206 protein-coding genes and 2 tRNA genes (1 of these 208 cut by a window edge) are annotated in these 230,686 nt (G+C 38.1%); 114 read left to right on the forward strand and 94 right to left on the reverse strand.

Translation table 11 applies throughout. From position 1 onward, the window contains the following. Positions 1-536: 536 nt before the first annotated feature. Both MR041_RS07505 and MR041_RS07510 read right to left on the reverse strand, forming a co-directional pair. A complete protein-coding gene (locus MR041_RS07505; protein ID WP_242092999.1) occupies positions 537-770 on the reverse strand; it encodes a (4Fe-4S)-binding protein in 234 nt (77 codons plus the stop codon). 120 nt (positions 771-890) lie between these two features. After that, positions 891-2,480, reverse strand: a complete 1,590-nt coding sequence (locus MR041_RS07510) for a peptide chain release factor 3 (RefSeq protein WP_242093000.1) — start codon at positions 2,478-2,480, stop codon at positions 891-893. Between the two features lie 116 nt (positions 2,481-2,596). On the opposite strand from MR041_RS07510, the gene idi reads away from it, so the two are divergent. The 4 genes from idi to MR041_RS07530 are packed head-to-tail and all read left to right on the forward strand — an operon-like array spanning position 2,597 to position 4,815. Next, complete coding sequence (gene idi / locus MR041_RS07515) at positions 2,597-3,121, forward strand: isopentenyl-diphosphate Delta-isomerase (protein WP_242093001.1); 525 nt, start codon at positions 2,597-2,599, stop codon at positions 3,119-3,121. After that, a complete protein-coding gene (locus tag MR041_RS07520) occupies positions 3,118-3,528 on the forward strand; it encodes a 6-pyruvoyl trahydropterin synthase family protein (RefSeq protein WP_242093002.1) in 411 nt (136 codons plus the stop codon). Before idi ends, MR041_RS07520 begins: the two co-directional genes overlap by 4 nt. Positions 3,529-3,544: 16 nt before the next feature. Then, positions 3,545-4,516 carry a type I phosphomannose isomerase catalytic subunit gene (locus tag MR041_RS07525; RefSeq protein WP_242093003.1) on the forward strand — a complete coding sequence of 324 codons (972 nt, stop codon included), beginning with the start codon at positions 3,545-3,547 and terminating at the stop codon, positions 4,514-4,516. A gap of 29 nt (positions 4,517-4,545) precedes the next feature. Continuing rightward, positions 4,546-4,815: a hypothetical protein gene (locus MR041_RS07530; RefSeq protein WP_242093004.1), complete on the forward strand. Its 270-nt coding sequence runs from the start codon at positions 4,546-4,548 to the stop codon at positions 4,813-4,815. Between the two features lie 155 nt (positions 4,816-4,970). On the opposite strand, the gene MR041_RS07535 is transcribed toward MR041_RS07530, so the two are convergent. From MR041_RS07535 to MR041_RS07545, 3 genes are all read right to left on the reverse strand, one after another. Beyond that, positions 4,971-5,672 (reverse strand): DUF4369 domain-containing protein, encoded by a 702-nt coding sequence (locus MR041_RS07535; protein WP_242093005.1) that lies wholly within the window; start codon positions 5,670-5,672, stop codon positions 4,971-4,973. 427 nt (positions 5,673-6,099) lie between these two features. Further along, on the reverse strand, positions 6,100-6,822 hold the full coding sequence (locus tag MR041_RS07540) for an outer membrane beta-barrel protein (protein WP_242093006.1): 723 nt from the start codon (positions 6,820-6,822) through the stop codon (positions 6,100-6,102). Positions 6,823-6,937: 115 nt separating this feature from the next. After that, on the reverse strand, positions 6,938-7,870 hold the full coding sequence (locus tag MR041_RS07545; RefSeq protein ID WP_242093007.1) for an alpha/beta hydrolase: 933 nt from the start codon (positions 7,868-7,870) through the stop codon (positions 6,938-6,940). Positions 7,871-8,304: 434 nt separating this feature from the next. On the opposite strand from MR041_RS07545, the gene MR041_RS07550 reads away from it, so the two are divergent. Then, positions 8,305-8,970 (forward strand): M15 family metallopeptidase, encoded by a 666-nt coding sequence (locus MR041_RS07550; RefSeq protein ID WP_242093008.1) that lies wholly within the window; start codon positions 8,305-8,307, stop codon positions 8,968-8,970. Positions 8,971-9,031: 61 nt separating this feature from the next. Here the strand turns inward: MR041_RS07550 and MR041_RS07555 are convergent, their stop codons facing one another. After that, positions 9,032-9,373 (reverse strand): DUF6249 domain-containing protein, encoded by a 342-nt coding sequence (locus MR041_RS07555; RefSeq protein ID WP_242093009.1) that lies wholly within the window; start codon positions 9,371-9,373, stop codon positions 9,032-9,034. A 135-nt stretch (positions 9,374-9,508) separates the two neighbouring features. On the opposite strand from MR041_RS07555, the gene MR041_RS07560 reads away from it, so the two are divergent. Both MR041_RS07560 and MR041_RS07565 read left to right on the forward strand, forming a co-directional pair. Continuing rightward, entirely contained in the window at positions 9,509-10,096 is a 588-nt protein-coding gene (locus MR041_RS07560; RefSeq protein ID WP_242093010.1) for an RNA polymerase sigma factor, read from the forward strand. Beyond that, entirely contained in the window at positions 10,080-10,484 is a 405-nt protein-coding gene (locus tag MR041_RS07565) for a hypothetical protein (RefSeq protein ID WP_242093011.1), read from the forward strand. Before MR041_RS07560 ends, MR041_RS07565 begins: the two co-directional genes overlap by 17 nt. Here MR041_RS07565 and MR041_RS07570 read toward each other — a convergent pair. The 4 genes from MR041_RS07570 to htpG form a co-directional block, all read right to left on the reverse strand. Next, a complete protein-coding gene (locus MR041_RS07570) occupies positions 10,481-10,984 on the reverse strand; it encodes a cupin domain-containing protein (RefSeq protein WP_242093012.1) in 504 nt (167 codons plus the stop codon). The two genes, MR041_RS07565 and MR041_RS07570, sit on opposite strands and share 4 nt — an antisense overlap. Continuing rightward, on the reverse strand, positions 10,981-11,616 hold the full coding sequence (locus tag MR041_RS07575) for an MOSC domain-containing protein (protein WP_242093013.1): 636 nt from the start codon (positions 11,614-11,616) through the stop codon (positions 10,981-10,983). The genes MR041_RS07570 and MR041_RS07575 overlap by 4 nt, the downstream gene beginning before the upstream one ends. A 110-nt stretch (positions 11,617-11,726) precedes the next feature. Further along, entirely contained in the window at positions 11,727-13,058 is a 1,332-nt protein-coding gene (locus MR041_RS07580; RefSeq protein ID WP_242093014.1) for an OmpP1/FadL family transporter, read from the reverse strand. A 179-nt stretch (positions 13,059-13,237) separates the two neighbouring features. Then, positions 13,238-15,148, reverse strand: a complete 1,911-nt coding sequence (gene htpG, locus MR041_RS07585; protein WP_242093015.1) for a molecular chaperone HtpG — start codon at positions 15,146-15,148, stop codon at positions 13,238-13,240. Between the two features lie 222 nt (positions 15,149-15,370). Between htpG and MR041_RS07590 the strand changes: the two genes are divergently transcribed. Beyond that, positions 15,371-16,378, forward strand: coding sequence for a 3-oxoacyl-ACP synthase III family protein (locus MR041_RS07590; protein ID WP_242093016.1), 1,008 nt, complete (start codon positions 15,371-15,373; stop codon positions 16,376-16,378). 395 nt (positions 16,379-16,773) lie between these two features. On the opposite strand, the gene MR041_RS07595 is transcribed toward MR041_RS07590, so the two are convergent. Further along, positions 16,774-19,266, reverse strand: a complete 2,493-nt coding sequence (locus MR041_RS07595) for a TonB-dependent receptor (RefSeq protein WP_242093017.1) — start codon at positions 19,264-19,266, stop codon at positions 16,774-16,776. 96 nt (positions 19,267-19,362) lie between these two features. On the opposite strand from MR041_RS07595, the gene MR041_RS07600 reads away from it, so the two are divergent. Continuing rightward, positions 19,363-19,725, forward strand: coding sequence for a CoA-binding protein (locus MR041_RS07600; RefSeq protein ID WP_242093018.1), 363 nt, complete (start codon positions 19,363-19,365; stop codon positions 19,723-19,725). Here the strand turns inward: MR041_RS07600 and MR041_RS07605 are convergent. Then, positions 19,687-21,144 (reverse strand): sodium:solute symporter, encoded by a 1,458-nt coding sequence (locus MR041_RS07605; protein ID WP_242093019.1) that lies wholly within the window; start codon positions 21,142-21,144, stop codon positions 19,687-19,689. The two genes, MR041_RS07600 and MR041_RS07605, sit on opposite strands and share 39 nt — an antisense overlap. A 121-nt stretch (positions 21,145-21,265) precedes the next feature. Here MR041_RS07605 and recR point away from each other — a divergent pair, with 121 nt between their 5' ends. From recR to rimO, 14 genes are all read left to right on the forward strand, one after another. Continuing rightward, positions 21,266-21,886, forward strand: coding sequence for a recombination mediator RecR (recR, locus tag MR041_RS07610; protein ID WP_242093020.1), 621 nt, complete (start codon positions 21,266-21,268; stop codon positions 21,884-21,886). Between the two features lie 14 nt (positions 21,887-21,900). Next, positions 21,901-22,707, forward strand: a complete 807-nt coding sequence (locus MR041_RS07615; protein ID WP_242093021.1) for a glycosyltransferase — start codon at positions 21,901-21,903, stop codon at positions 22,705-22,707. A 32-nt stretch (positions 22,708-22,739) separates the two neighbouring features. Further along, the gene (locus MR041_RS07620) at positions 22,740-23,834 is read left to right on the forward strand and encodes a glycosyltransferase family 2 protein (RefSeq protein WP_242093022.1); all 1,095 of its coding nucleotides are present in this window, start codon (positions 22,740-22,742) and stop codon (positions 23,832-23,834) included. A 90-nt stretch (positions 23,835-23,924) separates the two neighbouring features. Further along, positions 23,925-25,241 carry a dihydrolipoamide acetyltransferase family protein gene (locus MR041_RS07625; RefSeq protein ID WP_242093023.1) on the forward strand — a complete coding sequence of 439 codons (1,317 nt, stop codon included), beginning with the start codon at positions 23,925-23,927 and terminating at the stop codon, positions 25,239-25,241. Between the two features lie 95 nt (positions 25,242-25,336). Then, a complete protein-coding gene (locus tag MR041_RS07630; RefSeq protein ID WP_242093024.1) occupies positions 25,337-26,104 on the forward strand; it encodes a 3'-5' exonuclease in 768 nt (255 codons plus the stop codon). Positions 26,105-26,114: 10 nt separating this feature from the next. Continuing rightward, positions 26,115-26,726, forward strand: a complete 612-nt coding sequence (locus MR041_RS07635) for a fumarylacetoacetate hydrolase family protein (RefSeq protein ID WP_242093025.1) — start codon at positions 26,115-26,117, stop codon at positions 26,724-26,726. A gap of 1 nt (position 26,727) precedes the next feature. After that, a complete protein-coding gene (locus tag MR041_RS07640) occupies positions 26,728-27,069 on the forward strand; it encodes an Hpt domain-containing protein (protein WP_242093026.1) in 342 nt (113 codons plus the stop codon). Then, positions 27,069-28,319, forward strand: coding sequence for a competence/damage-inducible protein A (locus MR041_RS07645; RefSeq protein ID WP_242093027.1), 1,251 nt, complete (start codon positions 27,069-27,071; stop codon positions 28,317-28,319). Before MR041_RS07640 ends, MR041_RS07645 begins: the two co-directional genes overlap by 1 nt. Positions 28,320-28,401: 82 nt before the next feature. Beyond that, positions 28,402-28,638, forward strand: coding sequence for a 50S ribosomal protein L28 (gene rpmB / locus MR041_RS07650; RefSeq protein WP_242093028.1), 237 nt, complete (start codon positions 28,402-28,404; stop codon positions 28,636-28,638). A gap of 25 nt (positions 28,639-28,663) precedes the next feature. Further along, complete coding sequence (gene rpmG, locus MR041_RS07655; protein WP_007648529.1) at positions 28,664-28,846, forward strand: 50S ribosomal protein L33; 183 nt, start codon at positions 28,664-28,666, stop codon at positions 28,844-28,846. A 6-nt stretch (positions 28,847-28,852) separates the two neighbouring features. Next, on the forward strand, positions 28,853-29,005 hold the full coding sequence (locus MR041_RS07660; RefSeq protein WP_242093029.1) for a DUF4295 domain-containing protein: 153 nt from the start codon (positions 28,853-28,855) through the stop codon (positions 29,003-29,005). Between the two features lie 109 nt (positions 29,006-29,114). Next, entirely contained in the window at positions 29,115-30,068 is a 954-nt protein-coding gene (ftsY, locus tag MR041_RS07665) for a signal recognition particle-docking protein FtsY (RefSeq protein WP_242093030.1), read from the forward strand. Positions 30,069-30,129: 61 nt separating this feature from the next. Next, entirely contained in the window at positions 30,130-30,558 is a 429-nt protein-coding gene (locus MR041_RS07670) for an SRPBCC family protein (RefSeq protein WP_242093031.1), read from the forward strand. A 384-nt stretch (positions 30,559-30,942) separates the two neighbouring features. Next, positions 30,943-32,250 carry a 30S ribosomal protein S12 methylthiotransferase RimO gene (gene rimO, locus MR041_RS07675; protein WP_242093032.1) on the forward strand — a complete coding sequence of 436 codons (1,308 nt, stop codon included), beginning with the start codon at positions 30,943-30,945 and terminating at the stop codon, positions 32,248-32,250. Between the two features lie 69 nt (positions 32,251-32,319). Here the strand turns inward: rimO and MR041_RS07680 are convergent, their stop codons facing one another. Next, positions 32,320-33,579 (reverse strand): carboxypeptidase-like regulatory domain-containing protein, encoded by a 1,260-nt coding sequence (locus tag MR041_RS07680; RefSeq protein ID WP_242093033.1) that lies wholly within the window; start codon positions 33,577-33,579, stop codon positions 32,320-32,322. Between the two features lie 153 nt (positions 33,580-33,732). On the opposite strand from MR041_RS07680, the gene bshC reads away from it, so the two are divergent. From bshC to MR041_RS07715, 7 genes are all read left to right on the forward strand, one after another. After that, on the forward strand, positions 33,733-35,340 hold the full coding sequence (bshC, locus tag MR041_RS07685; protein WP_242093034.1) for a bacillithiol biosynthesis cysteine-adding enzyme BshC: 1,608 nt from the start codon (positions 33,733-33,735) through the stop codon (positions 35,338-35,340). A 2-nt stretch (positions 35,341-35,342) separates the two neighbouring features. Further along, positions 35,343-36,713 carry a pyridoxal phosphate-dependent decarboxylase family protein gene (locus MR041_RS07690; protein WP_242093035.1) on the forward strand — a complete coding sequence of 457 codons (1,371 nt, stop codon included), beginning with the start codon at positions 35,343-35,345 and terminating at the stop codon, positions 36,711-36,713. A gap of 61 nt (positions 36,714-36,774) precedes the next feature. After that, positions 36,775-38,310, forward strand: coding sequence for a glutamine-hydrolyzing GMP synthase (gene guaA, locus MR041_RS07695; RefSeq protein ID WP_242093036.1), 1,536 nt, complete (start codon positions 36,775-36,777; stop codon positions 38,308-38,310). Between the two features lie 238 nt (positions 38,311-38,548). Next, a complete protein-coding gene (locus tag MR041_RS07700) occupies positions 38,549-40,474 on the forward strand; it encodes a LysM peptidoglycan-binding domain-containing protein (RefSeq protein ID WP_242093037.1) in 1,926 nt (641 codons plus the stop codon). 270 nt (positions 40,475-40,744) lie between these two features. Next, the gene (locus MR041_RS07705; RefSeq protein ID WP_242093038.1) at positions 40,745-42,382 is read left to right on the forward strand and encodes a CTP synthase; all 1,638 of its coding nucleotides are present in this window, start codon (positions 40,745-40,747) and stop codon (positions 42,380-42,382) included. 115 nt (positions 42,383-42,497) lie between these two features. Continuing rightward, complete coding sequence (gene yidC / locus MR041_RS07710) at positions 42,498-44,393, forward strand: membrane protein insertase YidC (RefSeq protein ID WP_242093039.1); 1,896 nt, start codon at positions 42,498-42,500, stop codon at positions 44,391-44,393. A gap of 106 nt (positions 44,394-44,499) precedes the next feature. Further along, positions 44,500-45,228, forward strand: a complete 729-nt coding sequence (locus MR041_RS07715) for a toxin-antitoxin system YwqK family antitoxin (protein ID WP_242093040.1) — start codon at positions 44,500-44,502, stop codon at positions 45,226-45,228. A gap of 88 nt (positions 45,229-45,316) precedes the next feature. Here MR041_RS07715 and MR041_RS07720 read toward each other — a convergent pair whose 3' ends face one another. Further along, complete coding sequence (locus MR041_RS07720; RefSeq protein ID WP_242093041.1) at positions 45,317-46,714, reverse strand: fasciclin domain-containing protein; 1,398 nt, start codon at positions 46,712-46,714, stop codon at positions 45,317-45,319. A gap of 177 nt (positions 46,715-46,891) precedes the next feature. Between MR041_RS07720 and mnmA the strand changes: the two genes are divergently transcribed. Continuing rightward, on the forward strand, positions 46,892-48,079 hold the full coding sequence (gene mnmA, locus MR041_RS07725) for a tRNA 2-thiouridine(34) synthase MnmA (RefSeq protein WP_242093042.1): 1,188 nt from the start codon (positions 46,892-46,894) through the stop codon (positions 48,077-48,079). Positions 48,080-48,199: 120 nt separating this feature from the next. Then, positions 48,200-49,141, forward strand: a complete 942-nt coding sequence (locus MR041_RS07730; protein ID WP_242093043.1) for an NAD(P)H-dependent flavin oxidoreductase — start codon at positions 48,200-48,202, stop codon at positions 49,139-49,141. A 112-nt stretch (positions 49,142-49,253) separates the two neighbouring features. Here MR041_RS07730 and MR041_RS07735 read toward each other — a convergent pair whose 3' ends face one another. Beyond that, positions 49,254-50,195, reverse strand: coding sequence for a TolB family protein (locus MR041_RS07735; protein WP_242093044.1), 942 nt, complete (start codon positions 50,193-50,195; stop codon positions 49,254-49,256). Between the two features lie 309 nt (positions 50,196-50,504). Between MR041_RS07735 and MR041_RS07740 the strand changes: the two genes are divergently transcribed. The 4 genes from MR041_RS07740 to MR041_RS07755 are packed head-to-tail and all read left to right on the forward strand — an operon-like array spanning position 50,505 to position 53,656. Next, positions 50,505-51,881, forward strand: a complete 1,377-nt coding sequence (locus MR041_RS07740) for an MATE family efflux transporter (RefSeq protein ID WP_242093045.1) — start codon at positions 50,505-50,507, stop codon at positions 51,879-51,881. 10 nt (positions 51,882-51,891) lie between these two features. Beyond that, positions 51,892-52,119 carry a hypothetical protein gene (locus MR041_RS07745; RefSeq protein ID WP_242093046.1) on the forward strand — a complete coding sequence of 76 codons (228 nt, stop codon included), beginning with the start codon at positions 51,892-51,894 and terminating at the stop codon, positions 52,117-52,119. A gap of 8 nt (positions 52,120-52,127) precedes the next feature. After that, positions 52,128-52,718 carry a phosphatase PAP2 family protein gene (locus MR041_RS07750; protein ID WP_242093047.1) on the forward strand — a complete coding sequence of 197 codons (591 nt, stop codon included), beginning with the start codon at positions 52,128-52,130 and terminating at the stop codon, positions 52,716-52,718. Further along, positions 52,715-53,656 carry an NAD-dependent epimerase/dehydratase family protein gene (locus MR041_RS07755; protein WP_242093048.1) on the forward strand — a complete coding sequence of 314 codons (942 nt, stop codon included), beginning with the start codon at positions 52,715-52,717 and terminating at the stop codon, positions 53,654-53,656. Before MR041_RS07750 ends, MR041_RS07755 begins: the two co-directional genes overlap by 4 nt. Positions 53,657-53,677: 21 nt before the next feature. Here the strand turns inward: MR041_RS07755 and meaB are convergent, their stop codons facing one another. After that, positions 53,678-54,754 (reverse strand): methylmalonyl Co-A mutase-associated GTPase MeaB, encoded by a 1,077-nt coding sequence (gene meaB, locus MR041_RS07760; RefSeq protein ID WP_242093049.1) that lies wholly within the window; start codon positions 54,752-54,754, stop codon positions 53,678-53,680. A 123-nt stretch (positions 54,755-54,877) separates the two neighbouring features. Beyond that, positions 54,878-55,432 (reverse strand): DUF2911 domain-containing protein, encoded by a 555-nt coding sequence (locus MR041_RS07765; protein ID WP_242093050.1) that lies wholly within the window; start codon positions 55,430-55,432, stop codon positions 54,878-54,880. Between the two features lie 181 nt (positions 55,433-55,613). On the opposite strand from MR041_RS07765, the gene MR041_RS07770 reads away from it, so the two are divergent. The 3 genes from MR041_RS07770 to MR041_RS07780 are packed head-to-tail and all read left to right on the forward strand — an operon-like array spanning position 55,614 to position 58,254. Continuing rightward, the gene (locus MR041_RS07770; RefSeq protein WP_242093051.1) at positions 55,614-56,165 is read left to right on the forward strand and encodes an RNA polymerase sigma factor; all 552 of its coding nucleotides are present in this window, start codon (positions 55,614-55,616) and stop codon (positions 56,163-56,165) included. Then, positions 56,149-56,724 carry a hypothetical protein gene (locus MR041_RS07775; RefSeq protein ID WP_242093052.1) on the forward strand — a complete coding sequence of 192 codons (576 nt, stop codon included), beginning with the start codon at positions 56,149-56,151 and terminating at the stop codon, positions 56,722-56,724. The genes MR041_RS07770 and MR041_RS07775 overlap by 17 nt, the downstream gene beginning before the upstream one ends. 15 nt (positions 56,725-56,739) lie before the next feature. Further along, the gene (locus tag MR041_RS07780) at positions 56,740-58,254 is read left to right on the forward strand and encodes a YggN family protein (RefSeq protein ID WP_242093053.1); all 1,515 of its coding nucleotides are present in this window, start codon (positions 56,740-56,742) and stop codon (positions 58,252-58,254) included. A gap of 62 nt (positions 58,255-58,316) precedes the next feature. Here the strand turns inward: MR041_RS07780 and MR041_RS07785 are convergent, their stop codons facing one another. The 4 genes from MR041_RS07785 to MR041_RS07800 all read right to left on the reverse strand — a co-directional run bounded on the left by MR041_RS07785 (position 58,317) and on the right by MR041_RS07800 (position 62,958). Then, positions 58,317-58,955 carry a YceI family protein gene (locus MR041_RS07785; protein ID WP_242093054.1) on the reverse strand — a complete coding sequence of 213 codons (639 nt, stop codon included), beginning with the start codon at positions 58,953-58,955 and terminating at the stop codon, positions 58,317-58,319. A gap of 92 nt (positions 58,956-59,047) precedes the next feature. Further along, on the reverse strand, positions 59,048-61,363 hold the full coding sequence (locus MR041_RS07790) for a TonB-dependent receptor plug domain-containing protein (protein WP_242093055.1): 2,316 nt from the start codon (positions 61,361-61,363) through the stop codon (positions 59,048-59,050). A gap of 37 nt (positions 61,364-61,400) precedes the next feature. After that, positions 61,401-62,300 carry a FecR family protein gene (locus MR041_RS07795; protein WP_242093056.1) on the reverse strand — a complete coding sequence of 300 codons (900 nt, stop codon included), beginning with the start codon at positions 62,298-62,300 and terminating at the stop codon, positions 61,401-61,403. Positions 62,301-62,442: 142 nt separating this feature from the next. Continuing rightward, positions 62,443-62,958: an RNA polymerase sigma factor gene (locus MR041_RS07800; protein WP_242093057.1), complete on the reverse strand. Its 516-nt coding sequence runs from the start codon at positions 62,956-62,958 to the stop codon at positions 62,443-62,445. A gap of 148 nt (positions 62,959-63,106) precedes the next feature. On the opposite strand from MR041_RS07800, the gene MR041_RS07805 reads away from it, so the two are divergent. From MR041_RS07805 to folD, 3 genes are all read left to right on the forward strand, one after another. Continuing rightward, positions 63,107-64,873: a hypothetical protein gene (locus MR041_RS07805; protein ID WP_242093058.1), complete on the forward strand. Its 1,767-nt coding sequence runs from the start codon at positions 63,107-63,109 to the stop codon at positions 64,871-64,873. 293 nt (positions 64,874-65,166) lie between these two features. Then, entirely contained in the window at positions 65,167-66,495 is a 1,329-nt protein-coding gene (ffh, locus tag MR041_RS07810) for a signal recognition particle protein (protein WP_242093059.1), read from the forward strand. Positions 66,496-66,556: 61 nt separating this feature from the next. After that, positions 66,557-67,432, forward strand: coding sequence for a bifunctional methylenetetrahydrofolate dehydrogenase/methenyltetrahydrofolate cyclohydrolase FolD (gene folD / locus MR041_RS07815; protein WP_242093060.1), 876 nt, complete (start codon positions 66,557-66,559; stop codon positions 67,430-67,432). A gap of 31 nt (positions 67,433-67,463) precedes the next feature. Here the strand turns inward: folD and MR041_RS07820 are convergent, their stop codons facing one another. Genes MR041_RS07820 through MR041_RS07850 form a run of 7 tightly spaced genes read right to left on the reverse strand, consistent with a single transcriptional unit; the run spans position 67,464 to position 72,982 of the window. Beyond that, a complete protein-coding gene (locus MR041_RS07820) occupies positions 67,464-67,892 on the reverse strand; it encodes a VOC family protein (RefSeq protein ID WP_242093061.1) in 429 nt (142 codons plus the stop codon). After that, positions 67,876-68,649: a pseudouridine synthase gene (locus tag MR041_RS07825; RefSeq protein ID WP_242093062.1), complete on the reverse strand. Its 774-nt coding sequence runs from the start codon at positions 68,647-68,649 to the stop codon at positions 67,876-67,878. The genes MR041_RS07820 and MR041_RS07825 overlap by 17 nt, the downstream gene beginning before the upstream one ends. 1 nt (position 68,650) lies before the next feature. Then, positions 68,651-69,496 carry an alpha/beta fold hydrolase gene (locus MR041_RS07830; RefSeq protein ID WP_242093063.1) on the reverse strand — a complete coding sequence of 282 codons (846 nt, stop codon included), beginning with the start codon at positions 69,494-69,496 and terminating at the stop codon, positions 68,651-68,653. After that, entirely contained in the window at positions 69,493-69,858 is a 366-nt protein-coding gene (locus MR041_RS07835; protein ID WP_242093064.1) for a cupin domain-containing protein, read from the reverse strand. The genes MR041_RS07830 and MR041_RS07835 overlap by 4 nt, the downstream gene beginning before the upstream one ends. A gap of 2 nt (positions 69,859-69,860) precedes the next feature. Then, positions 69,861-70,835 carry a YitT family protein gene (locus MR041_RS07840; RefSeq protein ID WP_242093065.1) on the reverse strand — a complete coding sequence of 325 codons (975 nt, stop codon included), beginning with the start codon at positions 70,833-70,835 and terminating at the stop codon, positions 69,861-69,863. A 12-nt stretch (positions 70,836-70,847) separates the two neighbouring features. Further along, the gene (locus tag MR041_RS07845) at positions 70,848-71,411 is read right to left on the reverse strand and encodes a hypothetical protein (RefSeq protein WP_242093066.1); all 564 of its coding nucleotides are present in this window, start codon (positions 71,409-71,411) and stop codon (positions 70,848-70,850) included. A gap of 32 nt (positions 71,412-71,443) precedes the next feature. Further along, positions 71,444-72,982 (reverse strand): helicase HerA-like domain-containing protein, encoded by a 1,539-nt coding sequence (locus MR041_RS07850; RefSeq protein WP_242093067.1) that lies wholly within the window; start codon positions 72,980-72,982, stop codon positions 71,444-71,446. Between the two features lie 75 nt (positions 72,983-73,057). Between MR041_RS07850 and MR041_RS07855 the strand changes: the two genes are divergently transcribed. After that, positions 73,058-73,717 (forward strand): 7-carboxy-7-deazaguanine synthase QueE, encoded by a 660-nt coding sequence (locus MR041_RS07855; RefSeq protein ID WP_422613570.1) that lies wholly within the window; start codon positions 73,058-73,060, stop codon positions 73,715-73,717. A gap of 53 nt (positions 73,718-73,770) precedes the next feature. On the opposite strand, the gene MR041_RS07860 is transcribed toward MR041_RS07855, so the two are convergent. From MR041_RS07860 to MR041_RS07875, 4 genes are all read right to left on the reverse strand, one after another. Continuing rightward, complete coding sequence (locus MR041_RS07860; RefSeq protein ID WP_242093068.1) at positions 73,771-74,298, reverse strand: DUF2911 domain-containing protein; 528 nt, start codon at positions 74,296-74,298, stop codon at positions 73,771-73,773. Positions 74,299-74,390: 92 nt separating this feature from the next. Then, positions 74,391-77,732: a bifunctional amidotransferase subunit GatB/aspartate--tRNA ligase AspS gene (gene gatB/aspS, locus MR041_RS07865; protein ID WP_242093069.1), complete on the reverse strand. Its 3,342-nt coding sequence runs from the start codon at positions 77,730-77,732 to the stop codon at positions 74,391-74,393. Continuing rightward, positions 77,732-79,132, reverse strand: a complete 1,401-nt coding sequence (locus tag MR041_RS07870) for an amidase family protein (protein WP_242093070.1) — start codon at positions 79,130-79,132, stop codon at positions 77,732-77,734. Before MR041_RS07870 ends, gatB/aspS begins: the two co-directional genes overlap by 1 nt. Positions 79,133-79,134: 2 nt before the next feature. Next, the gene (locus tag MR041_RS07875) at positions 79,135-79,404 is read right to left on the reverse strand and encodes an Asp-tRNA(Asn)/Glu-tRNA(Gln) amidotransferase subunit GatC (protein ID WP_242093071.1); all 270 of its coding nucleotides are present in this window, start codon (positions 79,402-79,404) and stop codon (positions 79,135-79,137) included. Between the two features lie 627 nt (positions 79,405-80,031). Here MR041_RS07875 and gyrB point away from each other — a divergent pair. Then, positions 80,032-81,972: a DNA topoisomerase (ATP-hydrolyzing) subunit B gene (gene gyrB / locus MR041_RS07880; RefSeq protein WP_242093072.1), complete on the forward strand. Its 1,941-nt coding sequence runs from the start codon at positions 80,032-80,034 to the stop codon at positions 81,970-81,972. A 91-nt stretch (positions 81,973-82,063) separates the two neighbouring features. On the opposite strand, the gene MR041_RS07885 is transcribed toward gyrB, so the two are convergent. Then, a complete protein-coding gene (locus tag MR041_RS07885; protein ID WP_242093073.1) occupies positions 82,064-82,825 on the reverse strand; it encodes a zinc metalloprotease in 762 nt (253 codons plus the stop codon). A 220-nt stretch (positions 82,826-83,045) separates the two neighbouring features. Between MR041_RS07885 and MR041_RS07890 the strand changes: the two genes are divergently transcribed. The 4 genes from MR041_RS07890 (at position 83,046) to secDF (ending at position 89,171) form a co-directional block, all read left to right on the forward strand. Beyond that, positions 83,046-84,077, forward strand: a complete 1,032-nt coding sequence (locus MR041_RS07890; RefSeq protein WP_242093074.1) for a DUF6588 family protein — start codon at positions 83,046-83,048, stop codon at positions 84,075-84,077. A gap of 196 nt (positions 84,078-84,273) precedes the next feature. After that, positions 84,274-85,200 (forward strand): malate dehydrogenase, encoded by a 927-nt coding sequence (locus MR041_RS07895; protein ID WP_242093075.1) that lies wholly within the window; start codon positions 84,274-84,276, stop codon positions 85,198-85,200. Positions 85,201-85,315: 115 nt separating this feature from the next. Then, on the forward strand, positions 85,316-85,933 hold the full coding sequence (locus tag MR041_RS07900; RefSeq protein ID WP_242093076.1) for a hypothetical protein: 618 nt from the start codon (positions 85,316-85,318) through the stop codon (positions 85,931-85,933). A gap of 244 nt (positions 85,934-86,177) precedes the next feature. Further along, positions 86,178-89,171, forward strand: a complete 2,994-nt coding sequence (gene secDF, locus MR041_RS07905; protein ID WP_242093077.1) for a protein translocase subunit SecDF — start codon at positions 86,178-86,180, stop codon at positions 89,169-89,171. A 310-nt stretch (positions 89,172-89,481) separates the two neighbouring features. Here secDF and MR041_RS07910 read toward each other — a convergent pair whose 3' ends face one another. From MR041_RS07910 to MR041_RS07935, 6 genes are read right to left on the reverse strand one after another with little or no spacing between them, the layout of a single operon-like run. Continuing rightward, the gene (locus MR041_RS07910) at positions 89,482-90,915 is read right to left on the reverse strand and encodes a sulfatase (protein WP_242093078.1); all 1,434 of its coding nucleotides are present in this window, start codon (positions 90,913-90,915) and stop codon (positions 89,482-89,484) included. Between the two features lie 13 nt (positions 90,916-90,928). Continuing rightward, complete coding sequence (locus MR041_RS07915; protein ID WP_242093079.1) at positions 90,929-91,402, reverse strand: DUF192 domain-containing protein; 474 nt, start codon at positions 91,400-91,402, stop codon at positions 90,929-90,931. A 6-nt stretch (positions 91,403-91,408) separates the two neighbouring features. Then, a complete protein-coding gene (gene lgt, locus MR041_RS07920) occupies positions 91,409-92,341 on the reverse strand; it encodes a prolipoprotein diacylglyceryl transferase (protein ID WP_242093080.1) in 933 nt (310 codons plus the stop codon). A gap of 16 nt (positions 92,342-92,357) precedes the next feature. Further along, on the reverse strand, positions 92,358-93,506 hold the full coding sequence (locus tag MR041_RS07925) for a peptidylprolyl isomerase (protein ID WP_242093081.1): 1,149 nt from the start codon (positions 93,504-93,506) through the stop codon (positions 92,358-92,360). Positions 93,507-93,517: 11 nt separating this feature from the next. Then, positions 93,518-94,060, reverse strand: coding sequence for a gliding motility-associated peptidyl-prolyl isomerase GldI (gene gldI, locus MR041_RS07930; protein ID WP_242093082.1), 543 nt, complete (start codon positions 94,058-94,060; stop codon positions 93,518-93,520). After that, positions 94,053-95,072, reverse strand: coding sequence for a DHH family phosphoesterase (locus MR041_RS07935; protein WP_242093083.1), 1,020 nt, complete (start codon positions 95,070-95,072; stop codon positions 94,053-94,055). The genes gldI and MR041_RS07935 overlap by 8 nt, the downstream gene beginning before the upstream one ends. 87 nt (positions 95,073-95,159) lie before the next feature. On the opposite strand from MR041_RS07935, the gene MR041_RS07940 reads away from it, so the two are divergent. Continuing rightward, the gene (locus tag MR041_RS07940) at positions 95,160-95,579 is read left to right on the forward strand and encodes a nucleoside-diphosphate kinase (protein ID WP_242093084.1); all 420 of its coding nucleotides are present in this window, start codon (positions 95,160-95,162) and stop codon (positions 95,577-95,579) included. A 154-nt stretch (positions 95,580-95,733) separates the two neighbouring features. On the opposite strand, the gene MR041_RS07945 is transcribed toward MR041_RS07940, so the two are convergent. The 3 genes from MR041_RS07945 to recF form a co-directional block, all read right to left on the reverse strand. Continuing rightward, the gene (locus MR041_RS07945) at positions 95,734-95,925 is read right to left on the reverse strand and encodes a cold-shock protein (RefSeq protein WP_242085300.1); all 192 of its coding nucleotides are present in this window, start codon (positions 95,923-95,925) and stop codon (positions 95,734-95,736) included. A gap of 99 nt (positions 95,926-96,024) precedes the next feature. Then, the gene (locus MR041_RS07950; RefSeq protein WP_242093085.1) at positions 96,025-96,321 is read right to left on the reverse strand and encodes a DciA family protein; all 297 of its coding nucleotides are present in this window, start codon (positions 96,319-96,321) and stop codon (positions 96,025-96,027) included. 10 nt (positions 96,322-96,331) lie between these two features. Continuing rightward, positions 96,332-97,411: a DNA replication/repair protein RecF gene (recF, locus tag MR041_RS07955; RefSeq protein WP_242093086.1), complete on the reverse strand. Its 1,080-nt coding sequence runs from the start codon at positions 97,409-97,411 to the stop codon at positions 96,332-96,334. A 139-nt stretch (positions 97,412-97,550) separates the two neighbouring features. Here recF and MR041_RS07960 point away from each other — a divergent pair, with 139 nt between their 5' ends. The 8 genes from MR041_RS07960 (at position 97,551) to MR041_RS07995 (ending at position 104,128) form a co-directional block, all read left to right on the forward strand. Beyond that, complete coding sequence (locus tag MR041_RS07960) at positions 97,551-98,321, forward strand: tetratricopeptide repeat protein (protein WP_242093087.1); 771 nt, start codon at positions 97,551-97,553, stop codon at positions 98,319-98,321. Between the two features lies 1 nt (position 98,322). Continuing rightward, positions 98,323-98,808 (forward strand): 6,7-dimethyl-8-ribityllumazine synthase, encoded by a 486-nt coding sequence (ribH, locus tag MR041_RS07965; RefSeq protein ID WP_242093088.1) that lies wholly within the window; start codon positions 98,323-98,325, stop codon positions 98,806-98,808. 164 nt (positions 98,809-98,972) lie between these two features. After that, entirely contained in the window at positions 98,973-99,206 is a 234-nt protein-coding gene (locus tag MR041_RS07970; RefSeq protein ID WP_242093089.1) for a hypothetical protein, read from the forward strand. A gap of 15 nt (positions 99,207-99,221) precedes the next feature. Beyond that, positions 99,222-99,509 carry a riboflavin synthase subunit beta gene (locus MR041_RS07975; RefSeq protein WP_242093090.1) on the forward strand — a complete coding sequence of 96 codons (288 nt, stop codon included), beginning with the start codon at positions 99,222-99,224 and terminating at the stop codon, positions 99,507-99,509. Positions 99,510-99,512: 3 nt separating this feature from the next. After that, positions 99,513-101,363: a DNA mismatch repair endonuclease MutL gene (mutL, locus tag MR041_RS07980; RefSeq protein WP_242093091.1), complete on the forward strand. Its 1,851-nt coding sequence runs from the start codon at positions 99,513-99,515 to the stop codon at positions 101,361-101,363. Between the two features lie 3 nt (positions 101,364-101,366). Further along, positions 101,367-102,116 carry a rhomboid family intramembrane serine protease gene (locus MR041_RS07985; RefSeq protein WP_242093092.1) on the forward strand — a complete coding sequence of 250 codons (750 nt, stop codon included), beginning with the start codon at positions 101,367-101,369 and terminating at the stop codon, positions 102,114-102,116. After that, complete coding sequence (locus tag MR041_RS07990) at positions 102,113-102,979, forward strand: rhomboid family protein (protein ID WP_242093093.1); 867 nt, start codon at positions 102,113-102,115, stop codon at positions 102,977-102,979. The genes MR041_RS07985 and MR041_RS07990 overlap by 4 nt, the downstream gene beginning before the upstream one ends. Before the next feature lie 180 nt (positions 102,980-103,159). Beyond that, positions 103,160-104,128 carry an endonuclease/exonuclease/phosphatase family protein gene (locus MR041_RS07995; protein WP_277926344.1) on the forward strand — a complete coding sequence of 323 codons (969 nt, stop codon included), beginning with the start codon at positions 103,160-103,162 and terminating at the stop codon, positions 104,126-104,128. Between the two features lie 31 nt (positions 104,129-104,159). Here the strand turns inward: MR041_RS07995 and MR041_RS08000 are convergent, their stop codons facing one another. From MR041_RS08000 to MR041_RS08075, 16 genes are all read right to left on the reverse strand, one after another. Beyond that, positions 104,160-104,468 (reverse strand): DUF6122 family protein, encoded by a 309-nt coding sequence (locus MR041_RS08000; protein ID WP_277926345.1) that lies wholly within the window; start codon positions 104,466-104,468, stop codon positions 104,160-104,162. Next, complete coding sequence (locus MR041_RS08005; RefSeq protein WP_242093095.1) at positions 104,468-105,091, reverse strand: WbqC family protein; 624 nt, start codon at positions 105,089-105,091, stop codon at positions 104,468-104,470. The genes MR041_RS08000 and MR041_RS08005 overlap by 1 nt, the downstream gene beginning before the upstream one ends. Positions 105,092-105,189: 98 nt before the next feature. Beyond that, positions 105,190-106,767 (reverse strand): signal peptidase I, encoded by a 1,578-nt coding sequence (lepB, locus tag MR041_RS08010; RefSeq protein ID WP_242093096.1) that lies wholly within the window; start codon positions 106,765-106,767, stop codon positions 105,190-105,192. A 145-nt stretch (positions 106,768-106,912) separates the two neighbouring features. Then, a complete protein-coding gene (dapB, locus tag MR041_RS08015; protein ID WP_242093097.1) occupies positions 106,913-107,614 on the reverse strand; it encodes a 4-hydroxy-tetrahydrodipicolinate reductase in 702 nt (233 codons plus the stop codon). A 2-nt stretch (positions 107,615-107,616) separates the two neighbouring features. Continuing rightward, positions 107,617-108,231 (reverse strand): DUF5683 domain-containing protein, encoded by a 615-nt coding sequence (locus MR041_RS08020; RefSeq protein ID WP_242093098.1) that lies wholly within the window; start codon positions 108,229-108,231, stop codon positions 107,617-107,619. Further along, positions 108,221-109,132, reverse strand: a complete 912-nt coding sequence (locus tag MR041_RS08025; RefSeq protein WP_242093099.1) for a ParB/RepB/Spo0J family partition protein — start codon at positions 109,130-109,132, stop codon at positions 108,221-108,223. Before MR041_RS08025 ends, MR041_RS08020 begins: the two co-directional genes overlap by 11 nt. After that, complete coding sequence (locus tag MR041_RS08030) at positions 109,125-109,898, reverse strand: ParA family protein (RefSeq protein WP_242093100.1); 774 nt, start codon at positions 109,896-109,898, stop codon at positions 109,125-109,127. Before MR041_RS08030 ends, MR041_RS08025 begins: the two co-directional genes overlap by 8 nt. A 117-nt stretch (positions 109,899-110,015) precedes the next feature. Then, entirely contained in the window at positions 110,016-112,835 is a 2,820-nt protein-coding gene (locus MR041_RS08035; RefSeq protein WP_242093101.1) for a M16 family metallopeptidase, read from the reverse strand. Between the two features lie 132 nt (positions 112,836-112,967). Then, positions 112,968-115,103, reverse strand: coding sequence for a methylmalonyl-CoA mutase (gene scpA, locus MR041_RS08040; RefSeq protein ID WP_242093102.1), 2,136 nt, complete (start codon positions 115,101-115,103; stop codon positions 112,968-112,970). 41 nt (positions 115,104-115,144) lie between these two features. Next, positions 115,145-115,777 carry a hypothetical protein gene (locus MR041_RS08045; RefSeq protein ID WP_242093103.1) on the reverse strand — a complete coding sequence of 211 codons (633 nt, stop codon included), beginning with the start codon at positions 115,775-115,777 and terminating at the stop codon, positions 115,145-115,147. A 95-nt stretch (positions 115,778-115,872) separates the two neighbouring features. Further along, positions 115,873-117,282 (reverse strand): methylmalonyl-CoA mutase subunit beta, encoded by a 1,410-nt coding sequence (locus MR041_RS08050; protein WP_242093104.1) that lies wholly within the window; start codon positions 117,280-117,282, stop codon positions 115,873-115,875. Next, on the reverse strand, positions 117,275-117,598 hold the full coding sequence (locus MR041_RS08055) for an FtsB family cell division protein (RefSeq protein ID WP_242093105.1): 324 nt from the start codon (positions 117,596-117,598) through the stop codon (positions 117,275-117,277). The genes MR041_RS08050 and MR041_RS08055 overlap by 8 nt, the downstream gene beginning before the upstream one ends. Then, positions 117,599-118,204, reverse strand: coding sequence for a uridine kinase (gene udk, locus MR041_RS08060; RefSeq protein ID WP_242093106.1), 606 nt, complete (start codon positions 118,202-118,204; stop codon positions 117,599-117,601). Positions 118,205-118,250: 46 nt separating this feature from the next. Further along, positions 118,251-118,670 (reverse strand): c-type cytochrome, encoded by a 420-nt coding sequence (locus MR041_RS08065; RefSeq protein WP_242093107.1) that lies wholly within the window; start codon positions 118,668-118,670, stop codon positions 118,251-118,253. Between the two features lie 33 nt (positions 118,671-118,703). After that, entirely contained in the window at positions 118,704-119,822 is a 1,119-nt protein-coding gene (locus MR041_RS08070; RefSeq protein ID WP_242093108.1) for a PQQ-dependent sugar dehydrogenase, read from the reverse strand. Positions 119,823-119,840: 18 nt separating this feature from the next. Beyond that, a complete protein-coding gene (locus MR041_RS08075; RefSeq protein WP_242093109.1) occupies positions 119,841-122,087 on the reverse strand; it encodes a TonB-dependent receptor family protein in 2,247 nt (748 codons plus the stop codon). An 807-nt stretch (positions 122,088-122,894) separates the two neighbouring features. Between MR041_RS08075 and MR041_RS08080 the strand changes: the two genes are divergently transcribed. Further along, a tRNA-Pro gene (locus tag MR041_RS08080) sits at positions 122,895-122,972 on the forward strand. Positions 122,973-123,510: 538 nt separating this feature from the next. After that, positions 123,511-124,152, forward strand: a complete 642-nt coding sequence (locus MR041_RS08085; RefSeq protein ID WP_242093110.1) for an HAD family hydrolase — start codon at positions 123,511-123,513, stop codon at positions 124,150-124,152. 118 nt (positions 124,153-124,270) lie between these two features. Here the strand turns inward: MR041_RS08085 and MR041_RS08090 are convergent, their stop codons facing one another. The 11 genes from MR041_RS08090 to MR041_RS08140 form a co-directional block, all read right to left on the reverse strand. Further along, positions 124,271-125,128, reverse strand: a complete 858-nt coding sequence (locus tag MR041_RS08090; RefSeq protein WP_242093111.1) for an endonuclease/exonuclease/phosphatase family protein — start codon at positions 125,126-125,128, stop codon at positions 124,271-124,273. Between the two features lie 36 nt (positions 125,129-125,164). Beyond that, a complete protein-coding gene (locus MR041_RS08095) occupies positions 125,165-126,259 on the reverse strand; it encodes an acyltransferase family protein (RefSeq protein ID WP_242093112.1) in 1,095 nt (364 codons plus the stop codon). Positions 126,260-126,343: 84 nt separating this feature from the next. After that, entirely contained in the window at positions 126,344-127,351 is a 1,008-nt protein-coding gene (iolG, locus tag MR041_RS08100; protein WP_242093113.1) for an inositol 2-dehydrogenase, read from the reverse strand. Positions 127,352-127,361: 10 nt separating this feature from the next. Further along, on the reverse strand, positions 127,362-128,267 hold the full coding sequence (locus tag MR041_RS08105) for a sugar phosphate isomerase/epimerase family protein (protein ID WP_242093114.1): 906 nt from the start codon (positions 128,265-128,267) through the stop codon (positions 127,362-127,364). Positions 128,268-128,276: 9 nt separating this feature from the next. Further along, positions 128,277-129,752, reverse strand: coding sequence for a CoA-acylating methylmalonate-semialdehyde dehydrogenase (locus MR041_RS08110; protein ID WP_242093115.1), 1,476 nt, complete (start codon positions 129,750-129,752; stop codon positions 128,277-128,279). 30 nt (positions 129,753-129,782) lie between these two features. Continuing rightward, positions 129,783-131,381, reverse strand: coding sequence for a solute:sodium symporter family transporter (locus MR041_RS08115; RefSeq protein WP_242093116.1), 1,599 nt, complete (start codon positions 131,379-131,381; stop codon positions 129,783-129,785). Between the two features lie 24 nt (positions 131,382-131,405). Further along, the gene (gene iolD, locus MR041_RS08120; protein WP_242093117.1) at positions 131,406-133,265 is read right to left on the reverse strand and encodes a 3D-(3,5/4)-trihydroxycyclohexane-1,2-dione acylhydrolase (decyclizing); all 1,860 of its coding nucleotides are present in this window, start codon (positions 133,263-133,265) and stop codon (positions 131,406-131,408) included. Positions 133,266-133,277: 12 nt separating this feature from the next. Continuing rightward, positions 133,278-134,291, reverse strand: a complete 1,014-nt coding sequence (gene iolC, locus MR041_RS08125; protein ID WP_242093118.1) for a 5-dehydro-2-deoxygluconokinase — start codon at positions 134,289-134,291, stop codon at positions 133,278-133,280. A 17-nt stretch (positions 134,292-134,308) separates the two neighbouring features. After that, on the reverse strand, positions 134,309-135,187 hold the full coding sequence (gene iolB, locus MR041_RS08130) for a 5-deoxy-glucuronate isomerase (protein WP_242093119.1): 879 nt from the start codon (positions 135,185-135,187) through the stop codon (positions 134,309-134,311). An 11-nt stretch (positions 135,188-135,198) separates the two neighbouring features. After that, positions 135,199-136,140, reverse strand: a complete 942-nt coding sequence (locus tag MR041_RS08135) for a class II fructose-bisphosphate aldolase (RefSeq protein WP_242093120.1) — start codon at positions 136,138-136,140, stop codon at positions 135,199-135,201. Between the two features lie 145 nt (positions 136,141-136,285). Beyond that, positions 136,286-137,311, reverse strand: coding sequence for a LacI family DNA-binding transcriptional regulator (locus MR041_RS08140; protein WP_242093121.1), 1,026 nt, complete (start codon positions 137,309-137,311; stop codon positions 136,286-136,288). Between the two features lie 373 nt (positions 137,312-137,684). Here MR041_RS08140 and MR041_RS08145 point away from each other — a divergent pair, with 373 nt between their 5' ends. The 7 genes from MR041_RS08145 (at position 137,685) to MR041_RS08175 (ending at position 151,477) form a co-directional block, all read left to right on the forward strand. Beyond that, positions 137,685-139,943 (forward strand): GH92 family glycosyl hydrolase, encoded by a 2,259-nt coding sequence (locus MR041_RS08145; RefSeq protein WP_242093122.1) that lies wholly within the window; start codon positions 137,685-137,687, stop codon positions 139,941-139,943. A 73-nt stretch (positions 139,944-140,016) separates the two neighbouring features. Then, positions 140,017-142,317 carry a GH92 family glycosyl hydrolase gene (locus tag MR041_RS08150; protein WP_242093123.1) on the forward strand — a complete coding sequence of 767 codons (2,301 nt, stop codon included), beginning with the start codon at positions 140,017-140,019 and terminating at the stop codon, positions 142,315-142,317. Between the two features lie 21 nt (positions 142,318-142,338). Next, entirely contained in the window at positions 142,339-143,901 is a 1,563-nt protein-coding gene (locus tag MR041_RS08155) for a glycoside hydrolase family 28 protein (protein WP_242093124.1), read from the forward strand. Between the two features lie 23 nt (positions 143,902-143,924). After that, positions 143,925-146,213, forward strand: coding sequence for a GH92 family glycosyl hydrolase (locus MR041_RS08160; RefSeq protein ID WP_242093125.1), 2,289 nt, complete (start codon positions 143,925-143,927; stop codon positions 146,211-146,213). Positions 146,214-146,387: 174 nt separating this feature from the next. Continuing rightward, positions 146,388-147,518 (forward strand): acyltransferase family protein, encoded by a 1,131-nt coding sequence (locus MR041_RS08165; protein ID WP_242093126.1) that lies wholly within the window; start codon positions 146,388-146,390, stop codon positions 147,516-147,518. A 124-nt stretch (positions 147,519-147,642) separates the two neighbouring features. Beyond that, positions 147,643-149,940: a GH92 family glycosyl hydrolase gene (locus MR041_RS08170; protein WP_242093127.1), complete on the forward strand. Its 2,298-nt coding sequence runs from the start codon at positions 147,643-147,645 to the stop codon at positions 149,938-149,940. A 97-nt stretch (positions 149,941-150,037) separates the two neighbouring features. Next, positions 150,038-151,477 (forward strand): glycoside hydrolase family 125 protein, encoded by a 1,440-nt coding sequence (locus MR041_RS08175; RefSeq protein WP_242093128.1) that lies wholly within the window; start codon positions 150,038-150,040, stop codon positions 151,475-151,477. A 43-nt stretch (positions 151,478-151,520) separates the two neighbouring features. Here the strand turns inward: MR041_RS08175 and MR041_RS08180 are convergent, their stop codons facing one another. After that, complete coding sequence (locus MR041_RS08180; RefSeq protein WP_242093129.1) at positions 151,521-153,323, reverse strand: alkaline phosphatase; 1,803 nt, start codon at positions 153,321-153,323, stop codon at positions 151,521-151,523. A 395-nt stretch (positions 153,324-153,718) separates the two neighbouring features. Here MR041_RS08180 and MR041_RS08185 point away from each other — a divergent pair, with 395 nt between their 5' ends. Then, positions 153,719-156,682, forward strand: a complete 2,964-nt coding sequence (locus tag MR041_RS08185) for a SusC/RagA family TonB-linked outer membrane protein (protein WP_242093130.1) — start codon at positions 153,719-153,721, stop codon at positions 156,680-156,682. 18 nt (positions 156,683-156,700) lie between these two features. Continuing rightward, complete coding sequence (locus tag MR041_RS08190) at positions 156,701-158,443, forward strand: RagB/SusD family nutrient uptake outer membrane protein (protein WP_242093131.1); 1,743 nt, start codon at positions 156,701-156,703, stop codon at positions 158,441-158,443. Between the two features lie 357 nt (positions 158,444-158,800). Here MR041_RS08190 and MR041_RS08195 read toward each other — a convergent pair whose 3' ends face one another. Both MR041_RS08195 and MR041_RS08200 read right to left on the reverse strand, forming a co-directional pair. After that, on the reverse strand, positions 158,801-160,738 hold the full coding sequence (locus MR041_RS08195) for a metallophosphoesterase family protein (protein WP_242093132.1): 1,938 nt from the start codon (positions 160,736-160,738) through the stop codon (positions 158,801-158,803). A gap of 278 nt (positions 160,739-161,016) precedes the next feature. Next, the gene (locus tag MR041_RS08200; protein ID WP_242093133.1) at positions 161,017-161,487 is read right to left on the reverse strand and encodes a hypothetical protein; all 471 of its coding nucleotides are present in this window, start codon (positions 161,485-161,487) and stop codon (positions 161,017-161,019) included. Positions 161,488-161,654: 167 nt separating this feature from the next. Here MR041_RS08200 and trxB point away from each other — a divergent pair, with 167 nt between their 5' ends. The 4 genes from trxB (at position 161,655) to MR041_RS08220 (ending at position 163,475) form a co-directional block, all read left to right on the forward strand. Further along, positions 161,655-162,635: a thioredoxin-disulfide reductase gene (trxB, locus tag MR041_RS08205; RefSeq protein ID WP_242093134.1), complete on the forward strand. Its 981-nt coding sequence runs from the start codon at positions 161,655-161,657 to the stop codon at positions 162,633-162,635. A 187-nt stretch (positions 162,636-162,822) separates the two neighbouring features. Beyond that, a complete protein-coding gene (locus MR041_RS08210; protein ID WP_242093135.1) occupies positions 162,823-163,059 on the forward strand; it encodes a GIY-YIG nuclease family protein in 237 nt (78 codons plus the stop codon). 102 nt (positions 163,060-163,161) lie between these two features. Further along, a complete protein-coding gene (locus tag MR041_RS08215; RefSeq protein ID WP_242093135.1) occupies positions 163,162-163,398 on the forward strand; it encodes a GIY-YIG nuclease family protein in 237 nt (78 codons plus the stop codon). Between the two features lie 2 nt (positions 163,399-163,400). Then, positions 163,401-163,475 (forward strand) — tRNA-Pro (locus tag MR041_RS08220). 295 nt (positions 163,476-163,770) lie between these two features. Here MR041_RS08220 and MR041_RS08225 read toward each other — a convergent pair. The 5 genes from MR041_RS08225 to MR041_RS08245 form a co-directional block, all read right to left on the reverse strand. Then, a complete protein-coding gene (locus MR041_RS08225; RefSeq protein ID WP_242093136.1) occupies positions 163,771-164,034 on the reverse strand; it encodes a hypothetical protein in 264 nt (87 codons plus the stop codon). A 96-nt stretch (positions 164,035-164,130) separates the two neighbouring features. Beyond that, entirely contained in the window at positions 164,131-164,316 is a 186-nt protein-coding gene (locus MR041_RS08230) for a hypothetical protein (RefSeq protein ID WP_242093137.1), read from the reverse strand. 1 nt (position 164,317) lies between these two features. After that, positions 164,318-165,457 (reverse strand): primase C-terminal domain-containing protein, encoded by a 1,140-nt coding sequence (locus MR041_RS08235; protein WP_242093138.1) that lies wholly within the window; start codon positions 165,455-165,457, stop codon positions 164,318-164,320. Positions 165,458-165,744: 287 nt separating this feature from the next. Next, complete coding sequence (locus tag MR041_RS08240; protein ID WP_242093139.1) at positions 165,745-166,020, reverse strand: hypothetical protein; 276 nt, start codon at positions 166,018-166,020, stop codon at positions 165,745-165,747. Between the two features lie 215 nt (positions 166,021-166,235). Continuing rightward, the gene (locus MR041_RS08245) at positions 166,236-167,000 is read right to left on the reverse strand and encodes a DUF5131 family protein (RefSeq protein WP_242093140.1); all 765 of its coding nucleotides are present in this window, start codon (positions 166,998-167,000) and stop codon (positions 166,236-166,238) included. A 425-nt stretch (positions 167,001-167,425) separates the two neighbouring features. Here MR041_RS08245 and MR041_RS08250 point away from each other — a divergent pair, with 425 nt between their 5' ends. From MR041_RS08250 to MR041_RS08310, 13 genes are all read left to right on the forward strand, one after another. Continuing rightward, the gene (locus tag MR041_RS08250) at positions 167,426-167,911 is read left to right on the forward strand and encodes a hypothetical protein (RefSeq protein WP_242093141.1); all 486 of its coding nucleotides are present in this window, start codon (positions 167,426-167,428) and stop codon (positions 167,909-167,911) included. A 122-nt stretch (positions 167,912-168,033) separates the two neighbouring features. After that, a complete protein-coding gene (locus MR041_RS08255; RefSeq protein ID WP_242093142.1) occupies positions 168,034-172,368 on the forward strand; it encodes a CusA/CzcA family heavy metal efflux RND transporter in 4,335 nt (1,444 codons plus the stop codon). 4 nt (positions 172,369-172,372) lie between these two features. Beyond that, complete coding sequence (locus MR041_RS08260) at positions 172,373-173,575, forward strand: efflux RND transporter periplasmic adaptor subunit (protein WP_242084986.1); 1,203 nt, start codon at positions 172,373-172,375, stop codon at positions 173,573-173,575. Positions 173,576-173,578: 3 nt separating this feature from the next. After that, positions 173,579-173,995, forward strand: a complete 417-nt coding sequence (locus MR041_RS08265; protein WP_242084983.1) for a Fur family transcriptional regulator — start codon at positions 173,579-173,581, stop codon at positions 173,993-173,995. A 58-nt stretch (positions 173,996-174,053) separates the two neighbouring features. Continuing rightward, positions 174,054-174,641, forward strand: a complete 588-nt coding sequence (merTP, locus tag MR041_RS08270; RefSeq protein ID WP_242085508.1) for a mercuric transport protein MerTP — start codon at positions 174,054-174,056, stop codon at positions 174,639-174,641. Between the two features lie 5 nt (positions 174,642-174,646). Beyond that, a complete protein-coding gene (locus MR041_RS08275) occupies positions 174,647-174,853 on the forward strand; it encodes a GDCCVxC domain-containing (seleno)protein (protein WP_242084981.1) in 207 nt (68 codons plus the stop codon). Positions 174,854-174,883: 30 nt separating this feature from the next. Next, positions 174,884-176,836 (forward strand): heavy metal translocating P-type ATPase, encoded by a 1,953-nt coding sequence (locus tag MR041_RS08280; protein ID WP_242093143.1) that lies wholly within the window; start codon positions 174,884-174,886, stop codon positions 176,834-176,836. A 61-nt stretch (positions 176,837-176,897) separates the two neighbouring features. Beyond that, positions 176,898-177,311: an HYC_CC_PP family protein gene (locus MR041_RS08285; protein ID WP_242093144.1), complete on the forward strand. Its 414-nt coding sequence runs from the start codon at positions 176,898-176,900 to the stop codon at positions 177,309-177,311. 109 nt (positions 177,312-177,420) lie between these two features. Beyond that, positions 177,421-181,128, forward strand: a complete 3,708-nt coding sequence (locus MR041_RS08290) for an efflux RND transporter permease subunit (protein ID WP_242093145.1) — start codon at positions 177,421-177,423, stop codon at positions 181,126-181,128. Then, positions 181,125-182,360, forward strand: coding sequence for a TolC family protein (locus MR041_RS08295; protein ID WP_242093146.1), 1,236 nt, complete (start codon positions 181,125-181,127; stop codon positions 182,358-182,360). Before MR041_RS08290 ends, MR041_RS08295 begins: the two co-directional genes overlap by 4 nt. A gap of 2 nt (positions 182,361-182,362) precedes the next feature. Continuing rightward, positions 182,363-184,864, forward strand: coding sequence for a heavy metal translocating P-type ATPase (locus MR041_RS08300; protein ID WP_242093147.1), 2,502 nt, complete (start codon positions 182,363-182,365; stop codon positions 184,862-184,864). Between the two features lie 4 nt (positions 184,865-184,868). Then, positions 184,869-186,641, forward strand: coding sequence for an efflux RND transporter periplasmic adaptor subunit (locus MR041_RS08305; protein ID WP_242093148.1), 1,773 nt, complete (start codon positions 184,869-184,871; stop codon positions 186,639-186,641). A 21-nt stretch (positions 186,642-186,662) separates the two neighbouring features. Further along, entirely contained in the window at positions 186,663-187,088 is a 426-nt protein-coding gene (locus tag MR041_RS08310) for a heavy-metal-associated domain-containing protein (protein ID WP_242093149.1), read from the forward strand. A gap of 71 nt (positions 187,089-187,159) precedes the next feature. Here MR041_RS08310 and MR041_RS08315 read toward each other — a convergent pair whose 3' ends face one another. Then, positions 187,160-187,318 carry a hypothetical protein gene (locus MR041_RS08315; RefSeq protein ID WP_242084979.1) on the reverse strand — a complete coding sequence of 53 codons (159 nt, stop codon included), beginning with the start codon at positions 187,316-187,318 and terminating at the stop codon, positions 187,160-187,162. A gap of 341 nt (positions 187,319-187,659) precedes the next feature. Continuing rightward, on the reverse strand, positions 187,660-188,184 hold the full coding sequence (locus MR041_RS08320) for a hypothetical protein (protein ID WP_242084977.1): 525 nt from the start codon (positions 188,182-188,184) through the stop codon (positions 187,660-187,662). Positions 188,185-188,394: 210 nt separating this feature from the next. Between MR041_RS08320 and MR041_RS08325 the strand changes: the two genes are divergently transcribed. Continuing rightward, positions 188,395-188,997, forward strand: a complete 603-nt coding sequence (locus tag MR041_RS08325) for a recombinase family protein (RefSeq protein ID WP_242093150.1) — start codon at positions 188,395-188,397, stop codon at positions 188,995-188,997. A 7-nt stretch (positions 188,998-189,004) separates the two neighbouring features. Continuing rightward, entirely contained in the window at positions 189,005-189,253 is a 249-nt protein-coding gene (locus MR041_RS08330; protein WP_242093151.1) for a hypothetical protein, read from the forward strand. 103 nt (positions 189,254-189,356) lie between these two features. On the opposite strand, the gene MR041_RS08335 is transcribed toward MR041_RS08330, so the two are convergent. From MR041_RS08335 to MR041_RS08345, 3 genes are all read right to left on the reverse strand, one after another. Next, a complete protein-coding gene (locus MR041_RS08335; RefSeq protein WP_242093152.1) occupies positions 189,357-191,981 on the reverse strand; it encodes an AAA family ATPase in 2,625 nt (874 codons plus the stop codon). A gap of 280 nt (positions 191,982-192,261) precedes the next feature. Continuing rightward, complete coding sequence (locus MR041_RS08340; protein ID WP_242093153.1) at positions 192,262-192,699, reverse strand: hypothetical protein; 438 nt, start codon at positions 192,697-192,699, stop codon at positions 192,262-192,264. 2 nt (positions 192,700-192,701) lie between these two features. Further along, the gene (locus tag MR041_RS08345; protein ID WP_242093154.1) at positions 192,702-193,958 is read right to left on the reverse strand and encodes a tyrosine-type recombinase/integrase; all 1,257 of its coding nucleotides are present in this window, start codon (positions 193,956-193,958) and stop codon (positions 192,702-192,704) included. 401 nt (positions 193,959-194,359) lie between these two features. On the opposite strand from MR041_RS08345, the gene MR041_RS08350 reads away from it, so the two are divergent. The 4 genes from MR041_RS08350 (at position 194,360) to moeB (ending at position 199,294) form a co-directional block, all read left to right on the forward strand. Further along, positions 194,360-196,513, forward strand: coding sequence for a right-handed parallel beta-helix repeat-containing protein (locus MR041_RS08350; RefSeq protein WP_242093155.1), 2,154 nt, complete (start codon positions 194,360-194,362; stop codon positions 196,511-196,513). Positions 196,514-196,699: 186 nt separating this feature from the next. Then, the gene (locus tag MR041_RS08355; protein ID WP_242093156.1) at positions 196,700-197,200 is read left to right on the forward strand and encodes a hypothetical protein; all 501 of its coding nucleotides are present in this window, start codon (positions 196,700-196,702) and stop codon (positions 197,198-197,200) included. 10 nt (positions 197,201-197,210) lie between these two features. Further along, on the forward strand, positions 197,211-197,585 hold the full coding sequence (locus tag MR041_RS08360) for a GerW family sporulation protein (protein WP_242093157.1): 375 nt from the start codon (positions 197,211-197,213) through the stop codon (positions 197,583-197,585). A gap of 533 nt (positions 197,586-198,118) precedes the next feature. Beyond that, positions 198,119-199,294, forward strand: coding sequence for a molybdopterin-synthase adenylyltransferase MoeB (moeB, locus tag MR041_RS08365; protein ID WP_242093158.1), 1,176 nt, complete (start codon positions 198,119-198,121; stop codon positions 199,292-199,294). A 45-nt stretch (positions 199,295-199,339) separates the two neighbouring features. On the opposite strand, the gene MR041_RS08370 is transcribed toward moeB, so the two are convergent. The 5 genes from MR041_RS08370 to MR041_RS08390 all read right to left on the reverse strand — a co-directional run bounded on the left by MR041_RS08370 (position 199,340) and on the right by MR041_RS08390 (position 203,477). Further along, the gene (locus tag MR041_RS08370; RefSeq protein ID WP_242093159.1) at positions 199,340-199,708 is read right to left on the reverse strand and encodes a sulfite exporter TauE/SafE family protein; all 369 of its coding nucleotides are present in this window, start codon (positions 199,706-199,708) and stop codon (positions 199,340-199,342) included. A gap of 238 nt (positions 199,709-199,946) precedes the next feature. Continuing rightward, complete coding sequence (locus tag MR041_RS08375) at positions 199,947-200,675, reverse strand: head GIN domain-containing protein (RefSeq protein WP_242093160.1); 729 nt, start codon at positions 200,673-200,675, stop codon at positions 199,947-199,949. A gap of 106 nt (positions 200,676-200,781) precedes the next feature. Further along, a complete protein-coding gene (locus MR041_RS08380) occupies positions 200,782-202,611 on the reverse strand; it encodes a PspC domain-containing protein (RefSeq protein ID WP_242093161.1) in 1,830 nt (609 codons plus the stop codon). Continuing rightward, the gene (locus tag MR041_RS08385) at positions 202,608-202,949 is read right to left on the reverse strand and encodes a PadR family transcriptional regulator (protein WP_242093162.1); all 342 of its coding nucleotides are present in this window, start codon (positions 202,947-202,949) and stop codon (positions 202,608-202,610) included. Before MR041_RS08385 ends, MR041_RS08380 begins: the two co-directional genes overlap by 4 nt. Before the next feature lie 81 nt (positions 202,950-203,030). Next, complete coding sequence (locus tag MR041_RS08390) at positions 203,031-203,477, reverse strand: DUF4870 domain-containing protein (RefSeq protein WP_242093163.1); 447 nt, start codon at positions 203,475-203,477, stop codon at positions 203,031-203,033. Positions 203,478-203,622: 145 nt separating this feature from the next. Between MR041_RS08390 and MR041_RS08395 the strand changes: the two genes are divergently transcribed. From MR041_RS08395 to MR041_RS08405, 3 genes are all read left to right on the forward strand, one after another. Next, positions 203,623-204,078 carry a DUF4442 domain-containing protein gene (locus MR041_RS08395; protein ID WP_242093164.1) on the forward strand — a complete coding sequence of 152 codons (456 nt, stop codon included), beginning with the start codon at positions 203,623-203,625 and terminating at the stop codon, positions 204,076-204,078. A gap of 144 nt (positions 204,079-204,222) precedes the next feature. Next, positions 204,223-205,023: a TIGR00266 family protein gene (locus tag MR041_RS08400; RefSeq protein WP_242093165.1), complete on the forward strand. Its 801-nt coding sequence runs from the start codon at positions 204,223-204,225 to the stop codon at positions 205,021-205,023. Between the two features lie 124 nt (positions 205,024-205,147). Beyond that, the gene (locus MR041_RS08405) at positions 205,148-205,345 is read left to right on the forward strand and encodes a hypothetical protein (protein WP_242093166.1); all 198 of its coding nucleotides are present in this window, start codon (positions 205,148-205,150) and stop codon (positions 205,343-205,345) included. A 15-nt stretch (positions 205,346-205,360) separates the two neighbouring features. On the opposite strand, the gene MR041_RS08410 is transcribed toward MR041_RS08405, so the two are convergent. Continuing rightward, positions 205,361-206,314 carry a LysR family transcriptional regulator gene (locus MR041_RS08410; protein ID WP_242093167.1) on the reverse strand — a complete coding sequence of 318 codons (954 nt, stop codon included), beginning with the start codon at positions 206,312-206,314 and terminating at the stop codon, positions 205,361-205,363. A gap of 104 nt (positions 206,315-206,418) precedes the next feature. Between MR041_RS08410 and MR041_RS08415 the strand changes: the two genes are divergently transcribed. Beyond that, a complete protein-coding gene (locus tag MR041_RS08415) occupies positions 206,419-206,901 on the forward strand; it encodes a Dps family protein (protein WP_242093168.1) in 483 nt (160 codons plus the stop codon). Positions 206,902-207,057: 156 nt separating this feature from the next. Further along, entirely contained in the window at positions 207,058-207,657 is a 600-nt protein-coding gene (locus MR041_RS08420) for a trimeric intracellular cation channel family protein (protein ID WP_242093169.1), read from the forward strand. Between the two features lie 143 nt (positions 207,658-207,800). Here the strand turns inward: MR041_RS08420 and MR041_RS08425 are convergent, their stop codons facing one another. After that, positions 207,801-208,715 (reverse strand): peptidylprolyl isomerase, encoded by a 915-nt coding sequence (locus MR041_RS08425; protein ID WP_339328751.1) that lies wholly within the window; start codon positions 208,713-208,715, stop codon positions 207,801-207,803. Between MR041_RS08425 and MR041_RS08430 the strand changes: the two genes are divergently transcribed. From MR041_RS08430 to MR041_RS08440, 3 genes are all read left to right on the forward strand, one after another. Next, on the forward strand, positions 208,708-209,154 hold the full coding sequence (locus MR041_RS08430) for an NUDIX hydrolase (RefSeq protein ID WP_339328752.1): 447 nt from the start codon (positions 208,708-208,710) through the stop codon (positions 209,152-209,154). The two genes, MR041_RS08425 and MR041_RS08430, sit on opposite strands and share 8 nt — an antisense overlap. A 183-nt stretch (positions 209,155-209,337) precedes the next feature. Continuing rightward, on the forward strand, positions 209,338-210,135 hold the full coding sequence (locus tag MR041_RS08435; protein ID WP_242093172.1) for a lysophospholipid acyltransferase family protein: 798 nt from the start codon (positions 209,338-209,340) through the stop codon (positions 210,133-210,135). 15 nt (positions 210,136-210,150) lie between these two features. After that, positions 210,151-210,726, forward strand: a complete 576-nt coding sequence (locus MR041_RS08440; protein WP_242093173.1) for a pseudouridine synthase — start codon at positions 210,151-210,153, stop codon at positions 210,724-210,726. An 84-nt stretch (positions 210,727-210,810) separates the two neighbouring features. Here the strand turns inward: MR041_RS08440 and MR041_RS08445 are convergent, their stop codons facing one another. Genes MR041_RS08445 through MR041_RS08455 form a run of 3 tightly spaced genes read right to left on the reverse strand, consistent with a single transcriptional unit; the run spans position 210,811 to position 213,431 of the window. Then, positions 210,811-211,446 (reverse strand): hypothetical protein, encoded by a 636-nt coding sequence (locus MR041_RS08445; RefSeq protein ID WP_242093174.1) that lies wholly within the window; start codon positions 211,444-211,446, stop codon positions 210,811-210,813. Positions 211,447-211,450: 4 nt separating this feature from the next. Beyond that, positions 211,451-211,945: an RNA polymerase sigma factor gene (locus tag MR041_RS08450; RefSeq protein WP_242093175.1), complete on the reverse strand. Its 495-nt coding sequence runs from the start codon at positions 211,943-211,945 to the stop codon at positions 211,451-211,453. A 55-nt stretch (positions 211,946-212,000) separates the two neighbouring features. Then, positions 212,001-213,431, reverse strand: coding sequence for an amidohydrolase (locus MR041_RS08455; protein ID WP_242093176.1), 1,431 nt, complete (start codon positions 213,429-213,431; stop codon positions 212,001-212,003). 718 nt (positions 213,432-214,149) lie between these two features. Here MR041_RS08455 and MR041_RS08460 point away from each other — a divergent pair. The 15 genes from MR041_RS08460 to MR041_RS08530 all read left to right on the forward strand — a co-directional run bounded on the left by MR041_RS08460 (position 214,150) and on the right by MR041_RS08530 (position 229,449). Continuing rightward, positions 214,150-216,303: a TonB-dependent receptor gene (locus tag MR041_RS08460; RefSeq protein WP_242093177.1), complete on the forward strand. Its 2,154-nt coding sequence runs from the start codon at positions 214,150-214,152 to the stop codon at positions 216,301-216,303. Positions 216,304-216,512: 209 nt separating this feature from the next. Continuing rightward, positions 216,513-216,995 carry an Hsp20/alpha crystallin family protein gene (locus MR041_RS08465; protein WP_242093178.1) on the forward strand — a complete coding sequence of 161 codons (483 nt, stop codon included), beginning with the start codon at positions 216,513-216,515 and terminating at the stop codon, positions 216,993-216,995. Positions 216,996-217,141: 146 nt separating this feature from the next. Beyond that, the gene (locus MR041_RS08470; protein ID WP_242093179.1) at positions 217,142-217,870 is read left to right on the forward strand and encodes an energy transducer TonB; all 729 of its coding nucleotides are present in this window, start codon (positions 217,142-217,144) and stop codon (positions 217,868-217,870) included. A 256-nt stretch (positions 217,871-218,126) separates the two neighbouring features. After that, a complete protein-coding gene (locus MR041_RS08475) occupies positions 218,127-218,747 on the forward strand; it encodes a hypothetical protein (protein WP_242093180.1) in 621 nt (206 codons plus the stop codon). Positions 218,748-218,767: 20 nt separating this feature from the next. Beyond that, complete coding sequence (locus MR041_RS08480) at positions 218,768-220,105, forward strand: histidine kinase (RefSeq protein WP_242093181.1); 1,338 nt, start codon at positions 218,768-218,770, stop codon at positions 220,103-220,105. A 10-nt stretch (positions 220,106-220,115) separates the two neighbouring features. Next, positions 220,116-220,445 (forward strand): 2TM domain-containing protein, encoded by a 330-nt coding sequence (locus tag MR041_RS08485; protein WP_242093182.1) that lies wholly within the window; start codon positions 220,116-220,118, stop codon positions 220,443-220,445. A gap of 178 nt (positions 220,446-220,623) precedes the next feature. Then, entirely contained in the window at positions 220,624-221,379 is a 756-nt protein-coding gene (locus MR041_RS08490) for a LytR/AlgR family response regulator transcription factor (protein WP_242093183.1), read from the forward strand. Between the two features lie 309 nt (positions 221,380-221,688). After that, positions 221,689-222,234, forward strand: a complete 546-nt coding sequence (locus MR041_RS08495; RefSeq protein ID WP_242093184.1) for a nucleotide exchange factor GrpE — start codon at positions 221,689-221,691, stop codon at positions 222,232-222,234. A 9-nt stretch (positions 222,235-222,243) separates the two neighbouring features. Next, positions 222,244-223,359 (forward strand): molecular chaperone DnaJ, encoded by a 1,116-nt coding sequence (dnaJ, locus tag MR041_RS08500; protein ID WP_242093185.1) that lies wholly within the window; start codon positions 222,244-222,246, stop codon positions 223,357-223,359. Positions 223,360-223,650: 291 nt separating this feature from the next. Further along, on the forward strand, positions 223,651-224,577 hold the full coding sequence (locus MR041_RS08505; RefSeq protein ID WP_242093186.1) for an ABC transporter ATP-binding protein: 927 nt from the start codon (positions 223,651-223,653) through the stop codon (positions 224,575-224,577). A gap of 4 nt (positions 224,578-224,581) precedes the next feature. After that, on the forward strand, positions 224,582-225,895 hold the full coding sequence (locus MR041_RS08510) for an ABC transporter permease (RefSeq protein ID WP_242093187.1): 1,314 nt from the start codon (positions 224,582-224,584) through the stop codon (positions 225,893-225,895). Between the two features lies 1 nt (position 225,896). Further along, entirely contained in the window at positions 225,897-226,802 is a 906-nt protein-coding gene (locus MR041_RS08515) for a mechanosensitive ion channel family protein (protein WP_242093188.1), read from the forward strand. 66 nt (positions 226,803-226,868) lie between these two features. Further along, positions 226,869-227,723, forward strand: a complete 855-nt coding sequence (locus MR041_RS08520) for a DUF6268 family outer membrane beta-barrel protein (RefSeq protein ID WP_242093189.1) — start codon at positions 226,869-226,871, stop codon at positions 227,721-227,723. A 2-nt stretch (positions 227,724-227,725) separates the two neighbouring features. After that, the gene (locus MR041_RS08525; protein WP_242093190.1) at positions 227,726-228,889 is read left to right on the forward strand and encodes a sigma-54-dependent transcriptional regulator; all 1,164 of its coding nucleotides are present in this window, start codon (positions 227,726-227,728) and stop codon (positions 228,887-228,889) included. Positions 228,890-229,068: 179 nt separating this feature from the next. Beyond that, positions 229,069-229,449, forward strand: a complete 381-nt coding sequence (locus MR041_RS08530; protein WP_242093191.1) for an HU family DNA-binding protein — start codon at positions 229,069-229,071, stop codon at positions 229,447-229,449. Positions 229,450-229,747: 298 nt separating this feature from the next. On the opposite strand, the gene MR041_RS08535 is transcribed toward MR041_RS08530, so the two are convergent. Together MR041_RS08535 and MR041_RS08540 are read right to left on the reverse strand one after the other, a co-directional pair. After that, positions 229,748-230,500 carry a hypothetical protein gene (locus MR041_RS08535; protein WP_242093192.1) on the reverse strand — a complete coding sequence of 251 codons (753 nt, stop codon included), beginning with the start codon at positions 230,498-230,500 and terminating at the stop codon, positions 229,748-229,750. An 81-nt stretch (positions 230,501-230,581) separates the two neighbouring features. Further along, on the reverse strand, positions 230,582-230,686 hold the end of the coding sequence (locus MR041_RS08540; protein WP_242093193.1) for a flavodoxin family protein. Its footprint extends 528 nt past the window's final position; the window shows 105 of its 633 coding nt (coding positions 529-633); its start codon lies beyond the right edge, outside the window — the gene reads right to left on this strand; it ends in the stop codon at positions 230,582-230,584.

Genomic DNA, 230,686 nt, shown 5'->3' on the forward strand with positions numbered 1-230,686 from the left:
TCGAGATATTTCCGCGAGCAACCGCCCATACCTTTGAATTTTGGACCAGCAGGTCAGGCTTAGTTGGATTGGACTTAACCAGCCGATTTGGATGAGGTTGCTCGAGATATTTCCGCGAGCAACCGCCCATACCTTTGAATTTTGGACCAGCAGGTCAGGCTTAGTTGGATTGGACTTAACCAGCCGATTTGGATGAGGTTGCTCGAGATATTTCCGCGAGCAACCGCCAATACCTTTGAATTATGGACCAGCAGGTCAGGCTTAGTTGGCTTGGACTTAACCAGCCGATTTGAGCGCGATTGCTCGAGATATTTCCATGAGCAACCGCCCATACCTTTGAATTTTGGACCAGCAGGACAGGCGTAGTCAGATTTAGCTAAAAATTATGACCTGTGTTGATGGGCGATGATCTGTGTTTAAAAGAAAATGGATTATGCTATTTATCACAGTCTAATCAGGTTACACTCATAAAAAAATAAAAACTCTTTGAAAGCTAAGTTTTCAAAGAGTTTTTTAATTAACACTTATTATCGAATTTAAACTGCCTGTTTTTCATTTTTTAAATAATACTTCAAAGCACCGGAGGGACATTTCTTAATTTGTTCAACGATGATTTCCGTATCCGTATTATCTAAATTTATCCATGGTATTATTGAATCGCTAAATACTTCTGAAAGTTCCTTTGCACATCTTCCTGAAAGCTTGCAAATGCAAGGATCGTAGGTTACAGTAATCTCATTGTTACTAAATTCTTTAGCATTTACTTCCATGAACTCAATCAATTTGGGGTGATGATTTGATATTAAAAGTACAGGATACTTTAAAAGGGTATTAAAAAAACTAGCCTAAACGTCTTAAAAACACGATTAATAGATGAACGGTATGTATAATTATTTAAATTCCGATGTAAAGTGGAATTTTATACTCGGATATTTTTGTTGTGTCATTTGTAATGAAAATGCCGAGTCGGCTAAAAACACTAATTGTCCCCGTTTATCCTTAGCCAGGTACCGCTGTTTTACTTTTATAAAATCCTGATACTCGTCATGTTTCTCATCTTCAGCATCTATCCAACATGCCTTATGTACATTTAAATTTTCATAGGTGCACCTGGCTCCATATTCATGTTCCAGCCTATATTGTATGACTTCGTATTGAAGTGCGCCAACTGTTCCAATAACTTTTCGCCCATTAAGCTCTAAGGTAAATAATTGAGCAACACCTTCATCCATAAGTTGATCAATACCTTTATACAACTGCTTTGATTTCATTGGATCGGCATTATTGATATATCTAAAGTGCTCAGGCGAAAAACTTGGAATTCCCTTGTAGCTTATGGTTTCGCCTTCTGTAAGGGTGTCTCCGATTTTAAAATTACCCGTATCATGAAGGCCCACAATATCCCCGGGGTAAGACACATCCACTATTTCCTTTTTCTCAGCAAAAAATGCATTTGGACTGGAAAATTTCATTTTTTTGTTGTGTCTCACATGTAAATACGGTTTATTACGTTCAAATTTGCCAGATACAATTTTTACAAAGGCTAAACGATCCCGGTGGTTCGGATCCATATTGGCGTGAATTTTAAATACAAATCCACTAAAGTCATGCTCTTCTGGTTTAACAAGACGTTCTTCACTATGCTTCGGTCTTGGTTTTGGTGCAATTTCAATAAAACAATCCAACAGTTCTCTGACTCCAAAATTGTTTAAGGCCGAACCAAAAAATACGGGCTGTAAGTCTCCTTTCAAATAGGCCTCTTTATTGAATTCCGGATAAACACCTTCAACCAATTCAAGATTTTCATTTAAAGCCTGGGCTGGGTCATTACCAATTAAACGTATCAAGCTATCAGATTGGAGGTCGGATATTTCTATGGTTTCTTCTATGTTTTTACGATTATTCCCGCTAAACAGATTAATGTTTCTTTCCCAAATATTATAAATCCCTTTAAAGTCATAACCCATACCAATGGGAAAACTCAATGGACAAACCGTAAGACCCAGTTTTTGTTCAACTTCATCCAGCAAATCGAAAGCATCCTTACCTTCACGGTCAAGTTTATTAATAAAAACAATCATGGGGATATTCCGCATTCTGCAAACTTCGACGAGTTTTTCAGTTTGTTCCTCAACACCTTTGGCTACATCTATAACAACAATAACACTGTCTACAGCGGTAAGCGTTCTATACGTATCTTCTGCAAAATCCTTGTGACCGGGTGTATCCAGAATATTGATTTTTATACCTTGATATTCAAACGCCAATACAGAGGTTGCAACAGAGATGCCACGTTGACGTTCAATTTCCATAAAATCACTCGTCGCCGCTTTTTTTATCTTATTACTTTTTACTGCTCCGGCCTCCTGAATGGCTCCCCCGAACAGCAATAATTTTTCAGTTAATGTGGTTTTACCTGCATCCGGGTGAGAAATGATTCCAAAAGTACGTCTGCGTTGTATTTCTTTTAAAAAACTCATTGTGTTCATTTTGAATGGGTGCAAAGATACTTCATAATTTAACAATTTATGAGTTCAGTTTTTAGTTTTTAGGTTAAACACTACAAATATTAACTTATACTTGGTATTTTTGTTTTATGGAGGAAGAAAAGGTAATTTTAGTAAATGAAAACGATGAACAAATAGGACTCATGCCAAAAATGGAAGCCCATGAAAAGGCCCTGCTGCATAGAGCTTTTTCGGTGTTTGTCTTTAACGATAAGAATGAATTGATGCTCCAACAGAGGGCATTCAATAAATACCATTCTCCCGGTCTATGGACCAATACCTGTTGTAGCCATCAGCGTGATGGGGAAACTAATATTGAGGCAGGAAAGAGACGGTTGCGTGAAGAAATGGGATTTGTTACACCATTGATAGAATCGATCGCCTTTATTTACAAGGCCCCTTTTGATAATGGTCTTACAGAACACGAGTATGATCATGTGCTTTTAGGCAGCTATAATGATGATCCTGTAATCAACAAAGAAGAAGTCGCCGATTGGAAATGGATGTCTTTGGAAGCTGTTAAATCGGATATTGAAAGGCAACCCGAGATGTATACCGAATGGTTTAAAGTTATATTTCAAAAATATTACGAACACTTAAATTTTAATCAATGAAGGTTACTGTGAGTAGACGTGCGCATTTTAATGCGGCACATAGGTTGTATCGAAAAGATTGGAGTGATGAAAAAAACCGGGAAGTATTTGATAAATGCAGTAATCCACATTTTCACGGACATAATTATGAATTAATTGTAAGTGTTACCGGAGATATAGACCAAGAGACCGGTTATGTGATTGACATTAAAATTTTAAAAGAGATTATAAAAGAAGAGGTTGAAGATGCCTTCGATCATAAAAATTTGAATCTCGAAGTCGATGCGTTCAAGGATTTAAATCCTACAGCCGAAAATATTGTTGTAGTAATCTACAACAAATTAAAATCGAGATTAAAAGATGACTTGTCTTTAGAGATTACCTTATATGAAACTCCAAGAAACTTTGTAAGCTATTCAGGTAATTGATAATTAATATAGATATATGAGTGATACACTATACCCTATGAAGTTTCATCCGATTTTAAAGGATAAAATTTGGGGTGGTCAAAAATTAAAGACCTTATTAAAAAAGGAAAGTAATTTACCAAATATTGGTGAGAGCTGGGAAATTAGTGATGTAGAGGGTGATCCCTCCATTGTGTCCAATGGGAAATTAAAAGGCCGGTCCTTAAAAGATTTATTAGAAACGTATAGAGCCGATTTGATCGGTGAAAAAAACTATCAGCTTTTTGGAAATAAGTTTCCTCTGTTAATTAAATTCATCGATGCGCGTGAAGATTTATCAATACAGTTACATCCTAACGATGCCTTAGCGGCTGAGCGTCATAATTCCTTTGGAAAAACGGAGATGTGGTATGTCATGCAGGCCGATAAAGATGCTAATCTAATAGTGGGTTTTAATCAGGAGATGAATGCCGAGAAGTATCTTGGTCATTTGGAAAACAAAACACTGCCCCAAATTTTAAATTTCGACAAGGTTAAAAGTGGGGACACTTATTTTATTGAAGTTGGTCGTGTACATGCGATTGGGGCTGGGGTCCTGTTGGCCGAAATCCAGCAAACAAGTGATATTACGTACAGGGTTTATGATTGGGATCGGGTGGATGACCAGGGTAATGCCCGTGAACTGCACAACGATTTGGCCATTGATGCCTTCGATTTTAACATGCCGGATAATTTTAGAGTGGCTTATGACCGCAGCAAAAACCGCTCGAACAAAATGGTGAGTTGCCTTTATTTTACCACGAGCTATTTAAAGGTTACAGAGCGACTGGAAAAACAGAATACAAAAGATTCTTTTTTTATTTATATCTGTGTTGAAGGAGAAGCACATATCAGTGTTAAGGGTGTTTCCGTAAATATAAAGAAAGGAGAAACAGTATTGCTGCCCGCCTGCATAAAACGATATGAAATAGATGCCAAAAACGCGACCCTATTAGAAGTTTATGTTTAATTTTGTTTTGTAATTTAAAATAGATCAATATGGCAAATGTAAGAGATTTAAAAAAGGATATTAATTATGTATTAGGCGATATTATTGAGGCGGTTTATATCTGGGAAGAGGCAAATTCCGACAAGGATACCAAGAAAAGTGAAGCTATTATAGATGAGGCCATTGCAACTTTCGATGAGTTGATTGCTAAGGTAAACGCAAAGGATATTGATAATCCAAAGGCACATTTCAAATCAATAAACCTCGAGCTTGAATCGAGAGGGAAAGCCCTGATCGATAAAATCAATAAATTGAGTTGAACTTGTTAACCTGACTTAATGAGTTATCAGGGGATTAAAGAGCTTCCATTTTATAACTAAAAGAAAAAACCGAGTGTCCATAAGACACTCGGTTTAATTTTGTTGTCAAATATCTATTTATAGGAGGGCAAACGATGTCATCTTTTCAGATGTATTTAATTTTCGTCTTTCGATTTTATCTCTTTAATATAAGCATCCAATTCTTTACCATATTTCGAAGCCTTAATCTCGGGTGTGAGGGAATTATTTATCGTATCCAAAAAATTAATTCTCGCATTATAGATTTCTGTTAAGGCCAAATAAGGCGCCACTTCGCTGTTGTTGTGATTGATGGCAAAATTAACGGTTTGTAAATATTGACTTTTAATAAGGTTACTCTGCTTACTTTCATAATTGATCATGGCAGATGAGTCACCCCTTTTTTGTGCCTCCAAACTTTCTTTTATTAAATCCAGTTTTCTGTCTTTTATTCTAGACATCAGCAATTGATATTGCTCAAGAAGTTTTTGTTGTTCCGAACCCTTTATCTCGGCATCCAGAGCAAAATTCTTTAAGGTCGTATGGATTTCAGTAACACCCTTGTCAGCAAAAAATCCAATTCTTTCGTTCTCTGTACTGTTTTTGTCCAAATCCAAATAAAATACTTCTGGAGATTCAAGGGCACTTGTCAATTCGATTAGAGCGCTGCCATTCACAACAACAGAATCCACCGTAACTAAGGTGGTATCCAAAACTTTTTTTAAATATACCGTACCTTTTTTTAATCCTTTAATATCGGCTCTCACAGTTAAATCGGGCTGTTCTTCACCGCATGATACCATGAATAGTGCAAATAGTAGCAGTAATGTCTTATTCATTTTTCAAAATTCTATTAGAAGGCAAATATCTTAAAAAAAATAGATTAAAACTAAATGCATTTTATCCATATTTTAAGTGGCTAATGGGTAGGAAGTAACCCTTTTATGTCGTTTTAAGGATGTCTTGTTTCATATTATGGATCCCATTGAAAGTGTGGTATTCTGTAGATGCCTTCACCCGACTTGTACTATGGAATTCTTCGAGATTCACTGCATTTTTAAAATGGTTAGCTTATAAAAACTTTATTTTGGCATGGTAATTGATTTCTATAAGGTGTTACAATCTACCATAGAAGTTTATGGAGTGGTTACTGTAAATTTTAAGATTGTAAAATTCATATTTTTGGTTGGTTAGTTAGTAAAAAAGCATTCACGATTGTGAATGCTTTTTTTATTCATATGAAGATGTACTATGGAAATAGGGTTCTTATTTGTACGGACAACCGCAGTTACCGTCATTTTTAAATAAATCTGAAATGCTTTTCCCGTCTGTTCTAAAAATATCTATGGAAAGACTTAAACTCAAGGTACTGGGAGTATATGCTCTTAGGTCAGCTAAATTGACACCAAATGCACCGTTGTTAATATCCAAAAGTTCTTCTTCTGTTTGTTTTGTGCCCATTTCATACCTCAAATCTATATTAAACCGATTATAGCGTACCATAACCCCAATATTCAGGCCTACTGTATTTCTGTCAATATCCGGTCCTCCGTCACTGTAGGAGGTCACCTGTACACCTTCCAGTTGGATCTCATCGAAAAAATTAAGGTTTGGACCTGCATAAACAGATACGGGTTTTACAATTTCATATCCAACTAACAATGGGATTTCAAACTTTGAGGTTGTCCATTTGGATTTCCTTCTTGGAAAGTCATAGTGATTTTGCAGATCGACGTAATTTAATTCAGGTCGTATAAAGAATCGTTTAAATTCAATCATAAAATAACCACCAATGAGATATCCAATATCTTGTTTAGGAGAAAATAGTTCATCCGCCTTGCCGGCTGCAATCGAACCGCCTCGTGAATTAATATCACCAATGCTGTTCGTATTCAAACCCCCTTTCAATCCGAATGCATACTCCTGGGAAAATGATATCGAGGAATTACAATAAATACAGAGTGCTAATAGTAGGTAAATAGCTTTCATTTATAATAGATTTGGTAAATACGACAGAAAGATATAACTAAATACCAGAAATTTAATGAAATTGCGACAAGAGGTAAGTTTTTACTTTAAAGTGAGGATTTTCCATAAAATACATCTAATGATTTGATTTTATGAAGGTTGTAATATGCTTAATTAATTCCTGAGAAATTTCCCTGTTCGGTTCGTTGTAGGATTTCGAATTTTCCAGGTCATCTCCTTCTATAAGCACCAAGACATGGTTCATTTGATCAATTAGTTTTAACTGTGCTTTTGGAGCAGCATTTTTCAGCTCTTGGGCTTCCTCAACAGTCGTTTGTAAATCCTTCGTGCCGTTTAAAATCAATATAGGCATGTTTAACTGGCTTATGATCTGACGTGGATCGTATTGCATCCAATTTATCATAAATGGCTGTATATCTTCAGCAAAAATCGAAGATAAAGGCTTGGGGTAATCCTGAACCACCTTTCCGTTTTTTAGTTGCTCTATAACGGTTTCACTTTCTTCTGAAAATTGTGGTGCTGTCTTGCTTATCTGTGTAATCAGGACGTCACCAATGTTATGTCCGGCTCCTGCCAGAGAAATAAAACCGTCGGCTAGCTCCTTTGAAGCGATCAATCCAACCAAACTGCCCTGGCTATGGCCAATTACATAAATTTTGTGGTATGCCCGGGTATTTTTAAAATAGGTAATTACCTCAATGGCATCGTTAACAAAATCATCAAATTTTATGTTTGGATCGATATTTTGCTGTCTGATTTGTTTAACAATGCGCTTATCGTATCTGTAAGTGGCTATACCATTTTGAACTAAGGCATCAGACAGTTTTTTAAGGGCATTGTTTTTTAAAAAATTTTGATTTCCGTTTCGATCTGTTGGGCCTGAACCACCAATAATAATGGCCAAATCCATTGCGTCTCTATCCTCTGGCAAAGTAAGTGTGCCATCAATGTGTCTGCTTACGTTAATATTTTTTTCATTAAATGAGACGTTCTGCGAATGCATCAACCCGAAAAAACCGAGATATAGAATTAATAACCGTAACTGCATTATTGAATTTTTAGTAAATATAATTTAATAATTTCACTATGCTATTAACTAAAAACTGGATAACATCGTATGTGATGCCTCCTAAAAATATCATAAACTTTGCCAGTTTACAGATAGAATAAAATGTATTTTATCGATTAAATGTAATAGTTTATCTTTAAATGTTAAAAAATAGTGCATTTTATCGATTATTGGTGTTTTTAATCGTTTTATTTCATTCGTATAATTATTTTTGGTGTGTACTAAATAACATACTTTTTAGTTCAATGGATTAATTAATTAATATTTGCATTATGTTGTTGATATAGAGACCCTAAATCTACTGCATACGATAAGCAAATTAAAAGAGACCGAGTTTGAGGGAACTCGGTTTTTTTTTGCACTAATTCGACGTACATCTTAATTTTTTTTAAATTTATTCTTTATAAAGGTCCATGAAATCATTTCTTTTTTTAGTATTCATTTTTGGCTATAGCCTGTGTTTTTCTCAGGTACCGGAAGGTTTTGTAGATGCATCGAAGTACATTCCGAATTTAGAAATTGAATTACGATATTTTGGTTACAATAATTTCGTAGGCAGACCAATACATGGTTATGATGCGCACATTCTGTACCTGACAAAACCCACAGCAAAAGCTCTAAGAAAGGTTCAAAAGGAATTAGAACATGATGGGCTGTGCCTGAAAATCTATGATGGTTACAGACCGCAACGGGCCGTTAATATGTTCATGACATGGGCACAGGAATTTAACGACACTTTGAAGAAAAACACATTTTATCCTCAGGTAAAAAAGAAAAATTTGTTTAAGGAGGGTTACATTGCCACGAAATCGGGCCATAGTCGGGGTAGTACCGTAGATGTCACTGTTGTCGACCTTAAAACAGGTGAGCCGCTGGACATGGGAAGCCCTTACGATTTTTTCGGTCGATCCTCCTGGATCGATTATGATCAATTAACGGAAGAGCAAAAATCTAACAGGCGGTTACTGCAAATGGTGATGTTACGGAATGGATTTAAAAATTATTCCAAAGAGTGGTGGCATTTTACCCTAAAGAATGAACCTTTTCCAAATACCTATTTTGATTTCATAATTAAATAAAAAACCTGTTCTTCATAGTATTAGAGAAGAACAGGATTAAAGTAATCTGATGACCTTTTGCTTAAGATTTGTCTAAATTCTTGGTCATATGGAACCCTATGAATAAGGCAATACCGGACATTAAGAATATGGTGCCTGGTTCTGCAATGTTGTCATCCATACCGAGCATGACCAAAAGGCCAGCAATAAATACACCTGCACCTATACCCATAAGTAATAGGGCAATGTTTAGAATGAGCACCTTCCAAATGGGAGCAGTGCCTCTCTTTCCGCTCATAAAAATACTTGCATCCGCTCCTTTTTCTATTAGAGCAAGACGTTCTTTATTCCGTGTCGATAAATAAAGATAAACCATACCGAAAATAGCTAAGAAAAAGCTAATGGGAATTAATACTTCTACCATAATTGTTTGTTTTTAATTGATTATTTTTAATGTGTTTATAAGCTTTGACGGCAGGTTTTGCTTTTAGGTTACAGAAATAGAAAAAAATATTCAAAAGTGTAACCTAAATTAAAAATTAGGCGTCTCAATATTAAAATGACCATCAACGACGATCAATATTATATTAATTTAATACTTGAAGGCGATTCGAATGCATTTAAAGTCATCGTTGACCGTTATAAGGATTTGGTCTATACCCTTACCCTAAGAATGATAAAAAACAGGGAAGAGGCAGAGGAGGTGGCACAGGATACTTTTATTAAAGTCTATAAGTCGTTAAAAAAGTTTAAAGGGGAGTCTAAATTTTCGACGTGGATATATAAAATTGCCTATCATTCAAGTTTGGACAGGATCAAGAAGAATAAAAAGTTTCAACGTAATGTTGCTATTAATGAGTTTACAGAATTCGAGGTTAAAACCATTGATAATGCCTTGGACAGATTGGAAGAGGATGAAAGGAAGAAGGCCTTACAGGATTGTATTGCCTTATTACCCAATGATGATGGGTTTTTACTGACCTTATTTTATTACGAAGAACTAAGTTTAGAGGAAATAGCGAAGATCGTGGGTTTAACCCCAAATAACGTAAAAGTAAAACTGTTTCGAAGTAGAAAAAAATTGGCTACCATCGTAAAGCATCATGTAGAACCGGAATTAATTAAAGATTATGAAAGAGGAAGTTAACAAGGAATTAAATGAATTCATTAAAAAGATCGTAAAGGAGAGCCCAACGCAAAGCCCATCCTTTGATTTTACCGAGACCGTCATGTCAAGGATTACAAAATTGAACGAGAGTAAAGTAACGGTCTACAGGCCCTTAATATCCAAATTGATCTGGGTTTTTGTTGTCATTTTGTTTTTATCCCTCCTGATATATGCTTTGCTTTTCGGAAACGAAACGGAATCTTTGGGTTGGTTCGATACATTGAACTATGGTTTTATTGCCGATTCTTTTTCAGGTTTAGAGATATCTAAAACCACCCTGTATGGAATTACATTTTTTACGGTAATGCTGTGCCTTCAAATCCCTTTATTAAAGCAACATTTCGATAAACATCTTGCAGCGAACTAATCCCTGGTCAGACGTTCTATAATGTTTCTATGCTGTGGGAATTTTGAACACAAATTCTCCTTATCTGCCAATTCAAAATCTCTGAAATCGAATCCGGGAGATACGGTGCACCCTACCAGCGTGTGGGCATTGTCATTTAAAACTTCGGCGGCAAACCAACTTCTGGCCGTAACAGTATACTGGGGTACCTCAGCTTCCTCTAAATGATTCCCAATGATGACCATGGAATAAACCCCCTCAGGTGAAATAATATGTAGCTTTAATGGCGATCCTTTATAAAAATGCCAGATTTCGTCTTGTTTAATTCGATGTAATGCCGAAAAGTTATCTGAAGTGAGTAGAAAGTAAATAGCAGTCGAATAATGACGCATACCCTCTATATCGTTATCTAAATTATCCTCGGTAATTAAGCCTTCGCTTCTGTAAGTCTCTTTGTAAAAACCACCTTCCGGATGGGGTTGTAATTTAAGTTGTTTGACGATATGATCAAGTTCTGTCATTTTAAATAGGCTTTAAGCTTATCCCGTTTTTTTTGTGGCAGCGCATCGAGATGCTGGGCTAATTCAATATGGTTTCTATCTTTATTTTTGGCAAATAGCAAACGATTAAAATCAAATATGCTTAATCTATGTTCTGCCTGCTCCACTAAATTAAATACATCACCAATACTGACATAGCCCGCTTTTAAAACACGGATATAGGTCCCTGAATATCCATGGTCAATAAATTGTTTAATAATCAATTGATTACCGAACCGAATGCCAAGTTTATAGCAGGGCTCTCGAGGTTGCGTTATCTGCACCAAGGCACCGCCCACTTTATAGATGTCACCGATAAATAGCCTGGTCTCGTCCAAACCTTCAACGGTTAAATTTTCACCAAACATGCCCCATTGCCATTGCAACTGCGGATATAAGGCTTTCCAATAGGGATACTGATCTGCCGGATACATATAACAGGCCTTAAATTCGCCTCCGTGGTACCTTCTATCGGTGACTTCATCTCCTTTGACGTCATTTTTTCCGAGGAAAATAGGTGCTTCGGTAGGCGCTTTATAAATCCCGGTAGTCTCTTGTTTGCCGTTCCAAATTATGGTTCTAGATTTGGCGATATTGGTTGAAATAATTTTCATGTGACTTTGAATGCTTCAAAACGAAGATACCTAATTTTCAAAAAAGGCAATAAAAAAACCACTTTATAAACATAAAGTGGTTTTCGATTTCATTTATCTAAATGAGGAAATTAATTGCTTGTTGCTTCACTTTTCTTATTGAAGACATATTTAAATCCTAGCATGACCAAATCCGTTGTCATGTCATAAGAGACATCACTGCCCGGGATGGCACCATAAGGAGGGGAGTTCTGGATGAACATAGGGTTTAATATTTGCCCGGATGTTTTCCCGCTGCTTGATCCGTGATGGTACATGGCATTTAGTTCAAATTTCTGACTAATTTCATAGGTTAGCCCGAATTGAAATGCATTTTTTATAATGGCAGTGGCGGGAATATTAAAGAAAGCCACGTCTTCCGCTATCGGATTGTCACTATAGGTATATCCAAAGCGTATCGGCAATCTATTAATTCCTTTATATTGTACACCTGCGGAAAGTATGTTAATGTTTTTCCATCCAAAACCACTTACTGAAAAGGTCTGAGTCCAACCTGTTTTTTTAAACCCATCCGTATTTTCATAATCCACTATTCTATAATCTAATGCGAGATCGAAATCAGATTTGGAATAGCCCAGGCCTACGGAGTAAATGGCAGGGTAATCCATGTTAAAGCTGTTAGCACCTGTTGAATTGTCTAAATAGGTGTTTTCAAATTCAAAATCTTCAAAAGATTGTGTTGATTTATAGGAAACCCCTGCTTTAAAACCTGTTTTGGAATCATAGAACAGACCAATTTGTGCGCCAAAACCGGTACTGTTCACTTTATTCGTTGAGGGGTAACCGGCTTGATTCGGATTGGCTGTTGGGTTTGGCATGAGCTCTAAACTGGCAAAATTAAGGGTTGGTTCTATCCCAATAGAAAAGTTATCGGATAAGGCGTAGGCCCAGGTAAAGCCTATTTGTAGCAACATATAATCCGATTCTATTCTGCCAAAACCGCCCATATTTTGGGGCATGTTTATTGGATTAGACATGCTTTCAGGGAAGGTAACACCAAAACCACTTATACCAAATGCAGACAATCCAAAGGTATGCCTGCTGTTTTCTTTTCCAAATACCAAAGCCAGGGCAGGCATCGGGGAATTACCTCTGTCATCATTTGTTACACCCGAATAGATATTTCCTGTCGGTTGTCCATTTGTGTCAAATTCCGGGATTGTGGAATAAAGGGTCGGGGATGACATGAATATTCCAAGATCAAAATTTAGAATGGTTTCATTAAAGGTCGAAATTGAGGCTGGGTTCCATTGCAGCGCCCCGGAGATATCCAGTGGTTGACCAGTAGCGGCACCACCCATAGACATATTAACCGATCCTACACCTTGTAAAATATGTCCCGCCTGGGCTATTGCTGAAATGGAAAATAGAAATAAGCCTAGATTAAATATAGCTTTTCTCATGATACATATTGATTAAAAAATTATTTGAATTGATATGAAATTTAGAAATGTAAAATTAGATCTCACAATCACAATTAAACAGAACATTTATCATGTTATTCCAATAAAAAACCACTTTGTAAATAACAAAGTGGTTTTTTCATAATGTTTGTTAGAATATGAACTATTAGATAGTCTAATTACTTTATCATATCATAGCTGCGTTTAATAAAGTTGGTCAATTCTTCTCCTTTAAGAAGTCCCTGAGACAAACGTGCCAGATCCAAACTTTGATTGATTAAACGTTCTTGTTTTTTCCTTGTTTTGGTGTTTAAAATATCACTTACCAGTTCATGATTGGTATTGACTACCAAATTGTACATTTCGGGCATATTACCCATACCAAACATACCGCCACCACCGGTTTGCTGCATTTCTTTCATACGGCGCATAAATTCCGGTTGGGTGATAATAAATGGAGAGGCATTACTGTCCATTGCTTCCAACTGGACCATAAATTTCTCGGATGGAATCACCTCCTTCAGCAATTCGTCCAAGGTTTTCTTTTGATCCTCATCCAATTTGGAAATAATGGTGTCGTCCTTTTTGATCAAATTATCAATATGGTCGGCATCCACTCGAGCGAAAGAGATCTTCTCTTTTGAGGTTTCCAATTTTTGCATCAAATGCGATACAATTGGAGAATCCAGCAACAGGACTTCATAACCTTTTGCTTTGGCTGCTTCAATATAGCTGTGTTGCGCTTCTTTATCGGCGGCGTAGAGAATGATCAATTTATCATCTTTGTCCGTCTGATTGGCCTTAATTTTATTGTACAGCTCTTCATAGGTGTAGTACGTTCCATCAACCGTTGGATAAAGGGCAAACGCATCCGCCTTTTCAAAGAATTTCTCTTCGGAGAGCATACCGTATTCGATCACAATTTTTATATCATCCCATTTCTTTTCAAAATCTTCGCGGTTGGTATTGAAAAGGGATTTTAATTTATCGGCTACTTTTCGCGTGATGTAAGAGGAGATTTTTTTAACTGCACCGTCGGCCTGCAAATAAGAACGCGATACGTTCAGTGGAATATCAGGTGAATCGATCACCCCTCGAAGCATGGTTAAAAATTCAGGAACAATACCTTCCACGTTATCCGTTACAAAGACCTGATTCTGATAGAGCTGAATGCGGTCCTTCTGAATGTTTAAATCATTGGTCATTTTTGGGAAATACAATATCCCAGTTAGGTTAAACGGATAATCTACATTCAAATGAATGTGGAACAAAGGTTCTTCAAACTGCATGGGGTACAACTCGCGGTAGAAGTTTTTATAATCTTCATCCGTGAGATCCGTCGGTTGTTTTGTCCATGCCGGATTCGGATTATTAACAATATTATCTACGGTTATTTTTTTATGGGGTTCGGTCGTTTCCTTGCCATCCTTATCCGTTATTGTTTTTGGTTTGAAGTCCGGATCGTTAATCTCCTTGGTTCCAAACTTAATTGGAATCGGCATGAACTTATTATATTTCAACAATAATTCACGGATGCGCGATTCTTCTAAAAACTCCTTATCATCATCCATGATATGAAGGATAATTTCCGTTCCTCTTTCAGTCTTGTCATGAGGTTCCAGAGTAAATTCAGGCGAACCGTCACAAACCCAATGCGCAGCCGGTTCATCCTTGTACGATTTCGTAATAATTTCAACTTTGTTGGCCACCATAAAAGACGAGTAGAAACCAAGCCCGAAGTGCCCTATGATACCGGTATCCTTGGCCGAATCTTTATATTTGTCCAAAAACTCTTCTGCCCCTGAAAAGGCAACTTCATTGATGTATTTTTTAACTTCTTCTGCTGTCATTCCAAGGCCCTGGTCGATGATATGCAGCTTTTTTCCTTTTTTATCAATTTTAACCTCAATTTTAGGCTCACCATATTCAATTTTTGCATCGCCTACATTGGCAAGGTGTTTTAGTTTTAAGGTCGCATCAGTGGCGTTACTGATAAGTTCACGTAAGAAGATTTCGTGATCGCTGTATAAGAATTTTTTAATGAGCGGGAAAATGTTTTCTACCGATACATTAATATTTCCTTTTGTCATGATATTTATTTTATAGGTTAAATGTCAGTCCTGATTTTGAACAATGCGAACTGACAAAATTAAATTTATCTCGTGCTTACCCATGAGTCAAAAAAAATACCAATCCGGCAAATGTGACAAACTGACATTATTTTTACATGCAGTAGGAGAAATGTTGAACTTTCAAATTGTTATTGGAATTTAAACGCAGTTATCGTAATTTGTAATACTAAACAATAAGCTATGTACAATTCGAAAATAATTGGCTTGGGTAAGTATGTTCCGGACCATGTCGTGACCAATGATGACTTATCTAAAATGATGGATACCAGTGATGAATGGATTCAGGAACGCACAGGTATAATAGAACGCCGTTGGATTAAAGAGGGTAGTGAGGATACGTCGGCCGTTATGGGGGCAAAAGCCGCCAGAATTGCGATAGAGCGATCGGGTGTGACAAAAGATGACATCGATTTCATTGTATTTGCAACATTGAGTCCCGACTATTATTTTCCAGGCTGCGGTGTTCAAATTCAAGATTTACTCGATGTGCCCACGGTGGGAGCCCTGGATGTAAGAAATCAATGCTCCGGATTTGTATATGCCGTGGCAGTTGCCGACCAGTTTATTAAAACAGGAATGTATAAGAATGTTCTCGTGATAGGCGCAGAATATCACTCTGGGGGATTAGAAAAAACAACACGAGGACGAGGAGTAACGGTTATTTTCGGTGATGGGGCAGGAGCTGCCGTGTTAAGCCGAACTGAAGATCGCACCAGAGGTATCCTGTCTTCACATTTGCATTCTGAAGGGAAATATGCCGAAGAGTTGATGGTCGCCGGACCGAGTATTAAACATTGGGTTCCAGAAATTTTGGAGGCTAACGATCCTAACGACACGTCATATTATCCATACATGAATGGGACATTTGTATTTAAACATGCCGTAGTTCGTTTTAGTGAAGCAATTGTTGAAGGTCTCGAAGCCAATAATTTAAAGAAAGAGGACATAGACATGTTGATTCCGCATCAGGCCAATCTGAGAATTTCTCAATTTATTCAAAAGAAATTCCGATTACGAGATGATCAGGTGTATAATAATATTCAAAAATATGGGAATACTACAGCCGCTTCCGTTATTATAGCCCTCACTGAAGCCTGGGAGGAAGGAAAGATAAACGAGGGTGATAACGTTGTATTGGCAGCCTTTGGAAGCGGATTTACCTGGGGTAGTGTTATTATCAAATGGTAAGGAAACGAATTAAAAAACCCGAAATTTTCATTTCGGGTTTTTATAGCTATTAATCAACTCCAACTAACACTACTTTTGTGAAGTATATTTATATAGACGTAAAACTTTTAAAAATATTGCAATCTTAACAAAGTTTAACAATAAAAAACTCGGAATCGTCATCATCCGAGTTTTAAAAAGAAGTACTCTTAAACATTACGAATTCTTTACTAGGTGACTAACTCTAAATAATTAATTTCGCAGATTATAACATTACAACGTATAATAAATAGTTTTATTGTATAAAATTTTAAAAAAATTTTTTTTTAATTAAAAAAGCTCCAAATTTAGTTTGGAGCTTTTATTCAATAACCTGAACATTATACTAACCATCAACTTGTCAGGTTATCAAAGTTTTATAGGAATCCTCCATTTCCGGATTTTACATTGTCATCTCTTCTTTTTCTTGATTTTGCACGGTATTTTCCTCCACCAAATCTGTAGTTCAGACTAATATTCCAAGTATTGCTTTCCCAGTTAAATGCACCGGTTTGAACAAATGGTCGTTGTCCGTCGAAACTAAAACGCATGGTATTGAAAATATCGTTATAGTTAAATCCGAAGGTTGCTCTATTGTTCTCGAGGAAACTATAGCGTAATCCCACATTTACGAAATACATGGGATCAACATCAAATTGTAAGGTTCTGTTTTTACCTCTGTAAAATCCGAAAGCCGTAAAGGCTAAATTCTTGTTGACACTAAAATTATTAAACATCCTGAAGTTCCAGGCGACATTATCCACTTCGGTCACATTGGTCTCAATATCGGCAATAGTCGCATTTTCAAGACGCACCCCATCTCTAATATTTTCCGCTATGCCCTTTTGAGTCTGGGAATAGAAATCAAAACTGCCATTTATAGTCCACCAACCAAAAGGTCTGTAGTTGCTGGCTATCTCGATACCATAAGCCGAAGTATTATCAAAATTATCATGGGTTAGAATAACCCGTCCCGAGGTGACATCACTTCGATCAATAAATAGGGCTCTGTTTATTTCATCGGAAATCGAACGATAAAATATTCCAGTGGTAAGACTTCCTTTTCGCTCGTTAAAATTTCTTATAAAGTTGATCTCTATGGAGTTTGTGAATTGTGGTTCTAAATCTTGCATTCCGAAAGACGATATCAATGGCGTACTCCATTCCTTAATAGGATTAATCTGTCCTATTCCCGGACGATCCACCCGGCGACTGTAACTGAATTGTAAAGCATTCTTCTCGGAAGGCGTGTAGGTTATAAAGACAGACGGATAGATTTCAAAATAGTCATTGTTAAATGCAATTTCAGTGATGTCACTGGTCGTCTGATCCTGTTGCAAGGCAATAGCATCCACATTGACATGTTCTATTCTTGCTCCAAGCTGATAGGACCATTTTTCGAGTTTTTTACTAAAAGAGGCATAGGCCGAATAAATATCTCTGGTGTAATCAAAATTGGTGCTTGGGGTGGGCACTAAGCTGCCCGAATCACTAAAGGATTCTCCAGTTGAGGCATAGGCAATATCGGTGTTGAATAATCGTGCCTGAAGGCCTAATTCCAATTTAGAGTTCTCAGAAATTGGATTTACATAATCCAAATTAACAGTGGTGTTTGAACGTTCTGTCTCATTATAATCGATATAGTCACTCAATGGGCCAGCGATCTGATCAAAAAATACGGGATTTTCACCATCGTAAAAATTATGATCTATCTCCAATTCGATGTTCGATCCCTCTTTAGCGAAGTCGATTTTGTAATCGAAGTTATACTGAGATGAGGCGTTATCACCAACTGCCGAAAAGATTTGATCCTGATTAAATGACATATCATCATAGAAAATAGCATTGGTTCTGCCGACTGTGCTGTCATCCGAGATGTTCTGATTACTGAAAACAGAAATCGTATGGCGCTCATTCAAATAAAAATCAACCCCTATTTTGTATTGATGGTTCTCTCTTTGGTCTAAAAACCTGAAGAATTGTTCCGAGTTATTTTCCGGTCTGAACACGTTGCCGTTATTTCTGTTTTTTGAAACATTATTGCTGTAGTTACCGTAAAAATTAAATTTGCCATTTCTGTAGTTCAGGTTCAATGCACTATTGAACTTTGACTCGATCTCTTTACTCAGGCTAACATTTAAATTACCGTTAAAACCGATATTGGTGTTTTTGTGTAGCACAATATTTATGATCCCACTCATGCCCTCAGGATTATATTTTGCCGAAGGATTGGTAATGAGTTCGATAGATTTTATTGCCGTTGAAGGGATTTGCCTGAGTAATTGTGCCGTCGGAATTGTGGATAACTTTCCATCGACCATGACCTGGACATTCGAATTTCCTCTTAGGCTGATCTCCCCAGTTTGGGCGTCGATGCTTACAGAAGGAATACCAACCATGAGATCGGAAGCGGTTCCTGTGGCGGCTAGATCTTTGCCAATGGTTATTATCTTTCTGTCTACTTTTTGCTGAATAGTAGAAACTTCTGCTATAACGGTAACCTCATCCAAACCTTCAACCTCTTCCTCTAAAAAAATATCACCTAAATTTATCTTGTAGTGCCCCTTTTCGATGGTATAGTTTCTTTTTACGGTTTTATAACCGATGTATTGTATACTTACAATAACATTACCTTCGTCAATTTTCTTGATTTCAAAAATACCTTCCTCGTTGGTCATGCCTCCTGTTAAAGTTTCACCATTAGTACTTAAAATAACGACATTAACATAGGGTAAGGGTTGCTTTAACTGAGCGTCTAAAACCACACCGGAAATGGTGCCGGGTTTATCGCTATCTTTTTCGGGATCTGTGTTGTGAGCTTGTGAAATCAGGGAATAAAAGATAACACAAATAAACAGTAATTTATTCATTTTGATTTGTTGATTTTTTGATTGATGTTTAACAGGTAGACGGACGATGTGGAATTGTGTTACTATATTTATAACCTATTAACTTTATTTTAACACATGGACAAAACAACATTGGTTTTTGGCGCGTCTTTAAAGCCCAACAGGTACAGCAACTATGCCATTCAACGTCTGGTTGCAAATAAGATAAATGTGGTGGCCTATGGAAAAAGGGAGGGTGTGGTTAATGGCATTAAGGTAAACACCGAATTAGTGCCATACGATACTATCCATACGGTAACCTTGTATTTAAATCCCAGAAGGCAGAGTGCCTATTATGACTACATTATTTCACTGAATCCCCAACGGGTCATCTTTAACCCGGGGACAGAAAATCCGGAATTCTATGCACTATTGAGCGCGCATCATATTCCTTTTGAAGCGTCATGCACCCTGGTTCTGCTTGCTACGAATCAATATTAATCCAAGAAAGGTAAGAAGGCCGTTTATTATTAAAATTTCAAAACCAATTTGGTAACCATTAAGTAAATCTACAGAGTTGACATTCAGAAGGTAGGATAGGATGGGTGCAATACAGGCAATAATCCAAACATATTTGTCCTTTAATTGAGTTTTGGTGAAAATTCCAAAAGCAAACAAACCCAATAAAGGACCATAAGTATAACCTGCCGCCTTGAATAATTCCCAGATAACCGAAACGTCCTTGAATATGGTGTCAAATAGGACAATGACAACCACCAAAACGAAGCTTATAAAAACATGGGTTCGCTTTCTTACCCGCTTCTGTGCTTCAATCGGTTTTTTGTCCAATTCAATAATGTCGATACAAAATGAGGTGGTAAGCGAGGTAAGGGCGGAGTCTGCACTGGAATACGCTGCAGCAATTAATCCAAGTAAAAAAAAGGTGGAGGTCACAGCTCCAATTTCAGGTAGCATGGCAATAGTGGGGAATAAATCGTCTTTCCTCGCTGTGATGCCATTCAAATCTGCATATTGTGTAAGCATCAGACCTAGGGCAAGAAACAGAATGTTAACAAAAATGAGTATTACCGAAAAGGTAACCATGTTCTTTTGGGCTTCCCTTAAATTTTTGCAGGTTAAATTTTTCTGCATCATATCTTGATCGAGTCCTGTCATGGTGATGGTGATAAACATTCCAGCCAAAAAGCTTTTTACAAAGAATTGCGCATCATTGACATCTTCAAAAAAGAACGTTTTGCTCATCGGACTCTGCTTAATGTTTTGATAGATGTCCTGAACGGTGTTTAATTCTAGGGCTGATGCCAGAAATACGATGGTCACAACTACCGAAACCAGCATGAATAGCGTTTGGAGTGTATCGGTAAATATTATGGTCTTAATACCTCCCTTGAATGTGTATAACCAGATAAGGGCAATGGTGATAATTACGGTAATCGTAAAGGGAATGTCGTATTGGTCAAAAATAAGCAGCTGAAGCACTTTGGCCACGAGAAATAACCTAAAGGCGGCGCCTACCGTTCTTGAAATTAAAAAGGCCACAGATCCGGTTTTATAACTGGTGTTTCCAAATCGGTCCTTGAGATAGGTGTATATCGAGGTCAAGTTTAACTTGTAGTAAATAGGCAGCAAGACATAGGCAATGATGAGGTAGCCGAAAAAATACCCGAAGACAACCTGCATATAGCCAAACTGTTTAGCCTCTACCGCTCCGGGAATAGATATAAAAGTAACTCCGGAAAGCGAGGCTCCTATCATTCCAAAGGCGACCAGATACCAGGGAGCCGATTTGTTGGCCTTAAAGAAGGCGTCGTTAGAATCTTCTTTACCCGTAAAATAGGAGATGCAAATTAAAACAGCGAAGTAAATGACGATTAATAAGATAATTTGAGTTGTGCTCATGGATATGGTTAAGGAGATCAAATTACAAATATTAAGTTTCAAAAGCCAAACCGATTTATGTTTTATTTAAAATAAGTATTTAAATTAGTGAAATTAAGGTCTAAATGGTATTTTCGCAAGAATGGAATTTTCATCAAAATTACTTGAAAACGCAGTTAATGAAGTAGCGCAGCTGCCCGGTATCGGAAGGCGTACGGCACTCCGTCTGGTATTGCATATGCTTCGGCAGCCCAAAGAGCAAACCATGTCACTTTCCAATGCTTTACAAGCCATGCGGAACGACATTAAGTTTTGCAAATCCTGCAACAATATAAGCGACGGCGAACTATGCGAAATATGTTCCAACAGGAGTAGAAATAAACAAATAATTTGTGTCGTTGAAGACGTTAGGGATGTCATGGCTATTGAAAATACAGGGTCATTTAAGGGAATTTATCATGTGTTGGGGGGAAAAATATCGCCAATAGATGGAATTGGACCCCATGACTTGCATATTGAGCCTCTGGTGCGGAAAGTTAAAAATGATCATGTCAGGGAATTAATTTTTGCATTGAGTTCGACCATGGAAGGCGACACTACTAATTTCTATATCTACAAACAAATACAGGATGTTAAGGATATCACCATTTCGACCATTGCCAGGGGGATATCAGTTGGCGATGAACTCGAGTATGCCGACGAGATTACCTTAGGAAGAAGTATTTTGAACAGGGTACCCTTTGAATCTTCTTTAAAATTATAGGTTGAGTGTTCTAGATGACTAATCGAATTGCAGTATTATTACCACATTATAATAACCGGAGTGGTTTGCATCTGACTCTGGAATCCTTGCTGAGGGAATCGGAAAACTTTACGGTGTTTATTGTTGATGATGGCAGTACCGATGTGTCAGAAGTTATAAAGACGATTGAATTTTTTAGTAATGACTTGGAGATCGTTTTGATTGAAAATGAACAGAATTTGGGTATTGTGAAATCATTGAATAAGGGACTAAAACATATTCTTGATTTGAAAACGTACGATTTCATTGCGCGATTGGATGCTGGAGATAAGTGTTTGGATAACAGATTTAAACAGCAGAAAGACGTTTTAGAACGCAACAAGGATATTGCTCTGGTAGGGAGCTGGGTGAGATTTGTGGATATGGAAAGGCAAAAATTATTCGATTTCAAACCACCTGTTGATCCAGATAAATTGAGAAGGGCAATTCATAGTTATAACCCGTTTGTTCATCCCTCCGTAATGTATAGCGTTGAGTTGGTAAAAAACATTGGTTTTTACCCAGAGGGGTATCCGGCATTAGAAGATCATGCTTATTTTTTCAGTGCTTTAAAATCTTTCAAAGCTGTGATAATATCAAAAATATTGTTGGAGTATGAAATCAATCCGGAAGGCATTTCAAGTCGGGATAGAAAATCACAGACAAAAAGTAGGATAAAGCTTTTATGGAAGGAATACAGGTTTGGAATTTATCCGACCGTAGGTCTATTGAGAGCCTTTATAACCTATCTGCTGTCGCCACGGGTATTGCTCAAGGCAAAGAAATTATATTTTTTCAAATAAGTTAGATAACCCTAGAGAGAACAGAAGTAATTTTGAAACTATCAGTCATCATATTAAACTATAACGTCAGATATTTTTTGGAGCTCTGCCTAAAAAGTGTGGAAGCTGCCGTTAGGGGTGTTGATGCAGAAATTATTGTGGTGGATAACCATTCTGATGATGACAGTTGCGATATGGTAAAGCAGTTATTTCCCGAGGTGATTTTGATACAAAACAATGAAAATTACGGTTTTTCAAGAGGTAATAACATTGGAGTGACTCGTGCCAAGGGCGAATTTATTTGTATACTGAATCCGGATACCGTTGTGGCTGAGGATACCTTCCATAAATTAATAGATTTCACAGAAGGTAAGGAACAATTGGGAGTAGTAGGGTGTAAATTAATAAATGGTGCAGGTCATTTTTTACCTGAAAGTAAACGTAATATTCCGTATGTGCATGTAGCACTTAAAAAAATACTGGGATTTCCGAAAGATTATTACGCAAATCATTTGAGTGAAAATGATTTGGGTGAAGCAGACATCCTGGTGGGTGCTTTCATGTGGCTTAAACGGCAGGTCTTTAATGAAATTGGGGGGTTTGATGAAGATTACTTCATGTATGGAGAAGATATCGATTTATCCTTCAGAGCCTTGCAGCAGGGCTATAAGAATTATTATTTTGGAAAGACATCCGTAATACATTTTAAGGGTGAAAGTACCTTAAAAGACAAGCACTATTTGAAGCGTTTTTATCATGCTATGCAAATCTTTTACAGGAAGCATTTTAAAAAGAACCTCGTTCTGGATCTCGTTGTTTGGCTCGGTATTAAACTGGCATTTTGGTTGAATTCGCCACCGCATTACAAAAAAGGAAGTGTTAAAAATTATATCCTCATATCAGAGCACTCTTATTTAGATCTCCGGAACAGGTGGGCTCAAAAACTGAAGGTACAACACGCCATAGGGAAACCGGAATCGGGTGCAGAGGTTATTTTGGATGTGAATGATCTGAGTTTTAAAGACAGTATTTCTTTTATAGAAACACATAAAAACAACAAGAATACCTTCAAATTGTTACTACCCAATTCTCGGTTTATGCTTGGCAGCAATGATGCGGGTAGTCGTGGAGAGGTGATTTGTTTTTAAATGGTTTATGATGAGGAAAATCCAATAGAATAAATGTTTTTTTGTTAATTTTGCAAGTGAAAATTAAAAATCGGGCATTACATTAAATATATGGCAAAGTTTGAACTAAGGTTACCGAAAATGGGGGAAAGTGTTGCTGAGGCGACCATTACATCATGGTTAAAAGATGTTGGCGATACCATTGAGATGGATGAAGCGGTCGTTGAAATCGCAACGGATAAGGTAGATAGTGAAGTGCCTTGTGAGGTGGATGGTGTTCTGTTGGAGAAAAGATTCAATATCAATGACGTCGTTCAGGTAGGCGATGTTCTTGCGGTCATAGAAACAGATGGTGAATCCGTTCCGGAGGTCACCTTGACCGATACCGAAGCATTAGATACAATTCAGGCTGCTGAGGAGATTGAGGAAGGCATATCTGAAGTCAAAGCAACTGTCAGTGCCTCTATGGCTTCAAACGCATCCCGATTTTATTCACCATTGGTTAAAAATATTGCAAAAGAAGAAGGCGTTACTCAGGAAGAACTCGATGGTATTGCAGGCACGGGTCTTGAAGGTCGCGTGACAAAGAATGATATTTTAAAGTATCTGGAAAGCAGAGAGCATTCTGGTGCTGTGCAACAGGAAGTGCCGATATCCAAAACACCTGAACCAATTGTTCCGGATGTTAAAATGGCTGCTGTGCCCAAAGTCTCAAGTGGGGAAGATGAGATAATTGAAATGACCAGAATGGGAAAACTCATAGCGCACCATATGGTCGAATCTGTTCAAACTTCGGCCCATGTGCAAAGTTTTATAGAAGCTGATGTCACCAAGATATGGAATTGGAGAAATAAGGTAAAGGATGCCTTTATGAAGCGTGAAGGCGAAAACCTCACATTCACACCTATATTTATGGAGGCCATTGCCAAGGCTTTGAGGGATTTTCCTATGATGAATATTTCTGTTAAGGGAGATACGATTATAAAAAAGAAACACATAAACCTGGGCATGGCGGCGGCCTTGCCAGATGGTAATCTCATTGTACCGGTCATAAAAAATGCAGATCAGCTCAATTTGGTGGGTATGACCAAGCAGGTGAACGACCTGGCCAATCGCGCACGATTAAATCAATTGAAACCGGATGAAATTCAGGGCGGCACGTATACCGTTACAAACGTTGGGTCTTTTGGGAGTATCATGGGTACTCCAATAATTAATCAGCCTCAAGTCGGTATCCTGGCATTGGGAGCCATACGTAAAGTACCTGCAGTTATTGAAACCGCTGAGGGCGATTTCATTGGAATCCGATATAAAATGTTCTTATCCCATTCATACGATCATCGGGTGGTCAATGGTGCACTCGGGGGACAGTTTGTTAAGGCGGTAAAGGATTATCTTGAAGCCTGGGACATGAACAGAGAAATATAGTACACTAATAATAACAAGCCTTGAACCAACCTCAAGGGGTTGGTTTCTTTTTATGGTAAACCATCGTGTTTGCTTACTTTAAAAATATAAACGATATGCATTTAAATCTTTCCAGGCCCATATGCTTCTTCGATCTTGAAACTACAGGGGTAAATATTACTTCCGATCGCATTGTTGAGATCGCCATTTTAAAAGTGTACCCCAATGGCAAAGAGGAAAGTAAACGTTGGTTGGTCAATCCTGAAATACCAATTCCTAAGGAAGTAACGGCCATACATGGGATAAGCGATGCCGATGTAGCCGATAAACCCAGGTTCAGGGAAATTGCCAAAGAGATTCACAACTTGATAAAGGATTCGGATCTGGGAGGCTTTAATTCAAATAGATTTGACATCCCGTTGTTAGCAGAAGAATTGTTGCGGGCAGAGGTAGATTTTGATTTTAAGAATAGATTAACCATAGACGTTCAGACTATTTTTCATAAAATGGAGCAACGTACACTAAGTGCAGCCTATAAGTTTTATTGTAATAAGAATTTGGACGGAGCACACAGTGCCGAAGCCGATACGCATGCTACCTATGAGGTTTTAAAGGCACAAATAGCCAGATATGATACCTTAGAGAATGATACGAAGTTTTTGGCAGATTTCAGTTCACGGAAAAAGTTTGCTGACTTCGCAGGATTCATTGTCTTTAATAAAAAGGGAGAGGAATGCTTTTCGTTTGGGAAACATAAGGGAAAACTGGTTACAGAAATTTTAGAAAAGGAACCTGGATATTTTGGATGGCTCTTAAATGCCGATTTCCCACTTTACACGAAAAAGGTGCTAACAGCCATAAAATTAAGAGGTTTTAACAGCTAAGGGAAGACCAATGAAACTCATTTGCATAGGACGAAACTATACCGAACATATTAAAGAGTTAGAGAATGAGAGGCCTTCAGAACCGGTTGTTTTCTTGAAACCCGATTCAGCGATTCTGCTTAAGAATCAACCTTTTTTTATACCCGATTTTTCTGATGATGTACATCATGAAGTAGAAATTTTAGTGAAAATTGATCGTATCGGAAAGTATATCGATAAGAAATTCGCTCATAAATATTACAGCGAAATAGGTTTGGGAATTGATTTTACAGCGCGCGATCTTCAGGCGAAATTAAAAGCCAAAGGCCTGCCCTGGGAGAAGGCAAAAGCGTTCGATGGAGCAGCCGTAATTGGTAAATGGATGCACAAAAATGAAATTAGGGATATAGACAACATTGCATTTTTCTTAAAAAAGAACGATACAATTGTGCAAAATGGAAATACAAGCCATATGCTTTGGAAAATTGATGAAATCATAGAATATGTTTCGAAATATTTCACTTTAAAGATTGGAGATATTATATTTACTGGCACACCAGCAGGTGTTTCCAGAGTTGTAGCCAATGATAAGCTAACGGGATATTTAGAAAACAAAACCATGTTTTCAATAACAGTTAAATAAAATGGAACAACATTACAAACTTTTTAGAGTAAGGGAATTAGCCGACAACGACGAAGATTTTATACTCACCTTAGCAGAAACCTTTGTGGAAGAGGTTTCTGAAGATGTCGAACGATTGAAAGCGGCTGTTGCCAAAAAAGATTACCACAATGCTTATCAGGCAGCACATAAAATGAAACCTACAATAGATTTGTTTGAATTGGGAATTTTAGATGACCTGATCGAGGTTCAGGATTGGGGTAAATTCCAAAAGACAGAAATGGATATTTCAGACAAATTGCAAATAGTAACCACTGCCGTAGATCACGCTTTGGCAGAGATTAAGTCTGATTTTAATTTGTAATGCAAGCGGAGATAATTACCATTGGCGATGAACTTCTTATTGGTCAGGTAATTGATACAAACTCTGCTTACATAGCGAAACAACTTAACAAAATTGGAATTTCGGTTTACCAGATTACCTCTGTACAGGATGACAGACAGCATATCTTAAAGGCCCTGAAAGATGCCGAGGAACATGTTGATATTGTTATCATTACCGGTGGTCTCGGTCCTACCAAAGACGATATAACGAAAAAGACTATTGCCGAATACTTTAATGATCACCTCATTCATGATGCCGCTGTTCTCAAGAACATAAAAGCATTATGGAGGCAGTACAACAGGCAAAAATTATTGCAGGTGAACAAAGATCAGGCACTTGTACCCTCCAAGGCGGTCGTTTTAATGAATGCATTGGGTACTGCGCCCGGCATGTGGATGGAACGCAGTCAAAAGACCTTCATTTCGCTTCCCGGGGTGCCATATGAGATGCAGGCATTGGTTTCAGAACAGGTCATTCCAAAGTTAAAGGTGAAATACCATCGTCCTTTTATCTTGCATAAAACCTTACTGGTGTATGGTTTAGGCGAAAGTACACTGGCCAATCGTATTGCCTCATGGGAGGACGCCTTACCCGGTCACATTAAACTGGCCTATCTGCCCAACCTCGGAAAAATGCGGTTGCGTCTGTCAGCCAAAGGATTTGAAGTTGACAAGGTAAAGGAGGAGGTCGAAATACAAATTCAAAAGCTTATGCCCTTAATAAAAAAAGAGTTTTTTGGATTTGAGAATGAGGAGGGAAATGAAGAAGCAGTTATTGCAAAGCAACTAACCAACATTGGAAAATCCCTGGCTATTGCCGAGAGTTGTACCGGGGGGAAGTTGGCACAATTGTTTACCTCCATAGCAGGGGCATCACAATATTTAAAAGGGGGTGTGGTCACCTATGCCACCCAGTCTAAAATCGATGTTTTGGGTGTGCCAGAAGCCTTGATTAACACCTATTCGGTAGTAAGTGCAGAAGTTGCAGAAGCAATGGCAAAAAATGTTCTGCGTTTATACAAATCGGATTACGCCATTGCAACCACCGGGAATGCAGGGCCAACTAAGGGCGATTCCAATGTTCAAATAGGCACCGTCTTCATAGCCATTGCAACCAAAGACAAGGTGTATTCCAAATCCTATAATTTTGGAAATCACAGGGCAAAAGTCATCGGTAAGGCCGTAAGTAAAGCTTTGGAAATGTTGCAAAAAGAAATTTTTAAAAATTGACAAAAATTAGATTGTCAAAATATAAAGATTTAGTATATTTGCACCTCGTTTTTAAACAACAACAAATTTAAAGGTAGAAATAATGTCAAGAGTTTGTGAACTTACAGGGAAGAAGGCTATGGTTGGAAACAACGTGTCTCACGCATTGAACAGAACCAAGCGTACATTTGATGCAAATTTAGTTAAGAAGCGTTTTTATATTCCGGAAGAAGATCGATGGATTACACTGAAAGTTTCGACTCGTGCCTTAAAAACGATTAACAAGATTGGTATTTCTGCGGCGATTAAGGAGGCTAAATCAAAGGGCTTTTTAAAATAATAGCTGTATTTAAAATAAGATCAAAATGGCAAAGAAAGGAAATAGAATACAGGTCATCTTAGAATGTACAGAGCACAAAGAGTCCGGACAACCGGGAACATCCAGGTACATTACCACTAAAAACAAAAAGAATACGCCAGACCGAATGGAGATTAAAAAGTTTAATCCTATTCTTAAGCGTATGACGGTTCACAAAGAGATAAAATAATAAGTCATGGCAAAGAAATCAGTAGCATCATTACAAACAGGATCTAAAAGATTAACTAAGGCGATTAAAATGGTAAAGTCTCCAAAAACTGGAGCTTATATGTTTGTAGAGTCCATTATGAGCCCGGATTTGGTAAATGACTTTTTAAACAAGAAATAGGTCAAATTCACTATAAGATAATCGAAGCTGCTTTCATTTTTGAAAGCAGCTTTTTTTATATTTACAACCTATTAACTAATTGGCGAATTTCGGGTAAAGGTTATGACACATGAGTTTATTTAAAAAAATATTTTCCTCAGAAAAAAAAGAGCATCTCGACAAGGGACTTGAAAAAACGAAATCCAGTTTTTTTAATAAATTAAGCAAAGCTGTTGCGGGTAAATCCAAGGTTGATGATGAGGTTTTGGATAATCTCGAGGAGGTATTGGTAACCAGCGATGTTGGTGTCGAGACCACCCTTAAGATTATTGAGCGTATAGAGGAAAGGGTGTCCAGGGATAAATATTTAGGGACCGATGAATTAAATCTCATATTACGTGAGGAAATCGCAGCACTGTTAAGTGAAACCAATGCAGGCGAAGCATCGGAATTTACGGTTCCGGAGGATAAAAAACCCTACGTTATAATGGTTGTAGGGGTTAATGGTGTGGGTAAAACCACGACGATTGGTAAACTGGCCAGTCAGTTTAAAAAACAAGGGCTAAAGGTGGTTTTGGGTGCCGCCGACACCTTCAGGGCAGCAGCAATTGATCAATTGCAGGTTTGGGCCGACCGCGTTGATGTGCCCATTGTAAAGCAATCCATGGGCAGCGATCCAGCTTCTGTAGCGTTCGATACCCTCAAAAGTGCCGTTTCAAACAAAGCTGATGTCGTTATTATCGATACCGCAGGACGTCTCCACAATAAAGTCAACCTGATGAACGAACTGACCAAGGTAAAGCGGGTGATGCAAAAAGTAGTTGGCGATGCACCACACGAGGTGTTGTTAATTTTAGATGGTTCAACAGGCCAAAATGCTTTTGAACAGGCCAAGCAATTTACTGCGGCAACCGAAGTCACGGCTCTTGCCGTTACGAAATTGGATGGTACCGCCAAGGGTGGTGTGGTTATTGGAATTAGCGATCAGTTTAAAATTCCAGTAAAATATATAGGCGTGGGAGAGGGCATAGACGATCTGCAGGTCTTTAATAAATATGAATTTGTGGATTCCTTTTTTAAGTAGGTAGTTATCCTATTCCTTCAATCATAATACAGACTCGTTTTTACTTGTTAACCGATTGTATATGAGTTATACCATATTTCATAATCTTCTCATTGAAAGGACACCGGTAGAGGTGTTTAATGCAGTGTCACAACCGCATCATCTCAATAATTGGTGGACCCTTAAAAGTTCGGGAACACCCCGTTTGGGCGAAACCTATAACTTGAATTTCACTGATGATTACAACTGGTTTTGCAAGGTATCGCATGTAGAGGCTCATAAATCGATTCATTTTAAAATGACCCGATCGGATGTGGATTGGGACCCGACAACCTTCGGCTTTGATCTGGAAAATCATGATAAAGGCACCTATCTCAGATTTAGTCATGCCAATTGGAAAATGACCAACGATCATTTTAAAATTGCGTCCTTTTGTTGGGCTATGCTGCTCAATGGACTTAAAAACTATCTGGAAAAGGGTATCATCATTCCTTTTGAATCACGATCTTGAGGTCTTCACACTGCAATTAAAAGAACGGTATCTCGTGGTGATATCTCAGGTGAATCATGGTTACATAAATAGAATTTCTTAAGCATCGGTTTAAGAAATTGTCCTGTGAATTTTCAAAATTGTCCTGTGAATTTTCAAAATTGTCCTGTGAATATTCAAAATTGTCCTGTGAATTTTAATATTTGGTGCTTATAATAGTAAGAAACCATAAGCAAGGAATCATCTAATCACACCATGACATTTTCATTCCTGTAAGGTAAGTAGCATCTCCTACTGCTCAGTCATTTAAAGTTTGCACCCATTTCCAAATTGGAATTGCTCAATCCAATGGATCTAAAAACTATTCCATTAGGATTCTGTATCTTTGCGGCCTTAAAATGTGGCATGAGGACAAAATCACTTAAAAAAAATAAAATCAACGTCGTTACCCTGGGATGTAGTAAAAATGTTTACGACAGTGAAGTCTTAATGGGACAATTAAAGGCCAGTGGCAAGGATGTTGTCCATGAGCAAGAGGGTAATATCGTTGTCATTAACACCTGCGGATTCATTAACAATGCCAAGGAAGAAAGTGTTAACACCATTTTGGATTATGTCCAAAAGAAAGAAAGCGGAGAGGTGGATAAAGTATTTGTGACGGGTTGTTTATCTGAACGTTATAAACCGGATCTGGAAAAAGAAATACCCGATGTCGATCAGTATTTCGGGACGACAGAACTCCCGGGATTATTAAAAGTTTTAGGTGCCGATTACAGGCATGAACTCATCGGAGAGCGATTAACGACCACCCCTAAGAATTACGCCTATCTTAAAATAGCAGAAGGTTGTGACAGACCTTGTTCGTTCTGTGCCATTCCTCTAATGCGGGGAAAGCACAGAAGTAAGTCAATTGAAGACCTGGTCCTGGAAGCGGAGAAATTAGCCATGAATGGGGTAAAGGAACTTATACTCATCGCTCAGGACCTGACCTATTACGGATTGGATCTGTATAAAAAGCGGAATCTGGCAGAACTGCTTAAAGCTTTGGTGAAGGTTTCAGGTATTGAATGGATTCGGTTGCATTATGCCTTTCCAACAGGTTTTCCCATGGACGTATTGGAGGTTATGAAGAGGGAACCAAAAATCTGTAACTATATAGACATACCGCTTCAACATATTTCCGATGCGATTTTAAAAAGTATGCGACGTGGTACGAACAAGGCAAAGACCACGAAATTGCTGCGTGATTTTAGAAATGTTGTACCTGATATCGCTATTCGTACAACCCTGATTGTAGGATACCCGGGTGAGACGGAAGCAGATTTTCAGGAATTAAAACAATGGGTTAAAGCCATGCGTTTTGAACGCTTAGGGTGTTTTACCTATTCCCATGAAGAAAATACCCATGCCTTTAGTTTGGAAGACGATGTGCCTTTCGAAATAAAGCAGGAGCGTGCCAACGAGATCATGGATATACAATCGCAGATCTCATGGGAGTTGAATCAGGAAAAAATAGGTAAGACCTACAGGATTGTAATCGACCGAAAAGAGGGCGGGTATTTTGTGGGGCGCACCGAGTTTGATTCACCCGATGTTGATAATGAGGTCCTTATCGATGCTTCCGATACCTATCTTAAAACAGGATCATTTTATGAGGCAAAAATAACCGATGCCTCAGACTTCGACTTGTATGCTGAGGTCCTGAATGCATAGAAGTTCACAAAAAACAAGGCGTCCTGCAGGTTTTATTAACCCACAGGACGCCTATCTATTTTTAATGCATTAGGTACGTTTGAGCTGTCGTTGTATTTTTTTTATGGCCGATTCAATGGATTTTTCAGGTTCTATAATGTTGTATTCGCCCCAGAATCGTGGATCTGAAAAGCCGGAGGCCTTGTCTGTAAGTATAGTCGTTGGTCGTAGCAATTGTGGTCTGACACTAGCCAATTTTGAGTCTTTGACTTCCCAATCGGTAATCGCCATTTCACTACTTAAGGTATAAACGCTGTTAAATAGTTTTCCTTTCCAATTCACCTTAAATGTCAGGGAGATGTTACTGTATGCATAATGCCATTTGCCATTACTAATTCTGTAATTTACCCGGTATGAGGCCTCTGTGGGATACACATCTACTTTTCTCGGTTTTTTACGAATGTACATCCGACTGGATAGTTCTTTATTCTCAACATTCAAACTAAATACTGCACTCGTAAGAGCAAGGGTATTGGCATCAATGTATAATTTTCCGTAGTAGAGTGGTGTACTCAGGTATTTCTTGGGTTCGAAGTTTACAACATAAATTAAATTGCTGTTAATTTGAGTGGATTCACCGTAATTAAAGTCATAATCGTTGATGTATTCTTCGCTAAAAATGTATTCGGGATATTTAATGATATCCGTATAAAGGTTGGAAAAGGGTCCACCCTGAAGTTTTAAAGCAATGGTATCTAGTTTCGTATAATCCGTATTCTTCCGTGCTTTAATCAATTCTATGTGATCATTTCGATAACTGCTGTAGGGCTGTTTGTGAATTTTCACGACGGCCTCGGATAAGGACGCATTTTTTCTTCTTTTCTTAATGGTTTCCCTGTAAAAAGCGGTCATGAGCGTATTTCTGTCGATATAAGATTTCTTTTTCTTTAAGGTTTCCAGAACTAATTCTCGGGCCGACAAATTTGTCGATGTTATATTTATAGGGTTAAGCGCGGTGTAAGTTGGTGATAACGCAATTTTGGAATGTGATTTGAAGTCCTTAATGGCGATTGTTTTATCTTGATAACCCAAATAAGATATGATAATGGATTCACCTGTTTGACTGAGGGGTATTTTTAATAAGAATTCACCGTCGCTGTTGGTGACCGTACTAATATTAGAGTTACTCACCGTTACATCGGCAAAGATTAACGGTGAATTCGAGGTGGCATCAATAACCTTACCTTCGATTTCTTTAAAGGAGGCATCACTCTGCGCAGAAACTAAGGAAATAGATAAGAGGGCCAAGCATAAAAAATAAATTGAATTGAAAAAAGAATTCGTTTTCATAACTAACAGTAAAATAGGTTTATAGTGGTATTAATTTACGAAATTTTGATGATAATTTGAAAAGTTTAAGATGATTTTATGATTTACTCTTAACTAAATTTTTTGAATTTCAAAATTGAATAACTGTATATTTACACAATTATAATTGGGCGCATGCAAAAAGAATTTATTTCATTTAGAGAGACCGGCTATTTTTCATCTTTTATCTGTGATTATCTGGATGAAAAACAAAGTTTAAAACCGTTCTTTAATCATTTTCCCAAAATAGAAAACTTTAGGAGGCAAATTGAAGAAAAAGAGCACTCAAAAGAGCTCTCCGAAGCCAAGAGGGATGTCCTGGTATCTGTTTTAAAAAAACAATATCAACAAGTCGATACCTCTGAAAAGACCGCATACAACATCGCTAGTTTGATCTCTGCAAATACCTTTACGATTACCACCGGGCATCAGTTAAATTTATTTACAGGACCATTGTATTTTTTATATAAAATCATTTCAACGATAAATCTCGCCGTGGCCTTAAAGGAGGCCTATCCAAACTATCACTTTGTACCGGTGTATTGGATGGCTACCGAGGATCACGATTTTGAAGAGATTAATTATTTTAATTTTCATGGTAAGCGGTTTCACTGGAATAAAAATGCCAAGGGAGCGGTTGGGAATTTGTCTACTGACGGACTCGATGAGGTTTTTAATTTATTTGCTAAAGACATAGGTCAGGGGAAGAATGCAAATGACATAAAAGAACTTTTTGAGCTGGCTTATTTAAAACATAACAATTTAACAGATGCCACGAGATATTTGGCGAATGCATTGTTTAAAGTTTATGGTTTGGTCATTATAGATGGGGCAGATAAGGCTTTAAAGAAGCAATTTGTGCCATTTATGACTGAGGAATTGATGCATCAAAGGGGTTTCTCTCAAGTTACACAAACCAATACTAAAATAAGTGAATTACCGGACAACTATACGATTCAGGTAAATCCCAGAGAAATTAATTTGTTTTATTTAAAAGACGGTTTAAGGGAACGTATAGTTGCCGAAAATGATACATTTAAAGTTGTTAATACAGCGATTAGCTTTAGTAAAGAGCAACTTTTAAATGAGCTTTCAACGTATCCGGAAAGGTTCTCACCAAATGTCATTATGCGTCCTTTGTATCAGGAGGTGATCTTACCCAACCTATGCTATATAGGTGGAGGGGGCGAATTGGCCTATTGGCTTCAGCTAAAGGAATACTTCAATGAAATGAATGTCATATTTCCCATTCTTTTGTTGCGGAATTCGGTGCTTATCCAATCCAAAAGTCAGGCTAAAAAACTTCAAAATTTAGGCATTCCAATACATGATGTCTTCTTAAACAGAGCTACTTTTATAAATAAAAGGGTGAGGGAAATTTCCAATATAGATATTAATTTCTCGGCTCAAAAAGCACATTTAAAGGCCCAGTTCAAGGCACTTTACGAGCTTGCTGAAAGCACGGATAAATCGTTCTTAGGAGCGGTTAAAGCCCAAGAAGTAAAGCAGTTAAATGGCTTGGACAAGTTAGAAAAAAGACTTCTCAAGGCCCAAAAAAGAAAATTGTCCGACGAGGTGTCTCGTATGACTGAGCTTCAGAATGAATTGTTTCCAAATCAAGGGTTGCAGGAACGCAATACCAACTTCTCTGAGTTTTATCTGGAATATGGAGCAGATCTCATCCCTGAGTTGGTGAAAGCCTTAAATCCTTTAAATAATGAATTTGTTATTCTAAACATTTAGTAATGCATAAAATTGATATCGAATTGATAGAAATGACCTTAGATGTCATGAAATACGCCATCGAACGGATTTCGTCTACCAATCCAAAGATTGGCAAACCAAAGAAAGAAGCGGCCTTAAAGGCTATGGTCGGCGAAACGATTACCAAGGAGGGTATCGGTGGTGAATATGCATTTAATCTTTGGAAAAAGTATTTAATGAAAGCAACGGTTCCGATAGACCATCCGAGACATTTGGCATTCGTGCCTGCATCTCCAACCAGAGCTGCAATCATGTTTGACCTGGTAACTTCGGCATCCAGTGTCCACGGTGCGTATTGGATGGAAGGTGCAGGTGCTATTTTCTGTGAGAACGAGGCCATGAAATGGATCGTATCATTAACCGGTATGCCTGAGGGTACTTTCGGCGTGTTCACCAGTGGAGGTACAGCAGCAAATTTGTCTGCCATTGTTACGGCGAGAGAGCATTGGCGGGAGGAAGAATCCAATAAAAATGAAAAGGGCTTAATTATCACCTCAGTTGGTGCGCATTCTTCAATTAAGGCCATGGCTCAGGTAGCAGATGTCGATATTTTACTGGTAGATTCTGAAGAAAAACTAACCGGAGCCGATCTGCGCAATGCGATAGATCAATTACATACACATGAGCGTAAACGTTTGTTTGCCGTTGTTGCAACGGGGGGAACCACCAACGCAGGCATTATAGACGATTTGGAAGGGATTGCCCAAATTTGCGGTGACGAAAAATTATGGTTTCATGTCGATGCCGCTTATGGAGGAGGGGCTCTTGCTGCGGATTCTGTAAGGCACCTCTTTAATGGGATCGAAAAAGCAGATAGTGTGACCATCGATCCGCATAAATGGATGTTTTCACCATACGATTGTGGTGCCGTTATTTATAAATATCCGGAACTTGCAAAGAAGGCGCATTCACAGGAGGGGTCCTATTTGGAAATATTTAAGGATGAAGGGGCACAGGGCTTTAATCCGGCCGATTATCAGATACAGTTGACACGAAGGGTCAGAGGGCTGCCTTTGTGGTTTTCGCTAGCTACACATGGCACCGATAAATACAAAATAGCAGTTGAACGTGGTTTGGAATTAGCCCAAATTGCGGGATCCATGATTGAAAAAATGCCCCATGTGGAATTGGTAAGAGCGCCGAGTTTATCGTGTGTCCTGTACCGCAGGATAGGATGGACACCTGAAGATTATAAGCAGTGGACATACGATAACCACAAGAAAGGCTTCGCTTTGGTTGCTCCGACCAAATGGAAAATAGGACAGGATTTCGAGACCGTGTCGCGTTTCTGTTTTATTAACCCGCACACAACTAAAAAAGATATTGAACAAATTTTAAATTCAATGGCTTAAAAAAATCAAAAAAATAAGCTAAGGTGATACGTCAATCTAAAATCAATTATTACTTTTGCGCATGCAACACGACAAGGTATTAATTTTAGACTTCGGATCGCAATATACCCAACTTATTGGGCGTCGCGTCAGAGAACTCAACATCTACTCCGAAATTCATCCATTTAATAAAATCCCATCCAACATTAATGAATTTAAGGCGGTTATCCTCTCAGGAAGCCCGTATTCTGTGCGGGGAGAAGAGGCCCTTCATCCGGACCTGTCGCTGATTCGTGGTCAGAAACCATTGTTGGCAGTATGTTATGGAGCGCAGTATTTGGCGCATTTTTCAGGTGGCGAGGTGGCGCCATCCAACACACGGGAATACGGTCGCGCTAATTTAGCCTATATTAAAGGTGATGAGATCTTTTTCAGTAAAATAGAAGAGGGTACCCAGGTGTGGATGAGTCATAGTGATACCATAAAGCATTTGCCGGATAAAGCCGTCCTAATGGCGAGTACCAACGACGTTAAAAATGCAGCCTATCGTATAGATGGAGAATCGACCTATGCCATTCAATTTCATCCAGAAGTATACCATACTAAAGATGGAAAACAACTCCTGGAAAATTTCTTAGTTAAAATTGCAGGATTAAACCAAGATTGGACACCTCAATCCTTTGTAGAGGAGACTGTTGAGGCACTCCAGTTGAAACTGGGAAAGGATAAGGTGGTATTGGGGCTCTCCGGGGGTGTGGATTCTACTGTTGCTGCAGTATTATTGAATAAGGCAATTGGGAAGAATCTCTACTGTATTTTTGTGAATAACGGATTACTTCGGAAGAATGAGTTTGAAAATGTGCTGAACCAGTACGAAGGTATGGGACTCAACGTGAAAGGCGTTGATGCGACCAATAGGTTTTTGGAAGCCTTAAAAGGGATTATGGACCCCGAAGAAAAGCGAAAGGCCATTGGTAATGCTTTTATTGAGGTTTTTGATGATGAAGCGCACAAGATTGAGGATGTCGATTGGTTGGCGCAAGGGACTATTTATCCTGATGTGATAGAAAGTGTTTCGGCTACCGGAGGACCTTCGGCAACGATAAAGAGCCACCATAACGTTGGTGGTTTGCCGGATGTTATGAAACTCAACATAGTGGAACCCCTTAAAGCACTGTTTAAAGACGAAGTGAGGCGTGTAGGTGCGACTTTGGGTATTGATCCTGAACTTTTGGGAAGACACCCGTTTCCCGGTCCGGGTTTAGGTATCCGTATATTGGGTGATATTACCGCTGAAAAAGTGCGTATACTTCAGGAAGTTGATGCTATTTTTATTAATGGATTAAAGCACTGGGGGCTCTATGATAAAGTGTGGCAGGCAGGTGCGATGTTATTACCTGTAGAAAGTGTGGGTGTTATGGGGGATGAACGGACCTATGAAAAGTGCGTTGCTCTAAGGGCTGTTGAAAGTACAGATGGGATGACTGCCGACTGGGTGAACCTGCCTTATGAGTTTCTGCAAAGAACTTCGAATGATATCATAAATAAGGTAAAAGGTGTTAACAGAGTTGTCTATGATATAAGTTCCAAACCACCTGCAACGATTGAGTGGGAATAAAATAAATGGTATTTTTGGCACGCTTTTCTCTCTGGAATTTACTTTAATTAAGTATTTTTATAGCTTCATGTAAGTTTGAGCCCAATCATATTACAATATGTTAGGGAGAGAGAACGCATTTGGGTTGTTTGGCATATTATGTGCAATACAGAATGGGAATGCAGTTTAACAGACATCTCGAATGCCAAAAATAGACGTATATAAGCTATTTATTAAGAGTTTTACAACGCAAAAGCATATGAATAGATTACTTTCTGTAGTAGTTGTAACGGTATTGTTTTCAATAGCTGTGAAGGCCCAGAACTTTAGCACACACAAGGTTCAGAAGGGAGAAACGGTCGAGGACATTGCGAATCGCTATTATCTCACTCCTTTTGATATTTACAGTTTAAATCCGGATGCCAAAACAAAACTTAAGCCCAACACTATTTTAATTATTCCGATCTCCAAATCAAAGATACCGAAGGTCACCATAGTTAGGGAATTGGAAGGATTTAAGTCGCATAGAGTAAAGAAAAAAGAGACCTTGTACAGTTTGGCAAAGCTGTATGAGGTGACAGAGGCTGAAATAAAAAAACACAATACATTTCTGTATGCTAATCCGTTAAGAAAGGGAGATAAACTTCAAATACCGGTCTTTAAGACAACCGAGTTGATTGAAGAACCGAACGTAACCCGAACCTACAAGGTGTTGCCTAAAGAAGGTAAATGGCGAATCGCCTATAAGTTTGGAATTACAATACAAGAGTTGGAAGCTTTAAACCCGGATATGGGTGAGGTCTTACAGGAAGGTCAGGAAATTAATGTTCCGAACTTAGAGGCTACTGAAGAAAAAGAGATCGACGACCGCTTTAGTTATTATAAGGTATTGCCAAAAGAGGGATTTTACCGTTTGAAAGTGAAATTGGGTGTTACAGAAGACGAGTTGGAAACCCTTAACCCCGGTCTCAGGGAAAGTGGTTTAAAGGTCGGCATGATCTTAAAAATTCCCTATTCAAAATCCTATGCCGCCGGAGAGGAAAGTAATAGGGTTAACCTTTTAGATAGTCTCACTGATTTTTCTCAAAAGCATATTGCAGTCATGTTGCCCTTCAGGTTGAATCGGGTTGATTATGACTCGATTGCGGCAACGAAATTGAGTATTCAAAAGGATCCCTATTTAAAAGCATCCTTAGATTTTCATTCCGGAGTGTTGATGGCTATCGATTCTTTAAGAAAATTGGGGATTTCACTTAAGGTCGATGTGTATGATACCAAGAATGAAATAAGTGAGGTTACCAGGATTTTAAACGGTCATGATTTTGAGTCTGTAGATGCTGTTATTGGCCCCTTGGTATCGCGAAATTTTGAACGGGTGGCCACCGAATTACAAAAATATAATACACCGGTTGTGTCGCCTACGGGTTCCAACTTGAGATTACTGGACAATGTATTTCAAACAAGAGTTCCGGATGAACTGCTTAAAGATAAGATCATACGTTTTGTAAAATCTGACACCGTAGTCAAGAATATCATAGTAATTGCAGATTCAAAGAACCAAAGCACGGCCAATGAATTGAAAAATGAATTTAACCAGGCCAGAGTGGTTTATTCTCGGAGAGACGAAGAAGGTAAAGACAGTTTTTATGTCATCAAGGAGGATATAGAAAATGTATTAATACCGGGTGATAACCTGGTGTTTTTGGAAACCCAGAATGAGGGATTTGCCTCTAATGCAATAAGTATTCTCGCTTCTTTAATTAGGAAAGAGGATATAGATGAAGGTATTGAAGAAGTTCAGATCAGATTGGTTACAACGCACTACAACAACGCCTTTGAAGGTGATGAAATTTCCAATCAGCACCTATCAAAGCTCCGATTTCATTATGCCAGTGGCGCTCGAATTTACAATGAAAATGACCTGAGCTTTTTCGTAAAAGAATATGAGAGAAAATACCATGTCATGCCGAGCAATCGGGCAGTGAAGGGGTTCGATCTCACCATGGACGTTGTTTTGCGATTGGTGGCATCAGAGGATCTCTATGCATCGGTTACCCTGGCACCCTTAACAGAATACCTGGAAAATAAATTTGCTTACAAGAAAAAACTTGTTGGCGGGTATTATAACGAGGCGCTGTATTTATTGAAACATGAAGATTTAACTGTAGTTGAAGTTAAACAATAAGCCTGAACGAACACCATTTTTTGTTTGATTGCGATAGGCCTGTATAGCGGATGTTATCTGTTGTTCTCTTAATCTCTTTTTTGCTGTCCTTTTCAAAGCATCCACTGTTTCACTTGGGGGCAATTTGCTTGATTTATATCAAAACCATTAAGGACTTAAAGTCATATGACTTGGATGGTTTATTGTTGATAAAGTGCAATAAATATCTAAAAACTTATTCGGGTATAACTGTTTTAATTTTGTAAATTTGCCTGCGTTTATAAGCGCATCATGACAAACACTACAAAATATATTTTCGTTACGGGAGGTGTTTCATCGTCTTTGGGAAAGGGAATTATAGCAGCATCTTTAGCGAAATTGTTACAAGCACAGGGGTACCGAGTTACAATTCAAAAGTTCGATCCCTATATCAATGTAGATCCGGGCACTCTTAATCCTTATGAACATGGTGAGTGTTATGTTACAGAAGATGGTGCAGAGACCGATTTGGATTTAGGACATTACGAACGTTTTTTAAATACACCAACAAGTCAGGCCAATAATGTAACTACCGGCCGCATATACCAAAGTGTCATCCAGAAAGAGCGTCAAGGGGAGTTTTTAGGAAAAACGGTACAGGTGATACCCCATATTACCGATGAGATTAAAGATCGTATACAGATATTGGGTAATTCAGGTGATTTCGATATTGTAATAACAGAAATAGGGGGAACCGTTGGTGATATTGAGTCCTTACCTTACATTGAAGCGGTACGACAATTGCGTTGGGATTTGGGTCAGCAGAATGTAATTGTAATCCATTTGACCTTGATACCCTATTTATCGGCTGCCGGAGAGTTAAAGACAAAACCCACGCAGCATAGTGTTAAAACCTTGATGGAGAGTGGGGTACAGGCCGATGTTTTGGTCTGCCGTACAGAACATGAACTACCCTATGAACTGCGTCGAAAACTGGCCTTATTTTGCAATGTTGAGGAAAATGCGGTTATCCAGTCGATTGATGCCTCAACGATTTACGATGTGCCTAATTTTATGTTGGATGAAGGATTGGATAAAGTTGTTTTAAAAAAATTGGGATTAGAATGCAGGACACCGGATTTTAAAGGTTGGAATGCGTTCTTGAAAAGACATAAGAACCCTAAAACGGAGGTAAATATTGGTTTAATTGGTAAATATGTCGAGTTGCAGGATTCGTATAAATCCATTTTAGAATCTTTTATTCATGCCGGGGCGGAAAATGAAGTGAAAGTGAATGTGGAATCGATCCATTCTGAATATTTAAATACTGATAATATTAAATTAAAGTTATCGCACCTCGATGGTGTGCTTGTGGCTCCTGGTTTCGGAGAGCGCGGGATTGAAGGTAAAATAGATGCCGTAAAATACGTAAGAGAAAACAATATCCCATTTTTCGGCATATGCCTGGGTATGCAAATGGCAGTCATAGAATTTTCACGTCATGTTTTGGGAATTGCGGATGCAGATTCAACAGAAATGAATCCTGATACCCCGAATCCTGTTATCGATCTCATGGAGGAACAAAAATCCATAACAGATAAGGGCGGTACGATGCGACTGGGGGCCTGGTCGTGCGATTTAAAAAAGGGAAGCAAAGCATATAATATCTATAAGGAAGAAACCATAAAGGAACGTCATAGACACCGCTATGAATTTAATGGGGTCTATAGAGAACAGATTGAGGCCGCTGGAATGATTGCAACAGGTCTTAACCCGGATACCGGATTGGTTGAAATTATTGAAATACCGGAACATCCCTGGTTTATTGGGGTTCAGTATCACCCGGAATACAGCAGTACTGTAGCGCGTCCTCATCCCTTGTTTGTGGCATTTGTGAAGGCTGCCTTAAAACATAAAACAAAAAAGAAAGGTGTCAGTATGGCACAGTAATAGGTTTGGACGGCTTTTTGCTAAGCGATTAACATTCCTGATTGGAGCCGGAAAAAGGCAACATGACAAAGCTAAGATGCAGTAGGGAATCGTTTTTAATTGATTTAACACAACTATGGAAGAAAGAAAATTAGACATTAATTCTATCATTGGGTTTATCCTTATTTTTGGAATTTTAATGTATATGCTGTGGCAAAACCAGCCGACCCCTGAGGAACTTGAAGCACAGGAAAAGGCGAAACAGGAACAGGTTGAAGCAACAGATAACAATCAGGAAAAGCAGCAACAAGCTCCGGTTAATGCAAACATCGATGAGGTCATTATTGGTGAAGCTACAGATTCCCTACAATTTGTAAAGTTTCAAAATGCATTAGGGGCATTTGCCTATTCTGCCATGAATGCCTCGGATGAGGATGTCGTTTTTGAGAATGATTTATTGGCCCTTAAATTCAGTAATAAAGGAGGCTATTTGTCTGAAGTGATGTTAAAGGAATTTGTCGATTATAACGATGAACCAATCTACCTGATAAAAGACAGCAATGCGAATTTCAATATCAATTTTGGTACCTCGGATAGTAGAATATTAAACACTAAAGATTTATATTTTTCCCCATCCGTTACAAAAAGCGGGGATAATACTATAGTCTCTATGAAACTTAAGGTTTCCGAGCGTAAATTTTTAGAGTACCGTTACGACATAAAACCAAATGATTATATGATTGGTTTTACAATACGGTCTCAGGGATTAAATGGTATTATTAACAGTTCACAGGAGATCAAATTGGATTGGGATCTCAAAGGGTACCGTCATGCCAAAAGTATCTCATACGAAAACCGTTATACCGATATCCATTATCAATACGAAGGTGATAAGGATGATTATACGGGAGCCCGTGATGCCGATGAGGATATAAAAGAGGTCTCATGGATAGGTTATAAGCAGCATTTCTTTTCATCTGTACTGCTCACTGACACGCCGTTTAAAACGGTACGAATAAAAGCTGAGAATTTAGTTCAGGATGAAGATGTGGATACACTCTATACTAAAAATTTTGCCTCGGGCATCCCATTGGAATTGGAAGGTGGTGAATTCAATAATGTAATGGATTTGTATTATGGCCCCAACGATTATAAAATTGTAACCGCTTACGATAGAAACCTGGATGAGCTTATTCCCTTTGGTTGGGGTATTTTTGGTTGGATCAACAGATATGTGTTCATGCCTCTGTTTGGTTTTCTCGGCAGCTTCCTGCCTTACGGAATTGCCATTATCGTGATGACCATTTTAGTGCGAATTGTCATGTCCCCGGTAACCTATAAGTCCTATGTCTCTCAGGCTAAGATGAAAGTTATTAAACCTGAGATTACAGAGATTTCAAATAAATATAAAGATAATGCCATGAAGAAGCAGCAGGAAACTATGGCGTTATACAGTAAAGCAGGAGTAAGTCCAATGGCAGGATGTTTGCCGGCTTTAATGCAGTTGCCGGTCTTTTATGCCTTGTTCCAGTTTTTTCCATCTGCATTTGATTTAAGACAAAAAAGTTTCCTTTGGGCAGAAGATCTATCTTCATACGACACCATTGCGGAACTTCCGTTTCGAATTCCACTATATGGCGATCATGTGAGTTTGTTTCCGATCTTGGCCTCACTGGCTATTTTCTTCTACATGCGCATGACAACCGGGCAGCAAATGGCGTCTCAGCCTACCCAGGAGGGTATGCCTGACATGGGTAAGATGATGAAGTATATGATTTATTTTTCACCTTTAATGATGTTGGTGTTCTTTAATAACTATGCTTCTGGTTTGAGTTTGTATTACTTCATATCCAATTTGATTACCATCGGTATCATGTTGGTCATCAAGAATTATATTATTGATGAAGATAAAATACATGCCAAGATTCAGGAAAATAAAAAGAAGCCGAAAAAGGAAAATCGCTTTCAACGAAAAATGAAAGAAATGATGGAGCAGGCGGAAAAACAAAAACAGTCGCAAAAACGCAGATGAGAATATAAAGTATAACAAAAAGCTGTCATGTAATTGATAGCTTTTTTTTGTCAGGTATAATTTGAATAAAATTTTACCGTTTTTAGAATGTATTAAATCAGAGAATATGCAGAATCATAAGATATTTATCATTTTCTATTTACTGGGTATTTTCATTATATCGGCCCAGGAGATCAATCAGTTTGATGCTGATGGCGAGCGCCACGGGGTGTGGAAAAAGCATTATGAAGGGACGGAGGTATTGCGCTATGAAGGCACATTTTTTCATGGAAAGGAAGTGGGAACATTTAAGTTTTACAAGAATGTTGACGGCAAACCAATTTTGGCGGCGACCAAGGTGTTTAATCGGTCTGACCATAGCGCCAACGTTACATTTTATAACGATTCCGGAAAACTGATAAGCGAAGGTGAATTGAATGGTAAAATTTATGTCGGCACCTGGAAATATTATCAAAATAATGGAAAAGATGTATTGACCTTAGAACACTATAACGAGCATGGTGAACTCCATGGAGAACGATTCGTTTATTATGATAACGGCGAACTCGCAGAATCACAAATTTATAATAGTGGTAAATTAGAAGGTGTGTGCAAATGGTATTCCGAGGAAGGTGTGGTATTAAAAGAGTTCGTTTATGTTAAGGGTGAACTTCATGGACCGGCTAAATATTTCAATCCTAAGGGAGATCTAATAACAGAGGGTCAATATAAGAAAGGCAAGAAAACAGGGGTATGGAAGTTTTATGAACAGGGCCTTTTAGTAAAAGAAAAGGATTTTACCTATAAGCCAAAATATGTGAAAGTAAATGGTAAATACAAAAAAACTCCCCAATAATGGGGAGCTTCTTTCTCATAGACAATTTTAGAGAACATTTACGCTGTCTATGAACATCAACAAACCAAACTAATCAAAAAATGAAATCTTATGGCGTTGGTGGTAATATAACCTTGTCAATGACATGTACCACTCCATTTATCGCCTGAATATCTATTAAACTTGTTACTATATTTGAAACACGATCATTCGCATCTATAATTGTAAAATTGCTGGTATCTGCAGTCACATCTCCTCCTAAGGTTGGAACTGGTCCGGATTGCAACTGACCGGATTGCACATTGGCACCAACGATATGATGTAACAACACGGCGTCAACAGTTTCGGTAGCAATATCGGTAAGCGCACTCGCATTAAGCTCTGCCAATAAGTCAGCAAAGGCGTCATTTGTTGGAGCGAATACAGTGAATGGACCTGCATTCGGGTCGGATACAGTAGTCAGGTAAGGTACCGTTGGTGTTCCAGAATCGGCATAAGCTAAAGTCTCAACCAACAGTGATAAAGCCGGATTCGATACTGCGAAAGTGGCTATAGTTGGCAAAGTGATCACTTGATCGACCGCATGGATTACCCCGTTAGTAGCTACAATATCCGCTTCAGTTACGGATGACAATCCATTGAACATAACACCATCAGTTGCATCAAAATATAAACTTAGGTAGTTCATATCAGGTCCTGTGGCCAATGTATTGGAATATCCTGCACCTAGGTCAACTAAAGTAGAAGACATTACCACATCACCTAAAACATGGTTCAAAAGTACATTAACCAAGGCATCTCCGGTTGGAATACTAGGTAGCGCAGCAAAGGCATCATTATCAGGTAACAATACGGTGAACGTACCAGGACTACTTAACACATTAACCAATTCTGGTGTTAAAGCACCAGCTACAATTTTGAAATCTGGATTGGCAACTGCAAAGGTCGCAATGGATGGCAATCCAATTACTTGATCTATAATATGAATGGTACCGTTCATCGCAGTGATATCTGCACCATTCTCTACAACAGAAGCTGTCCCATTAAACATCACTCCGTTGCTGGTATCAAAATAAAGGCTCATTTTTTCGCCTCCGGCACCGTCCGCATTCGTTTTAGCATAACCGCTACCGGCACTTACTAAATCCGTAGATTTCACATCTCCTGAAATCACATGATTCAAAAGTACTTGTTGTAAAACAGCCGGATCGATATCGGAAATTTGATTCCATGATGGTTCGCTATCAAGTAATGCTTGAAATGCGTCATTGGTCGGAGCTAAAACTGTAAATGGTCCTGAACCATTGAGTACTGAAGCTAAATTCCCATCGGCCCTGTTTAAGGCTTCTACTAGACCGCTCAAGTTCGGAGAAGCCAGTGCAAGCTCCGTAATTGTCATCTCCTGAGGGTTGATGGTTACTGGGGCATCGTCATCCATACAGGACAAATTCATTACGCTAATCGTGAGCGTAAGAACCATAATTTTAAAAACTTTTGTAATTTTCATAGTGCGTAATTTTATTGTTTTGTTTAGCAAAAGTAAAAATAAATTAAACAATAAACAAGTATTTGTTCAAAAAAAATTAAAAATTCTTAAACAAAATACCGTTCAACCAATGAAAATCGCATATATAATGTAGGTTTTCCTAATATCATTATCTTTGCACACTAATTTTTTGTAATCATGAAACGTGTCGTTGTAGGACTTTCAGGAGGTGTGGATTCGAGTGTTGCTGCCTATCTATTAAAGGAGCAGGGTTATGAGGTTATTGGTTTGTTCATGAAAAATTGGCATGATGATTCTGTTACCATATCAAACGAATGTCCGTGGTTAGACGACAGTAATGACGCAATGTTAGTTGCGGAAAAATTAAATATACCTTTTCAAACCATAGATTTAAGTGTTCAGTATAAGGAACGCATTGTCGATTATATGTTTCATGAATATGAAAAAGGCAGAACACCAAATCCGGATGTGCTTTGTAATCGGGAAATAAAGTTCGACGTATTCATGAAAATTGCTATGGAGTTGGGCGCTGATTTTGTTGGGACCGGACACTATTGCAGAAAGGAAACGGTTTTAGAAAATGGACAATATGTTCACAGATTGCTTGCCGGTGTTGATAAAAATAAAGACCAATCGTATTTTCTGTGTCAACTATCCCAAGACCAATTAGCCAAAGCACTATTTCCTATTGGTGAACTCACTAAACCTCAAGTTCGTGATATTGCGGCAAAACTGGATTTAGTTACAGCGGAGAAGAAAGATTCCCAGGGTTTGTGTTTTATTGGAAAAGTTAAATTGCCCGAGTTTTTGCAACAACAATTAAAACCCAAGGAGGGGATCATTGTTGAAATACCTGAAAGTAAAGAAGTCTTTCATGAGGTTGAAACGCATTTTCGTTCAGAGGAGGAAAAGTTGAAATACCTTTCAAGAAAGATACATTATAAAGTGTCAGATGGTGCCATTGTAGGTAAGCATCAAGGGGCGCATTATTTTACCAAAGGACAGCGAAAAGGATTGGCCGTTGGAGGTACTCCCGATCCTTTATTTGTGATTGATACCGATGTGAAGGAAAACGTTATTTACACCGGACAGGGTAAAGAACACCCCGGCTTATTAAAAAAGGTGTTATTCGTAAGTAATGATGAATTGCATTGGATTCGAGAAGATATGGCACTTCGTCCAGGTGAAACGATGTCGGTTATGGCAAGGATTCGGTATCGACAAGCTCTAGAAAGAGCCGTGCTTCATAAAGTTGATTCCGGTCTTTATGTCGAGTTTGAAAATAAACAATCTGCCATTACGGAGGGTCAATTTGTGGCCTGGTATGTGAAGGATGAGTTGCTGGGTTCGGGAGTAATTGCGTAGAACTGAATATTTGAGATAAAACGAATCTCTGAAGAAGGTCATTTTTCATGAAATGACACTTGAATTTTCAGGATACTCCCAAAATGTCTAAATTTCAACTCTTTTAATACTTCAGGCTTTATGGCTAATAGAATTACAAAACTTTTCAATATTAAATACCCCATAGTTCAGGCTGGGATGGTTTGGAACAGTGGTTGGCGATTAGCTTCGGCTGCGAGTAATTCGGGAATACTAGGCCTCCTCGGCGCGGGATCCATGTATCCGGAAGTGCTTCGTGAACACATTCAGAAATGTAAACTGGCGACCAATAAATCCTTTGGAGTGAATGTGCCCATGTTGTATCCCAATATTAATGATCTCATGGATATCATTGTTGAGGAAGATGTCAAAATTGTCTTTACCTCAGCTGGAAACCCGAAAACATGGACAACCTGGTTAAAGGAAAGAGGTATTACAGTGGTACACGTAGTGAGTAGTGCGAAGTTTGCCCTTAAGGCTCAGGATGCCGGTGTTGATGCCATCGTTGCCGAAGGATTTGAGGCAGGGGGTCATAATGGTCGTGACGAAACGACAACTTTGGCCTTAATCCCAATGGTCAAGGAGCAGATTCATATTCCAATAATTGCAGCAGGAGGGATTGCTACCGGAGCAGCTATGCTGGCTACTATGGTTTTAGGAGCAGAAGGTGTACAGATTGGTAGTCGCTTTGCGGCCAGTGAAGAAAGTTCATCACACCTGAATTTCAAGGAAGCCGTTGTAAACGTAAAAGAAGGTGATACCCAATTAACATTAAAAGAATTAGCCCCGGTTCGCTTGATAAAAAACAAGTTCTATCATGACATACAAGAGCTTTATAAAAAGGGTCCAACCGAAGATGAACTGAAAACATTATTAGGTAGGGCCAGAGCCAAAAAAGGTATGTTTGAGGGTGATCTGGATGAGGGTGAATTGGAAATAGGCCAGATAGCCGGGTTGATCCATGATGTCAAACCTGTAGCTCAAATTGTCGAGACGCTTCTGAGTGAGTTTGAAGAGGCCAAAAGGAAGATACCCAATCTTTAGTACACTTACCACATTCAAATGGTATTTTGAGGGCTTTTATAAGAACTCCCTTCCTCATCAGGCTTTTCCATTTGAAAATGAATTTAGGTATAACACCAAAATAAAATAAGGCTTACTTATTTACTTTTAAGGTATCAACAGCTATGCGATACAATCTGCTTAATCCATTGTCATACCGATGTAGTTCTGAAAATAAGTCTTCAATGGAGAGGTGTGCATTGAACTGGGTTTTGGTGTTATCCCGTTTACTCGTAAAATAGAGCATACCATTTTTTGTATCCATGAAGGGACAATAATCCATTTTATTTGAATTTATAATGTCACCCATATTTTTGGCAACTGACCAATTATTTCCGGTCTTATAACTTATATACAGATCACCACTGCCATAACCATCTTCTCTATTATAAGCGCCAAAAATTAAATAGGATTCATCAGGAGCAATATAGGCATTGTATTCATAGCTCTTCGAATTAATGCTCTCAGGCAATGGATGAGGTTCCAGATAGGTCCCGCTATGGTATTCGCTCATGTAAATGTCATCTTTCCGATCCAGAGACGTATTATCTCTGGTAAAGTATAAATTTCCATTTTCGGCAAGAGATGGATAAAATTCACCATATGCCGTATTGATAGGATGCCCCATATGTTTTGGCCTAGACCATCCTTCGTTTAGGGAAGTACGCTCGACATACCAAATATCAAAATCTTTGGATTCCTTTAAATTGGGGGATAAAGGACGCGATGATACAAAATAAAGTTTTAAACCATCTGGTGAAAAACAAGGTTCCAAATCAAAATACTGACCCGAAAAGGGAGCCGTTTGCATATGACCCCAGGAATCATTTTCTTTTTTTAAATAAATGATGGTCGAAAGATTTCCCATTATGCTCTGAGCAGTAAACATAAGTTCGTTGCCATCGGGCGACATGGTGAGATCCCTTACATTTGGAAATTTCTGAACCATTTCAGGTATAAAAGGTGTAACCAGAGGTTGTTGAGAATATCCACTGATAAAAATTAACAGAGCATAAAAGAGACATAGTCGATTCATATATGTGATTTTAATCAAAAGCCAGATAACAAAAAGGGGAAAAATTGATTTTCCCCTCTCAATATCGAAACGTATAAGCTTGAAGTATTTTTTAATCCCTATAAAATAAAAGCTAAATGTTCCTATATATATTTTTATAATTTCAGGTTCGGTATATGGTCGGGGAATCTTCTGATGTCCAAAGGTATAAAAAATAAACCATTGGTTATAAGCAGATTAATTATATTTATTAACAATTCTGAGTCCTATTTGACTAAATCTTTTTTTCAAACCTTAATATAACCGAGAAGTAAAGTTTATTTTTGCCTGATGTTATTAAACAATTACACCAAAGAGTTTAAATACAACTGGCAATTGGCTGCTCCCGTTATGCTTGGCATGTTAGGCCATACCTTTGTTAGTTTTATAGATAATATTATGGTGGGACAGCTGGGGACTGCAGAGTTGGCAGCAGTATCCCTGGGTAATAGTTTTATGTTTATTGCGATGTCATTGGGTATTGGTTTTAGCACTGCCATTACACCATTGATAGCTGAAGCCGATTCAGCAAATAACTTCTTAAAAGGAAAATCTGCCTTCAAACATGGTTTAGTTTTATGTACAGCCCTGGGGGTGTTTCTATTTTTGATGGTGTTCTTTTCCAAACCATTGATGTTTTTTATGAAACAGCCGGAAGAGGTTGTTGTGCTTGCCATTCCATATTTAGATCTGGTGGCTTTTTCTTTAATTCCTTTGGTGATATTTCAAGCTTTCAAGCAGTTTAGTGATGGCTTATCGATGACCAAATATCCCATGTATGCTACTCTTTTGGCGAACATTGTGAATGTCATACTCAATTATATTTTAATTTTTGGTAAGTTTGGTTTTCCGTCTTTAGGTATTGTAGGTGCGGCCTATGGAACATTAGCATCTCGATTTATAATGGTGGGTTATTTATGGTACTTATTAAAAGGTAAGGAGAAATCAAAAGCCTATGTCACCCAGATTAAATTCTTTGTTTTAAACAAATTAATGATGAGGAAAATAATTAACCTGGGTGCGCCAAGTTCAATGCAAATGTTTTTTGAAGTTGCTATTTTTACTGCGGCGATCTGGCTAAGTGGTTTGCTAGGCAAGAATCCGCAAGCAGCAAATCAAATAGCTCTCAACCTGTCGTCTATGACGTTTATGGTCGCAATGGGGTTAAGCGTTGCCTCTATGATAAGGGTGGGTAATCAGAAAGGTTTGAAGGCGTATAAAGAGCTGCGACGTATTTCGTTTTCATTGTTCCTAATGGGAACCCTGTTTGCCATAAGTTTTGCAGTTTTTTTCTTTGCCTTTCATAATCAATTACCCAAACTGTATTTAGATTACGACGATGTGATTAACTTGAATGATAATACCATGGTATTGCAGATAGCCTCGAATCTTTTAATTGCAGCAGCGGTATTCCAGATAAGTGATAGTATACAAGTAATTGTTCTGGGGGCATTAAGAGGTTTGCAAGATGTTAAGATTCCGACACTGATAACTTTTGTTTCTTATTGGTTGGTTGGTTTTCCTGTGAGTTGGTTTTTAGGGAAGGAAGAGGCCTATGGTAGTTTTGGTATTTGGTTAGGCTTATTGGCAGGCTTAACAACCGCCGCCATATTATTGTATCTTAGATTTAATTATCTAACTAAAAAATTAATTTTGTCAAACAACTAAAATGCGATCCATGGATTTACCAAAATTTATTTTAGGAGATAACACCGAATACCCCAATGCCATCTTCGTAATTCATACCGAGTTCCCAAGGTTTATCATTAACCTGGAAAATGATGAGGTCGAATGGTTTGAAGATTTTCATGAAGAGGACAAGAAGGAACTTGAATCGGAAACGGAAAATGCAATTTTAATGGCGACCCAGTTCTATGATAGAGAAATTGCCAATTACGAAGAATAAAATTTCAGATGTTAGATCAAATTTTACATTACGACACCGAACTATTTTTGTATTTAAATAACTTAGGATCTCCATCCTGGGACGGATTTTGGCTTGCCATTACGAATAAGTTCATATTTGGAAGTCTAATGGGAATTGTCCTTTTTGTGTTGCTGTATCGGAAATTTGGATTAAAATATACCTTGCTCTTGATAGTCGTAGTTGCATTGATGATCACCTTTACAGACCAGATTACGAATTTGTTTAAACGTACTTTTGAACGACATCGGCCTTGTCGGACCGAAGTTGTAATGGATCAAATGCGGTTTATTGCAGTGCGCTGCGGTTTATATGGTTTTTTTTCCGGACATGCATCAAACTCCATGGCGGTAGCTATTTTTGGAGGACTAATGTTGAGATCCCAACATAAATGGCTTCTTTTTGCCTTAATTAGTTTTAGTCTTCTTGTTGCCTACAGCAGAATTTATGTAGGCGTACATTACCCATTAGATATTATTTGTGGATTAATCTTTGGGGTTTTCTCAGGATCTGTCTTTTATAAGCTGGCTCAGGGTTTGTTAAAACGATTCGACACCTCAAGAAACAGAATTGAAAAATGAAAATTTTAGTTACTGGGGCAGCCGGTTTTATCGGTTCACATACTGCAGAGGCCTTGCATGCGTTGGGTCATCAAGTTATTGGGGTTGATAATTTCTCATCACATTATGATGTTGACTTAAAAAAGTTAAATGAAACGAGCCTAAGGACCCTTCAAATACCAGTTATTCACAAGAATCTAAATGATTTAGATCTTCCTGAAGTGCTACCAAAAGATATTAACTATATCTTTCATTTCGCGGCACAACCTGGAATTTCATCGACATCTACGTTTAAGGATTATTTGGATAATAATGTTTTGGCAACAAAAGCATTGGTGGATTATGCTTTGGAATTACCTGACTTAAAATTGTTTGTAAATATTAGTACCTCTTCGGTATATGGTTTAGAGGCTACACATCCGGAAGACGCCCCTGCAAAACCAGTGTCATTCTATGGGGTTACAAAACTGGCTGCTGAACAATTGGTGCTTCAGCAAAGTCGATGTCATAATTTAAAATCCTGCTCTTTAAGATTGTTTTCTGTAATAGGTCCTCGTGAACGTCCGGAAAAGATGTTTGCCAAATTAATAAAATTGGGGTTAGAGGGAAAGCCTTTTCCTTTATTTGAAGGAAGCGACAAACATTTGAGAAGCTTTACCTTTGTCGGTGATATAGTCGATGGAATAGTCAGTGTTATTGGCAAAGAATCGATTTTGAACGGGGAAATCTTAAATTTGGGATCCGACAAAGATTTTACTACCGGTTATGGGATTGAAGTTGTAGAACAGGTTATTGGGCAGCCCATTCGATTAAATATCATTCCAAAAAGACCAGGTGATCAATTTCGTACTAAGGCAATTATTGATAAAGCCAGAGATGTATTGGAATACCATCCGAAAACCTCCTTATTAAAAGCCGTGGAACAGCAGGTTGCTTGGTATAAAGCAAACTTTATGTAAACAGTATATGCCTAGCTGTTTTTACATTTCACTGAGGCTTAGCAAATAATCTGCGGCAGCAAATGGTGTGATTTTGTTTTTTTCTATTAGGTCCAGTTGCTCTGGAAGTGCCTTTTTTATGATGTCAGCATTAAAAAATCTGGATTTTAATCGCGATTCGATAGTTTGAATTAGCCAGGTTTTGTTTTGCTCTTGTCGGATTTTATCAAAATAACCGTTGTTCCTCGTTAATTCAACATATTCTGTTATCATATTCCAAATATTTGAAATCCCTTCATTTCGAAGGGCGCTGCAGGTCATAACCTTGGGGAACCATCCCGAATCCCTTGCCGGAAAGAGGTGTAGCGCTCGTTTAAATTCTTTCATGGCGAATAATGCAGCTTTAACATTATTACCATCCGATTTGTTTATCGCTATGGCATCAGCTAATTCAATGATACCGCGCTTAATGCCTTGAAGTTCATCACCTGCACCGGCTAATTTTAATAGTAGAAAAAAATCTACCATACCGCGCACCTTGGTCTCACTTTGTCCAACACCAACGGTTTCAATGATTATAATATCATAACCGGCGGCCTCACAGAGGACCACCGATTCGCGAGTCGTTCTGGCTGTCCCACCTAAAGATTCTCCCGTAGCTGAAGGTCGTATGAAGGCCTTTTTGTCTTTCACCAAAGCCTCCATACGGGTTTTGTCACCCAGAATACTGCCCTTACTGATGGAACTACTCGGGTCAATTGCTAAAATGGCTACTCGTTTTCCCAGTCCTGTCAAATAGGTTCCAAATGCTTCAATAAAAGTACTTTTCCCCACTCCGGGAACTCCTGTAATACCTATCCTTATGGACCGGTTGGCATGTGGTAAGCATGCCTCTAAAAGCAATTTTGCCTTTTTTGAATGCTTCGGACTTTTACTCTCAATTAAGGTAATGGCCTTACTTAAGGCCGAAATATCCTGGTTTATTAAATTTTTTACCAGTTTTGATACCACGATGGGCTCACTTCTTTTTTTCTTTAGGGAATCAATCGATTTAAGATTTGTAATTTCCGATTTAGAAACACTATGGCTTGCAGTGGTGGATGTTTTCTTTTTAGGCACGAGTAAACAAATGTATTACTAATTTACAATTTTAGTTTTAGAAATGTTACTGGTTACAGTGTTTACTTTTTTAAGAAGCATTTATGAAAGTAGACCTAACTAATACCCTAATTATTGGTAAAACTATTTTAGCGGGACTTCAATCTTTACGTTGTCCCAGGCCATTGTTAGATACAGATTATCAGTTGAATTGTCGAAAGCAATGGTAAATTGCTCTACAACATCATCTATATGTTTTACCGGGACCGACACATTTACAGCATCATATACTGCATCACGCATGGGTTTCAAAGTTTCGTGATCTACACCCCATTCGTATTGTTTTGCATTGAAAATAACCTGCCATGCCGTATCATTCGGAATGGTCCATAAGGTGTATTTACCGGCTTTTAGTGAGGCGTTTCCTATGTTTAATGCTTTATTGGTAGAAAATGTCGTAGCCTCATTTGCTCCCGTTCGCCAAACCTGATTATACGGAACCAAGGCACCAAATATTTCCCTGCCACGTTTTGAAGGTCTGTTATAAAACACTTCCAATTTTAAGTCATCCACCTTAAAGCTGACTGTTTTTTTAGGACTTTTTCTTTTTTGAAAGCCATCATTTAGATAAGAATAAACAAAAACACCTATGGCAACAATAAAAAGAAACGCCATAAGTCGCTTTAAAAAAGTATTCATAATTAGAGCAATTTTTAAGGATGTAAAGATACTTTAAATACGATCAAACTGTAACATGCAAACGCATATTTATTTAGCTTTGTTATACATTGAAAAAAAAAAATTAACTGTTTTTGCAACAGATACATTTTTGTCTCGTCTTTTAAACTGAACTAACTGAAATCAAAAAGTAGACCAAAGCATGTTTCAAGTTGACATTATTAAAAAATGTAAACAAAACAATCGCAAGGCACAACTGCAGTTATACAACCAGTACTGCGATGGTATGTATATTGTTGCCATGCGATTCTTGAAAAATTCAAATGATGCTGAGGATGTTGTACAGGAAGCTTTTATTAAAGCTTTTACAAAACTGGATCAGTATAAGGCTGAGGTTACTTTTGGAGCTTGGTTAAAACGTATTGTAGTCAATAAATGTATCGATTTCTTGAAAGCTCAAAAACAACGACTCATTGACTTAGATGAGGTGCACTTAAAAGTTGTCGATACTTCAAATGACGACAAATGGTTAGTAGACGACACAACGACATTGAACGATGTCAAGACCGCAATAAATAAGTTGCCGGATAAATATAGATATGTAGTGATGCTCTATTTAATTGAAGGTTATGATCATCAAGAGATATCGGAAATCTTAAAAATTTCTGAAGTATCATCGCGGACTCAATTATCTAGGGGAAGATCTAAATTGAAAGAACTTTTAACAATTCAGGGTTATGGCACAGGATATTAGAGACATGTTTAAGAATGATAGAATTTCGGATAAGGTCATGCCGAAAGATCACCAGGAAAGGTTTCTTAAAAAGCTGAATGAAGCCTTACCGGAAGCTAACAATGCATCCGTAAAATGGTACAATATTGCGGCCAGCGTAGTATTGGTCCTAGGCTTAAGCTATGGCGCATTCACGTATTTTTCAACTTTCAATAAGGTTGACTTGAATACAGAAGTGGCTAATGCCTCTGAAACTAAAACATTAGGAGATGTTTCTCCTGGATTAAAGAAGGTTGAAGATTATTATTTAGCCAGTATCAATTTAGAACTATCAAAAATTCAGTATACGCCGGAAACCAAAGATTTATTTGAGGGTTATTTAAAACAGTTAGAAGAGCTTAATCTGGAATATCAGCGCTTATCAACAGTACTGACTGAGGATGGACCAACCGAATTAACAGTTAATGCACTTATAGATAACTTGAAATTTCGTTTAAATCTTTTGTATCGTCTTAGAGAACAATTGAAAGAATTTAAAACAACAGAAACACATGCTGAACAAAAATCACTGTCAGCGTAAAACATCAATCAAAAAATGAGACAGTCAATTATAAAATTAAAGTTATTTGTACTTTGTTTTTTTACTATTTCGGGCCTTATGGCACAGGAAAAGTTAACCAAAGTTTCACAATCGATAAAAGTGGACAAGGATGTAACTATCGATTTAAATACGAGTTATTGTAACATCGAATTTGATACCTGGAATAAAAATACAGTAGAAATTGAAGCCTTTATAGAAGGTGAGGACCTTAGTAAAGAGGAATTAGAAGAAGTGTTGGAAAATTGGTCGGTTGAAATAGATGCCTCAAACGATTTGATAACTATCAATACCAAAGGCAATGGACATGGTATTTGGGTACACAGGTTCAATAACCAGGATGGAGAGGCAGTTCATGCTATTTTAGAGGAGTTAAAGTTTGAATTGGCTGATATGCCAGAGATGAACTTCGATTTTGATTTTACCATGTCTGAGATCCCTGAAGTTCCAGCCATGCCAGAAATGCCAGAACTTCCGGAATTACCGGAATTACCAAAAGGGATGACTAATTTTCACTTTGACTACAAGGCTTATCAAAAAGACGGCGATAAATACCTGGAGGAATTCACGAAACAATTCGAATCGAAGTTTGGGAAAGATTTTGAGAAGAAAATGGAAGCATGGGGTGAAAAGTTCGGAAAAGAATGGGAAGAAAAGTATGCCAAGCAGATGGAAGAATGGGGAGAGAAATTTGGTGAGGAATATAGTAAAAAAATGGAAGTTTGGGGAGAGCGTTTTGCAGAGCAAATGGAACAGCGAGCCGAACGGATGGAGCAGCGTGCTGAGCAGATGGAGCAAAGAGCCGAACAGGTATCGAAAATAAGAGAGGAACGTGAAAAAGTGCGTGAAAAATTACATGAAAAACGTTCGAAATTAGCGGATGAGAGGAGGATTAAGATTGAACGATTAGTGCATGGTAAATCACATTCCAAGGTTAAAAAGACGATAAGGATTAAAATGCCTAAAGGGGCCAAATTGAAACTCAATGTAAAACATGGTGAACTGAAGTTGGCAACACGCATCGATAATTTAAAAGCAGACTTGTCGTATACTAAATTTATAGCTGAAAGCATTAATGGAGGTCGAACCTCCATTAATGCCACCTATTCACCAGTTGAAGTAGCAAATTGGAATGTTGGGGAGCTTACGCTTAACTATGTCGAGCAGGCTAATTTGGAAAATGTCGGACAAATGGTATTGAATTCCAATTCATCAAATATTAAAATTGATAATCTCAAAGGCAATGCGATTATAGATGGGAGTATAGGTGATTTACAAATTTTAAAAATAGATGACACCTTTACTAATTTAAATGCTATTATCCGGAATACAAATGCAGTGATTGTGCTTCCTAAAACAGAATATAAACTTCAGTTCAAGGGCGATCGCACGAAATTCACCCATCCTGAAAAAATGCTCAAAGATAATAACATATCCTTTTCCAGTGGTGATTTAAATTCGGGGAAGAGTATCGTAGTAAATGCTAAATACAGTAATGTGATAATGGAATAGCTTTTCTTTCCCCGGCTTGAAAATCCCAAGCACTTCTTCTCTTCTCTTCAAAAGGTCATCTGCTATTCTTTGCTTGCTTTTACAACAATAGTCAGCTCTATATCATTATCGATGTACTTTTCACCCAAATCCTTGAAAAACGACTTTGACCCAAATCTTACATTCCACTTAGAACGATCGATTGTAAATGGTTCACTTCTTAAGATAATGGTATCGTTCCTGTGAATAAGTGTCATCGGGAAAGTGACATTATTCGTCGTGTCCTTCATTTTTAAGTTTCCTGATAGTAGGGTTTTGCCATTGGCAGTTTCAACACCGGTAACCTGAAATACGGATTCAGGATGTTTTTCAACTTCAAAAAAATCCTCACTTTTTAAATGTTTTTCCAATCGCGCATTACCCTCAGAATCTTTAAGTGAAGCCATGTCAATAGTAAATATCCCGCTTTCAATTACGCCGTCGGTTACGGTAAATTTGCCATGGTTTAAAGCTATAGTTCCTGTATGAGAACCCGTTGGTTTGTAACCCGACCAGGTTATCGTCGATTCATGAGGTAGGGCTCTAAAGGTTTCCGAATTTTCTTCGGCAGTAGCCACGGTTTCGATATCTCCGATTTCAGCTGCTTTGGTTTTTTCACGACAGCTTGAGGTCAATACCAATAAAGCCAGACTAATTGGTACAAATAGTGTTTTGTTTTTCATCTTCATCATTTTAGTTCAAATTATTAAAAATCCAAATGCTTCACAAGGGGGTTTTTGTTCGTAATTCACTGCTATGAATGCCATACACCCCATTAAAAATTTACTCTGAAACTTATGTTGGGTGTTATGCCTAACGATTGGTTTTCAATCGTAGAGATAGTATTATCAGTATCCTCATTAAGGATATGGTAGGTATTTATAATATTCTTTCTATTCAACACATTCCAAATTGAGGCTCCAATTGTAGCTTTCGAGGAATTTGAAATATCAAAAGAATATAAGACCGAAAAATCTGTGCGCAAATAGTCCTTCAGACGACTACTGTTTGGCAATTCATAAATTATTTCTCGATTTGTGGAGCTATCATTTACATCCAAGTAATTTGTTGTTGGCCTACCTGTATGCCAATTAACTCCAAGTGCTATCTTGATATCATCATAGGTATAAATGCTGCCAAAGGTCATAGCATGTCGAATATCGGCATTGTTGGGGAATGGATTGCCATTATTAAGAGCAGAAAAGGTGTAATCATTTTTACTGTAGGTGTAACTTAGCCATGTACTAAACCTATTTCTGAACTGTTTATTGATTAACAGATCAATTCCTTTTACAACATAGCTTCCCGTGTCGTAAACAAATTGATACTGGTTTTGAAACCCTTGACTTCTGCTGGTTACGCCATTTACTTTTTTAACAAAGCCTTCCGCACTGACTAATAATTTATTTCTATTATAGTGAATACCCACTGAAGCTTGCCTAGCTCTCAAGATCGGAACTGGAAATACAGTCACGTTGTCATAGACCTTAACTTCAGTATTATTATTGGATAATACCCAGCGCCTTTTCTCTATTCCTAAAAAATCATTCTGTAAGTCGATGATCTGTGAGGTCGTTTGACTTTTTAATTCCCCTAAAATTTCAATTCTAAAATTATTTAAAAATCGATGGCTCAAACTTAAGCGAGGTTCAGCAAGTAGTTGATCAAACTTTTTAAAGTAATTGAGCCGCGTCCCAAAATTTAATTTGCTTTTCGCATTATTAGATAAAAAAGCGATTTCTCCATAAATTGAATGGCTTCGAATAACTTCTTTTATATAACTACGAAATATAGGATTATTCACATCTTCTAAATTGCTAATTCCAACTTCTGTAAATTGATAACCCATATTTGCCTTAAAGTTTTGACTTATGCTATAATTGATATCTAATTTAACAGAGCCATCGTAAACTTCATTTTCCTGAATTAATCTTTGGTTGTTTATGATATCGAAATTGGTAGCATCAAGATCGTAATTAGAAACATAAATTTGAGCATTTAATGAAAGGTTCGGGGTCCAGTTTCGGATATAGGATACACTTGTGGCCAGATTCTGTTGCAACAATTTGCTGTTTAAGGCCTCATTGCGGTCGTTGGTGGTAGACTGTTCATCGTAATCCAGCGAGTTGTTAACAACCATTATATTAAATCGTAATTTGTCTTTCTTACTTAAATCGTATAAAAATTTAGCAGTGATATCGTAAAAATAGAAGGTCTCATTTGTAGAAATGGAGGCATCATTACTTTGGTTAAAATCTGAATCTTGAAATACCCTTTTTGAATATTGATCGTATGTTGGGGTAACAATCAGGTCAGTTACAGAACGCCTTGAGGACAACTGCAGTTCCGTTTTGTTCGATAATGGAATTTTCACAAAACCATCGGCATTAATTAAATTAAACCCTAAGCCGGCTTTGAATTTTTGATCAACAGCGTTGGAGAGTCGCATATCGATAATACTGGAAATACCGTCACCATACTTCGCGGGGGTACCATTTTTTGACACATTTACTGATGTGGTGGTATATGGATTAAAGGCCGATATTAAACCAAAAAAATGACCTGACTGGTACATTTTAATACCATCCCAAAGAATCAAATTTTGATCATGCGTTCCACCTCTTATATTGATATTGGAAACCGTTTCATCCAAGCTGAATACTCCTGGTAGTGCCTGAATGGTTTGTAATACATCAGGTTCAATAAGTCCGGGAAGTATACCAAAAGATTCAGGTTTTATGGTCAGGCTGCCATCATTTAATTTGGTTAAACCAGTGGTCAGGTAATTTACAACGACAATTTCTTCCAATTGCTGCGTTGTAAAATTTGAATCCTTATCCCTGGCTTTTGAAGTAACAACAATAAATCGGTTATCCAATAACCGAAAATTAAGTTGCGTCTCAGAACTTATAAAGTTTAAAATGTCAATTAGGGTGAAGTCACGATCGGGTAATTCTAATGTAATCCCTTTTATTGTTTCGTCCACATATGAAAAACTGACATCATACAGACTTTCAATAGTTTTTAAAATTGTGGTAAGACTTAATTCTTCTTTCTGAACGTTTTGAGAAGCAGCAAGGTGTATGTTCAAAAAAAATATGACAATAAAGAGAGAAAGTTTACCTTTTTTACTCACGCTTTAAAATAATAGAATTATTTTCTTTACTATAGGTTAGGTGTAAAGGTAAGGTAATTGATTGTAGTGCAAGGTCTATATTGTCGTGTGAGAAACCACCGGTAAATATTTGTGTGCTGTCAATACCTAAAAGCGTAATGGAAACCCCGTATTGTCTTTCAAATTCAGCAATTACAGCTTTGTACGGTATGCTGTTAAATCGACTTTCGTTATTTAGCCACGAAGGCGTTGTGCGGATTTCTTTTTCTTTAGCAATTTGTTTCCCATCTATAATTAAAAAGCTGTCTCCAGGATTCAATTTAGTTTCATGAGATTTATAAGTAACCCCAACTAAACCTTCGTAGCATATAACTTCATAGTAGTTGTCTCTTTGTTTTACATTAAACTCGGTACCGTAAACTGTTACGGTTCCCGTTGTTGTAATCACACTAAATGTAGATCCTTTCGAGACCTTGAAAAAAGCCTCGCCAATGAGTTCGACATCGCGTTCTTTTTTCCATCCTTTTTTATTGTAAACCAATGTGGATTTTGCATTGAGGGCAACGCTGGAGGCATCCGGTAATTCAATGGTAGTTCGTTGCGCGAAATCGGTAGATATGGTCGTGTCTAATGTGGTTGCATAATAATAGATACCAAAACCTATAACTAAAATAGCCGCCACACGCAGCAGGGGCTGATACCAGTGAGATTTTGGTTTTGATTTATCACTTTTAATGGCCGATAATACCTTATTGAACTCCTTCCGGGAATCAAAGTCATCAGCTTTAAAACCCTGAAGTTCCCTATTTAACTTCATCAAATGATCGTAATCTTCCAGCGCTTTAAATGCTAAAAGTTCATCATCAGTTAAATTATTATCTAACCATTTTGATATGAGTTTTTCTCTATTCATTATTCTTGTATTCGACTATATAACAATTAGGTTTCATTTTTTCCTACCCCAAATCAAAAAAAATTACGCTCGGGTTTTTTTATATTCAGTTCAATCAAACTTTCAGTAGTTCCATTTTATATTAATAAATAAAAACGTCTGACTATAACTCCTTTATATCCTTTCTCAATTTTTCTAAAGCGCCATAAATTCGTTTTTCAACAGCCTTTGTCGAAATATCCAAAAGATTTGCAATTTCCTTAAATCTTTTGCCCTCAACCCGATTCATCATAAATGCCACGCGCTGAGCTTCCGTTAATTTGGATAGTGCATCCTGCAATTTCCTGCTGTATTCTTGTTCCTGCATTAAAAATTCGGGATTTTCATTGGTATGCATTTTAGGCTTGCTTTGTCTATGCTTAAGCACCACTTTTTGGTGTGCCACCTCATTGAGCATTAAATTATTCGCTGTGGTAAAAACAAAACTTTTGGCCTTATCTGGAGTTACCTTGGCACAATTCTGCCATAATTTTACAAATGCTTCCTGAACTTTATCTTTAGGATGTAACCGATCTCCAAACTTGTAGAATAAAAAATCATGCAAATCTTTGGAATATTTATTGAATATGGAGGCAAAAAGATGCTCTTCACAAATATTATCATGTAATTTTCTAGTCATTTGTCATGGTAGTTGGTGGCTCTAAAATAAGGCTTTTTGGAATTTGTGATTTGCATTAATAAAATTTTTTTCATGATTTGGGGTAGGAATTTTTTGAGTAATCCTGTTTTATCAACAAAACGCTATGTTGAACCCAAAATTAATTATCATGAAAACAAAAATGAAATTCTTAATCCTACTTCCTTTTTTTGCCCTCCTGATGCTGACTTCGTGCCAGGATGAAGTCACCGAAATTACAAGCCCCACAGAAACTGAAGCACTTGTTGCGGAATCCAATTTAACCGCTTTGGTAAGCGCTACATCAAAACGGGATGGTTCAATTGACAACATAATTGATAAAGCCAGTTGTTTGTCTATTGAACTGCCTGTCACCGTAGTAGTGAACAACCTAGAAATTATTGTCGATTCAGAAGAAGACTTTGACACTATTGAAGCAATTTTTGATGAATTTGAAGACGATGATGATTATCTGGAAATTATTTTTCCAATTACAATAATTACAGCAGATCACGAGGAAATCGTTATTCAAAATGCTGATCAGCTTGAGGACTTTGTGGAGGACTGCAGAGGAGAAAATGAAATAGATGACGATATTGAATGTATTGATTTTAAATACCCAATTTCATTTTCTATTTATGACGCGAACTTTCAGGTCATAGATGTTGTTTCTATTGAAAATGATAGGCAATTGCACCGCTTTATTAAGCGTGTGATAAACGCTGAAGTGTTTGCCAGCTTAAATTTCCCTGTAACTATGGTCTTGTTTGATGGAACTGAAATCGTCGTTAATAACAATATGGAATTGGAAAGAACCATTGAAGAAGCAAAAGACGCCTGTGATGAGGACGATGATAACGATTATGGTGATGATGATTTTACTAAAGAACGTTTAGATAACCTTTTAATGTCCTGTCCATGGGTAGTACGCGAATTTGAACGCAATGCGGTGAGCCTGGCAGATAATTACTTTGAATATGTGATGATATTTAAAGAAGAAAATGTGGTTAAGGTGCGTAAAAGAAATGGTGATATATTAACAGGAACCTGGACGACCCGTGTTTCAGATCGAGGCGCTTTAATAAAGCTGGAGTTCGAATCATTGGTTGATTTTACATTGGAATGGTTTGTTTATGATCTGGAATCAGGACGTATCAAATTATATCAGGAAGGTGGTAACAGAATTATATTGAAGAAAAACTGCGATATTACTTTCGATGTTACAAAGGAACGGGTTCTAAATTATCTGCAGGAATGTTTATGGCGTGTTACGCGATTGAAAGTTGATGGTATGGATAATGAAAAAGATTATATAGGCACACCACTCAAATTCTTTGAAAATAATGTTGTTAAAATTAGAATAAATGGCGAATTTATTCAAGGCACTTACGATGTCCTTGCACATAACAATGGATTTATATTGCAAATTAACTTAGAAGGAAGACCCAATTTACAGTTGGAATGGTTAATTACATTCCTTGAACCGGGATTGATTAAACTGGAAAGTTTAGGTAACCCGGATAACAAATTGATTTTAGAAAGACATTGTCCGGATGCCGATGATGATTTAAAATATATCGATGCTATTTTAATAACTAATGACTGGGAAGTGACCAGGTATTACATAGCGGAAGGGGAACAGGAAAGAGATGATGAATTTTACATGTATACATTGAACTTCTATGAATCCGGCAGAGTAAAAGTTACTGATCCCAATAATGAGACCTTTGGAGGCTCCTGGTTGTCTTACCGAAAGTCAGGCTTAAATTTAGGGCTTTACTTTGGTGATAATGCCCCGTTTAATGCCTTTAATCATAGATGGAAAATAGCTGAAATCACAGAATCAAGAATAGAATTAAAAGATTGGAGTTCAGATGGCAGTATCGAACGCATATTAGTATTGGAAAAGAAAGTATAAAACTTCAAGGAATGCTCGACTATTAATTTACCAGTCGAGTATTCCATTTTTTTGGTAATCTGTTTGCATTAACATAAAATGGAAACTTGATAATGTTTAAAACATAAAGTCATTATGTTTTGGTGAAAAAGGAGAACTTCCCATATCGGTTTAAATTAGGTTAGTTAGCTAAGTCATCCTTTTTGGGCTGTCAATAATAAATTGACAGCCTTTTTTTATAGATTACATTGTCCTGTTTCGATTATAAAGTTCAAATCATTAACTTTGCACTTCTTAAAAATTAAAGCACATATATGTTTAATAATTTAAGCGATAAATTAGATAAAGCCTTACATGTTCTCAAAGGCCATGGCAGTATTACCGAAGTTAATGTAGCGGAGACTTTAAAAGAGGTAAGACGAGCCCTTTTAGATGCTGACGTAAATTTTAAAATAGCTAAAGAATTTACCAATAGGGTTAAGGAAAAGGCACTTGGGCAAAATGTGTTAACCACCTTGCACCCAAGTCAGTTAATGGTTAAAATAGTAAAGGATGAGCTCACCGAACTTATGGGTGGTGAGGCGGAAGGAATTAACCTCTCTGGTGCTCCAAGTGTTATTTTGATGTCCGGTCTCCAGGGATCCGGTAAGACCACTTTTTCTGGTAAATTGGCCAATTATTTAAAATCCAAAAAAACCAAAAAGCCTTTATTAGTTGCATGTGATGTTTATCGTCCAGCCGCGATAGATCAATTGCATATTGTTGGTGAACAAATAAACGTAGAAGTGTTCAGTGATAAAGAGAACAATGATCCCGTTGCCATTGCAAAAGCAGGTATAGCGCATGCCAAAAGTAATGGTTTTAATGTGGTCATTATTGATACGGCGGGACGATTGGCGGTCGATGAGATCATGATGACCGAAATCTCTAATATCCATAAAGCCATCGAACCACAGGAAACCCTTTTCGTAGTAGACGCTATGACCGGTCAGGATGCTGTGAATACGGCCAAAACTTTTAATGATGTATTGAATTTTGATGGGGTAATACTTACCAAATTGGATGGCGATACACGAGGTGGTGCAGCCATATCCATTAAATCTGTGGTGAACAAGCCCATTAAGTTTATTGGCACAGGCGAGAAAATGGAGGCTATCGATGTGTTCCATCCCTCGCGAATGGCAGACCGTATATTGGGAATGGGTGATGTTGTATCACTGGTGGAAAGGGCTCAGGAGCAGTTTGATGAGAAAGAGGCAAGAAAACTTCAAAAGAAAATAGCGAAGAATCAGTTTGGTTTTGATGATTTCCTTAAACAAATCCAACAGATAAAGAAAATGGGGAATATGAAAGATCTCATAGGAATGATACCTGGAGCTGGAAAAATGATGAAGGATATCGATATAGATGATGATGCCTTTAAGGGTATTGAAGCGATTATTCATTCTATGACCCCTAAAGAACGTTCTAATCCCTCTATTTTGAATGCCAGCAGAAAAAAGAGAATTGGTAAGGGCTCAGGAACCTCTGTACAAGAAGTGAACCAGCTTCTGAAGCAGTTCAATCAAATGAGTAAAATGATGAAGATGATGCAAGGTGGCGGGGGAAGAAAAATGATGCAGATGATGAATAATATGCGTTAAGGTTTAGCACGAAGATGCGCAGTATAACACGCAAATCTAATTTATTAATTTCACAAAGACTATGACAATTTTAGACGGCAATAAAATTAGTAATGATATTAAGGCCGAGATTACAAGGGAAGTCGAATTAATAAAATCTAAAGGCGAGAAGGTGCCTCATTTAGCTGCGGTTCTGGTTGGAACTGATGGAGCCAGTATGACTTATGTGAATTCTAAAGTTAAGGATTGTGCGATGGTTGGCTTTGATTCAACACTCATCGATTTGCCAGAAGAAACAACACAGGAAAAACTTTTGAAGGTTATTCATGACCTCAATACAAATGATGATATCGATGGCTTTATTGTGCAATTGCCCTTACCTGGGCATATCGATGAGCATGAAGTGCTTATGGCCATCAACCCCGATAAAGATGTCGATGGATTTCATCCGACTAATGTGGGAAAGATGACCTTGGATTTACCTGCATTTATTTCTGCCACACCATATGGAATTTTAGAATTGTTAGAACGTTATAACATTGAGACTTCAGGGAAGCATGTCGTAGTGATAGGAAGAAGTCATATTGTAGGACGTCCAATGAGTATTTTAATGAGCCAGAAACGTAAGGCGGGTAACGCAACTGTAACAGTAGCACATAGTAGAACTGTTAATTTAAAGTCCATTACACAACAAGCAGACATTATTATTGCCGCTCTGGGTATCCCGGAGTTTCTAAGGGGTGATATGGTGAAAGATGGTGTGATTGTTATTGACGTGGGTATTACCCGCATTCCAGATAGTACCAAAAAAAGAGGTTATCGCTTGGCGGGTGATGTGCATTTTGAAAGTGTGAGTGCTAAGTCGGAATATATTACTCCGGTTCCCGGTGGAGTAGGCCCAATGACTCGGGCTATGTTGCTTAAGAATACCTTGTTGGCTAGAAAATGGCGACTTTAATTTGCGATAATTTTTTAAGCTTAAGATCTGCCTATTTGGCAAATAATTGATTCATATCCTTAAATGCTTTAAATTCCAACGCATTTCCAGAGGGATCTAAGAAAAACATGGTCGCCTGTTCTCCGACCAAACCCTTGAAACGTATATAAGGTTCTATTATGAATTCAATATTCTTATGTTTTAAACGTTCCGCCAGTATATGAAAGGCATCCCAAGAAAGGACAACACCAAAATGTGGTACTGGTACGTCCTTTCCATCAACTGGATTCGTGTGCAAGTCTTTTTGATCGGATTTCGGTTTGTAATGAATAACCAATTGGTGTCCATAAAAGTTGAAATCAACCCATAACTTACTGCTTCTGCCTTCCTCACAACCTAAACTATTTTTGTAAAAATCCCTGCATGCTTCTAAATTGTCCACAGGAATGGCGAGGTGAAATGGATTACTCATCTTTTCCATAGTGTCTGCGTTTATCTTGTTTGGGTTTATATGTTTTGGAGGATGAGCTGAGTAAGCTTTTCAAATTTGAAAATTCCTCCTGAGTAAGTTCTCTATATTTGCCAACAGGCACATCCAGTTTAATGTTCATTATTCGAATACGCTTCAATGTTAAAACCTCATAGTTAAAATAGTCACACATCCGTCTGATCTGTCTATTCAATCCTTGAGTTAATATAATTTTAAAATTGAATTTATCTATTCTTTTTATTTTACAAGGTTTTGTGGTTTGACCCAATTCCTTCAGGTATACCCCTTGTGACATACGTTCAATAAATGTTTGTGATATTGGTTTGTTAACTGTAACAATATATTCTTTCTCATGATTATTACTGGCTCTTAAAATTTTATTTACGATATCGCCATCGTCCGTAAGTAAAATTAAACCCTCACTGAGCTTGTCTAATCTTCCGATAGGAAAAATTCGTTTAGGATAGTTAATATAATCGATAATGTTATCTTTTTCAATACGGGTATCTGTTGTGCAAACTATACCTACGGGTTTGTTAAAAGCAAGGTACACAAAACGCTTTTTGGTATTTTCTATGATTATACCATCAATTGCAATCTCATCGGAAGCATAAACTTTAGTTCCCATTTCGGGAATTATTCCATTCACGGTAACACGACCGGATTCAATTAGCTTATCGGCTTCCCGGCGGGAACAATACCCTATCTCACTTAAAAATTTATTGATGCGTTTTAATTCCTCTGGCATGCTACGAAAATACAATAATCTGGTTGGATACAAATTCCAAAATATGTTCTTCAACTTCTCTGGATTTTAAGCTATGATCTAAATTTTTTGTGGAAATAACTTTAGCGTTTGGGAAGTGTCTTTTGTAATCCAGAGCATCTTGATAGGGAATTATAGGGTCCGTCAGATCATGAATAATCAAACCACTTGAATTCAAATCCTGAGTGAATTTGGCCGCATTATAATATTCTGGTAAATGACCATACTGGTTCAAATAAAAAGCATTTATGGCTTTGATCACTTTAGAATTATAACTCATAAGCTTTGTGTATCGTTTCATAACATCCTTCAAATTAGAAGGAGCACCGAGAAGCACAATTTTTTTTAATTCAGGCAACCGATATTTATATTGAAAGCATATGGTTGCCAAACCTCCAAAAGAATGAGAAATAATGGTTTGCGTTTTGAATTTTCTCGAAACGAGATGAATATACTCGGCATAGTCAATAATGTGAAATGATTTGTCTGTGGATTTTCCATGAGCCGGTGCATCAATAGCAACTATATTGAAGTTTTTCAATTTTAATGAGTCGATTAATGATTTCCATCGGAAGGCATTACTTTCCCATCCATGAACCAATAAAATTGTTTCACCTTTTCCCGGCCATCTGTAAGTCATAATAGAGCGGTCCTTTAAAAAGACCTCCTCCTGAAAAGCGGTATTTAAAAAATCGGTTGCTTCTTCAGTATGTTTGCCTTTTCGTGGCTTTGAGAATAATCTAATGGCCAAAAACGCTGCACGCTTCGGTGAGACATAGACCAGAAGGTTAATTATGAATCCAATACTTTTCGCTAAAACCAATTTCATTCCTTTTCCCTGTTAACCGAATCCATAGAGAATGCGGGGAGACAAATAGCCAGATATTCACAAGATTCATTAAATGGGTTGGAATATTGAATCCTTGTATTTTTTTCAATTTTTATGGATTGGCCCGCCTTCAGGATTATGATTTCTCCTTCAATGTTAAACTGCTTTTTACCTTTTATAATAAAGGTGAATTCGTCGAATTCCGGAATTTGAAATGGTTCCTTCCAACCTGCCGGAGCGATCATGTGGGCTATGCTTATTTCGGAAGTACCATTACTGACTAAACCAAAATGTTCTTTAATAATTTTTCCATCAGCAGTGTGAACGAGAAAAGGGTTTTCTTGAATGGTATATCCTTTCATGCTTAATCTTTTAATGGCTTACGTTTTATTGTGCCGCCTTTAATGTCTTTAACTATACCCATTACTAAAAAAGCATTTTTGTCGATTTTATCAATTTCAGTTTTTAGTTTTGGTATTTCAAGCCGTGTCATAACGGTATAAATGATATTCTTGTTGAAAGGTGTCTTTCCTTGACTAAAACCACCTTTGCCAGAATAAACGGTACATGCTCTTTGGAGTTTTTCTATAATCATTACTCTAATTGCTTCATGTTTTTCAGATATAATGGTCACACCCACGTATTCTTCGACACCATCAACTACAAAATCCACCGTTTTGGAGGCAGCTAAATAGGTAAGTATGGCGTACATAGCGACTTCTATGGATAGAATATAAGCACCAAATGAAAAAATGATAATGTTTATCAATAATAATACATCGCCTACTGTTAAGGAAAGTTTCCTGCTTAAATAAATGGCTAATACCTCGGTGCCATCAATTACGCTTCCACCTCGCATAGACATCCCTATTCCCAGACCTAAAAAGAACCCACCAAATACTGCTATGAGTAATTTATCTTCGGTAATTATAGGATAATCAATATAGTGAACCACTAAAGATAAAAGGATAATAGCAACGATACTGCGAACGGCAAATCTGAAATTTATCGTTCTGGAGGCTAAAATGATAAACGGTAAGTTGATCACAACGAGTAAGATCTCGAGTTTAAAATGTGTAACATTTTCAAGTAACAAGGAAATTCCCGTAGCTCCACCATCTATAAACCGATTTGGTAACAAAAACCCTTTTAAGCCAAAACCTGCTGAAAAAACACCAATGATAATGAAAATGTATTTTTTGATTGTGTGCGTTAATTCGACTTGTAGATTTCTAACAAGTGGCACTATTTCCCGCTTTCTAGCTGGCTCATTAGGGTGTTTGTGTTCAATTCTCTTACGAGCAATATCCACTAAAAGTTTGGCGAGAAAAGGATTCATTTTAAGATGATTTTAGTTGTTGTTCCAGTTAATGAAAAAGTACTTTATTTTAGCTTGATCCGGAATGTGAATGGCCTCAATTGCCAAATTTCTATCGAACCTCAGGTTAGCAGGTAGCTCTTCCTTATCTATAGTGAATGTGGCATTAATTTCATTAACTGATACCACAACAGAATTGATCAAATTATTGATTCTATTTATTTTATAAGCGTCATTAATATCCTTAAACGTGCTTAAAAGTGAAACATTCTCGCTGGTTTTATATCGGGAATCCATAATCTGAACGCTACCAATAACTGCTGACGAGTCCGAAACGGCCCTGGGTGAGAGCACTAATAATTTCTGTCCTTCCTTATCGAAAACATCAATGGTATTAATGGAATTCGATAGTGTATTCCCACTGTCGAAATTCGATATGGAGTCATTGATAAAAATAGTTTTTAGATCTTTTACTTGCGTTGAGTCGGTTAATAAACCAACATGCTGTTTACCTATTTCAAATGGATTTGGTTCACTTTTACAGCCATATATTGAGTAAATTGTGATTATAAATAGGCATAAGAATAGTCTGTTCATGAATTTCAGTATTGTTCAATTGGTTTTAGAGATTATTTTTTGATCACTTTTGTAAGAATGCCGAACACACTTCTAATAAAAGTAGCACTTGTTAACACCTTAACAACCGGGTTCATTCTTGTCCTTCTTCCCGAGACAGAAGTTTTTCTTTTGGTGGCCACCCGCTTCATAGCCTCGCGTTCCTTCTTCGCTTTTTCTATAGCTTCGCTGGCCTCTGCACGTTTTATTTTCGCGTTCAACATTTCATAGGCACTTTCTCTATCAATGCGATCATTATATTTCGTAACCAATTTAGATTGAGAGAGTAAACTGCTTAGTTCGCTAGGGGTTAAAACATCCATTCTACTCATCGGGGCACGCATCATCGTTGCAGCCAAAGGTGTTGGACGCCCTTTTTCATCAAGAGCGGAAACCAGTGCTTCACCTATACCTAATGACGTTAAAACTTCTTCAGTATTGTAAAATTCCGAGTCCGGATAGTTTTGAGCCGTCAATTTTATGGCCTTTCTATCCTTGCCCGTGAATGCCCTGAGCGCATGTTGAACTTTAAGTCCTAACTGTCCTAAAACGGCTTCAGGAACATCGGTCGGGTTCTGAGTCACAAAATACAACCCTACACCCTTACTTCTAATTAATTTAACAATACTCTCGATTTGATTCAGTAATGGCTTAGAGGCCTCATTAAAAATCAAATGAGCCTCATCAATAAACATTATTAATTCAGGCCTATCGCTGTCGCCACGTTCTGGAAATGTAGAATAAATTTCCGCCAGCAAACTCAGCATAAACGTTGAAAATAATTTTGGCCGATCCTGAATATCCGTCAAACGAATAATATTTATGTATCCCCGGCCGTTTTCATCAATTCGTAAGAGGTCGTCAACTTCGAAGGACGTCTCGCCAAAGAACAAATCGGCACCCTGTTGCTCCAACTCAATAATTTTGCGCAAAATCGCACCCGTTGATGACGTAGAAATCCTTCCGTATGCTTTTGTGAATTCTTCTTTGCCCTCGTTAGTAGCATAGTGGAGTATCTTTTTGAAATCTTTTAAATCCAAAACAGGTAACTTATGGTCGTCACAATATTGGAACAACACGGCTACAACGCCAGATTGAGTTTCAGACAAATCTAAAATACGCGACAGGAGGATCGGGCCGAATTCACTTACAGTGGCTCTTAGACGCACACCTTCCTGCTCCGATAGTGTTAAAATTTCAACAGGGAAATGTTTGGATTCAAACGGTAATCCTATCTTCTTATGCCGTTCATCAATTTTAGGATGACCGGGACTGGGTTGCGATAGGCCGCTCAAATCGCCTTTCATGTCCATCAATAAAACAGGTATGCCCTTATCACTTAAGTTTTCGGCTAAGACCTGTAATGATTTCGTTTTACCTGTGCCCGTAGCACCCGCAATAAGACCATGGCGATTCATTGTTTTTAGAGGTATCTTTACGTAAGCTCCCGTAATGGTTTCACCTTCCAGCATTGCAGCACCAATCGGAATAAAATCACCTTTGGTGACGTTGCCTTCAGTGATGTGTTTAAAAAAAGCCTCCTTTTTACTCATGAATCTGTAGTTTTTATAAAAATAACCAATCTGAATCAATTTAAATGAACAAGATATATAAATTCTATGAATATCATGGGAGCAAAAAGACTATCTTTGCGAACGATGAAAAAGGCGATCAAACAGTTAGTGGATAGCGGCAAAATGTTGCCTCTGATGGAAGCGTTTTACACCATTCAGGGTGAAGGTTACCACAAAGGCACAGCGGCGTATTTTATACGTCTTGGAGGATGTGATGTGGGATGCCACTGGTGCGATGTCAAGGAAAGTTGGGATGCTGAATTACATCCACCTACAGACACGCTGCAGATCGTAAATGATGCCAAAAAATATAGTGATACCGTTGTTGTTACAGGAGGCGAGCCCCTAACTTGGGACATGACCCCGTTGACAGATTCACTGAAGGCTGAAGGTATGCAAATACATATAGAAACCTCGGGGGCTTACACCTTAACAGGATCGTGGGACTGGATATGCTTATCTCCCAAAAAGTTAAAACCTCCGACCAAGGAGATTTATGAAAAGGCCAACGAGTTAAAAATAATCGTTTACAATGCCTCTGATTTTCGTTTTGCAGAAGAGCAGGCAGCTAAAGTGAATCCGAATTGTATCTTGTATTTACAACCTGAATGGAGCAAAAGAGAAAAGGTCATTCCCGAAATTGTAGATTATGTTATGAAAAATCCCAAATGGAAAGTGTCCTTACAAACCCATAAGTATTTAAACATACCATAAAAAAAGGTTTAAAAGATGATTCTTTTAAACCTTTTTTAGAAGTATTGATTTATCTAGTTACTGAAAGGGACATTCACCCTAAGGGTTCCCCATCCTAAATGCATAGTCCCATTACTGAATGCAATTGAAAAAGCCTCTAATTCTTTTCCTGTTGTAACGGGAGCCGAAACGCGAATAACGTCATTATCGGGATTATAGGAATAAGCTCCCCATACGTTTATATCCTTATTTAAAATGATGGTCCATTCTTTTTCTCCGGGTATTGTAAACAGTGAATATTCACCTGCGCTTACCGCTTTTCCACCAATTTCAACATCTTTATAAATAATAACGTTTGCAGCTTCATTCGCACCGGTTCGCCAAACTTTCCCATTCGGTGCCAAACTGCCTACGGAACGTCCTTTTAGTTGTGGCCTGCTGTAAATAACTTTGGCAATTACAGGTGCATTACGAGAGGTCTTATAAAGTGCTGCATCCATAGGGCTTTTGTCTAAACCGGCAAAGTCTTGAGCATTAGCATGGGAAGAAATAAGTAAAATAAATGCAAATAAAATTGAAGAAATAAGTGCTGTTTTTTTCATAATAAAAGTTAAAAAGATTAATGTTTTAAAGGTAACGGTAAAAGTTGTTAATATTTTGGTAAAAGTCGTTTGTTAATGTTAAAATTTAAACCCTATTTCTTGATGATGCTCACATTCATTTCCTCAACTTTTTTATCAGGTAAGGGTGATGGTGAACCAAACAATAAGTCTTCGCTCGTTCCTGTTTTGGGAAATGCCATTACCTCTCTGATAGAAACTTTTTTCTCCAGTATCATCATTAAACGGTCTATCCCCCAGGCAATACCGCCATGGGGTGGCGCCCCGTAATGAAATGCTTTGTACATGGTGCCTACACTTTTCAACATCCCTTCTTTATCATACCCCATATTTCTGTAAGTAGCTTCCAAAATTTCCGGTTTATGGGCCCGAATCGATCCACCTCCAATTTCATAACCATTTAAAATCAGATCGTATTGTTGGGCAATGATACCTTCTATTTCATGCGGCTTACCACTTATGTGTTTTTCAATATCCTCAACTCTGGGCATTGAAAAGGGATTATGGGTAAAGGTCCAATCGCCTTCTTCAGTTTTTTCAAACATCGGGAAATCTACTATCCATGCCGGCCTTAATTCTTTAGGGTTAATGAGGTTAAGCATTTTACCCAAGGCTTGTCTCACGGCATCCAGGGCTTTATTAGCCGTTTCGTAATTGGCAGCCGAGAAAAATACAATGTCACCAATTTTTGCATGTGTCGTATCAATAATATGCTGTGCAATCTCCTCGCCAAGAAATTTAATGATTGGAGATTGTAAATCGTTTTCATTCACGATGATATAGGCCAATCCACCTAAACCATTCTCCTGCGCGATCGATGTCAATGTTTCTATTTGGCCTTTGGAAAGCCGCTTTTTACCTTGTTCTTCGGCCGAAACTTTGATACATTTTACAATGCCCCCGTCATCAATGGGTTTGCTAAATACCTGGAATGAAGTTTCTTTAACAATATGTGTGATGTCCTGTAAATGTAATCCGAAACGTAAATCAGGTCGGTCACAACCATATTTATCCATAGCATCCTTGTAGGTGATCACTTCAAAGGGATGAAGAATCCACTTTTTTCCATAAATTTGGGTAACGACTTCATTAAACAAATTGGTGTTTAAATCAATAATATCTTGCATACCTACATAGGCCATTTCAATATCCAATTGGGTGAATTCCGGCTGCCTGTCCCCCCTTGAATCCTCGTCTCTAAAACAACGTGCAATCTGGAAATATTTCTCATACCCGCTTACCATTAATATTTGTTTAAATTGTTGAGGTGCCTGAGGCAGCGTGTAAAAAGAACCGGCTTTCTTTCGGGTAGGAACAATAAACTCCCTGGCACCTTCATCGGTTCCGGCCGTTAAAATTGGCGTTTCAACTTCTAAAAAATCCTGTGTATCTAAGATATCACGAATTAATTTAATGACTTTATGTCTGTTTATTATCGCTCGACGAACATCTTTATTTCTATGGTCTAGATATTTATATTGAAATCGAACGGATTCATTTGTTTTATGAGATCTCTTTATTTCAAAAGGAAGCGTTCTCGATAAATTAATAATGTCCAGATGGTTTGCTTCTAATTCAATAGTGCCTGTTCTTAGTCCGGGATTGAAATCGTCAGGACTCCGTTTCACAACAATACCGGATACAGTAATGACCGATTCCGGCTTTAACCTGACTAATTCATCAAGATTTGGAAAAGATTCCCTGCTCAACCGTACCTGAAATGTTTCATGACTGGAATCTCTTAAATCAATAAAGATCAATTCGCCATGATCGCGAACACTTGAAACCCATCCTGCTAAAGTTACCGCTTGAGCGATGGAACTTTCGGAAAGCTGTGATGCCTTGTGGGTGCGATATGAATTTTTAATAACAATTGGTATTTCAGGTAATTTCTCTTCCTCAATCTTACTTCCCTTAAACTCCTTTTTAGCTGAGGTGGTCTTAGTTGAAAACGACGATGTGGTTTGTACGTCCTCAGTTGCAGTTCGCAATTGATCAATGATGCTTTCACGGATCATTTTTCCTGATGCACCTTTTCCAATTATGGCTATCACTTTACCAACTAAAATACCGGCCTTACCAATGTTCCCGGCTTTTATCTCCTTTGCTATGACATCATTTTCCTGAATGACTTTACGTATCGCAGTATCTATTTTGTCCTTTGAAATTGTATTTTTTTCAAAATAGGAAAGGTAGTCGAAATCAGCATTTTTCAATAACATCGAAATCGCATGCTGTGCCAAAACAGGTGTCACTTGTTCATCCTTAAATAGCTTGAATATACTTATGAAATCTGAGATGTTAGAGATTTTCGAATAGGCTTCTGATTTTATATTATTGGTTAGTGTTTTGGCAACAAACAACGGGTCTTGTAAAACGTTGTTAATGGTGACAAAAGTTCGGGAACGCACAGGATCGGCTGTAAAGAATTTCGCATCCTGAGGTAAAACGCCGCCTTTTATCAATATAGATTCAACAGCAAAAGGCAAGGCACTTATATCTACATTGATGCGACTTACAGCGTCCTTAATAGTAACGAAAGGGAGGTCTGGTTCCGAGATGAAACGGTAGTCCGCTTCGTATTCCTTTTTACGCATGGTTCGCGTTTGCTTCAAGTCTGCATCAAAAAGAACCGTTGTTTGGTCCGGTCGGAATGTCTTATGTTCTAAATAGTAATTCAGTTGCTTTTCGACCTCCTCTTTTAATGCTTCGACCATGAACTTAAAGGAGTTGAGGTTCTTGATTTCGGTACGTGGATTCAGGTTGTAACTATGTTTTTTTCTGAGAGATACCGAAACATCACTTTTAAACTCTCCTTTTTCTAAATTGGCTTCCGATATTTTTAAGTTCTGAACGATGCGTTGAATATATTGTGCATAGGTTGAAGCATCCTCAATATGTCTGATGCATGGTTCGGTTACAATTTCAATGAGAGGAACACCGGCTTTATTAAAATCAACCAAAGATATTTTTTTCTCATGGATTAATTTAGCGGCGTCCTCTTCAATGTGGACCTGCGTCAGGTTGACAGTAAATTGAGAACCATCATTTCTAAAACAGGATACTTGTCCATCGGGGATGATAGGGTTATGAAATTGGGTTATTTGAATGTTTTTTGGGTTGTCCGGATACTCATAGTGTTTTCGATCCCATGAGATCACATCATTTTCAAAGGTTGATTTTACCGCCTTACCAAAGAAGATGGCCTTTTTTACCGCCTCTTTGTTAACAGCAGGGAGTACTCCCATTTGCCCTGTGCATACGGGGCATATGTTCGTATTGGGTATATCTGATTCCTCGTTGGCACAAGAACAAAATAATTTTGTCTTGGTATTTAATCGCACATGGGTTTCTAGCCCGATGACTAACTCTATTTCGTGTGCTTTCAGAAGTTCATTCAATTGTTCCAAATCCATTATATCACATCTTTTAAAAAGTTAGAAAACTTCAATATAACCTCATCTCTGTCTTTGGCAGCCGTTATTTGCAAACCCGTAACGGTTCCCTGAGGTATTGTTAATGTAGGAAGTTGTCCCAGACTGAATCCCACGGTGTACGCATCAGAAAGGTACATTGCCAACGGATCTTTTAAACTGCTTCCAATAATTGGTGGTTTAATCGGTGTCACCGGAGATATTATAATGTCAACTTCTTTGAAATCCTTTTCAAAATTTTCTTTGATCTGATCGCGTATCGCCAATGCTTTTAGGTAAATTTCATCTGAAAAACCCTGCGAAAGCACTTGGTTTCCACCAACAATCCGGCGTTTGGTTTCTTCCGAAAAATTTTCTGACCGCGTAAGTGCATAGGTTTCTTTTAGGGATTCGGCTTCAATACGGTTGCCGTAGTTGGTGCCATCTAATCGTGATAAATTTGAGGCGGTTTCACCCATTGCCAATGTATAGTATGTCGATACCAGGGTTTCGGAATCAAAAAAATCCAATTCCTTAACCTCAATGCCTTCTGATTTCAGTTTCTCAATAACCTCTAGAAATTCTGATTTAATCGTTGGATCAATAGCGTCATTTTCAATGAAATTCTTAAAATAACCAACCGAAGCAACAGGGTCAGCACTGTCAATACTATCGATCGAAATGGGTTCCGAAGTATAGGTAGTTTGATCCTTGGGATCCTGACCGCTCATTGTATTCAATAGAATGCCGATGTCTTCAATACTTTTAGCAAGAGGTCCTACACAATCTGTTGAAGATGCATAGGCCATGAGGCCATATCGTGAAATGCGACCATAAGTAGGCTTTAAACCATAAACCTTATTGTAACCGGCAGGCTGACGCACAGATCCCCCTGTATCCCCTCCAATGGAAAATACGGTGTAATCTTTGGCAACATTTACTGCCGAACCTCCACTCGAGCCTCCGGCAACCAAATTGGGATCGGTAGCATTTTTAACAGCTCCGAAAACGGTGTTTTCGCTCGATGACCCATGTCCGAAACTGTCACAGTTCTCCTTTACAATAGGAATAGCCCCTGCATCCATTAACTTTTGGATAGCTGTTGCAGTATATGCTGATGTGTAATTCCTTAACAATTTAGAACTCGCTGTAGTCCTTGTTCCCTGAACCATAAAGACATCTTTTACACCAAAAGGGATGCCCTCTAAAAGACCAATCGTCTCTCCGGAAGCAATTTTAGCGTCGACCTTAACGGCTAATTCCAATGCAAGGTCATCCAATAAACTATTCACCGTATTATGAGTGTTCTTTTTTAGCAGATTTAATTTTTCCTGGACCAAAGATTTACAGGAAATTTTTTTGTCCACTAATAATTGATGCAGTTTTTGTATTTGAGATTCCATGACTATTCTTCAATTACTTTTGATACGACCAAATAGTTGTCCTTGGCTTGTGGGAAGTTTTGAATGATGATCTTTTTTTCAACTTCAGAACTTTCAATAATGACGTCGTCCCTTAAATCATCCAATGGTACAGCATCATTATGCCTATGAGGAAAGGTATTATCTGCTGGCAAATTGGCGTTTTTAATAACTTCAAAAAGTTTATTTACTGCTTCACTGGGTACAGCACCTTTAATACTTGACAGGATGTCGACAGTCATAATTTTACTCATGGCTTTTGATTTTTAATTAAAAAAGCCCTCCGTATCCGGAAGGCTTAAATGATATTTTTAAACAATAACCTCCCAACCCTATTTCATAGGATTATTGAAATTATTATTGTTATTATTTAATCGCATAAAAATTTTTGTGCACCAAATATATATAGAAATAACGTATTACACATAATTTTTTTCGATATAGTTCATCGTATTATGAAATTAATAGAAAACATATGAATTGTTTGATGGTATTCTAAATTTAGGTGTTTTTGGATTGTTTTTTTATATGACCAATGAAGATGGCCGCTGAAAAATATCGTGTTTAAGACATTAAAATTTTTTGAATGATTTTTAATCCTTAAAAAAATGCCCAAAATCAATTTTAAGATGGTTTTTAGGCGATTTAAGAGACTTTTAAGAAATTAACAATTGTTGATAATTATTGCTCAAACGCGTTAAAATGCTTTTTAACGGGGCTTTTATTTCGTATCTTTGTTAGTGATCAAAATGATGCTTTTGCATCATTTTTTTATGTTTTTGAATTCGGAATTTTAGTGATGGAACAGACCCCTCCGAGAGTAGGGTATGTTCATAGGAAAAACTAAATTTTATAAAATAAGTTAAAACAATTTTAGATTTATGAGCGACGAGGCTAAAAAACACAATTATTCGGCGGATAGCATTCAGGCCTTAGAAGGTATGGAACACGTGCGTATGCGCCCATCCATGTATATAGGAGACGTTGGTGTTAGGGGATTGCATCACTTGGTTTATGAGGTAGTCGATAATTCCATTGACGAGGCCTTGGCAGGGCATTGTGATACCATTAAAGTGACGATAAATGAAGACAACTCGATTACTACCGAAGACAATGGACGTGGAATCCCGGTGGATTTGCATAAAAAGGAAGGGGTGTCCGCTTTAGAGGTGGTCATGACTAAAATTGGAGCGGGAGGTAAATTTGACAAGGATTCTTACAAAGTGTCAGGAGGCTTACATGGGGTTGGTGTAAGTTGTGTGAATGCGCTTTCAGAGCATTTAAAGGCCACCGTACATCGTGATGGAAAAATTTGGGAACAGGAGTACGAGCGGGGTAAAACCCTTTACCCGGTGAAGCAAATTGGGGAGACCAAGGAAAGGGGAACTATTGTTACTTTCAGACCTGATCCTACTATATTCACGCTGACGCTTGAATATAATTACGATACCCTGGCCAGTCGCATGCGCGAGTTATCCTACTTAAACAAAGGGATTACCATTATTTTAACGGATAAGCGAAATAAGAATGAAGCCGGTGAGTATGAAGGGGAAACATTTTACTCTGAAGAGGGTTTAACGGAATTCGTTCGTTATTTGGATGCTACAAGGGAACCATTAATGAAGGATGTCATAGCCTTCGAAGGTGAGAAAAATGGAGTTCCTGTTGAAGTCGCAATGGTTTACAATACATCCTATGCAGAGAATTTACATTCCTATGTAAATAATATCAATACCCATGAAGGGGGTACCCATCTGACAGGATTTCGTCGGGGGTTAACCCATACCTTGAAAAAATATGCCGATGAATCCGGCATGCTGGACAAATTAAAGTTCGAGATCTCCGGTGATGATTTTCGTGAAGGCTTAACAGCAATCGTATCGGTAAAGGTAGCGGAACCCCAGTTTGAAGGTCAGACCAAAACGAAATTGGGTAATAGAGAGGTTTCCGCAAGTGTGAGCCAGGCAGTATCTGAAATGTTGACGGATTATTTAGAAGAGCATCCGGACGATGCCAAGACGATTGTTCAAAAGGTCATATTGGCCGCTCAGGCGCGACATGCTGCTCAAAAAGCACGTGAAATGGTCCAGCGCAAAACGGTAATGAGTATTGGAGGATTACCAGGTAAGTTAAGTGATTGTTCTGAACAGGATCCTGCGAAGTGTGAAGTGTTTTTAGTGGAGGGGGACTCTGCAGGCGGTACGGCAAAACAAGGTCGCGACAGGGCTTTCCAGGCTATTTTACCTCTCCGTGGTAAAATACTGAATGTTGAAAAAGCCATGACACACAAGGTATTCGAAAATGAAGAAATCAAAAATATCTTTACTGCACTAGGGGTTACTATTGGAACGGAGGATGATAGCAAAGCCTTGAACCTATCGAAGTTGCGTTACCATAAAATTGTCATTATGTGTGATGCTGATATCGATGGAAGCCATATCGCCACGTTAATACTTACTTTTTTCTTTCGTTATATGAAAGAGCTTATAGAGGAGGGGCATGTTTATATTGCCACACCGCCTTTGTATTTAATAAAGAAAGGGAACAAAAAGCAATATGCCTGGACCGATAAGGAGCGCGATGAAATTGTAGAATCGTTCGGTGGTAGCGCAAGTATTCAACGCTATAAAGGTTTAGGGGAAATGAATGCAGAACAGCTTTGGGATACCACTATGAATCCGGAATTCAGAACCTTAAGATTGGTTCAAATCGACAATGGTACAGAAGCCGATAGGATATTCTCAATGCTTATGGGTGATGAAGTACCACCGCGAAGAGATTTTATAGAGCGGAATGCGGTTTATGCCAATATAGATGCATAAATGATATTGCTCTCTTAAAATTGTATTGAACGTGATGATAAGATTGGTTATCATCACGTTTGCTTTTAAGGCTATTCCTGTTCTGAACTAATTACTTACCACCGTTGGCCTTTAGGTCTTCCAAGCACTGCATATCCAATTGTGGTACCGCGGTCATATTCCCTAAGCCAACAGCAAATTCGGATGCCCAATACATGAGACAGTTTTCATCGTTACAATGGTGTTCATGTTCAGGATCTTCATGGTTGTTTTGCATGGGTGTACCCAAATTGGTAAGTCCCAAAATATGGCCTAACTCATGGTTAATAACAGTTGTTTCCAAAACTGTTCTGGAAGGTTCAAGTGGACTATTGCTCATAGTTCTCAAGGTCTCTTCATAAATTACAAAGGAGGTATTCCAATATGCCGTTCCAAGAACAACATTTTCCTGGGTATCTTTATCAGACTTTCCATCCGTAAAATAGGCCCAAACGGCAATAGTGTTACTTGTATTATAAAATTGACGCTGCGCTCTCTCAATATCGGCAATGTCCTCAATGGAATAGGTGCTTTTTCCGGTCGATGGTAAGGCTCGTTTACTCACGGTGATACCCGAGGGTTTATAAATTCGATCTGCCAGAAAAGAAATAAAATTATCTACCGACGTTTGCCTTGGTTCATATCCTTCTACATAAACCAATTCTACGATCAAACCTTTAAAGGTAGTATCCGATAAGATATCATTAGCCGAACTACCTGTACTTTGTCTGTTAATGAATACATTAATTTCATCGGGATCGTTTTCGTCCAATGTTTCATTATTGGAACACCCAAGCAACACGATGAATAAAACAAAAAAACTAAGGAATCTCATTTCGATTTTGGGGCAATGCATAGTCATCAAATTTAGGTCGTGTTTAAATCTATAACCGGGATTAGGAGGTCATAGCTTGTTGTATATCTATAAACAAGAAAGGACGTCTAATTACTACGAAAGTAATTAAAAAATCGATGAAAAGTAATAAAATAGCGATAAAATAAAAATTTGTATGAATTATTTTATACTTTTGTTGAACCAAATTTATTTTTAAGTTATGAAAAGAACAACACTACTTATGTTGCTTGGTATGGCAACAACAGGTTTAATCGCTCAGGATATTGATGGACTTTTAGAGGCAGGGGTACGTAATGCCGAACGCTTTACAAATGACTATTTAATGTCTGGAACGAATGGATTAATGCACAGTATGAATACCAATTGGTTTAATACTGCGGATGCCAAACCACTGGGTGGATTCGAAATATCAATTTTAGCCAATGCGGCTACCGTAACCGATGAGCACAAGTCCTTTCTAATGACAATTGCGGACTACAACAGTGATCCTGGCCAGGATTTTACAGTGTCGTTTGAAGATCAGTCCAGTTCAAAGATGGTGGCAACTGCGCTGGGTGAAAATACGTCTGATATTAATTTAATCGTTACTTATGATGATCCTATTCTTGGTCAACAACAGGAGACTGTTACCTTACCCTCTGGCATTGGTGATGCTGCGGCCAATTTAATACCCACGGCCTTTATTCAAGGGGCTTTAGGTTTAAGTAAAGGTTTTGAAATCAAGGCACGTTTTGTGCCTAAAATAAAAACGGATGAAGTAGATATTGGAATGTATGGAGCAGGATTACAGATTGAATTCACCAAATGGTTACCGGCAGATACTGCCATGCCTGTTGCTATATCCGGATTGGTGGCATATACCCATTTAGATGGCACCTATAATTTGATGGATTCTGGTATAAGTGGTGAAAATCAGAGATTGGAATCAGATACAAATACATGGTTACTGCAATTAATAGCCTCAACGAAACTACCCGTAATAAACTTTTATGGTGGTTTGGGGTACATAAAGGGTAAATCTGAATCGGATTTACTCGGAACCTACATCATTTCCAGTGGGCCTCTTTTAAATGAAACCCTTGTTGATCCTTTTTCTGTTTCAAGTGAAGTTTCCGATGTTCGGGCTACCATAGGAACTAAATTGAAATTGGGATTTTTCAGGATAAATGCTGAATATCACCTTTCCAATTATAATGCCTTTTCTTTGGGATTAAATTTTGGTTTCAGATAAAAGAATTTGAAATATTATGGTTAATAAAAGCACAGGAATTAATTCCTGTGCTTTTTCTTTAACGCGTAATTTATTTATACATTTGCTATTCAAAATTCCATGATTCTGAAGCAAACAAAAGTCATGTTTTTTGTCTGTAATAATTGTGAATTTTGTGCAAATTTTAAAACTGATTGGTTAATTAAAAAAAAGAAATATGAAAGTTACCGTAGTTGGGGCAGGAGCAGTAGGTGCTAGCTGTGCAGAGTATATAGCGATTAAGAATTTTGCATCCGAAGTTGTATTGTTGGACATTAAAGAAGGTTATGCCGAAGGCAAGGCCATGGATCTTATGCAGTGTGCCTCCTTAAATGGTTTTGATACCAAAATAACAGGTGTAACAAACGATTATACTAAAACAGCGAATAGTGATATTTGTGTGATAACTTCAGGTATTCCGCGTAAACCAGGTATGACTCGAGAAGAGTTAATAGGTATTAATGCCGGAATTGTTAAAACGGTTGCTGCAAGTCTTATTGAGCATTCTCCGAATACGATCATGATTGTAGTGAGCAATCCAATGGATACAATGACTTATTTGGTTCACAAATCTACCAACCTTCCTAAGCACAGAATTATTGGAATGGGAGGGGCCTTAGATTCGGCGCGATTTAAATACAGATTGGCCGAAGCCCTTGGCGCTCCAATTAGTGATGTGGATGGTATGGTAATCGGCGGGCATAGTGATACCGGTATGGTTCCTTTAACCAGTCATGCCACCAGAAACAGTATTAAAGTTTCTGAATTTTTGAGCGAGGAACGCTTAAACCAGGTTAAGGAAGATACTAAAGTAGGCGGGGCAACATTGACTAAATTACTCGGGACTTCAGCTTGGTATGCTCCTGGAGCAGCCGTCAGTGGATTGGTTCAGGCCATTGCCTGCGACCTAAAGAAAATGTATCCATGTTCAACATTTTTGGAAGGTGAATATGGACTAAGTGATATTTGTATCGGGGTTCCCGTTATTTTAGGTAGAAATGGTATTGAAGACATCGTTGATGTGCCATTAAGTGAAGCGGAAAAGGATCATATGAAATCCAGCGCTGAAGGTGTTAGAAAAACAAATGGCCTACTGGAATTTTAAAGTCTTATGTAAGTTTAAGAAACCCTTTTGGTATTCAGGGATGATCCATTTTATTGGATAACATATTTATTTAGAGACTGTAGTAATACAGTCTTTATTTTTTTATATTTGGCGCATGAAATTAAAAAGGTACATAGGTATACTTGTTTTTTTAGTAACCCTGATCGGGGTTGTTAGCCAACAACATACGACTTTGCCAAATCAAGAATTGGTGTTGGAATTCACCAATTCGGAAATTACACCTTTTGAAACACAAGAGACCGTCGCCTTATTAAAAAAGCAATTAAGGGATCTCGGAGTTAAAAATATTCATGTTAAGGAGGGGCTTAATGGACAATTAAGAATACTATATCACAGCGATCATGGCGTTGAATTTATTAGAAGTGCGATTATTGAAGAAAGCCCTTTAACAGTTACTTTCACGCTGAGTGATGAAGAGCATTCCGATTCGAATGTTCCTGTACAAGAGGGTGCCGTAAGCTGTAATCTCAACATTTATGAGATTCATGAGAATAAGGATGCGTCATCTGATCTTGGTGGGCATTCCCTTATTACCGTAAACTATAAAGGGGAACGATTATTATTTCCCGAGCTGTTTTCATTTTGTTCTTTTTTAGATAAATGCAAAATAGAAACCTTCAATTTTAATTTTAGATTATACAAACAACTTTTCCTTGAAATAGAAGAACCGTTACATGTTATACCAGAAGTCAGAGCTGGTCCTGTATCATAAAAAGATTATGAGGTTCTTTACTTATCGTTTCACCTTCTTCATAAAAACTGTAGTTAAACACACATTATGGTCAGTAGGTTTAATCAGATCCGAATCTAGAAGGTAGCTTTAACAATCTCATTTTCACAGAAACATGACGTTTTAAGCGTTATGATCATTTCTTATCATCAAAAAACTAAATAAAATATAAGACGGTCAAATAGGTGTTCCGTTGTAAGAATCTTGAATAAAATAATTAATTGAAATGCAAAATAAAGGACTAGTAAAATTATTTGCTTTGTTATTCGGTTTGGTAAGTATTTATCAATTATCGTTTACATTCAAAGCAAATCAAATAGAAGAAGAGGCTCAGGAGTTGGCAATTAATGCTGTTTCTGACACCGAAGAGGACTATCGTGCAAAGCGAAGTCAGGAAGAAGCAAATTACCTCGAGTCAATTGCTAATGATACTGTATTTAATATTGGTATTGCAAAATTCACTTATAATGAGGTGAAGCAGAAAGCCATGAACCTTGGATTGGATTTAAAAGGTGGAATCAATGTTATCCTTCAGGTATCGGTAAAAGATATCTTAAAAGGACTGGCAAACAACACCAAGGATCCGGTGTTCAATAAAGCACTTGACGATGCTACAGAAATCCAAAAAAATAGTCAGAATACGTATTTGGAGGATTTCTTTTTGGCTTTTGATGCGATTAAAGGGGATACCAGGCTAGCCTCTCCTGATATATTCTATACCAAAGCCTTAGATGGCGAAATAGATGGCACCATGACAGATGAGGAGGTGCAAAAGGTTATCGCCACCAAGATTGATGAATCAATTGTTTCTGCCTTTGAGGTGTTGCGCAAACGTATCGATGAATTTGGTGTAACCTCACCAAACATTCAACGATTGGGAACATCTGGCCGAATTTTGGTTGAACTACCCGGAGTTAAAAATATAGAAAGAGCCACCAGTTTATTACAAAGTACGGCGCAATTGGAATTCTGGGACGCTTATAAAGGGGAGCAGTTCTTTGGGTTTTTGGCACAGGCCAATGAGACGCTAAAGGATTTGGTAGAGGTAGATACTGAAGACCTTGCTGATACAGAACCCCAGGATGAAGAAGATGCACAGGATGCTGCTATAGACGATTTATTAGGTGAAGCTGAAACCGATTCGACAGCAGTGGCGAATGTAAATCCCCTTCTAGACCTTATCAGAGGGCCGGGTTATCAGGGCGGACCAATAATTGCGCGATTTGAGCTTAAGGATAAAGAAACGATTTTAGATTATCTAAATAAACCTGAGGTTAGAGCATTATTACCTGTTGAACAGCGTTATGCTAAGTTTGTTTTTGGTAAACCAGAGAATAATAGTGAGATTGTTGATCTATACGCCCTTGTGGGCAACAGGGAAGACATTCCTCAACTTAGTGGGGCAGTAGTTACCGATGCCCGGGTTAATTTTGGTCCAACCGGAAAACCTGAAGTATCCATGCAAATGAATTCAAAAGGGGCCAAGATTTGGGAGCAAATGACGGGCGAAGCTTTTGCTCAGGGGAGTCAAATAGCCATTGTTTTGGATAATATCGTTTATTCTGCACCTGGTGTGACTTCAGGACCAATCGCAGGTGGTAATTCTTCAATCTCTGGAAGTTTTACTCTAAATGAGGCAGAAGATTTAGCTAATGTATTGCGCGCAGGTAAATTACCGGCATCGGCAGACATCATCTCCAGTGAAGTTGTTGGTCCATCTCTGGGTCAGGAGGCGATCGACAGTGGAACCATGTCTTTTATGATTGCCTTGGTATTGGTATTGCTTTGGATGATCCTTTACTATGGCAAATCAGGCATATTTGCCGATATTGCCATGCTATTGAATATCTTGTTGATCTTTGGTATTCTGTCAGGCTTGGGAGCAGTGCTAACTTTGCCTGGAATTGCTGGTATCGTATTGACTATCGGTATGTCGGTTGATGCGAATGTACTTATTTTCGAACGTATTCGTGAAGAACTAGCTAAGGGTAAAGGCCAAAAAGAATCTATACAAGACGGTTTTAGCAATGCCTTGTCTTCCATTTTAGATGCGAACATTACAACGGGTCTAACAGCTTTGATATTATTTATTTTTGGAACTGGTCCGATCAAAGGATTTGCAACGACTTTGCTAATTGGTATAGGAACCTCCCTATTTACGGCAATTTTCATAACGCGATTGTTGGTAGACTGGTATGTTAACAGAGGCGGAAAATTAGAGTTCTCTACCGGTATCACGAAAAATTTATTCAGGAATATAAATATTGCATTCTTACAAAAACGTAAAGTTGCATTAATTATTTCGGGCGTTATGATTGTTATCGGTTTAGGTTCCCTTTTAACCGTAGGTTTAAATCAAGGTGTTGATTTTGTCGGGGGTAGAACCTATCAGGTTCGCTTTGAAAATGACGTTAACGCCACGGAAGTCTCTGCGACATTAGCCGATGTTTTTGGAAGTGCTGATGCGAAGACATTCGGGAGTGCCAACCAATTGAAGATTACCACAAAATATAAGGTAAATGAGGCAAGCTCTGAAGTGGATGAAGAGATAAGATTAATGCTGTACAATTCGATTCAGCCACTGCTATCTGGCCAAACCTATGAGGAGTTCATAGACCTGAATGATGAAAATAAGCAGGTGGGATTATTGGAATCATTCAAAGTGAGTCCTACCATTGCCGATGATATTAAACAGGCTTCTTTCTGGGCTATTTTAGGGTCTCTTATTGTAGTGTTCCTCTACATATTGATGCGTTTTAAAAGATGGCAATATTCCTTGGGTGCTGTTGCTGCAGTTTTCCATGATGTTCTCATTGTATTAGGGGTATTCTCTCTGACCTATAAATTTATGCCTTTTAGCATGGAAATAGATCAAGCTTTTATAGCTGCAATATTAACTGTAATTGGCTATTCCCTTAACGATACTGTGGTTGTTTTTGATAGGATAAGGGAATTTTTCAATGAACATTCCAGCTGGGAATTTAACAGGGTGGTGAACGTTTCCTTAAATAGTACCTTAAGTAGAACATTGAATACGTCATTAACGACCCTGGTGGTGTTGTTGGCCATATTTATTTTCGGTGGAGACTCGATCAGAGGATTTATGTTCGCCCTTATTGTTGGGGTGATCGTAGGTACCTATTCATCGTTGTTTATAGCAACACCTATAATGTATGACACGGTACAAAGGCTTGATAAGAAACAAAAGAAAAAGGCCTAACTAACCGTGAATTTTCATTTTAAAAAGCCCATGGACAAGGTCAATGGGCTTTTTTTGTTTTTAAAGCTAAAATTTTAAAATTTTCCCGCTGTGTTTGACATACGATTTTTTGGACTCAATATTTTGGTTGTGGTTTATTATGAGGTATTGGAAACAACTAAGTTTCAATTTTGATCCAACGAGAGAAACAGATGCATGTAATGAAAGCCACTGAATATTAAATGCGAATTAATATAATGACCCGGTTTAACGGTTAATTAGAAATCATATTATGTGTTGCAGGAATTGCAATCTTTAAAGCTAATCCTAATTAGCGATATGCAATCTCCAGGTCGTTTGTCCGTACCTCTTTTAATTTATTTTTGAGTTCATTTTTGAAAAAAGTAACGGTTTTAGTGTATTCGGGATCATGAGCCAAATTGGTATACTGTTTCGGATCATGCTTCATATCGAATAATTCAATACCACCCGAGGCGTCTTCATTGTACTGGATAAAGGCCCAATCATCGCTTCTCAATAAGAATGAGTTTCCATTCTGACTTACACTAAAAGCCATATCTCTGACTTCATATTCCGGATTGCTAAAGGTCTTCACTAAGCTCTTACCTTGGAGATGTTTCGAATACGTTAGGCCGGCTAATTCTGAAATGGAAGGATAAAGGTCTAATAGCTCTACAAACGAATGGCACACCTGCGGTTTAATGCCTGGCACTTTAATGATTAACGGCACGCGCACAGATTCCTCATGCAGGCTTACCTTCATCCAAAAGTCATGCTCACCTAAATGAAAGCCATGGTCCGATGTAAAAATGACAATGGTATTATCTTCCAGGCCTTCATCTTTCAGTGCTTTTAATACCTTCCCGATTTGTGCATCCATGTATGACACAGAGGCATAATAGGCTGCTACAGCTTTCTTCTGCTGTTCGATAGACATTTGGCCATTAAAACTTGTTACATAGTTTATGCCGCGTTCCGGGATGTCATTCCAGTCATTTTTCAATTTCTTCGGCAGTACTATGTGTTGATAAGGATAAGGGGTAAAATAGGGTTTTGGTGCGACAAAAGGTACGTGAGGACGCACAAAACCCACAGCCAAAAAGAAGGGTTCATTTTTCTTGCTTTTTATAAGGGCAATGGCTTGTTCTGCCGTCTTACCATCTGAATGCATGAGGTCGGAGCCATCTGCTTTTACAATGGTCATCACATTACCCCCTTTACGTTCAATACTGCCATCAGGATTGTTCTGTACCAATTCAGCATCACCTTTTGCTTTCCACTCGGGTCCCTGACTGTTGAATCGTTCTGTCCATGATGCCGCATCGTCCTGTCCGTCTGATCCTGTTTCAATATCTAAAGGGACAGCCATATGGAATATTTTACTCACCCGGGCCGTATAATAGCCATTTTCTTTAAACAGCTGGGACCAGGTTTTTCGTTCGGGACCAATATTTTTACGTCCACTAACATAACCATAGGTTGTTGTTGCCGAAGGATAATAGCCCGACATGAATGAAGCCCTAGACGGGCCGCAAACAGGAAATTGAGTATATGCTCTGGTATAGCGAATACCTTCAGATGCGAGTTGATCGATATGAGGCGTCTTACACACTTTATTTTCATAGGCGGAAACTGCTGTTGTCGTAAGATCATCAGAGATTATAAATAAAACATTCGGTTTTTTATCCTGACTTTTGGAATGCAGCCAGAAAAAAACAAATATTAGAACAACATATCTATTCATCAATATCGAAATTTTACAATTCGGAGTACTCAATGGCATTTCCAATGTCTATAGACCAAAGGTCCGAGAGTCCGGCATTGACTTCTAAAACATATTTTGCCGGAGCATTGGATGGAAGGGACGTTTCATCAAATGGTTTTGCATTTTTCTGAAAACTAACAATCTTTTTATCCTCTGATATGTATATGATGTCCAGTGGAATGCGGGTATTTTTCATGTAAAATGAACGTGGCCTTTCATCATCGAAAACAAAAAGCATGCCTTGTGAGTCCTTCATGCTGCTCCGATACATCATGCCGGTTTGAGTTTCATATTCGTTATCGGCAATCTCAATGTCTAATGAAATTGTTGTTGAATCTGATTTAAAAATGGTGAGGACACCTTCTTTTTCAAAAAAGACCTCAGTTTGGCTAATGGCTTTTTTATCGTTCTTACAGGATAATAAAGCAATACAGCTACAAACAACTACAAAAACAAATCGATTCAAAACAAACTATTTAACTACAGTTTTTGGTTTATAAGCGAACATAAAATAAAGCCCGATTACAATGAATGGAACGCTGAGCCATTGTCCAGTTTGGAGTCCAAACCAATTAATATATTCGTCACCTTGAGGTTCTTTAACGAATTCGATGAAAAAGCGTATGGTCCATAATAATACCAAAAACAGCCCGAAAAGAAAACCGCCCTGATCTTTTTTGGAGGTTTTGGTGTAGAAATACCATAGCAGTAGAAATACAAAAATGTAACAAAACGACTCGTATAATTGCGCAGGGTGTCTGTAGGGGACGGCCTCCAATAAATTTGAAAATTGGGGATTATCTGTTACGGCATTATAGGCTTCCTGTACATTTTTAATACCGGTTGCGCGAACAATTTCATATTTATTATAATAATCTTGAATAAATCGAACTCCAAGAGGAAATTCTCCTGAGAGATTTCCAATTATTTCCGAGTTGATGAAATTTCCTATCCTGATGAAAACGGCACCTGATGCCACTGATATAACAACACGATCTAAAACCCACAGTAGGGATTTGTATTTATATTTTTTTCGATATAAATACATGCCAATAATTATCCCAATCGCCGCACCATGACTCGCCAATCCCTGAAAACCAGTAAACTCAAATCCTCCCTTGAATTTAAAAGGTAGAAAAATGCTGAAGAAATCTTCAGAAATCAATTCCGATTGGTAAAATAAAACATGTCCCAAACGCGCACCGATCATGGTTGCTAAAACAGTATATATGAACAGCGGATCTAAATATTCTAAAGACACCTTTTCTTTGGTAAATATCCATTTCATAATATACCATCCCAGTATAAAAGCCACCACCCACATCAGGCTGTAAAAATGTAGTTTGAAATTACCTGCTATATCAATACCTGTAATGGGGTTCCAATCAAATTTTAGAGGGTGCATAAGTATTTTGATTTAACTAATTTAAGAGTTCAAGTATTTCAACTTCGAAAATAATATTTGACTTGGGTGGAATGCCATTTCCTCCAGCCTCTCCATATGCTAAATGGTACGGAATGAAAAGTGTCGCCTTATCTCCAACATTCAATTTCCTGAGACCTTCTTTAAACCCCGGTATCATTCGCGCATCAGGGCCGATATCGCATATAATGGGTTCGTATCTTTCGGCATTTTTTTGCTGAATATCCACGGCATCAAGTGCTTTAGCCGTCTCCAGGTTACTCGTTTGCAGTAAGGTGCCATTTTCAAAGTATACGGCATAATGGGCCAGAACTTTCGATGTCTCCGAAAGTTTGGGACCTTGGCCCTTAGCAGTGATATAATATTGTAATCCTGAAGGTAGGGTAATAGCCTTGGACCGTTGCTCTTTAAATTTTTTAAGCGTCGCTTCTGTTATAGCCAGGGCTTTTGCTTCTTTTTCTTCCTTTAGCCTTTTGGCCTCTATGAAGTGGTTTTTAAAACGTTGGGCTGCGTCAAATTTTTTTGCAGCTTTTCCTTTTCTAATAATGTTAACGGATTCAATGATATCGTCTTGATTTATGGAATCAATGACTTCAAGTCCCATGATGACTTCTCCAAATACCGTATGACAGCTTACACGTCTGTTCTCACAATTTTTCAGACGTCCTTCCTCATCGTACGCATCCAGCCACGGGGTCGCTTTGTGCGTGATGTAAAATTGACTTCCGTTGGTGCCATAACCGGAATTAGCCATGGCTAAAATACCTTTTTTGTCATGTTTCAATGACTTGTCGAATTCGTCATCAAAACGGTATCCCGGATTACCTGATCCGTCACCTTTAGGATCGCCTCCCTGAATCATGAAATCGACGATAACACGATGAAACTTTAACCCGTTGTAGAATTTTTTCTCTTTATAAGTGTCCTGGACCAAGGTATTTGTGCCTTCTGCCAAAGACACAAAATTTGCCACGGTAACCGGTGTTTTTTCAAATTCAAGTTTTGCAACCATAACACCCTTTTGTGTCTTGATTTCGGCATAGATACCGTCTGTAAGTTCGGGGTATTGTACCTTACATGAGACTAAAATAAAGGAAAGTAAGATTGTAAAGGAGAGTAAATTTAAGACAGTGTTAAATCCTTTCATACAAAAATTAGTTATTGTTCTGTTATTGAAAATACGGTCACCTCACAAATTAAAGGAGTATTACTGCCTATTTTATTCTGGTCTCCATAATACCCATATGCTTTCTGAGAAGGAAACAAAAACGTAACCGTTTCTCCGGACTTCATAAGTTTTAACCCTTCTCTCAAACCGGTGAACAATTCTTGTTGATCCATAACATACCGCTGTGTGTTGATATCTTCCTTAGAATAAATGGTCGTTCCGTTCAAGGTTTTAACATCGTAATTGTAATCTATGATATCTCCAAAATCAGGCGTGCTCAAGGTATCACTATCTGTTTTAATATTATAGTAGTACCAAAAACCACTTTCCGAAGCTATGAAACTTTTATCCGTCTGCTCCTCAATAATTTTTTGAATGTGCGATTGTTCCCTCGCATTTAATTTTTTATTACGTTCAACAGAGTCATCGATAAAAGATCCTGTTTTAACGGAAATAGGTTGCCGTGCTTCCGGTGATTTACAACCTACGGCTAACAATAAGCTGAAAAAGATAATGATTGTTAATTTATTCATCGTTTAGGGCGGTTTTATAACTAGGCAATATACTAATAAATTTTTCAACGGTGTCGTTTAAAGAAGAATAGCTCTTACCACCGGCGGCATTGGTATGGCCACCGCCGTTAAAATAATCTCTTGATAAGGTGTTCACTGAGAAATGCCCCTTGGACCGCAATGAAATTTTTATTAGACCTTCCTGCTTGTCCTCAATGAATATAGCTGCCAGCACAACGTTCTCTATAGATAACCCATAATTTACAACGCCTTCAGTATCTCCCTTCTTAAAATTGTATTTATTTAATTCATCTTGCGACAGGGTCGTATAGGCGGTACGAAATTCAGGGAGTAATTTCAGGTTCTTTAGGGCGCATCCCAGTAGTTGCAGCCGTTGGTAGCTGTTGGTATCATAAACTTTATTGTGAATTTCTGAATTGTCGGCCCCTTTATCGATTAGCTGGGCAATAATATGGTGTGTTGTACTTGTGGTACAATCGAACTTAAAAGAACCGGTGTCCGTCATGATGCCAACATAGAGGCAAGTGGCAATTTTAGCGTCAATAATTTCGATGTCATTCATCATATCAATGAAATGATAAATCATTTCGCAGGTCGAACTCATATGGATATCCGAAAACGTGTACTTTGCATAGTTATCCGGTGCCTGATGATGGTCTATCATAATCTTCAATGCACTGCTCTCTGATAAGGCCGTTTCCATGTCTCCTGATCTGTGCAATGCATTGAAATCCAATGTAAAAATAAGATCAGCTTCAGCTATTCTAACATCGGAGATTTCAGTATGATAATCGTATATCAAAACCTCTTCCGTACCGGGAATCCACTTTAAAAACCCGGGAAAATTATTGGGAACTATCACCGTTGAACGGTGCTTGTATTTTAGGAGATAGTGATGGAGGGCAAGCGTGGACCCTATGGCATCACCATCCGGGTTTTTATGCGTTACAATCACAATATTTTTAGGTGCTGATAGCAGCTCTTTTACGCGTTCGGTATCTTCCTTATTCATAAGGAACGAAGATACAATTTTTTTAAAACTGCATCGTCTTGTTTTTAAATGGAAATAACTTACTTTTGCACAAATTTTAAAATAGAAATGGCAACAAATAGAACATTTACAATGCTGAAGCCGGATGCTGTTGAAAAGGGACACATTGGCGCAATTTTAGAAAAAATTACAGCAGCTGGATTTAAAATCGTAGCAATGAAATTAACCCAAATGTCAAAATCTGACGCAGAAACGTTTTATGCTATACACAGCGAACGTCCATTTTTTGGGGAATTAGTGCAATACATGACACGAGGGCCAATTGTTGCCGCTGTTTTGGAGAAAGATAACGCCGTAGAGGATTTTAGAACATTAATTGGCGCCACTAATCCTGCTGATGCTGCTGAAGGGACCATACGTAAACTATATGCAACTTCAATGGGTGAAAATGCGGTTCATGGCAGTGATAGTGATGCTAATGCCGCTATTGAGAGTGCATTTCATTTTGCGGGCAGAGAGATATTCTAAATCATAAAGAGACGATGTAAAAAGGCGTTCGAAATTCACGGACGCTTTTTTATTTCCAGCTATTGCATTCATATCGATTCCTTAAAGCGCATAAAAAAAGCCTGACAACTTTTGTCAGGCCTCTTTTGTAATGTTAAAGTTTATATAATTTGTATTAGATAACTTTTACGTTTACTGCGTTTAATCCTTTTCTACCTTCCTGTAAATCAAACTCAACTTCATCACCTTCGCGAATTTCATCAATTAATCCAGAAATGTGAACAAAATGCTCTTTGTTGTTGTCTTCTTCAACAATAAATCCATAACCTTTGGAGTCGTTGAAGAACTTAACTGTACCTTTACTCATTGTATTTGTATTAAATAATAATTAAGTGTCAAAGGTAGGGTAAATAATATTACTTTTTCCTTTTTTATCTATATTTTTTCTTTTTTTAAGAAAACGCAATTATCGTAAAATCAGTTTTTTGATCACCTCCTTACCCAGCTCCTCATTCAGTAAATTAATTATTTTTTGTTTCCCATAGCCTAATTCTTCTCTCAGCACACTGGAACTAAGGTGAATATACAGCGTTTCTTTTTCCAGGTATATTTCGGTAGTGTATTTGTTAACACCATTACCCATGAGTTCATTCCATGCTTTAGCGACATTGACTTTGTCTAATCCTTTCTCGAGATTATTCGATTCAACGAAATCCTTTAAAATAGCTTTGATACTCATATGATCATTGCGACGTGTTGTCATGCAGTGGAATTTAAAGTTTAAAAAATTCGTATGATTGATGTGCTTGTTTTACAATGTTTTCGGTCCGCTCGGCATGGGTGTCACTAATAAAAATCTGACCAAAACTATCCTCACCGGCTAATTTAATAATTTGAGCCACACGTTCTTCATCTAATTTATCAAAAATATCATCCAGTAGTAAGATAGGTTTCACCTTGCTCTGGGTTTTTATGAAATCAAATTGGGCCAATTTTAATGCAATTAAAAATGATTTTTGTTGGCCCTGACTACCGAATTTCTTTATAGGGTAACCCTCAATATCGAAAGCGAGGTCGTCCTTATGGATACCGACACTGGTATATTGCAGTGCCCTGTCTTTATTGATCTGTTGCTCCAACAAGATCTTGAGATCATTTTCAGACAAATCGCTCTTATAAACCAGGTTAACGGTGTCATTACCATTGCTAATGTTGTGATAATGTGCTTTAAAAATGGGGATGAAGGCTTTTAAAAACGCATTTCTTTTATGAAATATTTTGGTACCGTATTCAGTCAACTGGTCATTGTAAACTGCAATGGTATCGGCATTATAGGTGTGGTTCAGGGCAAAATACTTTAAAAGGGCATTGCGTTGTGCTAATACCTTGTTGTACTTAATGATGTTTAGAAGATAGGCTTTGTCGCTTTGAGAAATGACACTATCTATGAATTTTCTTCGGATATCACTTCCTTCAATAATAAGATCCCTATCAGCTGGTGAAATCATGACCAAGGGTAAAAAGCCGATATGATCACTAAATTTATCATAAGCTTTCCCATTCCGTTTAATTATTTTTTTTTGTCCTTTTTTAAGGCTGATAACCACTTTCTCCGGAAGGTCATTTTTTATATAATCGCCCTGAATAACAAAAAAGTCTTCCCCATGTTTTATGTTTTGGGTGGCAACCGGATTAAAGTAGCTTTTACCAAATGAGAGATGGTATATGGCGTCTAAAATGTTCGTTTTTCCAATGCCGTTATTTCCTACGATACAATTAATATTTTTATTAAAATCGAAAGACCTATTATCCAGATTTTTGTAATTGATCAGAGAAAGTGATTTTAAGATCATAAAAGCATTAACTAATATTGAGTTTTAAAGAAGAAATACTTCAATTTATGAGAAGTGCAAAATATTGAAAATTATCAAATAAATACCTTATAATTTATAAAGAAAAATCATATTTTTGCGGCGCATTAATACAGATTACATGGCAACTTATAATAAAAGAGGGTATAAACCAAAAACTAAAGGACAAAAGCAACATAATATTGAAGAGGGTTCAACAACCGCGGAAGTTTTTAACACTTTAGATGAAACGGCATCTAAAACCGAGGCCTTTGTCGAAAAGAATCAAAAATATATATTTATAATTATTGGTGTCGTTGCGGTCGTAGTTTTGGGGTATTTAGGATATAATGAATTTATTGCTAAACCAAAACAGATAGAGGCAATGAACGATATGTTTCAGGCGCAAAAATATTTCGAGGATGCTGTAAACGGTGTTGAAAAGGATTCGCTATACAATTTAGCTCTGAATGGAGGAGAAGGGAAGTACGGCATGTTGGATATTGTTGAAGAATACAAAGGGACTCGTGCTGCTAATTTGGCTAATTACTATGCAGGAACAGCATTTTTGAGACTCAAGGACTACAAAAATGCAGTAGAATATTTAAGTAACTTCAAAAGTGATGATGAAATTCTGGCGCCTTTGGCAAAGGGCAATATAGGTGATGCCTTTGTACAGTTAAATCAGCCTGAGGATGCTTTGGATTATTATGAGGAGGCTGCAGAAATGCGTGATAATGAGTTTACCACCCCGATGTATTTGTTTAAGGCGGGGTCGATTGCTTTAGAACTTGGACAGGCTGAAAAAGCTTTGAATTATTTTAACAGAATTAAGGACGATTATCCGAACGCCACAGAGGCTTCTAATATAGAGGTATTTATAGGAAAAGCCCAGGTATTAGCGAGTAAGTAACATGGCCACTGAAAATAAGAATTTATCAGATTACGATAAAACCACAATCCCAAACGCGAATAAATTTCGGTTTGGGATTGTCGTTTCAGAATGGAACCATGACATCACCGAAAATCTTTTTAAGGGCGCATTTGATACGCTTCTGGAACACGGTGTGTTGGCCGGAAACATTGTTAGATGGAATGTTCCGGGTAGTTTTGAACTTATTTACGGCTGTAAGAAAATGCAGGAGCAAATGGTCAATGCAGTTATAGCCGTGGGGAGTGTCATAAAGGGAGAGACCAAACATTTCGATTTTATTTGTGATTCGGTCGCACATGGTATAAAAGATTTGAATGTTACAGGCGAAACACCTGTCGTTTTTTGCGTACTTACCGACAATACAAAACAACAGGCCATTGACCGTTCGGGAGGAAAACATGGCAATAAAGGTACCGAGGCTGCTATTGCTGCCATTAAAATGGCTGAATTACGCAAAAATAGCTGAAGCCTAAAAGACTTAGGTGATTTACACAGGTCTTTTTATCTCAATTCTCGATGTAAACAACACATACAGCCAATCCGATTACTTTCTTATTGAAAACTTGTTAAGTTAAACTTTTAAACTTAAGAGTATAGTTTGTATTTTTGGAGGACAAGCATTAATTACATTTGTTTAAACAACGTAAGCATAAAACCTTTAGTTACAAACCACGGTTTATAAAAACGGATGAAGCGCACACTCAATCGGATGCGAGAAATAAAACCGATTTCATTTCGAAGTGGAAGGCGAATCAATCGGGTAAAAGACGCGTTTCGAAAGGAGGTTTGAAATTGGGGACTTTGATATTGCTTTTGGTACTGTTATTGATCTTAATGTATGCACTGGAAAGGAAATACATGTAAATCAAAAAATATACTATGGGATTACTTAAATTAAGAAAGAATAAAAAGTACAATTATACGCCGCGTTTTTACGACGACAAGGGTGAGGGTAGTCCGTTTAAAATGAAGCATAAATTTGATGCCTACAGAAAAACTGTAGGCGGTAATGCAGGTTTTAAAACAAAGATTAATAATGCCCTAGACGATTTAAAAAATAATCCTGATCGAGAGGCAAACAGACGCATATTAATCATTGTAGGGATATTAATACTCGTGTTTCTTTTTATCATAGATTTCGATCTTTCTATTTTCTTTTCAAATTAATTCATGGCAGATATCATTCAGCTATTACCGGATCATGTAGCCAATCAAATTGCTGCGGGTGAAGTTGTGCAACGTCCGGCATCTGTCGTTAAGGAGCTTCTTGAAAACGCCATTGATGCTGAGGCAACATTGGTGAAATTAATTATTAAGGACGCCGGTAAAACATTAATCCAGGTCATAGATAATGGTGATGGTATGAGTACAACTGATGCGCGCTTAAGTTTTGAGCGACATGCCACATCCAAGATTAAAACAGCTGAAGATTTATTTCAATTACATACTAAAGGTTTCCGTGGAGAAGCATTAGCGAGTATCGCAGCGATCGCTCACGTGAACCTTAAAACAAAACAGGAACGCGATGAGGTAGGTACCGAAATTACAATTGAGGGAAGTACTATTGTGTCGCAAGAGATTGTTGTAACACCAAAAGGAACTTCCGTATCAGTAAAAAATCTGTTCTTCAATATTCCAGCCAGACGTAATTTTTTAAAATCAAATACTGTGGAGTTACGTCATGTAATTGACGAGTTCCACAGAGTGGCCTTAGCGCATCCAAAAATCCATTTTACTTTTTATAATAATGGAAGTGAAATGTTCAATTTACCCGTTAGCAATTACAGACAGCGTATTGTGAATATTTTTGGAGCGAAAACCAATGAAAAACTCGTGCCCGTTGAGGAAGCTACCGAAGTGGTTAAAATAGTCGGTTTTGTCGGTAAACCTGAGTTTGCAAAAAAAACCAGGGGAGAACAATATTTTTTCGTTAATGAAAGATTTATAAAGAGTGCCTATTTAAACCATGCCATTTTATCGGCTTTTGAAGGCCTGATCAGACCGGGTGCCCATCCCAGTTATTTTTTAAATTTAACTGTGGATCCCCAGTCTATAGACATTAATATCCATCCTACAAAAACAGAAATCAAGTTTAATGACGAGCATACACTGTATGCTATTTTGCGCTCATCCGTAAAGCACAGCCTTGGTCAGTTTAACATCGCTCCGGTTCTTGATTTTGAACACGACTCAAATTTAGATACGCCTTATACGGACATAAAATCAGTTGTAGATACACCTAAGATTGAAGTGGATAGAAATTTTAATCCTTTTCAAGAGTCCCATTCCATGAAGGGTCAGGCAAGCGCTTTTAAAAGGCCATCATCGGGTCATTGGGATAGTCTGTACATTGGATTGGAGTCGAAGAAGATTACCCCACAGGCCGATTTTAAGGACATGCATATTGAAGGAGAGGAGGCAGCAAGTTCACTTTTCGAAGCTGAGGCATCAGTAGAGCAGGACCATAAGACCTATCAATTTCATAATAAATATATCATTAGTGCCATAAAATCAGGGCTATTGGTCATTGATCAATTTCGAGCACACCAACGTATTTTGTATGAAGAGTTTCTTAAAAATTTAACCGTGAAGGAGGGAGTTAGTCAGCAATTATTATTTCCCTTGCAGATCCACCTGCCAACACCTGAAGTGGAGATCATTAAACAGTTAAAGGAGGACTTAGAGCATACAGGCTTCGTGTTTTCAAGTATTGGTGATGAATTAATAGAAATTATGGGTGTTCCTTTAAATGTTCCGGAGAGTGAAGTGTCTATTATTTTGGAACAGTTAATTAATGATGTACAACATGAAGTTCCTGAGGCCAGCTTCAGTGCTATTGATTTACTGGCCAAATCGATGGCCAAAAGTTTAGCGATAAAAGCAGGGCAACCCTTAAAGAAGGACGAACAGGAATACATTGTCAATAAACTTTTTGCATGCAAAGAGCCCAATGTAACCCCCAGTAATAGATTGACTTTTGTAACGGTGGGTATTGATGAATTGGATAAAAAATTTATTTAGGATATGATTAGAATTACAGATACTGTAAAACACCTGATAATTATCAATGTCATTATGTTTATTGGAACCATGGCCATAGGTGGCAATACCTTTTATGATTGGTTCGCCATGCATTTCCCTAAAAATGAAGATTTTAGTTATTGGCAGATCATAACACATATGTTTATGCATGGGGGATTCATGCATTTGGCTTTAAACATGTTTGGTTTATGGATGTTTGGGACACCCGTGGAGCAGGTGCTGGGATCCAAACGTTTTTTATTTATTTATTTTTCAGCGGGTCTCGGGGCATTGGCACTGCAATTGGGAGAATACTATTTCAGATTTATGCCTTATTTTAATGAATTAATGGCTTCCGGTTATTCCAAATCAGAAATATTACAAATGCTTTCCACTGCGCGGGGTGTAAATGGAATGAGCTCTATTCAACATCAGAATCTTCAAGAAGCATTTTATTTATACAGTGTAATCATGGTAGGGGCATCAGGTTGTTTAATGGGAATTCTGGCTGCTTTTGGCATTATGAATCCGGAAGCGAGATTGATGCTTATTTTTCTGCCCATTCCTGTAAAAGCCAAGTATTTTATTCCTGCTCTGCTCATTATTGAAACCATTATGGGATTAAAAGGGCAGTCCATATTCGGAGGTGCAAATATTGCTCATTTTGCCCATGTAGGTGGTGCCATAACCGGAGGATTTATAATGTGGTATTGGAAGAAAAATCAGTTTAATCAAAACAGGTGGGATTTATGACGTCATTATCTCAAGATATAAAGGATAAGTTAAAGCGGTTAAATGCCTTAGAGAAAATAATTGTCATTAATCTTATTGTTTTTCTTCTGGCGCTTCTATTTGACTCCCTTTTTGCCTGGTTCGAATTACCCAGTAATATTGATGCCTTTATAACTCAGCCATGGAGTCTTGTAAGCTATGCATTTCTGCATTATAACTTTTTGCACATTTTATTCAACATGTTATGGTTGTATATTATCGGACAATGGATACTAAATTTGTTTCATTCAAAATTGGCCTTAAACATTTATTTTCTCGGGGCCATCGCTGGAGGCCTGTTGTATTTACTGGTCTATAATCTCTTTCCTGATGTTTTTGTAAACAGCCGTTTAGTAGGTGCCTCTGCTTCGGTTAGAGCATTATTGATTTTTTTATGTGCGTATCTACCCCATAAAGAGTTTCGTTTTTTTACAATAAGTATTAAACTGTGGTATATAGGTTTGATCATTGTAATTCTTGATGTGCTCGGCGTTATTTCGGGTATAAAGGATCCTGTTTATGGAAATTCAGGAGGTAATATTGCCCATCTGGGCGGTGCGTTTTTAGGGTATTTTTATGCAAAGCAGCTAAGCAAGGGAACAGATATTGGAAAAGGATTCGAAAAAATAATGGACACTGTTATGGCCCTTTTTAAGCGTTCAGGCACCGGGCCTTTAAAGACAGTTCATAAAAAGAAAAGTAAGGTTGGAGGTTATTCCAAATCTGAATTTAATGAGTTCAGCAATCAGAAGAAAATCGATCTCATACTTGATAAGATCAGTAAAAGCGGTTACGATAGTCTGACAGCAGAAGAAAAAGAGTTTTTGTTCCGGTCCGGGAAATAGAATAAGTGGTCAAGGCCTTAGCCAAAAGGTGATTATTTGTCGTGTTTTAGTAAAATATAATGTATAGTCACGTTAAACAGTTAATTGTTGCTATTTTCAACGATTAGAATAACACATACCAATTGAAGTGTGAAAAAGATGCATTTCCTTGATAAAGTTATATATATCGTCAATGTAATTTTGGCTACACTCCTTTTGTTATCCTATGGTTTACCCTTTCTTCCTCCAAAAACATTTTCAATTCTTGCCGTATTAAATCTGGGTGTTCCTTTTTTAATTATATCCAATATTATTTGTTTTTTATATTGGTTGATTAAGGCAAAACGGCAATTTTTATTGTCCCTGGTTGTTATATTTTTAGGGTACTTAGCCTATGGTTCCCTTTATAAATTTTCGGCAACGGAAAAGGTGGTAGACCGAGATCATTTGACCGTCATGAATTACAATGTCAGATTATTTAATTTGTACAATTGGATCCCTGAGGAGGGTATGGAGACAAAAATTACAGAATTTATTGAGGACGAGGCACCGGACGTATTAAGTTTACAGGAATACCATCCGCATAAAAACATTGACCTTTCGTTTTTTAAATACAAATACGAAAAATTATCCGGTAAAAAAGTGAGGTATGGTCAGGCCATTTTTTCTCAATTTCCAATTGTTAACAGTGGTTCCGTTGAGTTTCCTAATACAGCAAATAATGCAATTTATGCTGATATTGTAAAGGATGAAGACACCATTAGAATTTATAATATCCACTTAGAGTCCTTACACATCAATACCGATGTAGAAAGTCTTAAAAAGGAAGATTCGGAACGCTTATTCAAAAGGGTGAGCAATACATTTAAAATGCAGCAGTTTCAGACAGAATTATTCCTCATGCACAAGAAAGCCTGTAAGTATAAGATGATTATTTGCGGTGATTTCAACAATACGGCTTTCTCCTATGTCTACAGGACCATTAAGGGCGAATTGAAAGATGCATTCAATGAGGCAGGTAATGGTTTTGGCCGCACCTATCATTTTAAATTTTTTCCTGTGCGGATTGATTTTATTTTTACGGATGATGCCTTCGAGGTTTTTGGGTTTAAGACATACAAGCAACACTTTTCGGACCATTACCCTATTATGGCCACATTGGGCCTATAGATCTATTTATTGCTGTAATTTGAATAGTGTACTACATGAAGCTGCAATCCACAGCGTCCGAAATAATATGAAGGACCAGGCCAATGGCCAGCAGTCGGGATTTTTTTGGCAGCATTAGGAAGACATAAAATGTTATCGCAAACCATGAATGCAAGGGATGAAAACCTATGCTGCAACGGTCAGGGTCGAAAATAGGGGTGGCAATGAAATGATCCAGATCAATAATAAATGCCGATAGCATTATAAAATAAGCCATTTTCCAAGACGATTTAAACCCTATTAAGGCCACCATAAGGGGGAGTAAAAAATGACAACCGTAATGTGCAACCCATTGTACCATTAAACACCTTGTAAAGTTTGTGATTCCAGATAGTTCACTGTATTTGGACCTTCATTGAATAGTAAATCCAAAATACTTAAGTTGGGTATAAATCCATATTTAGCATGAAAGACTTGTACGTAGGGTCTGAAACCATATGCTTTTTCTTTTTTAGCATTTACCAAATGACGAAAGTCTGTAAAGTTCTTAACGGTTTCAGTATAACTTTTAGAAGACCTCAGATTCAATTTTAATTGTAAACAACTGCAAATGCTTTCAAAGCAGGATAAATTAAAGTCTAAAATAAATTCATGAGGTTTCTTAAAAAGAGGCACCAGTTCATCTTTATAAAATTCAAAAAACGGGGAATTACTGTAGGCCGTCAGAATGGACTTCCAATGGGTCTGCTGCCACTTTTGAGCATTAAAAATTTTTACATCCCTGTATTTTTGTCTGTTCTTTTGCGAATGGACTACAGGAATATTTAATACCAATTTCCCATTCGGACTGTAAATGTGCGTCCTATTTCTATAGGTCTGTTTTACAAAATTGTCGTCCGTTTCGAACATTATATTTTCGGTCTTTACGATGGCTACAAAATGAGCTATTGACGGAAAGTAAGTTGGGTGAATGATAATGTTCATTTTAAATAGCGTTACAACACCTGACACATAGGGAATAATGTATTCTCTGATTTGATCACATCCATTTGAAAGAATTACGAAATCATTTGATACTGAGCTTAATGAGAGGCTTTTCTACGTTTTCTCCATTTGCTTATTGCAAACCATCCAAAAAGTACGATCAAAAAAGGAATAAAGTAAGATGTGGCCTTTCCCTTACCATGAACGGTAGTAAAAAAGCGCTCCCATCGCGGGTTTTTAATGCCATCCCAACTCATCCATATGAATACGGGTTTACCTACCACGTGATTGAAAGGTACAAATCCCCACGCCCGTGCATCAATGGAGTTGTGTCGGTTATCACCCATCATCCAATAGTAATCCTGTTTAAAGGTATAGCTATCGGTAACCGCCCCATTAATGCTAATTTGATTCCCATTTACCTGTAACGTGTTTCCTTCATATTCGGTAATGACGCGTTTATACAGCGGGAGGACCTCTAAATTGATTTTTATGGTTTTACCCTTTTCCGGGATATAAAGCGGTCCAAAAAAGTCGACATTCCAATTATAGTTGGGATGATGGGGAAAAACATTTTTATCCCGAACACCCTGTTCAGCGGTGCCCGGTGTAATGCTGCCCACGTTCGGATGGTTTTTAAATTTCGCCAAAGCGGCATCCGATATTGCTGAGAAGCGATACGTATTCTGGGCATTGACAATTCCAAAATAATCAGTAATATCGTAACGGTCCTTTAATAGTCTTGGGTTAAATCGATTCGTTTTTGGCTGTACATAATAACTAAATTGTAATTGTGCTCTATCCGGCAGTTCATTCTGTTTCCCGTTAATGTAAACATAACCATTCCGAACCTCCAGGGTGTCTCCCGGTAATCCAACACAGCGCTTTACCAAATTGGTTTTTTTATCAATGGGCTTATAATAATTTCGATCCGGACGAAAATCGTTCATGTCTAACAAGGTGTCCGCAGGTTGGTTAAACACAACTATTTCATTTCGCGTAATCGTTTCGAATCCCGGAATTCTCAAATAGGGTAATTGGAACTTGTTTTTCCATGATCTGCTGTCTTTATGATCGTCGAATAGATAGGATTTTGTTTTTAATCCCGGAATGGTATCATGTACCATGGGAGCTGCTACTGTTGTCATAGGTACCCTTGCCCCATAATGAAACTTGCTGACAAATAAAAAATCTCCCACCAAAAGTGATTTTTCCAAAGAGGATGAAGGAATAGTAAAAGGCTGCATGAAATAGGTATGCACTATGGTGGCAGCTACAATGGCAAACAAAATAGAACTGGCCCACTCACCTGAACCGGACTTCGGATGAATGCTTCTGTTTTCAATATAGTCGACATCAGCTATATAGTTTAAATAGTAGTTGTAGAATCCTAAAGAGATAATAGCCAGAAAGGTATCAAAATAGGTGTTTTTACCAAAACTCCTCGCGGTTTCTACCCAAACGACAATCAGCATAATCAGGTTTACAATGGGAAGAAACATTAAAATAATCCACCACCATGGACGGTTAATTATCCTCATTAATACAATTCCATTGTAAATTGGAACGAAGGCTTCCCAGGCCTTTCTGCCAGCCTTAAGATATAATTTCCAAGTGCCCAGGCCGTGGATGACCTGTATAACTAATAGAAAAATAAACCATTGTGTTAAAGTCATAATGTCATTAAATTGCTAATTGCCAGCGGGCAAAAAATTTATTTAGGCTTCAAATTTGCAGTTTTTTTAGATCAAATAAAAGTCTCAATGCCTTGATTTGATTCTTTTAACAAAGATTTACCATTATCAATTATTTGGTTCCAGCTCATATGCCCAATACATCTTTCATGGTAAAAACACCGGTTTTACCTAAAATCCATTCCGCTGCAATTACGGCGCCAGCTGCAAAACCCTGACGGTTATGGGCCACATGCTCAATGGTAATGGTGTCTACCTCACTTTTATAGGTTATACTATGCGTTCCGGGCACCTCGTTAATTCGCTTGGACGTAATGGGAAGGATATGATCACCGGTTTCATGTAATTTCCATTCTCTTAGATTAGTGTTATGTGCAATAATGTCCTGGGCAAGGGAAATGGCTGTTCCACTGGGAGCATCCAGCTTTTGGGTATGATGGGTCTCTTCCAGGCTCACCTGGTATTGATCGAGCTGACGCATCATTTTAGCCAGCGTTTTATTAAGCTCAAAAAAGATATTTACACCCAAACTAAAATTGGAGGCATATATAAAAGCACCCTGTTTTTCATTGCATAGGGTGACGGCATTGTCAAAATCATTTAACCAACCGGTCGTTCCCGAAACTACCGGAACATTATTATTTAAGCAGAGCGAGATATTCTTAAATGCCACATCAGGAATACTGAAATCTATGGCCACATCGGCTTTTGTGATATCGTAGTCATGGTCGTCTTTGTCTATTTTAAGTACAATATCATGTCCTCTTTTAAGTGCGATTTTCTCAATGGTTTGACCCATTTTTCCATATCCTAACAAAGCAATATTCATATTTAAAATGTGAAATTTAAAGTTAATCCTAAGTTACTCTTGGCATCCATTTCATTGAACTTGTAATGTGGTGCCAAAGATAAGTTTTTGTCTACATTGTACTGCAATAGGTGGGCGTCCACATTGGCATCGATGATGTTTAACGCATACAGACCCAGAGTGACCAAAAGCGATAATTCTTTGTTTCTTCTGTAAAACTTTTGAGCGCGTCTCAATCCATCATCCGTTATTCTGGGGGAGGTTAGGGGGTTACCCTGGGAATCAAAGTAGAATTCGTCCGTTTTAAAACCCGCTAATCGGCTTTTATAGGCATCTCTGTATCGATTATACTCATTGTTGTTGTTAATATAAAAATAGATACTCGTGCCTAAGGCGCCATACACTATGGGAATTTTCCAGTATTTTTTATTGTAGGCCTGACCAAGACCAGGCAGCACAGCAGAAAGGAACGCCGCTTTCGCTGGTGTTAAAGGATCGATGTCATCCTTGAATTCAATCGCTTTTTCATCAATAATCTGAGGAAGATCCTCTTCCTTTTTATTCTGGTTTTCTTGAGCAAATATTGAAAAACATAACAGAAATGATAAAGCAGACGCTATAATACATTTATTTGGCACCTTCAACCAATTTTTTAATACGGTTAAAATCTTCTTTGGAATGGAATGGAATGGTAATTTTTCCTTTGCCATTTTTAGAAACTTTAACGTCTATTTTATGTCCAAAGTACTCAGAAAAGATGTTAATACCATTTTTAATATACTTTGGAATAGCTTCATCGCTATTTTTTTTGACAGCAGTTTTAGGCTTTTCAAGAGCAGCAAAATTACGGACTAATTCTTCTGTTTCTCTTACGGATAACTTATCGGAAAGGACTTTTTCGTAGATAGCAAGTTGAGCTGACTGATCTTCGACAGTAATTAAAGCTCTGCCATGACCCATACTGATAAATCCGTCTCGCATACCGGTCTGAATTATGGGATCTAATTTTAATAATCTCAAATAGTTGGCAATCGTTGAACGCTTTTTGCCTACACGTTCACTCATTTGTTCTTGTGTGAGTTTTATTTCATCAATCAGCCGTTGATAGGATAGGGCAATTTCAATAGGATCCAGATCCTGGCGTTGGATATTTTCAACCAAGGCCATTTCCAATGATTCCTGATCATTTGCTATTCTTATATAAGCAGGAATAGTCTCCAGATCGATAAGTTTAGCAGCCCTGTATCGACGTTCACCTGATACCAGCTGATACTTGTTAAAACCCAGTTTCCTGACCGTAATGGGTTGTATAATTCCCAATTCCTTGATCGATGAGGCGAGTTCTTTTAATGATTCTTCACTAAAATTAGTTCTGGGTTGAAACGGGTTGACATCAATATAATCGATATCTAATTCAATGATATTTCCAATAACCTTATCGGCATTTTTATCCTGAACCGATTTAATATCGTTTTCCGGATCTTTCAACAGTGCCGATAGCCCTCTACCTAAAGCTTGTTTTTTAGTCGCCTTAGCCATTTGAGTCGTTTTTATTAATAATTTCCTTTGCCAAACTTAAGTAATTCGATGCACCTTTACTACTCGCATCGTAATTAATAATACTTTCTCCATAACTCGGGGCCTCACTTAATCGCACATTCCGTTGAATTATAGTTTGAAAGACCATGTTGTTAAAATGTTTCTGAACTTCTTCAACCACTTGATTAGAGAGTCTCAATCTGGAATCATACATCGTTAATAGCAGACCCTCAATATCCAACTCAGGGTTATGGATTCTCTGTACACTCTTAATGGTATTCAACAATTTACCAAGGCCTTCCAAGGCAAAATATTCGCACTGAATAGGAATGATTACGGCATCGGCAGCGGTTAGGGCATTTAAGGTTAACAAACCTAAGGACGGAGCACAATCTATAATGATGTAATCATAGTCATCTTTAATTACTTGTAAAGCCGTTTTCAACATGTATTCCCGGTTATCCTTATCCACCAGTTCAATTTCTATGGCAACAAGATCGATATGAGCGGGGATGGCGTATAAGTTCGGTGTATCTGTTTTAATGATAGCTTCCTGAGCTGTATTGGAATGTTCCAAAAGTTGGTAGGTGCCCACTTCAACTGATTCTACGTCAATGCCAATCCCGGAGGTCGCATTGGCCTGTGGATCGGCATCGATAAGGAGTACTTTCTTTTCCAGAACACCCAGGGAGGCTGCTAAATTTATGGAGGTTGTCGTTTTACCGACCCCACCTTTTTGATTAGCAATTGCAATGATTTTACCCATTAAATGATTTGGTTTATTAAGCGGTAAAAATACAATTATTTATGAGGAATAAAAATGGAACTTGTTAACAATAACAACGGTTTTTTTAGAGTCGTCTGAATGAAAATAAGGAAACCACTATTCCTCTATCAGAGGATTATGAACCCCTAAAATATAGCCTTTGGTCAAATATTTTTTAGCTACTTCCTGTACCCTTTCTACCGTCAATCCATTGATTTTTTCCTCGTACTCAAATAGTTCTGAAAGATCCATGTCACTGTAATCAGAATTCTTTAATCTACTCAACCAATAGTTGTTTTGTTCGAGATTCTGTTTCGTTTTCAGAATCTGATTTTCCTTTACTTTGGCTAAATCTTTTTCCGTTGGACCATGTGCTATAATTTTTTCAACCTCCTTAAGTGAAGCTTCAACCAATTTATCCACATTTTCCGGACCACAGGGGAAACTTATTCTAAAGGTATACCACCCATAAGGAATTTTAGAAATACGGCCACTTGCGCCAACGCCGTAAACACCACTTTCAGCTTCCCTTAGTTCTTCCAATAATTTAATCGTCACTATTTCCCCTAAACTTTTCATGGCAAGGACCTCATCTGCATCATATGCCGTCGCTCCCTGGTATATCATGCGCACACTGCTTTTAGGGTCTTCTCCTTTTTCAATGATCTTCGTGTGACGTCCTGATAAGGGTCGATATTCAGGGACGATATAGTTTTCTTTTGTTCCATCTGATGGCAAGCTGGCCAAATAAGTTTCACAAAATTCTTTGAACCGTTCTTCTTCGATGTTTCCAACAAAATAGAAGTTGAAATCTCCGGCATTTTTAAAGCGCTCTTTGTATAATTTATATGCTAAATCATAATCGGCATTATTTAAATCGTCTTCGGAAGGAAACCCCAAATAGCGTGGATTACCTTCATTTAAGAACTTACTGAATTCGTTTTGAAAATAAAATTGCGGATTGGCAAGTAAATTACCATAGAGTGCTTTTTGCTTATTGATAAAAGAAGCAAAAGCCTTATCATCTTTGTTTAATGCAGTAAAATAAAGATGTATCAATTGGAACATCTCTTCCATGTATTTTGGTGAGGCCGAACCAGATATAGATTCACTGTATGTACCTATGCTAGGCCTGACCGAAACGATTTTTCCAGAAAGCATTTTGCCTAATTCTATGTAGTCAAAGTTGTTCACTCCGGCCTGACTTAAGGCGCCGTTTGCGAAGGCACTTGCACGATAATCTTCTAAGGCGTATAAGGAAGTACCGCCGTAACTGAAGGAATCAAAAAGGATTTCATCATTTTTAAAATCGGTAATCTTATACCTCACCTTCATCCCATTGCTTAAAGTAAGTGTTGTGACATCAAGAATGGTATCTTTTACTTCATTAAGTACGGCACCTTTTTCTGGAGCGGCATCCATGAGGGCCTGTGCCACTTCTTCGTCCTTATAGGGTTCAATTTTCATGGAACTCAGCATATTCAAAAGAGAGTTAACTTCTTGTTCTGTGACCTTGGTAATGCCTTCCTTTTCAGGGCCTGTAATTACGATGACCCTGTTGCTGTCTTTCAAATAGCTGTTTATAAGATTATTGACTTCCTCCAATGCAATATGTGGCAGTTCTTGTTTATAGAAATTATATTCCCAGGCTATTCCGGGAATGGGTTCGCTCGATAAGAAATGTCTGATATATTCGCCAACAATATTTTGAGATAGGGTTTTGTCTTTGTCTTTATAGGCCTTTTCTAGTCTGGCTAGGATATTTTGTTTGGCACGATTGAATTCCCCTTCAAAAAATCCATAACGTCTCACTCGTTCGTTTTCAATAAGTAAGGTCTTTAAAGCCTCTAATTGTCCCGTTTCACTTGAAATGGCAACGGATTGGTAAGCAGCTTTTGTTTTTGCCCATGTGTTGCCGTAATATGAGATCCCATAAACAAAAGGGGGATTTTCGCTATTCCTTAACTCATTTAAACGATTATTTATCATCTGTGTAAACAAGGATTTCACAATAGTTTCTCTGTATTGTTCAAGCGTTTTCACTGGTTTTACATTGGCGCTGTCTTTAAACAAGACCTGAACTCTTGAAAACGAGGCTTCCCTATCGGACTCAATAGCGATAAAGGTTTCTTTATGATTGGGCACGTAAAAGGTTTCTCTTTCTCTTGGATTTTTTACTGCAGGAATAGTACCGAAGTGGCTTTTGATCTTGGCCTCCAGGGTTTCAGTGTCTACATCGCCAACAGCAATAACAGCCATCAAATCAGGTCTGTACCAATCACTGTGGAATCTCCTAATGGCATCGTAATCAAAATTTTCAAGAATGTCTTTTTTGCCAATAGGTAACCTGGAAGCGTATTTTGAGCCATATAAAACTTTGGGAAGGTAGTTCTGGAGCATACGTTCATCGGCTCCTCTGCCGAGTCTATATTCTTCTAAGACCACACCGCGTTCTTTATCGATTTCTTCAGCATCCAGGGTAGCATTATGGGCCCAATCTTCAAGAATTTGAAACCCTTTGTCAAGCTTATCATCGTCATCAATTGGAATCGGCAGCATATATACGGTTTCATCAAAACTCGTATAGGCATTTAAATCTGCACCGAATGAAACACCGATGCTTTGCAGATAATCAACCAGATCGTTTCTTTTAAAGCGCTTTGTGCCGTTAAAATTCATGTGTTCCATGAAATGTGCCAATCCTAACTGGTCTTCGTCCTCAAGAATGGAACCCGCCTTTATCACAAGCCTTAGTTCAAGTTTATCTTCAGGTTTAGCATTGTTACGAACGTAATAGGTCAGGCCATTACTAAGGGTTCCAATTTTTACATCTTCAGAAATAGGAATTTCCTGGGTTACAATAGTTCCCTCCTGAGATAAAAGGCTGTTTGAAATAATAAACAAAAGAAACAGAGAGAATAGGCCTGTTTTTTTCATATCGCAATTGATTTTTTTTAAATGATTCGAATAAGGCGCACTGAAAATATTAAAATATTGGAATAAGGCGCAATCAAAACGGACTATTTAACGCCAGTTTAACTTTAGGATTTAAATGTGCTGGTGAGAAGATTAATCAATCAAAATCTCTAAAATTGTAATGGCAGTATCACTTATTTTAGTGCCAGGCCCGAAAACAGCTATGACCCCGGCATCAAATAAGTACTTATAATCCTGCTTGGGTATGACACCTCCGACGATGACCATAATATCATCGCGACCGTATTTTTTTAACTCCTTAATAACTGCAGGGACCAGGGTTTTGTGTCCTGCTGCCAATGAGGACACCCCCAATACATGAACATCGTTCTCAACGGCTTGTTTTGCCACTTCCTCAGGTGTCTGGAACAACGGGCCAATATCTACATCAAACCCGATATCGGCATAACCCGTGGCAACAACTTTGGCTCCACGATCATGACCATCTTGTCCCATTTTTGCAATCATTATTCGAGGTCTACGGCCGTCTTGTTCGGCAAAAACATCGGCTAGCTGCCGGGCCTTTTTAAACGATGCGTCTTCTTTAATTGCTTTACTATACACTCCGGAAATCGATTTTATTTCAGATTTATAACGACCATAGGCGGCCTCCAGCGCCATGCTAATTTCACCAAGAGTAGCACGTTCACGGGCAGCCTCGATGGCCAGAGCCAACAAATTGGTATCGCTACGGTTCGAATTTAAGGATTTTTTCGCTGCTTCGGATAATCGCTGAAGGGCAGCGTCTACTTTAGCCTTGTTTCGTTTAGCCTTTAGGGTGTTTAATCGTTCTATCTGCTGCCTTCTCACCGTTTGGTTATCTACCTCCAGCGTTGCAATAGGATCTTCTTTTTCCAATTGGTATCGATTTACACCCACGATAATATCTTGTCCCGAATCTATTCGTGCCTGTTTTTTGGCAGCCGCCTCTTCAATTCGCAATTTCGGAATACCGGCCTCAATGGCCTTTGTCATACCTCCCAATGCCTCGATCTCTTCAATATGCTCCCAGGCCTTGTGTGCGATTTCATGAGTTAATGATTCCAGATAAAAGCTACCAGCCCAGGGATCAACTGTTTTTGTGATTTTTGTTTCTTGTTGTAAAAACAATTGCGTATTTCGAGCTATACGTGCTGAAAAATCCGTTGGCAAAGCAATAGCCTCATCCAGGGCATTGGTATGTAAACTCTGAGTTCCTCCAAATACGGCCGCCGCTGCTTCGATGGTCGTTCTCGCCACATTATTGAACGGATCCTGTTCGGTTAGGCTCCATCCCGAGGTTTGGCAATGCGTGCGCAAGGCGAGGGATTTATCATTTTTGGGATGAAACTGTTTTACCAATTTGGCCCAAAGCATTCGAGCTGCTCTCATTTTGGCTATTTCCATGAAATGATTCATACCGATGCCCCAGAAGAAGGAAAGTCGGGGTGCAAAGGCATCGATATCCATTCCGGCCTTGATTCCTGTCCTAAGATACTCAAGACCATCGGCCAGCGTATAGGCCAATTCGATATCACAACTTGCACCGGCTTCCTGCATATGGTAACCGGAAATACTGATACTGTTAAATTTAGGCATGGCTTTGCTGGTAAATTCGAATATATCAGAAATAATTTTCATTGAGGCCTGAGGAGGGTAGATGTAGGTATTGCGAACCATGAACTCCTTGAGTATATCATTTTGAATGGTTCCGGATAAGTGTTCCAATGCCACCCCTTGTTCTTGTGCAGCCACTATATAGAAAGCCATTATGGGTAGCACAGCACCATTCATTGTCATAGAAACAGACATTTTATCTAATGGGATCTGGTCGAACAGAATTTTCATATCTTCAACCGAATCAATAGCCACGCCGGCTTTTCCAACATCGCCCAGTACACGCTCATGGTCACTGTCGTATCCTCTATGCGTAGCTAAATCAAATGCTACGGAAAGCCCTTTTTGTCCGGCGGCCAGATTTCTACGGTAAAAGGCATTGCTTTCTTCGGCCGTCGAAAATCCCGCATATTGCCTTATGGTCCAGGGCCTTCTTACATACATGGTGCTGTAAGGTCCGCGTAAATAAGGCGGTATTCCAGCTGCAAAGTTGAGGTGTTCCAAAGGGTTTAAATCTTCTTTAGTGTAGGTAGATGAAATGCTGATGTCTTCGGCCGTATTAAAATTAGGTTCCTTATGGACCTGCACAGGGTCTTTGGTCTGTAATTCTATATGTTGAAGATTTTTTCGCATTTCTATATACAGGGCCTTAGAGGCAGAATCATTTATTAAAATTAGTTTGGAATTTTATTGAAATCTACAGCCGCAGCAGGTTTCTCCATGTTGACCTGTGTTAAGTCAACATCGAACAACTTGGCATAAAATAGATCAAAAGCCACGTAAGCTGCTAAATATTTATCTCTTATGGCCAGGCTGTACATCGACATTAATGGGGTTCCAAAAAGTTTGGGGCTCATGCTATTGGTGGATACCAATGCATTGAGGGTTGTTTTGAGATCCTTGTTTTGAATATGATCACCAATGCATTTGAAAAAGGGGCTATTGTAGTTTAAATGGCTATTCGGATTATTGGCATCCCACAAACTGTTGTCCTTTTTTAAGGCCTCGAAAACTTTTACTGTATGGGGTGACAACATATCAGTGTATTTCACGCGATTGTTCACAGCCGATCTCACGAACTGGGAATAGGCCCTGACCTGATTGGGATTATCTTTACCGTAGAATGTCATCACATCATTTTCGAAAGCAAATAAGGCTTCATTATAAAGTTTGGTGTCCAAATTATCACAATTTAAAACGATGCCTTTTTCTGAAAACTTGTAATCATTGAAAGGTTGTTCATTATTTTTACAACTTGCAAGACCTAAACATGCTGTAAAAACGATTAATTTAAGTTTAGCATTCATATGTCAGTATTTAAATTCACTCTTAATTTTTAACACATTAAAAAACCATCTTTAACTGTTACTTATAGGAGGAGGTTAAAAAATTTTCCCATAGGTTAGGATTCCTTTTTTAAACGTTCCTGTTCCAATTTCTCTGATAGGCGATGTTCTATAATCGGTTCAATAAGTGTTTTTCTGGGTTTCACTTTTACAAAAGGATAAATTTCCAATTCGTGTTTCATTTTATCATTTGAATTCGGATAGGCATTCGAGCCAATAAGCAGGTCTTCACCGTCGTTAAAGTTCTGCTGCTCTTTTTTTGCACTTTCTTTTATTTTACGCTGAATGGTCCCCTCCTTAAGTTGCTTTAAAAAACCACCATGTAACTCGATGTCCTTGAAGAGCTCCAGTGCTTTCGTAGCCAGTTGCTGCGTCAGGGACTCGATATAATAGGCCCCGTCGCATGGATTATTAACCATCTTGAAAAAACTCTCATGCTTTAGAATTAATAACTGATTTCTGGCAATACGCTCCCCAAAATCATTCGATCTATGGAAAATGGCATCGTAGGGCATGTTGCAAATGGTATTCGCTCCTCCCAATATGGCGCTCATACATTCTGTCGTGGTACGCAACATATTGCTATTGTAGTCATAAAGCGTCTTATTTCGTTTCGTCGGGGTAACAAAGATATGGCAATCTGGCGTTATGTTGTAGGCCTTAGCCAAAGTTCTCCATAGCATTTTCAGTGCTCTGAGCTTTGCTATTTCAAAGAAATAATTGGATCCCACAGCCACCTTGAACATCATATTTACGGGTTGCTTCGATGCTGTTATCTTGGAAAAATCATGTTCAGAATCTATGAAATTAAGGTATTCATTGGCATGGGCCAGACAATAGGCCAGTTGCTGAACCATTGTGGCCCCTGCATTTTGGTATACTGATGCATTAACAGTTATAGAATGGATACTCTTGAAAATTTCTGAGAACTGTTCAAAGTCCTCATGGATATTCGTGTACCAGTTACCCGAGCTTGCCAGATGACCAATAATATCGGTATCAAAATAAAACCCTGGTATTAATGCCATGCTGCCTGTTGAACGTTTTCGTGCTTCCAGAAGGCGTTTTATAAAATCCGGAGACAGAAATTGCAGTTCAAAATGGAGGTTGATGTCTTCTAAACTCACATTTCTTAAGAGCGCGTCAACGGAAATGGCATCAGACGGAATAACGAACTTGACACTCTCGGCTCCGCGTTTTAGTGCATTTTGAGCCTTCAGATTTGCCTTTTCAGCATGTTGAACGAACAGTGGTTCGCAGATGTCCCACTGACTGGCTCGCGTACCCGAAGCCAGCGGAAGCTCATTGAAATCATCAGCATGATAGAAGGGTTTAACGGCAATATCTTCATTGGAATTCCAAATAAGGGTTTTGTTATAATCTGCTCCTTTGAGGTCATATTGAATTTTTTGTTTCCACTCTTTGGCCGAAACCTCATGAAAATCATCAAATAATGTTTTACTCATCCTCTTTGACCTTTAAACTGTCTTCGTATTCTATGATATAAATTTCCTCATTTTCACGTTTCATATAGTATTCCTCACGTGCAAATTTTTCTAGGCCTTCTTCCGTCTGTAAATTATTAATAGCTTCCTTGTCTTTTTTAATTTCCCTCTCGTAATAGTCTTTTTCAGCCTCCAAAGCCTCAATATCATTGTTGAGTTCGTTATGGATAAACCAGGAGTTAGCATCGAAGAATACCATCCAAATAGCAAAACCCACCAGTATAATTACAAACCAGTTTTTAAATGGCTTTAAATATTTTTTCTTCAGGACAGCCATTTATAATGTGTTATTAATAATGGTTCTCACAATATCAATGGCCACGGTATTGTACTTGTTGTTTGGTATGATGATATCGGCATATTCTTTCATAGGTTCAATAAATTGGTCATGCATTGGTTTTAGGGTGGTTTGATAACGTGTCAGCACTTCATCTATATCTCTTCCGCGTTCCGAAATATCACGTTTTAAGCGTCGAATAAGGCGTTCATCTGTATCGGCGTGAACAAATATTTTTATGTCGAACATCTCGCGTAAGTCCGGATTCGTTAAAATCAATATCCCTTCCACAATCATAACTTTTCTGGGATGTGTTAGTATGGTGTCGCCTGTTCTATTATGTTTAACGAAGGAATATACAGGTTGGTGTATGGGGGCATTGCTTTTAAGTTCTTTCAAGTGCCCGGCCAATAGATCAAAATCGATGGACCTTGGATGGTCAAAATTGATTTTTTCACGCTCCTCGTAGGACAAATGAGAGGTGTCTTTGTAATAAGAATCTTGAGAAATTACACCTACTTCCCCTTCAGGAAGTTCATTTAGTATTTGATTTACAACTGTAGTTTTTCCGCAGCCAGTACCTCCAGCAATTCCTATAATTAACATAATTGGTCGTTAAGATTGCTTTACAAAGTTAGTTAAATGTCGAAACTTATTTTTTAATTTCAGAAACTTCTTCCACGGTTACTATCTGGTCATTTTTATTGCCCCAACTATTAGTTATGTAATTCATGACATCGGCAATCTCATCATCGGCCAAACCGGGTGGATCCATTTTACTATCATAGACTTTACCATTAACCGTAATTTTACCTTCCTGACCAAATTTAATACCCCTGATACTTTCTTTACGATTATTTAAGAGGTAATCTGAATTTGCCAGAGGAGGATAGAGATTTTCAACACCTTTACCGTCCGGTGAATGACATGTGACACAAAAATCATTATAGATCTCAATGCCCCGTTTGATACTTTCTTTTAATTCGTCCTGCTGTGAATAGACATCATAAAAATTGTGGTTGGACCAGTACAGGAATAAGCATACTATGAAGCTTATTGTGGTTAATTTCATAGCGATTATTTTAAGCTTTCAAATTGACTTCGATTAATTTACTATTCTATAGATGCCTTTCCCCTCCACAGCCATATAAATAAAGCCATCCGGAGCTTGAATCACATCTCTCAACCTGCCAATGCCTTCAAACAACTTTTCACGTTTTACAACCACATTGTTTTCAAGGATCAAACGTTCCAGGTACTGAAATTTCAGCGATCCCACGAGAACATTGGCTTTCCAGTCCGGGTACGCTTCAGATGATACTATGGCCATACCACTTGGTGCGATCGAAGGCACCCAATAGAAAAGGGGCTGTTCCATACCTTCCTTTTCGGTGATATCGGTAAATGTAGTACCGTTATAATTAATGCCATAGGAAATCACAGGCCACCCATAGTTTTTACCTTTCTCAACAACATTAATTTCGTCTCCACCTCGCGGACCATGTTCATTGACCCAGATGGCACCGGTGAATGGATTCTTCACCATACCCTGAGGATTGCGATGACCATAACTAAAAATAGCTGCTTTTGCATTGTCTGAATTAACAAAGGGATTGTCTTCCGGAATGCGTCCGTCATCATGCAGGCGGTAAATTTTACCGCAGTCTCTTGTGATGTCTTGAGGGTTGACATCCCTATTTCCGCGATCACCAACAGAAAAATATAAGTAGCCCTCATCGTCAAATTCTATTCTGGAACCCCAATGTTGCCCCTTTTTTGAATTCGGTTCTGCCTTGTAAAGTATCTCTTTTTCCACCAGAGTATTATCAACAAGCTTGGCTCTCATTACAGTGGTGTTTCCCCCATCACCCTCACCGCTTGAAGATCCGAAAGACATATAAATCCAACCATTGGTTTCATAATCGGGATGCAGTTTTAGGTCTAAAAATCCGCCCTGACCGCGAACATAGATATCGGGCACGCCATTCACATTCGATTTGACACCATCCTTAAAGTGAATGAGTTCTCCCGATTTTTCTGTAATCAGAATGCTGTTATCAGGTAAAAAGGCCATACCCCATGGAATATTTAAATCGGGTACGACGAGTTCTGTAGAGTATGTCAGGTTTACAGGATCTTCGGCCTTAACCTCAGATTCCAATTGCTGCGCACAGGCAAAAATGGTTAGTAGGGTTGCGCTTAATAAGATAATATACGTTTTCATAAGGTTAATGTTTCTTGTTTAAAATACATAATTTAAATCACAACCAGCAAAATAGTTAAATGGATTCCCAGGATAGTAATATCGTGGTGGGCTACCATTAAAACTCGTGGCATTGATTAAAATTTGAGAAGCGTAATGCTCATCTAATATATTATTTAAACCCAAATAAATATTAAGTTTTAAGGTTTTCTTAAGATTTGACATGAAACCCATTTTTAGGTTGGTCAAACTGTAACTGTCTGAATACAGGCTGTTGCTATCGTTCATTGGCATTCGCCCGACTGCAGAATAATTGATGGTGCCGTAAAAGCCGAAATGACTAAAATCGATACCCGCATTAAAAATGTGCGAAGGAACTCCGGTTAAGTCATTTCCGGAGTAATCGTTAGTCTCATCGACAAACTGTTGAAATTTAAAGTGGTTTAAGCTATGGCTTAAAAAGACATTCAAATCGGATCTTTCTTTTTTGAATACCTTGTAATTCAACTCCAATTCCAGGCCGTCATGTCTTGTTTTTCCCGCATTGACACCAATGAATTCATCCTCACCCGTTCTACGCGATACCAACAGGTTCTTAATGGCAAGGCGATACAAGGACAATTGAAACCAAAGGGATTTATTGAGGGTGGTTCCCCTTGTTCCAATTTCAAAATTCCAACCGGTTTCGGGTTTTAAGTCATTGTTTATTTGACCATTCGGTAATAAGGTTTCATTTGCAGAAAGTGGTGAAAAGCCATGAGAGGCATTTGAAAACAAACTCATGTTTTCTGAAATTACATAGGTCGCTGCAATTTTAGGTGAGAAAATGTTCTTATAACGATAGGTTCCTGATTGATCAGGGTTTTGTTCGGAAACAGGAAAGTTATCGGTTAATTTGTAATAGGTTTTATTAAGGTTTGCCCCAAATGATAGGGTTGTATTTTTAAGCAGAGCTAAATTGAGCTCAGCAAATAGATTGTAATAGTTTCTGTTTTCTATGAAGTTCGACAGAATGGCGCCTTCCAGACTTGCCCCATTTGCTGCATCATCCTGGTACAAATTTTCGAAAGTACTGTACTTATACCGGTCATTGAAAACTTCACCTCCGAAGGTCCAATGCACCCGTTTCTTAAAAAGCGCCGATTCGCCTACGAGACGCGATCTTATGCCAAATGCCGTTGTGTTTTCTCGAAGGATATTAAATGGTCTGGGTTCGTAGGCATCTCTAAACGACGTAAAGAGACTTGTGTAAAGTTTTGTTTTTGCATTCCATCTATGTTCCCATGATAATCCTAGAATCCCTCTATTGGAATCTTCAAAGCCCTTGGCCTGTTTCCAGGTGAATGCAGCGGATTTTGGGTTATTGCGATAGGTTTCTTCATTCAAGGAACTTGGGATATACGCTTTTAAGTTGACAAAACTCGCCAGGACGGATAATTCATTTCTTTCGTTGATATAATGCGCGGTATTCGCAGTAAAAGTGGACCGGCTGTATGCGTTATTTTCTCGATATCCGTCACTCAGTGTATTACTGTAAATGGCATTAAAACTATTGGACTTAAACCCTAAGTTCATATCGACAATCGTTTTAGACAGGCCGAACGACCCAATTACATATTCCGAATTCAAAGCGGACTGGTTTAGAGCGGCCTGTTTGGGGTTTAACTTAATGACGCCTCCTAAACCTGCACCGTAAATACTGGACCCATTGCCCTTGATGATCTCAATTCTGGATAAGGAAGAAAGTTCAAAATCTTCAATTGTGGTTTCACCGCTGCCATTTGTTAAGGGTATATCTTTAAAATAGGCTCTGATTTTCGATGTCCCAAATAAATTTCTGGAACCTATCCCACGAATTGTTATGCGGTTGGTGTTAAGGGTCGCATTTTGCATGAAAATACCTGGAGTTCTATTTAAAACAGGGGCATAATCTGTATGATTTGAACGCTTTATGTCCTTCAATGTAATTAACCCCACCGACGCTGAAACATCCTTAAGCGATTTAGGATACTGGTCAACATTCACAATAACCTCACTTAACTCCTGGGGATTAATAGATAAGCGCAGGGTATAATATGTATCCGCAGTGAGATGCATTGTTTTTTGAATATAGCCCTCTTTGTTAAACACATACATCCCCGGTGCATCTAATTTAAAAGAACCATCAGAATTGGAATACCTTATTGTTTTGCTGTTTAACTGCTGTATTTTAACACTATCCAAACTATGGTTGCTAAACGCATCAATTATTTTTCCCCCTACAGTCTGACCATCTATTCGAAGCATAATAAAAAGAATAAACAGCAAGGAGAATATTTTTTTCGACACAAACTTTCGTTAAAGATTTACCAGTTAAATATAAAGTTTTAATTCTTAAATATTTTCAGCAAATGCGTTTTTAAAATTAATATTTCATCTATATTTGCATGCCGAAAAGTGTTGTCCTTATGGTCCCTGACTGAGATAATGGGTTAATGAGGGCATAAGGTGATACAGAGGGCACAGGCTCCGCCTGGTCATCGCGTCACTCCGCGGGCGTGAAGCCTGCCTGCCGCAGGCAGGGTCGCAGGTTCTTCTCACCTGCTAAAAGAATGAGGAAAAGATATTGATTGAGTTAATAAAGGCCGGCACACCGTCTGGCCCTTTGTTAAAAAAGGTCTACAAGACCTTTTTTGGACACTCAGTCCGGGGTGTAGCACCGCGATAAACTCGGCACAGGCTCCGCCTGGTCATCGCGTCACTCCGCGGGCGTGAATGTCGCAGGTTCTTCTCACCTGCTAAAAGAATGGGATGAAGATATTGATTGAGTTAATAAAGGCCGGCACACCATCTGGCCCTTCGTTAAAAAAGGTCTGCCAGACCTTTTTTGGACACTCAGTCCGGGGTGTAGCACCTCGATAAACTCGGCACAGGCTCCGCCTGGTCATCGCGTCACGCCGCGGGCGTGAAGCCTGCCTACCGCGGGCAGGGTCGCAGGTTCTTCTCACCTGCTAAAAGAATGGGATGAAGATATTGATTGAGTTAATAAAGGCCGGCACACCATCTGGCCCTTCGTTAAAAAAGGTCTACCAGACCTTTTTTGGACACTCAGTCCGGGGTGTAGCGTAGCCCGGTCATCGCGCCTGCTTTGGGAGCAGGAGGTCGCAGGTTCGAATCCTGCCACCCCGACCATAAAAGCCGAACCTAGTGTTCGGCTTTTTTTGTTTGAGCGCAATCGAAGCGTGCTTCCAGATTGAAGCGAAAACAAGAAAGATTGAAAAGCATCGCTTTTCGGCTTTTATGAGCAACACCCACAATTTCAGGATCACGGCAGGTAATCCTGCCACCCCGACCATAAAAGCCGAACCTAGTGTTCGGCTTTTTTTGTTTGAGTGCAATCGAAGCGTGCTTCCAGATTAAAGAGAAAATAAAAAATAGAAAGCAACTTTTTTAGGGGTAAACTGGCTTTAAAAATGCCTGCAGATAAAATAAAAATTTCATGCCTAGAGAAAAGGAATTCTATCGGCATGAAATGGGAAAAACATAGGTAGAAAATTTATTTTCCTAAGCATGTTTCCCAGGCCTGATAAACACTGGTTCTTCCAAAGGTTTTTTTGAATTTGGTCAGTGTTTTGAAGAGCGGTACCATAAGTATAAGAAAGTTCAGTTAAACGCGATAAAACACTTATATTAGCAGGGGTAAATTAAAAAGAAATCACCCCTTGAATGAATGAAATATAAGTGTATCATCTTTGATTGTGATGGCGTTCTTGTTGACAGTGAAGGCATTTCAACCAGGATACTCGTGGAAATGTCCAGAGTATTAGGAGCGGAAATTGAAATGAATTTTGCTCTAGACTATTTCTCGGGAAAATCACTGCATAGTATATTGGAATTCATTGAAGGCAGGATCAATAAAAAACTTCCTGGTCATTTTGAGCAAGAATTCAGAAAACAAAGTTTTAGGGCCTTCAAGACAGAGTTAAGGCCAATCAAAGGAATCGTTAATGTTTTGAACAACATTACTGTTCCTTATTGCGTGGCTTCAAGTGGACCACCGGAAAAAATAAGGTTAAATTTGACAACGACCGGACTCATTGAAAAGTTTGAGAACAGGATATTCAGTAGTTATGAAATCGGAAGTTGGAAACCTGACCCTGGAATTTTTAAGCATGCAGCCAGGACCATGGGGTTTAAGCCAAGCGAGTGTGTTGTTATTGAGGATAGCGTGGCTGGAATTAAAGCGGCGAGAACAGGTGGATTTGATGTTTTTGGCTTTGCCAAAGGGAATAATCATTCTGAACTTGAACGTCTGGGAGCACAAATATTCTTTGAAATGGAAAAGCTGTTGGACATGTTAAATGAACACTGACTAATGACTCATTGAGTTTACCTGAGTTTCAATTGGATAATTGATCTTCGAAATGGGTGCTACAAATTGTTTATAGGATTTGCTCTGGTTTCCGCATTCAGTGCTGTTTTAAAAGATTTTACAAGGAAATTTGTGCATATATGGGGCAATGATCCGATAAAAATAATTCATTAAGCGTTTCGGCAAGTACCGCATATCTTTTTACACTATCAACATTTCTGATAAAAATATAGTCAATAAGTTTGCGCTTTTCAAACGGTCGGTGATCAAAACCACAGGTCGACCAGTCGGGTCCGTAGGTAAAGACTGCTGCCTTTTTTGAATCGACGAAAGCCCCTTTTTCCTTTGGATCTATTAGGGATTGAATACCTTCCGATTCCGGTGTGAGATTAAAATCGCCAGTCAGTATAACCGGCATATCACGGGCTATGGAAATGGATTTTTGTTTAATTAATTTAGCACTTTCAATTCGTGCCTGCTTGCCAATATGATCAAAATGGGTATTAATCACAACAAATTTTTTACCGGTTATTTTGTCTTTAAGAAGCACCCAGGTAGCAATTCTTTCCAGATCGGCATCCCAACCTTTACTCACTTTTTTAGGGGTTTGACTGAGCCAAAACGTGTTACTTTTCAAAGCTTTGAATCTATCTTTGCGATAAAATATTGGAGCATATTCGCCTTTTTCCTTTCCGTCTTCCCTTCCAACACCGACAAAATCGTAGTCTTTTAAATTGGTTTTTAAATAATTAAGTTGGTTTACCAGGACCTCCTGCATACCAATAATATCCAGATCGTAAAAGTGGAACATACGTATGATATTTTCTTTTCTGTAATTCCAATTTTGCTTGCCATCTTCAGGATTGTCATATCGTATATTGAATGACATGATTCTTAAATCGCTGGTCGTCTGCGCGAATAATAAGGGTGAAGAAAGAAATAAAGCGAGTATTAAAGTTAGCAGTTGTTTTTTCATAAGTCCTTTTTTTAGTATTCAGGTGATTAGAATGTCTTAAATTTTGATGAGAATCTTATTGCGGTACATCCAGAGCAGCAAAAGGGATTCAAGGCCCAATACTGCTAAAGCATTACATAGCAAAACCCAGTGCTCACTTAAAATGTTTCCAAGGGAAGCACTTGTAAAAATGTAAATAACTTCGTTGAACCACTGTTCTCCGATGGTAAGACTGAAATAATATATGAATATGGGATTGGTTCCAAAGAGTACGAAATAGACAGTCCAGTTTTTAATATTTTTTATGTCCACCAACCAGAAAAACAAGCTTAAAACCAATAATGCCCAACCTCCGGAAGCAAAAATGAAGGCCATTGAACAGATTCTTTTTATGATTAAGGATATACCCGTAAAATCTAAAGCATAACCCAACATTAGAAAAATAATGCCTGCTGTTATTAAATAATTCAGTTTCTTTTTATTTTCCCAGGAATTCAGCAAAATTTGTCCGGCCATAACGCCCCAAATCGTATGTGCTGCTGATGGGATTGCATTAATGGCCACCCAGCCATCCGAATTTATCTTTCCCATTAAAACCATATCCATCCAAGACCCGAAATTTTGACCCATGACCCAGGGATTATTAAAACCCTCGAGAGGAAAGAAGCGGTACAAGAGATCCGTTATTAATACAAGGGACAAGGAAGCTATAAGCTGTTTTGTTAAACTAAAGCGCATTAAAAAAAATGCAATGAGTATGGTAACCGACAATTGACTCAGGACATTCCACAGTTCCCAAACCACCGCCTTACTATGAATGCAATGCAGTAAAACACCCAGAAATAAAAGGATTATACACCGTTTTACGATGTGTTTAAGTATTTGATTCTGGGTCTGGCCTTTTTTAAGTCTACTTAAATAGGAGAACGGCATGGCAACACCCACAATAAACATAAAGAAGGGCTGAATTAAATCCCAGAATCGCAATCCATGCCAGGGATGATGATGGAATTGACCCAGTAGCAGCTCTAAGAAACCGTCAGGATTGAAATTGCCGAAAGCGCTGTACAAACGGGCAGCTTCTGCAGTTAATAAAAACATGGTTAAACCCCTAAACGCATCAAGCGACAATAAACGTTGTTTTATCTCCATTGTTATGGGTCCGATTAATACAAATTAAGGCTGATATGAACTAATTGAAGCAATCAGATGCAACCTAATGCTTACACAGTGACATCAAATGATTTCATTTACCTTGACCGGTCTTTTTTCTTTTAATGATTTAATTGCCGCAAGTCCAATTTTTAACGATTGTAAACCGTCATTGCCATCAACTGGGATAGGGGTGTTATTTTCCAAACTATTTATATATTCAGACATTTCCGTTCTGTAGGCTGCTTCGTATCTCTCGAGAAAAAAGTTTAAAGGCAGGGCTGCCTGCATACCCTTACTGTTGTATAATCGATGTGAATCATGAAAATTATTATTGGCCTGAACCATTCCCTTCGATCCGAAGACCTCTATCCTTTGGTCATAACCATAAGCGGCTTCCCTGCTATTATCGATTATGGCCATTGTACCGTCTGTATACGTTAAAGTGATTACAGCGGTATCAATGTCGCCGGCAGCTCCTATTTCAGGATCCACGAGCACAGCGCCCTTTGCATAAACTTCTTCAACTTCTTTCTCCACAATAAACCGGGACATGTCGAAGTCGTGAATGGTCATATCTAAAAATAGGCCTCCAGATTTTTCTATGTAACTTATTGGTGGAGCGCCGGGATCTCTACTGGTTATTTTCACGATGTGAGGTTGTCCGATAGCGCCATTCTTTACAAGCTGCTGTACTTTCTTAAATTCTTTGTCAAAGCGTCTGTTAAACCCGAGCATAAGCTTAACATTGGTCTCATTAATGGTCTTTATAACCTGATTTACTCTGCTAAGTGAAAGATCCAAGGGTTTTTCACAGAAAATATTGATACCTTCTTTAGCAGCCAATTCCACGTAGTCGGCATGGGTATCCGTTGGAGAACAAATAACAACCGAATCAAATGGGGTCACTTTAAGCAGTTCCTCATAAGTGTCTACCACAAAAGCAATACCTCGTTTTCGTGCGTATTGTTGCGATGCTTCCAAGGGATCCATAACGGCAACAACCTCCACATTATTTACTTTTAGTAAATTGTCCAAATGGATCTTTCCAATACGTCCTAATCCGGCAATGGCAAATCGTAATTTTTTCATCTGAAAGTGTTTATAATCCTAATGTTTTTATGTAATCCCGGTTGGCCTGTGCACATCCTTTCGGATTTCCCATCCCCGGTAAAATATCCTGTTCGACCACAATCCAACCATCATAGTTCTGTTTATTGAGCAAATCAACAATGACTTTAAAGTTAACAACACCTTTGCCCAATTCACAGAATACCCCTCTTTTTATGGCATCAAAGTAATCTCCGTTACTTTTCTTCGATAATGCCGCCGCATTAGGATCAAAGTCTTTAAAATGAATGTGCCAAATGCGGTCTTCATACAATTTCAGAGCTTCAACAGGATCGCCTCCACCAAAAGCATAATGTCCCATATCAAGGCACAATCCCAAGAGCTTCGGGTCTGTTAATTTTAAAAGTTTTTTTACCTCTTTAGGGGTTTCAACATAGCCAGCACAATGGTGATGGAAAACGGTTCGCATACCAAATGTTTCTTTAACAACTTTTGCAATGTTTTCGGCACCTTTGGCAAAAGTCTCCCACTGTTTTTTTGAGAGTCCCATGCTGGGCTGAATTCTGCCGGCATTTTTTGTCCGATGCGGTACAGCGGCATTGTCATCGGCAAGGACAATAAAGGCCTTTTTAAAACCTGCCTTATACATTAATTCGGCCACTTTCAGGGCAGCTGTAATACCGGATTTGTGGTTGGACTCATCGGCCAGACCAACTGGAACAAACGCACCCAGTAAATCAAGGTTCCTTTTTTCAATCTCGGATTTTAACAATTCCGGAGCGGTAGGCATGAACCCCCAATCGCCAAGTTCGGTACCCACATAGCCCGTTTCCTTGATTTCATCTAACACCTGCTCGAAACCAATCTCTTCTGATTTTTCTTCAAGGTCAAACTCCAGAGCGCCCCACGAGCAAGGTGCATTTGCTATCTTAATCATAACCCTTAATTAAAATTTTCGCGACCATTTTTTTGGCCAGCGTTCTATAACCACTTTCGTTTGTGTGAAAAATTCAATGGCATGTTTACCCTGGCCATGTAAATCACCAAAGAAACTGTCCTTCCAACCGCTGAATGGAAACTGTGCCATAGGTGCCGCAACACCAATGTTAATCCCAATATTTCCGGCATTGGCTTCATTTCTGAATTTTCTGGCACTGGCACCACTTCCTGTGAATAAGCAAGCCATATTTCCATAATTCCCGCTATTCACAAAATTCAAGGCCTCTTCAACTGTATTCATTGAAATCAAGCTCATGACAGGGCCAAATATTTCGGTTTTGATCAACTCTTTGTCAAGTGCCACATTTTCAAGAATGGTTGGTGCCAGGAAATTGCCTTTTTCATAACCCGAAATGGACGTTTCTCTGCCGTCTAAAAGCACATTTGCACCTTCATCGATTCCCTTTTGTATCAGGCCCTCGATTCTGGTCTTGCTCTCTGCTGTTATCACCGGTCCCATATCGACCCCCTGATCTAATCCATAACCCGTGGTGCGTCCTTTTACGGTTTCATAAAGAGCCTCCTTTACAGTTCTGTTATGGTCGTCTACGGTAATAATAGTGGAGGCAGCCAAACAACGCTGCCCTGCACATCCGTAAACGGAATCTGCAATAATTTTTGTGGACATTTCAATATCTGCATCCGGTAAGACAACCACCGGGTTCTTAGCACCACCTTGAGCTTGTACCCTTTTACCATGGGCGGTTCCTTTGGAATAGATGTATCGGGCAACAGGTGTACTGCCAACAAAACTAATGGCTTTTATTTCGGGGTGTTCCAAAATGGCATCTACCGATTCTTTTCCTCCGTGTACCAGATTTATCAGACCTTTCGGGATATCTAACTGATCGATAAATTCGAAGATCTTCATCATGGTCAAGGGGACCTTTTCCGATGGTTTTACGATAAAGCTATTCCCGGTGGCAATAGCATAAGGCAAGAACCAGAAGACAATCATACTCGGGAAATTAAATGGGGTTATACAGGCACAAACACCTACAGGTTGCCGTATCATCATTTCATCAATTCCTGAAGCGATATCCTCAATAAAATCTCCGGCCATTAACATCGGTGTGCCACAGGCAACCTCAATATTTTCAATAGCCCTTTGTATTTCACCTTTGGATTCGGCATAGGTTTTACCGGATTCGTTGGTAATAATTTCAGCTAAGGGTTCTATTTGGTTTTCAATCAAAGATTTTAATTGATACAGGACCTGTACGCGTTTTATGACCGGCACATGGCGCCATTCGTTGTAGGCCTTCGAGGCAGCCACTGTAGCCGCCATAACATCTTTAGCCGTATCGGCACCATAGGGCACCGTGGCCAATACGTCCTGCGAGGCAGGATTCAGTACATTCAGCGTTTCTTTGGAATTGCTTTCTGTCCAGACACCGTTTATATAATTTTTTAAAATATTCATTTTGTCTATATATTTTAATTAAGATTCTTTTTAACTATTATGTCCTAGCATGACATATATGAGGACTGTTATCGTGCATAGTGCAATAGAAAGTGGTTTGGTAAATTTCCACTGGGTTAAATCAACTGCTTTAACATCCGTTATTTCATAGAGGTTCTTTCTCGGGAAATAATAGGATACCACGTACATTATAATCACGTTCAAAACAAACTCTATGCCCCAAAGGTGAACAAAATGGATATTGTGATCGGTATAGATAAATGACATGATTACATAAAAAGAAAGCCCGAACAACAGTGCTGTTTTTGCACCCGTTTCCGATACTTTTTTCATGAAAAATCCAGCTAAGAGAATAGAGGCAATTGGAATAAAAAAGATACCGTTAAGCTGTTGTAAGAGCTGATACAATCCATCAGAGGCATTGGCTACCATTGGGGCAGCAAAAATGGCAGCAATGGCCAATATGGTTGAGGTGGATTTTCCAATAACCACCAATTTTCGATCCGTTATATTTTTATCGATATGTCTTTTGTAAATCCCGACACTAAATAAAGTGGCGGCAGAATTCAGTACCGAATTGAAGGTACTTAACACGGCACCCATGATAACGGCGGCAAAGAAACCTATAAGCCACACGGGCAAGACTTTTTTAACCAGTTCCGGGTAGACCATATCCTGTTGGTTAAAAAAGGTGTCCTGAAAATAATAATAGCAGATCACGCCCGGAAGAATAATTACCAAAGGAATTAAGATTTTAAACACTCCGGTAATTAACAGTCCTTTTTGTGCCTCTTTTAAATTTTTGGCTCCCAGGGCACGCTGTATGATGGTCTGGTTCATTCCCCAGAAATACAACTGATTAATAATTAGCCCTGTAAACAAGACTTCGAAGGGCATCACTGAATCTTTAGCCCCAATAACATTAAACTTTTCTGGCGCAAACTCGTAGACCTTCACCAGGCCGTTCCACACATTGTCATTACCTATTTCGTATAGCGCCAAGGTCGGGATCAGAAGCCCTCCAAGAAGTAACCCAAATCCATTGATAGTATCGGACAAGGCAACGGCCTTTAATCCTCCGAATATGGCATAAATGGAACCAATAACGCCAATGATAACAACCGTCATCCAAAGGCCTTCCGATTTTGAGACATGAAAGAGCTCTGATATTCCAAACAAACTTTCTAAACTAATGGCTCCGGTATAGAGTACAATAGGTAACAGGGTTACCACAAAGGAAACAATTAAAAATCCTGCAACAAGGGTTCTTGTCATCCCGTCAAAGCGATTTTCCAAAAACTGCGGAATGGTGGTGAGGCCCATTTTTAAATATTTCGGAATAAAGTAAATGGCAGCGATAACCAGAGCTATGGCCGAGGTGACTTCCCATGCGATGATAATAAAACCATTTACATAAGAATTGCCATTCATGCCAATAAGATGTTCAGTCGAAATATTCGTTAGCAACATGGAACCGGCGATAACAATACCCGATAAACTCCGACCACCGAGAAAATATCCAGTAGATGATGTTAAATTCGTTTTGCGAAGATAATACCAGGTGAAAAAGGCCACCCCCCCGGTAAACAGGATAAACGATGCGAGTGTAATGGATAAATCAATTGTCATAAATTATGTTTGGTTAGTTAAAATTTACAGGTAATATTTCTGATTCTGTTTATTCTGGTGATAGGTTTTTAATGCTGCTTTAACAGGTTCTTTTTCAGAGACTTCGGCAATGGCAACATCCCACCAGGCAAAGCCGGGAACTGCTTTTTTTCTGTCAACATCAATGTAAATTAAAGTCGTTCTATCTATGGTTTTTGCTTTTTTAAGGGCTTCCTTTAATTCTTCAACATTGGATGTCTTTATGACATAGGCACCCATACTGGCTGCGTTAGCGGCATAATCTATAGGCAACAGGTCGCCATCCAGTTGTTGTGTAACTTCATTTCTGTACCTATAATACGTACCGAAGCCTTCACTGCCAACGGCATTGGATAAACTACCAATACTCGAGTAACCGTCGTTGTTGAATAAGATGATGGTCATCTTTTGTTTTTCCTGAATGGAGGTTACAATCTCCTGAGACATCATGAGATAACTGCCGTCTCCAACCATGACATAAACTTCACTCTCGGGTCTGGCCATTTTTGCGCCCAGACCTCCGGCTATTTCATAGCCCATACAGGAGTATCCGTATTCCAGATGAAATCCTTTTGGATTAGAGGTTCTCCATAGCTTGTGAAGGTCGCCCGGAAGACTTCCGGCCGCACAGAGTACAATATCATCGGGACCAGAGAACGTATTTACAGCACCAATAACCTCGCCCTGGAAAGCAGGAGTATCATTTTTTTCCGAATAGATCTCAGAAACAAAAGCATCCCATGATTGGTTTAAAGCTTCTGTTTTATTCCGGTAAACGGAGGACACATGATAGTCTGAAAGTGCTTCATTCATATATTCTAAAATAACCTTGGCATCACCAACCAGCGGGATAGCGCCATGCTTGAAGGCGTCGAACTCAGCGACATTGATATTAATGAATTGTACATCAGGATTTTGGAAAGCCGATTTGGATATCGTTGTAAAGTCACTATATCGGGTACCAATACCTATGACTACATCGGCATCCTGAGCTACTTCAATAGCCCCTGGTGTTCCTGTAACGCCTATGGCGCCCAGATTTTGAGGTTCGTTGTAATGCAAAGAACCTTTACCTGCATAGGTTTCCGATACCGGTATTCCGGTACGGTTGACCAGTGTTTTTAAAACCGATGTCGCGCCACTGTATATAGTACCACCGCCGGAAATTATCAAAGGCCGTTTACTGTTTCGTATGGTTTCTACGGCCTTATTCAATAGCGTTTTGTCGGGCATGGTTCTGCCAATAAACCAAACGCGTTTTTCAAACATGTGCAGCGGAAAGTCGAAAGCCTCCGTCTGAACATCCTGAGGGATGCTTAATGTAACCGTCCCGGTTTCAGCCGGTGAGGTAAGCACACGCATAACTTCAGGTAAGGAGGTGATGAGCTGCTCCGGACGGTTAATTCTATCCCAATATTTCGAAATAGGTTTGAAGCAATCGTTAACCGATATATCCTGAGATTGTGAAGACTCCAATTGCTGTAACACAGGTGCTACCTGTCTTGTGGCGAAGATATCACCGGGAAGTAATAGCACAGGTATTCTGTTAATGGTTGCTCCGGCTGCAGCCGTAATCATATTTGTTGCTCCTGGGCCAATGGAAGTGGTGCAAACAAAGGTCTGCATACGATTTTTTACCTTGGCATAAGCTGCGGCTGTATGCACCATGGCTTGCTCGTTTCTTACCACGTAAAACGGAAATTGGGGATTTTGATGAAGGGCCTGCCCAATTCCGGCTACATTTCCATGTCCCAGAATACCCATACAACCTGCAAAGAAGGGGGTTTGTTCACCATCTCGCTCCACGTATTGATTTTTGAGATATTCAATGGTGGCCTGGGCTACGGTTAGTTTTTTTGTTTTCATTTACAACGTGTTTTAAAATCCGCCTTTATCATTGATAAACTGCATTGATTCATTTAATGTGGGCATAAAATTGGCACATCCTTTTTTGGTAACGACCTGTGCACCGCTGGCATTTCCCATACGACAGGATTTGTAAAGATTCCAACCCTGAAGGATGCCATATAAAAAGCCTCCCGCAAAGGCATCACCAGCCCCTAAAACGTTTAATACCTCTACAGGAAATCCAGGGACATCTTCTCTTGTATTGTCATTTTTATAGATGCTCACACCATTTTCACCTCTTTTTACGAGTAATATTTCGATTCCCAATTCAAGAAGTTGTGCTATGGACTGGTCTATGTCACCTTTTATTTCAGGAGCGGATATCTGTTGGTCTTTAATGGAAACTTGGGAGGCTTCATTGAGCGTGGCCGCTAAGATTTCCTCTTCGGTACCAATCGCAATCTTTACTTTGGGAAGGATAGCACGTACCATAAGTCCGAATGCCCTGTAATCATGCCACTGGTCTGCTCTGAAATCTAAGTCCAATACGACATCCACATTATTTTTATTGGCTATTTCTGCAGCACAAAATGTGGCACTTCTACTGGGTTCGATATTCAAAGCGGTGCCATTAATCAACAGTATTCTATGATTTTCAATGTTGGCGTTCAGAACATCATCAATGGTCACCTGACTGTCGGCTGCATTGTTCCGGTAGTACACCAACGGGAATTTGTCCGGTGGTTCAATCCCTAAAACAACCGCACTGCTTCTTGCGTTTTCCTTAACCGTTATACAGCTCGTGTTAACACCTTCTTTGTTTAAAAAATCTAAAATAAACTCACCTACTTTATCATTACCGACCGCGGTAAGTAAACTGGCTTTAACACCCAGTCGCGCACATGCCACGGCAATATTCAAAGGGGATCCCCCCACGAAGGCATCAAATCCCTTGATGTCATTAAATGGAGCACCTATATTCTGAGAATACAGGTCTATGGAGGATCTGCCAAAAGTGATGATGTCTAATTTTTCAGTTTTCATTTTTTAATGCTTGAGGTTTATTCAGCGTTGTTCATCTCGGCTGTAACAAGGGGTAACCTTTCATCCTGGGAGCTCCAGGAATTATAAATCCATTCATGATCAGGGTCGGTCGTATTGGCTAAGCACTGATCTGTGCCAGCTAAAAAATTAAGGTAATAACAATGAAAGCCATGAGCAGCGACGACAGGATGAAATCCTTTTGGAATTAATACAACATGATCGTGTTTTGCCCTGACAATTTCATCCAGTGACTTATCTTTAGTATAAACTTGCTGTATGGCGTAAGCTTCTGGTTTTTCAAATTTATAAAAGTACGTTTCTTCCTGGATGGGTTCCAGAACATTCCCCTCTGCGTCCAAAATACGTTCATCGTGTTTGTGCGCGGGATACGAACTCCAGTTACCAGAAGGGGTATAGACCTCTCTGGACACCAATCTTTGACATCCGAATCCGGGAGGGATTAAATCGTTGAACTGACGTGTGGCATTGTCACCTCCAAAAATGACCGTTGGTGTGTCTTCAGGTCTTACAAATTTTGCAGGAAAATCGGCATCAGACTGGCACCAACCATAGGCAATATCCAATTCGGCACTTGTGGCTTCCAACACAAATTTCGAATTTCTTGGCAGATATAAGGTATGGGCTACTCCGCTAAAGACATCTTTTCTGCCATTCACAGTCTCCCATTGTCCCTTATCACTCTTTACTTTAAAATTTCCACTCAATAGAACAATAGCCATTTCATTGTCCTGGGTATCGTGTTCCCACAAGTCGCCCAGTTTCATTTTCCTGGCTTCAAAATAAAGATAATTCCAATGCGCAGATTCAGGCGTTATTCTGTGGTAAATAGTTCCGTTCTTAGCGGGTTTTATCAATAAATGAGAGTCACTTTTCATAATGCTGCTTTTTATAATTTGAGTTCGCTAGCTTTACCGGTAGCTCCTAAGAGGTCGAATTTTTCGATGATGAACTGTTCACATTCCTCCATATATGTTTTGCCGGGTATAATAGGATCAAATTGATCCGGTGTATCAATGAAAAATTCTCTATGCACTCGAGCCCAGATAAGCCTTAAATCGGTAGCTATGTTGATTTTACAAACCCCATATTTAATGGCTTCTATGATATCACCGGGAGGTACGCCTTTGGCGTTTGTCTTTAGTTGTCCACCATGTTCATTTATGCGTCTTATTTCAGTCGCATTTACAGCTGACCCTCCATGAAGTACAATAGGAAAATTGGGAATACGATTCTGAATCTCTTTTAAAATATGAAACTGAATACCTTGTCCTCCTGAAAATTTATATGCCCCGTGACTGGTACCCACGGCAACTGCGAGACTGTCACACTGGGTTTCTTTAACAAATTCCTCTACTTCAGAGGGTTCCGTATATCTTGCCGATTTCTCTTCAACAGAGAGATCGTCCTCAACACCGCTAAGAACCCCCAGTTCGGCCTCTACCATAACATTTTTTTTGTGTGCTTCGATGACAACCGATCGCGTTCTTTTTACATTCGTTTTGAAGGGATCATGGGATGCATCAATCATTACAGAATTAAAGTGGTTTGAAGCAATCGCATCAAGAGCATGCGCCTCATTGCCATGATCTAAGTGAATGGCAAAGGTCGCTTTTGGATATACCCTAGAAGCCGCCTTAATCATGCCCAATAACATTTCAGGGTGGGTATAATTTCTTGCAACCGGAGTCATCTGAACAATAAATGGAGCATTGGCTTTTTGTCCCGCACTAAACAATCCAAAAACCTGTTCCAAGGTGAATATATTGATAGCCGGGATAGCATATTTACCATAACAGTTTTCATAAAATATTTTAGGAGAGACAATCATAAAAATGGATGTTCCAAGCCCAATTAGGCATATAATGTCATATCAAAACAACAACTAAAAATTGATTATAAAAAGGATATAGGAGTAAAGTTTTATGCAAACCTTTGCATGAAATTTGTAATTTTTTTGAAGGTGTATTTTGGAATTACATTTTTTTTGAAGACGCTCTTATGACAAGCTCAGGCTTAAAAATCTCCTCCCGGAGTTTCTGCTTTTCATCTTTATTGTCGATGCGCTTCAATAAGATTCGTGCAGAGAGCATGCCCATACTGTAAACGGGTTGCCAAATCGTTGATAATCCCGGGGTAAAATAACTCGAGTGTGGTTCATCATCAAATCCTATAATAGATATTTCCTCAGGAATTTTCAGGTTTAACATTTTTGCTGCATGCATAGCCGAGATGGCGATGCAATCGTTCACCGCAAATATGGCGTCCGGTTGGTTTTCTAACTTGAGGAGTGCTTTTGCAGGTTTAATACCATCTTCATGTGTGAATCCCTTAACATGTTTAATGTATTTTTTGTCAATTGGAATATCATGCTGTTTCAGTGCATCGAGATAACCGTTAAGTCGGTGTTTTGTTGTTGATAGATTTAATGGACCACCAATATGGGCGATACGTTTACAGCCGGATTTAACCAGGTAATCAACCGCCTGAAATGCACCGTCGTAATCATCTACAAGAACTTTATCTACTTCTAATCCCGGACAATCCCTGTCGAAAACGACAATTGGGATACCCGTTTTTTTGAAGCGTCTCAAATGATCGAAATTCTTCGTAGAGGAGGATGGTGATACCAGAATACCATCAACACCTACGCGCATTAAATTTTCAAGGATTTCTACTTCTTCCGTATACGATTCTTCGGATTGACAGATAATAATATTGTAGTTAGACGGTCGCAATATGTCCTGAATACCTGTAATTACTGATGAGAAAAAATGACTGGTTATCTCTGGGACCACTACCCCGATGATATGTGATTTTTTCTGTAAAAGGTTTAAAGCTAATAAGTTAGGATAGTAATTCAGTTTTTTTGCCGTTGATTTGACCTTCCTCTTGGTTCTTTGATTAATGGCCGGATGATCATTTAAGGCTCTTGAAACCGTTGAAATTGAAATATTCAATTTTGTGGCGATATCTTTTAAGGTTGCTCTGGGCTCGCTCATATGAATGCATTAGTGTTTATTAGTTCGAAAAGGAAGGCCTTTACAGGTGGCGTTATAAGTGGATTCATATATTTATATTTATTATAACACATATGCTTTTAGATTCGATGGTTTAAGCTGGTATTAATGATATTTTCAAATTGAAAAAATGTACCGAAGTAACATTAAAACACTGTTTTTTTGTTCCCATTAATGTTAAAACCAAATGCAAACCTTTGCATAAATATAAGCTAAATCTAAATAAAAATATTCATTGAATAATTGTAAGTTGCCAAATAAATAGGACAAAATTTTCATCCGTTGCCTAATTGAACGACAAACGCCTCACAGAGAGAACGGGAGACCTTTTCAATAAATTGTAAAAAACAAAGAGATGAAACTGTATAAAATTATAATCCTGGTATACCTTGTTTCAGGTAATTTAAATACCTCTTGGGGTCAGGATACCGGGACCGTTGATTTCGTAAATCCGTTAATCGGGACATCCACCCAAGGGTTTATGGAGGGAAGAGATGGTGGTGGCACGATGCCTTGTGTGGGTACCCCGTTCGCAATGACCAATTTTCTGGCGCAGACGCGTCAAAATAAAATTAGCAGAATGCCCTATGCCTATGAAGATAACACCATACATGGTTTCATGGCAACACACCAGCCCACGGTCTGGATGGGCGATTATGGATATGTGTCCGTAATGCCCCAGACAGGAGAACTCAAATTGCTGCCCGAAGAACGCGCCATGTCATTTTCCCACGAGAATGAAATCGTGAGACCTTATTATTATGCTGTAGACATGGGAGAAAAAAAGAGTGAAAGCATCAAAGGTGAAATTACCGCCTCATCGCGTTGCGGCATGTTTCAGTTCACATTTCCACAGTCTGAGGCATCTCATATCATCATCCAGGGAATTAACAATTCAGAAAATAAAAAGGACTTTCAAGGATATGTAAACATAGACTATGAAAATGGCGAGATTACAGGTTATAACCCGGAAAGGATGTCATCGCATTTGGGTCCTAAACTAAATAATTTCAAAGGCTATTTTATTATTCAGATCGATAAAAGTTTCGATTCTTTCGGTACCTGGAATTCCTTCAGAAATGAACCTCAGGTAAAAGTTGAAGGTACGGAGCAATATGGTGCCCGAATGGGGGCTTATGTAAGTTTTAAAACTGTTGAAGGTGAAAAGGTAAAGGTGAGGATAGCGACCTCTTTTATTAGTATTGAACAAGCAAGGATTAATTTGTCGAAGGAAATTTCAGGTTGGGATTTTGAAAAACTTAAGGAGACAACCAGGGATATATGGGAAGAAAATTTGAATAGAATCGAGGTAGAAGGTGTATCAGATGATGAAAAGACAATCTTCTACACCGCCCTTTTTCATACCATGCTATTTCCTCGGGAATTTTCCGAGTATGGAAAATATTATAGTCCTTTTGACGATAAGATCCATGAAGGAACTTCATACAATGATTACTCCTTATGGGATACCTTTAGGGCCTTGCATCCGCTGTTGCATTTTACGCATCCGGAAAGAGTGAGTCCCATGATTCAATCATTGCTGCAAATGTACGAGGAAGGCGGGTGGATGCCGAAATGGCCTAACCCAACCTATTCCAATATCATGACCGGCACCCATGCCGATGCCGTTATCGGTGATGCTTATGTAAAAGGCTTTAGAGACTACGACATTGATCTGGCCTATGAAGCCATGAGAAAGAATGCCATGTTACCACCTCCTTGTGATACCGAGAAACATTGGGGCGATAGGGATGAAGGTACACAGTATGAGGCCAGGGGAGGCCTGACCTATTATCATGCTTTGGGTTATGTTGCTGCCGATAAGACCAGAGAATCTGTAACGCGTACGGTTGAATTTGGTATTGATGATTTTGCCATAGCACAGGTGGCCAAAGATTTGGGAAAGATGGATGATTATGATCGTTTGATGCATAACAGTAAGAACTACAAAAATTTGTTCAATCCTCAAACAGGCTTTTTAAATGCGAAAAAATTTGACGGAACCTGGCATGAGAATGAACAGGAAGGCTTTACAGAAGGAGGGCGATGGACTTATTTATTTGGAGCCATGCACGATATAGAAGGCATGATTGCACTTTATGGCGGTAAAGAGAAATTTGCTGAAAAACTAAATGAGAATTTTGAAGGGAGACATTATCGACATGATAATGAACCTGGCCATCATTATGCCTATCTGTTTGATTATTGTGGGCAGCCCTGGAAAACTCAGGAACTTATTCGAAAACATACCTCTTCGGAAAATTTCAGAAATCATCCCATCGGAATAAATGGAAATGATGATTGCGGACAAATGTCCGCCTGGTATGTATTTGGGGTCTTGGGCTTTTATCCGGTAACCCCGGCAACAGATGTATTTGCTCTTGGGGCACCTCAATTTCCTGAGATTACCATGAATTTAGTCCACAACGGAAAACCGAAAACATTTAAAATTATAGCTCATGGACTTTCTGAAAGGAATATGTACGTCCAATCTGTGAAATTGGACAACACCGTTTTAAAAACACCTTTCATTAGTTATTCACAGATTATGGAAGGTAATACATTGGAATTTTATATGGGCAGAAAACCAAATAAGAATGCATTTTCGGAGTAACAGGGAGCGTTCATTCCCTTACCATTCTTTTTAATTCAGGTCATACCCTATAAAGCGCAAAAATGTAAAGTATATGAAGCAAAAAATAAGGTATTACATTTTGAGTTTCTGTTGTATTGCTGGAATAACGGTTTCCATGGCTCAGGCCAAGCAAATCGTAGATTATGTCAACCCCTTAATAGGGACGGCACCGTCGACAACCATAAGCGCTCTGAAACATGGTCTGCATAAAGAAAATAACGCCCAGGTGGTTCCTTTTGTTACCGCACCCTTTGGGATGACCAATTGGACACCACAAACCCAATCGACCGAAACCAAATGCCAGGCGCCTTATTATTATACGGATTCAATAATTACCGGATTCCGCGGAAGTCATTGGTTAAGTGGTTCCTGTGTTCAGGATTATGGCAGTATGACGATTATGCCAATTTCAGGCCCCTTAAAGTGTTTGCCGGATGAACGTGGATCGAAATTCTCCCATGCCTCTGAAGTTGCAAGGCCCTATAGCTATGAGGTCACTTTAAGTGACTATGACATTGATGTGGAAATGACCGCTACAAAACGGGCTGGTTTAATAAAGTTCAGATTTAATACAGCTGGCGAAGGTCATATGGTGGTGCATCCCAACAGTGATGAAGGTGAAGGTTTTGTTAGAGTAGACACCACTAATAATGAAATTATAGGATATAACCCGGTTCACAGAATTTATCAGGGTTGGGGGGAGCAGGCAGGATTTAGTGGGTATTTTGTTGTGAGGTTCGACAAGGCAATAAAGGCATTTGGAACCTATCAGAATGATCATATTTACAATGGAAAAGCAGAAATATCAGATCAGGAAAACCTCGGTGCCTATATCTCATTTAATACAGTGCCCGATGAAACCATACATGCTTTCATAGGGATCTCGTTCACGAGCATTGAAAATGCCCGTAAAAATCTCGACGCAGAGGTTGGAATGAAGACCATGAACGATGTCAAGTTACAATTGAAGCAGGAATGGGAACAGTTACTCTCAAAAATTAAGGTTGAAGGCCAAAGCGAGGATGCCAAGGTGGTGTTTTACACTGCTCTGTACCATAGTTATTTGCAACCACGTACGTTTAATGATGTTGATGGTGCTTATCCCGGATTTGCGGGAACCGCTACAACAAAAACATTGCATGATACAGACTATTTTGTCGATTTTTCTATGTGGGATACCTTCAGGGCTTCTCACCCTCTTTTTAATTTATTAACGCCTTCCATAAGTGCTGATATGGTGCGCAGCTTGTTCTCCAAAGCAGAGCAGGGAGGATGGCTACCCATATTCCCGTGTTGGAATAGTTATACATCGGCTATGATAGGAGATCATGTCATTGCAACTGTAGCGGATGCCTATGTTAAGGGCATTATTGATTTGAGTAGCGAACAGTATAAATACCTGCTCAAAAACGCCTTTGAATCTCCGTTTTCTTATACGGATTATAAGAATGGCAAAGGAAGGAGAGCTCTTGAGCCCTATTTAAAGTACGGTTATATTCCATTGGAAGAGGAAGTAAAAGAATCCTTTCATACCAATGAGCAGGTGTCCCGAACCCTGGAATATGCTTTCGACGATTTTGCTTTGAGTCAAATTGCGCAAAAAATGGGGGACAAAAAGCATTTTAAACTGCTAAGGGAACGTGCTTTAAATTACAGAAAGGTATACAGTCAAAAGGATTCAACTGTGAGAGGACGCTATGCCGACGGGACCTTTATTGACGATTTTGATAAATATATCAGACAACCTTACATTACGGAAGGGACACCGTATCAATACACCTGGTTTGTACCTCACGATGTACAGGGATTAATGGATTTGATGGGAGGCCAAAAGGCATTTAATGATAATTTAGATCGCTTTCATGCCAAAGGCCAATACTGGCATGGTAACGAACCTGGGCATCAAATTCCATTTTTGTACAACTATTCTGGTGAACCATGGAAAACTCAAGAAGTGGTAAAACAAATCATGCAAACCGAATACAGTAATGATACTGGTGGTCTTAGTGGCAACGATGACGCCGGACAAATGTCAGCATGGTATGTGTTTGCAGCGATGGGATTTTATCCCGTTGCGCCCTCGGTTCCCGAATATGTGATCTCGGGACCCCATTTTGACAGGATAAGCATTGATCTCGAAAATGGGAAAACGCTCGTCATTAATGCTGAAGGAGCCTCTTCGGGACATAATTATATACAGCAGGTTAGGATTGATGGGAGTCCTTACGATAAGACATTTTTAAGTCATTTCGATTTTCTGAAAGGTGGAGTAATAGATTTCGAAATGGGACCAGCACCAAATAAAACCTGGGGATCAAAATATAAAAGCAGACCATTTTCAATGAGCAATTAGCCAGAAAAATAAAGGAAGATTATGATAACAATTGACAAAATTTTGTTTTTATCCTTGGTTATACTTTGTACGAACTGTGAATCAGGAAAAGAACAAAGTAGTAGGAGCATTGAAACCGAGAAAGCAATACCTGTTGAAGGGGTTGATGTAACGGATTATGGGGTTTCAGGAGACGGAAAGACATTAAATACAGAACACATTCAGGGGATTATCGATTCTCTGGAACAAGCAGGAGGTGGAACATTAATTTTCCCTAAAGGCACATTTTTATCGGGAAGCCTTGAAATTAAAAGCAACATAACCATATATCTTCGGGAAGAGGCTGTTTTAATGGGAACAGCAGATCCTTATCAATATCGAAAAGGCATTGGTAATTTGGCATTTTTATTTGGAGGTCATGCAGAAAATATTGCAATCCTGGGCAAGGGGTCCATTGATGGTCAAGGCCGAGCACTGGCTTTGGCAATTGATAGTCTTCATCATATCGGGGAAAGAATAGATCCTAATTACAATCTGAGACGAATGCGTCCTCATGAATCGTTTAGGCCCGAATTATTAAATTTAAAGCAATGTAAAAATATTACTATTAATGGGGTTACTTTAAAAAATTCCGCAGGATGGCTTCAGACCATAGAGCAGTGTAACAAGGTGGTTTATGATTCAGTTAAAGTATACAACAGAGCCTATTGGAATAATGACGGTTTTGATATTGTAGATTGTCATAATGTCAGGATAACAAATTGTAATGTTGATGCCGCTGATGATGGAATTTGTTTAAAGTCCCATTCCGCCGATCATTTTAACGATCAGATTTATATTTCAAATTGTACCGTAAGGTCAAGTGCCAGTGCTATTAAGTTTGGAACAGCATCTCTTGGAGGATTTAAGAACGTGACCATTGAGGATATTGAAGTTTTTGATACCTTCAGATCTGCAATAGCCATTGAATCTGTTGATGGGGGGGTCATTGAGAACATAAAGGTAAATAATGTAGTGGCCAAGAATACGGGCAATGCCATTTTCATTCGTTTAGGGCATCGTTCAGGAGAACGCCCCGGGAGTGTAAAGCACATTAATTTGAAGAATATAAATGTTGAGGTTCCCTTTGGACGCCCCGATATAAACTATGATTTGAGAGGGCCTGAAGTAGATTTTTTTCATAATCCGTTTCCCGCCTCGATTGCTGGTATTCCGGAATATCGTATTGAAGATGTTCATCTCGAAAACATTCAGATCTCATATCCGGGAAGGGCTACCAAGGGTATGGCCTATGTTCCTCTAAGTCGTTTAGAGCAGGTTCCCGAAAGAATAGAGAATTATCCCGAATTTTCAATGTTTGGAGAACTTCCTGCCTGGGGGTTTTATGTGCGACACGCCAAAGGCATTACCTTTAAAAATATAAGCTTAACATTACAGGATTCGGATTATAGACCGGCGTTTGTTTTTGATGATGTGATTGATTTACAGATGGACAAAATTGAACTGCCGATAGACAAGAAAGATCAGATTGTCTTAAAGGATGTTGATGATTCAAGCATATCATTAAATGAAGAGCTTGTAAAAACAATCTATAAACAACTGTAAAAACATATTTAATGCGTCAAAAAATGAAATGTACTAAAAAGATCATTCTTATCTGTTTGCTTACAGTATTTGAACTGGCTGTTCTCCATTCTCAAAATTACAGGTTCGTTGATCCTTTGATTGGTTCGGAAGGCCCGGGGAATGTGTTCATCGGCCCTTCTTGTCCCTATGGAATGATGAAACCGGGACCAGACATTGATGTAAATGCCAACAGTGGTTATTCACCCGATTTGAATAAAGCGATTTATGGCTTTAGTCAGGTACATGTGAGCGGTACCGGTGGAGGACCCAAGTATGGGAATGTTTCGGTGATGCCCTTTTCGGGTGAGTTCAGCTCCATAAAACAGGAGTCCTTGAGGGAGCAGGAAAATGTGGCTTTGGGGTATTACAGCACGGTTCTCACGAAGCATAACATACATACCGAAATAACTACTTCAGATAGGGCGGCGTTTTATCGTTTTACCTATAATTCAGAGCTTAAAAATGCTGTTAAAATTGATTTGGGCAGATACCTCGGAGAATCGGATATACCGGATGGTCGTGAGGCCCAGCAATTTGTGGGATCCCAAATTGAAGTGGTCTCGGATACTGAGGTGCGGGGTTATACCAGAATTCGAGGAGGGTGGAACAATGGAAGTGCCTACACGGTTTACTTTTTCGCAGTTTTCGATCAGCCATTTACGAATTTCTCCACATGGAAGGACCAACAGTTCTATGGGGGTGAAAAAGCACAAATTGATGATGGTGGTAAAACAGGTGTCGTGCTCTTTTTCGATGAATTAATAGAACGAAAGGTTAAGATGAAGATCGGAATATCCTACCTGAGCAGTTTAAAGGCAAAATATAATATTGATCAGGAGATTCCACATTGGGATTTTGAAAAAGAGCTGAATGAGACAGAACAGAAATGGGAGCGCATCTTAGAACGTATAGAAATTGATGAAGATGCCACATCAGAGAAAAAGACCATGTTCTTTACGGGACTCTATCACACCATGCTGATGCCTGTTGATCGCACCGGAGAAAATCCGCTCTGGGAAAACGATTCGCCTTATTACGATGACTTTTATGCCATTTGGGATACGTACCGTTCTTCGAGCCCATTAATTACCCTAATTGACCCTTCACGCGAAGTCGATATCGTAAATGCGATGCTGCAGATCTATAAGCGGGACGGCTATCTTCCCGATGCGCGGAGTGGTAATTGCAATGGACGCACACAGGGCGGTTCCAATGCCGAGGTCGTCATTGCGGATGCCTATGTAAAAGGTTTAAAAGGTATAGACTATGGTTTAGGACTGAAGGCCATGTTGAAGGATGCCATGTTTCCACCGGGAGGTAATGAGGAAAAGGAGGGAAGGGGCGGACTCGTAGATTACAATCGTTTGGGATATGTATCGACAGACTATGTGCGTTCGGGAAACCGGACTTTAGAGTACGCTTATAATGATTTCTGTCTGGCCACAGTGGCAAAGGGATTAGAGCGAAAAGGAGAGTACTGGCGTTTTATAAAGCAGTCCGATAATTGGCAAAATCTTTGGAGAGATATTGAAGATAATGGTTCCCGCGGTTTTATCATGCCCAAAGATGCCAACGGCACATGGGTAGATAGTATTCAGTGTAATCCAGAAAATGGAAAGATTAACTACATACAATATACCCCTCTGGCCCAGGACTGGCCCATTTGCGTGTGTTGGTGGTGTGGTGTTTTTTATGAGGCAAGCTCATGGGAGTATTCCTTATCGGTACCGCATGATGTCGCAATGCTGATAAAAAAATCCGGGGGAAAGGAAGCCTTTCTAAAAAGGCTGAATACATTATTCGATAAGGGATTTTATAATGTCGCCAATGAACCATCCTTTTTAAGCCCAAATCTGTACCACTGGTTAGGTCGACCCGATCTGAGTAACGAACGTATTCATCATATTATTGATGCCAATTACAGCAGTAAGAGGGATGGTATCCCCGGTAACGACGATTCAGGAGCCATGTCCTCATGGTTGGCTTTTCATATGATGGGACTCTATCCCAATGCAGGGCAGTCGTATTACCTTATTAATACACCTTATTTTAAGCAGACCGTTATACATCAGGAAAATGGAAAGGATTTTGTCATTCGAGCCAAGCGCTTAACTGAGAATAATAAACACATTGTTTCAGCAACATTGAACGGGAAGCCATTCAACAGAGCTTTTATTGAACATCAAGATATCGTAAATGGTGGTATCCTTGAGTTGAAAATGGGCAGTGAACCTTCAAGCTTATGGGGCACAGATGAACTACCGCCCTCTAAATCGGATAATACATTGTAAAAGAATGACAACTTCATGACAGTTACTGGAACGCAATTTTTATATGAAGTAAAACCAATTGATATGATGATTAGACCTCTGGATTTGAGTTTTGCTCGTTGCTTGTTTTTTCTTCAAGTCGTTCTAAAAGATAGAACTTTTACCAATGACGATACCAACTAAAATTATAAAATTATGAATCAGAAGCGTAATCGGTTTTTATCCCTTGATGTATTTCGGGGAATGACCATTTGTTTAATGATTGTAGTCAATTCACCAGGTACCGGAGCGGAATTGTATCCTTATCTGGTACATGCAGATTGGTTTGGATTTACATTGGCAGATCTGGTTTTTCCAACCTTTCTTTTTGTTATGGGAACTGCCATGAGTTTTTCCATGATTAAATTGAAGAATGCTGGGCCTGAAGTGTTTTGGACAAAGGTGGTAAAGCGCACTTTTATAATTTTCGTATTGGGTTTTTTAATGTATTGGTATCCTTTTTTCCGGACAGGTACTGATGGGACTTTAGAGTTAATACCCTTTTCAGAAACGCGAATAATGGGTGTTTTACAGCGTATTGCGCTATGTTACTTTATAAGTGCGGTCATTTATTATTACTTAAAGAAACAAGGCATCTTAATTGCCGGTGCCCTTATCTTATTGGTTTACTGGGCTATCTTATATGTATTTGGTGTGCCTGGCGGAGAACTGGATATGGCAACTAATGCAGGTACAAAATTGGATTTTTTGATTTTAGGTGAAGGCCATATTTATAAGGGCGATAAAATACCTTTTGACCCGGAAGGTATATTGAGTACATTGCCTGCTGTGGTTAATGTTTTATCGGGTATTTTGGCTGGGCAATACATACAAAAGGCCGGAAAATCTTTTGAAGGCATAGCAAAACTATGTATGGCAGGATTTTTACTGGCTGCCGTAGCCCTATGGTGGGATCTAATTTTTCCCATCGGTAAAAAGTTATGGACCAGTTCGTTCGTATTGTATACCGTCGGAATTGATCTCCTGATTATAGCCGTCTTAATCTATGCCATAGAACTTAAAAAGCGAAGGTTTAGTGTTGATTTCTTTAATATTGTTGGAAAGAACCCACTTTTTATCTATCTATTTTCGGAAATTTTGTTCATTACCTTACGCAGGATACCAACACGTTCCGGTCTGGATGCGTTTGAGTGGGTTAGCGAAAACATTTTCCAAACCATATTCCCCGGAAGTTTCGGATCTTTTGCTACGGCTGTTGCTTTTACCTTATTGTGCTGGAGTGTTGGCTGGTGGTTGGATAGAAGGCGAATCTATATTAAGATTTAAGTGGCGTCCTGAAAAGAAAATGTGTTTTCACATTATTTCATCCAAGGATAAAAAAAATTAAACGCATGGCGTTAAACCTTTTTAACAATTGAATTTCCATAATAGGGCAAAACCAAACACAATTATGATTGTATTTCTTAGTTTTTTGAAGCGCTGGATCCTTATTTATTTTATTCTAGTGACCTGTTCCTGTGTCCATAATAAGGAGGCTGTTATAAAACCAGAACTGGTAGACTATGTTAACCCCTATATGGGCAATATCAGTCATTTATTGGTGCCCACCTTCCCCACCATCCATCTACCAAACAGTATGTTGAGAGTATATCCCGAACGTGCCGATTATACACAGGACTTATTATATGGTTTGCCTTTAATAACAACAAGTCATCGCGGTAGCTCGGCCTTCAATATGAGTCCGCTTAAGACATTAACGGACTCTTTGAACCCCGTTAACAATTATAGTTATGATAGGGAAAAAATAACACCATATTCCTATCAGGTCTATTTGGATGATGCCAATATTCTGGTAAACTATGCGGTTTCCCATCAATCTGCAAAGTACAGATTGACCTTCGAAGAATCAGAAGATGCTCATGTAGTTTTGCATTCTGAAAATGGCGCTTTATCATGGGATGGCACTGCCGTTTCTGGATATCAGCTCATTGAGAACGATACTGAGGTATATGTCTACATTAAGCCATTGGTCACACCCGAACATGTTTCTGTCATCAAAGAAGGGATTAAGATCGATGACACCTCCGCTGAGGGCCATCATGCGGCTCTTGTTTTAACATTTCACGATGAAGTCATTGACCATACAGTGGACATCGACTATGGGGTTTCCTTCATAAATACAGATCAGGCTAGAAAAAACATGCTTCGGGAGGTTGATGGTAAAACCCTCATGGAAGTAAAGAACACAGGCAAGTCTATATGGAATCAAGCGCTTGGAAAAATTAGAGTAAAAGGCGGATCAGAGGATGACAAAACGGTATTTTATACCTCGCTGTATCGCTGTTATGAGCGGCCCGTTAATATTTCTGAAGACGGGCAGTATTATAGTGCCTTTGATGGCCGGGTTCATGATGATAACGGAAGAGCTTTTTATACGGATGACTGGATATGGGATTCTTATCGGGCGCATCATCCCCTGAGAGTGCTGCTTGATCCTGACAAAGAAGAGGATATATTGAATTCATTTATTCTAATGTCTGAGCAAATGGACCGTTTTTGGTTACCGACTTTTCCAGAAATTACGGGAGACAGTAGACGTATGAATTCGAATCATGGGGTCGCCTCTTTGCTTGATGGCTATCGAAAGGGGTTAAGGAATTTCGACTTAAATAAAGGCTATCTGGCTGCAAAAAATGCCATAATGGAAAAAACCCTGGCCCCATGGTCCGGCATGCCGGCTGGGGAATTAGACGATTTTTACAAGGAGCATGGCTATATTCCGGCCCTCAATGAAGGTGAGGCTGAAACCATTCCTGAGGTGCATCCCTTTGAAAGCAGGCAACCTATAGCCGTTACCTTGGGAACAGCTTACGACGAATGGTGCCTGTCGCAGTTGGCGAAGGAGTTGAAATTAGACAGTGCATATCATTATTTTTTAAAAAACGCCTATAATTACAGAAATGTCTTCAATGCGACAACCGACTTTTTTCATCCTAAAGACAAGTATGGAAAATTTATAGAACCCTTTGACTATGTATTTGATGGTGGTATGGGGGCCAGGAAATTTTATGGTGAAAATAATGGTTGGGTGTACCGATGGGACGTTCCGCACAACGTTGCAGATCTGATAGAACTTATGGGTGGCAGGGAGAACTTCATCCATAATCTCAATCAAACATTTTCAGAACCATTGGGGATGTCGAAATACAGCTTTTATGCAAAGCTACCAGATCATACTGGTAATGTAGGTCAATTTTCAATGGCCAACGAGCCTTCCTTGCACATTCCATATTTGTACAATTACGCGGGGCAACCATGGAAAACACAGAAACGCATTCGTAGATTACTGAAAACATGGTTTAGAAATGATTTAATGGGAGTACCTGGTGATGAAGACGGCGGAGGTATGTCTGCATTTGTTGTATTTTCCCAAATGGGATTTTATCCTGTAACCCCCGGAATGCCCGTTTACAATATCGGAAGCCCTACTTTTGACACCGTAACACTCGAATTGTCCAACGGTAAATCATTTGAGATTAATACAAAGAATTACAGCCCGGAAAATATATACATACAATCGGCAACACTGAATGGCGAAGTATGGAATAAACCCTGGTTCTCACATGAGGTCATTGAAGCGGGCGGCGTTCTGGAACTGGAAATGGGCGATAGGGCGAATAAAGCTTGGGGAGCAGCTCCGGAACACATGCCACCATCGGCGGAACCGCTAGAACAGACAATGAAGTAAATCGGAGCATAGGGCGTCTGTTGTCGGGAGATGGATAAAGTCTCTGAAATGGTGCAGAAGAATTAATATTGTATTGGTCATATAAAAAGATAAGAAAATGATATCAAGAAGAAAGTTTGTACAGGACAGTATATTGGCATCCACCGGACTTACCATTTTAGGAAGTTCCATAACGGGATATGCCTATAAATTGCAGGATTTTAAATCGAACCGCCCGCTGCCTGAAAATCGCACCTTTAACAGTAAGGCAGTGGAGGAGATCATAATAAAAGTAAAACAAGGTATTAGAAATCCTGAATTGTCCTGGTTATTCGAAAACTGTTTTCCGAATACATTGGATACCACCGTAGATTTCGAAATTAAAGATGGTAAACCCGATGCCTTCATTATTACCGGAGACATAGATGCCATGTGGTTGCGTGATTCTACGGCCCAGATTTGGCCTTACTTACCTTTGGTAAATTCAGATAAGAAATTAAAAGATTTGTTCAGGGGTCTAATTAATCGGCAAACCCAATGCATTTTATTGGATCCTTATGCCAATGCTTTTTTTAAAGATCTGACACGGATTTCCGAATGGAAAGATGATAAGCCAAGACAAAAACCCGGGGTTCATGAGCGTAAATGGGAAATAGATTCGCTGTGTTATGCCATTAGATTGGCTCATGGATATTACAAAGAAACCGGAGATCAATCAGTATTTGATAGTCAATGGGATAAGGCTATGCGGCTGGCGGTAGAGACCCTGAGAACAGAACAGCGTAAAAATGGAAGTACACCTTACTATTTTGAGCGTGTATCCAGTAACAGTACGGTTACGGCTTCATTTTACGGTAAGGGACGACCTGTGAAACCTGTAGGCCTTATAGCCTCCTCATTCCGTCCATCGGACGATGGCACCTTGTTCCCGTTTTTGATTCCGTCAAATTTGTTTGCAGTTGAGGCTCTGGCACAGCTGAGTGAAATTTATAAAGTGGTTTTCAGAGATACTGCATTTTCCGATACATGCGCTTCATTTTCAGAGGAGGTTTTGGAAGCTGTTAATACCTATGCCATTACAGAACATCTGGATTATGGTAATATATATGCTTACGAGGTCGATGGATTCGGTAACAAGGTCTTTATTGATGATCCTAATATCCCTTCCTTAATCGCAATGAAATATTTAATAGATGAAGCGTATTACGACAAAGCGGTTTATAATAATACCAGACGCTATCTTTTAAGCCATGACAATCCCTATTATTTCAAAGGAAAAGCAGGGGAAGGTCAGGGCGGTCCCCATGCGGGGATGGATACCATATGGCCTATGGGGATTATTTTAAGGGCCATGACATCAACCGATGATAAAGAAATCGTATGGTGCATCCGCCAGTTAATGAATACCCATAACGGGTCCGGCTTTATGCATGAAACCTTTCATAAGGATGATGCCTCCAAATATTCACGAGATTGGTTTGCCTGGGCCAATACCTTGTTTGGGGAATTGATTCTAAAATTGTACAACGAAAAACCCCAGTTATTGCAATCGATATAATTCAGGAACTCAGATGCAATGGTCATCAAGGATACACATAACCCTAAGGCTGCAAATTCAAGACCTTAAGTATTTTGTGAAATACGTCGCTGTTTTCATAAACTCCTGTAAATTCCTGCGATTGGGGACCATAAGCAAATATAGGAACCATGGTTCCCGTGTGATCATCAGTTGTAAATGAGCCTTCAATCATATTGGTTTTAAGGTTTCCCTGCGGAATACTATATCCCGAAGTTTCATGATCCGCCGTAACAATTACAAGTGTGTCTCCCGTCTGGTCGGCAAATTTGATAGCTTCAGTAATGGCTTTATCAAAATCAATACCTTCGGTGACAATACCTGACACCTTATTTTCATGTCCGTAACTGTCTATCTTAGCAGCTTCCACCATTAAAAAGAAAGGCTTATTTTTTGAATGTAAATAGGTCAATCCATTTCTCGTGGCATCCGCCAGTAGATTACCACGTCCTTCAAGAACGCTTGGAACATCATCTTCAGACATAAAGAAGCCGATCTTGTCACCAGTATGATCTGGCAGGTCATCCAGATGTTTTATGATGTTGAATCCCGACATGTCCCAATTATTCTTGAAGGTATTTGCCCCACCTCCAATAAATAAGGACAGTTTACTCTTCATCAGATCTTTCACAATTGCGTTCGTATGATCACGATCTTTTTGATGCCCATAAAAGGATGCCGGCGTGGCACCTGTTATCTTATCTGTGGTAATACATCCCGAGAGAAATCCCTTTTCAGACAGAACCTCTGTAATATTTGCTATAGGAAGGCCATTACTATCCACTCCAATGGACCGATTATAGGTTTTGGAACCTGTTGCCAATGCTGTCCCGGCAGCGGCAGAATCGGTGGTAAAATCGTCGGCCGATTGGGTTTTTAAAAAGCCAATGCTCTTGAGCTGGGTTAATGTAAGCTGACCGCCATTAGCAAGGACCGAAGATGAAATTTGAGTTAACCCATTGCCATCTCCAATAAGCAATATAACCTGTTTTACAGGGGCTTCAGCCTTATCGCTTTCGTAAGTTGGGGTATATACCTCAGAGAATGTTTCATTATAATAAACCCGATGGTCTAATGTATTTAAGTAGACCGAGGCACCATAAGGGTTATCTGTATTTATAAAATCTACCCCCAGGTCACTCAGTGCTTTCCAGGCTGTTTTAGAGTCGGGAGTAGCCCAGAATCGGAATGGTTTGTTATAAGCGTGCGCTTTGTCGATCGCAGTCTTCGCCTTTACCGAATCTTCTGCCGTTAAGCGGCCTTTTCCATTCCACCCGGAAAACCTTTTAAAGTTTAAACTGATCAATGCGATCTTGTCCCAAATCTTGTTGTTGTTTATGGGCTTAAGACTTTGATAGTCGAACTTTATAAAATCAGGATAATTTAACAGGTCATTCAACTTAGGCTGATTCCCGGAAATGACAAAGGAGACATTGGAATTGTTAACAAGGGCGGGGTAGCTCTCTAAAACGGCCATTAATTGCTTAAGTGTAGCATAGGCCTCCGACTTTATATCGATTAAAAATTGTATGGGATGTTGTTCTCCAAGTTTAAGTTCTAAAGCGCCTGAGAGGGGTTCAAAATAAAGATTTTCGATGGTCCGGTCAGGTATAATTTCAGATGCACCGTGGGTTACATAGAGGGTGTCTCGCTTTAGATAGATGTCAATTTCAATGGAATTCATCCCGTTAGAATAGGCATTCCAAAATGGAACAGTTTGGTGGTAATCATTGTGGGAATGAATTTTGATCAGACGGTTCTCCTGTGCTGCAGCCAAATGAATGGTTGCACAAAGCAGATAGGCCAGGAGGCGATACGATTTCAACATGAGTTTTAGGTTTAAAACAAAATAACGATAAAAAAGCATGGATAGAAAAGTTAAAAGTGAAGATATTTTGCAAAGGTTTGCATTTTTTGGATAAACTATGATGATGAAACTCAGTTTTTGAGACCAACATGTTTTTTTAAGAATATCGTTCTCTAATTTACTCCTTATTATATTATGAAAATTGAAGAAAATAGATTACATTTAAATGGGGTAGTATGCGTCGCTATTCAGACTTAAAAATAGTGCATAACACAGGGTGGTTTTAAGATTAATACGTACTGAGAATTGGGTAAATTTATGCAAACCTTTGCATAGTGTTTTGAGCTGAAATAATTCAGAATATGACAATTTTATTGTTATTTCGTTATCACATAACTAATTATTAATAATCAAATATGAAAAAAATTACAACTTTAATGGTAATCCTATTGGTTGCAGTTTCCACACTTTCGTGGGCGCAGATCGAGATTACCGGTACGGTAACGGATGAAACAGGAGTACCCTTACCGGGAGCTAATGTATTACTGGTTGGAACTTCCAGAGGTGTTGTTAGTGATTTCGATGGAAATTTTGCTATTCAGGCCTCAGAGGGAGATGTCCTGGAGATATCTTTCGTCGGGATGGTTACACAGCAGGTAACAGTTGGCACTGAAACAAAACTAAACATTACATTACAAACAGACGCTAGTGCCCTCGACGAGGTAGTTGTTGTGGGGTATGGAACTCAGAAAAGAAAAGACGTAACAGGAGCGATTGCTTCTATTAAAAGCGAAGGCTTCAATAGAGGGGTCGTAGCGAATGCCGGACAACTTTTACAAGGTAAGGTAGCCGGTGTTAATATTACGGCTGCCAGTGGTGAGCCGGGAGCTGCTCAGGATGTGATCATACGAGGTGTAGGTAGTTTACGTTCAGGAACCACACCACTTTATGTTGTGGATGGTTTTGCTCTGGACAATACGGGTATTGGTGTGGCCACCAATCCATTAAACTTCATTAACCCTCAGGACATTGAAAGCATAGATATACTTAAAGATGCATCTGCTGCTGCTATCTATGGTGCGAGAGCAGCAAATGGGGTTGTTGTAATTACAACCAAAAAGGGAGTACGAGGTAGAACTCAAATGAATTTATCAGTATCTACGGCGTTTTCGAACTTATCGAAGGAAGTTGATGTCTTTGGTGCAGGTGAATTTAGAACACAGGTTAATGCCATTAATGGTGTTTTAAATGATGGCGGCGCATCTACCAATTGGCAAGATGAATTAACGAGAACAGCCGTTTCCAAGAATATAAATTTCTCTATGAGTGGAGGTACAGAAAACTCGTCATATGCAGCATCTCTTGGTGTCGATGATCAGGAAGGGATTTTTAGAAACAGTAACTTAAAGCGTTATTCAGGTCGTTTGAATTTAACACAGCGAGCGCTTAAAGACAAATTAAAGGTCGAATTCAATTTTACGGGAAGTAAAATAGACAATACCAGGCCGGATACGAACGGCATCATAAATGATATGCTAAGTATGAACCCGACCGATCCTGTTTATACCAATGGGGAGCTTACTAGTGATTTGAGTAATGATGTAGTCAACCCATTGGTCTCAGAACGACTCTATGGTGATTTTGCAGATAACTACAGGATTTTAGCGAATATTGCACCTTCCTTTGAAATTATTGAGGGATTGACCTATAGAATAAATGTCGGTGTTGATTATTCTTCAACGAGTAGGGATGTACAGGTAAGACCATATGCTACAGAGACCTTTATAACACTTGGGTCTTTGAATTCCTCTTCGACGATTAATCAAAACACTTTGGTAGAGAATACACTAACGTATAACTTTACTAAAGATCTGCATAACGTTACCGTTTTAGGTGGACATTCCTATCAGGAGACGGAAGTAAGCCAAAAATTATTTCAATTATCGGGATTCCCTGATAATGGTGTTGAACCGAGATATCAAATTGAAACAGCGACTGAACCAACATTACAGTCGGCTTATGCCACCAGAAATGAGTTACAATCGTTCTTTGGACGTTTGAATTATGCTTACGATAGCAAATATTTATTGACAGCCACCATTAGAGCGGATGGATCGTCCAAATTTGGTGGTAACAACAGGTACGGTTATTTCCCATCCTTTGCCCTGGGCTGGAATATTACGAATGAAGAGTTTATGGCCTCATCAGAGTCCATTAACAACCTTAAGCTAAGAGCAAGTTGGGGACAAACGGGTAGTCAGGAAATACCGGCAAAAATAACCAAGGCCAGTTACACGGAAAGTATTACCAATAATGACACTTACCCGCTATTATCAGGAGCAAACGATATAAGCGCCTATCCCTATGGAACAATTTATACGCGTTTGGCAAATCCTGATATACAATGGGAAGTATCTACTCAGTTGAACATTGGTTTAGATTTTAGTTTATTCAATAGCAAATTATCGGGTACTTTAGATTACTTTAGTAAGGTTTCCGAGAATATTTTATTGGAAGTAACACCAACAGACCCGATCCAGCCGACTGACAGGTACTGGACCAATATTCCTGATATGGAAATTAAAAATAATGGGTTGGAGATGGCACTGGATTATCAGAGTGACCAAAGTGGCGATTTCTCCTATAACATAGGAGGTAACTTTTCTGTAATTAAGAATGAAGTTGTGAATTCGCCTTACCAAATACTTACCACAGGAGCAGCGCAGGGTGCAGGTCAGACCGGTGCAACTATTAATGGCGTACTTAACGGTGAAGCTATTGGTGCATTTTATATGTTGGAATTTGATGGAATAGGCTCAGATGGATTAAACCAGTTCAGTGATAGAAATGGGGATGGCGAAATTTTGGATGACGACCGTTATGTTGCAGGGAATGCCTTACCGGATTTCATCTATGCCTTCTATGTCAACTTAAAGTATAAGAAATTTGATTTAGGATTAAATTTTAATGGTGTAAGCGGCAACAAGATTTACAACCACGTGGCGATGTCACTTTTCAACAGAGGAAATTTGGCAAACTCATTTAATACAACGAGCCGGGCAATTGAGTTCCCGAATGAATCTCCATCCAACTCGAACACGGTTTCAGATCGTTATTTGGAGGACGGAGGCTATTTAAGATTAAATAACGCCACTTTAGGGTATAGTTTGGATCCCAATTTATTAGGTATAGGAGATATGGTTAACAATATTCGTCTAACCATAACGGGACAAAATTTATTCACCATTTCAGATTATAGTGGATTTGATCCTGAACTTAATACGGGTATCGCAACAAATGATATTCAAACCTATGGTATTGATTATTACAGTTACCCTAGGAATAGAACGGTACTATTTGGTCTAAACGTAGCATTTTAATTAAAAAAAATTTAGGAAATGAAAAACAGAATAATATACACAATTCTTGCAGCCAGTTTACTCTTAAACTGGAACTGTACTGATTTAAATGAAGAAGTGCTTGACGAAAATCTGGAAGGAACCGGTCAAGCAGAAGCCATTACCGGAGCCATAGCACCGGCCTATGGTCAGGTATCCTGGGTGTGGAGGCATACCAACTATTTTGGTCTTCAGGAAATTGCCAGTGATGAAGCCATTTTACCTTACCGTGGAGGAACCGACTGGTACGATGGTGGTAAATTTTTAGCAACGCACTCGCACACCATTACACCTACCAACGATCTAGTGGGTAGCGCATGGAATGAGCTTACTAAAAACATATCGCGAACCTTGTCTGCAATTGAGGTGTTAACCCCTTTGGCGGAAAATGGAAATAATGAAGCAGCTGGCGCACTTTACGAAATGAAAGCACTAAGAGCCTATTTAAATATGCTCATGTTAGACAGCTGGGGACTTGTTTTTCAAAAGGAAACTTCTGCAGAAACTTCGGTAGTGCTTCGTGGTCAGGAAGCTATAGATTATATTGAAAGTGAGTTGTTATCTGTGGTCAATGTAATTAATACCAACAGGGCACCGGCAAGAATGTCACAGGCGACCGTATGGGGCCTATTGGCAAGATTGAATCTGAATGCGGCTGTTTACCGCGATCCTTATGGAACGCCTAACTTCACAGCAGCCGATATGAACAATGTGATTCAATATACCGATAATATTATTAACTCGGGACAGTTTAGCATGTCTCCCGAATATTTTGATTTGTTCGATGATAGTAACAATACAAACCCGGAATTAATTTTTGCTTTAGATCAACGCGGCGTATTGCGACGAGAACACAGTCGATGGACCTATTGGTCATTACCCGGTTCGCTGTGGGGTAGACCTGAGTTTCCAAGTTCTGATGGAACAGATGGCCCTGGTATGACATCGGATTTCTATCAAACATGGGTGGATGCCTATGGTTCTACAGATCCTGCGGATGCCGATCCCAGGTTTTACAAGAAGAACCAACAAATACCACCAGAGCTTGAAGATTTAACTGGTTTATCACCTTTAAATGATGCGGATCACTATTACTGTACATCTGCTGAGGATTATGAATTTGACAGGGGTATCATTCGTGGTGTGCCATGGGGACCAAGAAAAGACCCGAACGGTGCATTTTACACTTGCGATGAAGGTTTTAGAATTTACCCTGTGAAACAGATAAAAGGTAATGGCCCGGATAAAAATGTGGCCTATGTGAATTTGACGCTGCAAATTGATTTTACCAATGAAGGAAGAGCACATCACACAGGTTATCGTTTTTCGAAATACGCTTTTAGCCGTACATCACCAAACGCCAATAACTTTAGTAGTATAGATATCGTATTAATGCGTTACGCAGAAATATATTTGATGCGTGCTGAAGCAAAATTACGTAATGGAGATGCTGCAGGGGCTTTAGCCGATGTGAATTTTGTAAGAACATCGAGAAATGCAAGATCGCCTATACCAGCAGCACTTACATCAGTTAATCTGGATGTACTATATAGAGAACTTGGTTTCGAATTCTATTGGGAAGGTCTTAGACGAACGAATCAAATTCGTTTTGGTCACTATGAGGATCCATGGACTGAAAAATCGGATGCTGATGCTAACAACAGATTGTTTCCAATTCCGCAGTCCGCTATCGATGGAGCTTCGAATACCCCAGGTTATCTAGAACAAAATAGAGGATATTAAGTTTTGAGTTAGTTTATAATTTAGTTTTAGTTTAATTAAATAACACAGGCAGGTAACGAAAGTTCCTGCCTGTGTTTTTTTGTTCGAATGTCCTGGTGTGCTCTCTTCTTAAAGCATTAAAAATGTGGCTTACCTCTTAGCTTATGACATTGATTACATGTCAATCATTCGTCAAAGAAACCTGTAATTTGTTCGTTTATTAAATCCTTTTTTATATCGTAATTCAGACTTTTCGGTAATTTGATTCTGATTTTACAGAGATCTCAATTTCTGTGAGGATGTAAATAGATCATTGTTACAGACTTCAAACGTCCCGAAAATTGAGGTGCCCATTGATATTCTATTAGAGTCGTTTTCCTAGTTTAAATCATATAAAGACCGAATGTCGCCTGTATTCAAGTTTATTTCAAAATGAATGGAAGGAGCTCCATGCATAAATTTGTCGAGTAAACGCATAAGTTCAGTCATTCTTGTCCTCATAGAATCCTTATTACCTGCGGTTGTAGCAGGCGAATTTAAGAAGGCCTTGGTAAGGAATTTGTATTGTTTTAATCTGTCTCTTCCAATATCCTTAAAAGCAAGCTGGTCTGCACTTCTTAACCTATAGATGTCAAATATTAAATCTTCACCCGACCAATCCTCGAATAAATCCAAAGTTAAGCCATCGGGTTTCAACATAGCTTCAATTTGATCCTGAATGCCTGAAACCTCAATACTTTCAGATAACTTCTTTTTTAGGGTTACGTCCATCTTTAAGTCACCTTCCCGCTGCGAAAGCATTAATAGGTCTTTTCCCGAAAGTGACATCAGTAATTCAGCAAATTGCGATGGCCATTCCGATTTTAAAAAACGCAATCGTACAAGTTCCTTTAAATGCCAACTCATGAATTCATGGTAACTTTTGGAGGACAGTATGGTATCATTCCAGATACGTTCTGCCTGAATACGCTCTAAATAATCATGTTCCGCTCTGTAGAGTTCAAAAAATTCGTCAAATCCAGGAACAGAATCGATAACTATGGTTTCTATCTCTGCCAGGTTATTTTCTTTCAAGGTAAGTAATTTATATGCCGGTTTATAGGCTGCCAGGGAAGGTGTTTGAATGTTAATAAGCGTCTTACCCTGTTGGGTTGTTTTTATTCCGGTATCATTGAGATGCATATGGCCGCCAAAATGGATTTTCAAACCGGCCTGAGCGAACAATTGGGCCACATCGTCATGGGGAACCCTGCTGAGCTGCATTTTGCCGCCAATTAAAAGGTTGTCAATATGTGTTGAGGCGTCATTGTTAAAATCAATCATAGGGTAATGGCTAAAAGCAATAAGAGTCTTGCCTCTAAGCTCTGCCTCTTCGACTACTTTTTGAACCCAGTTTAGGAGATACTTTTTTCTGTCCAGTAGATTGTCAAGCCCTTTACCTGTATTTCGATATTCAGGAGTCTCTTGATTTAAATCTTTTTTGAGGTAGGTGTTGGCGTCCAGCGCTAACAGCCACAAACCCGAGATAGGTTCAACAAGATAACTGATATCAGGAAGAGGAATGTCATTTCCCGGTGTTAAGCGACTTCTGTTTTCCAGAGAGGCCATTTGTTTGGCAACTTCAAAATCGTAATTCTCATAATTGTAACTGGAAAATGGAGATTCCCAATAGAGGTCATTTTCCTGAGGAAAAAACCCATAATTACCGAACAGCTCACAAACCTCCAAATAGCCTAAATTTTTAAGATCCTCAGTGATTATAGGTGGATAGGTGTCATCGGATGATGACGTATAAAGGTTTGAACTCGACAGTATGGGTTGTGCTTTACCCCCGATACCAAGAAAATCCACCTTGCCATCATCATGAGTGAAGGGGTATACCACATCATGGTTTCCCGTTATCAAGTAAAACGAGATGCCGTGCAATTCTGAATAGCGATCCAAAATGTCTTTGAGACCTCTTAAATGCAGAGGTTGACCATCATCAGAGAAATCGCCCGGAAGTAGGACGTGTTTTATGTTTCTATTCACAATATCGTCCAGAGAGGCCAAAAAAGCAAAATAGTTTTCATTAAAAATACGGGTGGACCGCAACTGGGATCCCATAGTTCTTATGAGTGCAAACTTTCCGTTTTTTTCATTCTTTATTCCCGGATAATTGTAATCTGATAATTTTCCAAAAACATCCTGTAAATGGACATCGGCAATAACAGCGATCTGGAGTTCTGCTTTTGTATTCGAATCGATTTTGGACTTACAAGAAACATTTATTATGAAGAGTACGAATGCGCAGAATAAAAAGGATTTGAGTTTCATGTAATAAAAGATTGATTTTTAAGGTAATGACAAAGATAGTGGTAAAGACATGGAAATTACAGGTGTATCATGCAAAGGTTTGCAAGAAACCTGAGTCTTTGGATAATCCTAAAATCTATCCCCGTTTTATCGTTTGATGTTAGTTATTAACATGAATGATTACCTGTCTTTCATTCCAGTCCTAGAAATGTTCTAAACAGATCAAACCCTTACTGATTACAAACTTAGCAAGGACATGTGGTATTAAGGAAAGACGAATTTAAAGGAGTAAAAACCGGCTATTCAATCCGCTTATAATTTTCAGCAAACATAGGATTGCCCTGTTCATCTAACTGAATTTGCGAAAAACTGTCTTCCTTTAGCACAAGCTGAAAAACAAACTCTTTATTTTCTTTAATAACATTGTTCATAGCCTTCGAACCATAGTCCAAAACCTCGGTCAATACACTGTCATTTGCAGTATAATCACCATATCCGAACCAATCTAAAGAATCTGAAGCTCGCAATCTGGACCACATCACTTTCGTTGGTGAGTACATTTTAATTTGTTTCAGAGAATTTGATGACATAATGGTGTCAATACTGCCATCGTCTCTGTAATTAAAATAACTTACTAATTCCCAGGCACCTTGTAATGAGAGATTACTTTCATTTGAATTGAGATCTGATGCGTCGTTTGTGGTGTTATTGGTATCCTTCTTACAAGAAAAAATTAAAAGAATACAGAAGGCGAATACATATTTTTTCATAGTCTAAAGAATTATTGGTTTAATTTAGTCTTTTACAAGTTACGAAAAAAAACAATTTCTTGTTAGGCATGAAAACCCACGCTTCCTTTTAATTAAAACTGTTGATAAATAATATGTAAGGTTTTCTTCAAAAGTTCTACTTTTGTTTCAATAAAAACACGGAAATCATGTCAGATACTATAGAAAAGGTGACCTGTTTAATTATAGGGTCAGGCCCGGCAGGTTATACGGCAGCTATTTATGCAGCGCGTGCCAATATGAACCCGGTATTGTACCAGGGCACCCAACCGGGAGGTCAGTTAACCACCACCAATGAGGTGGAGAACTTTCCGGGTTATCCGGAAGGGGTTACAGGACCTGAAATGATGGTACAGCTGCAGGCCCAGGCCGAGCGCTTCGATACCGATGTGCGTCATGGCTGGGTGACCAAAGTGGATTTCTCCGGACCGGTACACAAGGTATGGGTTAACGATACCAAGGAGATCCATTGTGATACGGTCATTATCTCAACGGGAGCCTCTGCAAAATATCTGGGGTTGGAGTCTGAACAGAAATACTTGAAGTTAGGTGGTGGTGTATCGGCCTGTGCGGTATGTGATGGGTTCTTTTACAGGAACCAGGAGGTGGTTATTGTTGGTGCCGGCGATTCGGCTTGTGAAGAGGCCCACTATTTATCGAAGTTGTGCAAGAAAGTGACCATGTTGGTGCGCAGAGACGCGTTCAGGGCTTCGAAGATCATGGAGGCCAGGGTAAGGAACACGAAGAACATAGAGATCCTGTTCAATACGGAAACCGATGAGGTGCTGGGTGACGGACAGGTGGTGACCGCTGTTAGGGTGTTTAACAACAAAACCGGTGCCAAGCACGAAATTCCAGCCACAGGCTTTTTTGTGGCCATAGGTCATAAGCCCAATACAGATATCTTCAAGGACTATCTGGATATGGATGAAACGGGCTATATCATTAACGTACCGGGAAGCTCAAAGACCAATGTGGAAGGGGTCTTTGTATCGGGTGATGCTGCAGATCATGTCTACAGACAGGCGGTAACCGCAGCTGGCACAGGTTGTATGGCTGCCCTGGATGCCGAACGCTGGTTAGCGGCAAAAGATGCGTCATTCGAAGTGTCTACACCGACGTATAGCTAAACGTTGAAAGACCAAAGTCTAAAATACCTGGGGTTTTTGTTTTGTAGTTATTCTTAAAAGTGTTTTCTTTGAAGCCCGCAATTCTATCGGGATGTGGCCTCTCGACACCTTGCCTGATAGGCAAGTGCTCGAGATAGACTTCGTCCGGTTAGCGTATCATGCCGATGGCGTGATGGTCGCTTGAATTATGAAATACAAGGTATATATCCTCTACAGTGAGAGATTGAATCAATATTATGTTGGTCAAACAGGTAATATTGAAAAGCGTTTGGAAGTTCATAACAAAGGAGGCAATAAGTATACAACCAGGGGTATGCCTTGGAAGTTGATTGATGCTTATTCATGTTCAAATCGTTCGGAAGCTGTCCGATTGGAAAGAAAAATAAAAAAGAGAGGTATTAAAAGATATCTTGACGAAAATTAAATCGGGATGTGGCCTCTCGACACCTTGCCTGATAGGCAAGTGCTCGAGATAGACTTCGTCCGGTTAGCGTATCACGCCGATGGCGTGATGGTCGCTTGAATTATGAAATACAAGGTATATATCCTCTACAGTGAGAGATTGAATCAATATTATGTTGGTCAAACAGGTAATATTGAAAAGCGTTTGGAAGTTCATAACAAAGGAGGCAATAAGTATACAACCAGGGGTATGCCTTGGAAGTTGATTGATGCTTATTCATGTTCAAATCGTTCGGAAGCTGTCCGATTGGAAAGAAAAATAAAAAAGAGAGGTATTAAAAGATATCTTGACGAAAATTAAATCGGGATGTGGCGCAGTCCGGTTAGCGTACACGGCTGGGGGCCGTGTGGTCGCAGGTTCAAATCCTGTCATCCCGACATAATAAACTTATAAGTATCTATTTGTAAGTATTTTATAAAATTCAAGGAACACAAAAAGAACACTTTTTTAAGAGTTCCTTGAATTTTTTCAATCTATGCTAGTTTCATTTTAGATTAAGGAAAATAGAGAAAATAGACCTATGGCAAAAGTGATTTAGATTAGTTCATGTTCTCTAACCTTTTCCATTAAATTTGTCTTTCTCCAAGCCATTCCATACTCAGTGACCACATATCCATCATACTAGCTTCACCGCATTTAACGGTGCCAATTCTTTTTGTGTTTTGGTCATATCTAATGCTTTTTATTAATGACTGGCTGAAGAGAATATTTCAATGTATTTATAGCTTTCCTAATTGTTTTATGGTCTTCTGATAATATCTTTTCTGTGCCTTTATAATGGTCAGATATACATTTATAAGATAAATTAGTGTAAAGTGTTTTCATTTCAGCTAATAGCAATAGCGTTTTTTGATTTTGTGTTGGTACACCGCCTTGCGCTAAAATATCAATTTCAATTTGTTCTTTTCCGTACCTTTTCGGATGTTTCTTTGCCATAATTATCTAATTAGAATATACAACTGGTACATAATTACTATTAATAATCCATTTGACCTATAAAAAACGAACAAACCTCTAAAGTTACTATTCTGGTTAATCCAATGCCTTCCTGAGTTTATCCCTGGACAAACCAATTTCTTTACCCATTTTACCACAGGTCTTAATGTAACCACCAGCAAATTGCATCACCACTGGATTTTCATTCAATATGAGACACAGCACCAACTTCTGTGCTGGTGTTAGGTCCTTACTTTTTAATAAGATATCAGATAGTATCATCTTATTTCTTTTTATAGTATTTTTTGTTTAACATGTGTATCTCTGATTTATACAATGGGTAGTACTTCAGAATCGTATTCCTGTGCATGCCAGTGACAATTGATAATGACTTGATAGTGATTTTACCATCACACTCAAAGTCCCAATCTTTAATGGCATTTTCTATCTTCATTTTACTTTTAGCAACTCTATCAGAATTCAACACCTTCATAATCTCTTGTCGTTTTTCTCTTATGGTGATGTCGTAATCTGAATTAAATACAAATCTTCTTGATGCATTCTCTAAAGGCTGTATGTCTTCTACTGACATCACAGATTCTATGATGGTGTCTATATCTTTAACTGGTAGCGGTTCAAAACACATTGTTTGATTTATCCTGTTAACGAACCTAAATAGTCGCTCTCTTTCTATAAATGGGTTCAAAGCTCTGTGCTGATATGCAATACCCGTTAATGTATTATTCCTATATCCATTCTTTATACTTCTAAATGGAATATGAGTTTTACTATAGTAAACTTTGGTTCTAAAATCATATATAACATCACCATTGAATTCTACATTCTCAATAAGTTCCTTCAGATTATCATATCTAATCTCATTGTCAAAAAAGCACATTACATTAGGAATAGTACTGTTGTTATTATTATTCTCACTGTAATGTGCTTTTTTCTTTTCAGTAGAGGTCAAGTCTTTGGCTACCCATACTTCAGAATTGGAATTGATATAGATATCAGGGTCATAAGACAATACATTCAACTGACTTAACTTCCTAGCACCATTATCAGGTTTAATTCCCAATTCATTTGATATGAGATTGTAGTTGGTCTTGTAGTTATACTTGTTAAGATTATCAACCTTCACAAGGGCACCCCTTCCATAACCTGATAATGAAAGCCACGTTGCATATATAAGCGGGTTATTAAAATCAATATTGGTGCTGTCATCTATATCAATATATATATACCCTGTACTATCGATAAGATTTGCATTCCTTCTATAAGAATCGAAAGTGAAGTTAAGCGTGTAACACGGCAAGAGGTTTCGCTTAATATTGGAATACCTTAAATCATTCTTATAATAGATATCTCTGGCTTCTTCAATTAGATATTGGTTATAATCTCCGTATTGGATTGTGTTCAAATAGTCTTGAATGCTGATTGACCCAAGCACGGTACTAGAACTGGTAACGCATTTGTAATAATTAATCATGATTAAAAAAATATTTTAATCGAATGCTTCTTGAAATAGTTTTTTGCAGATTTTTAAACTATTTATATAGTAGAGAAAGCATTTCGGGTATCTTGTCCAGATTGCTCCAACAATCCGACTTGCAAACAAGGTTTTATTATGGTCATAAGACCCAAGAAGAGGTGGTATCAATAGCAAGTGAATACTGCCTTTTCTTATTATGGTTGCGGTTGAAAGCTTTATAGTTTAACCACATGTTCATCGTAAAGTTTTTTCATCCTTGATAGGATGTTATATCTGCCATTTTTAACACTGTTATAGGCTTTATCCGAGGTTTCTGGAAGTTTATATATCATATTAGTCCAATGGGATTTAAGCTTCTTAAAAGCGATGTTTTGCTCCCTGTATTCATTAAGAAAGTATAGCAGAACCAAGGCATCAATTCGTTGCCTGACCGTTAGATTTTTCAGGTCCTTATTCAGACCCCACTTTTTGTTTTGTTTGTTTTCCATCATATATGTTTTTCAAATCGTTATTTATTTATAAATATGTGAAAGTGTGACGATGTCACATTTTTTTTGTACCAAATACTATGTATTGAACCTATACTATATTTGTGGACGATTTTTGTTTGTATATACATTGAAAATAATTTATGGTGACGCAAAAAAGGACCCAACGGTTGATGATGATATAACATCGACAACACCGATGGGTCACAACATCAAAATTAGCTTGGAAATTCCCTGACCTTCAACGATTCTGGGAATTCGTTGATATCCTTGGCATGCCTATCACGCAAGCCAAGCTCATAATGTAAATGGGTTCCCAATTGCTTCACGAACACTGCCATTTGGGCCATTTTGCATACGTCTGCCACATATTCCAACCACTCCAGCTTACATGGACGATATCGGTATTGGCCGTTGTTATTACCGCTTTCACCACCAAGTATGGCCCATTGGTAATATTGGGTTAATATTGGCAGATATTCAGCCAATTCGATGAATTCCAACAATGGCTCAAATGATATAAATCTCACCCGTGCTGGCACTTCTGATAATGTTGATATCCTATGTCTGGTGGCATTGTTTTCAACAGTTACGCCCAGCCAAACGTTGTCATAACCATCGCCCCAATCTTCAGGCAAACAGTCCAGAATTCGCTCAGGTCGCTTGGTTAGTATCTGATAAGTCAGGTGAGGCGTATTACGAATTATATCCCAAGCTTCATCTCGCCATTGGTCCGCTTCTTCAATGAAGAAATCTGACCATGAACAAGTAAATACCCTCTTGGCTTCTGTTAGTTTATGAGGATAGTTGAACGTAGTCTTGCCTCTGACAACGACCTTGGCATCTTGCCCATATTTCATTTTATCTCGATACATATAACAGAATTTGCATCCATCTGATATCTTATGGCATCCATGCCACGGGTTCCAAGTTTCATCCGTCCATTCTATGGTGGTACCCACGGAAATTTCCTTTTTTTTCATAATTATTATATGATTTAATTGACATCCGATTTTTATAACACACGATGCGGACTAATCATCGTACAACAATAAATATGTAGCTGTGACATGAAAAGTCACTTGTGAGGATGACATTTATAAGAATAAAATGTTTTTTTCAGTATTTATGGGGCCTAAGAGATGGTAAAAAATTTCAAAATGGTTCGTCTAACGGGACCTTTTTTAAAGAATTCAATCATGCCACCCCATTTCGATAATGCCTAAAAACGATTCCCAGACTATTTAGAGGACCTAGAGGATGCCACGGATTTATTGGCACATTGAGCTTACCTTGAGGTGCGTTTTAAACCCGAAACCACAATGATAAATACCCTTGTTTCCGAATTTATTTCGGGATAATGACATGAATTAATCACATATAACATGTTTTGCATAATGCGGATATCGTGCTAACCATTAAACAACGTGCTAAAAAAAGACAACAACCCTTTTGCAACACCATTGCATTAAATAATTTATATATTTGTTTAAATTATATGAAAATATTTTTCTCCATATCAATGTCTATTTTATTCTTTTTTCAAGGGATTAGCATAGATATGGACTTTTGTGGTCCAATTAAAGAAATTTCAAATGTTATTAACCATTATCAAGACCATAAAGTTCATGGCGACTCTTTCTTTGAATATGTAGTTGAAGACTACTTTGGCAGTGATACTAAAAATGAAGAGCATCACCATAACCCAGATAAGGAGAATACACCTGTCCATTCCCATAATCAGTGTTGTCACCCTTTGGTATTGATTATTGCGAACAACAATTTGGATTTAACCAATAGACTAAAGTTTGAAGAGAAAAAACAGTATAATTTACATAAAGTAAACTTCACTTCCAGATATTTGGAATCACTTTTCCAGCCACCAAGGGCGTAATTCAGTTTTTTTAAAGGATAACTATATCCAATTTTGAACCTATAAGGTTCTTATCACTTCAAGTGATTCTAATTTTATTATCAGAATCGTACTGAAAATTTAACTGAATTAATACATTTTCTATGATTAATAAAATCATTGATTTTTCAATCAATAACAAATTCATTATTGGTTTGCTTACGCTTACCATTATTGGAGCAGGTATTTGGAGTATGACCCAAGTTCCCATCGATGCGGTTCCAGATATTACCAACAACCAAGTGCAGGTCATTACACAAGCACCTAATTTAGGTACAGAAGATATTGAACAAATTGTAACTTATCCTGTCGAGGTAGCAATGAGCAACCTTCCCAATGTGCAGGAAATTAGGTCAATTTCTCGTTTTGGCTTATCTGTGGTTACCATTGTGTTTGACGATGATATGGGAACATATCTTCCTCGACAATTAGTAGCAGAAAAACTAAACGAAGTCAAAGAGCAAATTCCAGCAGGTTTTGGAGAACCCACAATGGGGCCTATTTCAACAGGTTTGGGAGAAATTTACCAATACACATTAAAAGTAGCACCAGAGTATAAAGACAACTACACCATTGCGGACTTGCGTTCTATACAAGATTGGATAGTACAACGTCAAATGGCTATGGTTGAAGGTGTGGTTGAAGTAAATGCGATAGGTGGTAAAATTAAGCAATACGAAGTCGCTGTTGACCCAAACGATTTAAACGCTATTGGATTGACTATAACAGATGTGTTTAATGCACTTGAAGCTAATAATCAAAATACAGGCGGTGCTTACATCGAAAAAAACCACCAAGCTAATTTTATTCGTGGAGAAGGCTTGGTTCGTAGTTTAGAGGATATTAAAAAAATAACGGTCAAGAACATTAATAATATTCCTGTAACTATTGGAGATATTGCTACTGTTCAATTTGGTTCTGCTATTCGTTACGGAGCATTAACACAAGATGGTGAAGGTGAAGTTGTAGGTGGATTGGTGATGATGCTTAAAGGCGCTAATTCTAATGATGTTATCGTCAATGTAAAGGAGCGAATGGCTCAAATAGAAAAGTCATTACCTGAAGGAATTATTATTGAATCATTGTTAGACCGAAGTAAATTAATTGGAGAAACAACCTCTACAGTTGCAATCAATTTAATTGAAGGTGCATTGATAGTCATTTTCGTTCTTATTTTCTTGTTAGGAAACTGGCGAGGTGGTTTAATAGTAGCTTCAACCATTCCATTGTCTTTGCTGTTTGCTTTTATATTGATGAATGTATTTGACGTATGGGCAAATCTAATGAGCTTGGGTGCGATTGATTTTGGAATTATTGTAGATGGAGCAGTAATAATAGTAGAGAGTACAGTATTTCTCATTACATCCCAAGTACTAAAAAAGAAGAGCCTTACAGCAAAAGAACGAGATAAAGTGGTTTCAAATGCTTCGAAAAAAATGATGAATGCTGCGTTTTTCGGTCAGCTTATTATTCTTATTGTTTTTCTTCCAATTCTTGCTTTACAAGGTATCGAAGGTAAAATGTTTAAGCCAATGGCTTTGACTTTTATTTTCGCAATGATTGGTGCAATGGTACTTTGTCTTACCTATGTGCCAATGATGTCTGCATTGGTATTAAGAGTACCAAAAAATAATAAAAAATCCTATGGCGATAGATTTGTACATTGGGTAGAAGACAAATATCAACCGTTATTGGTAAGAGCATTGCAAAAAGGAAAATGGATTATAAGTATTGCAGTCGTACTATTCGGAATTACAGTTTTTATGTTTACCCGAATGGGTGGTGAGTTCATTCCACAACTCGATGAAGGTGATATTGCATTTCACGCCATATTAAAACCAGGAAGCTCACTTACCGAAACTATCCAAACAACTACAAAAATTGAGCAAATTATAAAGGCTGAATTTCCAGAAGTCGAAAAAATAGTTAGTCGTATTGGTGTTGCAGAAATACCGACCGACCCAATGCCAATGGATTTAGCGGATGTTTTTGTTATTCTAAAGCCTAAAAGCGAATGGACAACTGTAGAGACAAAAGATGAACTCATTGAAAAAATGAAAGAAGCTGTGGAAATAATTCCTGGTGTGAACTATGAGTTTACACAACCTATTGAAATGCGCTTTAATGAGTTGCTTGAAGGTGTTCGAGAAGATATTGCTATCAAGCTGTATGGCGAAGATATCGATGTGTTGTCTCAAAAATCCGAAGAAATATCTAAGATTATTGCAGGCACAGAAGGTATTGGCGATATGAAAGCGGAAGCCACAACTGGTTTACCACAAATGACCATTAATTACAATAGGAATAAATTAGCACAATATGGTCTTCAAATAAATACACTAAATCAAACAGTTCAATCCGCATTTGCAGGTGGTATAGCAGGTGTGATTTTTGAAGGAGAAAAACGCTTTGATTTAGTGGTGCGTTTAAGTTCTCAAAACCGAAAGGATATTTCAGATGTTAAAAATTTGTACATCAATCTACCTTCGGGTGCTCAAATTCCATTACGTGAAATTGCGGATGTTAGCTACAAATCAGGACCAATGCAAATAAGCAGAGATAATACTAACAGAAGAACCTATGTGGGTATAAATGTGAGAGGAAGAGATGTAAAGTCATTGGTGACCGAAATTAAATCAAAATTAGATGCACAATTAGAATTACCTTCTGGCTATTTCATTCGTTACGGTGGTGCATTTGAGAATTTAGAACGGGCAAGTAATCGTTTGAAAACCGTTGTACCCATTGCATTGTTACTCATTTTTATACTCATTTATTTTGCGCTAAAATCATTACCTCAAACGCTAATGATTTACATTGCTATTCCTATGGCAACTATTGGTGGTGTTGTAGCATTATGGTTAAGAGATATGCCATTTAGCATTTCAGCTGGTGTTGGTTTCATTGTACTATTTGGTGTAGCGGTTTTAAATGGTTTGGTGATGATTAGCGGACTTAACGAGTTAAAAGAGGAAGGTGTAACCAATCTAAAAGATAGAATTATAGAAGGCACTAAACGAAGAATCAGACCTATTATGTTAACAGCATTTACAGATGTGTTAGGCTTTTTACCTATGGCAATTTCGGCATCAGCAGGTGCAGAAGTACAACGTCCATTGGCAACTGTGGTTATCGGTGGCTTATTAACTTCCACATTGCTTACCCTGTTCGTTTTACCAATTTTATATCATTGGGTAGAAAACAAATCGTTTAAGTTTAAACTGAATAAAAAGATGTTTACAGCAACTACGATTTTACTTTTAATGTTCGGTTTTTCAACAAAAAGTAATGCACAACAGATAAACGATAAACTTCCAGAAATAACATTACAGGAAGCTGTAAAACTATCAAAAGACAATTATCCCTTGTTGAAACAAAAGCAGTTAGAAATCTCAAAACAGGAACAACTAAAAGCTACCGCTTATGATTTTGGTACAACTCAAATTTTTACTGGAGGTGAGGAAATTAATAATGGAAATGGTATTTATACGACTATCGGAATAGGTCAAAGCAACATTGATGTGTTTGGTATTTCTGCAAAAAAACGATTGCAAGAACAACGCATTCAATTAGCCCAAAAAGCGTTTCAGCTTTCAGAATTAGATTTAGAATTGGAAGTCAAGAAAGCGTGGGCAAATGCCATGCAGAGTAAAAGGAATTATAATTTATTTAAAGAGTTAGATTCTATATATACCAACTTTATAAAAGCAGTAGCATTAAATTATGAAGTTGAAGCTATTTCCAAGTTAGAATATTCAGCAGCTACAAATCAAGCCTTACAGATTCAGAATAAATTTGTGCAATCAAAAAGTGAATATAATATTGCATTACAACAGTTAAACTTATGGCTGGTTTCTTATACGTTCTATACAGTTCCTGGTGATTTTGAAATTAATAACGACATTGATGTTGATGCTTTTAACCTAGAAGAACATCCGTTATATAATATAGCACAATTACAGGTAACAGAGGCAGAAGCAACATATAAAGCTTCCAGAGCTGATAATTTACCCAAGCTAAATCTTCAAGGTGGTTTACAAAACGTAAATGGAAATTCAGGTTTTTATACGTATCAAGCAGGTGTTTCTATTCCTTTTTTGTCTGGTACAAATAAAGCAAAAGTCAAAACTGCAAAAATAGATAAGGAAATTGCCGAAACGAATATTCACTTTAAAAAACAAGAAGTACAATCCAAGTTTATACAATCAAAAGAGAATTATCAAAAATGGAAAACCTCTTGGCTTTTCTATAAAAATGAGGTTTTACCACTTGTAAAAGAACAAAAAGTGGGTGCTTTATTTGCCTATAAAGAAGGCGAGATAGATTATACAGGATTTACACAACTTATTAAAGAAGCAATTCAATCTGAATTACAAGCTCAAGAAGCATTAATAAATTATTTAGAAAGCACATTTCAACTACAATATTTTAATAAATAAGAAAATGAAAAACACACGATATATAATCTTAACACTACTAATAGTTTCACTTTTAGTTGTTGCTTGTGGAAATAAAGAAAGCCACAAAGAAGGCGTTGGTCGTCCACACAATGAAGATGCAAAGTCAGAAGCTGAAGAAGCTGATAGTGAAGAAGAAGTTATGCTTTCGCAGCAACAGTTTGAAGCATTACAAATGAAAACAGACACCTTGGCATTGCGTAATATGAGCAGTTATGTAGAAGCCAATGGCACATTAGAAGTACCACCACAAAACGAAGCGGCAATAACTTCTGTAGTCGGTGCAAATGTGGTATCAATAAAAGTTATTGAAGGCGATAAAGTTAATAAAGGTCAAGTCGTTGCGTATCTATCACATCCTAATATTATAAAAATGCAGACCGATTATTTGAATGCTTTTAGCAACAGTAATTTTTTAAAGAAGAACTATGAACGTCAGCAAAAATTATATGATGCAGGAGTTGGTTCTGGTGCAAATTTTCAAAAAGCCGAAGCAGAATATGAAGCCTCTAAAGCTATGGTAAATGGATTGGAAGCTCAATTGAGACTATTAAACATAAACACGTCATCGGTACGGAATGGAACAATTGCTCAAAGTATATCATTACGAAGTCCAATAGATGGTTTTGTGCAAAAAGTTGAAGTTAAAACAGGGCAATATGTAGAACCACAAACCGAACTTTTCGAAATCGTAAACACGCAACACGTTCACGCAGATTTAATGGTTTTTGAAAAAGATGTATATAAAGTAAAGAATGGGCAGAAAGTAACATTTACCTTACAGTCCATACCTGACGCAGAACTTATAGCAGAAATATATTCTGTAAGCAAAACATTTGAAGATAACCCAAAAGCTGTGCACGTTCATGCAGAAATTGAGAACAAAAAAGGCAACTTAATTCCTGGGATGTATATTCAAGGTAAAATTCAAGTAGAGAACACCAAAACAAAAGCACTTCCTGAAAGTGCAATTATTAAAGATGTTGATAGGTATTATGTTTTTTCAGTAGAAAAAGAAAATGACGATTGGAGTTTTAAACCTATTGAAGTGTTTTTAGGAGCAAAAGATGGCGCTTGGATAGCTGTTCAATTTGCAGAAGAACAAGATAAAACCACAAAATTTGCTTATAATAATGCATATTATTTAATTGCTGAAATGAAAAAAGGGGAAGCAGAACACGAACATTAAATTATGAAAACAATTGAACAACTTTTAGATTCAAAAAACATACGTGTTACAGCAATGCGCTTACTTATTTATAAGTTTCTTGCTGAGAAACAAGTAGCAGTAACATTAAGTGATATCGAAAATGCTTTTGATAAAGCAGATAGAACTACATTGTATAGAACAGTAAAAACATTTGAAGAAAGTACGATTGTACATCAAATAGATGATGGCACAGGCATTACTAAATATGCGCTTTGTGAAAAAGGCTGCAACTGTGATATTGAAACCGATTTACACTTACATTTTCATTGTAATAACTGCAACGAAACGGTTTGTCTTACCGAGCATAAAATTCCACAAATAAAAGTGCCAAATGGCTTTATTTCCGAAGACATAAACTTGGTTGTAAAAGGTGTTTGTGATAAATGTAGTGGATTATAAATGCACTTCCGTTGCATTGTATTTTAACTCATCTTTGTTTTAATTAAGTACAATAATGATGAAAAGTAAATTAATAGGAACGAGTTTAATTTCAGCAATTGCAGCTTCATTGTGTTGTATAACACCTGTTTTAGCAATGATTGCAGGTACAAGCGGGATTGCTTCAATGTTTTCTTGGATAGAACCTTTTAGACCTTATCTAATAGGGTTAACAATTTTAATTCTTGGTTTTGCTTGGTATCAAAAACTAAAACCTCAAAAGGAAATTGACTGCGAATGTGATACTGAAGAAAACTCGAAATTTATACAGTCAAAAGCGTTTTTAGGAATAGTAACTGTTTTTGCAATTGTGATGTTGGCTTTTCCATTTTATTCAAAATTTTTTTACTCAAATACAGAGAAGCAAATAGTCGTAGTTGACAAATCGGACATTAAAACAACTAAATTTCAAATTAGCGGAATGACTTGTGCGAGTTGCGAAGAACATGTAAATCACGAAGTGAATAAACTCAATGGAATTGTAAGCTCAAAAGCATCCTATGAAAATGGAAATGCAGTTGTTGAGTTCGACATAACTAAAACCAATGAAGCTGAAATTGAAATTGCAATTAACGCAACAGGTTATAAAGTAATTAGCAAAAAATAGAATTAATGGAAGTCATATTAAAATCAGAAATTACTTGTCCAAACTGCAAACATAAAAAGGTTGAAGAGATGCCAACAAACGCTTGCCAGTTTTTCTACGAATGTGAGAAATGTAAAACGGTTTTGAAACCGAATGAAGGAGATTGTTGTGTGTATTGTTCTTTTGGAACGGTTCCATGTCCGTCAATTCAAAAAGGAAAAAACTGTTGCTAACAAAATAACTTCAATAAGTAAGGAAACCAATTGAAAAAAAAGAAAATCAATTTAAGAGATTTAAGACCAAATTCGGAAGAACAACATAGTCACGATGATGGTCACAATCATAGTGGCAACTCAAGTAAGATTAATGCCTATATTCCAGCTATCATTAGTTTTACAATGCTAATTATTGGTATTGGGTTAGACTATTTTGATGTTTCCTTTTTCAAGGATTGGATTCGCATTATATGGTATGGTATTGCTTATTTGCCAGTTGGACTTCCTGTTGTAAAGGAAGGTTGGGAAAGTATTAAAAAAGGCGATGTGTTTACAGAGTTCTTTTTAATGTCTATTGCTACTATTGGTGCGTTTATTATTGGCGAATATCCAGAAGGTGTTGCGGTAATGTTATTTTATGCAGTTGGCGAATTGTTTCAAAATGCAGCAGTCAACAGAGCGAAGACAAACATAAAAGCATTGCTTGATGTAAGACCAAATGAAGCTCTGGTATATCGAAACAATGATTATGTGTCAGTGAATCCAGAAACAGTTGAAATTGGAGAAAAAGTACAAGTTCGTGTAGGAGAAAAAATTCCTTTGGACGGCATTCTGCTTTCAGAAAAAGGTTCATTTAATACAGCAGCCTTAACAGGCGAAAGCAAACCTAATACGATTGTAAAAGGTGAAAAAGTATTTGCAGGTAGTATTAATATGGATGGCATTATAGAAATTGAAACCACCAAAGAATTTAAGGACAGTTCCATTGCCAGAATTTTGGATATGGTACAGAATGCCACAGCCCGAAAATCGAAAACGGAATTATTCATTAGACAATTTGCTCGAATTTACACACCAATAGTCGTGTTTTTAGCAATAGGTGTTACGTTTCTACCATACTTTTTTTTAGATAATTATGTTTTTAGAGATTGGTTATACAGAGCCTTAATTTTCTTGGTGATTTCTTGTCCTTGTGCTTTGGTAATATCCATTCCGTTGGGTTATTTCGGAGGATTGGGAGCAGCTTCAAAAAACGGAATTTTATTTAAAGGTGCTTCCTTTTTAGATGCAATGACCAAGATAAATACGTTGGTGATGGATAAAACAGGAACGGTTACTAAAGGTGTTTTTAAAATAAAAGAAATCAAAGTTATTGGTTGGGACGAAAAAGAGTTTATGAAGTACCTGATGGCTATGGAAGAACAATCCACACACCCTATTGCAAAAGCCATTTTGGAATATAAAGCAGAAGGCGAAGATTATGACACTTCCGAAGTATCTGAAATCGCAGGAAAAGGCTTAAAAGGTATGGTAAATGGTAAGCCTGTTTTAGTTGGTAACAAAGCCCTCATGACAGCTAATAACATTAATGTTTTAGAGGAAACAGAAACTATTGTAGAATCTATGGTATTAGTATCTATAGGCAAAACATTTGCAGGTTATGTTGTCATTGCAGATGAATTAAAAGAAGACGCAAAAGAAACAATTACAGCCTTACATAAAGTTGGTATTAATAATATAATGATGCTTTCTGGAGATAAAGATTCAATTACCCAAAAGGTTGCCAAAGAATTAAATATTGAAAGTGCAAAAGGTGGTTTATTGCCAGAAGATAAGCTAAATGAAGTTGAAATCTTAAAGAAAAATCCAGAAAACAAAATAGCCTTTATTGGTGATGGCATTAATGATGCACCAGTTTTAGCTGCAAGTGATGTAGGTATCGCAATGGGTGGTTTAGGAAGTGATGTAGCTATTGAAACAGCAGATGTTATTATTCAAACAGACCAACCTTCAAAAGTGGTAAAGGCTATTAAAATTAGTCGTTCCACTCGCAAAATTGTATGGCAGAACATCATAATGGCATTTGGAGTTAAATTGATTGTTTTGATATTAGGAGCAGGTGGTTTGGCAACAATGTGGGAAGCGGTTTTTGCAGACGTAGGTGTAGCATTATTAGCAATATTAAATGCAGTTAGATTACAACGGATGAATTGGAGTTAAGCATTAAACTTCTGTTAAACAAAATCAACAATTGTTAAAATTTTGTAACTTTGCAATTACAATGAATCAAGTATTCCATAAAATAATGTCTTTAGCAATGGCTTTTGTAGTGTTGTTCTCTACAATGTCATTTACTGTGAATATGCATTATTGTGGAGATACTTTAGTAGAAACGGCTATTTTCCATAAAGCCAAAGGTTGCGGTATGGAAATGGAAAAACCTTCTACTGATGGCTGTTCAATAACAAAGAAAAATTGTTGTGATGATAAACAATTAGCGATTGAAGGGCAAGACGAACTACAATTGCAAGTCGACAAAATTTCTTTTGAACAACAAGTATTTATTGCTTCATTTGTTTTCACATATATCAACCTTTTTGAAGGTTTAGAAAATAATATTTCTTCATACGAAGAATACAAACCTCCACTCGTCATAAGGCAACTCTACAAAATTGACGAGACGTATTTAATTTGATTTTTAAACTTTAGACTGTTTTATCCTATGGCTGTAATGTCGTAAGGATAATTTGCTGTTTTCGGTGTTTTCACAACGCCAATGTCTAACTGTTTAATAATCAAAGTCAATGCTAAATAAAAGCATCAAATTTTTAATAGAAAACAAACTCGTGGCAGTTTTGTTACTTGTCCTTTTCGTAGGATGGGGAACGGTTAATGCACCCTTTAATTGGGATACAGGATTTTTACCAAGTAACCCAGTTGCTGTAGATGCCATTCCAGATATAGGTGAAAATCAACAAATTGTTTTCACCAAATGGGATGGTCGCTCACCACAAGATATTGAAGACCAAATCACCTACCCATTGACAACGTCTTTACTTGGTATTCCAGGAGTAAAAACCATTCGTAGTTCGTCAATGTTTGGCTTTTCAAGCATCTATATCATTTTTGAAGAAGAAATAGAGTTTTATTGGAGTCGAAGTCGTATTCTCGAAAAACTAAACTCATTACCAAGTAACTTGTTACCCGATGGTGTAAATCCAGCTTTAGGTCCTGATGCGACAGGATTAGGACAAATATTTTGGTATACCTTAGAGGGGCGTGATGAAAAAGGAAACGTTACAGGCGGTTGGGATTTACAAGAGTTGCGTAGTATTCAAGATTACTATGTAAAATATGCTTTATCCGCTGCTAGTGGAGTGTCAGAAGTGGCTTCGATTGGTGGTTATGTTCAGGAGTACCAAGTGGACGTTAATCCAGAATTGATGCGCCAATATAACATTGGGTTGCATCATGTTGTAAAGGCGGTTAAGGAAAGTAATAAGGACATTGGTGCGCAAACCATTGAAATCAATAATGCAGAATATTTAGTACGTGGTTTAGGTTATGTGAAGTCTATTGAAGACATAGAAAATGCAGTAGTCACTTCCGAAGATTTTACATCCATACGAATTAAAGATATAGGCAAAGTATCACTTGGTCCAGCAACACGAAGGGGATTATTAGATAAAGAAGGTGCAGAAGTTGTTGGAGCTGTTGTGGTAGCTCGTTATGGTGCAAACCCAATGGAAGTTATTGATAACGTAAAGGAGAAGATTAACGAATTAAGTGCAGGATTACCTTCAAAAGTTTTATCAGATGGAAGAACTTCACAAGTAACCATAGTACCATTTTATGATAGAACAGAATTAATTCAAGAAACATTAGGTACGCTTAATGAGGCGTTGACTTTAGAAATACTCATAACCATTTTGGTTATTGTCATTATGGTCTTTAATCTTCGAGCTTCAGTATTAATTTCTGGATTATTACCTGTTGCAGTATTGATGGTTTTTATAGCAATGAAGTTCTTCGGTGTAGATGCTAACATAGTGGCACTATCAGGTATTGCTATTGCTATCGGAACAATGGTTGATGTAGGTGTCATACTTTCAGAAAATATTATAAGGCATTTAGATGAAGATAATGGAACACAATCAATTAATACGGTAGTCTATAATGCAACAGCCGAGGTGTCTGGTGCAATTGTAACTGCAGTAATGACCACTATTATTAGTTTCATACCTGTATTTACTATGATTGGTGCAGAAGGAAAATTATTTAGACCGTTAGCCTTCACAAAGACCTTTGCATTAACCGCATCTATTATTGTTGCCTTATTCTTAATACCTCCTTTTGCAGCTTTTTTATTCAGAAAGAAAAGCATTAAAACCAATTTTAAATATGTTTTAAATGGCGTTTTAATAGTATTAGGTGTTGTTGCCATAGTTTACGGTTATTGGTTAGGACTAATATTAGTTGGGTTTGGAATTGTTGCAATTATAAAGCAACAAGAGATAGTATCAGAGAAACAAGCTAACCTTATCAATATTATTATTTCGGTATCAGTTATTGTATTCTTGTTAGCCGAATATTGGAGACCGTTAGGAGTTGACAAAAGTATCTTCTGGAATCTCATTTTTGTAAGTGTTATATGCTTCGGTTTATTAGGTGTTTTCTCATTTTTTATAAAATACTACGAACGTATTTTGAGATGGTGTTTAGATAATAAACTACTGTTTTTATCAGTACCAACAGCAATAGTTATCGCAGGTTTTTTCATTATGAAAAATACAGGCAAAGAGTTTATGCCGTCATTAAACGAAGGTTCATTTCTATTAATGCCAACCTCAATGCCACATTCTGGTATAGAGGAAAACAAAAGGGTGTTGCAGCAATTAGATATGGCAGTAGCAAGTATTCCAGAGATTGAAACAGTAGTTGGTAAAGCAGGTCGCACAGAATCTGCTTTAGACCCAGCACCAATGTCAATGTATGAGAATATGATTCAGTATAAACCAGAATATATGTTAAATGAAAATGGAGTTCGCCAACGCTACAAGGTAAATGATGATGGCTTATTTGAACTAAAAGATGGTCGTTCCATTTCTAATCCAAATAATTCCAAAAATGTCACCTTTAGTACTGTTAAAAGGTATCAATTAATTGAAGACGATGATGGCGAGTACTATCGTAACTGGCGACCAGAAATTGAATCACCAGACGATATTTGGAATGAAATTGTAAGAATCACCAAATTACCAGGCGTAACTTCTGCACCAAAACTACAACCTATTGAAACCCGATTGGTGATGCTTCAAACTGGAATGAGAGCACCAATGGGGATTAAAGTAAAAGGCCTAGACTTAAAACAAATTGAAGCGTTTGGAGTGAAATTAGAAAACATCATTAAGGACGCTGAAGGTGTTAAAAAAGAAGCTGTTTTTGCAGACCGTATTGTTGGTAAACCTTATTTGTTAATTGATATTGATAGAGAGAAAATTGCTCGTTATGGTGTAACCATAGAGGACGTTCAAAATGTATTAAAAGTTGCAGTTGGTGGAATGGTATTAACCAAAACCGTTGAAGGTCGTGAGAGATATGGTGTTCGAGTACGATACCCAAGAGAATTACGAGCCAACCCAACCGATTTAAAACAAATTTATGTGCCAGTAGAGAAAGGCAGTCCTGTCCCCTTAAGCGAATTGGCAACCATTCGTTACGAACAAGGCCCACAAGTCATTAAAAGTGAAGACACCTTTTTAGTTGGTTATGTCTTGTTTGATAAATTAGATGGTTTTGCAGAAGTAAGCGTTGTTGAAAATGCACAAGCCTTAATAAAACAAAAGATAGATTCTGGTGAATTGATAGTGCCAAAAGGCATTAACTATGCCTTCACAGGAACCTATGAAAATCAGTTAAGAGCAGAAGAAACATTGTCTGTGGTAGTGCCTTTAGCATTACTTATAATTTTCTTGATTCTATATTTTCAATTTCGTTCCGTTGCAACCTCATTGATGGTGTTTACTGGTATTGCAGTAGCATTTGCAGGTGGCTTTATTATGATTTGGCTCTATGGTCAAGATTGGTTTTTAAACTTCAACTTCTTTGGGGAAAATATGCGAGACTTATTCCAGATGCACCCAATTAATTTAAGTGTAGCGGTTTGGGTTGGGTTTATTGCACTTTTTGGTATTGCAACAGACGATGGTGTCGTAATGGCAACCTATTTAACTCAAACTTTTGATAGAAACACACCAGAAAATAGAAAGGAAATTAGAGCATCCATAGTAGAAGCAGGAGAAAAACGTATTAGACCTTGTTTAATGACGACAGCAACCACAATTTTAGCATTATTGCCAGTATTGACATCAACAGGACGAGGTAGCGATATAATGATACCTATGGCAATACCAAGTTTTGGAGGAATGCTGATTGCTTTAATAACCTTATTTGTAGTACCAGTATTATATAGCTGGAAAGCCGAAGTTCAACTTAAAAGAACTGTAAAATGAAATACATAAAAATCAATATAAAATTTGTCTTGGCTCTTGGCTCTTGTTTATTGAGTCTCATTGTAAATGCACAACAATTAGAAGTACTCATAGATGAAGCCTTAACAAACAATCCAGAAATTCAAAAATTTGAGTTACAATACAAAAGAGCTTCCGAAAAAGTAAATGAGGTTAATACCATTCCTAATACCGAATTTGGTGTTGGTTATTTTGTAAGTGAACCAGAAACACGAACAGGAGCACAACGTTTTAAAGTTTCGGCTAAACAAATGTTACCTTGGTTTGGTACAATTACTTCGAGGGAAAGTTATGTGAGTTCATTAGCGGATGCTAAATATGAGGACATTGTTATTGCAAAGCGAAAACTAATGGCTTCGGTATCACAATCCTATTATAATTTATACGCCAACAAAGCAAAGCAAGAGGTATTAACCGAAAACATCAAACTACTTGAAACATACGAAACATTAGCACTAACATCTGTTGAGGTTGATAAAGCATCTGCTGTAGATGTGTTGCGATTACAAATGCGTCAAAATGAAATGCAACAACTAAAAGATGTATTGCAACAACAATTTTTAGCAGAACAAACGAATCTGAATAACCTTTTGAACAGGGAAAATGATATTGCTGTTACTGTGGTAGAGAGTTTAATAATGCCTTCAGAAGACTTTGAAATCACTACTGAAAATTTAGCATTGCATCCCGAACTATTGAAGTATAATAAACTATATCAATCCATAGAACAATCAGAATTACTAAACCAAAAGGAAAGTAGTCCTATGATTGGTTTTGGATTAGATTATATCAATGTTTCCAAAAGACCAAATATGAATTTCTCGGATAACGGTAAAGATATTGTGATGCCTATGGTTTCGGTATCAATCCCAATTTTTAATAAAAAATATAAATCTCAAACCAAGCAAAATGAGTTAGAACAGCAAGAAATAACAGTTCAAAAACAGGAACGATTAAACACTCTGGAAACAGTTTTAAGTAAAGCAATTAATGAACGTATTTCTGCAAGAATAAGTTATGCAACCCAAATTAAAAACCTAAACCAAGCGAAAGATGCCGAAGACATTTTAATAAAAAGCTACGAAACAGGAACGATTGATTTTAATGATGTTTTGGATATTCAAGAACTACAATTAAAGTTTCAAATGAATCAAATAGAATCTGTTAAGAGCTACTATGTGCAAAGCGCAATTATAAATTATTTAATACAATAGTAATGAAACACACATATCACATACACGGAATGACTTGCAACGGTTGTCTCAGTCACGTAGAAAAAACACTTTCAGAAGTCGCAGGTGTTTCAAAAGCAACAGTCAATTTAGAAAAGGCAGAAGCTACAATCGAAATGGAATCGCAAATTCCTATAGAAACATTTCAAGAAGCCTTAAAAAATGATGGTGGGAGATACAGTATTCATAAACAAGGTGAACATCATCACCATTTAGAAGATAAAAAGGAAAAACAACCAAAAGCAAAAGGCACAGGTACATTTTATTGTCCTATGCATTGCGAAGGTGATAAAACTTATGATAAAGCAGGAGATTGTCCTGTTTGCGGAATGGATTTGGTCGAAGAACAAAATCTATCATCAGCTATCACAGAACAATGGACGTGTCCAATGCACCCAGAAGTTATAAAGGATGAAGCAGGTTCGTGTCCTATTTGCGGTATGGATTTAGTACCAATGCAACCTGACCTTTCAGTAGAAGAAAAAACCTACAAAAAACTATTAAAGAAGTTTTGGATAGCATCTGTTTTCACTTTACCAATTTTTATAATCGCAATGAATGAAATGCTCAATAATAATCCATTGTACGATATAATGGAACAGAAATATTGGAATTGGATTCAGTTTGCATTATCCATTCCAGTAGTGTTTTATGCTACTTGGATGTTCTTTGAACGAGCATACAAAAGTATTAAATCGTGGAATCTCAATATGTTCACACTAATTGGGATTGGTGCTGGTGTGGCTTGGTTATTTAGTGTTTTTGGTATGATATTTCCAGATATATTTCCGTCACAATTCAAAACCGAATCAGGTGCAGTACACGTCTATTTTGAAGCAGCAACGGTTATTTTAACCTTGGTGCTTTTAGGACAGTTGTTAGAAGCTCGTGCCCACAGTAAAACCAATTCGGCAGTAAAAGAATTATTAAAGTTAGCACCAAACAAAGCCATAAAAATAGTAGATGGTGAAGAATTTGAAGTCAGTATAGATAAGATAGAATTAAATGATATTCTAAAAGTAAAACCAGGCGATAAAATTCCTGTAGATGGTGTGATAACAGAAGGTGAAACAACCATTGACGAATCTATGATTACAGGAGAACCTATTCCTGTAAACAAATCTCAAGATGATAAAGTAAGTAGCGGAACAATTAATGGGAATCAATCATTCTTGATGAAAGCGGAAAAAGTAGGAAGTGATACGTTACTCTCACAAATTATCCATATGGTTAATGATGCGAGTAGAAGTCGTGCACCTATTCAAAATTTAGCAGATAAGGTATCAGGTTATTTTGTGCCAGTTGTAGTTCTTATTTCTATTATCACATTTATTGTATGGTCTATTTGGGGACCAGAACCAGTTTATGTGTATGCTTTTGTCAATGCAATTGCAGTTCTAATCATTGCGTGTCCTTGTGCTTTAGGTTTAGCAACACCAATGTCTGTAATGGTTGGTGTGGGTAAAGGTGCTCAAAATGGTGTATTGATTAAAAATGCCGAAGCTCTTGAAAAAATGGATAAGGTTAATACACTTATTGTTGATAAAACAGGAACAGTTACAGAAGGGAAAGCAACAGTAGAAACAGTAGGTGCTTTTAGTGATACTCTAAATGAAAAAGAGTTACTACAATACATCGTTTCATTAAATACTAATAGCGAACACCCATTAGCAGAAGCGACTGTAAAATATGGAAAAGAACACAATACTCAAATATTAAAGTCCGAAGATTTTAGTGCTGTTACAGGAAAAGGTGTTGAAGCTATAATAAATGATAAAAAAGTAGTATTAGGAAATCCTAAAATGATGGAATATGCCAAAGCAGATATTACTTCTAAAATGAAAGACGAAGCTAAATCTTACCAAAAACAGGGTAAAACAGTTTCTTATTTATCATTAGATGAAACCGTTGTTGGGTATGTAGTTATTGGAGATAAAATAAAAGAAACAAGTGCCAAAGCGATTAAAGAACTTCAAGATAAAGGCATTGATGTCATAATGCTTACAGGTGATAATCACGATACAGCACAAGCAGTAGCATCAGAATTAAATCTCGCAGATTTTAAAGCCAGTATGCTACCAGAAGACAAACTCAAAGAAGTAGAGAAACTGCAAAAAAATGGAAAAGTGGTTGCTATGGCAGGTGATGGTATTAATGATGCACCAGCATTGGCAAAAAGTGATGTAGGTATTGCAATGGGCACAGGAACAGATGTAGCAATTGAAAGTGCAATGATTACGCTAGTAAAAGGTGATTTGCACGGCATTGTAAAAGCCAGAAATTTAAGCGATTCTGTAATGAATAATATAAAGCAGAATCTATTTTTCGCACTTATTTACAACACATTAGGAGTACCTATTGCAGCAGGTGTTTTATTTCCTTTCTTTGGTATTTTACTCTCACCAATGATAGCAGCATTAGCAATGAGTTTTAGCTCTGTTTCGGTAATAGCAAATGCATTACGATTAAGAAATATTAAAATATAATAATATGAAAAAATACATAATTTATACAGGTATATTAATAGTAGGACTATTATTAGGTTGGTTGTTATTTGGCGGGTCACCAAAATATGATAAAGTCCATAATCACGATGCCATATCAGAAACCAATCAATTGTGGACGTGTTCTATGCATCCACAAATTATGCAACCAGAACCAGGTGATTGTCCTATATGTGGTATGAATTTAATTCCTGTTGATGGTGGAAGTGAGGGCTTGTTAGCAGACCAATTCAAACTCACTGAAAACGCAATGGCTTTAGCCAATATTCAAACTTCAATTGTTGGCAATAGTATTGCGGATGGCAATAGAATAAAGTTATCAGGTAGAATTGTTGAAAATGAAGAAGCTAATACAGTGCAGGTTAGCTATTTTTCTGGTAGAATCGAAAGGTTAAATGTAAGTTTCACAGGTGAAAAAATTCGTAAAGGTCAAATGTTAGCAACCATATATTCACCAGAATTGTATGCAGCGCAACAAGAACTCATAACAGCTGCATCTTTAAAGGAATCACAACCTGAACTATTCAATGCAGTGCGTAATAAATTGAAATTATGGAAGCTCTCTGAAAATCAAATCAATCAAATTGAATCATCTGGAAAAGTTAAAGAAAATTTCCCTGTGTATGCGACTGTTTCTGGTACAGTTACCGAAAAATTAGTAGAACAAGGCGATTACATCAAACAAGGTCAACCTTTATTGAAAATCGCCAATCTCAATACGGTTTGGGGAAATTTTGATGTTTACGAAAATCAAATTGACCGCTTTAAAAAAGGACAGGAAGTTGTGGTAACAACCAATGCCTATCCTAACAAAGAATTTAAAGGTAAAGTAGATTTTATAGACCCTGTTTTAAATACCAAAACAAGAACAGTAACCTTGCGTGTAGTACTAAATAATAAGGACGATGTATTTAAACCTGGGATGTTCATCACTGCGAAAATTGAAGATATTAAAAATGAACATCAAGAAGTTTTGGCAATACCAATATCTGCAGTTCTTTGGACAGGTGAGCGTTCTGTTGTCTATTTAAAAACCAATCCAGACCAACCCGTCTTTGAAATGCAAGAAGTAGTTTTAGGTAATCGAATTGGCAATGAATACGAAGTTTTAGAGGGATTATTTGTTGGAAATGAAATAGTGACTAACGGAACATTTACGGTAGATGCAGCGGCACAATTACAGGGTAAAAAGTCAATGATGAATAAAGTTGGTGGTAAAGTTACGACTGGTCATGAAGGGCATCTTGGAATGGAAGATATTACCTCGGAACCTCAAGAGAATCATTCCAATATGAATGAACGATTAAATGTTTCGAAAGACTTTCAAAATCAATTGAAAACCGTTTTTTATGATTACGTCAAATTGAAAGATGCATTAGTTAAAGATGATGTGAATAGTGTAATACAAGAAGCAAAAAAACAAATAGAAAATTTGTCAAAGGTTGATATGAAACTATTAACAGACAAGGAAGCACACAATCATTGGATGGCTTTGGAAAAAGAGATTAAAGCATCAGCCAATTCAATTTCAAATGTAACCGATATTAAAGTTCAAAGAAACCATTTTAAACACTTATCCTCGCATTTAATTAAAGTAATGCAGTTATTTGGTATTAATGAAAAAGTCTATGTGGAATTTTGTCCAATGGCAGATAATAACAACGGTGCGTATTGGTTGAGTAAAGAAGAAAAAGTAATCAATCCATATTTTGGTGAAGCTATGCTAACCTGTGGAGAAGTAAAACAAATAATAGAATAATAACAATTAAATTTTAAAACAATGAAAAATGTAATTTTAAGTGTAGCTGTAATTGTAGCAATGGGATTAACAAGTTGTAATGGTCAAACTAAGAAGGAAAAGGAAACTACTACAACAGAAGTATCAAAAGATATGGCAATGTCAAATATAACATTTGGTGTAAGAGGGAATTGCGGTATGTGTAAAAAAACGATTGAAAAAGCAGCTAACGGTGTGCAAGGTGTATCTAGCGCAAATTGGGATGTAGAGAAGAAGAAAATTGAAGTGTCTTATGATGACACAAAAACGAATGCAATGTCTATTCATAATGCTATTGCTGCTTCAGGTTACGATACTGAAAAAGTATCTGGAGATGAGGAAGCATATAAGAATTTACCTGTTTGTTGTCAATATGACCATGAAATGATGATGAACCAATCTGGTGGAGAGAAAAGTGATGACCATTAGAAATTAGTAATTATTTTTCCTTATTAAATTAATGAGAGAAGCTCACATTTTTTGGGAGCTTTTTTAATTATTTAAAATTTAGATGCATTTTCAATCAATACTCTAATAGCTGATGATGCACTGCCACCATATTTGCTTCTCTTGGCCAGTTTGTTTAATTTCTGCTTTAACTCAGGAGATATGCGCATTATAAAGGTCTCCGTATTTTCACTTGATGGTATTTTTCCCATGATTGTTCTGTTTGTATATAAATATGTCTAATCTCTATAAACCTCTACGAAATCTGCGATTAATTTATCTGTACCATTTGGTCAAAGGTTAGCACCTTAATTAAAGTCTATACTTTGTTGAAGTTGTCGTTTTTAATTGTTTTTGGACATATTGGTCCGACTGGTCTGTCACTTGTCCAGAATATTTTGAATTTTTCAGAACACTTGCCAAGTATCCGCCCTCGTCAAGAAAAACTAACGACCTTGTATATACAATGGGTCCCATCTGTCTTTAAACTGGCGACCATTTTTTAAAGAAATAAAGTGATTGTATATACAAATGGTTTTTAAGTTCCAATCAATCATGATTTCCATTTTGATTTTAAAATAGGAAAACCTTCTTGCCAATTATCTATAAAGGAAATACAGTTTTTGCCAGAAAGAATTCTTTTGAAACTTAAAGATTTATCAAATTCGACTCCCATATAAGCTTTTGAATTTTTCAAATCACCAAATATATGTTTCCCATTAATTGTGTGAGTAATATCCACAATTTTGTTATTTATTACATTAAATCCATGAGAATAGGGGTATGCAATATCTTTGGATAAAGTATAACCTTCAAAATATTGGATATTATTAGACTCGTCCCTCATTGCTAAAGTTTGGGCATTATAAAAACAATCTCCCATTGTTGTATTTCTAGAACGTTTTAAGGCCTCTTTTACAATTTTCATTTCTTCCTCATTCAGCTCTTCTGATTCAAAAGTTTTTCCCTCTTTAAGTACAAATTCGAACATACTTTTATAATAATTTGGATTATTAAGTCCTTCAAAATCTGCGGCATTTGTTTCTAATAAATTAATTAATGTTTGGTTTAGTGTCATATTCTTAAAATTTGAATAGTTGTTTCATGAATGAAGATAGGTTGAATAAATATAGAATAATATATTCAAAAAATTGGTTCAACCCAAAATTGTATCATTCCAAGTATGCCTTTGTCAGATACAGAAAAATGAGCTAAATACCTGGTTTTTAGGTGTATTATTTTGCCATCCTAAAATAATACATTATATTTGTTATATAATTTAAAGATTATGAAAGTTAAGTATATTAGAGTATCCAGTTTGGACCAAAACACACAGAGACAGCAAACTAATGAAAAAGATTTTGCTAAGACTTATGTCGACAAGATAAGTGGGGCCGTTTCATTTTTTGATAGACCCCAAGGTAAGAAATTGGTTGATGACATTAATAATGGTAAAATTGACGAAGTACATGTTATGTCCATCGACAGAATTGGAAGAAACATTCTGGATATTTTGACCGTGTGTGAATTTCTGACTCAAAAGGAAGTGAATCTTTATGTGGAGAACATTGGAATGTATTCAATGGTTGACGGCAAACAGAACCCAATCTTCAAGATGATTGTATCTGTATTGGGCAATGTAAGCGAAATGGAGCGCAATAACATGCTAGAAAGACAGCGACAAGGCATTGAGATTGCCAAGGCGAAAGGTGTTTATAAAGGTCGTTTATATGGTTCCAGAATGACCACGGAAGAATTCTTGGACAAGTATAAGAAGGTTGCTAATGAGTTATCTAATGGAGAGTCTTTAAGAAGGGCCGCTGCTTTAGGTGGTGTTAGTCTGGGAGTGGCTCAGCGAGTTAAAAAAGCAATGCAAGAACAATTAAATTAATAAGATTATGGCAACACAGGGAGAAAGACAAGATTATTTATGGAGACCCAATGATGAAAGTTCAACCACAAGAATGCGGTATGAGCTTGAGGCTGACCATTGGTATCGAGCATTCAAAAGTGCGGAACGAAAACACAGGCCGACATCATTAAAAAGTGATTTGGCAGTCATTGGCCTTATATTTTCATTGGTTGGGTCATTGTTAGTATTGGTTATTGCGCTAATTATCGAATTTGTCAAGTGGGTAAGGTCTTAAGAGAGTGATTTAAGAAAACACTGATTTGACCTTGGTCAAAGTGACTACTTGAGAAGATTCAATAACCTTTAGGTAGATAAAATCAATTTGAATTAAACAGTGATTAACTCCTTCCTCTTTTTCTCAACTCTGAAATATAAGATTCTAGGGCATTAATGTCTGTTTTGATTTCTTCTGAGTCAGGCATCTCTTCAATAAGTGCCCCAGCACTGTCGTGACCATTAATAAATTTGGAGCACTTAGTCATATTATCATCGACTATTTGGTAATCATCGTCTGTAAGGTCAATAACAATCTTCAACCTTTTCGTTTGAATCTCTCTACCAAATCGCTGTACAGTTCTGTTGAGAATCAGTTCTTCTATTAAACGTTCCCACGTTTCTCTTAATTTTCCATAGAATGGTTTAGTCTCATCTTCGTATTCTTCATCAGTACCTTCGTCTTCTATTTTTTTAAGAATTTGGTGCATATTTTTTAGTTCACCCAATCTTCCCTTAACTGATAATGCATCCCATGGTGGACTTGAGGCAGGAATTCCAGTTTGAGTTTTCTTACGGGTTAGGCTCTTTACATCTATGCTGCAATCTAATTTCACAGCCTCTTCCTGAAGCATCATCAAAAAAGTAATGTCATGTGTAAAAACAATTACCTGACGTGTTGTTGCTTCTTGTACAATTCTTCGAGCTATTTTGCTTCTCCATTTGTGGTCAAGTGACGAAACTGGGTCATCAAAAATTATGGCGGATTTGTGTTCTGAAATGGAAAGTTCTGACAAGAATGTTGCCAATGAAATACAGCGATGTTCGCCTTCACTTAATATTTCCTTTAGGCTAACACTTTGGCCGTAAGATGTATCTAATTGTAAATAATGATACTGTCGACCTCTTACACCCTTTGTTCCCATAACCACCTCGATGTTTTTGAAACCAAGCTTTCTTAACTCTTCTTTGAAATTGTCTTTAAGTGATTTTGTAACATAGGTCTCCGTTAAGCTATTGCTCAACAACGTTACATTACGTGTGTTGCATTGAGAAGCACATTTGTTGATAGCTATGACTTTCTTCATACGCTCAATCTCAACTTCAATTTGTTTTTTGTAGTTGGTTAAATTCTTAATGGCCACTAGATTGGCATGCTTTTTCTCAAGAAGGTCCAATTGCTCTTCTATTGACGTTTTCGCAAGTTCCTCGTTCATTGTCTCTAATCCCATGATAAGGGTTTCAAGTATTGTTATTGGGCTTTTTTGAAATTCAATATGAGAAATTGAATCGACTTTTTTGGCGTCTCTGATTAATCCCAAAACTTCATCGCACTTACTTTCCAAGGTTGCTAAGAATGCCCCTTCAATCTTCTGGAAATCTTCAACAATTTCATTAATCTCATCAATGGTAGGTTCACTTTCTGAAAGGTCGAAGTTTAGATTGTCGAAGTACTCTTCTAACTCCTTTAGTCTTGCAACTGCTTTGTTCAACTGTTCTTGCAAGTCAGCCTTTACAAACTCCTCAAAATTAATAAATCTTTTTCTCGCTTCATCACCCAATTCTTGTAAGCAGAGTGGACAATTTTCTCCTTCACTAGTATTCGGAAAAGCATCCTCTCCATATATTCCATCATAAAATCTCCTAGCACTTTCCCAAAGCTTTTTCCATTGGTCACTACCAATGCCATCCATTGGCAAATTGGAAAATGCTTTTTCAGAAGCCATTTTGGACGCATTAGATGCTACGACTAAATTGTTGACAGCATCTCTTGTCGAATTCATGGCTTTGTTAGAAAAAGCTACTTCAAGTGATTTATACTTTGATTTAAGAGTATCAAATCGCTTAATTCTTTGGTTATTCTCTTTTATTTCTTTAGCTGGGTCAGTAGCCCTAAGTTTTGAAATAGCTTCTGAGATGTTTTTTATTTCGGCATCATCTTTCTCTGTATGACTGCAAAGGCTGTCTAGCTCTTCTTGTTTTGATTCAGCACTCAAAGTTCGAAGAAATTTTGAGACTTCAGTTTCAACATCATCTTGCAAAAAAGAGTAATCATATGAACTTTCGGTCAACATCTGCTTTTCTGAATTGATGATTCTTTCTACTTCATTTAAGGCTTTTGCGAGTTTTTCAAGAATGCTGAACCCAGATGGAACAAAGGCGATTTCATCTTCACCTTCTACGTAATGGTTTGCGCTTGAGGAATCAAAAACGTCAACAGCTTTTAATAAAGCACTATCGATTTCATGGTCTTTCCAAGTAATGTCACCGCTTGTCCCATCTTCTTTGAGGTATTCAACCTGAGCAATTTGCCTTTTGGTTCCACTATCCGAGTCAAACAAGTTGAAGTTGATGGTCGGTAATTCTCCTCTAGTATTGCAAGTGTTCTTTAAAATGCTTGCATAGCTTGATTTTCCAGAACCATTATCACCATAAATGGCTGTCAAACCAGTACTTGAAAAAGTTAATTCTGAATTATCCTTTAGGGCGTTAATATTTTCGTTGTTCTTAATTTTTGAGAGCATAATACTTTCTTCAACATCAGAACTACTTACCAATTCTTTTAATTCATCTATTTTGATGCCTTCATAATCAAGTTTAATAATTCCATTTTCAAACTTACAGATACTTACCAAGTCATTAATGTCGTCTTCAGTTAGGTTCTTGTTTCTGATAATTCTGTCAACAGTTTCTTGCCAGAAAAGAGGTTTATCTTCAACCCATTCAATTATGTCTGTAAGTATGCTCATAAGCCCAATAATATTCCTGATTTTAAAAAAATCTGTTCGGTTGTCTGAAAGAATTAATAAAAGTACGAAATACTATTGTTGAAATAAAAAGGGAAAACCTTAAATTAAGTAGAGACTACTTTTTATTGAATCGGATGATACTTCAAAGTATCCTCTCAAGTGATTTCAAGTCTGTTTTCTGATAGTTTTCGGTTGAAGAAATGAATCTATGTCCAACCATGACTTAGGTACGTATCAGGCCATATTTCTGGACCCTTAAAGTGATTGCCGAAACTCTGATTTATAATTTTCTTATTTTATCAATTTCACTTTCAGTTAAATATCTTTTTCTACTTGATACTTCTATAACATTTATTTCTGGATGCCTTCTTAAGAGGTGATTAAGGTTTTGCGGAGTCATTTTAAGTAAAGTAGCAGCGTCTTTAATTAGATGCTGTATTTCTTCTTTAACTGGTTTAGTCTCAGGTATTACATATTCTTGTACTAGCTTCTTTAATTTTCTTTGAAATGCAATCTCGAATTGTCTGATGAAGTTATTTGTCTTTCTCTCGGTATGAGTTTTTATGGTTTTATATTTAATTCCAGGGTCGTTCTTAATGAGGTTATCGATATATTTATCAACTGTACTTTGAACTACTTTTTCAACACTAATGGATTCTGGGAAAGGCTCAGTAGAATGAATTAATTCTACTACTAATTGTACATCTGCTTTTTTCATTTCTATAAATTATTAAATATTCTAACGTTATCCATAATTAAGTCGTAATCAGGATTAATATACTGTTGTAAAGTTGATATTTTACGGTGTCCAGTCATTTTCATGATGGCATTCAAACTAACATTATTGTTTACCAAGTTAGTAATGAATGTTCTACGACCAGTATGAAAAGTGATTAATTCATATTTGGGCAATTCTTCACCATCATTACCATTTGCTTCTAAGTCATGGAATTCCATAATGTTTTTCAGTCCTTCATGAATATATTTATTAGTTTTTTGGGATGACATTAAGTTGAGACGATAGTCATATTTCTTCAGTATATCTAATACTTTGTCGGTCAATGGCACTTCAACCTTGATTTTGGTTTTCTGGTTGACAATAGTAAGAATTTTTGCTTCATTCTTCTTGGAAATTTTGGTTTTAGAAACCCTTATAACATCACTAAATCTCAGACCAGTATGGCATGCTACTATTAGCATGTCGATAGCTTTTTGCTGAGAAAGAGATTTAAATTGATGATGTTGGATTAAACTTAATTCTTCGAGACTTAAAGTATAATAAGTCTTTTCTTCAACCTTAACCTTAAAGCTCTTGAGCATATCAAAGTCTTTAAGGTAGTTTTCCGTCATTAACCATTTGCCAAAGTTCTTTAAAACACCAAAACGTTTAGCCCTAGTTTTATCGTTCTGAGCTGATGTAATAAATTTATAACCAGCAATATTTGGTCGTGGCTCTGAAAGGAACTTGTTAAACTTGGTCAACCAAATTGTATTATTTAAATCCGAAGGAATGATTTTTCCTATAACTCTGGAATAATCTCTGAGAGCATTTTTAGTTGAAATATAATCTCTCACGGAAGTATCGCTGCTTTCAGGGCTACTAAACATAATTTTTTTTTCACTCAAGAAATCTTCATAGCAGTCAATGATGTCGGCTTCCAAGGATTCCTTTCTTTCTTTGAGACCTGATTTAATTTGTCTTTTTACATAGTCGCTTGTTGGTTTAATTTCGTGTTCATTTATATAATCAATAATTATACTTTCTATCGACCTTTGAATTTTACTAATAATTTTATTATAGTCTTCATTGGAAGGATGTGAGGGTTTTATTCTCTCAGCCTTTTTGTCGAAATCTTTTTCTGGAATTGTAATTCCAGTTCTGTGTCTTACTGCTGAACCATCATGTTTATAGTATATGACTACAAACTTCTCTTTATCTGTATTTTCCTTATATAATTTAACTGTCGAATAACCCATGGGAACACAATTGGAACACAAATTTAGGAAAATAAAGAAAATAGAGAAAATATTTAGAGAAAATACTGAAATTATCTACTGAATAATATATTGAAAATCAATTGATAGAGAAAATTTAAAGAAATAAAGAAAATTTGGTTCAAATCCTGTCATCCCGACTAAATAAAAGCTTTGGTTTTCGTAGAAAGTTTACTTTCTTAAGAAAACTGGAGCTTTTATTTTTAAATAAAGCGAAGCTTTATTTGCAACAATGGTTTAACAGGATTATTAAAATCCTCTTATTTTAACTGGAGCTTTTATTTTTAAATAAAGCGAAGCTTTATTTGCAATAAGGGTTTAATAGGATCTTTAAAATCGGATCATCCGACTCATAAATAGTTTAAACATCTTTTTAATAAGCAATGAAGACCAACTTTTGTAATCTGGAGGTCGTTTACCTGTTTATGGTAATTGTACTATTCGGTGCGGTAGTAACTTCAACGGCGCAATCTAAAAAAGAAAAGCAAGTAAAACATACTAATTTTTATGTGTCTACCACGGGGAATGATAGTGCTCAAGGAACAAAGGAGAAGCCCCTGGCTTCTTTGAACGGGGCGCGGGACGCAATAAGGGCGTACAGAAAGGAAAATGGAGAGACCGGACCAATAACAGTCATCATTGGAGCTGGAGAATATGAGATGACACAACCATTGGAATTATTTCCGGAAGACGGAGGAACCATAAATTCACCGATAACCTATAAAGCTGAAACAGGTACACGACCCGTTTTTAGCGGAGGGAAAAGGATCACCGGGTTTAAAGTCAATGATAAAGGAATTTGGGTTGCCGAAATCCCTGAGTCCCGATATTATGGATGGCGCTTCGACCAGTTGTATGTAAATGGCAAACGCGCGGTTATCGCCCGTACGCCTAACAATGGATTTTTGAACATTAGCGGAGTAAAGCAACATATATGGGAAAGAGGCTCCGGGCGCGTGGCAGACAGCGCTTTACAGATATTGTCCTTTGATCAGGAAAACTTTGCCCCGCTTAGGGAAGCGGAGGCTAAAGATCTGCAAAACATACGCTTCAGAGCTTACCATAAATGGGATTTTACCTTACGTCATATTGATAAAATCGATAAAGACAGTGCAACGGTGTTTAGTTCCGGTAAAGGGATGAAACCCTGGAATCCCTTAGTCAAAGGTACGCGAATTGTATTCGAAAACTTTGCTGCGGCCCTTGATCATGCAGAAGAGTGGTATCTTGATCCCGAAGGGACATTATTCTATGTCCCAGGACCTGGTCAAACACCTGAAAATTCGGAGGTGATAGCCCCGGTTTTAGAGCATATTATTATGATGAGAGGGGATGCCGATGCAAATAGTTTTGTGGAACATATTCGTTTTGAAGGGATCACCTTTTCTCATTGTCATTACAGAATTCCGCGATCGGGTTCCGAGCCGAATCAGGCAGCTGCATTACTCAATGCTGCAGTGATGCTTGAAGGATCGAGAAACATTAACTTTTCCGATATTGAAATATCTCATACTGGTCAGCATGCTATCTGGTTTGGAAAAGGCTGCAGTAATAGCGTGGTGGAGCACTGTTATCTGAACGACCTGGGCGGGGGAGGAATTTATCTCGGCGGTGTTTCACCTCAAAAAGGCGCAGCACATACATCTCACATCCGTCTACATAATAATATAATCCAAACGGGCGGACGGGAATTTCCTTCTGCTGTTGGCGTATGGATGGGACACAGTTCGGATAATGTAATTTCACATAACGATATTGGAAACTTTTATTATTCCGGGATTTCAGTCGGATGGATATGGGGATATGACGATAGCAACGCGAAGAGAAATACCATAACCTATAATAATATCCATCATATTGGTTGGACATTGCTAAGCGATATGGCTGCCGTCTATACCCTTGGTAAATCCGAAGGAACCGTTATCAGTAATAACGTGGTGCATCATGTGCACGCGTATTCCTATGGAGGATGGGGCCTGTATACCGATGAAGGTTCTTCAGATATAATTATGGAAAATAACCTGGTCTACAATACCAAAACCGGTGGTTTTCACCAACATTACGGGAAAAATAACTTTATAAGAAATAACATTTTTGCCTTTGCAAAGCTGTACCAGGCGCAATGTACGCGGGTAGAAGATCACCGCTCATTCGATTTCACAAACAATATTATGGTTTTTGATGAAGGGGTAGTCCTCAAAGGTGCTTGGGAAAAGATAAACATTCGGATGGATAAAAACCTCTATTGGAATACCAACGGGGGGCCGTATGATTTTAACGGTAAAACCTTCAATGAATGGAGGAAAACGGGGCATGATATTCACAGCATTATTGCTGACCCCTATTTTATGGATTCCGAAAATTATAATTTCAATTTTAAAAGTAAGAAAAGCATAAGGCGAATTGGTTTTAAACCTTTTGATTATTCACCTGCGGGTGTTTACGGGGAAGATTCGTGGATAGAGAAGGCTCGATTGTCCGAGGACATTAGGAAGGCATTTGATACGGATGTGGAGCTAAATATGAATAGTCACTAAAATGAGACAATTGTTGCAAAAGACAGGTTTCATACTGGAATCTCTATATGCTGGTTAAAACAGGGTGCTGACCGACCGCTTCTAATAACTACCTTGGGCAATAAACCGGTTATCTTTTTTTCTCAAAGTTGAGCGATATCATTGTGAGATTGTGCGAGTAGAAATACTTTCAGACAAAATTTTTGCATGGCACTTTTTAGTATCATAGTGTTATTCTTCTTACTTCTTTTGCTGCTGCTATTCATCCCTGTAACCGCATGTATTGATTCAGTTTCAAAACAATACTACATAAGGATTCATGGATTGGTAAGAGCCAGTTTCGAGGAAGATAAGGCTGAAATATTCAGGGTGCGCCTGGCGGTTTTATTTTTCAACTTTTACGTCTATCCTTTACGGAGGAAGAAGCGAAAAAAAGGACATTCTGAAAATAAGAAAAAGGAATCGAAATCAAAAAAGCGAATGCATTTTAAAACGGCTTTAAGACTCATCAAATCATTCAGAATAAGACGGTTCTATTTAGATATCGATACAGGAAACTGCATATTGAATGCTAAATTGTATCCTGTTTTTGCGCTTGTAAAATATAACGGAGCGAATTGCAATATTAATTTTCAAGGACGGAATCAGTTGGTTCTCGTGCTAAGAAATAGACCATTAGATATTATTAAATCATTTATTAACTTTTAAATATGATATTATGGATTTACATTTTGAGGAATTATTAGGTCAGATCACTGACTTTATAAAAACAGAAGCTAAAACGGAAACCGTTGTTGGCGAACAATTCGAATTAGGAAAATTTAAATGTGTTCCTGTAATTAAAGTAGGTATGGGATTTGGTTCAGGTGGCGGCGAGGGCGTAGAGGCCAAAACCAATGCGCGAAAAGGTCAGGGAGCCGGTGCAGGAGCTGGAGTTGGTATAGAACCAATTGGGTTCTTAGTGACAAAAGAGGATCAGATTTCTTTTATTGAGGCAGGCAAGATTCATGGCTTATCAGCTGCTTTTGAGAAAGTACCTGATTTGATTGAAAGAATTGTCGATAAAAGATCTAAGGAACCTGTAACCTCCTGAGAATATGAGATTATATAGGAACTGAATATGGGGGTTTCATACGCTTATATTCAGTTCTTAAATGGTATTCATTGGTAAAAGAGTTTCTTTGTGTTTTATTTATTTCAATCCATTGGTTGAGATAATAACCTTCAAAAGGATATTAAGAATCTAGGGCAAAACAGTTAAAAAAGGATTCTATTTTTTTACAGAGAATTGAATTGGCTGTAAAATATACGGTTGGATTTTAGAGGCTTCAACGACATCATTTTGTAGGTATGGGCAGCTCTTTTCCACCCCCTACTTTTCTTTTTATTATTTCATAAGCATCGGCTTGCGAAATTGTCCTGTGAATTTTTCAAATTGTCCTGTGAATTTTCAAAATTCACAGGACAATTTTGTTATCCCTTGCCTACAATATCTAAAAGGGATCAGCATGGCTTGATAGCCTTATAAAAATAATTAAACAATAGTCTTTTAAAAACATTAATTTTATCGGGACAATCACAATTCTATTCTCCTAAGAAGGGAAAGAAGAGATAATAAGATGATTTTTGACAGTTGCAACTCTCATGTTGACTAAAGAAGAATTAAAACGGTATTCCAGGCATATTCTGCTTTCTGAAGTTGGAATAGAAGGACAGCAGAAGCTCAAAAGTGCTTCTGTTCTCGTTGTGGGTCTAGGAGGACTAGGGTCTCCTTTGGCTATGTATTTGGCAGCTTCGGGTATTGGTACTTTGGGATTGGTAGATTTTGATGTCGTAGATCATTCGAATCTGCAACGACAAATCATTCATAGAACGTCTGATAAGGGGCAGCTTAAAATTGAATCCGCAAAACAAACGCTCAACGCTATTAATCCCGAGGTTAATGTTGTGTTACACAATGAGCGCCTGACTTCAGACAACGCCCTTGAGATCCTGAAACATTACGACCTGGTAGCCGATGGCACCGATAATTTTCAAACACGTTATTTGGTTAATGATGCCTGCGTATTATTAGGGATACCCAATGTGTTTGCCTCGGTGTATAAGTTTGAAGGGCAGGCCAGTGTATTTGCAACCAAGGAAGGACCGTGTTACCGTTGTATATACCCCAGCCCACCAGAACCTGGAACTGTGCCCACCTGCGCCGAAGCGGGGATACTTGGTGTTTTACCCGGTATCATGGGAACCATACAGGCTACGGAAGTAGTGAAACTAATCCTGAATAAAGGCAATGCTTTAATCGGTCGGCTTCTGTTATACAATGCTTTAGACATGGCCTTTTCCGAAATTAAGTTGCCTAAAGATCCAAACTGTGCCCTTTGCGGAGATCATCCAACTATAAAAGAGCTTATAGACTATGACGTCTTTTGTGGAGTTAACAATGAAAAGTCCGAAATTACAGATACCCCTAACCCGATTGAACAGAACAGTTGGAAAATTGAACCAAACGAACTGTCCAAGATCTTAAACGATAAAGACCTCTTTCTTTTAGATGTTCGAGAGCCTTACGAATATGAGATTGCCAGTATAAAGGGTTCCATTTTGATTCCATCTGAGCAAATCTCGAATCACTTGGACAGGTTGCCGAAAAATAAAACGATCGTGGTCCTTTGTCATCATAGCGGTCGAAGTAAAAAAGTGGTCAACTATCTGATTGGGAAAGGGTTCAATGAGGTGCGATTTTTACTTGGAGGTATCGACAGATATGCTCTGGAAATAGACCATACCTTAGAAAGGTATTAGAAAAGTGTCTTCTTCGGGGTCTTGAGATTAAATGTATTTTCTCTTTTATTTTCCCATCATCATTTTGATTCCGGCAATCAGTAAGATGACTCCAAATAGTTTTTTTAGTGAGGCCTGATCTATCCTAAGTGCCATTTTAGAGCCAAAATAGCCTCCCAAGATAAACAATAAGGATACCATAAGTGCCATTTTCCAATCTATGGCTCCGGCTCTGTGATAATTGAAAACCGCAAGAAATGTAACCGGAGGAAGCATAACCGCGAGACTCATACCTTGAGCATGATGTTGTGAGAACCCCAAAAAATAGACAAACATTGGAACCATGATCAGGCCGCCGCCTACACCAAGTAATCCACTAAAAATACCAGTTAAGACCCCAATAAGGACTAAAATAATAAGCGTTGAAAAAGTCATTTTGATTTTCATTTTATGTGATAATTGACCCAATAAATATAGTGCTTTTTTATTCGGACTATGCTGTGCTAACTTAGGAAACAGAGTCCGGATATCGTTAAGCATTGCATAGGAAACCCAGTTGTGCTTCTCTTATTTTAGATTTTTAGGAAATCATCCGGGTATAGGCGATAAAAAAAGGTCTTCAGTAATTTGAAGACCTTTTTTGGTTGTCATTTGATTGGTTTATTGAAGTGACTTATTTCTTTCTTATGCTTCCTGAAGAACTGTCTTTTTTATCCACGCGCTCCGGATTTCCATAATAATTGATATCACCACCACTGGATGCCCTTGCAGTAAGCTGTTTGGAGGTATTTATAGTGATATCTGCACCGCTCGTGGCTTTTACCTCACTGGACTCTGCAAACAATTCACCTGCTTTAATATCACTTCCACTAGTAGCTTCTGCTATTAAAGTATTGGTTTTTCCGGACAACTTTAAATCGCTTCCACTAGTCGCTTCACAATGCAGTGTAGAGGTGTTTACATCCAATTTCATATCACTTCCACTGGTCGACCTCAAATTTAAATTGTCTGCATTAATCGTGTTTGTTGAATACACATCACTTCCGCTTGTGGAAATAATTTGGGAAATATCCCTGAAGCTCACCAAAACTTTTTTAGCCTTGCTGTAGCCAATGTTTTCCTTAGTGTGAATTTTTAAAACACCATCCTCTATATCGGTTAAAATAAGATCATGGAGGTTTTCATCGGCTTCAATGACAATGCTTTCATCTGTGCCTTGCGTCAGATAAACATCTAAACCCTCTGTGGCTTTTATGGTAGTGAAATTTTCATGTACTATGCGTTCTTTCATGACGACGTCGCCGTTACCCCGAACACCCATTCCGAAGTTCATATCGAAATTACAGGAAAAAAGTGTTACTCCAGTTAAGGTAGATACAATGATTTTAATAAGTGTTGTCATAACGAGTTGTTTTTTGATTGATGATTAAATTTTAAGTAAAAATCTTAAGAATATTTTTATTTTGATAATTGTTAATACCGAGTTGTCGAATTATTATGATGAATTGTCATTCGTCTACCGATTTCACTGAAAGCCCATCACTATCCAGGTCGACTTTTACAGATTCTGTACTGCCTTTAATGGCATTACGTTTTATGGAGAGCGAAGAACTATCTACTTTTACTTCTACGCCCTCGTCATTTATCTTTAAGCTGGAGTTGTCATCGTTAATATCGACATCGACATCGAATGTCTCTTCAGGGCAATCTAAGCACTCAATATCGCTATCAAGAATTTTCAAATACTGATCAACATCTCTCGAAGTTACAATTGTGTTGTTATATCTGCTGAAATGCAGTACTGATTTTGTGCTCTTACTAAAATTAACTATTGTGCCCTCCGGTAAATAAAGAACGACGGTTACTTCTTGATCGCTAAATTTATTTTTGGGATCGGTTGTTAAAAAGGATCCCAGATAAATTTCGTCCTCGTCAATGGTATAGGTATAATTGATATTTTTAGCACGCTCCCTGGCCTTTTCATAACTTCTGCCATCTGCATTTTTGTCAATTATTAGTTTTCCAATGGAATCTGTCGTAGATCTTACAATTAAGGTAACATCTGATGAATAAATCGTTTTTTCACCATTTTCATTCTGACCGATTCTAAACCCATGACTGTGCCTAAAATTAGAGGTATTGTAAAAGTCATTAGTAAGCATTTTCACATACAGTGTATCCGTTGCTTTAATGTTGACTTCCTTCTTTTCTAATACCGACTCATCGAATGCATGCTCACTTGCCTGACGAATACCGGCAACAACTAAACCGATTACAGAGATTAACCATACACCTAACAATGTAAATTTGGCAATGTTTCCAATAGATTTTAAATTGTTAATTAAAATTTTCAAGCCTAAATAGAACAAGAAAAAGAATGGTATTCCTACAGCAAAAAAGGTGAGAAGTGAAATGAGCCATACAGGTGTTTCTCCGGCATTAACGATATCTACAATATCTAAACCAGGGATATGGATAATATCAGCCACGCCAATTGAGAACAATCCTATAATCAGTCCAATTAAGGTGGAGGCTCCGATTATCATCAAAAGTATACCAATGAACTTGGCAAATACTTTAAAGAAAAATAATATAACTTCTCCCAGCGTATCAAAAAAGGTTCGTGAAGATGATTTTATAGAGCTCGCCTGTTTTTTTACATCGACATTTTTGGCAACGTCAGATACATTTTTGGCGGCTTCAGAAACCGAATCTTTAACATTTTTTGCCACATCGGTAACGGTATCAGTTACATTGTCAAAACCGTCCTTGATTTTTTTTTCTATATTACTAATGTTAACAGGCTCTCCCGTCATCATTAGCTTTTCAGCCGTGGTTTTAGCTTCGGGGACGAGCACCCAGAACAGGATATAAATAAATATAAACGTACCTCCTGAACCAATTGAAAGTAAAATCCAAAGCAATCGGATCCAAAGGGCATCAATACCTAAATAATGACCCAAGCCGGCTGAAACACCACCTATATAGGAATTATCCATATCACGGTACAATTTTTTGGTTGGGGAAGAAGATCTTCTATATGATGTTTTAGGATCATCCTCAAAGATTTCATCATCAACCAGGTAATCTTCAGGTTGTCCCATGATGGCAATGATTTCATCTACCTCTTTTAGCCTGATAACCTGCTTGTCGTGTTGCACGCGCTCACTAAAAAGTTCAGCAATTCGCGATTCAATGTCTGCAATTATTTCGGAGCGGCCTTGAGAATCAGTAAATGAACGTTTTATAGCCTCAAGATAGCGTTGAAGTTTTAAATAGGCATCTTCATCGATATGAAAAAATATACCTGCTAAATTTATGTTGACTGTTTTATTCATTTTTTTGTTGTTTTTTGTCGTGTTACTATGTTTACTGCATTTTGAAGTTCACCCCAGGTTGTGTTGAGTTCTTTCAAAAAAAGTTTACCTGTTTCGGTTAACCCATAATATTTTCTCGGAGGTCCAGATGTTGATTCTTCCCATCTGTAATTCAAGAGTCCTGCGTTTTTAAGTCGCGTTAGTAGTGGGTAAATGGTTCCCTCTACCACAAGCAACTTAGCGTCTTTAAGCGTATCTAAAATTTCTGCTACATAAGCGTCCTCATCTTTTAGAACTGAGAGTATGCAGAATTCCAGTACCCCTTTGCGCATTTGTGCTTTTGTGTTTTCTATCTTCATGTTCTAAAGCGTTTTAATAAGGTGAAACTGTTCATTTTTTGATTGATTGATTGATTGATTGATTGATGATATATTAATGATTCATTTTAAAAAATTTATAGTCAATGGATAGTTGTATAATTCCCCGTTGCGTGCTTTCAGACTTGCCCGGATGATAAGTGCCAATTCAATAATAAAGACAAGGATCATGAGGGCTCCTAAGCCACCTCCAATATATAAGAGGGGTGAAGGTTTACCAATATTGATATGAAAATCATGAAATCCATTAAACTCCATAAAATCCAAACCTCCCAGAATTTTAAAAATAAAAAGAGGAATGGTTATGGAACCAATGATAATAGCATAGAGTAAAATGCTAATTTGGAAATTTAATGCTTGTTTGCCATGATGATCAATGAAGTCTGATTTGTCCTTGTTCGTTACCCATAAAATGAGCGGCCCTATAAAATTTCCAAAGGGAATGATGAACCTACTAAAAGTAGATAAGTGAATTAATGTAGCGATATTTTTTTGATGATTGTCTAACATGATTTAAAACATATAATAGTTTCTTATGCAAATATATATCTAAAAGAAGGTATTATGCAATACAAAGTACTAAAATTTAACATATATTTAACAAATAAGAATAGAATTATATCTTTAAATTAGTCTGGCTTTAAACCATCAATTAATGAAGATAACACCTAGAAAACTCAATCTGTTCATGCTGTTTCGATTACCTTCGGCTTATTTATGCGGTGTTCGGCAAAAATATATCGATCCGTTTAAAAGTGTGGTAACGGTAAAATACCGATGGATCAATCAAAATCCTTTTAGGTCCATGTTTTGGGCTGTTCAGGGAATGGCCGCTGAATTTTCTACAGGGGCATTAGTGACACTTAAAATACGAGAAAGCGGAAAAAGGATGTCCATGTTAGTGACATCCAATAAGGCATCATTTACTAAAAAAGCAACGGGAAGAATAACATTTACATGTAATGACGGGGGTTTACTGGATGCGGTTTTAGAGAAAGCTGTAAAGACCGGGGAAGGGCAAACCGTTTGGATGACGTCCCTTGGCGTTAATAAAGAAGGATTGGAGGTGTCCAGATTTCAATTTGAGTGGAGTATAAAAGTTAAAAATTAAAATTAGTTCCTACTGATTCCCGGGTTTTCTTTATCAGTCGAAAAACGACACCGTTATAAATTTTATCAACCTTCCTTAAATTTTTAAAAAGGTGTAACAAAAACCAAAACATATCAACAAACTAGTAAATCAAAAAAACAAAATATGACAGCACACGAAATTGATTATAGAATCTACGGGGAAGAAATGCAGTACGTGGAAATTGAACTGGACCCACAAGAAGGAGTTATTGCCGAATCTGGCAGTTTTCTGATGATGGATGATGGGATTAAGATGGAAACCATTTTTGGAGACGGTTCTCAAAAGGATTCCGGATTTTTGGGTAAAATATTAGGCGCAGGTAAACGCATCCTAACAGGGGAAAGTCTGTTTATGACAGCCTTCTATAATGTGCTTTCAGGTAAGCGCAATGTGTCGTTTGCCTCTCCGTATCCCGGTAAAATAATTCCAATAGACCTTACCGAATACGGAGGTAAATTTATTTGCCAAAAAGATGCTATCCTTTGTGCGGCAAAAGGGGTAAGTATAGGTATTGAATTTTCCAAGCGTCTTGGCCGTGGTCTTTTTGGGGGAGAAGGATTCATAATGCAAAAACTGGAAGGTGACGGTATGGCATTTGTTCATGCCGGAGGAACAATGGCAAAAAAGCGTTTACAGCCTAATGAAATTTTACGCGTAGATACAGGATGTATCGTTGGGTTTACACAGAATATTGATTATGACATAGAGTTCGTTGGGGGTATTAAGAATACTATTTTTGGAGGTGAAGGTCTGTTTTTTGCAAAATTACAAGGTCCTGGAGAGGTCTATATTCAGTCTTTACCATTTAGCCGATTGGCAGGACGCGTATTGGCTTCGGCTCCAAAAGGTGGAGGTAAGGACAAAGGAGAGGGCAGTATTTTAGGCGGTTTGGGAGATCTATTGGATGGAGACAATAGATTTTAAGGTGTTAAAAAATTTAAATTTATAGGTCCCTAAGCAATTTTTTGTTAAATTTAGACGTTAAATTTTAAATCTTGCAGCCTATAGTCTACTTTTACCTTTTCAAACCAAAATCTTAATATTAATTATGGCAAGAGCAATGCTTGAGTATACCAAAACTGTACTCCACAAAGTTAGTTTTGATGTTACGTTGTTTTGCAAAGAGGTTCAAAAGGCTTTAACACGATTACTGCCCTACGAAATTGAAGAGCTGAAGAAGTTCATTCAATCTCTAATTCAGCAAAACCCAGAATTAAATCAATGTTTAATCTATTTAAAACCATAATTTGAAAAGCGGCCTTTAGGTCGCTTTTTTGTTTTTGGATAACGGGCTAATAATCTGAACGTTTTGGAAGGCAATTGCACCGCGTATAATACCTGATATTACATCTTGCAATGCTTCAATAATTTGCATTTTTAATTCACTCTTATGATATATGAGGCTAACTTCCCTCGCCGGTGTTGGTTCATTAAAATAGTGAATGTTTTCTTTGTCCTTTTCATTAATATCCAGGGTGTGTAAATAGGGTAGAAGGGTCATGCCCAGTCCTTCATTTGATAGCTTTACCAAGGTTTCGAAACTCCCACTTTCAAGCTGAAATTTATCTTCTGTATTATCCTTGAAAACCTTACATAGGTTGATGACACCATCTCTAAAACAATGGCCGTCTTCCAGTAAAAGCATGTCATTCAAGTCCAGATCCTCAATATTAATTTTTTTATTTTGGTGAAGTCGATGATTTTTAGGAATGTAACTTACAAAAGGTTCGAAATATAGCACCCGTTCTTTAATATCGTCCTCTTCCAGGGGTGTAGCCGCAATGGCAGCATCCAAATGCCCTTCTTTTAGCTTTTGGATTATATCTTCAGTGGTGAGTTCCTCGATCTTTAATTTTACTTTAGGATGTTTCTTAATGAAACTTTTTAAAAACATGGGTAACAAGGTGGGCATTATTGTCGGAATCATGCCCAATTTGAATTCACCCCCAATAAACCCTTTTTGCTGGTCTACAATATCTTGTATACGGTAAGATTCATTTACGATATTCCTTGCCTGAGTTACTATTTTTTTACCAACCTCTGTCAGCTCGATCGGTTTTTTACTACGATCGAATATTTGAACATCCAATTGGTCCTCAAGCTTCTGAATTTGCATGCTTAATGTGGGTTGCGTAACGAAACACTTTTCCGCAGCCTTTGTAAAATTTTGGTTTTCGGCAACGGCTAAAACGTAATATAATTGGGTGATGGTCATTGAGATTGATTTAGATTATAAAAATATAAAAACTATCAATAAAATTTATTAAAATATACACTTATTATAAATTAAATTTGTAGTGAACCAAAAAATAAGAAGTTATGTTAACATTAAATAGTATTGGCTTAGATGCCACCAAAATAAATGAATTAGCACATGATTTAAATTATCTGCTGGCTAATTTTCAAATTTATTATCAAAATTTAAGAGGAATCCATTGGAACGTCAAAGGAAAACGTTTTTTTGAATTGCATGTTAAATTTGAAGAATTATACAATGATGCAAACTTGAAGGTTGATAGCATTGCAGAGCGTATTCTTACGCTTGGAGAAGTGCCATTGCATACCTTCGAGGACTATTCGAAAAACGCTCAGGTTCCCGTTGGAAAGAATATTTCAGAGGATGAGAAAGCCGTGAGGTTAATTGTACATTCTCTTACTGAATTGTTAAAGATTGAACGTGGTATACTGTGGAAGTCAGACCAAATGGATGATGAAGGAACAAATGCCATGATGAGCGACTTTATTAAAGAACAAGAAAAAACGGTTTGGATGATGAAGGCCTGGTTAGGCGAAACTGTTTAGTTTGGTTAATTGTTAGTTTGGATGCCCGTTAATTCATTTTAACGGGCATTTTTTTTATAAGGAAATCACTTCGCTCGATTGCTATAGGGAAAAAGCAATTAATTAGAATTATATATTACATTTGAATCAGAATAATTAATACCCTTTCAGTTATCCATGTTTTATCTTATTGATATTTTAGGGACCATTGCCTTTGCCATATCTGGCGTTCTCGTGGCCATCAACAAGAAGATGGATCTTTTTGGGATATTTATCATTGCCTTTGTAACAGCAGTAGGAGGGGGGACTTTAAGGGATTTACTTATTGGTTCCACCCCGGTGAGTTGGATGCAGGATATGACATTTACCTATGTGATTTTGGCTTCAGCGGTATTTGCCATAATTTTTCGAAGGAAGATTAATTATTTAAGAACTTCTTTGTTCTTATTCGATACTATTGGTATTGGGTTGTACACCGTGGTTGGAATTGAGAAGGGCATGCATGCAGAATTGCATCCCATTATCTGTATCGCCCTCGGAACGATGACCGCAAGTTTTGGAGGTGTTATAAGGGATATTTTGTGCAATGAAATTCCTGTTATATTTAGAAAAGAAATCTATGCGACAGCTTGCATTTTAGGGGGTCTCATCTACTTTCTTTTAAGTGAGCTACCCATTGAAAACAATTTCGTATTTGTAATTTCCGGAATTGTGGTGATTGTAGTGAGATTACTGGCTGTGAAATTTAAAATTGCCTTACCGACCATTTATAAGTAAGGTTTAAATTCCGATCATTTCTCCCTAATCGTTTATCCCATTTGAACTTCAAAATGGTTTCGTCTTACCTGTAATAATTGTAGGTTCCTTGTAACTTTGTCAACCCAATTCGATGTTTAAGTAATACTCCCGGTCAAGGTCATTTATTCAATGATCTCCACATTTCGAATAAAGATGTTTTTAAGTGGCCAATCGGCTTCGTCTGTTTCAACTGCGGCTATTTTATCCACAACATCCATACCATTAATAACCTTACCAAATATGGTGTAATCCCCATCTAAAAAGTGAGCACCACCGCGTTGTTGTACAATAAAAAATTCGTACGGAGAAGCCAGTTTATGCGGATTATCAATTTCACTACTGGGCATAGAAATGACACCCCGTTCATGTGTAAAGCCCCGTTTCGTATCTTTTGGAAGCAAATATTTTCCAATTTTTCTTCGTTTTCTCGCCGTTTTTCTATCATCGCTATTTCCTGCCTGAATCATAAAATTATCAATCACCCTGTAAAATTGCGTATCCTTAAAATAGTTTTGCTTCGTTAAAAAAATAAAATTCGCACGATGGAATTTCGTTTCATTAAAAAGAAGAATATCAATAACACCAAAATCAGTTGTCATTCGAACTTTATTCTCCTTGTTCTCCTTTTCGTAGTGCAGAAAAAATTCCATGGCATTTTTCTCGGTTAACTCCGGAAAGGTGCGCTCAGGTGATTTCTTTACGGTTTTCTTTAGGGACTTTTCTGCCTTTTTAGAAACTGTTTCCTGTTCAGGCATGTCATTTTTTTTAGATTTTCTATCTTCACAATTCAGAAATAGTATGAGACAACTAAATAGAAGGGCAATACGCATGTAAATGAATTTTGATGTTTTTATCAGATCGATTTCAAAAATAAAAAATATCGAGCTACCGGCCGAAGCATCCCACTTTAAAATGGTACCTCCACTACGTAGGGAGCTTCTCAGAAACCAGAGAGGAAAGGTGTCCAATGCCAGACTGGCCGGAGTATTAGCACTGTTTTTTCCTGATCGTAATGGCCAAACTAATTTTGTGGTCATTTTACGAAAGACCTATAATGGGGTACATTCTGCTCAGGTAGGATTTCCCGGAGGGAAACTTGAAATACAGGACCAAACGCTTCAGGACGCTGCACTAAGAGAAACCTTCGAGGAAATTGGCGTGCCAGAACGAGATGTAGAAATTATTTGTGAATTAACCCAGGTCTACATTCCACCGAGTAATTTCCATGTATCCCCATTTATTGGAATTACCAAACACACTCCTGTTTTCATCAAGCAGGAAGATGAAGTCGAATCTATTATTGAAGTTCCTTTAAGGCACCTCTTAAATGATGCCGTTCTAATTTCAAAAAGGGTAGCCACCTCTTACAACGTTGAGATTGAGGTGCCGGCGTTTCAGCTAAACAATCATATCGTTTGGGGTGCAACGGCCATGATGCTAAGTGAGATTAAAGACCTTCTTAAACAAGTGTTTTAAGTTCTGGAATCCGTTTATGCCTGCTATGGGAACTTCGGTTTCGTATCTATGGCAGACATATCGGTTTTGGCATAGTAATCAAATGTTTAGCCATGTCGTTGGTCTCTATTTTTTTACCAATTTTCAAATGGAAAAAATTCATGTACTTTTGTAACTGCTAACTAAAACATTGACGAAGGATTTATGGGGTTATTTAAGAAAAATCCATTCGGACACATACTCTTTATAAAAAAGTGGATCATTCGTATTCTCGGGTTATTGACGCACAGACGCTTCCGTGGGTTTAATGAATTACAAATTGATGGTTCTGAAGTCATAACAACATTACCGGATAAGAATGTTCTCTTCATATCGAATCATCAGACTTATTTTGCAGATGTTGTGGCTATGTTTCACGTGTTCAATGCAAGCTTAAGTGGACGTGTGGATTCTATAAAAAATATAGGATACCTCTGGAGTCCCAAGCTTAACATTTATTATGTGGCGGCCAAGGAAACCATGAAAGCGGGGTTGTTGCCTAAAATTCTGGCCTATGTGGGCTCTGTGAGCATTGAGCGCACGTGGCGGGCCGATGGTAAAGAAGTGAATCGTCAGGTTAGGATGAGCGATATTTCTAATATCGGTAAGGCCTTGGACGACGGATGGGTGATTACCTTTCCACAGGGTACCACAACGCCTTTTAAACCGATTAGAAAAGGGACGGCGCACATCATTAAGCGCTATAAGCCTGTCGTTGTACCTATAGTTATTGATGGTTTTAGACGGTCTTTTGATAAAAAGGGACTGCGTATTAAAAAGAAGAATATCTTACAGTCTATGGAAATTAAAGCACCATTGGAAATTGATTACGACAATGAATCAACTGAAGATATTGTAAAAAAGATAGAATTTGCTATTGAACAGCATCCTTCTTTCCTTAAGGTCATTTCACAAACAGAACTCGAAGAACAGGAAGCACTCCATAAACTCAGAGAGTGGTAGGAAACTAACTGATGGATGGATCACAGGCATTATATTATCTATAAACCTTATGGCTATTTAAGTCAGTTTGAAACCAATTCCAAACAACAGAAAAGGAAAAAGTTATTGGGAGAATTGTACGATTTTCCAGATGGTATTATGGCTATAGGGCGTTTGGATGAAAAGTCAGAGGGCTTGTTGTTATTGACTACGGATGGTAAATTGAGCGACTACATTAATAGTCGAAAAGTAGAAAAGGAATATTTTGCCTTGGTTGATGGAAAAGTCTCTAATAAGGCCATTACCCATTTAAGCCGTGGTGTTGAAATAGGATTTAATGGGAAGAAATATGTAACCCGACCATGTAAGGTGTTGAAGTTGGAACAGGATCCAGCCTTACCTGAGCGTTCAAAGAAAATTAGGGATGCACGACATGGTCCAACCACCTGGCTCTCCATCAGGCTGCGAGAAGGAAAATTCAGGCAGGTGCGAAAAATGACCTCTGCCGTTGGGTGCCCCACTTTACGACTGGTAAGGGTAAAGGTTGGTGCGATGCAATTAAATAATATGCAGGTGGGCGATGTCATTGAGGTGGACCGCTTTGCATTGTAAAGAAGATATTTAGCTGGTTACCTGTCGATACCTGTTGGCACTTGTTATTGTAAACACATAAACGATTAATTCAGCCCCCTATTTTTAGGCTTCTAGTTTCTTTAGTTCCTTATAATTCTTATTTAAACGCCTTAATAACAGTCCATATATGAGCTTATAAAACAGCCAGATGATAACAATAAACGCGGAGGTAATAAAAATTAGGACCAGAACTAATAACAGCAATCTATTATTACTTAAGTTCTCCAACATACTTACTGCTTCCGGATCATGTGTAAAGGAATAATAAAAACCTATAATTAAAGAAACCCCGGCCATAACCAGATTATAGAGCACATAATATTTTACAATCTTTCGAGTTCTCAGAATACTCTCCATCAGCTTTTTGGCACTATCTGTAACCGATATGGTTTTTTGAGATTTGTACAGCAGATATATAAACAAGATAATAACGGCATAGCTAAAAATGGTGAGACCAATAAAGAGATTGTCATTCTGATAAATGTGTTCCAATTTGTCCTTGTAGCTTTTAGAGTATACAAAGGGTATGGAGTTTATTAGAATCCAAAATACGAGTTCTGCAACACTGATATAAAATAATATCTTTACAATCGAAGACGACTTCTTATGCAGCATGGGGTAAATATCCTTACTCGACAGGGTTTTACCATCTGGTTGTTTTTTGTTCCAATCCTTTTTTAATAAATCTAATTCATCCATATGTTTAAGGATTTAACAGGGTTTTAAGTTTTGTTTTCACTCGGTTCATCTTCACTCTTGCATTGACTTGACTTATACCTAATGTTTCACTTATTTCTTTATAGTCCTTGTCCTCTAAGTACAGAAATACAAGGGCCTTCTCAATATCATTCAATTTATGAATGGCTTTATACAGCAGTTTCAATTGTTGTTCTTCCGTGTCGTCATAATCTTCAGCCTTGATCTTAAATTCAACCCCGTCGAAATCCTGCGTTGTAATGTTACGTTTGGATTTCCTGTAAAGGGTAATTGCCGTATTCAGGCCAACGCGATACATCCATGTACTGAATTTTGAATCGCCTCTAAACTTGGGATAGGCCCTCCAAAGTTGAATGGTAATCTCCTGAAACAAATCATTGTGCGCATCATAACTATTCGTGTATAGACGACATACTTTGTGTATGATGTTCTGATTCTTTTCCAGTAATTCTACAAAACTATGTTCGAGTTCTTTGTTCAATGTAATGGGTTGGTTCTTCTGTAAGTAGCTCAGATGATCAAAATGTTACAATAAATTAATTTCTATAATCTAAAGCAGGTGCTCTATCACCCAGTAAGGGCTTGTAACTGTAATTTTCACCTCGGACATTTTGGAATTCTGCCTGAGCAGTTTCAATGATACGACGGTCAGAAAACAGGTCGATTGCTGTTGCCGTTAATGTTTTGGCCGCAACCATCATTCCTTTAATTCCAATGGTCGTTCCACCGGCAGCAACAGCTTGCCAACTATGTGCCGGGGTATCTGGCACCCAGGTAGCAGCAACGAATGTCCCTGTTGGTGCATTAAAGCTGACATCTCCAACATCTGAGGATCCCGCACCTTTCGGATTTAAGGTGGTGCTGTAAGGTAGTACACCACGTGTGTATGTCGTGTTTGGCATGTCTTTATTTAAGCTCCTGGAGATTTTATTAGCGAAGGCTTGCTCTTCCTCGTTATAATGATAACCTCCGATCTTAACCAGGTTTTTATAGAGTAATTCCTGAAGGGTGAAGTTATGCAGCATCTCATGAGTACCACCAATTAATTCAAAATCCGTTGTGGTTCCCGTTCCAAGTGCCGCCCCTTTGGAAGCTTGCACAACCCGATTAAAAATGTCGATCACCGTTTCCCTGTTTGGATGTCTTACGTAATAATAGACTTCGGCGAAATCAGGTACCACGTTGGGCGCCTTACCGCCGTCGGTTATCACATAATGAATGCGTGATTCCTGGGGAATGTGTTCTCTCATCAGGTTCACCATATAGTTCATGGCCTCAACAGCATCTATGGCCGAGCGCCCTTTATCAGGAGCTGCAGAGGCGTGGGCGGAAACACCATAAAACCTGAATTTTGCTGATGTGTTAGCCAGTCTCACTTTCGGATTCGCACTGTTCTTATTGGACGGATGCCAGTCCAGTACGGCATCGACATCATTAAAAAGTCCTGCCCTGGACATGTAAACTTTTCCGGAGCCACCCTCTTCGGCAGGACATCCATAATAGCGAATGGTACCGACAATGTTGTTGGCCTGTAACCAATTCTTCACACTTATTGCCGCTGCTACCGAAGCCGTACCCAGAAGATGGTGTCCGCAGGCATGTCCTGCATTTTTACCGGCCGATTTTTTTTGCGCTATCGCTTGCTGGGATAATCCGGGCAACGCATCGTATTCTCCTAAAAAGGCAATGACGGGTTCGCCGGAGCCATATTCAGCAATGAATGCCGTAGGGATATCGGCGACACCCACCTTTAAATTAAAGCCTTCATTTTGTAGGGTATTTTGTAATAATGTGCTGCTTTTCTCTTCTTGGTATCCGAGTTCCGCATATTCCCAAATGGTATTGGCAATGGCACTATAGACCTCAGCATTTTCATCCAGATCCTTCAAGACTTTTGTGCTACTTGATTGTGCAGATGAGATCGTGTTCAATAGGAGTCCTATCAGCAGCAGATAAATTGTCTTCATAATGAATTTTGGTATAATGGAATGTAAATTTAAGAAAATAGATTTTCCTTGAAAATGAAATTAAAGATGTCCCTCTTGTGAGGTTAGTGATAGTCATTTTTACAATTTAAGTTTCATTTTCATCCATTGGGTCCCTGTTTTTCTTCAATTACCTTATTCTAAAAATTTATTAAATTATAAGTTGATAAAAGATCATTTAAATAGCTAATAATCAGTAATTAAATATTTGATTATAGATTTTGTTTATAGTGGGTTTTTAATACAGTAAGCGCTAGTTGATACTCGCAAAACTTAAATCGTGATGTAACAAACGAATGCCGCAAAATTATCAGATGTGTCCATCAGTATTTAAGTTAATAATAGGTTCGAACAATTAAGAAAGCATGTTACCTATATAAACTTTACAATTCTATTTTTCCTGATATCTCGACAAAAAAAATGATGGCATAAGTTTAATTGGGTCTTCATGTGAAGTGATGAGACCGGTCCACCGCTTGCTACAAATTTTCATAACGAATTATAAAGAGCCCAATGCATTGTCATGGTATAGCCGATGGAAAATGGTTTTAATGAGCATGATCTCGAATAGACTTCGTTGTTGAAGGTCGTCATTTCATCATCAAAAAATTACAATTCGGTTCATTTAACTTTTAATCAAAAAAGTTGCGCGTCATTTTTGTACCACTTTTTACATGTTAATCAAAAATTGAAACAGGAAATGAAACGCATATTAACCATTATATTTGTCTTAATTCCCATGTTGTTCGTGGCCCAGACCAAAATAGAAGGCATGGTGACCACAGCCAAAGGAAATCCGATTGAAGGGGCTAATATTTATTTGCAGGGCACATATGATGGCACCACTAGTGATGAAGACGGTCATTTCTCGTTTTTAACTTCGGAGCAGGGCACCCTAACTTTAATCCTGTCATATCTCTCTTTTGAGACCTACAAGATGACTGAAGACGTTCATAATATGAATCATTTACAAATTAGTCTTAAAGAGGATATTAATGCTTTAGACGCTGTGGTCTTGTCGGCCGGTACTTTTAAGGCAGGAGATAACAGTAAGATAAATGCATTAAAGCCTCTTGATGTGGTAACCACAGCAAGTGCCTTGGGTGATTTTGTGGGTGCCTTGCAAACCTTACCGGGAACCTCCACAGTAGCAGAAGACGGTCGCTTGTTCGTACGTGGCGGAAATGCAAATGAAACCCAAATTTTTATCGATGGTATTCGCGTCTTTACACCTTATACACCTACCACGAACAATGCACCAACAAGAGGTCGGTATTCACCGTTTTTATTCGATGGGATTACCTTTTCCACCGGGGGCTATTCAGCAGAATACGGACAAGCGCTGTCTGGTGTCCTGCTGTTAAATACCATAGATGAACCCGATCAAAATAAAACAGATATTGGTATTATGAGTCTTGGTGCGACCTTGGGTAACACCCAAAAGTGGGATAGTGGTTCTCTAAGTATGAACATGTCTTATATTAATCTTGCACCCTATAATGCCATTTTCCCAAACCGGAATAATTTTATCGATCCCTTTGAAGCACTTTCAGGTGAGTTGGTTTTTAGAAAAAAAACCAACAATGGGCTGTTTAAATTATATAGTGCATATAGCAACACCGGATTCGAGTTAACACAGGAGGATATAAACAACCCTCAAGGGGCATATTTTAAGCTTAAAAACAATAACGGCTATGTAAATACGTCGTATTGCGGGGTTTTAAAGCACGCCTGGTCTATTCAGGGGGGATTGGGGTACACGCGCGATACTAACAGCCTGATCCTTGATGATAACCACATTGACGGCATTGAAAATTCATTTCATGGAAAGTTGAATCTAAAAAAGCGGTTTAGTAAGCGATTGATACTGCATTCTGGTATAGAGTATTTTAATTCTCAGTTCACTGAAACATTCAGTAATGAGGAGATCGACCGCGCTCGCTATGGATACAGAAATAATATTGCAGCCGTGTTTAGTGAAATGGATATATTCATATCCAAAAAATTGGCTTACAAGATAGGCCTGAGAACAGAGTACAGTGAATTGTTGCATGATTTTAATTTGGCACCGAGATTGTCGGTAGCCTATAAGACTTCAAAAAAAAGTCAGTTGTCCCTGGCCTACGGCGACTTTTATCAAATGCCGTCAAGCCAGGTTTTGAAATATCACCAGGATCTTCAACCGCAGGACGCGAAGCATTATATTTTAAATTATCAGTTCAATGCTGATGGAAAAATATTTAGGGCCGAGGCCTTTTATAAGACCTACGATAATTTAGTGAAGTATGATACTGATTTTCCCGGTTTCGATAGTCAATACAGCAGCCTGGGGAATGCCTACGCCAGGGGTATTGATTTGTTTTGGCGTGATAATCGAAGTTTACAAAATGTAGACTATTGGATCAGTTATTCCTATTTAGATACCCAGCGCAATGATAGCAATTACCCGCAAAGGACGCAGCCAGGTTATGCCAATAAACACAACCTGTCCCTGGTCGGGAAATACTGGATAGAGGATTGGAGAAGTCAGCTCGGAATGAGCTATACGTTCTCATCAGGACGACCTTATACCAATCCGAATAGATCCGGATTTTTAAACGACAGAACAAAGCCTTACAATAGTTTAAGCATTAACTGGGCCTATTTAATCAGTCAGCAGAAAATCCTTTATGCCTCCGTGAACAACGTCTTAGGATTTAGAAATGTGAATGGCTATCAATATGCCAATTCACCGGATACGAACGGGACTTTTAACCGACGTGCCTTACTACCTGCAGCAGATCAATTCTTTTTTATCGGATTCTTCTGGACCTTGAGCACAGATAACAAAAGTAACCAACTGGATAATCTGTAAGCGCAGGTCCAAATTAACGATCTCCTGCATGTGCTCAACCCAGATTTAAGAAATTTTGACACCTTAACACGGGTTCTGAATGTCAAAATTTCAGCAATCTGTTAAAGTAACCCTAATAAACATGTCAATATTTACATTATTTGATTTTGGTATTTTATTTGTTCCCATATGGCTGTATAACAAATGTTTAACTAAAAAAAATAATAATTATGAGCAATCTAGTGACATTACCAAAAAATGGAAATTTAGCACGCAGACATAAAAATAGGTTGCCGAATTTCCCCGGATTATCAACTTGGTTCGACGATTTTACATTGGGTGAATTCCCATCGATGTTTTCTTCAAATTTCAACACCGGTATTTCAATGCCCAAAGTAAATATTAAGGAAGTCTCAGATGCTTTTATCGTAGAAATGGCAGTGCCTGGTTTAAAGAAATCAGATTTCGATATCAATTTAGACAACAATCTGTTATCTATTTCTGCAGAAATAAAGCAAGACAACGACAACAAGGATGCTGATTATACGCGAAGAGAATTTGGATATGCTTCATTTAAGAGAACCTTTACCTTACCTGAAACCGTTAATGACAGCAAAATAAACGCACATTACAACGAAGGTATTTTAAGCGTTCATCTTCCTAAAAAAGAAGAAGCAAAACAAAAACCTTCCCGATCCATTAAGATTTCCTAGAACGAAATAACCTGTTTTGTAAAGCCTGTTTATCAACAGGCTTTTTTTATGGCCTGGGGTGAAGTGGATAGGTCATGCTTCATGATATATATCATAGTAAATAAATCGTCTTTTTAATACATTTAAGTTAATAAATTTTAAAAGTCATGCGAGCAAAAAAGAACCCCGAGTTAGAAATAGGCCGAAATAGCAGCCTTTATTTTGCTGTAGGGTTAAACCTTATGCTTTTCCTGACCTGGCAAGCATTGGAGTATAAGACCTACGAGCAATCGATTATTGATATCGGTGTGGTTGATGTTGTAGAGGAAATGGAAGAAGAAATTCCTGTTATAAATATTAATACACCCCCACCGCCACCGCCTCCTGTGGCAGTTCAGGAATCCATCCAAATAGTAGAGGATGTTGATGAAATAGAGGAGACTGTAATAGAAAGCACCGAGACGAATCAAGAAGAAGCTATTGAGGAACGGGTTGTGGAAATTAGCGAGGTAGAGGTTGATGAAGTTGAGGAAGACGTTGAGGTTCCCTTTGCTGTTATAGAGGAGGTCCCTGTTTTTCCAGGTTGTGAAGGATTGAGTAAAACCGAATCGAAAGCCTGTTTCCAATTGAAGATGCAGGAGCATGTGGTTCACCATTTCGTATATCCTGAAACTGCATTGGATTTGGGTCTTCAAGGACGTGTATCGGTTATATTTGCAATAGATTCTAAAGGTTACGTCACAGGTATCAGATCACGTGGACCAGATCGGATTCTGGAAAAAGAAGCCGAACGCATTATTGGGTTATTGCCTAAAATGGTTCCGGGTAAACAACGCGGTAAGCCCGTAAAAGTTACGTATGCGGTTCCCATCTTCTTTAAATTCCACGAAGGTTAACCGATTTTAACTTGTAATGGCGCCTATATAAATGAATAAAATTCATTTGATAGGCGTTTTTTTTGCACGTGCATTAATCCTTGAACCAGCACCAACCGGGTATCTGGCCTATTGCCTTTACAACAAAGTGTCCATTTATTACAATTGAGAATAAAAAAACTACAGTTCGGTAAAGGCTTTTTTATAATGCAGCACTTTCAGGGGATATTTGTTTCGTAAAGCAAACTGAAATAGTTCAGTATTAAATCTTATAAACATGAAACAAATCATCTATCTCACCTTAGTTTTGATCTGCGGATCATTGCAAGCGCAATCGAATTATGAAAAGGGGATGCAAACGGCCTTTCAGTTGTGGCAGGACAATCCGATTGAAGCATCAAACCTATTCGAACGTATCGCACAGGCAGAGCCCGACAATTGGCTGCCGTCCTATTATGCGGCCCAAATTAACATTATTAAAAGCTTTAATTTAAAGGATGTAGAAAAGCTCACCGCCCAACTCAATAAGGCACAGGGCTTAATTGACAAGGCGGCGACACTATCTGAGGATAATCCTGAACTAATGGTCCTTCAGGCCTTGCTGCACACAGCCTGGCTGGCCTTCGATGGCGCAACATACGGCAGAACGTTATCCCCGAAGATTAGAGAAATTTACATGAAAGCCGAACAAATTGCACCGGAAAATCCCAGGGTAAAGTATTGTAAGGCAGAATGGGACATGCGAAGTGCCCAATATTTCGGTCAGGATACCAGCCCATATTGCAAAGATTTGGAAAAAGCCTTGGAACTTTTTGCTAACTTTAAACCGGAAACACCGTTTCATCCAAATTGGGGTGAAGAGCGCACTGCGTCGTTGTTCGAATCCTGTAGTCAATAATTTTTATTTAATAAAGGAACATGTCAAGATCTTTTAAAAATATCATTTTAGTTTTCATTATTGGTTGTGCCGTGTTTGTTGTCGGGCATATCTTTTCCGGGGGTTTCCATTTTGAGAGTACGAATGAATTTCTGATCGATTTTACATTTTACCAACTCTATTCGTTTGTATTAGGCTATTCCAATATGTATTTTTTTGATTATCTGAATGGTTTACATTGGAAACCCAACAGTCTGGTAAAGCGCATCCTTGCAGGTGTTATCGGGTCTACACTCTTGACTTTAATGGGCCTGTTTTTTTTAAGGGCACTTACTTCTGTAATTTTTAACGGTCAGAGTCTTACGGCTTTTATTGCCAATGAAACATGGCGGAGCTATACTTTTGGCTTTTGGATTACCCTTAGTATTGTTGCTATTTTTCATCTCATTTATTTTTATAACAAATACCAACAGAACAGGATAAAGGAACAAAAAGTAATTGCCGGTACGGCCAGTGCTAAGTTCGATGCATTAAAAAATCAGTTGGATCCCCACTTTTTGTTTAACAGTTTGAATGTTTTAACGAGCCTCATAGATGAGAATCCGGAAATGGCTCAAAAATTTACGACTTCGCTTTCAAAAGTATACCGTTACGTTCTGGAGCAGCGGGATAAGGAATTGGTTACCGTAGATGAGGAACTCCAGTTTGCAAAAACCTACATGTCTTTATTAAAAATGCGATTTGAAGATAGTATCGTTTTTAGCATGCCGGAACAGGCATCAAATCCGGAAAGTAAAGTCGTTCCGTTGTCCTTGCAGTTGTTATTGGAAAATGCTGTTAAACATAATACAGTAAATTCAAGTAGCCCCTTACATATAAAAATCTATGAGGATAAAGGCGCATTAATAGTCGAAAACAATTTACAACCCAAACAAATCTTAAAAAAGAGTAGCGGTGTTGGACTGACGAATATTAAACAGCGTTATAACCTACTTACAGACAGAAAAGTAAATATTTATAAAGAAACAGATAGGTTTGCAGTTGCCTTACCTATATTAACAAAACAAGTATCAATCATGAGAACATCATCACACACAAATTTAGACGACACCTATGTAAGGGCTCGTAACTATGTGGAAGAACTTAAACATTTGTATTACAATATCATATCCTATTGTTTGGTTATTCCTTTTTTAATTTTCATTAATTACCAGACATCCTGGGATTTTAAATGGTTTTGGTTTCCGATCTTCGGCTGGGCTATCGGCATTGGAATTCAGGCGTTTCGTTTATTCATCAATAATGGAGCCTATGGAAGAGATTGGGAAAAACGGAAGATCGAGCAATTTATGAGGGAAGAAGAAAATAAATGGCGTTAATATCACTACAATGGAAGAAAACAGACAACAGCTCACAAAAGATCGCGATTACCATCGGGAAGATGCGTATTTGCGCGCAGAAAAACGCATGAAGTCGTTAAAGGGATTTTATTGGCATGCCTTCTGGTATGTGGTGATAAATATTTTTTTAATTGCTTTTATAGGCAGTAAGAATGAGAATTTCTGGAGTTTCGGAACATTTTCAACAGCCATATTCTGGGGCATCGGCCTGGGATTTCACGCCCTTGGCGTATTTGGGAAAAACATCATTTTTAGTAAATCATGGGAGGAACGCAAAATAAAGGATTATTTGGACAAGGATAAAAGGCGATGGGAGTAGAATTATAAATAGTAGTGGCGGCTGTATTGAATTTGCCATGGTACTGTGGATACTGATATGCCGGCCTTCAAACCTTTGGTAAACTAGCAGAGGAACATGGTATTTTGTTTAAACCGTTTATAAATACACCTTTCTCACAGGGATAGACAATGTTAACATCATAAATATAGTTTCAGGAATGAACGTAATCATAATAGAAGATGAAAAGCCGTCTGCAAGACGTTTGCAGCGGATCTTAAAAAACTTAAATGTCCATACCGACATCATGTTGCATTCCGTAGAGGAAGCTGTAGCCTGGTTTGAGCAGCACGAACATCCTGATCTCATTTTTTTAGATATTCAATTAAGTGATGGACTATCCTTCGAAATTTTTGAGCAGGTCGAAATAAAATCCTCTATTATTTTTACGACGGCCTACGATGAATATGCGCTTAAGGCCTTTAAATTAAACAGCATAGACTATTTGTTAAAGCCAATAGACGAGGAGGAACTGGCCATAGCGGTAAGCAAATATAAGGACAGAGTGTATCCGAATCAGCCCGTTACCTTGGATTTTAACGATATAAAAAACCTGTTGATCAATCCTTTGGACAGGGCTTATAAAAAGCGGTTTTCCGTAAAAGTAGGGCAGCACTTAAAGCTTATTAATATAGATGACATTGAGTGTTTTTACAGTCAGAACAAAGGCACCTATCTTTGCACCACAGATGGTCGAAACTATTTATTAGACACCACTTTAGAACATTTAGAAAATGAATTGGAACCGGCATTGTTTTTTCGTGTGAGCCGAAAGTTTATCGTGAATATAAATGCCATAAAAGATATGATAAGCTATTCCAATTCTCGACTTCAAATAAAGTTGAACGCGTACAGTGAGGATTTGGTTATCGTCGCGCGCGAAAAGGTTAAAGACTTTAAGGCCTGGCTGGAGTAGTGCTTCATCAGGTCATTTAAATCATAGGTTTCATCTTTATGAAGACCAACTTAGGGGTGTTCTGCGTCCCATTTTTCCTGAAATGTTGGGTTTTATCCCTATTTCGGGAAAAATCCCAATTTCAGCTGACGTTCAACACAAATTTTAATTTAAAAGGCTACCGATTAGAGCGGTTTCATATCTAAATGTTAGATATGGAACAGCATACTGATAAAACAACAAAAATTTTTTTCGTGACATTATGACATTTTTACAATAATGGCAGTACTTTTGCCAATCAGTTTAATAATTGCATAAATTAATTTTGGCATGAGTAAAAAGGACAAAGAACATACAGAATCGGCGCAGGTCGAAGAGGTGCAAACCGAATCCGTAGAGGTTGAAGAGCAGGAAGCAGACCAGAAGACGGCAGAAGAAAAGCTTAAGGACCAATTGCAACAGGAAAAGGATAAGTTTTTGCGTTTGTTTGCCGAGTTTGAAAATTATAAAAAGCGTACGGCAAAGGAGCGTATCGATTTATTTAAAACAGCAGGTCAGGATGTGATGTCGGCCTTATTGCCTGTGTTGGATGATTTTGACAGGGCGTATTTGGAAATATCGAAAACCAAGGAGAAAGAACTTTTAAAGGGTGTAGAATTAATCGGTAACAAGTTAAAAGGCGTATTAGAGCAGAAGGGACTGTCCTTAATTAAGGTGCAGAAGGGCGATGAGTTCAATGCGGATAATCATGAGGCCATCACACAGATCCCGGCACCTTCGGAGGATTTAAAGGGTAAAATTATTGACGTTATAGAGAAGGGGTATAAATTGGGCGATAAGGTGATACGCTTTCCAAAAGTCGTTATAGGACAATAAACCAAGGACATGGCGAAGAGAGATTATTACGAAGTTTTAGGAGTGAGTAAAGGTGCCAGTGATGCCGAGATAAAAAAGGCCTATCGGAAGAAGGCCATTCAGTATCATCCGGATAAAAATCCTGATGATAAGGAGGCGGAGGCCAAGTTCAAAGAGGCAGCCGAGGCTTATGAGGTACTGAGTAATCCGGATAAAAAGGCACGCTATGATCAGTTTGGTCATCAGGCCTTTGAAAATGGCGGCGGCTTCGGCGGCGGCGGCATGAATATGGAAGACATATTCAGTCAATTCGGTGATATTTTTGGAAGTGCATTTGGCGGCGGCGGTTTCTCCGGTTTTGGTGGTGGCGGTCAACGTCGTGTTAAAGGAAGTAACCTACGCATCAGAGTGAAATTGACCCTTGAGGAAATTGCAAATGGTGTTGAGAAAAAAGTTAGGGTCAAGCGAAAAGTACAAGCTCCCGGAACCACATATAAAACCTGTAGCACCTGTCATGGTACGGGACAAGTTACCAGAATAGCCAATACCATTTTAGGAAGAATGCAAACCTCTGCGCCTTGTAATGTTTGTGGTGGAGCAGGCGAAATCATTGATAAGAAACCTTCGGATGCGGATGCGCAAGGACTCAAGATAATGGAAGAAACCGTAGCTATAAAAATCCCTGCAGGTGTTGTGGACGGTATGCAACTCAAGGTATCCGGTAAAGGAAATGATGCTCCTGGCAATGGTATTGCGGGCGATTTATTGGTTGCGATTCAAGAAGTTGAACATGAAAAATTGCAGCGGGAAGGCGATAATTTGCATTACGATCTGTATGTGAGTTACCCGGAAGCAGTTCTGGGGGCCTCTAAAGAAATAGACACGGTAACAGGTAAGGTGCGCATAAAAATAGAACCGGGTGTGCAATCCGGAAAGATTTTACGTCTGCGCGGAAAGGGCATTCCCAGTATAAATGGTTATGGAAAAGGCGATTTACTGGTTCACGTCAATGTGTGGACTCCAAAAACGCTTAACAAGCAGCAACGTGAGTTTTTCGAAACCATGCGCGACGATGAACATTTTAGTCCGAAGCCAGAAAGTACGGACAAGTCCTTTTTTGAAAAGGTGAAAGATATGTTTTCCTAAGAAAACGCCTTGAAAACTGAATAATCCGCCATAGTGCGGATTATTTTTTGGGATAAGTTATTGAATACTTTTGCCTGTAGTATTGAAAAAAAACCTATATTTGACCTATCACTAATTCATATTAGTGGTAATTTTTCTTTTTCATAGCAATTTTTTTCCCATCCTTAATTCGTTAAGGGTGGGTTTTGTTTTTTAATAAAACCTTCTTTTTCGGCCATTTCTTGCCAAGGCATGACATTACCTTTATAACATTTAATATATTTACACACGCTAAATGCATTAATCGAATTCATGAGCAACCTATTGGAAGTACAGTCCGTATCCAAAAATTTTGGAACCTTCAAAGCTTTAAATAATGTGTCAATTACCGTCCCAAGGGGCAGTATCTTTGGATTATTGGGTCCAAATGGAGCAGGTAAGACCACACTGATCAGGATTATTAATCAAATTACCATGCCGGATTCTGGCACAGTGCGATTGGATGGGGAAGAATTATGTAAAGACCATATTAAGGACATAGGGTATTTACCGGAAGAACGCGGTTTATATAAATCGATGAAGGTGGGGGAGCAGGCCATGTATTTGGCCCAATTAAAAGGATTGGGTAAATCGGAGGCGAAAGCGCGATTAAAATACTGGTTTGAACGTTTGGAAATAGGGGATTGGTGGAACAAAAAGATCCAGGAATTATCTAAGGGTATGGCTCAGAAAGTGCAATTTGTTGTTACCGTACTCCATCAGCCCAAACTACTCATCTTTGATGAACCCTTTTCGGGATTTGATCCCATTAATGCCAATTTGATCAAGGATGAAATATTGCGTATTCGAGATATTGGTGCAACGGTTATTTTTTCGACGCACAGGATGGAATCCGTTGAGGAATTGTGTGACGATATTGCCTTGATCAACAAGTCCAATAAGATTTTGGAAGGCAGGTTGCTCGACATAAAACGACAATACAAGATAAACACCTTTGAAGTTGGCATTGAGACGGAGAACAAAGAAAAGCTTCACGGACTTTTATCCGAAAGGTTTGAAGTCTCACCGGCAAACTTTAAAACTTTGAATGATGAATTAAAACTGAACATTAAGATTCAAAATGGTGATACCCCAAACACCTTATTTCACTATTTGTCGAATCACGGAGAGGTGTCCCATTTCGTGGAACTCATTCCCAGTGTCAATGATATTTTCATTCAAACGGTTATGAACAACTAAAATTATGAACCATTTACCACTTATCATTAAGCGGGAATACCTGACGAAAGTCAGGAATAAGTCCTTTGTTGTAATGACTATTCTCAGTCCCGTTATATTCATTGCCCTTATTGCCGTCGTGGCTTATATAACCCAATTAAACAACGACAAGGTACATACCATTTCAGTGTTGGATGAGTCCGGTGTTGTAGCTGATGTATTCAAGGGATCGGAAAAGACAAAGTATGAAATTCTTGAAAACATGTCCCTTGAAGATGCCAAGAACATTACAAGAACATCAGAAAATTACGGATTGCTGCACATACAGAAATCAGATCACTTTGAGGATTTAAGCAATACGATCAATTTTTATTCGGAAGAGTCACCATCACTCAGGGTGGTCTCTGACCTGGAGAATAAAATTGCAAAGCAATTAACCGATCTTAAACTTATTCAGGAAGGTATTGACGTGGACCTGATTAATAATTCGAAAATTAAGATTGACATTGTCCAAGAGAGTTTTGAAGGCGAGAAAACCTCTAAGACGGATAGCATTTTGAAACTGGCCTTTGGAGGTATGGCAGGCTATTTATTGTTCATGTTCATCATTATTTATGGCAATATGATCATGCGAAGCGTCATAGAGGAAAAAACAAGTCGCATCATAGAAATAATCATATCTTCTGTGAAGCCCGTACAGCTCATGTTAGGAAAAATAATAGGAACCTCATTGGCCGGAATTACGCAGTTCGTTATTTGGTTAATTATAGGCGGTGTTCTAATGGCCCTGGTATCTGTTCTGTTTGGTATCGACCCGGGCCAGTTACAAAACTCACAGCAAGAGGTCTTGCAACAGACTTTGGAACAACCGGAACTCAATGTTCAGGTGCAAAATATCATGACCTCCTTCTTCAATTTGCCAATTATCAATTTAATTGTGGCTTTTGTTTTGTATTTTTTGGGAGGCTATTTGTTATACAGTTCACTGTATGCGGCCATCGGTGCGGCAGTCGATAATGAAACAGATACCCAACAATTTATACTGCCCATATTGATGCCCTTGATTTTGGCGGTTTATGTCGGTATTTTTACAGTTATCGAGGATCCGCATGGTACGGTTTCGGTGGTGTTTTCATTTATTCCATTTACATCACCTGTAGTTATGCTCATGCGAATTCCGTTCGGTGTACCTTTATGGCAGCAGATAGTGGCCTTGTTGTTGTTAATTGCTACCTTTATGTTTACAGTTTGGTTTGCCGCCAAAATATATCGCGTTGGTATTTTAATGTATGGAAAGAAACCGAGTTACAAAGAATTGATTAAATGGATAAAGTATTGAGATGCAAGATAATGTCACAGATAAAATAGAAGATAAGGTAGAACAGGTCAGTGAGGTGATAGCCGATAGTTCCATTTGGGAAAGTTTCAAGAACTTTCTCAACCTTCATATGGATTTTAGTAATGACATCAGTATTTCGATTCTCGATCTCTTAATTGTTGTTACGGTAATTTTTATTACCTCCATTATTTTAAGAATCCTGTTTAGAATCCTTACCCGTAAACTCCCCAAAGATGATAAAATTAAGTTTAATGTCGTATTTGGTTATTTCAGATGGCTAATTTATCTTATCATCCTGCTGATTACTTTAGATTCCATAGGAGTTAATGTCACTGCTATTTTTGCAGCTTCAGCGGCCCTGCTCATCGGCGTTGGATTGGCTTTACAAACCTTATTTCAAGACATTATATCCGGGGTTTTTATTTTAATTGATCAGACGGTACATGTAGGTGATATTATTGAACTGGAGGGTAAAATTGGTCGTGTTGAAGAAATTAAGTTACGTACAACCAGGGCCGTTACCATAGACAACAAGGTGCTGATTATACCTAATCACCTCTATTTAACCAACAGCCTTTACAACTGGACCCAAAACGGCACCATTACCAGAGAGTCTGTTTCCGTGGGTGTGGCCTACGGAAGTGATGTGCAATTGGTTAAGAAGCTCCTAATTCAGGCGGTTAGTGACCATCCGGAGGTGTTAAGTGAACCTGAACCCACCGTAGTATTTACGGATTTTGGCGACAGTTCCCTTAATTTTAAAATAGTTTTTACAATGAATGATAGCTTTAAAGCACAATTTCCCAAGAGTGATATACGTTTTGAGATAGATCGATTGTTTAGAGAACATCATGTTACCATTCCGTTCCCACAGCGCGATGTACATATTTATAGAAAATCAACATAGAAAAGGAGTATTTACCACATAAACACATATCAAAATTTGAAGTGTCGTGTTTTTAAAGCATTTTTTTTGTTGGTCTTCCTTGGGGCGTACAACAACACAAATGCCCAACTCACAGATTTGCTGCGATTGGAATACTCCTTTATTCCAAAAAACAAGTCCGAGGATCACTATACCAGGTTGCGGGGATTAATCAATTACCCCATCAAACTCAGCGAAGACGGTTACCTCATTGTTGGCGGGGAATATAATCGCATATTGCTGAATCTGGAGGACGACTATCCCTTTGAGACGGCTTTATTAGATAAAATTCACGTCATCGATTTAAGTTTGGGATATACCTTTAAATGGAACGACAAATGGCGTGCCGGATTTAAATTTAATCCCAGAATTGCCTCAACTTTGACCAAATCCCTGGTTTCCGAGGACTATTTTATGAATGGAGGGGTCTATTTTATTCATGATAGGACCAAAGACACCGATTTAAAACGGCCATTCCGATTAATTTTGGGCTTAACCTATAATGCCACAACGGGGATTCCATTTCCATTACCTTTTGTGAGTTACTTTAGAGAAATTAATCACAACTGGAGTGTTAATCTGGGTGTGCCTAAGTCCAATTTAAAATATGCCATAAATCAGCAAAACAATATCCAGGCTTTTGTTGGTTTAGATGGTTATTTAGCACATATTCAGCAACCACTGCTTATTGATGGCGAGGAGGTTGAAAATATATCATTGTCCATAATTGTTGGAGGTGTTGGCTATGAATATCTGTTTACGAAGCATTTGGTAGGGTATTTGTATACAGGTTATACTTTTAGGTTAAATAATGTATTGCGCAATAATAAAAGAGATGAAATCTATAAATTAGATGATGTCAATGCGTTTTATTTAAGAACAGGAATAAAATTTAAACTATAACTATGTCAAAAATACTGGTAATAGAGGATGAAGCCGCGATTCGGCGCGTGCTCGTCAAGATTCTATCGGAAGAGAACGACACCTATACCGTCGAAGAGGCAGAAGACGGCTTAAGCGGTATCGAGAAAATAAAAAATGAAGACTATGATTTGGTGCTTTGTGATATCAAGATGCCGAAAATGGACGGGGTAGAGGTCCTTGAGGCGACAAAGAAGATAAAACCTGAAATTCCAATAGTCATGATTTCCGGTCATGGCGATTTAGATACGGCTGTCAATACCATGCGTCTGGGAGCCTTCGATTATATTTCGAAACCGCCGGACCTGAACCGATTGTTGAATACGGTTAGAAATGCTTTGGATAGGAAGGAATTGGTGGTTGAAAACAAAATCCTGAAGAAGAAAGTAAGTAAGAAGTACGAAATGATCGGGGAGAGCGAAGCCATCTCCAAGATTAAGGACATGATCGATAAGGTGGCCCCGACAGATGCCCGTGTACTCATTACAGGTCCCAATGGCACGGGAAAAGAATTGGTGGCACATTGGCTGCATGAAAAAAGCGAGCGTTCCAAAGGCCCTCTCATTGAAGTCAACTGCGCTGCCATTCCAAGCGAACTCATAGAAAGCGAGTTGTTTGGACATGTAAAGGGCGCCTTCACCAGTGCAAACAAAGACAGGGCGGGAAAATTTGAAGCGGCTAACGGCGGTACTATCTTTCTCGATGAAATTGGCGATATGAGCCTTTCGGCCCAGGCCAAGGTCTTAAGGGCCTTACAGGAAAATAAGATCCAGCGCGTGGGGAGCGATAAAGATATAAAAGTCGATGTTCGTGTGGTGGCGGCTACCAATAAAGACCTCAAGAAAGAAATTGAATCGGGTAAATTCAGGGAAGACCTTTACCACAGACTGGCGGTTATTTTAATAGAAGTTCCGGCACTGAACAACAGAAGAGATGATATTCCCCTGTTGGTCGATTATTTCTCCGAAAAGATTGCCAATGAACAGGGAACTGCTAAAAAGCGATTTACTGAAAAAGCCCTCCGGCAACTGCAGGATTACGACTGGACAGGAAATATTCGAGAACTGCGAAATGTAGTAGAACGTCTTATCATACTTGGAGGGAATGAGGTCAGCGAATCCGATGTCCAACTCTTTGCAAGCAAATAAACGGGTTTGAAGTCGTGCGCAAGGTGTGTATTCATACCCGCCTTTGAACAGCAACTTTTTTAGGAACTGCTCTTGAGTTATGAATGGTTATTTTTACGGTTTGAATACGTGAAAGACTATAGTTTTGTAGGAATAATTTGTTACTTTTGGTTTAATTATACTATAAAACAAATTCGACTATGGCCATTCCATACAGAGCAATATACAAAACGGTCCAATTGGTTACCGGACTGAAGAAACGCTGGTATGCCTCAAGCTTTGCCAAGGGACGTTGCGATTTGAATCGATTAACCCAATCCATTGGGAAAAGCAGTACCATGAGTCCTGCCGATGTTCATGGTGTGATCTATGCCCTCATAGAGGCTTCAATTGCTGAGCTGAAAGAAGGCCAGATCGTAGACCTTGGTGATTTCGGATCATTACAGGTCAAAATTCGCAGTAAAGGAGCCGATACGGAAGCTGCGGTTAACAAACAATTAATAAGATCTTCTGAACTTATGTTCACTCCCGGTAAACCGTTTAAGGAAATGCTCACTCAGCTCGAATATGAGAAGCACTAGGCACAAGGCTTTAATGCTCTAGGCATGAATTTTTACTTTTATAAGCACGGCATATCGAAATTGTCCTGTGAATTTTGAAAATTGTCCTGTGAATTTTCAAAATTCACAGGACAATTTTTTACAATACTGCTTAAGAAATTAGTTCACGAAGACGATAGAAATGCAAAGCGGTGCCAATAGAAGGAGAAAAAGTCGCCGGAGTTCATTCTTTATTAGAAGACACCTCGATGGGTAGAGCCTTTTTACCCCTTTTAATGAGGGGTGCCCTCCGGATAACAATAGATTTTAATTCTCTATTTCAATTGGCGCTGCACGAATTAAGTTCAGCCATGTAATTAGAGGCCAACCCTTTAATCGTTTGGTTAAAATAACTTTTTATGGCTTCTAAACTTTGGGTTTCCAATTCGTCTTCTGTGGCTACTTCAGCCTTTAAGGTATCATGGTTGCAACTGCAGATATGTAAGGTTTCATTATACGTTTTAATGGTGGAGCTAATGGCAATTTCATAAGAGTGAATCAGTTCTTTTTTCTTAAGAAGAAGTGATTTTTCCTGCTGTTCTGCTAATTTGGCCTTAAGTTCTGCTTCCTTTCGCTTTAGGGCATCCTGCTGCTGCCTGAGTTTCAATTGCTCTTTTTCCAAATCGCTCAGCGTACTCGACTTATTCGTTTCGGAAATCAGTGTCGTTGAGGCCACGGAACATTTATCAATTTCAATCACACATTCCCTGCTGATATCGCGTGCCCTTTTTACAAAAAAACGACCGTCTTCGTAAGTCTCTGCTGTATCTACTTTCGCCAGTAGATCGATGCTTTTGTTCGCAAGGATCAGGGCCTTTACACAGTTACAGTTGCCCATTGCCTTCTTGGCCAGTTTGAATGACTTTAATGAACGATCTGCAAAATATTTTAAATGACTGATATTATTGGAGTCATAGGCCTCCTTAACGTGAGAATAAGCAATGACAAAATAGGAATTAGCTTCGTCACATTCGTTCTGAGAAAAGGCATTGAGGCCCATTGCGAACAGACTTAAAATCAAGAAAATTTTCATGGGATTTGGGTTTAATACATAAATAGGTAGGGCTAATGTACTAAAAACACGACATTTATGTGTGCCGTTCGTCGAAAACTCCTAATTCCTGACCCGTTCGGCCTTGTAATCCTCTATGTGCTGCACAAATTGGTCAATTTTACCCATAACCGCCTCGTTTAGCCTATTATCTTTAACATAGGTGTG

The organism is Aestuariivivens sediminicola, assembly GCF_022662015.1.
GTDB classification, from domain to species: Bacteria; Bacteroidota; Bacteroidia; order Flavobacteriales; family Flavobacteriaceae; genus Aestuariivivens; species Aestuariivivens sediminicola.

Bases quoted from the DNA above. Each gene is read 5' to 3' on its own strand.
- MR041_RS08215 (WP_242093135.1), top strand. From the start codon at position 163,162: ATGAAATACAAGGTATATATCCTCTACAGTGAGAGATTGAATCAATAT.
- recF (WP_242093086.1), bottom strand. From the start codon at position 97,411: ATGATCTTAAAATCACTTTCTCTGATCAATTACAAAAATCTGGATAAT.
- MR041_RS07975 (WP_242093090.1), top strand. From the start codon at position 99,222: ATGGGATTACTTAAATTAAGAAAGAATAAAAAGTACAATTATACGCCG.
- MR041_RS08335 (WP_242093152.1), bottom strand. From the start codon at position 191,981: ATGAGCATACTTACAGACATAATTGAATGGGTTGAAGATAAACCTCTT.
- MR041_RS07520 (WP_242093002.1), top strand. From the start codon at position 3,118: ATGAAGGTTACTGTGAGTAGACGTGCGCATTTTAATGCGGCACATAGG.
- MR041_RS08245 (WP_242093140.1), bottom strand. From the start codon at position 167,000: ATGAAAAAAAAGGAAATTTCCGTGGGTACCACCATAGAATGGACGGAT.
- MR041_RS07525 (WP_242093003.1), top strand. From the start codon at position 3,545: ATGAGTGATACACTATACCCTATGAAGTTTCATCCGATTTTAAAGGAT.
- MR041_RS07545 (WP_242093007.1), bottom strand. From the start codon at position 7,870: ATGCAGTTACGGTTATTAATTCTATATCTCGGTTTTTTCGGGTTGATG.
- MR041_RS08160 (WP_242093125.1), top strand. From the start codon at position 143,925: ATGAAATGTACTAAAAAGATCATTCTTATCTGTTTGCTTACAGTATTT.
- MR041_RS07875 (WP_242093071.1), bottom strand. From the start codon at position 79,404: ATGAGTAAAATTATGACTGTCGACATCCTGTCAAGTATTAAAGGTGCT.
- MR041_RS08095 (WP_242093112.1), bottom strand. From the start codon at position 126,259: ATGGAGATAAAACAACGTTTATTGTCGCTTGATGCGTTTAGGGGTTTA.
- MR041_RS08470 (WP_242093179.1), top strand. From the start codon at position 217,142: ATGCGAGCAAAAAAGAACCCCGAGTTAGAAATAGGCCGAAATAGCAGC.
- secDF (WP_242093077.1), top strand. From the start codon at position 86,178: ATGCAAAATAAAGGACTAGTAAAATTATTTGCTTTGTTATTCGGTTTG.
- ffh (WP_242093059.1), top strand. From the start codon at position 65,167: ATGTTTAATAATTTAAGCGATAAATTAGATAAAGCCTTACATGTTCTC.
- MR041_RS07890 (WP_242093074.1), top strand. From the start codon at position 83,046: ATGAAAAGAACAACACTACTTATGTTGCTTGGTATGGCAACAACAGGT.
- MR041_RS07770 (WP_242093051.1), top strand. From the start codon at position 55,614: ATGTTTCAAGTTGACATTATTAAAAAATGTAAACAAAACAATCGCAAG.
- MR041_RS07940 (WP_242093084.1), top strand. From the start codon at position 95,160: ATGGCAACAAATAGAACATTTACAATGCTGAAGCCGGATGCTGTTGAA.
- MR041_RS08025 (WP_242093099.1), bottom strand. From the start codon at position 109,132: ATGGCTAAGGCGACTAAAAAACAAGCTTTAGGTAGAGGGCTATCGGCA.
- idi (WP_242093001.1), top strand. From the start codon at position 2,597: ATGGAGGAAGAAAAGGTAATTTTAGTAAATGAAAACGATGAACAAATA.
- gatB/aspS (WP_242093069.1), bottom strand. From the start codon at position 77,732: ATGGATTTGGAACAATTGAATGAACTTCTGAAAGCACACGAAATAGAG.
- MR041_RS08410 (WP_242093167.1), bottom strand. From the start codon at position 206,314: ATGACCATCACCCAATTATATTACGTTTTAGCCGTTGCCGAAAACCAA.
- MR041_RS08305 (WP_242093148.1), top strand. From the start codon at position 184,869: ATGAAAAAATACATAATTTATACAGGTATATTAATAGTAGGACTATTA.
- MR041_RS08475 (WP_242093180.1), top strand. From the start codon at position 218,127: ATGAAACAAATCATCTATCTCACCTTAGTTTTGATCTGCGGATCATTG.
- MR041_RS07575 (WP_242093013.1), bottom strand. From the start codon at position 11,616: ATGAAAATTATTTCAACCAATATCGCCAAATCTAGAACCATAATTTGG.
- MR041_RS08480 (WP_242093181.1), top strand. From the start codon at position 218,768: ATGTCAAGATCTTTTAAAAATATCATTTTAGTTTTCATTATTGGTTGT.
- MR041_RS07720 (WP_242093041.1), bottom strand. From the start codon at position 46,714: ATGAAAATTACAAAAGTTTTTAAAATTATGGTTCTTACGCTCACGATT.
- mnmA (WP_242093042.1), top strand. From the start codon at position 46,892: ATGAAACGTGTCGTTGTAGGACTTTCAGGAGGTGTGGATTCGAGTGTT.
- rpmB (WP_242093028.1), top strand. From the start codon at position 28,402: ATGTCAAGAGTTTGTGAACTTACAGGGAAGAAGGCTATGGTTGGAAAC.
- recR (WP_242093020.1), top strand. From the start codon at position 21,266: ATGGAATTTTCATCAAAATTACTTGAAAACGCAGTTAATGAAGTAGCG.
- MR041_RS07645 (WP_242093027.1), top strand. From the start codon at position 27,069: ATGCAAGCGGAGATAATTACCATTGGCGATGAACTTCTTATTGGTCAG.
- MR041_RS07615 (WP_242093021.1), top strand. From the start codon at position 21,901: ATGACTAATCGAATTGCAGTATTATTACCACATTATAATAACCGGAGT.
- MR041_RS07755 (WP_242093048.1), top strand. From the start codon at position 52,715: ATGAAAATTTTAGTTACTGGGGCAGCCGGTTTTATCGGTTCACATACT.
- MR041_RS07825 (WP_242093062.1), bottom strand. From the start codon at position 68,649: ATGCCAGAGGAATTAAAACGCATCAATAAATTTTTAAGTGAGATAGGG.
- ribH (WP_242093088.1), top strand. From the start codon at position 98,323: ATGGCCACTGAAAATAAGAATTTATCAGATTACGATAAAACCACAATC.
- MR041_RS08495 (WP_242093184.1), top strand. From the start codon at position 221,689: ATGAGTAAAAAGGACAAAGAACATACAGAATCGGCGCAGGTCGAAGAG.
- MR041_RS08315 (WP_242084979.1), bottom strand. From the start codon at position 187,318: ATGGGAAAAATACCATCAAGTGAAAATACGGAGACCTTTATAATGCGC.
- MR041_RS08070 (WP_242093108.1), bottom strand. From the start codon at position 119,822: ATGAAAACGTATATTATCTTATTAAGCGCAACCCTACTAACCATTTTT.
- MR041_RS08075 (WP_242093109.1), bottom strand. From the start codon at position 122,087: ATGCTTCGAATAGATGGTCAGACTGTAGGGGGAAAAATAATTGATGCG.
- MR041_RS07750 (WP_242093047.1), top strand. From the start codon at position 52,128: ATGTTAGATCAAATTTTACATTACGACACCGAACTATTTTTGTATTTA.
- MR041_RS07580 (WP_242093014.1), bottom strand. From the start codon at position 13,058: ATGAGAAAAGCTATATTTAATCTAGGCTTATTTCTATTTTCCATTTCA.
- gyrB (WP_242093072.1), top strand. From the start codon at position 80,032: ATGAGCGACGAGGCTAAAAAACACAATTATTCGGCGGATAGCATTCAG.
- MR041_RS07745 (WP_242093046.1), top strand. From the start codon at position 51,892: ATGGATTTACCAAAATTTATTTTAGGAGATAACACCGAATACCCCAAT.
- MR041_RS07510 (WP_242093000.1), bottom strand. From the start codon at position 2,480: ATGAGTTTTTTAAAAGAAATACAACGCAGACGTACTTTTGGAATCATT.
- rimO (WP_242093032.1), top strand. From the start codon at position 30,943: ATGAGGACAAAATCACTTAAAAAAAATAAAATCAACGTCGTTACCCTG.
- MR041_RS08045 (WP_242093103.1), bottom strand. From the start codon at position 115,777: ATGAATGCTAAACTTAAATTAATCGTTTTTACAGCATGTTTAGGTCTT.
- MR041_RS07850 (WP_242093067.1), bottom strand. From the start codon at position 72,982: ATGAGTAAAAAGGAGGCTTTTTTTAAACACATCACTGAAGGCAACGTC.
- MR041_RS08385 (WP_242093162.1), bottom strand. From the start codon at position 202,949: ATGAAGATAGAAAACACAAAAGCACAAATGCGCAAAGGGGTACTGGAA.
- htpG (WP_242093015.1), bottom strand. From the start codon at position 15,148: ATGACAAAAGGAAATATTAATGTATCGGTAGAAAACATTTTCCCGCTC.
- MR041_RS07870 (WP_242093070.1), bottom strand. From the start codon at position 79,132: ATGGAATCTCAAATACAAAAACTGCATCAATTATTAGTGGACAAAAAA.
- MR041_RS08395 (WP_242093164.1), top strand. From the start codon at position 203,623: ATGAAGATAACACCTAGAAAACTCAATCTGTTCATGCTGTTTCGATTA.
- MR041_RS08030 (WP_242093100.1), bottom strand. From the start codon at position 109,898: ATGGGTAAAATCATTGCAATTGCTAATCAAAAAGGTGGGGTCGGTAAA.
- MR041_RS08455 (WP_242093176.1), bottom strand. From the start codon at position 213,431: ATGAAGACAATTTATCTGCTGCTGATAGGACTCCTATTGAACACGATC.
- trxB (WP_242093134.1), top strand. From the start codon at position 161,655: ATGTCAGATACTATAGAAAAGGTGACCTGTTTAATTATAGGGTCAGGC.
- MR041_RS08185 (WP_242093130.1), top strand. From the start codon at position 153,719: ATGAAAAAAATTACAACTTTAATGGTAATCCTATTGGTTGCAGTTTCC.
- ftsY (WP_242093030.1), top strand. From the start codon at position 29,115: ATGAGTTTATTTAAAAAAATATTTTCCTCAGAAAAAAAAGAGCATCTC.
- MR041_RS08530 (WP_242093191.1), top strand. From the start codon at position 229,069: ATGGCCATTCCATACAGAGCAATATACAAAACGGTCCAATTGGTTACC.
- MR041_RS08320 (WP_242084977.1), bottom strand. From the start codon at position 188,184: ATGACACTAAACCAAACATTAATTAATTTATTAGAAACAAATGCCGCA.
- MR041_RS08465 (WP_242093178.1), top strand. From the start codon at position 216,513: ATGAGCAATCTAGTGACATTACCAAAAAATGGAAATTTAGCACGCAGA.
- iolC (WP_242093118.1), bottom strand. From the start codon at position 134,291: ATGAAAACTGAAAAATTAGACATCATCACTTTTGGCAGATCCTCCATA.
- MR041_RS08460 (WP_242093177.1), top strand. From the start codon at position 214,150: ATGAAACGCATATTAACCATTATATTTGTCTTAATTCCCATGTTGTTC.
- scpA (WP_242093102.1), bottom strand. From the start codon at position 115,103: ATGCGAAAAAATCTTCAACATATAGAATTACAGACCAAAGACCCTGTG.
- MR041_RS07960 (WP_242093087.1), top strand. From the start codon at position 97,551: ATGGCAACTTATAATAAAAGAGGGTATAAACCAAAAACTAAAGGACAA.
- MR041_RS08165 (WP_242093126.1), top strand. From the start codon at position 146,388: ATGAATCAGAAGCGTAATCGGTTTTTATCCCTTGATGTATTTCGGGGA.
- MR041_RS08140 (WP_242093121.1), bottom strand. From the start codon at position 137,311: ATGAGCGAGCCCAGAGCAACCTTAAAAGATATCGCCACAAAATTGAAT.
- MR041_RS08435 (WP_242093172.1), top strand. From the start codon at position 209,338: ATGGGGTTATTTAAGAAAAATCCATTCGGACACATACTCTTTATAAAA.
- iolB (WP_242093119.1), bottom strand. From the start codon at position 135,187: ATGAAAAGTGACTCTCATTTATTGATAAAACCCGCTAAGAACGGAACT.
- MR041_RS07715 (WP_242093040.1), top strand. From the start codon at position 44,500: ATGCAGAATCATAAGATATTTATCATTTTCTATTTACTGGGTATTTTC.
- MR041_RS07600 (WP_242093018.1), top strand. From the start codon at position 19,363: ATGGACAAAACAACATTGGTTTTTGGCGCGTCTTTAAAGCCCAACAGG.
- MR041_RS07660 (WP_242093029.1), top strand. From the start codon at position 28,853: ATGGCAAAGAAATCAGTAGCATCATTACAAACAGGATCTAAAAGATTA.
- MR041_RS08505 (WP_242093186.1), top strand. From the start codon at position 223,651: ATGAGCAACCTATTGGAAGTACAGTCCGTATCCAAAAATTTTGGAACC.
- MR041_RS08525 (WP_242093190.1), top strand. From the start codon at position 227,726: ATGTCAAAAATACTGGTAATAGAGGATGAAGCCGCGATTCGGCGCGTG.
- MR041_RS07630 (WP_242093024.1), top strand. From the start codon at position 25,337: ATGCATTTAAATCTTTCCAGGCCCATATGCTTCTTCGATCTTGAAACT.
- MR041_RS08420 (WP_242093169.1), top strand. From the start codon at position 207,058: ATGTTTTATCTTATTGATATTTTAGGGACCATTGCCTTTGCCATATCT.
- MR041_RS08065 (WP_242093107.1), bottom strand. From the start codon at position 118,670: ATGAAATTAACCACAATAAGCTTCATAGTATGCTTATTCCTGTACTGG.
- bshC (WP_242093034.1), top strand. From the start codon at position 33,733: ATGCAAAAAGAATTTATTTCATTTAGAGAGACCGGCTATTTTTCATCT.
- MR041_RS08105 (WP_242093114.1), bottom strand. From the start codon at position 128,267: ATGATTAAGATAGCAAATGCACCTTGCTCGTGGGGCGCTCTGGAGTTT.
- MR041_RS07570 (WP_242093012.1), bottom strand. From the start codon at position 10,984: ATGACAGAACTTGATCATATCGTCAAACAACTTAAATTACAACCCCAT.
- MR041_RS07550 (WP_242093008.1), top strand. From the start codon at position 8,305: ATGAAATCATTTCTTTTTTTAGTATTCATTTTTGGCTATAGCCTGTGT.
- MR041_RS08275 (WP_242084981.1), top strand. From the start codon at position 174,647: ATGGAAGTCATATTAAAATCAGAAATTACTTGTCCAAACTGCAAACAT.
- MR041_RS07505 (WP_242092999.1), bottom strand. From the start codon at position 770: ATGGAAGTAAATGCTAAAGAATTTAGTAACAATGAGATTACTGTAACC.
- dapB (WP_242093097.1), bottom strand. From the start codon at position 107,614: ATGAATATTGCTTTGTTAGGATATGGAAAAATGGGTCAAACCATTGAG.
- MR041_RS07730 (WP_242093043.1), top strand. From the start codon at position 48,200: ATGGCTAATAGAATTACAAAACTTTTCAATATTAAATACCCCATAGTT.
- MR041_RS08135 (WP_242093120.1), bottom strand. From the start codon at position 136,140: ATGATTGTCTCTCCTAAAATATTTTATGAAAACTGTTATGGTAAATAT.
- MR041_RS07680 (WP_242093033.1), bottom strand. From the start codon at position 33,579: ATGAAAACGAATTCTTTTTTCAATTCAATTTATTTTTTATGCTTGGCC.
- MR041_RS08370 (WP_242093159.1), bottom strand. From the start codon at position 199,708: ATGACTTTTTCAACGCTTATTATTTTAGTCCTTATTGGGGTCTTAACT.
- MR041_RS07805 (WP_242093058.1), top strand. From the start codon at position 63,107: ATGAAAACAAAAATGAAATTCTTAATCCTACTTCCTTTTTTTGCCCTC.
- MR041_RS07800 (WP_242093057.1), bottom strand. From the start codon at position 62,958: ATGACTAGAAAATTACATGATAATATTTGTGAAGAGCATCTTTTTGCC.
- MR041_RS07635 (WP_242093025.1), top strand. From the start codon at position 26,115: ATGAAACTCATTTGCATAGGACGAAACTATACCGAACATATTAAAGAG.
- MR041_RS07910 (WP_242093078.1), bottom strand. From the start codon at position 90,915: ATGAATAGATATGTTGTTCTAATATTTGTTTTTTTCTGGCTGCATTCC.
- MR041_RS08485 (WP_242093182.1), top strand. From the start codon at position 220,116: ATGGAAGAAAACAGACAACAGCTCACAAAAGATCGCGATTACCATCGG.
- MR041_RS08005 (WP_242093095.1), bottom strand. From the start codon at position 105,091: ATGAACATTATCATTCACCCAACTTACTTTCCGTCAATAGCTCATTTT.
- MR041_RS07740 (WP_242093045.1), top strand. From the start codon at position 50,505: ATGTTATTAAACAATTACACCAAAGAGTTTAAATACAACTGGCAATTG.
- MR041_RS08050 (WP_242093104.1), bottom strand. From the start codon at position 117,282: ATGAGTAAAACATTATTTGATGATTTTCATGAGGTTTCGGCCAAAGAG.
- yidC (WP_242093039.1), top strand. From the start codon at position 42,498: ATGGAAGAAAGAAAATTAGACATTAATTCTATCATTGGGTTTATCCTT.
- MR041_RS07885 (WP_242093073.1), bottom strand. From the start codon at position 82,825: ATGAGATTCCTTAGTTTTTTTGTTTTATTCATCGTGTTGCTTGGGTGT.
- MR041_RS08150 (WP_242093123.1), top strand. From the start codon at position 140,017: ATGAAGCAAAAAATAAGGTATTACATTTTGAGTTTCTGTTGTATTGCT.
- MR041_RS07835 (WP_242093064.1), bottom strand. From the start codon at position 69,858: ATGAAAGGATATACCATTCAAGAAAACCCTTTTCTCGTTCACACTGCT.
- MR041_RS07540 (WP_242093006.1), bottom strand. From the start codon at position 6,822: ATGAAAGCTATTTACCTACTATTAGCACTCTGTATTTATTGTAATTCC.
- MR041_RS08310 (WP_242093149.1), top strand. From the start codon at position 186,663: ATGAAAAATGTAATTTTAAGTGTAGCTGTAATTGTAGCAATGGGATTA.
- MR041_RS08155 (WP_242093124.1), top strand. From the start codon at position 142,339: ATGATAACAATTGACAAAATTTTGTTTTTATCCTTGGTTATACTTTGT.
- MR041_RS08170 (WP_242093127.1), top strand. From the start codon at position 147,643: ATGATTGTATTTCTTAGTTTTTTGAAGCGCTGGATCCTTATTTATTTT.
- iolD (WP_242093117.1), bottom strand. From the start codon at position 133,265: ATGAAAACAAAAAAACTAACCGTAGCCCAGGCCACCATTGAATATCTC.
- MR041_RS07735 (WP_242093044.1), bottom strand. From the start codon at position 50,195: ATGAATCGACTATGTCTCTTTTATGCTCTGTTAATTTTTATCAGTGGA.
- MR041_RS08345 (WP_242093154.1), bottom strand. From the start codon at position 193,958: ATGGGTTATTCGACAGTTAAATTATATAAGGAAAATACAGATAAAGAG.
- MR041_RS08355 (WP_242093156.1), top strand. From the start codon at position 196,700: ATGGCACTTTTTAGTATCATAGTGTTATTCTTCTTACTTCTTTTGCTG.
- guaA (WP_242093036.1), top strand. From the start codon at position 36,775: ATGCAACACGACAAGGTATTAATTTTAGACTTCGGATCGCAATATACC.
- MR041_RS07860 (WP_242093068.1), bottom strand. From the start codon at position 74,298: ATGAAAAAAACAGCACTTATTTCTTCAATTTTATTTGCATTTATTTTA.
- MR041_RS08230 (WP_242093137.1), bottom strand. From the start codon at position 164,316: ATGATACTATCTGATATCTTATTAAAAAGTAAGGACCTAACACCAGCA.
- MR041_RS08390 (WP_242093163.1), bottom strand. From the start codon at position 203,477: ATGTTAGACAATCATCAAAAAAATATCGCTACATTAATTCACTTATCT.
- MR041_RS08240 (WP_242093139.1), bottom strand. From the start codon at position 166,020: ATGATGGAAAACAAACAAAACAAAAAGTGGGGTCTGAATAAGGACCTG.
- mutL (WP_242093091.1), top strand. From the start codon at position 99,513: ATGGCAGATATCATTCAGCTATTACCGGATCATGTAGCCAATCAAATT.
- MR041_RS08260 (WP_242084986.1), top strand. From the start codon at position 172,373: ATGAAAAACACACGATATATAATCTTAACACTACTAATAGTTTCACTT.
- MR041_RS08000 (WP_277926345.1), bottom strand. From the start codon at position 104,468: ATGGTACAATGGGTTGCACATTACGGTTGTCATTTTTTACTCCCCCTT.
- MR041_RS07535 (WP_242093005.1), bottom strand. From the start codon at position 5,672: ATGAATAAGACATTACTGCTACTATTTGCACTATTCATGGTATCATGC.
- MR041_RS08325 (WP_242093150.1), top strand. From the start codon at position 188,395: ATGAAAGTTAAGTATATTAGAGTATCCAGTTTGGACCAAAACACACAG.
- MR041_RS08380 (WP_242093161.1), bottom strand. From the start codon at position 202,611: ATGAATAAAACAGTCAACATAAATTTAGCAGGTATATTTTTTCATATC.
- MR041_RS08440 (WP_242093173.1), top strand. From the start codon at position 210,151: ATGGATCACAGGCATTATATTATCTATAAACCTTATGGCTATTTAAGT.
- MR041_RS08375 (WP_242093160.1), bottom strand. From the start codon at position 200,675: ATGACAACACTTATTAAAATCATTGTATCTACCTTAACTGGAGTAACA.
- dnaJ (WP_242093185.1), top strand. From the start codon at position 222,244: ATGGCGAAGAGAGATTATTACGAAGTTTTAGGAGTGAGTAAAGGTGCC.
- MR041_RS07925 (WP_242093081.1), bottom strand. From the start codon at position 93,506: ATGAAAGGATTTAACACTGTCTTAAATTTACTCTCCTTTACAATCTTA.
- MR041_RS08510 (WP_242093187.1), top strand. From the start codon at position 224,582: ATGAACCATTTACCACTTATCATTAAGCGGGAATACCTGACGAAAGTC.
- gldI (WP_242093082.1), bottom strand. From the start codon at position 94,060: ATGAATAAATTAACAATCATTATCTTTTTCAGCTTATTGTTAGCCGTA.
- iolG (WP_242093113.1), bottom strand. From the start codon at position 127,351: ATGAAAAAATTACGATTTGCCATTGCCGGATTAGGACGTATTGGAAAG.
- udk (WP_242093106.1), bottom strand. From the start codon at position 118,204: ATGTTAATTATAGGAATTGCTGGAGGTACTGGCTGCGGAAAAACTACA.
- MR041_RS08190 (WP_242093131.1), top strand. From the start codon at position 156,701: ATGAAAAACAGAATAATATACACAATTCTTGCAGCCAGTTTACTCTTA.
- MR041_RS08350 (WP_242093155.1), top strand. From the start codon at position 194,360: ATGAAGACCAACTTTTGTAATCTGGAGGTCGTTTACCTGTTTATGGTA.
- MR041_RS08180 (WP_242093129.1), bottom strand. From the start codon at position 153,323: ATGTTGAAATCGTATCGCCTCCTGGCCTATCTGCTTTGTGCAACCATT.
- MR041_RS08490 (WP_242093183.1), top strand. From the start codon at position 220,624: ATGAACGTAATCATAATAGAAGATGAAAAGCCGTCTGCAAGACGTTTG.
- MR041_RS08425 (WP_339328751.1), bottom strand. From the start codon at position 208,715: ATGACCACAAAATTAGTTTGGCCATTACGATCAGGAAAAAACAGTGCT.
- MR041_RS07565 (WP_242093011.1), top strand. From the start codon at position 10,080: ATGAAAGAGGAAGTTAACAAGGAATTAAATGAATTCATTAAAAAGATC.
- MR041_RS07780 (WP_242093053.1), top strand. From the start codon at position 56,740: ATGAGACAGTCAATTATAAAATTAAAGTTATTTGTACTTTGTTTTTTT.
- MR041_RS08285 (WP_242093144.1), top strand. From the start codon at position 176,898: ATGAATCAAGTATTCCATAAAATAATGTCTTTAGCAATGGCTTTTGTA.
- MR041_RS07700 (WP_242093037.1), top strand. From the start codon at position 38,549: ATGAATAGATTACTTTCTGTAGTAGTTGTAACGGTATTGTTTTCAATA.
- MR041_RS08145 (WP_242093122.1), top strand. From the start codon at position 137,685: ATGAAACTGTATAAAATTATAATCCTGGTATACCTTGTTTCAGGTAAT.
- MR041_RS07900 (WP_242093076.1), top strand. From the start codon at position 85,316: ATGAAATTAAAAAGGTACATAGGTATACTTGTTTTTTTAGTAACCCTG.
- MR041_RS07820 (WP_242093061.1), bottom strand. From the start codon at position 67,892: ATGGAAAAGATGAGTAATCCATTTCACCTCGCCATTCCTGTGGACAAT.
- MR041_RS08535 (WP_242093192.1), bottom strand. From the start codon at position 230,500: ATGAAAATTTTCTTGATTTTAAGTCTGTTCGCAATGGGCCTCAATGCC.
- MR041_RS07560 (WP_242093010.1), top strand. From the start codon at position 9,509: ATGACCATCAACGACGATCAATATTATATTAATTTAATACTTGAAGGC.
- MR041_RS08400 (WP_242093165.1), top strand. From the start codon at position 204,223: ATGACAGCACACGAAATTGATTATAGAATCTACGGGGAAGAAATGCAG.
- MR041_RS08110 (WP_242093115.1), bottom strand. From the start codon at position 129,752: ATGAATATTTTAAAAAATTATATAAACGGTGTCTGGACAGAAAGCAAT.
- MR041_RS08035 (WP_242093101.1), bottom strand. From the start codon at position 112,835: ATGAAAAAAACAGGCCTATTCTCTCTGTTTCTTTTGTTTATTATTTCA.
- MR041_RS07705 (WP_242093038.1), top strand. From the start codon at position 40,745: ATGACAAACACTACAAAATATATTTTCGTTACGGGAGGTGTTTCATCG.
- lgt (WP_242093080.1), bottom strand. From the start codon at position 92,341: ATGCACCCTCTAAAATTTGATTGGAACCCCATTACAGGTATTGATATA.
- MR041_RS07530 (WP_242093004.1), top strand. From the start codon at position 4,546: ATGGCAAATGTAAGAGATTTAAAAAAGGATATTAATTATGTATTAGGC.
- MR041_RS07555 (WP_242093009.1), bottom strand. From the start codon at position 9,373: ATGGTAGAAGTATTAATTCCCATTAGCTTTTTCTTAGCTATTTTCGGT.
- MR041_RS08115 (WP_242093116.1), bottom strand. From the start codon at position 131,381: ATGACAATTGATTTATCCATTACACTCGCATCGTTTATCCTGTTTACC.
- MR041_RS07640 (WP_242093026.1), top strand. From the start codon at position 26,728: ATGGAACAACATTACAAACTTTTTAGAGTAAGGGAATTAGCCGACAAC.
- MR041_RS07595 (WP_242093017.1), bottom strand. From the start codon at position 19,266: ATGAATAAATTACTGTTTATTTGTGTTATCTTTTATTCCCTGATTTCA.
- MR041_RS07785 (WP_242093054.1), bottom strand. From the start codon at position 58,955: ATGAAAAACAAAACACTATTTGTACCAATTAGTCTGGCTTTATTGGTA.
- MR041_RS08195 (WP_242093132.1), bottom strand. From the start codon at position 160,738: ATGAAACTCAAATCCTTTTTATTCTGCGCATTCGTACTCTTCATAATA.
- MR041_RS08200 (WP_242093133.1), bottom strand. From the start codon at position 161,487: ATGAAAAAATATGTATTCGCCTTCTGTATTCTTTTAATTTTTTCTTGT.
- MR041_RS07950 (WP_242093085.1), bottom strand. From the start codon at position 96,321: ATGACAACACGTCGCAATGATCATATGAGTATCAAAGCTATTTTAAAG.
- MR041_RS08055 (WP_242093105.1), bottom strand. From the start codon at position 117,598: ATGGCTGTCCTGAAGAAAAAATATTTAAAGCCATTTAAAAACTGGTTT.
- MR041_RS08330 (WP_242093151.1), top strand. From the start codon at position 189,005: ATGGCAACACAGGGAGAAAGACAAGATTATTTATGGAGACCCAATGAT.
- MR041_RS08085 (WP_242093110.1), top strand. From the start codon at position 123,511: ATGAAATATAAGTGTATCATCTTTGATTGTGATGGCGTTCTTGTTGAC.
- MR041_RS07765 (WP_242093050.1), bottom strand. From the start codon at position 55,432: ATGAATACTTTTTTAAAGCGACTTATGGCGTTTCTTTTTATTGTTGCC.
- MR041_RS07625 (WP_242093023.1), top strand. From the start codon at position 23,925: ATGGCAAAGTTTGAACTAAGGTTACCGAAAATGGGGGAAAGTGTTGCT.
- MR041_RS08225 (WP_242093136.1), bottom strand. From the start codon at position 164,034: ATGGCAAAGAAACATCCGAAAAGGTACGGAAAAGAACAAATTGAAATT.
- MR041_RS07895 (WP_242093075.1), top strand. From the start codon at position 84,274: ATGAAAGTTACCGTAGTTGGGGCAGGAGCAGTAGGTGCTAGCTGTGCA.
- MR041_RS07775 (WP_242093052.1), top strand. From the start codon at position 56,149: ATGGCACAGGATATTAGAGACATGTTTAAGAATGATAGAATTTCGGAT.
- MR041_RS07990 (WP_242093093.1), top strand. From the start codon at position 102,113: ATGACGTCATTATCTCAAGATATAAAGGATAAGTTAAAGCGGTTAAAT.
- MR041_RS08360 (WP_242093157.1), top strand. From the start codon at position 197,211: ATGGATTTACATTTTGAGGAATTATTAGGTCAGATCACTGACTTTATA.
- rpmG (WP_007648529.1), top strand. From the start codon at position 28,664: ATGGCAAAGAAAGGAAATAGAATACAGGTCATCTTAGAATGTACAGAG.
- MR041_RS08255 (WP_242093142.1), top strand. From the start codon at position 168,034: ATGATTAATAAAATCATTGATTTTTCAATCAATAACAAATTCATTATT.
- MR041_RS08340 (WP_242093153.1), bottom strand. From the start codon at position 192,699: ATGAAAAAAGCAGATGTACAATTAGTAGTAGAATTAATTCATTCTACT.
- MR041_RS08515 (WP_242093188.1), top strand. From the start codon at position 225,897: ATGCAAGATAATGTCACAGATAAAATAGAAGATAAGGTAGAACAGGTC.
- MR041_RS08295 (WP_242093146.1), top strand. From the start codon at position 181,125: ATGAAATACATAAAAATCAATATAAAATTTGTCTTGGCTCTTGGCTCT.
- MR041_RS07840 (WP_242093065.1), bottom strand. From the start codon at position 70,835: ATGAATCCTTTTCTCGCCAAACTTTTAGTGGATATTGCTCGTAAGAGA.
- MR041_RS07985 (WP_242093092.1), top strand. From the start codon at position 101,367: ATGATTAGAATTACAGATACTGTAAAACACCTGATAATTATCAATGTC.
- MR041_RS07845 (WP_242093066.1), bottom strand. From the start codon at position 71,411: ATGAACAGACTATTCTTATGCCTATTTATAATCACAATTTACTCAATA.
- MR041_RS07830 (WP_242093063.1), bottom strand. From the start codon at position 69,496: ATGAAATTGGTTTTAGCGAAAAGTATTGGATTCATAATTAACCTTCTG.
- MR041_RS07855 (WP_422613570.1), top strand. From the start codon at position 73,058: ATGGGAGCAAAAAGACTATCTTTGCGAACGATGAAAAAGGCGATCAAA.
- MR041_RS07945 (WP_242085300.1), bottom strand. From the start codon at position 95,925: ATGAGTAAAGGTACAGTTAAGTTCTTCAACGACTCCAAAGGTTATGGA.
- MR041_RS08090 (WP_242093111.1), bottom strand. From the start codon at position 125,128: ATGAAAAAACAACTGCTAACTTTAATACTCGCTTTATTTCTTTCTTCA.
- lepB (WP_242093096.1), bottom strand. From the start codon at position 106,767: ATGACTTTAACACAATGGTTTATTTTTCTATTAGTTATACAGGTCATC.
- MR041_RS08300 (WP_242093147.1), top strand. From the start codon at position 182,363: ATGAAACACACATATCACATACACGGAATGACTTGCAACGGTTGTCTC.
- MR041_RS07690 (WP_242093035.1), top strand. From the start codon at position 35,343: ATGCATAAAATTGATATCGAATTGATAGAAATGACCTTAGATGTCATG.
- MR041_RS08175 (WP_242093128.1), top strand. From the start codon at position 150,038: ATGATATCAAGAAGAAAGTTTGTACAGGACAGTATATTGGCATCCACC.
- MR041_RS08415 (WP_242093168.1), top strand. From the start codon at position 206,419: ATGTTAACATTAAATAGTATTGGCTTAGATGCCACCAAAATAAATGAA.
- MR041_RS07795 (WP_242093056.1), bottom strand. From the start codon at position 62,300: ATGAATAGAGAAAAACTCATATCAAAATGGTTAGATAATAATTTAACT.
- MR041_RS08265 (WP_242084983.1), top strand. From the start codon at position 173,579: ATGAAAACAATTGAACAACTTTTAGATTCAAAAAACATACGTGTTACA.
- MR041_RS08405 (WP_242093166.1), top strand. From the start codon at position 205,148: ATGGCAAGAGCAATGCTTGAGTATACCAAAACTGTACTCCACAAAGTT.
- MR041_RS07590 (WP_242093016.1), top strand. From the start codon at position 15,371: ATGTACAATTCGAAAATAATTGGCTTGGGTAAGTATGTTCCGGACCAT.
- MR041_RS08290 (WP_242093145.1), top strand. From the start codon at position 177,421: ATGCTAAATAAAAGCATCAAATTTTTAATAGAAAACAAACTCGTGGCA.
- MR041_RS08210 (WP_242093135.1), top strand. From the start codon at position 162,823: ATGAAATACAAGGTATATATCCTCTACAGTGAGAGATTGAATCAATAT.
- folD (WP_242093060.1), top strand. From the start codon at position 66,557: ATGACAATTTTAGACGGCAATAAAATTAGTAATGATATTAAGGCCGAG.
- merTP (WP_242085508.1), top strand. From the start codon at position 174,054: ATGAAAAGTAAATTAATAGGAACGAGTTTAATTTCAGCAATTGCAGCT.
- MR041_RS07605 (WP_242093019.1), bottom strand. From the start codon at position 21,144: ATGAGCACAACTCAAATTATCTTATTAATCGTCATTTACTTCGCTGTT.
- MR041_RS07935 (WP_242093083.1), bottom strand. From the start codon at position 95,072: ATGAATAAGGAAGATACCGAACGCGTAAAAGAGCTGCTATCAGCACCT.
- MR041_RS07670 (WP_242093031.1), top strand. From the start codon at position 30,130: ATGAGTTATACCATATTTCATAATCTTCTCATTGAAAGGACACCGGTA.
- MR041_RS08445 (WP_242093174.1), bottom strand. From the start codon at position 211,446: ATGGATGAATTAGATTTATTAAAAAAGGATTGGAACAAAAAACAACCA.